Raw genomic sequence first — 230,686 nt, 5'->3', positions numbered from 1 at the left:
ATTTTGGTTGGTTTACTTATTCACCCACCAGTGGTGAATGCGAATCTGTTTCTCCAGGAACGTATACTGGTCTCATGAGTATTAACCAAAATGGCAGCCAACTGAGTATGTCACCTGATGGGCCAGTTCCAATGGATTATGGGACTCTATTAGGAAATCAGTTTGAAGCTAGAGGAGGAAGTCCTATGAGATGGGTAGGGACAGTTAGTAGTGATGGTAACGAAATTAGTGGGGATGGAATTTGTGGTAGCCTAACTATGCCTTTTAAGTTAACACGATTGGCCAATCGCCCTCGACTTGGCTGACTATCCCCTACCCCCCGTAGAGCAGATTTTAGGGATTTTAGTGTGGATGGTACGGCAAAGCGAAGATTGACCCAGATCTCAATTTCCTCAGTTCGTTGCCCTCTAACTCTGGAGTCATTTCCTAAAAAACGATCGATTTCCCAGAGTTAGAGTGCATACTATCGGAGTAGATCTGGCTCAATCTGAATAGCCTATCCTACCGTAAACCCCCAGTTGTTAACCAACTGGGGGTTTTCTTTAACGCTACAAATTGCCAAAACAGCTTTTGGGTTGATCTGCATAATTTCTTGAACCTTTCCCTATAAGAGTACAGAAGCTAATCAAGCTTCAGGTTCAAATTCACTCTACTCGTTCATTCCAGGCGCAACGTTATGAATTCTTTTATCACCTCTTCTGTGCAATCTGTTTACCAAGCTACCACCAACTTTATGAAACCTAAAGCTACAATTAAAACCGCGATCGCCCTCTTTTCTGGTCTGCTAGTTGCTGCTCCCACCGCCGCGTTTGCGAACCGCTATACGGATGTCGTCTACCAACAGTTAATGGATGCTGCTATTGGTTTGGGTATTTTAAGTAACCATCAAGTAGTTGATACTCCTTATGTAAATACCTTAGATGATAATCGCTCAGAAACGATCTCCGTCACCCTTTATTCTGGCCACTCCTATGCTCTACTGGGAGTGTGCGATCAAGATTGCCAAGATCTAGATCTGTATCTCTACGATGGCTATGGAAACTTAATTGATTCTGATACCAGCAGCGATGATTATCCCATCGTCGAGGTGTCACCTAGCCGGAGTGGTCGTTTCTATGTGAAAACTTCGATGGCGCGTTGTTCAGAGTCTTATTGCTATTACGGCGTTGGTCTTTTTGGGAGATGACAAATCACACTAACCTATTGTATTGCACGCGATCGCCTCATTCAGAGTAGCGATCGTTTTTTGTTGGGTAGCTAGAAAAGATTCCTAATTGCTTGTTGCCCCTTCCCTACTCCCTAAACATTCAGAGAAGCGATCGCTCTACCTATGCAAAAACCGCATATAACATTACTTGAATTCGCAATAAACAGCAACATTTTGTAACGTTAGTCACGAAATCTTGGATTTTTTATCTCTACCCTACAGAGGGAGTAAGGCAACCGCCCCCTTCCAAGGAGATTTACCAATCCATGTCTAACTTTTCTCGACGCAAATTTCTACTCACCGCTGGCGCTACTACCACCAGTGCCTTGCTCTTGCATAGCTGTGGAGGCACTTCCAGCACTCCCGATGCAACCAGCAGCCCTTCCCCCTCTGCTGCTGCTCCCTCAACTACCGCCCCCTCTCCTACGGCTGCCCTTGAAACCCCGGAAGTAACTACTGCGACTTTAGGCTTTATTGCCCTCACGGACTCTGCCCCCCTAATTATTGCCAAAGAAAAAGGGATATTTGCCAAGTATGGAATGCCAGAGGTACAGGTAGTCAAACAAGCCTCGTGGGGAACCACTCGTGATAACCTCGTCCTCGGCTCTGCTGGAGGCGGAATTGATGGGGCACATATCCTCACTCCCATGCCCTACTTGATTTCCACAGGTAAAGTCACTGATGGCAAACCATTACCCATGTATATTCTGGCCAGATTGAATACCAATGGGCAAGGGATTCAAATTGCTAATACTTACCAAGATCTGAAAGTGAGTCTGGATAGCTCTCCCCTCAAAGAAGTCTTTGCTCAAGCAAAAGCTAATAACAAAGACATTAAAGTGGCGGTGACTTTTCCTGGGGGTACTCACGATATGTGGATGCGCTATTGGTTAGCCGCAGGAGGAATTGATCCAGATCAAGATTTATCCACGATTGTGGTTCCTCCTCCACAAATGGTGGCGAATGTGAAAACTGGAACCATGGAAGCCTTTTGTGTGGGAGAACCTTGGCCGTTGCAAACGGTGAATCAAGAGGTTGGTTATGGAGCCTTAACAACCGGGGAATTGTGGAAAGATCATCCAGAAAAAGCCTTCGGAATGCGAGCAGATTGGGTGGATAAAAATCCCAAAGCAACTAAGGCATTGTTGATGGCAATATTAGAAGCTCAACAATGGTGCGATAAGGATGAAAATAAGCCAGAAATGTGTCAGATTTTGGCTAAACGGGAATGGTTTAAGGTTCCCTATGAGGATATTATCGATCGCTCTGTTGGTAAGTTCAATTTTGGGGTGCGGGAGATGGAAAACCAGGATTTGATGCAAAAATACTGGCGCGATTATGCTTCCTATCCTTTCAAGAGCCATGATCTCTGGTTCCTGACTGAGAATATCCGTTGGGGAATGTTAGATCCCACCCTCGATACTAAAGCCTTAGTCGATCAAGTCAACCGTGAGGATCTGTGGCGCGAAGCTGCCCAAGCACTAGGGGTATCAGCCGCAGAGATTCCCAGCAGTCCCTCCCGTGGCGTAGAAACGTTCTTTGATGGTAAGACATTTGACCCAGAGAATCCTCAAGCTTATCTAGACTCGTTAGACATTAAGAAAATCTAGCCTTTTTCTCATTACCCCATTATCCTCTTTTCTGAATTATGACTCCATCTTCTTCTCGCCGCCGATCCCGTCGCTATCCTGGGGCTGCCTTGATCGCATGGTTCTCTGAAAATACACGGCAGTTTTTTGTATCTGCGATCGCTCTATTGATTACTTTAGCCCTTTGGCAACTGCTGTGTGCAAGTCCACAAGCACCTTTACCTGGCCCAATTAAGGTTCTGCAAGACACCTGGGAACTGATTATTAACCCCTTCTTTGATAATGGGGGAACCGATAAGGGTTTGTTTTGGCAGATTCTCGCTAGTTTACAACGAGTGGCGATCGGATTTACCTTATCGGCGATCGCGGGAATTGCCCTCGGCATCGCCATTGGCAGTAGCAGTTTACTCTACGATGCCCTAGACCCCATGTTCCAAGTGTTGCGAACTGTCCCACCCCTAGCCTGGTTGCCCATTTCCTTAGCCGCCTTTAGCAACAGTGAACCCTCTGCCATATTCGTAATTTTTATTACTGCAATTTGGCCGATCATTATCAACACGGCGGTGGGCGTTCAACGCATTCCCCAAGACTATAAAAACGTGGCGCGAGTATTGCAACTATCGCAAAAGGATTATTTCTTTGAAGTCCTATTTCCTGCCACCGTCCCCTATATTTTTACGGGTTTAAGAATAGGAGTCGGTCTATCTTGGTTGGCGATCGTTGCCGCTGAAATGCTCATCGGTGGTGTCGGTATCGGCTTTTTCATCTGGGATGCTTGGAACAGTTCTCTGATTAGTGAAATTATTCTCGCCCTTGTCTACGTCGGCATTGTCGGCTTGCTCCTCGATAAATTGGTTGTCTTTATTGCCAACCGTATTGTCCCCGGAGAACCCTCTTAATCTGAGTACACCCATTACCCATTCCCCATCATCATGAAAAACTTCGTTGAGATTGACCACCTAGATAAGGTGTTTTCCTTGCCCAAGGGTGAACCCTATATTGCTCTGAAAAACATCAATTTCACCATCGAACAAGGAGAATTTATTTCGTTAATCGGTCATTCTGGCTGTGGCAAATCTACTTTATTACGGATTGTGGCGGGATTAGACCGAGCCTCTAGCGGTGGTGTAATTTTGTCCGGGAAAGAAGTGGATCGACCCGGGCCAGATCGGATGGTGGTTTTCCAAAATTACTCTCTGCTTCCCTGGAAAACGGTGTATCAAAATGTGGCTTTAGCGGTGGATTCGGTTATGAAACACCTGCCCACAGGAGAGCGACGGGAGGTGATTAACCAACATATTGACTGGGTAGGCTTGCACCATGCCAAGCATAAGTTCCCCCACGAATTGTCAGGGGGGATGAAGCAACGGGTGGCGATCGCCCGCGCTCTCGCCATTCGCCCCAAACTGTTACTATTAGACGAACCCTTCGGCGCACTCGATGCCCTGACTCGTGCCAGCCTGCAAGAGCGCCTGATGCAAATCTGCCAAGAAAGCCATGCCACCTGTATCATGGTTACCCATGATGTAGATGAAGCCTTATTATTAAGCGATCGCATCGTCATGCTCACCAACGGGCCAGAATCGCGAGTCGGCAGAATCCTCGATGTTCCCCTCCCCCGCCCTCGCGAACGGTTGGAAGTCGTCAATCATCCGAGTTACTACGGACTACGCAACGAAATTATCTACTTCCTCAACCAACAAAAACGGGCAAAACGCCGACAAGCTATCTCTGCCCCCGCAGTAGTCACCTCTGGACTGAAAAAGCCGATTGAAATAGGATTTATTCCCCTCACAGACTGTGCCCCCCTCATCGTGGCCCAAGAAAAAGGGCTATTCAAAAAACATGGCCTCGAACAAGTCACCCTCAGTCGAGAACCCAGTTGGGCGGCGATCGCCGAAGGCGTAATTAACCGCCGCCTGGATGCCGCCCAAATGGTGGCCGGGATGCCCATTGCCCTCACCCTAGGCATGGGGCCAACCCCCCCCGTCAGCATCGTCACCGCCCTCGTCCTCAGTCGCGGCGGCAATGCCATCACCCTGAGCAAGAAACTCTATCAACAGGGCGTAAGAACCCTAGCAGACCTCAAAGCTGCTTTCCTGGCTAACCCCGATCGACCCCACACCTTGGGCGTGGTTCATCCCGCTTCCATGCATAATCTCTTGCTGCGCCATTGGCTGGCCTGCGGGGGCATCGATCCCGATGGAGATCTCAACCTCAGTGTAATTTCTCCTCCCCAAATGGTCTCTAACCTCAAGGCAGGCAATATTGAAGGGTACTGTGTGGGCGAGCCGTGGAACTCTCGCGCTATCCATGAAGATTTAGGCTTTGCGATCGCCACTAGCGCCGATCTGTGGCCCAGTCATCCCGAAAAAGTATTCGGAATGCGGGAAGACTATGCCAACGAGCATCCAGATATTCACCTGGCCTTGCTGAAAGCTCTCTTAGAAGCCTGTGAGTATTGCGATGATCCCCGTCATCGCCCAGAAATCCTAGAAACCCTTTGCCTGCCGGAATATGTGGGTAGCGATCGCGTCTATACGGCTCCCGGTTTCCTGGAGCCTTACCTGCGAGAAAAAGACGGAGAACCAGAAATGTTACCCTCTTTCAACCGATTTTTCTTCGATCGCTCCAACTGTCCCAACCGCGGAGAAGCGCTCTGGATCATGACCCAACTCGCTCGCTGGGGCATCACTCCCTTCCCCAGAAACTGGGTAGACGCTTTGCAACGGATTCGCCGTTTGGATCTATTCAGCATGGCAGCACGAGACTTGGGATTGCCAGACGTAGAGCCAACCCCTAAACCCTTCTCTGTGTTTGATAGTACCCTTTTTGATCCCAATAATCCCTTAGATTACTTGTACCAATTGCCGATCAAGCGGGATCTCCGTATTGAAGAAGTGAATCTCGACGGTTCCAGACAAGCCGCTTGAGCGTCCTGGGAAGCACGAGATTGAACGCTCTGAGGAGCAAGAGGCAAGCTTGTCAGCTCCTCAGAGCGTTCAACAAGCTCCTAGGACGCTCAACTTAAGTGTTTTGATTTTAAACCCCCTATCCCCTTCTCCTGCCATGAACCCTCTATCCTCTATTCCTCGATCTCAGTCCATGCTTACCCAGCCCTTGCTGTCAGTTCAGAATATCTCTAAGATTTATCCCACACCGAATGGCCCTTATCCTGTGATTGAAAATCTGGATCTGGCGGTACACGAAGGAGAATTTATTACCCTCATCGGCCATTCAGGGTGCGGCAAATCTACGTTACTCAATATGGTGGCGGGGTTTATCCAACCCACATTAGGGACAATTTATCTCGGCGATCGCCCCATTACCCAACCGGGCTGCGATCGGATGATGGTGTTCCAAAATTATTCCCTGCTCCCCTGGAAAACGGCTCTAGAAAATGTGTGGCTAGGGGTTCATGCTGCCTTTAAGCGCAAATCTCAACGGGAAAAGTTGGCTATTGCCCAGGAATATTTGGCCATGGTTGGCCTGAGTGACGCAGCCCATAAGCGCCCCCATGAGTTGTCTGGGGGGATGAAGCAACGGGTGGCGATCGCCCGCGCCTTAGCCATGAATCCTCGTATGCTCTTATTAGACGAGCCATTTGGCGCTCTCGATGCCATTACTAAAGAAGAACTCCAGGAAGAATTGCTCACGATTTGGCAAAACAATCGCTGCACAGTGCTGATGATTACCCATGATATCGATGAGGCCTTGTTTTTAGCCGATCGCCTGGTGATGATGACCAATGGGCCATCCGCCACCATTGGTGATATTATTGATATTCCTTTCCCTCGACCCCGCGATCGCGCTCGCATTATGGAAGATCCTCGCTTCTACGAATTGCGAAACTACGCCCTCGATTTCCTCTATCGTCGCTTCGCCCACGAAGATGTCTAAATCCATAGGCAAATGGGGTTGAACAAGTGAAAAACGGGTGAGCCATTACCAGGGTGTAACGCTATAAGCTATAACAGGAGTATTATCGCCTAACTCCAACTTAGGGAAGCTACTGCTGTGAATCTTCTTGACAACCTGAAAAGTTTAATCTCTAAACGGCCAAAAGGGATTGGTGTTGAACTGACTCCCGAACAGATTAATATTGTTCAAGTCCTGAAAAAAGGTCAAGCCTACAAACTCCAATCCTTTCACTCCATAGAAGTGCCAGCAGGCATCTATGAAGACGGACAAATTTTAGATGCTCCTGCCATGGCAGAACTGATCCAATCCTGTTTGGCAGAAAATAAAATTACTGTTAAAAATGCGGCTTCTGCGGTCTCCGGACGGGAAGCCGTCACCCGCCTAATCCCGGTTCCAGCAGAGTTAGATGATAATGAACTGCGGGAAATGGTACTCAATCAAGAAGCGGGATTATACCTACCTTTCCCACGAGAAGAAGCAGATGTAGATTACCAAAAACTCGATCTGATGATCGATGATGATGGCATTGAAAAGGTACGGGTTTTGCTAGTGGCGACGCGCAAAGAAGTCACCGATAATTATATTAATACCTTTGAACAAGCCGGGTTGCGCCTGGATGTCTTAGAAATCAGTAGCTTTTCCCTGATTCGCACTATTCGTGAGGAGTTGCGACAATTTGCCCTAGGAGAAGCGGTGGCGATCGCTAATATAGAATTTGAAGGCACAGAAATTGCGATCGTCGTCGATGGTGTCCCCCAATTTTCCCGTACCGTTCCCATCGGAACCCACCAGATCCAAAATGCCCTCTGTCAAGCGATGAACCTACCCCCATCCCGCAACCCGGAAATTCTCCAAGGTATGACTATTCCCCTCACTCCCGTTGATAGCGTGCAAACCGGGATGACTGGCTCCAACCCCGGCGCGGCTGCTATGGTAAGAGTATTGGGAGAATTGGCCGATGAATTGCGGCGATCCATTGACTTTTATGTAAACCAAGGAGAAAACCAAGAAGTCGCCCAACTACTCCTAGCTGGGAGTGGGGCGGGCATTGGTCAACTAGATGAATTTTTAACTCAAAGGCTCAGTGTTCCCACTTCCCAAGTCGATCCCATTGAAGCCCTATCTTTGGAAATCGATCAGGAAATTCCCCCTGCCCAACGGCCGGGATTGGGTATCGCTTTGGGTCTAGGTTTACGATATGTGATTTAGAGGAAAACACCCATGTATGGACTCGATATTAATTTCCTTAAGGATAGACCGGGATATTTAGAGACTCCCTCAACCACCCAAAAAGGGGGGGGAGGTAGCAGTGCAAGTCCTGCGGATGCCCTGCCCATTATTGTCGGTTTGGTGGTGGGTGCTGCGTCTGTGGGCGCAACCTTGGGGGTGAAAATTGCTATCTTTGACAAGCAAAATGCCGAACTGCAAGCTCAGTTAGAGGGCATTAATGCCAATATTGAACAACAAGCCTCTAAAGCCCAGGAAATTGAGGCGGTAAAAGCGCAAACGGATGCTATTCGCGCCCAAACGGGGTCTCTGGCCACGGTATTTAATCAGATTAAACCCTGGTCAGCCCTGCTGCAAGAAATCCGCGATCGCGCCCCGGCTACGATTCAAATTATCAGCATTGAACAAATCGAGTTACAACTGCCTAACCCCAATCCCCCTCCAGAAACCCCGGACGCAACCATAGATGTCAAAGGACTACAAATCTCTGGAACCGCCCGCAGTTTTGATGATGTCAATGATTTTATGCTGCTGCTGAAAAACTCAGATTTTCTCGGTGGAGACCAAACGCAACTCCTTCGGGCTAACCGGCAACCCGATAATACTCAAGTTGAAGTTCCAGAAGGCAGTGAGTTAGAAGTAAAGCTGCCGGATGTGGTCGCCTTTAACATTGAAACACCCTTTTCCGATAAAGGGGCATCAGAATTAATGGCCCAACTCGAAAGTAAAGGAGCCATTGGCTTAGTCAGCCGGATTGAAACCTTGAAACAAAAGGGGATTTTAGAATAATGACACTCGCAGGAGATTTAGGAACGGTTGGGGCTGAAGCTGAAGGTAAAGGCGGCAATCAAACGAATCTGTTTATCGGTATTGGTATTGGTGTCCTTGGGTTAGGAATTGCTGGATTTTTAGCCTATAGCCAAGTGCTGCCAGCTATGCAGAAAAATCAGGAACTGCAAACGGAAGTCAATGATAAACAAATTCAAGTTAAACAAGAGCAAGAGCTGCAAAATCAGTTGCTGGCAGCTCAGGAAGACCAAGAGTTAGCCAAGCGGCAAAGTGAAGAAATTGAAACCCTCTTTGCTGATGAAACTTCCCTAGATACGCTGTTATTGGATATTAACCGCATTCTCAGGGAGCGGGGAGTGGAGTTAATGCAGTTTGAGCCAAATGCTGATGGCATACAATTGGTCACCGATGGCTCTTTGGGAACAGAAGTGGATGGAAAACTCGAAAGCCAGGGTTATCGTCTGCAATTTTCGGGCACTTTCGATCAGACTCGTTTAGTGTTGCTGAATATTGAACGGCTTCAACCCTTGCTGGTGGTTGAGTCCATGACAGTCACTGTCGATCCTTCCTCCCAAGAGGTATTGTACCAAGGGGGCAGTTTAGTGGCCCGGAATACGCCTAAGCTGACCACAGATATGGAAATTAAGGCCCTATTGCCTGCCGATCTTCCCCCACCTGCTCCCCCAGCACCACCAGAAGCAGCACCGGAAGCAGCACCAGAAGCAGCACCGGAAGCAGCACCAGAAGCAGCACCGGAAGGTTGATCGACAGTGAGATCGCTAAACCCATTTTTTGTAGGGGTGGAGAATTTTTCGCCCCTACAACATGCTGCGGAGATCTTCAAATAAGCGGTGTGCTTCTTCGATGTCAAAGTCTTCCAGTCGTTCTTCGAGTCGGCTTATCTTGGGTTCTAGGGGAGTATCGATCGCCTCCTGCTTCAAATCATCGACTAAGGAGATCGCCTCAATCAAATCTGTCTCCAGTAAATCCAGAATCTCACCAATCAACTCGGTGATGCGCCCCCGGTTCCACTGCTTCTGCTGCTGAACTCGATCCCTATCGGGTAAATCTTGAATGCTCTCTAAAACCAGCTCCAAAGCTTCGAGTAGCCCCACCTTAGCAAGCTGTAACTGTTCAGTATTCAGAGCATCTAACCTTAACATCTCTTCAAGAGTTATTGCCCAGACATACACCCGATCCGCGCTAATATTACCAGCAGCTCCTTTCAAACTATGGATTTGTTCAAGGGCAGGCAACCACTCTTGACGGCTAAGGGTTCCCTCGAAATCCAAGCTAAAGTCTTGATATTGCTGATAAAATAACTTCAGTAATCCTTGATATCCTGCCCAGTTGCCTCCCATGCGGGATAAACCCACCTCAACATTAATCCCCGGTAGAGAGGGATGAGCCGGTTGTGGGTCTTCATTGAAGAGAAACGGCTCTGACTGCTCCTCAGCTTCTGTAACTGGAGTATACAGATCTGGAGCAATCCAGCGCACTAGAGCGGAGTATAACTCATCGAGATCGATCGGTTTAGCCACATGGTCATTCATGCCTGCGGCTAAACTTTTACCCCGATCGCCATCCATAACATGGGCAGTCATGGCAACAATGGGCACAGTAGCAAACCTTTCGGTTTCTAAATCTCCCTCTTTTGCCATGGCTCGAATCTCTCTAGTTGCCGTTAAACCGTCTACTTCAGGCATCCGAATATCCATTAAAATCAGATCGAAAGCATGGGATAGCACCTTGTCGATCGCCTCTTGTCCATTCATTGCCCGATCCACCTTTAACCCCACACTTTGCAATATCTCCCGTGCAATTAAGGCATTCACCTCGTTATCTTCAACGAGCAAAATCTGAGCGCCTTGGATCTGTTGCAGTTGTTCCTCCAAACCCGAAGAGGATGCGATCGCCCGGTTAGCCTCAAGGGGGATACTGTATCCTAGAACCAGTAGAATCGTCTCTAATAATTGGGAGCGATTAATCGGTTTGGTCACTAAAGTCTCTTGATTTAGCCAGGGTGCAGCTTCTAGGATGCGCTCTTGAGTATGAGCGGTGACTATCAAAATCGCTGGAATAGCCGCCAAGCTAGGATTGGCTTTGATCTCTCTTAAGGTTTCCAAACCATTCATTTTGGGCATATAGGCATCAATTAAGACCAGATCGAAGGGTGCAAACTCTCTTACCCTTTCTAAAGTGGCGATCGCCTCCTCTCCAGAACCCACCGCCACCGCTTGCAAGCCAAAGGAATTTAGGAGCTTCATGAGACTATCCCTAGAGAAGGGATGATCGTCAACCACCAAAGCTTTTAAACCTTCTAAATTCGCGCACTCCAAAGATTGTGCATAATCCCCCAAAGCACACAGATAAGGAAACTCCAATTCAAAGGAAAAGGTACTGCCTCGATCAATCTTACTTTCAACCTCAATCCCCCCACCCATTAAACTCACCAGACGTTTACAAATAGCCAATCCTAACCCCGTTCCTCGATACTTACGACTAATAGAAGCATCTGCCTGAGTAAAGGCTTCAAACAAAGTCTTCAATTGATCGGGGGTTAAACCAATACCTGTATCCTTGACTGCAAACTTCAGCCTAACCAGCTTTTCAGTTAAGGCTATGGTCTCGATGCTAATCATCACACAGCCGTTTTCCGTAAACTTGATGGCATTACTGGTAAAATTAATTAAGACCTGATTCAAGCGCAAAGAATCACCCATTAAATAGCTGGGGACATTACTATCGACCTCGAACAACAAATCAAGTCCCTTTTCTTTCGCTTTAAATGAAAACAGATTGTGCAAATTATCTAAAATGGATTGCAACTGGAAGGGAGCATTTTCTAACTGCATTTTTCCTGCTTCAATCTTAGAGAAATCCAAAATATCATTGAGGATGGATAATAAGGATTGTGCCGAACTCTGAATTTTGTGTAAGTAATCTTTTTGCTCGTCATTTAAATCGGTTTTCAAGATCAAATGGGTGAGACCTAAAACCCCATTCATGGGAGTACGAATCTCATGGCTCATCAGGGCTAAAAACTCGCTTTTAGCGCGATTAGCATATTCGGCCGCTTCCTTCGCTTCTTGTAATTCTTGTTCGGCTCGTTTGCGATCGGTAATATCAACGGACATGCCAATCATTCGGATCGGTTCTCCATGGGCATCTTGGACGACTGTGGCATTGACTTCAAACCAAAGATAAACTGGATGGTCTGAATCTTCACCAACTAGCGCTCGATGGTCAATTTGAAAAGATCCCCCTTCGGCGATCGCCTTTTGATTGGCGAGATCGACCTTCTCAACATCATCGGGATGAATCATCCTCAGAGAGTCTTGATAAGAGAGTTCTACGGGCAGATCGGAATTAACCGTTGAAGAAAAATAGATCTGATTGGTTCGCAGATCCCTTTGCCAGGCGATCGCCTTCGATGTTTCCAAAGCCAACAACAGTTGGGTTTCCCGCTCTTGCCGCTCCAGTTCCGCTTGTTTACGGTTGGTAATGTCTCGGAAAATACCCTGAATTAAGGTTTCTCCGGCGATGGTAATTACAGAAGCAGAAACATCGACGGGGACAAGATCGCCATTTTCACATTGGCACTGTCTATCCAATAATTGACGGATCTCCTGACGGGCGATCGCCTCAAACCCCTCTAGAGCCATCTGTAAATCCTGGGATGGAAACAAATCACACCAGCACATATAGCCCAGTTGCCACCGACTATAGCCAAATAACTCCTCCGCCTTGAGATTAACTTCCTGGATATTACCCTGGCGATCCGTTAACACGATCGCATCCCCCGCTCCATCCATCAGCGCTCGATAGCGAGCTTCTCGATCCTGCAACGCTACTGTACGCTCAATCACCTTATTTTCCAGGTCTCGATTAAGTTCTTCCAGCAGGCGACTTGCCCGTTGACGCTCCAATTCTGCCCCGGCACGAGCAGCAAACACTCTGAGAATCTTCTCTAACCATTGGGGATTTTGCAGGGGTTGGGTATCTAAGATACAAAGATTACCGATCGCCTCTCCTTGCGTATTATAGAGGGCAACCCCCAAGTAGCTCTCGGCAGACATCTCGGCTAAATGGGGATCGTCCGGAAACTGCTGCTGAATAGACTCCACACAAACATAAACTCCCTCTTCAAGGCTTGATTCACAGGGAGTTTCGGCAATCTGATAGCTAAAACTGGGTTGCCATGTTCCTTGTCCCCAAACGGCTAAAGTCCAGAGGCGATCCTCAACCTTTTCTGAGACGATGGCATAAGCCACTTGAAGGCTCTCACTCATATATTGAACCAAGGCCGGAAAAAAATCGGCTCCAGTCGTTGCTGCCGTTCCCATCACCAAATTATCTAGGGCTGTTTGGGTTTGTTTGCGCTCCGTAATATCTTGCATCAACCCCAACACATGGTGTTCTCTTTCTTCGCTCTGGAGTAGAGAAGTAGAAATGGCGATCAGTCGTTTAGAGCCATCCTTGCATTCAATCTCCCATTCTTCAGCTATCAGGTTATCCCCCTCTCGCATCCGCGACCTGCGAGCGATTGCCTGCCTTTGGATCTCTGGATGTGTATATAAACTCTGATACCAACCCAAGCGGTTAATTTCCTCTAAAGTATAACCCGTAATCCTTTCCATCTGCTGGTTCCAGACCGTAAACCGCACATAGGGAAACTCATCTATGTTATGACAAACACATAATCCTTCCGCCATTTGGTCTAAAATTTGCCCCGAAAAGCGATTTTCCTGCTCGACTCGCAATTGGGCAGATTTGCGATCGCTAATATCCGTCAGACTCCCCACATAACCGATCGTCACTCCCCCATCGTCTCGCTCCACCACCGATCGCCCATAGACCCAGATAACCCGTCCATCTGGATGTTGTATCCGGAACTCCAACTCGCAAGAACTGCAACTCTGTACAGCCTCCATCCAAGCCAACCATACCCTTGGGCGATCCTCTGGATAGATAACCTCTATCCATCCCTCCCCCATCGCTTCCTGTGCAGGAACCCCCGTCATCACCGACCATTGACTATTCACATAAACACAATTACCCTCTCGATCTGTACGAAAAATACCCACAGGAACCGCTTCAGCCAAACTAGCGTAGCGTTGCTGGCTTTCGTGCAGACGAATTTGAGCCTCTTCCTTCTTCCGGAGTTCTTGTTCGAGTTTTTCATAAGCCATAGCCTGTCGAATAGCAAACTCTTCGGCTAACTTATACAATTCTAGAGGATTAAGCGATCGCAACAAATTCGTTTCAGTGATAATTCCCCCCAGTTTTCCCTCAGCCGAAATCACCACCACCCGGCGAATCGAATGCTTCTCCATCAGTTGTACAACCGCCAACAGAGAATCCTGGGGCTGCACCGTAAACACCGGATGACTCATCACATCTTCCGCGATCGTCCGTACCCAATCCACCCCCAAAGCATGAAATTGAACTAAATCGCGCTCAGTAATAATCCCCAAAGGCACACCCTCTTCGGCAATCACCACACAGCTAATCGAATACTCCGCAATTAACTGGGAAATCTGCAACAGAGAAGCTTTCGGACTAGCCCAAATCACCCGCCGAGTCATCACTTCTTCCACCAGACACAAGCGCAATAGATCCATCGGCCCGGACAACTGCCTCAGACTCTCATAAGTGACCAATCCTACCAAATTCTCCTCATCGTCAACGATCGGTAGATGGCGAATCTGAGACGTTCTGAGCAAATTAAGCGCCACCCATAAATCAGTAAACTCCCGCTCCCGCAACGTAATCACCGGACAGGTCATCACATCCCCAATCCGCAAATAGTCTATCCTTTCCCCTTGAGCCAAGAGGCGAACCAGATCCCGCTCTGTCAGAATACCGATTACCTTCTTTCCTTCCGTCACCATCACACAACTAGACAGGGATTGACTATGCAGATCTTCCGCCCCCCTAGAATCACCTTGAGTCAAGTCACAGTTAATATGCACCGTACTCATTTGGGCGATCGCCTCCCGCACCAGCCTATCTGCTGATACCACCAAAGGTTCCCGAACAATAGCGCGGTAACCCTCCCCTCGTTTAGTCCAGATTGTCGGATTAAAGAACATCGGTCATTAGGTCGGGTAATGGGCGATCGGCCATGGGTCTGTTAAGTAATAAGTAATAAGTAATAAGTAATAAGTAATAAGTAAGAGTTTAACCCGTTTTTCCCTTTTCATGTCCGCTTGCAGAAACGATCTCTCCACATGGGCGTACCTCTCCCCCATTCCCCCATTCCCCCATTCCCCCACAGAGGGCGCGAAACGCTGTATTAACCCACTAGCCTAGAGTAATCTTAAAAACTGACCCTTGGGGCTGATTATCTCTCACCTGAATTTTCCCCCCATGAGCTTCTACCACCAGCTTACAAAAGGCCAGCCCTAATCCAATTTGGGAAATTTCTGGTAAAATATTACCAATTTCGTACTTCTCAAAAATTTTCTCTTTTAGGGTTTCTGGAACCCCAGAACCACTATCAAAGACTTCCAACGTTACCTGCCCAGAAAGAGGAGCATCTAAGTTAATCACAATTTGACTATCTGCGGGAGAAAACTTAATCGCGTTGGAGATCAAGTTATCTAAAACCCGATGCATCATCGCTTCATCAACGGCAATTCTTCTTCTCGGTTCTTCTGAACAAAGGGGAACTAAAACTTGATTCTTGTTAGCGGCTATGGATTCAAAATTAAAGGCGGCTGAATTTACCAGCACGGCTAGATCAATTTCTTGCAAATTCAGCCGCACCTTGCCCGATTCCATCAGGGCAATTTTCAATAAATCATCAATTAAAACTTGCAGCGATTGGGCTGAATTATAGATTTTATTAATTTTATCTTTTTGTTTTTCCGGGCTATACTCTCGACTTCTGAGTAACTCTAAACCAAATAATACTCCACCTAAAGGATTTCGCAGATCGTGAATCACCATTTTAACCATGTCTTCTCGTAATTTAAGCAAGCTTTGCAGCTCATCATACTGCTGCTTAATTCGCAACATGGAAGAAACACGGGCACGCAGTTCCATCCCATTAACTGGTTTACTAATAAAATCATCCGCCCCAGCATTTAAACAGCGAGCCAGATCGGATTTCTCACTTAGGGCAGTCACCATAATAATCGGTACAACTTTCCATTGAGGAAGGGATTTAATTTGCCGACAAACTTCAATTCCATCAATTCCAGGCATCATGACATCGAGGAGAATCAAGCCTGGGTTATAGGTTTCTAGAGAAGCCAGAGCCTCTTGTCCATTGGCTGCATAATGAAGGCTATAGTCCTGGTCGAGTAGGGTTTCAATGACATCAAAATTATCTGGTTCATCATCTACAATCAGGATTGAAAACTCATTGTCTACAGTCATTGGCTAATCCTACGGATAACAGTTAGGGCATTATAAGGGACTTTTTTAATTGTATACTTTAACAGATTTTTTCACCAGAAGCGAGGGAATCGGCTTAATTTTTGAGCAGCAATCTTATCATAGATCGAGGGAGAAAAAAGTGATAATTAATACTTTTTTTCCGTAACAACCGAGGTTTATCGCTTCCTTTCAGAGTTTCTGAGTCTGCAAGAGCTGTTGAATTGTTAAAACCAACTGCTTGAGTTTAATCGGTTTGCTCAAGTAGTGATTGGCTCCTGCTTGCAAACAGCGATTGCGATCTTCCGGCATAGCCAGAGCTGTTAAAGCAACGATCGGCACATCAACGAAACTCTTAAGTTCGCGAATATACTGAATTGCTTCTAAGCCATCCATCCCTGGCATTTGAATATCCATCAAAATCGCATCCGGAGACTCAGCCTTAGCCATCTTAATCCCTTCCATCCCATTATTCGCCACCAAAACCTGATACCCCTTAGCCCTCAGATAACTAGACACCGTATGAATATTAGCCTCATTATCCTCCACCAACAAAATCCGGGGATGACTATCGAGGATTTTTTCCCGGCTCTCCTCTGCATTATGCGCTAACGCCATCTCCTCTTGCTTCAGAGCAGAGTCAACCCTCACACAAGGCAAATCCACCCAAAAACAACTACCAACCCCCTTTTCACTTTGCAAGCTCACCCAACCCCCATGCAACTCGGTCAACTGCTTCACCAAAGCCAAACCCAACCCCGTCCCCGCATACTGACGACTCAGGGAACTATCAATTTGCACAAAGGGCTGAAATAACTTTTTCCGCTCCTCCTCAGAAATCCCAATCCCCGTATCCTTCACCATAATTCGCAGGCACTCCTTTCCATGACTTTCTTGACATTCTCCCTCCTTGAGCAAACAGGCTGAAAGAATCACCTTACCCCCTTCTGGAGTAAACTTGACCGCATTATTGAGCAAATTAATCAAAATTTGGCGAATGCGCCGTTCATCTCCCCATAAATCCGGTAAGCCCTCTGGAATCTGAGTCACCAACTCAATTTTCTTGTGATAAGCTTGGGTTTTCACTAAAGCCAAACTCGAAAGACATAAGCTAGTGACGGCTATCTTTGCCCATTCCAGCTCAATCTTCCCCGACTCAATTTTAGCCAGATCCAAAATATCATTAATCAACGCCAACAAATGGTGGCTACTGCGGGCAATCACATCCAGAGATTTTTGCTGCTGGGGATTAATCTCACCAAATACCCCACCTTGCAAGCCCTCCGTCATCCCTAAAATCGCATTCAGGGGGGTGCGTAGCTCATGGCTCATATTGGCTAAAAACTCATCTTTCAACCGAGTTACCCGCGCCAGAGTATGATTTTTTTCTTGCAATTCCTGATTAAGCATCTGAAGCCTTAAATGGCTTTTAATCCTCGCTCTAACCACACTAGGATTAAAGGGTTTAGTAATATAGTCAATTGCTCCTAATTCTAGCCCCTTGGCTTCATCTAAGTCTTCACTAAGAGCCGTGATAAAAATCACTGAAATATGGGCTGTTTCTGGATCGGCTTTTAACTGAGTAAACACTTCATAGCCATCCATCTTGGGCATCATCACATCCAGAAGAATTAAATCTGGATGGGGTTTTTTCTGAGCTATCTGCATGGCTCTTGCTCCAGTGGTGGCAGCAATTACTGTATAGTCATCTTTAAGCACTTGGAAAAGCACTTGTAAGTTATCCGCATTGTCATCAACAATTAGAATCTTCGCCTTTGGGAGAGTCAGATGGCTCATAGGATGTCAAGGGTTGCTCCGGAGGATTGGGGGAGATTGAAGCTCAAGTCGTTTCCATAGTGTATAATAAACTTGCGCTATTATCCGTATCAAAATCTATCATGGGATCTAAACATTAACCCTAGTTACGGGAATCAGCTAAAAGCTGCTCGATCGCAGTCACCAATTGTTTGAGTTTAACCGGTTTACTTAGGTATTCATCGGCTCCAGCTTCCAGGGCCCGATCGCGATCGCCTTCCATCGCCAAAGCCGTCAGAGCAATAATTGGAACCTCCACCAACTGGAGATCCTGGCGGATTTTCCCAATCGCCTCCAAGCCATCCATACCCGGCATTTGAATATCCATTAAAATCACATCGGGCTGCTCTGAGACAGCTAAAGCTACGCCCTCTGAGCCATTTTTACCAATGCAGAGTCGATAACCCTTCGCTTTGAGGTAGCTCGACAAGGTGGTAATATTAGCCTCGTTATCATCAACCAGCAAGATTAGGGGCGATTTCACCCCAGAAGATGGCACGGTTTCGCGATCGCTTTGGAGTTCCCTGGAGGAAATATCCTCCGTCGGAGAGCGATCCACACAAGGCAAATCTACGCTAAAACAACTGCCCAAACCTACCTTACTCCTCACAGAAACTTGACCCCCATGGAGTTCGGCAATCTGCTTAACTAAGGCTAGACCTAAACCCGTACCGGTATACTTGCGATTTAAGGCACTATCGATTTGCACAAAAGGCTGGAATAACTTTTCTAGATTTTCTGGAGCAATGCCAATACCCGTATCGATAATAGCAATGCGGAGATAATGGTTGATGATTAATCCGGGATCTTGGGGCTGGGCCTCCCCTTCTGGGTAAAAAACATCCGCTTTACTAATACCTTCTTGATAACTTAAGGAAGACTTCCGCACAACCTTCAGGGTGATTTTACCCCCTTCTGGGGTGAATTTCACCGCATTATTGAGCAGATTAATTAAAACTTGGCGGATGCGGCGTTCATCCACCCACAGATCGGGTAAACCGTCAGCGATCTGGGTTTCTAGGATAATGCTTTTTTTCTGGCTCTGTTGTTTGACAAAGGCCAAACTAGAGCTACAAAGGGGAGCAACGGAGACGCGGCTATATTCGAGTTCGATTTTGCCCGACTCAATTTTAGCCACATCGAGAATATCATTAATCAGCTCTAGCAGATGGGAACCACTGCGCTCAATGGTGTCTAAGGCTTTGAGCTGTCGGTCGTTAATTTCGCCAAAGATTTGCTCGCTCAGACCTTCAGTCATACCCAGGATGGCATTAAGGGGGGTACGAAGTTCATGGCTCATGTTAGCGAGAAACTCATCCTTGAGGCGGGTAGCGCGGGCGAGTTCTTGATTCGTTCTGAGCAGTTCTTGTTCGGCAGCTTGGCGATCGCTAATATCCCGACAAACGCAGATTAAATAACCCTTATCGGTGAGGGTGAGGGAAAGTTCTTGGGCAAAGGGTTCTCCTTGGCGCAGAGCAATGGTTTGCCCTCGCCATTGACGATCCCTAGAGAGGGCAGGGAAGACTTGCTCTTCAAAGAACTGGATTTGTTCCGTATCATAGAGTTTGCGCCAACTTTGACCGAGTAGCTCTTGGGGATCGGTAAAATTAAACAGTCTCAGGTGGGCTTGGTTGATGAAAATATAGCGGTCATCCTTGAGGATACCGATACCATCGATCGCCGCCTCAATTGCAGCCATTTGTTGTTGCAGTTGGGCTTGGGCCTGTTTGCGATCGGTGATATCCCTAGCGGCAGCATAAATCAGATCTCCATAGGGGCGCGATCGCCATTCGATCCAGCGATAGGAACCATCCCGACAGCGATAGCGGTTAGTAAAATTAATCAACTCCTGACCTTTACCCAAGGAAGCCAAAGCTTCTAGGGTACTGTCCAGGTCTTCCGGATGCACATAATCCAAGAACTTCTTACCTTCTAACTCAGACAGAGGATAGCCCAAGGTTTTCTCCCACTGAGGATTGAGGCGAATAAACTCACCTTCTAAGTTAGCCATGCACAGCAAGTCAAGGGCAAGGGAAAAGAAGCGGTCTAACTCTTGGGTGGTCTGTTCTAGGGCAGCCATACTCTGTTTATAGTCAGTCATATCCCGGCAGACACAAATAAGCGTGCCATCTTCCGTGAGGGTGAGAGAAAGGTCTTCATCAAATGTCGAGCCATCCTTACGGGTGGCGATCGCCTCCCCTTTCCAAAACCCTTGAGCTGCCAACACCGGAAACACTTCTTGCTCAAAGCGCTTCAATTCTTGCTCAGAATATAAAACTGTCCAGCTTTTGCCGATCAGTTCTTCGGGGCCATCGTAGCCAAACATCTGCACATGGGAGCGGTTCAAATATCCGTAGAACTCTCCCTTGAGCAAGGCAATCCCATCAACCGCAGCCTCAATGCTCGCCAGTTGTCTCGCGTTCTCCTCCTCCGTCTCCTGTCGCTGACGCTCTAGACGATAGCCCTCGATCAAATTACTACAAGTAATCAGAAAGGGTTCTAACTCATCCACCATCTGCTCATGATAGCCCTGGGGTCGATTGGCCATACCCACCATGCCCAACAGAGTAGACCCACTGTAAAAGGGGATACCTAAAAAGGCATTTAGGGGGGGATGACCATCGGGCGTGCCGCCCCGTCGGGGGTCAGTCCTCGGACTGTTAGCAATCACCGGTTTTCCGGTCATGACGACCGCCCCAAACAGGGTATTCATATTGCCAAATTCCATACCCTGTTCGTAGTTTTGCTCGTAAAAGTCCTGGGTCGCTTGATCCCAGGCAATGTTAGTAATACTGTGGGTTTTTAAGTAGGGAACACCACGAATTTTGAGCAGAATTTCATCACACTGAAGAGCTTTTTCCAAGGTAGCGCTACCATCGTCTCGAAAGCGCACCTCACCAATAAAGCCATATTCGCTATCAGTAAGTTCGAGTAGGTTGGAAAGCAGGCCTTCAAAGATAGTGAGCCGGTTACCCGCCGTGATAAATTGACTCTGGGCAGTGCTGATAGAATTGAGCAATTGGTTGCTGCGAGACAGAGCTAATTCAGCTTGTTTGCGATCGCTAATATCCACCCGAATCGCCAGGTATTGCAGGGGTTTTCCCTCAGCATCCAGGAAGGGCACAATAGTGCTATCCACCCAATAGAGCCGTCCATCCTTCGCCCGGTTGCACACTTCCCCTCGCCAAATCTCCCCCCTAGAGATAGTCTGCCAGAGGCTGTGGAAAAATTCCGGGGGATGAACATCAGACTTAATCAAGCGATGGGTTTGACCAAGAATTTCAGCTTGGCTGTAGCCAGAAACCTCACAGAAGCGATCATTGGCATAGGTAATCAGCCCCTGAGCATCCGTAATAGCCACGATCGCCGCTTGATCCAACGCTAACTTAAAATTCGCCAACTCCTCCATCAAAGCTTGACGCTGTTGGGAGTCAATTTTAGCCTGGGTGATATCTCGGTTAATCCCAATCATCCGTTGGGGGTTTCCCCGCTCATCCCGTTCCACCATAGCTGTGGCGGATAACCAGCGTACCGAGCCATCCGGATGCAAGACCCGAAATTCTGGATCGAAATTTCTCTCTCCTCTCAAGGCCCCTTCCAGCGCTTCCGTAGCCATGGGGGCATCCTCTGGATAGAGAGCATTTTGCCACAGTTCTACTGTATTCCTAGGGTTCGAGGGATCTAGTCCATAGAGAGCATACATTCTCCGATCCCAGGTGAGCCGATTCTGGGCCACATTCCATTCCCAGATCCCGATCTGAGCTGAGGAAACCGCTAGTTCTAGGCGCTCCGATAGCCTGCCCAGATCCAGAGTCCTTTGTCTGACTCGATCTTCGAGATCTTGATTGAGTTCTGCTAAGAGTGCTGTAGCTTTTTTGAGGTCATCTTCTATTTGCTTGCGATCGCTAATATCCGTGATACTGCCTACATATCCAATCACCTCTCGGTAACTATTTCGCTCCACGCTCGACTGCCCATAGACCCAACAGAGCTGACCATCAGGGCGTTGCAGACGAAATTCCAGTTCGCAAGTTGAGTGATCGCCCACCGCTTTTCCCCAAGTCATCGCCACCCTTTCCCGGTCATCTGGATGCACAGCTCCGAGCCATCCTTCCCCCATAGATGCCCCTTCCGAGAGTCCCGCTAACAGACACCAGCGATGATTGACATAGACCCATTTCCCCCTCTTATCGGTACGAAAAATACCCACAGGTAGGCTCTGGGCTAGGCTGGCGTATCTTTGCTGACTTTCCCGCAGTAAACTTTCAGCCTGTTGTCTTTCCCTCAGTTCTAAAGCTAATTTTTGGTGGGTACTCGCTTGTTGAATGGCGATCGCCAACTGCACCCCCACCTCCTCCAACAGGGACACCTCCTCCCCCGTCCAGTCTCGATAATCCCCACATTGATGACCAATCAACAATCCCCAGGGTCGATCCTCAAAAGCCAAGGGAATCACTAGATTCGCCTTCACCTGATACTGTTCCAACAACATCAGATAGCAGGGAGAATATCCAGCAGTATAAACATTGTTGACCGCAATAGACTCATCCCTAGTCCAGTCTCCAAAACAACAATCAGCAATCCCATTGCCCAGACTCGATCCCCATTGAGGATCGACCGATTCTGCAATAATATGGCCATCACCCTCATCTTCAAACTTACAAATCGCCACCCGATCGCAGCCTAAAATCCCCCTAACCTCCCCAACCGCCACCTCCAAAACCTCTTGCAGATTCAGGGAATAGCGAATCCGCCTAGCAATATCGGCTACCACCCTCTCCCGTTCCCGTTGCCCTTCCAGTTCAGCCATTCTAGCTTCCACTTGAGCTACCAGTTCACTGTTGCGCGATTCTAACAGCGCCACCTTTTCCGCTTCCAGATGGTTAACCTTACCTTCTAAGACTTCCACCAACTTGTAGAGTTCTAGGGGATTGAGCGCTTGTAACAGGCTCGTTTGCGTGACAATACCCAACAGTTGCCCCTGCTCTCCCGTCACCACCACTCGCCCGATCAAGTGCTGTTCCATCATTTGCTGTACCGCCCATAGGGAGTCCTGGGGTTTAACCGCAAAAATAGGGCAGCTCATCAAGTCCACAGCCCGGTACTCTCTAAAACGAGGACAAAAGCCATGAAATTGAACCAGGTCTCGCTCAGTGATTATGCCCACAGGAGCGTCAAAAGAACCTGTCGCAGTTGGTTGGGTTTCTACAATCACCACCGAACTCACCCGATGGTTGGCCATCAGTTGGGAAATTTCAAACAAAGAAGCTTGGGTAGAAGCACAAATCACCTGGGGACTCATCACTTCTTGCGCTTCTCGCAGACGCAACAAATCCATGGGACAGGAGAGCTGGCGTAAACTTTCGTGGGTGACGAGTCCCACTAACTGTCCGCGATCGTCCAGAATGGGTAAATGGCGAATCCGGTGCTGTTTGAGCAGGTTGATCGCAAAAAACAGGTCATCAAAATCTTCTTCTTTGAGCGTAACCACAGCAGGACTCATCACCTGTTCAACCCGCAGATAGGCTAGGGGACGATCTTCAGCCAGTAATCGCACCACATCCCGTTCCGTGAGGATACCCATCACTTTGTCTTCCTCCACTACCACCACACAACTCGATAGAGCCTCTAAATGGACTTGATCGAGTTGGTTATGTTGTGTTCTATGGGTTTCACAGGACAAATGGGTAGCGCTCATTTTGGAGATGGCCTCCCGCACGTTGGTATTGGGAGATACAACGAGGGGATTTCTGACAATCGCTAACTTCAGTTGCCTGGGGTCTAGAGCGGTTTCCAAATTTAACATGAATGCTGTTTTTGGGTTTTATCTTCATTATGATTGATCGTCTGGAAATTTAAAAGGACGGAGATCACGAGGAGATGATGATCCAGTTCTCTCCATTTCTTCAGATCGAGGATTGAGGATCAAGGATCAAAGAAAGCATGTATGATCAAAACCTAGAAAGAAAAAAGCTACACCCGGCCAGTTTATGGATCAGTCTGTCACCGACTTATTAGCCCTATGGGGCGAACAACCCCAACTTGAATTTAATTTACCCGATCCCGAAGATGACCAAATTCCTGATGGGGAATTTGTGCAACAACTGGATACGGCCTGGTTGGTTTGCGATCGCTTTGATTTGCAAACGGATATTTGGCGAGGTAGGATTTTACGGGCGATCCGCGATCGAGAAAAGAAAGGGGGAGATGGCCGCGGAACGGGGTTTATCAATTGGTTAAAATCCAAAGAAATTACGAAAAGCCAAGCCTATTCTTTAATTCAATTGGCCAATAGTGCGGATACTTTGGTCGATGAGGGAAAATTAGACCCGGAATCGGTGAATAATTTTAGTAAACGAGCTTTTGTGGAAACCGCAAAAGCACCACTAGAAGTGCAACAATTAGTCACAGATGCAGCCAGTCGCGGCGATCGCATTACCCGTCGAGAAGTGAAACAATTGGCCGATGAATGGATGGCTATGTCTTCGGATTTATTACCCAATGAAGTGAAAGAAAAAGCAGCCTCTGGAACGATGGCTGCCAAACATTTAGCACCTTTAGTCAAAGAATTAGGTAAACTGCCCGATACTCATCTACAAAGCATTCAAGAAGAGGTGGCCGCTAACCCGGATGTGGAAACTGTTAAACAAATGACATCTGAAGCCCGGAGTCTAGCCAAATACTTAGATGCAGCCGCCCAAGTACAAGTCCTGAGTCAATCCCCCGTAGATTTGGAGTTGGCCCTAGATGAGAGCTTGCGCTTAGGCTGTTTAAGTACGGCTTCAGAATTGCTCAAACAGGCCACCCAACTCGAACAAACCGTGGCTAAGTTATATTTAACCTGGAAACGGTTGGGAAATTTGGCCGATCGCCTCTATGTCGATACCGGAGCGAGTACCCCCCATTTGCGCTCCATGCTGAATCAACTTGGCCCCCTCACCAGCGAGATCCTAGAAGTGCCCCTACAAGAGGGCGATCGCTCCAGCATCCGCCTACAATGGCTATCAGATGTTTAGATCCGGTTCAGAGGACAAATGAATAGAGGATAATTTTACGCTATCATCAGATAAATCAATAAAATACCGATCGTTCATCCCAACTCCCCTAGGATAGGGGAATCGAGACTCAGAGCGCCATAGGCTCTCAAGCCTTCTCAAGTCAGAAGAGGATGAAAACGGGCAAGGGTTAAGTTACACTTAAACCTACCCAAACTCGTCAGTCCTCCCATCGGCAGAAAACATTTGCCATCCAATCAGGATTAACATCATCAATATTAGGAGATTACTCACCTATGCAGCAGCTTGCAGTTAGCACTGAAATCGACTATCAAAGCGAAACATACAAAGATGCCTATAGCCGGATCAATGCGATCGTCATTGAAGGGGAACAGGAAGCCTATGACAATTACATTAACTTGGCTAGTCTGCTGCCCGACAAAAAAGAAGAATTGACCACGCTGGCGAAAATGGAAAAACGCCACATGAAAGGCTTCCAAGCTTGTGGCGACAACTTGAAAGTGACTCCTGACATGGAGTTTGCCAAAAAATACTTCGATCAACTGCACCAAAACTTCCGGGATGCCCTAGCAGAAGGTAAAGTGGTGACCTGTCTGTTGATCCAATCTTTGATTATTGAGTGCTTCGCGATCGCCGCCTACCATATCTATATTCCCGTAGCTGACTCCTTCGCTCGCAAAATCACTGAAGGAGTTGTCAAAGACGAGTATACCCATCTCAACTTTGGCGAAGAATGGCTCAAAGCCCACTTTGAAGACTCCAAAGCCGAGCTGCAAGAAGCGAACAATCAAAATCTGCCCATCGTCTGGAAAATGCTCAACCAAGTGGAAAAGGATGCTGCCATTCTAGCCATGGATAAAGAATCCTTAATTGAAGACTTCATGATTGCCTACGGTCAAGCCCTCGGCAACATTGGATTTAGTACCGGCGAAATCATGCGAATGTCTGCCTATGGTCTACGGGCCTTGTAGGAAATCTAGAGTCTATAGCATTCTCTCCATAGAAAGCAACCCACCGGTCAGACCTAGCCATCTGATCGGTCTTTTTATACCCATTGTCAAAATCGCCCCATTCTCCATTACTCTAATAAGCAGACAGCTTAACTTAAGAACATCCATGTTTGGTCTGATCGGTCATCTTACAAGCTTAGAACATGCCCAATCCGTTGCTAGGAATTTGGGCTATCCAGAATATGCAGATCAGGGGTTAGATTTCTGGTGTTCTGCCCCCCCGCAAATCGTAGACAATATCAAAGTCACCAGTGTTACCGGACAAGTTATTGAAGGTAAGTATATTGAATCCTGTTTCCTGCCAGAAATGCTGGCCAATCGTCGGATTAAAGCGGCAATCCGCAAAATCCTCAATGCGATGGCCCATGCCCAGAAAAATAATATTGATACTACAGCTTTAGGTGGATTTTCCTCGATTATTTTTGAAGAATTTAATCTTCATGACAGTCCACGGGTTCGCGATGTGGACTTAGACTTTCAACGATTTACCACAGGCAATACCCATACCGCTTATATAATTTGCCAACAGGTCGAGCAGGTTACGGCTCAGTTGGGCATCGATCTATCCCAAGCAACAATCGCTGTTTGTGGCGCAACTGGGGATATTGGCAGTGCAGTCTGCCGATGGCTGAATCAGAAAACGGATGTGGCCGATTTATTATTAGTCGCTCGCAATCAAGACCGCTTGATTGCCCTACAATCGGAACTGGGACGAGGAAATATATTGGCTCTAGAAGAAGCCCTTCCCCTAGCCGATGTGGTGGTTTGGGTGGCCAGTATGCCCAAGGGAGTAGAAATCGATCCATCCACATTGAAACATCCCTGTTTAATGATTGATGGGGGATATCCGAAGAATTTGGGCACGAAACTGCAAGATACAGGAATCTATGTCCTCAATGGTGGCATTGTGGAGCATTCCCTAGATATTGAGTGGACAATCATGAATATTGTGCAAATGGATGTGCCCGAACGCCAACTATTTGCTTGTTTTGCTGAAGCTATGCTTCTAGAGTTTGAGCAGTGGTATGAGAGTTTTTCTTGGGGCCGGAATCAAATTACGGTAGAAAAAATGGAAAAAATTGGCAGATCCTCACGCAAACATGGATTTCGTCCCCTGTTATTACCCAAAGACCTGAACTTAGGGTTGAGTAGAGAGGGCCAGAATCCGATAAAATTGGAAGCGGGTTGAAAAAAATGTAATTCCCCTTTATTGATTGTGAATACCTCTGAACGTAAACCCCTACTCCTGGATTTTGAAAAGCCCCTGTTTGAGCTAGAAAACCGAATTGAACAAATTCGGGAATTGGCTAAAGAAAATAGTGTGGATGTCTCAGATCAAATTCAGCAGTTGGAAGGACGCGCCATTCAACTGCGACAGGAGATTTTTACTAATTTGTCTCCCGGACAGCGACTGCAATTGGCTCGCCATCCTCGCCGTCCCTCGACGTTGGATTATATCCAGTCGATTAGTGAGGAGTGGATCGAGTTGCATGGAGATCGCTGTGGAGGCGACGATCCGGCCTTGGTCGGCGGTATAGGTCGTATTCAGGGACGGCCTGTCGTCATGCTCGGCCATCAAAAGGGCCGGGATACCAAAGATAATGTAGCCCGTAATTTTGGCATGGCTTCACCGGGAGGATATCGGAAGGCGATGCGCCTGATGAATCATGCAAATCGCTTTCAGATGCCCATTCTCACTTTTATTGATACTCCCGGAGCTTGGGCTGGACTGCAAGCAGAGGAGCTAGGGCAAGGAGAGGCGATCGCCTATAATTTGCGGGAAATGTTTCGCCTCGATGTTCCCATCATTTGTACCGTCATTGGCGAAGGGGGATCGGGGGGAGCCTTGGGTATCGGTGTGGGCGATCGCCTGCTGATGTTTGAACATGCGGTCTATACCGTCGCTACCCCAGAAGCCTGTGCAGCCATTCTCTGGAAAGATGCTAAAAAAGCGCCCCAAGCAGCAGAAGCCTTGAAAATTACCGCCGAAGACCTAAAACAGTTGGGTATTTTAGATGACTTATTACCCGAACCCCTCGGTGGCGCTCATAGCGATCCCCTAAAAGCTTCTAATATCCTTAAAACCGCTATCCTCCGTCATCTGTCTGAACTCGATACCCTATCCCCTAAACAACGTCGAGACCTCCGATATCAGAAGTTTAGACATATTGGAGTCTTTTTAGAAGCCAGCGCCTAGGCTCTGGGTTTGTGTTAACGGAAGTGATCGGAGTTATAATGGCTTCTAGTAACAATTATTTACATTTCCCTCATTACCGATTTGAGTTTTGCCGATCGGAAACTGACATTGGCTGTCCCAGCTCACTTCGGCTTTATTCCAATCGATCCCAAACCTAGCCCCAGTATCCGGCGACAAAGCATCTCTAGTCATGTGAACCCTAGATCCTTTAGATCCCATAGATCCGATCGCTCCAAAACGATCTCAAACCCCATTGCTTCCTCCCTCAGTAGCGATCGAGGCATGGAACAATACCCCAGTCCAGCAGCTCGGCTTAAGTCCCTCTGGCTCCCTCTTAAAGCAGGCAAAATGATGTCTGTCTTGCTCACCCACCTGAAATGAAAAGAGAGTTTTTCATCTTATGACTATTGCTTCCTCTAATGGTTCTCCTTCCATGAGTTATTCTGCGGATAAGAATACAAAGGAACATCAACCGCTATCGAGCCGGCCCGATCGCACGACGACCCATGGTATGGAATCGAAAATCTGCCATCCTACCTCTGAAGTCAGCAATGAAGCCTTAATGGATTCTGTGCGGACAATGTTAGCCGAACTTGGCGAAGATCCAGAGCGGGAAGGGTTGCTCAAAACCCCCAAACGAGTAGCAGAAGCCATGCGTTTCCTCACCAATGGCTACCATCAATCCTTGGAAGAGCTGGTAAATGGAGCCATTTTTGATGAAGGTCATGATGAAATGGTACTGGTGCGCGATATTAACCTGTTTAGCTTGTGCGAACACCACATGCTGCCATTTATGGGTAAGGCCCATGTGGCCTATATTCCCAATCAAAAGGTAGTGGGTTTAAGTAAATTAGCACGGATTGTGGAAATGTATTCCCGTCGCTTGCAAGTGCAAGAGCGTCTGACTCGCCAAGTTGCTGAAGCGATCCAAGAAATTCTTGACCCTCAAGGGGTTGCAGTAGTAGTCGAGGCCAATCATATGTGTATGGTGATGCGCGGTGTCCAAAAACCCGGCTCTTGGACGGTGACTAGCTCCATGGTAGGTGTGTTTAAGGAAGACCAAAAAACCCGTGAGGAATTTTTAAACTTAATCCGTCATCAACCCAGTTTCTTCTAAGAGAAACATTAAGGCAGGATGGCAGTTATCGGGCGGGATAAAACCGTTGATCTCGACCCAAATGCCATCCTTGCAGTTTACCGGCTCGCCACTGTTGGAAAAGTTCTGCGGTAGAGAGACCTAATTTTTCCGCTAAAATATCCGGCAAAATACCTTGGGGTCGAGGTGGGACTGGGGATTGGGTTTGTCGTTGACTTTTTTGGACTTGAGCTAGTTGTAGCTCCAACTCCTGGGCATACTCTTGAGATTGGGTTAGGGCTTGTCGCAACATTCCGATTTGGGTTTGCTGTTGAACCAGGATTTGGCGCACCTGAGCGAGTTCCGTTTGTAGCTCCTGTTGGTGCGTCTCTAAGGTGTCTAGATTGTGTTGATACTGGATCAGTTCTTGCTGGAGTAGGGTTTTCTGGCGATCGCTAATTTCTAAGGATTGATGTAAATAATCATTTTCCCGCTTCAAGAGATCCTCTTTGTCCCTACCTTGAGGATCTTGATACATCTGAAGCAATTGATTAAGTTTATCCTCAATTTGGCTCATTCTCTCTTCTAGGCTCAACTCATCACTCCTCACTGATTACTCTGATTAGGAATTTTCACTTCTTTACCAATAAGGCTTAAAAAACTCATGCCAAAATGCTGAATTTCTAGAAAACTGGCATTTTGCGGTGCAGGTTTGTAGATGCGGAAGGTTTTCATAATCCCTAAAGTAGCTGCACTTTCTAGGGGGCCGATAAAGCGGGTATCCCGATCCAGAAAATGGGGCTGATTCACCCAATAATCCATCTGCGCTCCGTTGAGAAAATAACAACCGGAGTGGGGATTGAGGGGACGCTTTAAAATAACAGGGCATTCCATCACTTTTCCGGTCAGTTGGGCATGTTCTTCTAGGTTTTGAAAGGGTTGAGTAACATGGGGTTTCAGGTCGCCATCGATGTAAGCTTTGCGGAATGTGCCACCGATGGCGCTTTCGTAGCGGTTGGGTTGCAGAAGGTTGCGATCGCCTGTCATCCGATTAAACCACATCAGTTTAATAAAAAACCAAGGGTCAGATAAAATCAAGTCATCTTCTAGAAAGCAGTAGTAATCATAACAGCCCAGGTTATCTCGTAATACCCCTTGACATTCAAAACCCAGAAACAGGGGTTCGCATTGGGTTGCCATATGGTAGTAAGAGTCTTGGGGAATGGGCAGTTCCTTGAGCAGGTGATGTTCCCCAGTGGTACAAATAACGATATCAATATGATTGATGTATTGTTGATTACTGGGTACGACCACCCGTTGACCAATATCAATCATGCATTGGAATTGACTATAGAGTTGATAAATCGCCCCCAGACTTGAGGTTAGGGCTTGTATCCGAGGTTGGGGGTTTGGACGTTGGGAGGCGTGTCGTTGAGACCCTTGGGGGTTATAAAAGTGGGGGATGGTAAAGAGAAGACGCATATAGCAAGTCATTTACAGCAATACCAATATTTTGTCATTGGGAGGGAAGGCAAACAATAGGTTCATGTACTGAGTATAACATTTGATGCATAAAATCAGTATAGATAATCACAGTTTTGCCTTATAATCAAAATTATCCCCCAACTTAATTATCTAGTATTTTTATGAAAAACAATTTATTGACTCCCTGGATAATTCTCTTGTCCATTAGCGTCAGTTTAGTGAGTTGTCAATCCAATACAAAAACTTCATCTGTTTCAGAAAATTCTCTTAGTTCTAGCCATTGTGGACTATCATGATGGGGTAATAACTAATAAGTAATAATTAAGAGGATAGAGATGGTTGCTAAACGGATTTTACCCTGTCTAGATGTGAGGGCAGGGCGAGTAGTGAAGGGGATTAATTTTGTTAATCTTCAGGATGCTGGCGACCCCGTAGAGTTGGCTTCGGTTTATAATGACGCGGGGGCGGATGAGTTGGTGTTTCTGGATATTACAGCCACTCATGAAGACCGGGATATTATTCTGGATGTGGTTTACCGCACAGCCGAGCAGGTGTTTATTCCTCTGACGGTGGGTGGAGGGATTCAATCCTTAGAAATGATTAAAAATTTGTTAAGGGCTGGAGCGGATAAGGTGAGTATTAACTCATCGGCAGTCCGAGACCCGGATTTGGTGAATCGGGCCAGCGATCGCTTTGGAAATCAGTGTATTGTTGTCGCTATTGATGCGAAACGACGCAGCAACCCAGAGAATCCAGGATGGGATGTTTATGTGCGCGGGGGACGAGAGAATACCGGACTCGATGCTCTCTCCTGGGCTAAGGATGTGGCTGCTCGTGGAGCGGGAGAAATCCTGCTCACCAGCATGGATGCTGATGGCACTCAAGCGGGCTACGATCTGGAACTAACCCGCACGATTGCTGAATCGGTGGAAATTCCGGTAATTGCTTCCGGTGGGGCGGGAACCTGCGAACATATCCATGAAGCGTTAACTGAAGGAAAGGCTGAAGCAGCCCTTTTGGCCTCTTTACTGCACTATGGGCAATTGTCGGTAGCTCAAATTAAGGCGCATTTGGCCAGCCAAGGTTTGAAAATTCGACAACCGGTGACGTGATATCCATCACATGATGTTCCGCAAGAACAGATTTCTAGGAGAATTTAAGAATTTAACCGCGACAGTCCTGCAATAACTTGTTACAATACAGGAATTGTTACATTTCTTAAACGAGCAATGATCATTATTCTCATAATTGTCATTGCCTTAGTAGCCTGGTCTTTACATCTGATGGAATCGGCGATTCATACGCGAGAATTCTCTCTGATGTTAGCTGGGGTTCTAGTGGCAGGGGCTGCGGTAGCCATGGTAGCGGTTTATTTTCTCATGGGCCATTACGTCGGCTATTTGAGTGAAACAGCTCGGCTCGACGATCAGGCCATCGAAGAACCCCGCGAAGTCCTCAGTTGGCTGGTGGAGTTCGATGAAGCTCAACAAACTTCGGGGGCAGGTAGAGCGATTGGTAGATACCCCAACCTAGGGGATCTCTCAACTCAGTGATCCAGACCTTCTGCACATCCCATGGTGCAGTTGGAGAACCACCCAAAAGCCATTATGATTAAAAATGACCGGTTGCTAAGAGCTGGTCTCACATTGCCCACAAGTTCCCAAATTATGAGTATGAGCCGACGGAAAAAGCCAAAAATGCTCGTTGTAGATGACGAACCGGATAATTTGGACTTGCTTTACCGAACGTTTCGGCGCGAATTTCAGGTCTCGAAAGCTGAAAGTGGAGCTGAAGCGCTCAAGGTTTTAGCCGCAGAAGGGGAAGTGGCGGTCATTATCTCTGACCAAAGAATGCCCCAAATGAAGGGTACAGAGTTCCTCAGTCAGACAGTAGAACAATATCCGAATACCATGCGGATTATTCTAACTGGGTTTACGGATGTGGAAGACCTGGTAGAAGCGATCAATTCGGGCCAGGTCTATAAATATATTACGAAGCCTTGGGACCCGACAGAATTAAAGGCTGTGGTCGATCGAGCGACTCAAACCTATGAGCTGCTCAAACAGCGCACGGAAGAGTTGGAAGCTTGTCAAGCTCAAACCCTGCTGCTTTCGACTTTAGTGAAGTTAACCCAGGAGCCTCAAGAATTAGAGATCGCTTTAGGGGCGATCGCCGAAGTGTTTGCCCAAGCGTTTGAAACCCAATGTTGTATTCTGCATCTGGTTCAAGAGGGTGCATTAAGTTCCCCTGTAGGTCACTATAGCAGTACCGATAACCCGATTGACTTAAGTACCGATGCCTCAACTCAAGAGGCCCTATCCTCGGCTACCCCCCAATATTCACAACGGGTGGATGGCCCGATCCAGGAACATCTGGCTATTCCCATTCTCTATCAGCAAAAACTCTTAGCACTGCTTTCCCTACAGTGGACGCAAGCCTATAACCTGAGTGAGGAAGAACAAGCTTCCATTCAGACCTCTGCCCAACTGGTGGGTTTACTGATTGCGGCTATGGGTTAGATGGGGGAATGGGGGATAAAAACCCAAGCGATTACCCATTACTTAGATAATGACTCAAACTCAGGTTCAAGATATTTTTAATCGCATTGCTCCAGTTTACGATCGCCTGAACGACTGGCTCAGTTTCGGACAACACCGGGTTTGGAAACAGATGACCGTTCAATGGAGTGGGGCAAAACCCGGCTCAGTGGCGATCGATCTATGCTGCGGCAGTGGGGATATCACCCGGTTATTGGCTCGACAAGTGGGGCCGAGTGGTCAGGTTTATGGGGTGGACTTTTGTGAGAATTTGTTGGCGATCGCCAAACAGCACTATACCTGGACACCCATCCACTGGATCAACGCCGATGTCCTCCATCTACCCTTCCCCGACAACACCTTTAACACTGCCACCATGGGCTATGGACTCCGCAACGTCTCCAGCATCCCCCAAGCCCTACAAGAACTCCATCGCGTCCTCAAACCCGGCGCAACTGCTGCCATCCTCGACTTCCATCGCCCCAGCCAACCCTTGCTCCAACAGTTCCAAAACTGGTATCTCGATCGCGTCGTCGTTCCCTACGCCCAACAGCAAGGACTCAGCGAAGAATACGCCTACATTATCCCCAGTCTCCAGCGCTTTCCCCTCGGCCCAGAACAAGCGAACCTCGCCTATCAAGCTGGATTTGCTCATGCCGTTCATTATCCGATCGCAAGCGGTATGATGGGAGTATTGGTCGCTACCAAATCTGTTGATTCCTAGTCCTAGCCTTGCGTTTCTTAGATCTTTGGATATACATCACCCCACCCATTGCCGGTGGCATTATTGGCTATTTCACCAATGATTTAGCCATCAAAATGCTCTTTCGCCCCTATCGAGCCATCTATATCGGCAAACAGAAGCTGCCCTTTACTCCCGGCTTAATTCCCAGCAACCAAGAACGGTTAGCCCAAAGAATTGCCGATACCATCATGGGATCTTTGCTCACTCCCACAGAACTGCAAAATTTAGCCCGTCGCTTATTACAAACCGAGCGCACCCAAGCGGCTATCCTCTGGTTACTCCAATTAGCCCTAAAGCAGCTCCAGGCAGATAAGGAACAAAAAACCATTAAAATCTTAGCCGGTATCCTCAAAGATTTACTCGGCCAGTCCCTGCCGCGCTTAATTCGGGTGTTAGCTCGGCGAGAAGATTTCCTCGAAGATCAAATTAACCATATCTTCGATCAAGTGCTATTGGATTTCAGTTTAACTGAAGTTCAGGCGCGATCGCTCTCTGAATGGCTCTTTCATGTCGTCCTTCCCCCCAACACCATTCGCCAAGCCCTCATTGACTTTCTCACCGACTATAATATCCAAATCATTGATGAAGGCTTTCGGGAAAAAACCAGCGGCACATACTGGGTAGTCGCCAACCTCCTAGGGGTAAAAAACTCTTTACATCGTCTTCGCAACTATTGTTTAGACGAACGGGAAGAAGCCAACCAAAAAATCCAAGAACTCATCGATGCCTTAGCCCTAAAGCGCAAAACCAAACAATGGTTACAAACCCTTTCCCTACAAAATTTACCCGTCCTCACCGTGCGACAACTGCGGAAAAATATTCGCCAGAGCGTGAGAGTTTATTTACAAGAACGGGGTGCAGACCTAATTCAAGGTTTAGGCAACTCCATTAACTGGGAAAACATCGCTGCTCTGGTTTTAAATCGGCTGCAAAATTCCCCTATTATGCAATCCTCCTTAGAAATTGTCAGCCAAGAACTCGCCCTTGTCCTAGACCGTTACCTAGAAAAAGACCTAGAACTGATTGTTTCCCAAGTTATTCCTATCTTAGACATCGATCAGGTGATTATCGATCGCGTCAATGCCACCTCCCCCGCTAACCTAGAAATGGCGATCAATGGCATTGTTCGCAGTGAATTACAAGCCATTGTGAACTTAGGTGGTGTATTAGGAGTCATTGTCGGCTGTTTACAAGTGAGTTTCTTATTGTTAAAATAAGAGATTAAAAAATATTCAAATATCCCTTGACCTATGGAAGAAACTAAACAATTCTTTATCTGTGGTTCCGCCCTAACTGGACAACCCGATCATAAAAATCTGCAAGGGGCAACCTTAGTTTGTGCCACCCAAACCTTAGCCCTCTATCGCCTCCATTCCGTTAACGATATGCATCCAGGTATTTATGAAGTCGATCGAGGGGGAATTTCTATTCCTGGAGAAGTCTATGAACTCACCCTTGAGCAATATAATAATCTCATGGCCAATGAACCGCCAGGATTATATGAAGGGAAAATTAAACTCAAAGATGGATCGGAAGTTTCCGCCATGCTTTACCCTCAAGAATTGATTGAAATAAATCGCTGGCCAGATATTTCTGAATATGGCGGATGGGCAGCTTATCAACAGCATCTGTTAGAACCTTGTGCTACTTACCATTCAAAAAGAATAGAGGAGAAGTGAAAAGTTACAATTTCAATGAAATGTTACTATTTCCTCTAGCCTCTATTTTGCTATTTTCCTATGACAATAATCCCGCAATAAAGATCGCAGAAATGATTAATTGCACTGCCATCATAGGCAAACCGTAGCGCAGAAAGGTATGAAAAGAAATCTCCCGACCATGTTGTTCGGAAATACCCGCAGCAATAATATTAGAAGCAGCCCCCACCAAAGTGCCATTGCCCCCTAAAGTTGCCCCAAACATCATGGCATAAAATAAGGGTAAAACTTCGGGAGGAAAATTCCCAGAAAAGTTGGGATCGAGGACTTCTGGCCCGACCATGCCAATATTGACGATATATTGTTTCAGCAGGGGAACCATTGCCACCACTAGGGGAATATTGGGAATTACACTAGATAATATCCCGACTATAAACACGAGCATTAATGAACCGATCGCGATATTATTCCCAATCACAGCCGCTAAAAGTTTAGCCAGTTGACTGGTGACTCCGGTTTTTTCTAATCCACCAATTAAGACAAGGGTGGACATGAAAAATATTAGGGTACTCCAGTCTACATCTCGGAGGATATTATGCACTGTGTCAATTTTAGTTTGATGGGCTAATAGTAGGGCTAAACTCGCACCTAATAGGGCAACGGATGCGGGGTCAATGGGAATGGGTAAAGTTTCTCCAATGACAAAGAAAGTTAAAACGATACCCATAATCACTCCGCCTAACATTAATACTTTGGGATGATTAATTTTCGGATGGGGTAAGTCTTCTAAGTGTTCAAATTTTGTGTTCCAGATTTTCCGAAATAGGAAAGGGGCGATCGCCAATACGGACAAAATTGCTAGTAGTCCACCAAAACTAAGTTTGACTAAATATTGATTAAAGCTCATATTAATCGAACTGCCGACAATAAATGTTGCTGGGTCGCCCACCAAGGTCAGTAAACCAGCACTATTGGCGACAAAGACCATTAAGATGAGTAATGGCACAAAATCCACCCCAATTTCTTGAGCCATTGGCGGAATTAAAGGGGCTAATAACATCACCGTTGTAGCATTGGGTAAAACTGCACAAATGGGGGTAGTAATGCCGATGATTGCGAGTAATAAAACCTTGCCACTGCCTTTTGCAATCATTACCATTTGAGTGGCGATATATTCAAAGACTTTCGTGGGTTCAAACGCCCTAACCAAGACCATGACCCCAAAAAAAAGTGCTAGGGTTGCATAGCTTTGATTGATATAAGTCATTGCTTCTTTCAGGGTCATTACATGGGCAAATACCAAAATTAATGCTCCCAATAAAGCGGCCACTGTCAGATGAAGTTTTTCTGACATAATAATCCCAATGACCCCCACAAAAGTGGCGACGGATATAACCGCCGGTAAATTCATTTCCATGATAAATTGACTCCAATTCAATCCAGTTGAATAGGTTTACAGCGTCGTCATTATTTACTGAGTCACTGAATGAAGTCAAAACATTTGTTTAAATGCTGATTCACCAGTCCTCTCTCAATGCCGACGGGGTTAGCTGACGGGCTAGAAATGAGAGTTTTTCTTCTCTAATGATTAGAAATAAGCCCCAAATTTGGTTCCCCCGTTTCCTAGGTTTTAATTACACATTTTTAAAGACTAGGAACTAGGCTGACTTGTTCTGTTTACTTAGTTGGCCACTGTAGCACAAGAAAATTGGTTTTTCAAGATAACTTAACTACAATTATGGGTGGGCTTTTCGGGAAATTTACCAAGACAGGCAAGATTTTGCCCATTCAAGCACATCCAAGCACATAGTAAATTTATTAAGTAGCAGCCCTAGGAATTGACAGATGACTTTTTTGTATTATACTGTAGTATAAACAAATATCTGCCCCAATGCTGGACATGAGAGGATAATTCCCATGCCTTATGAACATCTGCAATTTGCCCAAGCCAAACCCGTACTCTCTTGGGCAAACCACCCCCTAGCCCACGACGAAACTCGCATGGCAAAAAATGTGGCTTCCTTGCCCTTTGTCTTCAAGCATGTGGCCTTAATGCCAGATGTTCATTTAGGCAAAGGAGCCTTAGTTGGCTCCGTCATTGCCACCAAAGAAGCCATTATTCCCGCCGCCGTAGGTGTGGATATTGGCTGCGGTATGGCAGCCGTTAAAACCCCATTTATGGCCGATAAACTTGATGGGAAACTGAAAAAAATTCGCCAAGACATTGAAGCGGCAATTCCCGTAGGCTTCAATGATAATAAAGACATCGAGAAAACAGTCACCAACTGGCAAGGATGGCAAGACTTTAAGAATTTACATAAAGGGGTGCAAAACTTAGAGGGTAAAGCCATCAAACAAATGGGATCTTTAGGCGGTGGCAATCATTTTATTGAAGTTTGCCTAGATGCAGAAGAGCAAGTTTGGCTCATGCTCCATTCGGGTTCTCGGAATATTGGCAATCGCTTGGCCCAAAATCATATTAATACAGCGAAGAATTTAGCCAAATTAGCTGAAAGCTCCTTACCCGATCCCGATTTATCCTATTTTGTCACGGGTACTCCTGAATTTAGAGCCTATTGGCACGATCTACAATGGGCCCAAAGGTATGCTCGGTTTAATCGCGATGTAATGATGGCCAGATTGAAGCGAATTATCGAGAAACACCTCGCCGGAGGTAAACCGATGAAGCCTCTATTAGAGGTGAATTGTCATCATAATTATGCCGAACAAGAAACCCATTTCGGTGAATCCGTTTATGTTACCCGTAAAGGTGCAGTTCGAGCGCAAGAAAATGATTATGGCATTATTCCCGGTTCCATGGGCGCTAAATCCTATATTGTCAAAGGGAAAGGCCATGTAGATAGTTATTGCTCTTGTTCTCATGGTGCAGGGAGATTAATGTCTAGAACTAAGGCTAAAAAAGCCTATACCCTCGATGATTTAATTGCTCAAACCGAGGGGATTGAGTGCCGCAAAGATGCCGGAGTTTTAGATGAAATTCCAGGAGCCTATAAGCCCATTGAGGAAGTCATGAAAAATCAGTCGGACTTAGTGGAAGTGGTGGCCACTCTTAAGCAAGTGGTTTGTGTGAAAGGGTAAGGGTTTTGTCGGGGCGAAAAATTTTTCACCCCGACTTCTGCTTTGAACCTCTGCGAAATACCCAACCCATTGTTCTATATTGATAGACTATTAACTCCAATCCTCCTGTTGGTTGCTTCCTCGTTTATAGACTAATCCTTGAGCATGAATGGCACGGGTTCGTTCAAATAAAGCTTCTTCGCTCAAGTTCCACTGTTGCAAGGCGAGGTTTAAATCCTGTTGTAGCTCTCTTGCACCTGGAAAGCCTTGGTAACGAATTCTCAGACGCGCTAATTCCACTAAATGAAAATCTGTCGGTTCCCCAGAATGTCGAAGCAATTGATCCACAATGAGGCGATCGCGATCCTCGCGGGGATGTTTTTGATCCTTTCCCGATTCCTGCTCCATAGTGCCCTATCTTCAATCCATATCCATCTGTAAAAGGGAGACAATCCTATCCCATTTCACCCATAATATGACTAAATATCACTCTTAACTGAGATACGGAGCCTGATCGCTCCTGATTGTTCAACACTCCCAAAGTCATTGAATTCATGGTTGCTCTTAAATCCTTTCCCCAGCCCGACTCTCGTCGCCGACCCCGTTTACATAACCCCAATCGTTCTAGACTGCGATTAGTGTCTTCCCAGCCCCAAGGAGGGAGAATAACTCCATCTTCGTCAAGGCAAACTACTCCCGTACTGCCTTCACAGATAGACCCCAAAGACCGCCGACGGATGGTCGATAAGACCACTTCAGTTGAGGGATTAACCCAATCAGGAACGGTAAAGCGCTTAGATCCTCAGCGTAATAGTTTACCTAAGAGTGTACTAGCTCTACAGGCGATTGAAAAAGTCATCTTTGTTTGTACCCTAGGTTTAGGTACGGCGACCATTGGGATCTATAGCCTCACCGTTCAAAGTCAACAAGAATGGATAGAAAAATATAATCATCTACAAACCTTAGAACGTTATGAGCGTCAGTTAGTCACTGCCAGTGAAATCTTAAAAAACCGCATGGCCTCCCAAGCTGAAACTCCAGCAACGGGTTTAGTGCCTCAAAATCCAGAAACCACGATTTTCCTTGATCCGGTTCAACAACGCCAAGTCCCTGGGAGTTCTGAGTCTTTACCCCATTTAGCCCCAGACCCTTTATCTTCAAGACCTTTGGGATATTAAGGTTCTAAGAGCGAATCTCTGAAAGCAGAGAAGGTCAGCCAATTTTGCCTACCTTCTCTTTCTCCTCAACCCTATTCTTAATTGAGTTTCTCTAGCAGCGATTATGACCTCAACCTCTCGGCCGAGCAAACATAGGAGTAAAGCGAAAATATTCTCTTCTGGTTCGGCTTCCAGAAGTCCTAGGAGAAAAATAGCACCTGTTCCTCAGATGCGATCGGTAGTGATTTGGGGATTGCTTATTTTGGGTTTATTGGGATTAAGCCTAAAATTATTAACTTTACAGGTTATTCAGAGTTCCGAGTTGCGCCAAAAAGCACAACTTCAACAGAAAAGTCGAGAACAGAAGGCTACCCCCCGCCGTTCTATTGTCGATCGCCAAGGACACTTTTTGGCCGTGGATCAACCCCGATTCACCTTGTATGCCCATCCCATGATGTTTAAGAAACCTGCCCCAGAGATTGCCAGTCAAGTTTCTCCGATTTTGGGGATACCCATTAATCAACTCATGCAACGCTTTTCTGAAGGCCCCACAGGGATTCAAATTCAGTATAGTGTGCCCGAAGATGCTGCCCGGCGAATTCAACACTTATCTTTAGATGGCTTAGAGTTAACTGCTTATCAAGAGCGGATTTATCCCCAGGAAGATTTGGTATCGGAAGTGGTGGGATATGTCAATATGGAGCGGGTGGGCCAATCTGGAGTAGAAACTGCCTATGAAAATATACTAGAGCGCTCTAGTCAATTGGTCGAAGTAACCCGTACTGGACAAGGAGATATTTTACCCAACCAAGGATCTTCTGCCCTCTTTAATACGGATGCCTTGCAATTGCAATTAACCCTGGATACTCGCCTACAAAGGGTTGCACGCTTGGCCCTTTCGGAGAATATGAAAAAGTATAATGCCAAGCGAGGCACAGTGATTGTGATGAATGCATCCGATGGCTCGATCTTGGCCATGGTTCAATATCCGTCTTTTGATGCCAATACCTATTGGAAAGCAGATTTAGGTCTGTTAAAAAATTGGGCAATTACGGACTTATATGAACCGGGTTCAACGTTTAAGCCGATTAATGTGGCGATCGCCTTAGAAACCGATTCTGTTAAACCCAACGATCAATTTAATGATGAAGGACAGATTTATATCGGTGAATGGCCCATTCAAAATTATGACTTTGATTTTAATGGGGGCCGAGGATTATCAAGTCTGACCGATATTGTCAAATATTCCAGTAATGTCGGTATGGTCAGAGTCGTCCAGCAGATAAAACCTGACGTATTTTATGACTGGCTGGAAAATTTAGGGCTTTCGAGTACAACGGGGATTGATTTACCAGGGGAAACCGCTAGTTATCTCAAACCCAAAGAACAATTTGTCAATGCAGCCATTGAACCGGCTGTAGTCGCCTTTGGCCAAGGACTATCCTTAACTCCCCTGAAACTAGCCCAACTCCATGCTACTTTAGCCAATGGCGGATTTTTAGTGACTCCCCATGTGGTTCATGGACTCAGAGATGTGCAAGGACACTTGCACTATACACCCACGATTGAACCTCCCCGCCGAGTGTTTTCTCAAGAGACCAGCGAAGCGGTTTTAGCCATGATGGAAGCCGTGGTTGATGGGGGGAGTGGAAAGGCGGCTCATATTCCCCACTATAAGGTAGGCGGTAAGACGGGAACTGCTCAGAAAGCTTCTGCCAGTGGTGGCTATTATGAGTCGGCCAAAATTACCAGTTTTGTTGGTATTTTGCCAGATGGCCCCTATGTCGTCGTCGCGGTGGTTGATGAACCGAAAGGAGGAGGAGCTTTTGGGGGTACGGTATCCGCTCCGATTGTGAAATCCGTCATGGAAGCGTTGATTACCATGGAAAAAATTCCCCCTTCCTCTGATCCAGCCGCAAGTCAGGAGGCTTCCCAGTAGCGACTAACCGCGAAAAGCCCTCGTCCACCGAGTCATCCGCCAAATCAGGCTAAACCCGAATACACCCCAAATTCCTCCCAACAGTCCGAGGGGAGGGTTATTAGGTAACTTAGGAATTTCAGGGGCACTGAGGAAAGGGATGGATGAGGAGACGTTTAAATTCATCGATCTTTGGTTTCCTAGGGTGAGGGTTGGCTCCCTTGTCAGTTTGGGTTGGAAGTCACTTTGAGTGATACTGAGAGCAAGGTTAAAACTGAAGAGGGTTAAGACTGCATAGAAACTGGCTAATCCTAACGATCCCCAAGAAAGGCAGCGTAACCAATAGAGGTGCATTCGGGAAACATAGCCTTGTTGACGGTAAAAGACAAGGATGAGTCCAAGAAGAGGCATCCAGACGATATCGATTAAGTGATGGGCTAGAGCTAGGCGATTTGAGGTAGAACTGGGATCGAAGTGGATCAGGTATTCTAACGCTTTGAATAGGGTGAGCAGAAGTAAGGCATATCCTCCCCATTGCAGTAATTCATAGGATTTTTCTTCAACACGACTGGATAGGTAGAGTCCATCCCGTGAGTTAGGGAAGGCTTGTGAGGCGCGGCTTTCTGAGTCCATGGGTAGGGTGTGATAATGGTTTTCTAGTTCTGTCAGTAGGGTTTTGGTTTCACTGTATTGGGGAAGATGGGAATTTTGGGAAAATAGGTTGAGGGCAACTTGGTAACTGGCGATCGCAATTTGACAATAGAGGCGATGATCCCCTTGGGGACAAGAGGCAATCAGTTCCGCAAAACGACAAAGGGTTTGGGCTAAACTGATGACAGTCGTAGATTTAGAGGTTTGGCCTTTTTCGGTTGCCCAGGTGGTTAATTCTTCGGCAAACTGGGCATTAAGTAAGCTGGCGTTTTGTTCTAGCAGGGGGTAGATGACTTGGCGATCGCCTGGATTGTTATGAATCGCTTTGAGCAGTTGACGCAAGAGGGACTGTTGCTTTTGGGAAAGGCTATCGGTTTTCATCATCACCAAAGAAGAATGGGAGAGACTATAGAGGACTTCAAAATCACAGGGTCAAACTCCACAAATCATAGCAATGTCTAAGTCAAAATTATCAAGGATCTCAGATCAAGGCGTTGCCGATCCCCCTCACCGCTTGCCCTGGGAGCGACTAACCAGGGTAATGCGATCGCCCAGTTGCCGCATGAGCTTGGCTAAGTCTGGATCTTGTTCTAGTCTCTGCCCAACTTTCTCACAGCTATACATCACGGTTGTGTGATCTTTTCCCCCAAATTCTTCTCCAATTTTGGGCAAGCTTAAGTCCGTATGTTGACGCATCAGATACATACCGATTTGACGGGCTTGACTTATTTCTCTGCGCCTTGAATTCCCTTTTAAATCCTCTGGGGCAACCTGGAATTCTTCAGCAACAACGGCAATAATCAGATCCGCAGATACCTCTGCATGAGCAGCCGGTGGATTTAAAACTGGCGCGATATTTTCTACGGTCATCGATAATCCAGAAATGGACATATAAGCTACTGTGCGGATTAATGCCCCTTCTAGCTCTCGAATGTTAGAGGTATAATTGGTGGCAATATATTCAATGACGGCTGGGGGTAAATCCAAATTTTCATACTCGGCCTTTTTTTGCAAAATAGCCATGCGAGTTTCTAAATCCGGGGGTTGAATATCCGCAATTAATCCCATGGAAAACCGCGAACATAAACGCTCTTGAAGTTGCGGCATTTGACTGGGGGGGCGATCGGATGCCAACACCACTTGCTTACCGGCTTCATGGAGAGTATTAAAGGTATGGAAAAACTCTTCTTGAGTCGATTCTTGTCCTTCAATAAACTGAATATCATCGACTAACAACACATCAGCCGTCCGATAGTGATCGCGAAACCCTTGACGACTATCTTGACGAATAGCAGTGATTAAATCATTGGTAAATCTCTCGGTAGAAACATAAAACACTTTAGCCTCTGAACGAATTTTTAGCCGATAATGCCCAATAGCCTGCATCAGATGGGTTTTTCCCAGCCCCACACCTCCATACAGAAATAAAGGATTAAAACTGAGGGGATTTTCTCGTCCTGGAGATTCAGCAACCGCTAGAGATGCTGCATGAGCCATGCGATTATTGGAACCGACTACAAAATGCTCAAACACATATTTAGGATTAAGTTCCGTGGGCTTAGGGTAAGTATAGTTTTTAGGAACTGCTGGATTTGAAGACCACAGAAGATTTAAGTTAGAAGATGAGCTTTCTTGGTTAGCAACGGTAATGTTAATTCTGACAGGATGACCTAGAATTTCCGCTATAGTTGTATTGATAATATTAATATAGTTAGCTTGAAGCCAATTTCGTGCAAATAAATTGGGAGTTTCCAGAATTAAACAATTTTCTTGCAAATCAATTGCTTTTGCTGTTTTAATCCAAGTCTCAAACGTTGGCTGACTTAGCTTTTGTTCGAGTCGATCAAGAACTTGACTCCAAAGGCGATCGAGGGAAATTTCCACAGTTCACGCTCCCAATTTATCGACTACACAAGACTACAGAGCATCTTAGGAAACTGAATTTAAAGCCCCCTAGACCACCCAGGGTTAATATTTTAATTATTTCAGATTCTTTAAGATAGTGAAGTAACTTTTACTCTGATGGAATTAAGCGTTTCCTTAAAGAGTTAGCTCTTGTTTTCGCTGTTTTATTATTCGGTTCAATTTTTAATGCCTGATCGTAGCTTTCTAGAGCTTGCTTTGTCAAATTCTTTTTCTCATAAGCAAACCCTAGATTATTTAATGCTGTTACATAATCTGGAGCAATCTTCAATGCTTCTTTATACTGCCGAATAGCCACATCATACTGTTCCTTAGCCACATAGGCATAGCCTAAAGCATTGTAAACCAAAGCACTCTCTTGCTCTGGAATATCATCAGACTTGAGAGATTTTTGAAAAAGTTGAATAGCTTGACTGTACAGCTTCTTATCGGAATAAAGACAACCTAGCTGATAGTATTCTTGAGCTGTCCCTTGATTGGATTTTAGCTTTTTTTGTAACTCAGAGAATAAGGATTCAGAACGCTGAGTTTTAAGCACTTGACGAAAGATAAACCAAGCTGAAACAGCCAGCAGAACTAGAAATATAGAAAGGTAGGCGATCGGCAGTGAATTTTCCATCAAAATTTGTGTTAATAGTCTCTGGTTTATTATACTGGGTAAAAGCTAATTCTCAATACTTGGCCTTCTTTTGTCAACTGCGTTTACTCTTAATCCATTAGTCTCATGACTCTTACACTGAGTTATCCCTGAGAATAGGTGTTCAAATAAAGGTGGCTAGATATCGACTTCCCATACCTGCAAACGCTCAAAAGGGACGCTAGTTTCCCTTCTGAACGGTTGGTCGGATGGAGTTGCGATCGAGATCTACACCCCATTCCCTTCAAATATAAAGATCTAAGCACTCTTTTGGGCGGCTAACTCCACAACTTTGCTAAAACCCTGGGGATCGAGAATGGCCATCTCTGCTAACATTTTGCGGTTGAGCTGGATGTTCGCTTTTTTCAGATTACCCATCAACTTACTATAGCTGACTCCATTCTGACGGGCTGCTGCATTCACCCGCACAATCCATAGACGACGAAAATCACGCTTACGTTTACGGCGATCGCGATACGCATTCCGCAACGCTTTCATCACCTGTTGATTAGCTGTCCGAAAGAGTTTAGAGTGAGACCCACGAAACCCTTTAGCCAGCTTTAAAATTTTCTTGCGCCGTTTCCGAGCAACATTACCGCGTTTGACTCTTGGCATAATCGTTTATCCTAACCTAATTAAGTTGAACTCTTGAACTAGAGGCAGCAAACCTGCTTAAAGATAAGGCAACATTAAGCGCACATTTTCCTCATCTCTCTCACAAACCGCCGTAATTTGAGAAAGACGACGCTTCCGAGTGGGACTCTTATGCTCAAGCAAGTGATTCTTATTGGCTTTACGACGTAGTACCTTACCACTGCCTGTAACCCTAAATCTTTTAGCCGCTGCCTTGCGGGTCTTTAATTTTGGCATATTTTTCTTAACTCCATACTAATTCACACAATCTCTAACTATAGCAGAAAATATTACAAAAGTCCAATCTAAAACAACAAAACCCCTTTGTGTAAAAAGGGGTTTTGAGGAAGAATAACCTGGCACTGAGCTATTTTGCCCTGGGGTTACCCCCAAAGTATCGTCGCCGCTGCTGTGTTTAACTACCGAGTTCGGGATGGAGTCGGAGTGGTGCCACAGCGCTCACAGCACCAGGAAAGACAGTCGGGGGAAGAACCCTGAAGACTGCATAACGGTGAAGAAAATTCCGGCTCTACCTTGAGAATTAAATACAGGTCAAGCCCTCGGTCTATCAGTATGTCTCGGCTCCACCCATCGCTGGGCTTCCACCTAACACCTGTTTAACGGATCGTCTTTCCGTGACCTTACCTAGTTAACCTAGTGAGAGCACTCATCTTGAGGTGGGCTTCCCACTTAGATGCTTTCAGCGGTTATCCGCTCCGCACTTGGCTACCCTGCGTTTACCGTTGGCACGATAACAGGTACACCAGCGGTGCGTCCTTCCCGGTCCTCTCGTACTAAGGAAGGCTCCTCTCAATGCTCTTACGCCTACACCGGATATGGACCGAACTGTCTCACGACGTTCTGAACCCAGCTCACGTACCGCTTTAATGGGCGAACAGCCCAACCCTTGGGACCCACTTCCGCCCCAGGTTGCGATGAGCCGACATCGAGGTGCCAAACCTCCCCGTCGATGTGAACTCTTGGGGGAGATCAGCCTGTTATCCCTAGAGTAACTTTTATCCGTTGAGCGACGGCCCTTCCACTCAGCGCCGTCGGATCACTAAGGCCGTGTTTCCACCCTGCTTGAGTTGTCTCTCTTGCAGTCAAGCTCCCTTTTGCCTTTACACTCAATCGGCTGATTTCCGTCCAGCCTGAGGGAACCTTTGCGCGCCTCCGTTACTTTTTAGGAGGCGACCGCCCCAGTCAAACTACCCACCTGAAACGGTCCCTGTGCCGGGTCACGGCTTCAGGTTAGAATTCTAGCCTCGCCAGAGTGGTATCTCACCGTTGGCTCTGATTCCCCCACAAGGGAACCCTCAACGCCTCCCACCTATCCTGCGCAAGCGAAGCCCGAACCCAATTCCAGGCTATAGTAAAGCTTCATAGGGTCTTTCTGTCCAGGTGCAGGCAGTCCGTATCTTCACAGACACTCCTATTTCGCCGAGTCTCTCTCCGAGACAGCGCCCAGATCGTTACGCCTTTCGTGCGGGTCGGAACTTACCCGACAAGGAATTTCGCTACCTTAGGACCGTTATAGTTACGGCCGCCGTTCACCGGGGCTTCAGTCGCGAGCTTCGCTTTTGGCTAACCCACTTCCTTAACCTTCCGGCACTGGGCAGGCGTCAGCCCCCATACTGCGTCTTTCGACTTGGCGGAGACCTGTGTTTTTGGTAAACAGTCGCCTGGGCCTCTTCACTGCGACCACCATTTCTGGTGGCACCCCTTCTCCCGAAGTTACGGGGCCATTTTGCCGAGTTCCTTAGAGAGAGTTATCTCGCGCCCCTTGGTATTCTCTACCTCCCTACCTGTGTCGGTTTCGGGTACAGGTCAATACAAGACATTGGTGTTTAGAGCTTTTCTAGGAAGCTGGATCCGATTCTACTTCGCTGCCGTAGCTGCTCCCTATCACGCCTCAGCTTGGAAGGTTTTCTCCCTTCCTCAGCGCCTCGAACGCTTAGACCGGTAACCATCTTCCGGCTAGATCGAACCTTCTCCGTCCCTCTGCACCCCCCTGTATTGAGTACGGGATTATTGACCCGTTGTCCATCGACTACGCTTTTCAGCCTCGCCTTAGGTCCTGACTAACCCTCCGCGGACGAGCCTGCCGGAGGAACCCTTAGGGTTTCGGGGTATGGGATTCTCACCCATATTTTCGCTACTCAAGCCGACATTCTCACTTCTGTACTGTCCACACCTGCTTGCCGCTAGTGCTTCTCCCAATACAGAACGCTCCCCTACCACTTACTTTTCAGTAAGTCCACAGCTTCGGTAAACCACTTAGCCCCGTTCATTTTCGGCGCAGGAGCGCTTGACCAGTGAGCTATTACGCACTCTTTCAAGGATGGCTGCTTCTAGGCAAACCTCCTGGTTGTCTTAGCACTCCCACCTCCTTTATCACTTAGTGGTTATTTGGGGACCTTAGCTGGTGGTCTGGGCTGTTTCCCTCTTGACGATGAAGCTTATCCCCCACCGTCTGACTGGTTGGTTTTTCAACGGGTATTCTGAGTTTGACTCGATTTGGTACCGCTCTCGCAGCCCGCACCGAATCAGTGCTTTACCCCCCGTCTGGAACACCAACCGCTCTGCCTCAACAGATTTCGGGGAGAACCAGCTAGCTCCGGGTTCGATTGGCATTTCACCCCTAACCACACCTCATCCGCCGATTTTTCAACATCGGTCGGTTCGGACCTCCACTTGGTGTTACCCAAGCTTCATCCTGGACATGGTTAGATCACCCGGGTTCGGGTCTATAAATAATGACTTCAACGCCCTATTCAGACTCGCTTTCGCTTTGGCTTCAGCTATTTACGCCTTAACCTGCCATTACCTATAAGTCGCCGGCTCATTCTTCAACAGGCACACGGTCACTCGTTTAATCGAGCTTCCATTGCTTGTAAGCTAACGGTTTCAGGTTCTATTTCACTCCCCTCCCGGGGTTCTTTTCACCTTTCCCTCGCGGTACTGGTTCACTATCGGTCACACAGGAGTATTTAGCCTTACCACGTGGTCGTGGCTGATTCACTCGGGATTTCACTTAACCCAAGCTACTCGGGATACAGTCGGGGGGTTGAGATTTTTGACTACAGGACTTTCACCTCCTCTGGTGCAGCTTTCAACTGCTTCGTCTAATCCGCTCCCTCCCGTGCGACTGTCCCACTACCCCAACCCCAATTTGAGGTTGGTTTAGGCTTCTCCCCTTTCGCTCGCCGCTACTTAGGGAATCGCTTTTGCTTTCTCTTCCTCTGGCTACTAAGATGTTTCAGTTCGCCAGGTTCGCTCTCTCTAGCCTATGGATTCAGCTAGGAGTTTTTGGGTTGCCCCATTCGGATACCTCCGGATCAATGCTTGCTTCCAGCTCCCCGGAGCGTTTCGTCGGTCACCACGTCCTTCTTCGCCTCTGTGTGCCAAGGGATCCACCGTTAGCTCTTTGTAACTTGACCAGTTTTTTAACTCTCTTTTTACGAAAAGTCAGTTTTTCTGCTTTTTACGGTTTCTGCCTGAGATAAATAAGCTACAGCCTATTTATCTCCCTTGGAATTTTCTTTTCAGTTATGCAGTTTTCAAGGTTCTTTTTACTGGAGTTACTCTCCAGCCGACTCGGTTGCTCTCGCAACTTGAGGGGCTAGGGTCCCTTCTCTCTCTTTTTTCTTAATCTGGGCCATCCTGGACTTGAACCAGGGACCTCACCCTTATCAGGGGTGCGCTCTAACCACCTGAGCTAATAGCCCTTGACCGAACCCAACCTGTTTGAAAGCCTAATTTCTAAATCTTTTTGAGCTGACCTCGACCGACCTTGGGATTCTTCCCAGCATTATCTTTGCTTGGATTAGGTCTCCCTTTAAAGGAGGTGATCCAGCCACACCTTCCGGTACGGCTACCTTGTTACGACTTCACCCCAGTCATCAGCCCTGCCTTCGGCGTCCCCCTCCTCGAAAGGTTAGGGTAACGACTTCGGGCGTGGCCAACTTCCATGGTGTGACGGGCGGTGTGTACAAGGCCCGGGAACGGATTCACCGCCGTATGCTGACCGGCGATTACTAGCGATTCCTCCTTCATGCTCTCGAGTTGCAGAGAGCAATCTGAACTGAGACCGGGTTTCTGGGATTAGCTCACCTTCGCAGGCTGGCTGCCCTTTGTCCCGACCATTGTAGTACGTGTGTCGCCCAGGGCGTAAGGGGCATGCTGACTTGACGTCATCCCCACCTTCCTCCGGTTTGTCACCGGCAGTCTCTCTAGAGTTCCTAACTTAATATTGGCAACTAAAGACGAGGGTTGCGCTCGTTGCGGGACTTAACCCAACATCTCACGACACGAGCTGACGACAGCCATGCACCACCTGTGTTCGCGCTCCCGAAGGCACTTTCTCCTTTCAGAGAAATTCGCGACATGTCAAGCCCTGGTAAGGTTCTTCGCGTTGCATCGAATTAAACCACATACTCCACCGCTTGTGCGGGCCCCCGTCAATTCCTTTGAGTTTCACACTTGCGTGCGTACTCCCCAGGCGGGAGACTTAACGCGTTGGCTACGATACAGCACGGGTCGATACGTGCTACACCTAGTCTCCATCGTTTACGGCTAGGACTACAGGGGTATCTAATCCCTTTCGCTCCCCTAGCTTTCGTCCTTCAGTGTCAGGTCTGGCCCAGTAAAGCGCTTTCGCCACCGGTGTTCTTCCCGATATCTACGCATTTCACCGCTACACCGGGAATTCCCTTTACCCCTACCAGCCTCTAGCTAACCAGTTTCCATTGCCTTTCCACAGTTGAGCTGTGAGCTTTAACAACAGACTTAGTTCGCCACCTACAGACGCTTTACGCCCAATCATTCCGGATAACGCTTGCCTCCTCCGTATTACCGCGGCTGCTGGCACGGAGTTAGCCGAGGCTTATTCGTCAAGTACCGTCAGAACTTCTTCCTTGACAAAAGGGGTTTACGATCCAAAAACCTTCCTCCCCCACGCGGTCTTGCTCCGTCAGGCTTTCGCCCATTGCGGAAAATTCCCCACTGCTGCCTCCCGTAGGAGTCTGGGCCGTGTCTCAGTCCCAGTGTGGCTGCTCATCCTCTCAGACCAGCTACTGATCGTCGCCTTGGTAGGCTTTTACTCTACCAACTAGCTAATCAGACGCGAGCTCATCTCTGGGCAATAAATCTTTTACCTTTCGGCTCATCCGGTATTAGCCACCGTTTCCAGTGGTTGTCCCCGACCCAGAGGCAGATTCTCACGCGTTACTCACCCGTCCGCCACTCACTCCGAAGAGTTCGTTCGACTTGCATGTGTTAAGCAGACCGCCAGCGTTCATCCTGAGCCAGGATCAAACTCTCCGTGTTAACACTTTCGAGTTTTTTTTGGCTTTTGGGATTGAAACTTTCGCTTCTTTCCCTTATCATCTTCATTAACTTTAGCTTTCCCCCTTAAGGAGGTCGCTTCAGTTTCATTCACTAACGAGGGTCTAACTCATTTAGTTTAGGCTTTCAAACTATAGAATTTTCTAGGTTCGGTGGCTTCGAGGGGGAGTCAGCGATTCGCTGCCGTCCTCTCAAGCACAAATACGAATATAGCCAATCCTTCCCTTCTTTGTCAACCCTTTTTTCAAACTTTTTTGGAAATTTTTTCAAAAAACGCTACAACCCTTGGTATCTAAGGCTTGACAGGATCGAAAAAACTGAGCGATTTTAGGAAAATAGACGTTTTCTACTGAATAGAGGAAGTTGCTTATGCGTTCAACAGTATTTATGCCTGTTGGTATCGGTTTGGATGGTTGGCTCAAGGATTGGTTGATGGAGGATATTGGTCGGGGAGATCGCACCACCCAAGGCTTAACTCTAAACTCCACTCAGGATGTTGAGGGTGAGTGGATAGCCAAAGCAATAGGTAGAGTAGCGGGTTTACCAATCGCCAACCGAGTCTTCCAACTCCTAGATGCCAATACTGAACTAATTCCCCTGCTCTCAGAGGGAGAAGCCTGTACCCCAGGGCAACCGATCGCTAAACTCAAAGGATCATTAGAGTCCCTACTGATGGGTGAACGAGTCGCCCTAAACTTGGCCATGCGACTGAGCGGTATTGCCACTGCTACCCGCGAGTATGTCGATCGAATTGCTGACTTACCCACTCAATTTGTAGATACTCGCAAAACCACACCCGGTTTAAGAATCTTAGAAAAATATGCCTCCCAAATTGGGGGAGCAGTGAACCATCGCATGGGACTCGATGATGCTGTAATGATCAAAGATAACCATATTGCGGTAGCGGGGGGAATTGGGGAGGCAATCACCCAAATTCGTCAACGGATGCCCTACCCCCTGACTATAGAAGTGGAAACCGAAACCCTAACTCAAGTCCAAGAAGCGCTCGAACACAAAGCCGATATCATCATGCTTGACAATATGAGCCTTGAGTTGATGATAGAAGCCGTCAAAATTATCCGCCAAGCTTCTCACCAAGTTCAAATCGAAGCCTCTGGCAATGTCACCCTAGAAACTATTCGAGCGATCGCCGAAACTGGAGTAGACTATATTTCCAGCAGTGCCCCCATTACGCGATCGCCCTGGCTAGACTTAAGTATGAAATTAGGGTAAGGTCATCACTTGCCATCGATCCTATAACCATGAACTCAACCTTAGACACCCTCAGAAGTCAATTTTCAGCCGCCCTCGTTGCTGCATTTGGCAATGATTTTGCCCATACCGATCCCCTAGTCTTCATCGCCAGCGATCCCCAATTTGGGGATTATCAATGTAATATCGCTCTTTCCCTAGCCAAAAAACTCAAACAAAACCCCCAAGATATTGCCCAAACCTTAATCAATCATCTCGATTTAGGAGAAGTTTACGAAACACCAGAAATTGCCAAACAAGGGTTTATCAATCTCAGATTTAAACCCAGTTACCTAGAACAGCAAGTTTCTCAACTCCAACAAGATTCTCGCTTAGGCATGGCTCCAGTTTCTAATCCTCAAACTGTAGTTGTAGATTTCTCTAGTCCGAACATTGCCAAAGAAATGCATGTCGGACATTTGCGCTCCACCATTATTGGAGATTCCATTGCTCGGATCTTAGAATTTCGGGGGCATCAGGTTTTGCGTCTCAATCATGTAGGCGACTGGGGAACGCAGTTTGGCATGTTAATCACCTATTTACAAGAAGCTTATCCTGAAGCCCTAACCAAAGCCAACGCTTTAGAATTAGGGGACTTAGTAGCATTTTACAAACAAGCCAAGAAACGCTTTGACGAAGACGAAGAGTTTAAAGAAACCTCTCGTCAAGCCGTGGTTAAACTCCAAAGTGGAGATGAAAAAAGCTATAAAGCTTGGCAATTATTATGCGAGCAATCTCGGCAAGAATTTCAAGTGATTTATGATTGGCTAGATATTCAGCTCACTGAGCGAGGAGAATCCTTTTACAATGACTTATTACCCGGTGTAGTCCAAGATTTGGATAACTTGGGATTACTCGAAGAAAATGAGGGTGCAAGTTGTGTATTTGTCGATGGATTTACCAACAAAGATGGCGATCCACTCCCTTTAATTGTGAAAAAATCAGATGGAGGCTATAACTACGCCACAACAGATTTAGCCGCTCTACAGTATCGGATTAAACAGGATGGTGGCGATCGCCTTATTTATGTCACTGATGCAGGACAATCCAATCATTTTGCCCAAATTTTCCAAGTCGCAAAACGTGCCGGTTGGATTCCAGATAGCGTTGAAGTCATTCATGTTCCCTTTGGATTAGTGCAAGGAGAAGACGGGAAAAAACTAAAAACTCGTGAAGGAGAAACCATTAGATTACGGGATTTATTAGACGAAGCCATTCGTAGGGCGCGTCAAGATTTAGACCAAAGACTGATTTCAGAAGAGCGTACAGAAACAGAAGAATTTAAGCAAAAAGTGGCTCAAGTTGTGGGATTAAGTGCAGTCAAATATGCTGATTTGAGCCAAAATCGAACCAGCAATTACCGATTCAGCTATGACAAAATGCTATCGCTCAAAGGAAATACAGCTCCTTATCTGTTATACGCCTATGTGCGAGTGCAGGGAATTAGTCGTCAAGGAGGTATTGATTTAGAAAACTTGCCTCCAGAAGCGATGGTAAGCTTGACAGAAACCACAGAACTATCCTTAGCTCGATTATTGCTCAAGATGAATGATATTGTTGAACAAGTCGAGCAAGATTTGCTACCCAATCGATTATGTAGCTACTTGTTTGAAGTCAGTCAAAAATTCAATCAGTTTTACGATCAATGCCCCGTCCTGAAAGCAGAAGAACCTTATAAAATTTCGCGCTTAATTTTAGCTAACTTAACCGCGAAGACTTTAAAGTTGGGCTTATCTTTGTTGGGGATATCGGTACTAGAAAGAATGTAGAAGATTGTAGTTTTAGGGAATAGGCAATAGAGAACAAGCAACAAAAAGTGTTCTCACGCTTCCTTAGATGGCTATATTCCTCTTCTGCCATGATCGGTAAGATATCACAACCTTACCGATCTTAGGTGAGCGGGTTGAGATCTCTCCATCTCCCCATCCCTCATTCCGGCGTATACATTATAATGTCCTAAAGGATTTCTTAAATCTTCTTAACCTTACTAATGTCCGGAAACTCTCTATTATCTCCTCAGCAACCCAACTCTGCCTTCCCTTGGACTCGTGTAATCACGGGTGTAGTGGCGATTCCTATTGCCCTAGGAGTCACCTTCTTAGGGGGCTGGTATTTTACTCTTGGATTTGGGATTATCGTTTATCTCGGCCAATCCGAATATTTTCAGATGGTACGGGCTAAGGGAATTCTCCCGGCTGGTAAAACCACCCTGGTGATTACCCAGATTTTGTTGATTATCTGTACCATTTCCCCCTCTTTGGCCGATGCTATTGTACCGGTGGCCGGTACGTTAATTTGTTTTTATTTACTCTTTCAACCGAAGTTAGCCACAATCGCCGATATTGCTGCTTCGATTTTAGGCTTATTTTATTGTGGCTATTTACCCAGTTATTGGGTCAGATTGCGCTCTATGGGCGAGGCTTCTAGTTTGGAATGGACTTTAGCTCTTCCCAATCATTGGCCGCTCTGGGAAGAGCTACCCATTGGTTTTAAATTGACCCTCCTAACATTTGTCTGTATCTGGGCCGCCGACATTGGCGCTTATACCTTTGGTAAATTATGGGGGCGAACTCGACTTTCAGAAATTAGTCCCAAGAAAACCGTTGAAGGTGCAGTTTGTGGTGTAATTGGCAGCATTGCTGTGGCCTGCGTTGGAGCCTATTTCCTCCAGTGGCCCTATTGGGAGTTAACCGGTTTAAGCGTAGGTTTAATGATTGGTATTGCCAGTTTGCTCGGAGATTTAACAGAGTCGATGATGAAACGGGACGCGGGAGTTAAAGATTCTGGAAAACTGATTCCTGGTCATGGGGGTATCCTGGATCGAGCGGATAGTTATGTTTTTACTGCACCATTAGTTTATTATTTTGTGACTTTGGTTTTACCGGCATTGTCTCCAGGAGGTTAGGGCAAAACCGTAATTTGGCCCATACAAAAAACTTTTTCAGGACTGAGCTGTATCTGTTCTAAGGTGACTTCCGTTCCTAAATCAATTTCGAGAGTATTTAAGGGCTTGGGAAATAGCCCAACTGGTGCGTTAAGAGTTAGGGGATGAAAGCGCAATTTATGGCCGTCGATCAGTTCTAGACCGCTATGTATTTTCAAATTGGCTTGAGGATCTTGGGGTTGGGGCCAGGTGGCGCTCAGGGTGAGTTGACAATCGCCTAGGGTAATGGTGTGCCATTGGGGGGGAGTAGTGTTTAGGAAGCGATAATGCTCTCCATTGCTATCTGCTCCACTGGCTTTAAGCAATTCTCGCAGAAATTCAGTGAGTCCTTGAGAGAGCAGGCCTTCTGGGATGAGAGAGTCCCTCAGTTGTTGGGCTGTAATTTGCAGTTGCCCTGTGACAAGGATGGGTTCTAGTAGACGTAGGGGTTTGCGTCGCAGGACTTGGGGCAAGTTGGTGCGAATGGTTTTGGCTCTGAGATGAATTTGACTGAGGTGGAGTCCTTGGTAGGTGGCTTGACTCGCTTGAATGGTGACGTGGGGGATGAGTCCCGATAGGATTTGGCGATCGCCCGCATCAATACTCAGATGTAGATCCTCGATCTCTTCGGCTTGGGATTTTAGCCACAGTTGTAGAGCCGGAGACAGAACGCGACTAATAAGACCGTGTTTACTAGCTGTAGAAGTCATATCGATGAGAAATTAGACATTAAATATTATCGTTGATGGGGCTGGATCTATAAATCACTTTGCTCTTAAGTAATGAGTATTTGTATTTATTTAAAGCCGTCATAATGGATTGTATTCTATCCTATTCACCTACTCATCTAGTCCGATCCCTCAAGTAAAGTCATCATTTCATGACTTCATTTGAGGAGTGAGATCGCTAAAGTCATGAAATGATGACAAAAAAAGCGGCCAAAGGACTGAGTTCGCGTCGAAATACCTAAAACAGACCGACTCAACCCTTGCTATCCCCTGTTTTTTTTTGCAATATGTTAAGCAATTGATCCCCAAGCTCAATTCATGAGCCAACGATTAAGACATTAGGAGAGTCTGTCCATGACCAATAACCGTCCACCCTTATCTGAGATGACCTTACGACAATTGCGTAAGGTCGCCAGTGAATACCAAATTTACCGTTATAGCCGGATGCTTAAGTCCCAACTCCTGGAAGCCATTATGAACGCTCAAGACTCTACTGATACATCTATGGATAACCATATACAAACAGACTCGGTAGATACTCAAGAAAAGGTAGGAGCGGCAAAGTTTGAAATGGGAAACTCCTTTAACCAAAAAGTTCTCGCCTCTGTAGATGAGGGGTTAACCGATTTACCCAATGGTTATGGTCAGCCTTGCATTGTCCTCATGCCTCGTGACCCTCAATGGGCTTATGCTTACTGGGATATTAGTAATGAACAAAAAGAACAATTACGCATTCAAGGTGGACAACAATTAGCACTGCGAATCTACGATGTTACTGATCTCAACATCAACTATGAAAGTCCCCATAGTATGCAGGAATATCCCTGCGATGAATTAGCCAGAGAATGGTATATTCCCATTCCCATTAGCGATCGCATCTATGTTGTTGATATTGGTTATCGCTGTGCTGATGGTCGCTGGTTAATTCTGGCACGTTCTTCTCCCGTCACTATTCCCCCCATCTATCCCTCCGACTGGGTAGAAGACCGGTTTATGACCGTAAACTGGGACAAAACTCTAGGCAGTGGAGATCAACTTCTCACCCTCAACCCACCCGGCCGTAAAACGACTGAAGCTGATAAACTTTATCAACTCGCACGGGAATCAGAAGCCAAACGCCTAGCTGGTTCTGTCTTCGGTTCCGAAACCGCCCAAGCTATTAGTTCCTATGTTTTTCCCTCTGGAGTGGGTAAATGGGCTGCTCCAGCAGCATCTGTTCAAACGGAGTCAGGAGCAGGCTTAACCACTTCAGGAGCAGGACTAACTACTTCGGGTGTTGGCTTGACCACATCTGGAGCAGGCTTAACCACATCTGGGGCAGGACTAACCACTTCAGGTGTAGGCTTGACCACTTCAGGTGTTGGCTTAACTATGTCTGGTATAGCTGAAACCCTGTCTGGTGCAGGCTTGACCACTTCAGGTGTAGGCTTGACCACTTCAGGTGTAGGCTTGACCACTTCAGGTGTAGGTTTGACCACTTCAGGTGTAGGCTTGACCACTTCGGGAATGGGCTTAACCACTTCAGGTGCAGGTTTGACCACTTCAGGAATGGGATTAACCACTTCAGGTGTAGGTTTAACCACTTCAGGAATGGGATTAACCACTTCAGGTGTAGGTTTAACCACTTCGGGAATGGGCTTAACCACTTCAGGTGCAGGTTTAACCACTTCAGGAATGGGATTAACCACTTCAGGAATGGGATTAACCACTTCAGGTGTAGGATTAACCACTTCAGGTGTTGGTTTAACCACTTCAGGAATGGGACTAACCACTTCAGGTGTTGGCTTAACCACTTCAGGTGTTGGCTTAACCACTTCAGGTGTTGGCTTAACCACTTCAGGAATGGGACTAACCACTTCAGGTGTTGGCTTAACCACTTCAGGTGTTGGCTTGACTACTTCAGGAATGGGATTAACCACTTCAGGAATGGGATTAACCACTTCAGGAATGGGATTAACCACTTCGGGTGTTGGCTTAACCACTTCAGGTGTAGGTTTGACCACTTCAGGAATGGGATTAACTACTTCAGGTGTTGGCTTAACCACTTCAGGAATGGGATTAACTACTTCAGGTGTTGGCTTAACCACTTCAGGTGTAGGTTTGACCACTTCAGGAATGGGATTAACTACTTCAGGTGTTGGCTTAACCACTTCAGGTGTAGGTTTGACCACTTCAGGAATGGGATTAACTACTTCAGGTGTTGGTTTAACCATGTCTGGTGTAGGTTTAACCACTTCAGGAATGGGATTAACTACTTCAGGAATGGGATTAACCACTTCAGGAATGGGATTAACTACTTCAGGAATGGGATTAACTACTTCAGGTGTAGGTTTAACCATGTCTGGTGTTGGCTTAACCACTTCAGGAATGGGATTAACTACTTCAGGAATGGGATTAACCACTTCAGGTGTAGGTTTAACCACTTCAGGAATGGGATTAACTACTTCAGGTGTAGGTTTAACCATGTCTGGTGTTGGTTTAACCACTTCAGGAATGGGGCTAACCACTTCAGGTGTTGGTTTAACCATGTCTGGTGTCGGACAAACCATGTCTGGCGCAGGTTTAACCATGTCTGGTGTCGGACAAACCATGTCTGGTGTAGGTTTAACCACTTCGGGAATGGGACTAACTACTTCAGGTGCAGGTTTAACCATGTCCGGTGTCGGACAAACCATGTCTGGTGCAGGTTTAACCATGTCTGGTGTAGGTATGGAAATGCCTACGATGTCTGGCGTACATATGTCTGGGGTAGGCTTCTCTGCACCTCCTATTCAACCGCGCAAGTTCTGGCTAGTTGCTGATGCGGAACTGATTGTGTATGGTGCAACTGAACCGGATGCTACCGTTACTATTGGCGGTAAACCGATTAAACTGAATCCAGATGGAACATTCCGCTTCCAGATGTCTTTCCAAGATGGTTTAATTGATTATCCGATTATGGCGGTTGCGGCTGATGGAGTACAAAACCGTTCGGTACATATGCAGTTTACTCGCCAAACGCCTTCTCGCGATACGAATACGAAAGAAGAGGCGGTTTTAGAATGGGTTGAATCCTAAAAAATCTTGCTCTCTTGAGTTAGAAATGAATCTCTGATTTTGGTAATACCCGGTTTAAAATCTAAACCGGGTTTTTTGATGTCCTTTATGGGCCAAGTATTACATCTATGGAAGCAGTGCTATACAATGGGGTCTATTCTTCTATGATGTCAGGGCGTTAAACTCGTAATCCTCCCATGTCTGACATGCTGAAATCCAAGTCTTCTGGTCTAAGACTGGTCATTTTTGGGGCGATCGCTTTTTTTCTGTTTAGCCTTACCCTGACTTTGCACCGCCATTATACCTTTTATTCCACCACGAGTCAGGGATCGTTCAATCAGATCTTCTGGAATAATCTCCATGGGCGTTTTTTTAAGACTTCTCTAGCTTCCGTAGTCTCAGCAGAAGTAATCTATGGGGGAGAAATTCCCACTGTCACCCATAACTATCTAGGACAGCATTTTACCCCATCAATACTGATGGGATTGCCTCTGTATGGTTTCTTTCCCCATGGAGTAACCTTGATGATCATTCAAGTTACCCTAGTCACACTGGCAGGGTTGGTCTTGTATGCTTTAGCCAGAGAGTATCTTAATTCTCCAGTGGCTGCGATGATTACTTGTAGCTTTTATAGTGCCACAGCTATACTTGGGCCAACTCTATCCAATTTTGATCCTCTTAGTCAACTACCTTTCTTAGTATTTAGTGCCTTACTCGCCTTAGAAAAGCGGTTGTGGTGGTGGTTTGCATTTTTAATTGTGTGGATCTTAGGAGTACGAGAAGACGCTGGTTTAATTGTCTTGGGTATCGGTGTTTATTTAATTCTTAGCAAACGCTATAACCGCTTAGGAATTGGATTATCTGTTTTAAGTGTTACTTATATTTTAACGGTAACCTATACAATTATGCCCCTATTTTCGGCGGATATCAATCAGAGTTTACTGATTAATAAATTTGGTCAATATGTTAATCGGGATGAAGCTTCTGTTGTGGAAGTGATTTGGGGAATGATTTCCCAGCCTTGGTTATTGATATGGGAATTGATTTCTCCTCCAGTGAGAACGCTCAATTATTTAGTGAATCAAGGATTACCGCTAGTATTTATTCCGGTGTTTGCTCCGGCGGCTTGGTGTATTTCCAGTTTTCCTTTGCTTCTTTTACTGTTAGGACAAGGATTATCAGTGTTATCGATTACTCTTCGCTATACGATGGGTGTGGTTCCAGGTCTATTTTATGGGGCTATTTTATGGTGGTCTGGCCAAGGATTTCATAATTTTACCTACAATCCCCATCAACTTAAGCCTCGGCTGTTAACACGGCGATTTCAGAGGATTTGGCTGGGGTGTATGATGGTGTCTATTGTACTAACTATTACGGCTAATCCCAGCCAGACTTTTTATTTTCTGATTCCGGATTCCGTGAATCCCTGGATTTTTGTTTCTTTACCGGAACAATGGCAACATGCGTCTAAAATTCGGTCAGTTATCGATCGCATTCCATTGGATGCGAGTGTGTCGGCAACCGGCGAAATTGTGCCCCATCTTTCCGAAAGGGAAGAGCTTATTCGGTTGCCAGGAATTGACTTTAGAAATGAACAGGGCGATCGCCAAACTGTGGAGTATGTAGTCGCCGATCTGTGGCGTTTGCAAAAATATCAATCTGCCTTTACCCAAGAGCGGCACTTGCTTTATTATAATGTAGTTCTCATTGATACTCTACTACAACAGCGCAGTTATGGAATTCTCAGGTTTGAAGATGGAGTGGTTTTATTGGGCCAAAAGGCAGGGAATGATCCAGAGGCGATCGCCGCTTGGTTAGCTTATCGACAAAATCTCAATCCTCTGATCCAAAATATCCACCAAGAACTCAATCCCACCTCCCCACTCTCTTAACCTCACCCATTACCCATGTCTCAAAAAATTGCTCTGATTGCCCACGATAGCAAAAAAGAGGATATCGTTAACTTTGCCCAAAAACATACCAAATTACTGGCTTGTTATCCCCTCATGGCTACCGGAACCACTGGAGAACGTATTGCTTCGGCAACCGGATTAACCATAGAACGGATGTTATCTGGCCCCATGGGAGGGGATGCTCAAATCGCCGCAGCAGTAGCTACCGGCAAAGTCAGGGCGGTGATTTTCCTGATCGATCCCCTCTACGCCCAACCCCATGAACCGGATATTAATGCTCTGTTGCGGATTTGTGAAGTGCATAATGTGGCTCTTGCCACTAATTTATCTACCGCAGAAGCGGTGATTACCAGTTTACGACGCACCCGTAGAGCGCACTTAATCTTTAATCCGGTTTCGGGTCAAGGAAACTCCCAACAAGACTTGTTATTGATTCGGCAATTGTTGGAACCCTATTTTCAGCTTACCGTATCGATGACGACTCCAGATGATGCACCAGAAGAGCTGGCCAAAGCGGCGATCGCCCAAGAAGCCGATCTCATCCTTGCCTCTGGGGGTGATGGGACAGTATCCGCCGTCGCTGGAGCATTAATTAACACCAATATTCCCCTAGGAGTCATTCCCAGAGGAACGGCTAACGCTTTTGCTAATGCTTTGGGGATTATTTCCAACTTAACGCCCATTCGTAGCGCCTGCGATGTGATTATTACCGGGATGACTCGTGTGATTGATGTGGGATTATGTAATGGCAAAACCATGATTCTCTTAGCCGGTGTGGGTTATGAAGCGGGAGCAATTGAAAAAGCCGATCGCGAAGCCAAAAACCGTTGGGGCCCCCTAGCTTACATTATGGCGGGATGGAAGCAAGTGCGAGAGCATGAACTCTTCGAGGTAGAAATGGAAATCGATGGAGTTTTAAAAACCTTCCAAGCGGGAGCTATTACCATTGCCAATGCTGCACCTCCCACGTCGGTGATGGCCCAAGGGATGGGACAAGTGATCCCTGATGATGGTTTATTAGAAGTCGTAATTATTACGGCAGAGACTAAACTAGCCACCGTGAATGCCATGATTGATTTATTTGGTTCTGGACTCACGAAAACCCCCATTCAACGGGAAGACACCCTCGGAGTAAGGACTCGCAAAGTGAAAGTGGCAACCTATCCTCCTCAAAAAGTCGTCTTGGATGGGGAAATTATTGGCACAACCCCCATTGAAGTTGAATGTATTCCCAAGGGGTTAACGGTACTTGCTCCTCCACCCAATCAAAGAATTAATGACTATAGACCATTATCGGAAATTGCAGGGGATGAAAATTCTATTGGTCGAAGATGATGAAGCCTTGGCTGAATTGTTAAAAAATGAACTGACAACTCACCATTACTTAGTGGATGTGGCTTTTGATGGCAATTTGGGTTGGCAACTGGCGGAAGGGATTATTTACGATTTAATTTTACTGGATGTGGGATTGCCCCAACTCAATGGGATTGAATTTTGTCAGCAACGACGTAAAAAAGGCGATCGCACCCCAATTCTGTTAATGACGGCTGAAGACTCTAGCACCCAAAAGGTGATCGGGTTAGATGCAGGAGCGGATGATTACCTAACCAAACCCTTTGATTTACCGGAACTTCTGGCCCGAATTCGGGCCCTTTTGCGCCGAGGTAATGACACGCGACTACCAACTCTAAGCTGGGGAAAGCTACATCTCGATCCGAGTAAATGTCAAGTCACCTACGATGGAAACCTCTTAAAACTGACGGCTAAAGAATATGAGCTGCTGGAGCTGTTTCTGCGCTATCCTCAACGTATTTTTAGCCAAAGTGCCATTCTGGATCATTTATGGTCTTTTGATGACCCCCCTTCAGAAAATGCGGTACGCACCCATATCAAAAGCTTGCGCCAAAAACTAAAAAAAGCTGGTAGTGACAACGATTTAATTGAGACCGTCTATGGTTTAGGGTATCGCCTCAAGGCTTTAGCTCAAGAGTCTCTTGTGACCCAAAATTCTGCTATTCCGCCTGCTTTTTTACCGATTTGGGAACGGTATCAGCATCAATATGGCGATCGCCTGAAAGCGATCCAAACCACCCTAGATCATCTACCTACGGGTTTCCTGAATGCCGATTCCCTCCAGGATGCCATTCGAGAAGCTCATACCCTCGCTGGTTCCCTGGGTAGTTTTGGCCTCAATCATCTTTCGGAAGTGGCACGACAGATTGAGAATACTCTAAAAACAGCCTCAGATCCGACCACATTGCTAGAAACGGTAGCGCCTCAGATGAAGGAATTGGATCAAGGTCTAACCCAGAATACAACTTCTAAACCGGTCACGCCTCCCCCTAAACCCATTACTTTACCTCAAATTCTGATCGTAGAATCCGATCCCATTTTCGCTGAATCATTAAAAGAGCAAGCAATCCGCGCTCATCTCGATCCAGTGGTCGTCTCTACCTTGTCCGGGGGAAAAGAGCAAGTTCAGCAACAACCACCGGATTTGATCTTACTGGAGTTATGCCTACCTAAAACAACCCAGACGCAAATTTTAGAATGGATGTCGTTGCTCAGTGCTGCTGAACCCCCCATACCAGTGGTAGTTTTAGCGGAGCAAAATACCTTAAATGACCGGGTAGCGGTAGCTAGAGCGGGAGGACAAGGGTTTGTGCAAAAACCCATTTCGGCTCAAGAGGCGATCGCATCAGTGCGTCCGTTTTTAAGAGGAGATGGAACCCAATCTCCCCAACTGCTGATTGTAGATGATGATTCCCAACTTTTAGCTTATTTGCAACAAATCCTTAAACCTTGGGGGTTTGAAATTACTCTTCTCAACCATCCCCAAGGGTTTTGGCAAACCCTACAAGCTGTTCAACCGGATTTAGTCCTACTCGATATTGAAATGCCCGAAGTTACTGGGATTGAACTGTGTCAAGTGCTGCGAAATGACCCCCAATGGATGGCGCTTCCGGTGTTGTTTCTATCGAGTCATCGAGATTCCCAAACGATTCAGCAAGTTTTTTTAGCTGGAGCTGATGACTATATTCAAAAACCGATTGTAGAACCGGAGTTGATTGCTCGCATTTTGAACCGTTTAGAGCGTCGATCGCAACAACCTTCTTTAGTTCAGCGCTATTTACCTAGGGACTAATTTACCCACGAGCAGAGATAGAATAAAGGGATTCCGGTTCATGGAACCAAACAGAGATGACCCTGATCAGGCGATCGGATATGGTGTTTTCAAATTATCGATGCAATTCTATAGAAGAGACGAACCGCAACCCATGCTCAGAGCGGTTTAGCACTCAACTGGCTACTGATCGGGAAATTCATAAAGCTTTGGCTGTTATGGAACACCTCATGCTGATTATCGATCTCAATGGCCAGCAGATTAAGGTGATTCCCACTCATATACAGAGTCATTGGATAGAACTAACGATACAAGAATTATCAAGGGATTGGGTGTTTCGCCTCATGGAGGAGGCGATCGCAACTCAAATCCCCCGATTTTTTCAATATCAATTAACCCATAATCATCAACTAACCCGCTCTTTTCAAGCACAAATTTACCCTTACGCTGAAAATACTATTCTTTGGGTTGCTGTTCCCCATCCTTCTCTCTCTGCTCCGGCGAGTCTTCCTTCACTCCTAGCAGAAATCACGCTCAAAATTCGCCAGTCTTTAGATTTAGCAGATATTTTAGAAGCGACCACAACTGAACTTGGTAAATTACTCCAAACTGACCGTACCTTAATTTTACAACTGCAAATCGATGGCTCGGCTCTTGTGATTCAAGAATCGGTTTTACCCGGATGGCTGTCTTTATTAGGGCAGAAAATTTATGACCCCTGCTTCGAGTCCTATAAATCCCAATATCTTCAAGGCCGAATTAGTCAATTAAACCAAATTGATAGCCTTAGTCAAGATTCTTGCTATCGGGATTTTTTGGAATATTTTCAAGTTCAAGCCAATTTAGTAATTCCGATTGTTAGTCAAGATCAAATCTGGGGATTTATTATTCTTCATCAATGTGCCCATCCTCGCAAGTGGCAGCCTTGGGAAATTGATTTGATCGAGCAATTAAGTAATCAAGCGAGTATTGCTATTAACCAATCTGCTATTCTGGAAAAATTGAGGCTTGTTGCTCAAAAACTGACGTTTCATTTTGAAAATTCTCCCCTAGCAGTGATTGAATGGAATCAGGAATTTCGAGTGAGTCAATGGTCTAGGCAAGCCGAACATATTTTAGGCTGGAGTTTTGGGGACGTAGCAGGTCAACATTGGTCTCAATTATCCTTTGTGTTTGAACCCGATCTCGAAGAATTTAAGCAGTCTGTTTTTAATCTGATTGATGGCAGTCAAGATCGGCAAATTTCTAGCTATCGCAATTTAACTAAAACAGGAACAGTTATTTATTGTGAATGGTATCACTCTGTTCTCCGGGATGAAGAAGGAAATGTGCTATCGATTCTTTCTTTGGTACAAGATGTTAGCGATCGCCAGAAAGCAGAAACAGCTCTGCGGGAAAGTGAAGCCCATTTTCGGATCACCTTTGAGCAGTCGCCTATTGGGATGAGTTTAAATAATTTAGATGGTACAGTTGTACAAGTTAATCCAGCCTATTTGCATCTTTTAGGATATGATTTTGCTGAATTAAAGCAATTGCCCAGTCGTTACTTTGTTCATCCTGACGATCTGCATATTGAACAAGATCTTTATCAGCGACTGATTAGCCGCAACATTGATTATTATACTATAGAAAAAAGACTGATCAAGAAAAACAAGGAAATTGTTTATACCCTTTTAAAAATCGCCTTGATTTATGATGACAATGGAAATCCTTTACATCTCATTTCACAAGTAATTGATATTAGCGATCGCAAGCAAGTTGAAGAATTTCTGCGGCAGAGTGAAGAACGTTGGCAACTGGCAATTCAAGGCAATCATGATGGAATATGGGATTGGAATGTACAAACGAATGAAGTATTTTTCTCTCCACGATGGAAAGAAATGTTAGGCTATGCTGATGATGAAATTAGTCAGACCATAGAAGAATGGACACAACGAGTCCATCCCGATGATTTACCCTGGGCGATGCGAGCCATTCGCAAGCATTTTAACCAAGAAACTCCTTTCTATATGAATGAGCATCGATTACGGTGCAAAGATGGCAGTTATAAATGGATTTTAGATCGAGGCAGAGCCTTGTGGGATGAAGGGGGAAATGTGCTGAGAATGGTGGGTTCCCATACCGATATTAGCGATCGCAAACAAGCGGAAGCTGCCCTGAAAGAAAGTGAAGCCCGCTATAGTTCTTTAACCAATGATGTACTAGATAAATCGGCTGTGGGTATTTTTATCCTTGATGCTGAATTTAGGGTGGTGTGGGTCAATGAAACCCTAGAGAAGTTTTTTGGCATCAAGCGAGAAGAAATTATTGGTCGGGATAAACGAGACCTCATTCGCGATCGCATTCAATACCTGTTTGCCGATCCCCAACGGTTTCAGGATACCGTGCTGGCCACCTACGAGAATAACACCTATATCGAAAACTTTGAATGTCATATTCTCCCCCATGAAACCCATCAAGAACGATGGTTAGAACACCTGAGCCAACCCATCCAATCCGGCTTATATGCAGGAGGCCGGATCGAACACTATACTGATATTAGCGATCGCATCCTCCATGAAGCTGAACTTCATCGCCTCAACCGCGCCCTGCATACCCTCAGCAACTGCAACCAGGCGATCGCCTCAGCCATGCGAAACACGATCCTCCGTGTCACCACTGAAACCGACCTACTCCATCGTATCTGTGAGATTCTGGTCAATGGTGGCGGATATCGCCTCGCTTGGATCGGCTCTGTCCAACAAGACCCCCAGAAAAGCATAACCCCCATAGCCAAAGCCGGACACGATCTCGGTTATCTAGACTTACTCCACATCACCTGGGCTGATACCGAACTGGGGCGAGGCCCTACCGGAACCGCAGTTCGCACCGTTCAACCCTGCGCCTTCCAAAACATCCTCACCAACCCCCTCTATACCCCTTGGCGTGCAGAAGCCGCCCAACGGGGTTATCGCTCCTCTATCGCTCTCCCCCTAAAGACCGACCAAGGCGTATTTGCCGTCCTTAACCTCTACTCCAGTCAAGCTAATGCCTTTGATGCCTCTGAAATTCAGCTTTTGTCTGAATTGAGTGAAGATGTTACCTATGGGATTATGGCTTTGAGAACCCATCATGCCCATGCAGAAAGTGAAGAAAAATTCCGCCAACTGGCCGAAAATATCGATGATGTTTTCTGGATGACAAGCGGCAATCAACAGGAAGTTCTCTATGTCAGTCCTGCCTATGAAAAAATTTGGGGACGCACCCAAAAGAGCTTGTATGAGCGCCCCCAGTCTTTCGTAGAAGCCATACATCCGAGCGATCGCTCCAGAGTAATCGCCATGCTCAAATCCTCTTATACCTTCGATCTCGAATATCGGATCGAGCAACCCAACGGCTCAATTCGCTGGATCTGGGATCGAGGCTTTCCCATTCTCGATGCTAACGGTCAGATCTATCGCCGAGCAGGCATTGCCAAAGACATTACTACCCGCAAAGAAACAGAAGAACTGCTCAGACGCACCAACGAACACCTAGAAGTCCGAGTGGCTCAAAGAACGACTGAACTTGCCTCAGCCAATCTCAGACTGAGAATTGAACTCGAGCAAAGACAACAAACAGAAGCTCAATTGCGAAATTCCCATCAACAATATCGCACCCTTGTCCAGAATTTTCCCCAAGGGGCAGTATTCCTCATCGATCGCCACTTTCGCTATACCATTGCCGATGGTGTAGGATTAGCCGCCATGGGACTCGATAGAGGAGAACTAGAAGGGCAACTCATTGCCCAGGTTCTCCCTCGTGAGCTGCTCCAAAGTACCGAGTTTATCTATCATGCCTCCTTAGCGGGCCAGACCGTAGCGACAGAAATTACCTACCAAGAACGAATCTATCACTATCGCGCCAATCCTTTGAAAAATGAGCAGGGCCAGATCTTTGCCGGTATGGTCGTCATGCAGGATATTACGGCCCAAAAACAAAGTAAAGCCATTTTGGAGGAGGCCGAGCGCCGATGGCGGACGCTGCTCGAAAATGTACGGTTATTAGTAGTAGGGCTGGATCGCCAGGGAACTATAGAATATGTCAATCCCTTTTTTCTGGAGTTAACGGGTTATCAAGCCTCGGAAATCATGGGCAAAAACTGGTTTGATACCCTCATTCCCGCCCATGCTTGTGCCAAAGTCCGTCGTACCCTACAAGCACTGCTCACTCCCGAAGGCAATCCCCATTATCAACAAACCCTCCTTACCCAGTCGGGAGAAGAGAAAATGATCGCCTGGAATAGCACACAGTTACATAATGCCCAGGGTGAGGCAATTGGTACAATGAGTATTGGTGAAGATATCACTGAACGCTACGCCATTGAACGGATGAAAGATGAGTTTATTTCTGTCGTTAGCCATGAGCTACGTACCCCTTTAACTTCTATTCATGGGGGGCTGAATCTCTTGTCGAGTGGTTTGGTCGATCCCAGTTCGCCTAAAGGAAAGCATGTGATCGATATTGCGGCTGATAGTGCAGAACGTTTAGTGAGATTAGTCAATGATATTCTGGAATTAGAGCGCCTAGAGTCCGGTAAAATCCGTTTACAAAAACAGGCGATCGCCGTCAACCAACTCTTGCTTCTTGCCGTAGAGCAAATGCAGGTGATGGCCAGCCGCGCCGGAGTGACCCTTGTGGTCTCGGAACAGACTTCAGGCGTAGAGTTTTATGCGGATGTAGACCGTATGTTACAAGTGCTGACCAATTTGTTAAGTAATGCCATTAAGTTTTCCGATCCTGGAGATTCGGTGACGTTAACCGTCAGGGTAGGTTCTGCTGCCCAGCTCACGTTTAGTATAGAAGATCAGGGTCGGGGCATTCCAGAAGATAAATTAGAGTCCATTTTTGAGCGCTTCCATCAAGTGGATGCCTCCGACTCCCGTCGCAAGGGAGGCACGGGATTAGGTCTAGCCATCTGCCGCAGTATCGTCGAACAACATGGGGGCAGGATTTGGGTAGAAAGTCAGTTAAACCAAGGTAGTCGGTTTTCTTTTTCTTTACCCATTGATAGCCAAGGAGAAGGGTAAATTATGGCAAGCAAACGAATTTTAGTGATTGATGATGATGATGGCGTGCGGGAAATCATTCAGATTTCCCTAGAAGCGGCGGCTGGATGGGAGGTGATCCCCACTTCATCGGGACAAGAGGGGATAGAGCAGGCGGCGATTGAACAGCCCGATGCCATTCTTTTAGATATGATGATGCCAGGCATGGATGGTAAGGCCACTTATCAAGCGCTACAAGCCAATCCTTTGACTCAGAAGATTCCCACCATTCTGCTTACAGCTAAGGCCAAAAATAGTGAAAAACAGCAGTTTATTGAAGATCTAGGGGTGACTGGGGTGATTACTAAACCCTTTGATGCTATGGGGTTAGTGCAACAAATTTGTTGGCTGCTCCATTGGCCAGAATTATAAAGAATTGTTAAGTTTTATTCCCTGGGCAAACAGAATCACAAAATCCTCACATTTGTTTTTTATAGTTTGGGGGCAAAGATTAATTCAGGGGTCAAACAGTGAGAGGCTCTAAATCTGAGAGACCCAAAAGTGGGGAGAGTCAAGCGTCGTCTGTTGACGGACTATGGACGGACACGGACTATATTAACCTGGCGATCGATGTTCTCAAAACTCAAGATCCCGCTCTCATTCATTCGCTGACCGATTTCCTGATGGTTTTGCCTAATCCCAGCCAAATCGAAGGAGTCCTTCAAGATGCCGTCGATCAACTCGCTCAGATTGATAGCAATACCCATCAGTGGATCTTAGACCATTCAGGTTGTTTGATGCCTTATGTCGATCTGCTCGATGGTCAATCTTCTGCATCCCAGTCTGATTGGGGTTATCCAGATCCTCACACTACAGCCTTCTTTGCCTCAACTCGTTTGTCCACCTAGGAGAATAGTTATGTATCCGAAGATACTATTGATTGAACAGACTGGACAACTTCGGAAGTTGCTCAATGATATTCGATCTTTTGCAACATTTAATTTCATTTCCACCACTGAGCCTTCCTTAGCTTTACAGCTGTGCGATTATCTATCCCCCAATATGATTTTTGTGGACTTTGAACTTTCTGAATTGCATGGATATGAATTTTCACAACAGGTTAATGGCGGTTTTGAACGTCCTCACATTCCCTTAATTGCGATTATCCATCCCGCCCATATTATTGAGCATAATCAATCTCTGTATACGGTAGATAACTATTTGTTTAAGCCAGTCACTATTGACCAATTGCGAAAAAGTATTCAGACTTATTTGCTGGATAAACCAACCTATGTGTAATGGTTTGTGTTCAGTGGTTCTTGATTGAACTTTACAGGAGGAGACATGATGTTAGAAGTAAATTGTCCTTGTTGCTCTTATCCATTACTCAGGCATATTAGTTCTACAGGAATGTATTGGTACTGTAGTCATTGCCATCAAGAAATGCCGGTGAGTTTGATGAGACCATTAGAGAGCGATCGCCCAATAACTTCTCCATTTACCGAAGAATGGCTTAGGTATAAAAATCAAAAAATGTTTGCTATGGGTGCATAAATACCATTAATCCATCGTTGAATCCATTCGTTACTTTTTACTCAGGAGAGATTCGTCATGTTATATCCCCAAGCCTTTGACCAAAAAAGCTGGATGCTGTGTTACTACAAAAATGAAAGTCAAACATTACAAATCTTAACTATTGATAATGTGGAAGATTGGTACTTTGAACGGCTGGTTTATCCAGAAGAGAGATTGGCATTTGAAGCACCAGAAATGGCCCAATTACAGATTCACTATCAATCGGTGGGCGAAGAGCAAACGATAGAAATCATTCCTTGTTATCAAATTCGGGTTCGATATGGATTAGAGTCTGAAGTAACTGGGAAGACGAATTTAAAGGTTGTTTCTATTAATCGTAGTGCTTAATTAGGAGTACAACTTAAGGATTTTGAAGCATCTGAATCCGATTGGAGAAATAATCGGTTTTTAAGTTGAGATGCTGGGCTAATTTGAGTCCTTGTTCAAGGGCAGATATGGCTTGATCCCGTTGATTAAGGGTGCTATGGATTTGGGCAATTTGCTCATAGGTGTTCATCATGCCATAGGCATCATAAGCCTGGGCTTGAGTGGCGAGAAGAGAGCGATAAACCGCTAAGGCTTGGGGAAATTGTTCTTGTTGTTGATAGAGTTGGGCAAGAGATTGTAGGCTCTGGGCAGCATGGGCAAGTTGTTGCTGCCCAAAGGCAGTTAGGTAGGCTTGTTCGTAGAGTTGGGCACTGGTTTTGAGGTTTCCTAGGGTTTGGTAGTGTTTGGCGATCGCCATTTGCTCCTTGGGAATTTCACTGACTTGCCCTAACTGATTATACAGGTTAATCAGATTCAGTCGAGTTTCGATCGCCCCTTCCCACTGTTGCATCTGCTCATAACTATAGGCTAACTGATGATAGGCCTGAATTTGAGTAAGAGCATCCTCCTGCTGTTGGGCAAACTTCAAAACCGCTTCATAGCCTTCAATAGCTTGGGGATAATCAAACCAATTGAGATGAGTTTGGGCAATTTGCACCAGAAGCGCTCCTTGTTCCTCCTGATGGGATTGCTCGATTGCTCGATTCAAGAGTTTTTGATAAACTACTACAGCAGATTGGGGCGATCGCACTTGTTGATAAGCTCTTCCCAACTCCTGTAAAGTTTCCGTATCTCCATCCTCAACTTCCCTTTGAATCTCATCTAACCGGGTAATAATTTGTCGAATCATAGCCGACTCCCCCTCCAACCAAGCAATAGCTCCGACTCGCGAGAGCGCTTGAATTTCCTCAATCAGTCCCAATCCTTGGCGTAACTCTAATTCCCGTTGCCAAAGTTGGAACGCTTCCGGTTGATTGCCCTGTTGTAATAACTCTAGAGCTTGTTGATGGAAAGTATCCAGCTCTTCAGCGTTTACAGAATCGGCTGCAACGGGCAAAGTCCATAACCCTCCCCAGCAAACGATCCAAGGAACTAGATATAGCGCTACACGCTGAGAAACCAGGAGTCGGGGGTGGGAATTTGCAGTCATATGACATCTGAGTCCTCTATTAAATATCAATTTAAAGTAGTGCGAGCATCTTGCTCGCTAGAAGAAGGCAGCGAGCAAGATGCTCGCATTACTTGTTTAGACACGCTACCCTACGCACTCCTAAAATCTAAAATACTAAATTACTCCTTAATTAATCCGAGATTTTTCTTCAGTTGTACCCATTTCATCCGCAAGCGCCAAGCTTTATTCGCTTTAATCGCTGCTAATTCCAGGTTACGGTGATGCAGTTGACTATTTAAGTCTTGAAGTTGAGCATTCAGTTGAGCTTGAATATCGGCGGCAAGATTATGGGTATGTTGCAATTCAGCATTGGTGTTAATCAACTGCTGATTAATTTGTACCGCTTCGGAGTGGGATTGATTCAGTTCTTTTTGGGTTTGTTCCAGGTGATAATTCGCTTGTTCAAGTTGAGATCGCAGTTGATTGGCTATATGCTTATACTCTTCAGCTTGTTGTAAGAGGGCTTGACTTTCCTGCATCTTCTTCTGAATCAGGGACTTTTGGTATTCTGATTCTTCATACTGCGATCGCATCCGTCGCAACTCTTGAGCTTGTTGATCGAGTTCTTTCTGTTTAATTCTCAGCCGTTTCCCATATTTTGCCGCACTTCCCACTTCCTGCCAACACCGAAACGCCCAATCTTGGGGACTCAAGGCTTGAATTTTCGCCAATTCCGCCTCTAAATCGAGATCCGCAGGCATTACCGAGTCTACACTGTCCCAAGCACCCGCCAAAGTTTCCAACTCATTATAGAGAGAAATGGCATCTGGGAAAAAAGCCTGAATCAGTAACGGTTTATCAGTTTGAGAAACATCCCGTCGGAGCAAATCCGGTTCAATAACCGATGAATCCACAACACCCAAAGATAACTGCCATTTATCCTCAATCGCTTGTATCCAGCCTTGCGGATTGTGGACAATGGCATCTAGATTTGCTAGGAAGCAACGCTCTGGATAGGTTTGGGCAAAATCGAGCATCAGCCGGTTGTAGTGCATCCATAACTCTACCGCCTTTTCGGGATAAGCAGCGACCACTTCATCGGAACCGCGACGATAGAGGGAGTCTACCACTTCCCAGGGGGAGCGATAGATGAGAACAAAATAGGCTGAGGGGAGTAAATCAGCCCAAAACTTGAGAAATAGGGTAGTACGGGGATCTTTCCATCCCCACAGAGGGCGTTTAGTTTTCTCTTTGAGCAGGAGTTTGGCGCTTTGATGATAGCGAGGAGCAACAATCATTTCTGATTCTAGGCTGAGTCCATCGATTTCTAAGCCTTGGGAGCGCAGGACATTTTGGTGGAATTCTACGAAGTCTAGATCTTCAAAATGACCGCGATCGTTACCTATTGTAGAGGCGACGAGGCGATCGCCCAAATTAACCCCTAAATTATTCAGCAACGACGCAGTAAGGGAAGTGCCAGAGCGATGCATTCCCCCCAGAATAAAGATACCCTCAGCCAACCCTTTACCAGACGACTGTCCCGACTCCAAACTGGCGAGTTGTGCCAAAGTTTGACAAACTAGCATCCGTTCTAAATTTCCTGTTTCCCCTATCGCTTTAATCATCACCACATCGTTACGCTGCACCTGACTATGGTTCAGATGACACACCCAAGAACCATCCACACGGGGAACACAGCGATGAATCATCCGATCATTCACCCACAACTCAACCGATTTAGCGGGTGTCGGGGCAGGTTTAGCAATCGATTGATTTTGCACATCAGATGTCGATAAACCTGCCCCTACAGAATTTAGACTCCAGACTTTACCCTTAAACTCCCAATCTCCAGAAGAGTTAAGTTCTGTACTCTCCAGAGAGCCTTGGGGAGGATAGATGAAGGTAAAATTAGACCAGTCGGCACTTCTATTCTTAGTCACAACATACAAATCTTGATGGTCTGCCAGTCCTTTGGGGATGCGATGATAGGTGGCACTGGGCCCTAAAATTTGATAGAGGGCATGTTGGATAAACTCTTCGCTGACGTATGTTGTGCCGTATACGGAGGCATCTAGGGTACGACTTTCACTTTCGGGGATGAAGTGAAAACCCGAAGCTGAGAGGGAAAAGGGATTAGGCGCTAGGGTAACATCATGGGTGCTAAAAATCAGTAATCCCCCGTCATTCAGATGACGGTAGAGGGTTTTGAGCCAAGGGATAAAGGTACTTTCGGGGATGTGACTGAAGAAGGAGCTGGCGAGAATACAGTCAAAGCTTTGGTTAATTTTGTATTCCGTGGGGGTGAGGGTAGATAGCACACCCTGAACTTGGAATTGTTCGATTTGAAATTTTACGGCTTCTGGATAGATATCGGAGATCCAAATCTTTTCAGCCGGGAGAACTTGATTGAGAAAGCGGGTAAAGCGTCCATATCCTCCGGCAAAGTCGAGGAAGGTGGAGAGGTTGTCCCAACTGCCGAAGTGATGGGTGATAATTTGTTGGATGCTTTGGAAGATGCGGAGTCCATTGCCATGATAGCGGATAGCGGCTTGGGTGGGGTCGCCGTTGGTGTTCTCTAGAGCCATGAGGAACATCTCGTCGTTTTCTGAGATGGTGCTGTTGAAGGAGTCGCAGGAGGGAAGCACTGCTCCAAGAAACGATGCTAAGATGCGATCGCTCCTTCCTTCCTCAAGACGTTGACTATCAATCATACTCACGGTAGTTAACACTCCCCTCTACTCTATGGACGCTAACCGTATATTGTATAGCGTGATGCGCTAGGAATAGGCATCGGAAGGGGAAGAACCCTAATTTAAAATTTAGGGAGCGAGACGCTTCCACTCCAGTAATATCAAGCGATTCGAGGAGTGCAGGCATCTTGCCCGCTTCTCTGCTTCCCATTAACTGGACTTGATATTACTTATAGCAAGTTTTTATTTTTCAATCAATTTTGAAATATACCATATAATTTTGGAAAACAATATCGATCGTAAAATTTTTGTATAGTGTAACTCACAAAAACAATTAACGGAATTCCGAAAGCAACCAACAAAAAACCATTCAAATAATTGTTTTTAATTGATAGCTTTTCCAATACAAGGGTACTTACAAACCAAACCGGTCTGTGAAACAAAAATATACCATAAGAACAGTAAGATATCAATCCTATGAATTTATGGATTTTTGAGTTCTGGAGTTTTTTGTAGATTAAATCGCAAATTGCATAAATCCAAGCCACAAAAGACAGCATCAGTATAGTCCATACTAAGTTTTGGAGACTTGCACTGCCTTGAATTATATCAATTTTTTGGGTTTCTTCCATAAAAAAGCATAAGGAAAATATGAGCGGAAAAAACAAATAATTGATTATCGCTATTTTTTTCCACCAAGATCCTCCAAAAATTTGGTACTTTATGGATAAAATCCCAGACAAAAAAACAAAATAGTATAAATAAATCCTGTCATCTATTACTTTCGCCTTATAAGACAATAAAAAACTAACTACAGCAAAAAATACAGCTATTATGATTTTATATACAACTTGAATCTTTTTTGTATTTAAAATACAAAATAAAGAATAATAAATTATGATGAGTCCAATAAACCATAAGGTCATAATTGGTTTGTAGAATTGTGTAAAAACTAATTGCAATCCTAGAAAATGAATGCCAATCCTGGAAAAATCAGATATATTATTCATCCAACAGAATTGGATCAAAGCCAAATAGTATAAGGGCACAATTCTCAATATCTTTTTTAACCAAAAAGATTTGACCATCGTCCAGTTGGAAAAACTGACTTGCTTAATATTAACAAAATATCCCGATAGAAATACAAATAGCCCAAGTCCAAAGTACCGATTTAATTCATTTAATGAAGACAGATCTAAGTTTTTACCAAAATGATTTAAATTATAATAATTAAAGCAGTAATCTGGTAAGTGATGAAAAAGAATGATCGATATAGCGATAGTTCTCATCCAATCAAAAACTACCAGCCGATTTTCTATGTTTTTCATGATTAAAGAATATTGAAACAAGTATTAGCGTTATGGTTACCTGCGTGCCAATTTTACTTGATTGAGAATCTTGATTGACGCAGGCGATCCAGGTAAATCGGATATAATTGTTTTACTCTATACAGGCTCGTTATAGCATAACGATTATATAGAGTCAAGAGAATGTAAGATACTCCGACGATCAGGGGAACGCCGAGGAAGACTAAGCCCGCAGTGATGGTATAGATATTGTCAATGAGTAAGAGCGATCGCATCATCTGCTCTAGAGCAAACCAAATCGGACGGTGAAAGAGGAACATCCCATAAGCACAATAGGCAATGGCATGGAAAAAGCGGTTCAATTGGGAATGTTGACAAACCACATCAGAAAGGCGATAAATCAATAGCACAAAGGAGAACATCAACAAATTGAGTAAAATAGTGTTGTGTTCAATGGGTAGATGATATTTATTTTCCCACACCCAGCATAGGGGCAAGATCGCGAAAAATACCCCCGTGTTTAGAGATAAGGCTTTTCGCCAAAGCCGATGTTCAAACCAATTATTTTTCGCGGCTAAAATTCCGCACAAAAAGGGTAAGCTATAGCAAATCAGCCGAAAATCAGTAACGTTCAGATAGGTGGAACTGAAGAACAAGGTTAAGGGAAAAATAGCTAGAATTAGCCCTTTGTAGAGGGTGGGGATTTTGTCAATATTGAGCAGGGAGAAGAGGCTGTAATAGACTAAAATTAATCCCACATACCATAAAGTGGGTAAGGGAGGATAGCTGTTAGAAGCAAAAATGAGTTGTAAACCCAAAACATGGATCAGGATTTGCCCCCAATCCAACATACTATAGAGATAACAAAATAGGGCAAGGGAGAGATAGTAGAGGGGGAAGAGTTTCGCCAGCTTTTTGAGCAAGAATTTCCCGGCTGTTGGCAGATCGGGAAAAGTTAATTGATGTCGGTTGGTTAAGATTCCGGCAAGGAAGACTAATAGCCCTAAACTACACTGAAGGCTGAGATCGTGTAAGACTGATAAATCAACCGTTCTGCCGAACAGGTGGACATGATAGGATTGGAAGCAATAATCGGGGAGATTGTACAGTAAGATCAGAGAAATTCCTACGGATCTCATGAAATCTAACCGGGATGAGCGATCGACAATTGGATGCATAGTTCTAGGATTGATGAGGGTGAACTATCATCGTAGGGTAGGGATTTACTACCCTACTAGACGAGGAAATATAAGGATATTTGTAGGGGATTTAAAAAACTAGCTATTATCATCGAAGACTTCTAGTTGTGGCTGTGAATTTTCTGCCCAGCTACTGTTTAAGGTTAACTTGGGTTCAATCTTAAAATCGACTGTGCCATTGCCACAAATGACTTCATCTGGATTTACTCGAAACATAGCCGCATCAATACAACGGGCAAGATATATAAATTCTTCATCCACTATTCCAGAAACTCCGGCATTGAGGAAATAAACTCCGGGATGAAGGAAGCATTCAAAGGAAAATTGAACGGTAATCACTTGATTGGGTTCAAAGTGAGAGATTTTATGGAATGATTGGCTCACAGAGGCTCCTCCTAATTCTAACCCACTGATGGTTTTAATTAACATGCCAAAGCGCACGTTTTGAGCCATTTTGGAAAAGTGGACTTGGAAGGTGTAAATGTAGGGTTGTCTGCGAATCAGATGGTTGACGAGTCTACCAGATAGGGTTTCAATATGAGGGTCGATAATTTCTGCCCCTCTGGTAGTATAGGAAAGGGTATGTTCGGGGTTGAGATGGGGATCGTAGTAGTCTCCTAATGTGGGTATGGATGGGGATAGCTTCGAGTCTTGAGGGGGGGAAGATTGACCATTGGTTTCTAATTTTTCTGAGGTGGTAATGGTTTGCTGTTGATGGGATTTTTTCAGTTCTTCCCGCAGGATATGGCTTTTGTCGGAGGGCGCGTAAATTAGTTCTTGATATTTGGAGACGACGAATTTAGGTTTATTGCTCAGGAGAATTTCGCCTTTATCCATGAGGATAGCCCGATCGCACAATTCTACAACCGACGAAGCAGCATGAGATACAAATAACACCGTCCCGCCGCGATCGCTAATGTCCTGAATCCGAGCAAAACATTTGCGCTGAAAAGCTTCATCCCCTACAGATAGGGCTTCATCCACCACCAAAATATCCGGCTCCACACTGGTTGCTACCGCAAAGGCCAAGCGCACGAACATCCCGCTAGAATAGGTTTTTACCGGTTGTTCAATAAATTCACCGATATCGGCAAAGGCAACAATCGAATCAAACTTAGCCTGAATTTCGTCCTTGGTTAAGCCCAATAACTGACCATTAAAAAAGACATTCTGTCGCCCGGTAAATTCGGGGTTAAATCCACTGCCCAATTCTAACAGCGCCGATAACCGTCCATTAACCTGCACTTCCCCAGTCGTTGGAGTTAGAGTAGCGGCAATAATTTGCAACAGGGTACTTTTCCCCGAACCATTGCGCCCAACAATGCCCAGGGTTTGTCCTTGAGGAATTTCTAAATCAATATTATGGAGCGCCCAAAACTCTTGCCCCCTAATTTTTCCCGGTAGCAATAGCTCCTTGAGGCGATCGCCCGGATGGGCATATCGCTTAAACGACTTAGAAACACCTTTTAGTGAAATCACCATTTCACTCATGGAAACACAATATCTTTAGTCCGCGCGATCGTCAACCTACCTGACACTCTCCCAGGAATAGCCATAACCCCCTCCCCTAGATCACATCAGCAAATGCGGGGCGCAGTCGTCGATAGACCCACAAACCCCCTGACAACATTACCAGAGAAACGCCCAAAGCACTCATCCATTCTCCCCAATGTTGCATCTGCCCCACTAAAATCAGATCCCGGTAAGTTTCTGAAATTGCCGCCAAAGGATTAAGCCAAAACACCAACTGTTGCCAAGGTTCAGGAATAATGCTCACCGGATACACAATCGGAGTCATATAAAACCACAAATTAGTAATCACCGCTAAACTTTGGGGAATATCGCGCAAAAACACCGTTAACGCGGAAACCAAATACCCTAAACCAGCCGTGAGGAATAATTGGGGTAACCATGCTAAAGGCAACAATAACAGCGTCGGATGCAGCGTCTGCGTAATCAATCCCGTCAATACAATCAGGGCAATTAACCCCATAGAACTTTCAATAAAGGCGCTCAGAACCGGTACAAGGGGCAACAACCCCAGGGGAAAGACCACTTTCTTAACTAAATTAGGTTGACTAATCACCGCATTCGAGGACTGAAGCAAACCGGTCATAAAAGCAGTCCACGGTAGCAGTCCCGCAAATAACCATAACCCAAATGTGAGGTTATTGGCCGCCATTCCCTGAAGATTAAGCTTTACCTTCAGGACGATGGAAAACACATAGGTGTAAATCAGCAACTGAGAGAGCTGATTGAGCAATGGCCATAAATTTCCCAGCACCGAACCCTGATAGCGAGCAGCTAAATCCCGGTGAACTAAACTTTTGAGTAAGTTAGCCTGAAGCAACCATGGACGGTTTCCCCAAGATTTGGCGATCGCCTCTAACCCCATTCCTCTCCTATTTGCCCTCAACAAAATCCATCCCCTCTCACCACTCAACAATAGCTCAATCCCAGACTCCACAGAGCATGGCTTTCAAATTCTGACATTCTCCCTGACTAGCCTGCAACGGTGTCTTTACCCAAAGTTTTGTAAAATCGTAGTCTCGGTTACAGTAATTCAGTCTATCTCATCTCTATATCATAAAGTATTCAACCCACTCGAATTTTATCCATTAGTGTGAATTTTGATTCCTACAATCCAGGGGACTTCTACGATGAACTCTTCGGCCCCGATGGCAATCCTCGGCCCGAATGTAAACCCCTCATAGACCATTTCAACCACCTCTCCCGCGAACACCTTCACAAACGGCAACAAGCTGCCCAGATTGGACTCTTCAAGCTGGGGGTAACCTTTAACGTCTATGGCGCAGAAGAAGGAACTGAGCGGATTTTCCCCTTCGATCTCATTCCCCGCGTGGTCTTATCTCAGGAGTGGAAAACCCTAGAACAGGGACTCAAACAACGGATTGAGAGTCTGAATTTATTTATTGCTGATATTTACGACCAGCAAAAAATTATTAAAGATAAGGTCATTCCCGAAGAACTCATTTACTCGGCCACCGGATTTCTCAAACCCTGCATGGGCCTTAAACCCCCCAAAGGAGTCTGGTGTCATATTACAGGAACCGACTTGGTGCGCGATAAAGATGGAAAATGGTACGTTTTAGAAGATAATTTACGCTGTCCTTCTGGCGTTTCCTATGTCCTGGAAAATCGCCGCGTAATGAAAAGCACTTTTCCTCAAATTTTCAGCCTGATGAATATTGAACCCGTAGATCAGTATCCTGGCTGTTTGCTCGATGCCTTACTCAACCTAGCCCCTAGCCATATCCCAGAACCCACTGTAGTAGTTTTAACTCCAGGAGTCTATAATTCAGCTTATTTTGAGCATTCGTTTTTAGCCCAGCAAATGGGAGTAGAGTTAGTTGAAGGCCGGGATTTGGTAGTGGTTGATGGCTACCTACAAATGCGAACCACCAAAGGACTACAACGGGTGGATGTGGTTTATCGTCGCATCGATGATAGCTTTATCGATCCTACTGTGTTTAATCCGGATTCTTTATTAGGGATTCCCGGTTTAATGGAAGTCTATCAGGCTGGACGAGTAGCCTTAGCCAATGCCCTAGGAACTGGAGTAGCCGATGATAAGGTCATTTATTCCTATGTTCCGGAAATGATTCGCTATTATTTGGGCGAAGAACAGATTATAGAAAATGTTCCAACTTATTTGTGTTGGGAGCCAAAACAACAAGACTATGTGCTAAACCATCTGGAGCAATTGGTAGTGAAAGCAGCCGATGAATCCGGAGGCTATGGTATGTTAGTTGGCCCCAATTCTACAGCCGATCAACGGGAAGAGTTCGCCCAACGCATTAAGGCCAATCCCCGTAAATATATTGCCCAACCCACCCTCTGTTTATCTAGGGTTCCTACGCTGTTGGATGGTAATATTGAAGGCTGTCATGTAGATTTACGTCCGTATATTCTGTATGGTGAGGAGATTTCTGTAATGCCAGGAGGATTAACACGAGTTGCCCTCAAGCGAGGCTCTCTAGTGGTGAATTCTTCTCAAGGGGGGGGGAGTAAAGATACTTGGGTTTTGCGAGATGAGTTGGTTTAACGACGTTGAATGTCATGAACTTAACAATAAGTAAATTTTCGTTAATTATTGCTAACCCTGAGTTGGCGAAACTCAAGACCATCTCCTATGCTGATAGTAATGAGTTTTTTATGACATAAAAACTATGATGGAATCCCTTGCATTGACCCATGCATCCCTGGCTTATGAAGATACAAGCCCTGGGCCACAGTTACGCTCTTTTGAGGCGATTGATTTATCCCTCCCTAAGAGTGCTGTAGGAATTTTGGCTTTAGGTATAACTCTATCGATTGTCGGTGCAGCAGAAAATGCCATGGCCTACCTCAGTTATGGAGACACGGGGCCGAGTGTTGTGGCGCTGCAAAATCAACTCAAAAATGCGGGTTACTTCCCTTCCTATGTTAGTTCCACCGGTTACTACGGTGAAATCACTTATAAAGCAGTAGCAGATTATCAGTATGATATGGGTCTAGCCGTAGATGGTGTTGCTGGCTCTCAAACCTTTGCAGCCCTTGGAGGTGGCGGTACTTACGCGACTTACACGACGACGACTTACACGACGACGACTTACACGACAACTTACACTAATGTACCCATGGGTTCCCATATGGTGGTAGCTGGAGCCGGTTTAAATGTTCGCTCTGGAGGGGATAGCTCCTTTGAGGTGATCGCTGGACTCAGCTATGGAGAATCGGTTAATGTGGAATACATTGACGATAGCGGTTGGGCTAAACTCGCTGGTGGTGGTTGGGTTGCCAGTGGTTATTTGGCGGCACTCTAATCTGTAATGTAGCAAGTTGATGATGGCGATCGCTCCTGTGGTATCGGTGCAGGAGCGATCGCTATTGTATACTCTTTTTTTAAAGATGGTATGAGTTATTATCAATTTCGGACACTGGGGTAAACCTTTAACCTGCCAAAGAAGAAGGAATTAAATGGACTTTACCTCGCTGTACCGCTCGCAGCAAACGGTTAATGGACTTGCGCTCATGGGGTTCTAGCTGAGAATAACTAGAAGCTAGTTGCAGGGTATGGTAATCAGCGAAAGAAACAACACCGGTTGCACCCACTGCGCCAAAAATGTCGGAAATGCGGTCAGATAACTTTTCGGTTGGAGATAACATGGCTTTTGGTCATCAACTCATCTTATATCCCTATTCTCTTCTGCTTTGGCTAACTGTGGGGTGATAACCCCCACACTAGGTTTGTGATTTACGTTGGATATGTTGGTGAGATGGGGAAGAATGTAGTTTAGACTTAAGATCCGTTTACAATGAGCAGAATTTTACCCATACGATCTGATAATACGGGAGTTAGAATTTTACTGCTGTTTCAGGTAAACGTTTCAGGTAAACTATGCTCAGTCGTGTAGCAGATGCAATCTACTGGCTCAATCGCTATGTGGAGCGGGCGGAAAATACGGCTCGCTTTATTGATGCAAATTTAACCTTAATTTTGGATTCTCCGGTTGGTATCGCTCATCAGTGGGAACCGTTAGTCATTACTACAGGCGATCGCCAAGTGTTTTGGGATCGTTATGGGGAAGCCACGAAGGAGAACGTGCGCCATTTTCTCACATTCGATGCTAAAAATCCTAATTCAATTCTATCTTGTTTATGGATGGCTCGTGAGAATGCCCGCTCCATTCGAGAGGTCATTTCTTCGGAGATGTGGCAGCAGATTAATGAGTTTTATTATATGGTTAAAGAGGCTTCACCGGAGACTTCCATGGTGGAGCTATCCGATTTTTATGATGAAGTGAAGCGCTGTAGCCATTTGTTTACAGGCTTGATGGATGCCACCATGTCCCATAATGAAGGTTGGCATTTCGGTTTAATTGGCCGATTATTAGAACGAGCAGACAAAACTTCGCGAATTTTAGATGTGAAGTATTTTATTTTGTTGCCTTCAGCTCAGGATGTGGGTACAACTCTAGATGAAATTCATTGGATTGCTTTATTAAAATCCGCTAGTGCTTATGAAATGTATCGCAAACAAATACACCGTCATAAAATCACTCCCATGGGAGTAGCTGGATTTTTATTGCTCGATCGCGACTTTCCTCGTGCAGTGCGTTCTTGTCTGTTTCGCTCTGAACAGTCTCTGCATAGAATCAATGGTACAGCGCCAGCCACCTGGAGCGATCCGGCGGAACGGGCCCTAGGTCGCCTGCGATCGGAGTTAGAGTATCTTACCATTGAGGAAATTGTTCATCAGGGATTACATGAATTTGTAGATCATTTACAACAAGAGTTGAATTTTGTGGGCGAGCAGCTTTATCAAAGCTATTTCTGTTTAGAGTCGGTGTGTTAAATCAAGAAAAGGCTAAAACATGCGCTATAAAATTGTCCACTCTACTCGGTATACTTATAGTGAGTTTGTGGCCCTGAGTCCCCATTGGCTGAGATTGCGATCGCGCTCCGATGGTCAACAAACCCTGCATCGCTTTCATCTAGAGATCGATCCCCCCCCTACGGGTCAATCCTCTGTTCTAGATACAGAAGGCAATGTGCTAGAAAAAATTTGGTTTGACCGTCAGGAACTCAGAGCGCTGAAGATTACCGCAACTTCAGAAGTCCAAACCCATTGCACGAATCCGTTTAATTATCTCTTAGAGCCTTGGGCGGTTCAATTTCCGATTGATTATTCCTCTAGTCTGCTGGCTCGGTTATCTCCCTATTTTGCACCCAGAACCTTACCGAGTCCGGTCGATCCAAGGGTCTATACTTGGGCAATGGAAATAGCCGATCGCGTCCAGTATCAAGTTGTCCCCTTTCTCAGTGCCATCAATCAGGACATTTATGAAAAATGCGATTATTATATTCGCGATACGGGCGATCCCTTTCCTCCGGGCATTACATGGGAGCAAAAAGGGGGAACTTGTCGAGATTATGCGGTTTTGTTCATAGAAGCATGTCGCGCTATGGGGTTAGCGGCAAGATTTGTCAGTGGCTATCAAGAAGGCGATCGCGATACGACAAACCGTCACCTCCATGCTTGGGCAGAAGTATACCTTCCTGGAGCGGGATGGCGGGGTTATGACCCCACCCTCGGTCTAGCAGTCAGCAATGGCCATATTGCCGTAGCAGCGAGTGCTATTCCCCAAAATACGGCTCCGGTTTCTGGCACACTACACCGCTCCCAGGTACAAAGTCAAATGGACTTTGATTTGGCGATCGCCTTTTTAGATTAATCTGTAGCTAAATCAATCTCTTCTCCCTGGGCATAATACTCCCAATCAATATTAGGAATACTTTCCACCGCATGATTAAGGGCGGCTTCCCAGGTTTTACGCAGTTTACCCAAATAGGGATCTCTCAGGGGTAGCTCAAGCTGGTGGCGAACTACAAAACTATCAGTTTCGTACATCACCAGATTGATAGGCGGCCCTACGGAAATATTGGATTTCATAGTAGAATCAATGGATAAAATCGCCGCTTTTGCTGCTACCTCTACCGGGGTATCAGAACGGAGAATGCGATCCAAAATCGGTTTACCATACTTAGTCTCCCCAATTTGTAAAAAGGGAGTTTCTGGAGTCGCTTGAATAGAATTTCCTTGGGTATAAACCAAATAAAGTTCTGGATCTTCTCCCTGAATTTGCCCCCCCACCAAAAAATTACAATGGTAGTCAATTCCATCCTTTTCTAACCAAGCTCGGTCTTGCTCTAGCAATTGGCGGGTTTTGCTCCCCACATAGCGGGCAATTTCATGGAACGTGGGCAGAGAATGCAAGTTAACATCCTGCTGCACCTTAATATCTTTCTTCAAACTGGAGATCACCGCTTGAGTAATGGAGAGGTTCCCCGAAGAACAAAAGATAATCACTCGTTCCCCTGGTAGGGAAAAATCAAACAACTTGCGATAGGTGGAAATATAATCCACTCCGGCATTAGTTCGCGAGTCTGCCGCCATTACAAGCCCAGAACGGGTGATAATGCCAAGACAATAGGTCATAGAAGCCAGATAACAACACCTTACTGATTGTACGGAATTTAGGGAATCTAGTATGGCTGAGGTGTATCTTTACCTATTGAGTTAATCGGGGAAAGGGTATGACTGCCCTCAAAACTACTGCTTTAATCTTTACAGGTGCTTGCCTGGGTCTCTGTTTGACTGCCTCTGCAACCTCAGCACTTCAATTTCACTTTCAATCTCCCGATGGTCGGATAAGTACGGATCTCTCCTTCGATCCGGATCGATTAATTTCCAGAGGAACTATAAATTCCTTCCCTGTCTATGACACTGTGATCGCTGCTTCGGTTAAGCAATCCACTTATCCTGGAGCTGCGACTAATCTTTACTCTACTTTTACAGCCAGCCTGACAAAATTACCTAATGCTTGGCAGATGATGCCGGTTTTCGGTGGGCCTTGGTCTTCATCCCCTTCTTATTCGCAATGGCCATCCACTGTCTTTGCTTATGCCTCTTTGTCTATGACCTTGCAATGTCCATTTGATTGGCCCTCTTGTGTGGGAGCCTTTGGGCAGATGAGAATGTATGCTTATAGTAGCAATTTGTTGTTGTATGATGGGCCGATACAACTGACGAGTATTTCTGAACCTTTAGCATTCCTTCCTCCGCCTTCACCCACTCCCACTCCCACGCCAACGCCAACGCCAGTAACGAATCTAGAGATTCCGACTTCAGTTCCTGAGCCTTCTACTGTATTGGGCCTGTTATTGTTGGGGAGTTGGGGATTCTTGAAGTCTAGGAGAATTTAAACCAGAGAGAGACTCAAGGCGATCGCCTCTTCATAGAATAGAGTTAGAGTCACGATTAGCTCCTCATCCCCCCCTATTGTCTTTTCTTGGTAAATCGCTCTAATAGATCTTCGCGAGACAGTTGTAGCAACAGAGGAGTAAACTCTGCTGATGGCAGAGTTGCTATTTCCTCCACTATGGCTGCCAGTTCCTCATCTACTTCTTGAAAACGGACGCGCAAAATATCTCCTATCAACCGGAGGATTGCTCGTTGTTCTCCCTCTTGTTCTCCCTCTTGTCGCCCTTCTTCACGCAGTTGGGCGATCGCCTCTTCATACAATTGAGTTAGAGTCACGATTAGCTCCTCATCATCTCGATCGGCTTCTTGGTTTTGCCGCGTGGCTAAAATAGTTAAAAGATTGTAGACCAATCTTATCACATTCCCTCGCCATCGGTTAGTTTGGGGTAAGCTCTGCAATTCTTGAATGGCTTGTTGTTGCACTGTTCCTCTTCCTAGAAGTCTTAACCATAAGGTTTCTGGCGTTCTCCGTAATTGATGGATAACGATGATGGCACTTTTATACAGATCGCCTAAATAATAGACTCCTAGAGGGCCATTTTCTGCCTCCTTTGCACGAGCATTATCTAGCAAATTCTTGGATGCGGTTGGCGTTAATATCCACAGTCTGGGCAGATCAGTTTCCCTAAATCTCCTGCTCTCTTGATCCCGTTCCCATTTGGCTTGCACCATGAATAACTTCAACAGACAAGTGCGAATCTCATTGGCGGTTATGGGATTACGAAAGGGTTCAAAGAGTGCTGGAGTAGCCATCAGTTGTCCCAATAATCCGAGTTCCCTGACATCGAGATCGCAAGAGGAGGGAGTAAACCAAACATCGACCTCGCGCACTTCTGAGGCAATCTTTTTACTGGTTTCTACTGTTCCGAACCGGGAGAGTAGTTCACTGAGGTAATCTTTGGCGAATTGATCGTGAATGAATCGAGTCACAATAAGCAGTTGAGCAACGAAATAAGATTATAAGCGATCGCCTTAAATAACCTGGTAGACTGTCGATCGCTACTCTCTACCAGGGAATAAAGGATGGTCACATCCAATCATGAGGAAACTCAAAAACCAACACTGAGCGCGATCGCCTTGGGAAGTAATTTGGGTAACTCGAAAGCGACCCTCAACAGCGCTCTAAGCATCCTAGATCAAACAACTGGAATTGCGGTTCAAACCTGCTCTAGTTACTACCATACTGCACCGATCGGGCCTGCACAACCGGATTTCCTAAATGCCTGTGCTATTTTGGAGGTAGAGCTAACGCCTCAAGCCTTACTCAAGAATTTACTCCGTATCGAACAGCACTTAGGTAGAGTCCGTCGAGAACGTTGGGGGCCTCGAACCCTTGATTTAGATATCCTGTTATTTGAAGATTTAATTCTCTCAACCCCTGAACTACAAATACCTCACCCCTGTATGACCGAGAGAGCATTTGTGTTAGTCCCATTGGCAGAAATTGCTCCAGAGTGGATAGAACCGATTTCTGGAGAGGCGATCGCCCAATTAGTTAAAAAGATAGACTGTTCTGGAGTCACTCTATCTATCAAGCAGGACTCCACACCCACTTAAAAACAGTTTCGGGATTCACTGCAAATATGGTTTGATGTAGAGAAACGCTCTAACTTTTATCATGTCCGACAAGACTCAACCCCTAGTCAGCATTATTATTCCAGCCTACAGAGCCACAAAAACGATCGCCTCTACGGTTAAAAGTCTCATTAATCAAACCTATACCCATTGGGAAGCGGCGATCGCCTCCGATGATAACATAAACTATCTGGCCCTCCTCACCCAACAAGGCATCACCGACTCCCGCATCAAACAAGCCTTCACTGGCAGCATCGGCAATGGAGAAGCCGTAGCACGCAATACAGCCGTCGAAATCAGCAACGGAGAAATTTTAGCCAACCTCGATGCCGACGATGCCTACAGTCCCAACCGTTTGCAAGAACTGGTTCCCTTAGTCCTAGAATATGGTGCAGCCATTGATAACACCGGGGTCTACAATACAGAATTGATCTTCTACAAACAGCCTTTTCCAGATCGCACTACCCTCACCTTTGCCACCCCCGATGACATCCTCAAACCCCGAATTCCCTTCTTCCCCGTCTTCCGTCGGGAATTTTTGGGTCAGGGTTGGACAAAAGTTCCCTTTGCAGCCGACGTTCTCTTTAACCTAGAACTCCTAAGTCGCATCCAAAAAGTAGCCATTCACCCCCAACCCCTCTATCAATATTACAAGCGCGAGAACTCTATTACCCAATCCACTAAAGCCTTTGAAACCGCCGAACGCTCCTATCAACAAATCCTCACCTTATTAGAAGCAGGAAAACTCGATCTCACCCCAGAAATTCGGCAAATAGCCTATGAAGAATTTTCTCAAAATTTACTCCTCAATCGGCTCTTTAGCCAGTATATGGAATCCGGACGATGCCAAAATCTTGAACAATTTCTCGACCTGACCGAAAATGGCCATGCCGATTGGTTAAAACCCGAATTAGAATCAGTTACCCTTTAAATTTTTGAAGATGAAATTACTTTTTGTCTCTAGTCCTGTCAGTTCCTTAAACTCCGGTCGTCTGGGAGGAGTCGCCCTAAATCTCAAGACCATCGCCACAGAAATGATCCAACGAGGGCATCAAATCCAAATCGTTGCCCCTAAAGACTCCGCAGTACCATCCCTACCCGTCAAAGAAATCCCTGGAGAACTGCAACCCTTAATCCCCGAACCTACCTATAACGACCCCGTAATTATTCCCCATAATTCAGTTTTGGCCAATATGTGGGATTATGCCCATCAAGTCCAGGCTAATTATGACCTAATTATTGATTTTGGTTACGAATGGTTGCCGTTTTATTTATCACCCTTCTTTAAATGCCCCGTTCTTCATTATGTCTGTATCGGTTCCTGGACTGGTGTGATGGATCGGGCGATTGAAAGGGTAGCACACCTCTGCCCAGGAACTCTGGGGGCCCATACCAAAGCTCAAGCTGCTACCTACTCAGTCGCCGAATCCTTTAGGATTTTAGGGGGTGCGATTGACTTAACTCAATATCAGTTTTGCCCAGAACCTGGGAATAGTTTAGCTTGGGCAGGACGAATATCAGCAGAAAAGGGACTCGAAGATGCAGTTGCTGCTGCTCAAAAAACAGGTATTCATCTACAAGTATTTGGCTATCTTCAAGATGCAGAATATTGGCAACAGATCTGCCGGGACTATCCCCAAGTTTCCATAGAGTATATGGGTTTTTTACCCACTAAAGACTTTCAAAACCAATTAGGAAAATGTCAAGCTTTACTGATGACCCATAAGTGGGTAGAAGCTTTTGGTCGCGTAGCACTAGAAGCCCTTGCTTGTGGGGTTCCCGTAATTTCTTATCGTCGCGGTGGCCCCTCAGAAATTGTGGTAGATGGTCGAACGGGTTGGTTAGTAGAACCTGATAACCTGGATGAATTAATTGCAGCTATCAAGGGGATTAAGCAAATCGATCGCCATCAGTGTCGCCAACGAGCAGAAACAGAATATTCGTTACCAGCGTTCGGCGATCGCCTGGAACAATGGTTTCAAAGCGTTTAAGATTGCCAATTCAGATCCATTAAGGTGATAGAAATATGAAATTAATGTTGGTTTCTAGCCCAATCGTGCCCATCCACTACAATCCTTTAGAGGGCGTAGGAGGAGCAGAACTAAATTTGTGCAATATTGCCCAAGAAATGATGAGGCGAAAGCATCAAGTGCAAATTGTTGCGCCCACAGGTTCCACAGATAAAGTATTGCCGATTAAACAAGTGGAGGGAGAACTCCAACCCTGTATTCCTACAGCCGAACAGGGAGGGCCGGCGATCGTACCTAATAATGCAGTTCTTGCCAATATATGGGATTATGTTCGTCAAGTTCAGGGTGATTATGACCTGATCATTAACTTTAGTCATGAATGGCTACCGTTTTACCTGTCACCTTTTTTTAGTCGTCCTCTTCTTCATTATGTTTGTATCGGAGCGGCGATCGCGGTAATCGATCGCCAGATCGAACAAGTTGCTTCCCTGTGTCCAGGAACCCTAGGGGCACATACAAGAACCCAAGCTGCTACCTATTCACGACCTGAAGCTTTTAGAATTTTAGGGGGTGCGATCGATCTTTCCCAATATGATTTTTGTCCTGAACCTGAAGACAGTTTTGCTTGGGCGGGACGAATTACCGCGAAAAAAGGATTGGAGGATGCGGTTATAGTGGCTAATACTACCGGCATTAAGCTAAAAATTTTTGGGTTTATGCAGGATCGAGAGTATTGGCAGTGGCTTGGCGATACATACCCGAATGCGCCTATAGAGTATATGGGCTTTTTACCCACCCAAGACTTTCAAAGCGAATTAAGAAAATGTCGAGCCTTGCTGATGACTCATAAGTGGGTTGAGGCTTTGGGTAGGGTAGCGCTAGAAGCCCTTGCTTGTGGCGCTCCCGTCATTTCTTATCGTCGCGGTGGCCCCTCAGAAATTGTGGTAGATGGTCAAACGGGTTGGTTAGTAGAACCCGATAACCTGGATGAATTAATTGCAGCGATTGAGCGGATTGATCAAATCGATCGCCATCAGTGTCGCCAACGAGCAGAAACAGAATATTCATTGCCAGCATTGGGCGATCGCCTAGAACAATGGTTTAAGGATGTTCTATATTGATTCTAGCCATAGCAATATTGCCATCTTTAGTCTCGAAATCAAGATTTAGGCGTTTTTCCCATCGTCTGACAATTTCTTGTTCGCCCTGACGATTATATCTTTCTGCTGCTCTATTATCTCATCGAGTTGAGGCAAAAAATTAGCTCGATGAGAAGATGATAATTGATGTTCCATAGTTGTCTACTAATTCAAAAGATATTCTCCACCATCGAGCGTAATTGTACTCCCCGTGAGAAAATCTTGTTGGAGTAAAAACAGGGCACAATCTGTGACTACTTGAGGATTTCCCGGAATTTTTAAGGGAATTCTCCGATTGGCATAATCTTGCATGAATTTTTCCGGGTCGGGATCGTTATGGGGTTCAAGAATTTGACCCAAGGCTAAAGCATTAACCGTAATTCTGGGAGCCAATTCTAAGGCCAACATTTGCGTCATATCCCACAATCCTCGCTTGGTTAATCGATAGGAAAAGTTACCCGGTTTAGGATGGGGAATCCGAGCATCATTAATATTGATAATTTTTCCTTGACTATCCGGGGGAAGCTGTTGGGCAAACCCTTGGGAAAGTTGGAATGGGGCGCGTAAATTAATAGCAAAAATTTTATCCCATGATTCTATATTAATCTGGTTAAATTGATCCTCTTGAGGATAAATAGAAGCACTATTAATCAAAATATCAACTTGACCGAAGACTTCAACGGCTTTAGGAATTACCCTATCGGTAGCAGATGCATCCGCTAAATCTGCTGAATAAGTAACTGCTCGTACTCCAAAAGATTCGGCTTTTTCCTTCACTTCAGAGGCAGCATTAGCTGAGTTTCCATAATGAATAAATACATCACAGCCCGCTTCTGCTAGAGCCAGAACGAGAGCGCGGCCAACGCGAACGCCACCACCTGTGATCAGGGCTACCTTATTTCTTAAGTTCATGAGATTAACTAATTATTTCCCTTTCTACTCATAACCACAAGATGATCCATTTTACAAGCTAGGCAGAGAAGGTTGGGGCTTAAATCCAGCCTTTGAGACCATAGATAAATAGGCCGATATATTCTTTTAAGGCATTGGTCGTATCTCGGAGACGACTGCTATCGGGAATCAGACTCAGTAGGGCAGATTCCCAGGTAGTATCGATTTCAGCCGGACTGCGACCGGGGGGACTGAGAAAGTCCGTAGGCGCGGGAATGGCTTCGATACCTTGTTTTTGGAAGACGAGGAGCGATCGCGGCATATGAGTAGCAGACGTTACCAACAATACCCTATTAATCCCCTCTTTGTCCAAAATTTGGCGTACATTCACCGCATTTTCATGGGTATTTAAGGAACTGGGGTCTTCTAAAATCGCCTCTTTGGGAACCCCCAAAGCAGTAGCAATTTTCGCCATATCTGATGATTCTGGCGGCCCCCCATCCTTCCAATCAATGCGTCCCCCCGTGAGGATTAACCGGGGAGCTTTCCCTTGCAGATACAACTGGGAGCCATGTAGAATGCGATCGCCAGCCTCCGAAACATCCACCCAAGGTCGGGGATAAACTTGTGCCTTAATCCCCCCACCCAACACCACAATCGCCTCCGCAGCAGGCAAATCATCTGGCGGAATATGGCGCAGCTCCAGAGACTGAATCAACTCTCGATTCACCCAACTATTCCCCCCCAACAATAACACCAACAGCGCCAAAGAAAGGGAAATCGCCGCTCTTTTCGGCCACCTCCACAACAGCACCAAAGAAACAATCATCAATACACAACTTAGCCCCATCGGGTAGACAAATAAGGGAAGTAACTTAGAGAGAAATAAAAACATAATGGTGCTTCATGCTAGTAATGGGTATATAGCGCAAAGTGCTAGGCAAAAGCTTGTATTGCTTAAATGTAGTCTGCTATCACCGCCTCTGCTTCAATCTCAACTAAAATTTTTGGATCAATTAATCGACTTACTTCAACCATTGTAGTGACCGGTTGAATCTCTCTAAAAAACTCTCCATGGGCTTGCCCAATCCTCTCCCAATCCTCAATATTGATAACATATATTCTTGTTCGTACCACATCTTCAAGATTAGCTCCAGCCTTGTGCAGTGCTGCTTCAATATTTCTTAGTGTTTGTACTGTTTGAGCATAAGCATCACCAGGACTAACAATCTCCCCTAATTCGTTAGTTGGAGTCGTTCCGGCTATCCAGACTTCATTTCCAACTCGAACTGCACGTGAATATCCCACAATAGGTTCCCAAGGAGTTCCGCTTGAAAAGTTTTGACGTTTCACATTGCTAACCTTTAATTTTTTCTACATCCTAACCATCACTTCCGCCACTTTTCTCCCTTCCTGCGATTTTGGGACAAAGAATTATTTTCTGCCCTTGGATCGGTCGGTAAACCACGAGCCTCCTCATTCACTTCTTCCTCAGTTTGCCAAGAGGTTTCAATCCACCAACTCGCCACTCCCCCCACCAGTCCCCAGAGTAAACTCATCAGGGGCGAAAAGTCCAGAATTAAAAAAGCAATCGTAAACCCCAAACCCATCAGCAATCCTGGCGGCAACTTTCCCCTGAATCGAGAAAATACAGAAGGGGTTAGCTTCACCGGAGAGGGAGAATGAGGAATCCGATCCCCTTCCTTGACCATAGCTCTTATAAACCACTAGAATCAAGACTTTGAGCCTCATCTTGACTCGTCGGTAAATGCAACCCACACTCTTGTTTAAGACCTTGGAAGCGCGTATCTCGTTCATGTTCATCATCCAAACTGAGCGGACGAGAAGAATGCCAATCTCCCACCGTCATATATCCCCGATCGAACAAAGGATGATAGGGGAGATCATGGGCAACTAAATACTGATAAACATCCCGCGAATTCCAATTGAGAATCGGTAAAACCTTATAAATATCCCCTTGACGGTTGATAAACTGTAAACGCTTACGATGATCGGTTTGATCGCGGCGCAAACCCGCTAACCAAGCCGTGACCTTAAGTTCCTTTAGCGCTCGTTGCATCGGTTCAACCTTGCGGAGTTGATCGTATTGATTGAGCGCCTCAACTGTACCTTGTTCCCAGAGCTTGCCATAAATCGCTTCCATATGGGCAGGACTCATGGGAGACTGGTAAATTTTCAGGTTCAGATTCAGCTTGTGGGTTAAATCATGGGCAAAGCGATAGGTTTCTGGGGGAAGATAGCCCGTATCGACCCAGACAATCGGGATATTGGGTACAACAGAAGTGACCAAATGGAGCATCACAGCCGATTGGATACCAAAACTGGTACTCAGGGCTAGACCTTCGCCAAACGTGCTGGCAGCCCATTGAACGATATCCCTAGCTTCTATATCCGACAGTTGTTGGTGTAGGGTTTCTGTATCAAGGTTAGGTAGCGCGGTGATAGTTGGATTCATTAATAATTCAGGTTCCTAATGGGTAGTCATGGACTTGATTATTGATATCAGGTTATCAAAGGATGGAGACCAGAGGGAAGAATTTAAACCTTAAGTTAACTGACGATTGATATTGGCTCTGGGGTGCTTTCCGGGTCATTTGCCCCATCTGGAAGAGGAAGGATTAGATTTTCTGCCACTTGTGGGGTGCTGAGAGTGTCGTCACTCGGCAGCAGTTTCAGCAAGGGAAGGGGCAGAAGGGAGGAGAGGTTGGTAAGGGTAACGAGTAGGGCGAGGTTATCGAAGGTGTTAGGGGTAATGCCAAAGCTATGCATGAGGATAGCACCTAGCTCTTGGGAGAGAACATGGGCTAGGTTGGCAATGGACATGAGGAGGGCAAATAGGGTGGCTTCGATACCGGGGGGGCAAAGTTTGGCGCAGAGAACGAGAACGGGCATAAAGGCAATTTCACCAATGACGGTGAGGATGACGCTATCTCCTAGGCTAAACCATTGATCGCCGATGCCTAAGAGCCGATTGCTATGGGTAATGAGGATAACTGGGGTGAAGCCAAACAGAACGGCAATTAGGGTACTCCAACCAAAGATTTTCCGAAAGGGAACGGCTTTGAGGAACCTTTGGAAAATCCAAATGCCGATTAATGCAGCAATGCTGGTGAATAGACGCACGCGGCCCAGGAATTCGGGTTGAAAGCCTAATTCGTTGGTAGTAAAGAAGAAAAAGGCGGAGTCGGAGGAGGGGGTGGCTTGCCAGAGGAAGAGAAAGAGGGTGGGTTTCCAGATAGAGGGGAGCAAGATAGCTTTTTTGAGTTGTCCGACCTGTTGTTTGATGGTCTGCCAAGCGGGGGTAAAGTCGGTGATGGGGGATTCAGCAATTAATGCTGCTGCGATGGCGACGATTAAGGGAAAAAGGGCGGTAAGGCTAAAGACTTGTTGGGGGGTGAGGATTTCGAGTAGCCATCCGCTTAAGTAGGCTGTGATTAATCCGCCCAGGGCTGATGTTGCCCAGCAGAGGGATTGTAAGGAGCCAACTTGACTGGTGGTTTCGCTTCTGCCTCGTTCGACTACCAGGGAGTCGGCAATTACATCACTGATGGCTACGGAGAGGGAGCTAAGGGCAATCGCCCCTGTCGCTGCTCCTGCACTATCGACTACTGTTGCCAACAGTCCCCAAGATAAACTGCCCATCAAACCGGACAAAATCAGATAGGGACGGCGACGATAGCCGAAAATGGGTAAACCATCAGAGATAAAGCCCCACAGGGGTTTAACGATCCAAGGGAGGGCGGCTACGCCAGTCAAGGCCGCAACTTGGGCGGGAGAGAGTCCTAAATCGTCTTTGAGAAAAAAGCTAATGGCTAATCGGGCTAGACTTAAGACCCCTTGGACGAAATACACCAGCAAAATGCCGAGTAATTCTGGGGTGGGTTCATTGCCCAATAGCAGTTTTTTAAACAGACTCTGGGAGCCAGGGGAGGAAAAGCCGATCATGTTACAAATCTTTATATTTCTTGGTAACCATGATAGCGCTCTTATTGGGTGGGAGTGGGGAATGGGGGAGTGGGGGAGTGGGGGAGTGGGGGGATAGGGAGATGGGGGGATGGGGAGAAATTGCCTGTTCCCAATTCCCAATTCCCAATTCCCAATTCCCAGTTCCCTGTTCCCTGTTCTCCGTCTAATCTCTCGATTTTCGGGCCCCAGGGGCGGCTGCGCCATAGTTGATCCGACAGCCAATATTAAAGATACTTGCGCCACACTCTAGTGGCACAACCTGATCGTTGAGAATGGCGCTACAGCTTACATACTGATCGCCATTGGTATCTTTAACCATGCATTCAATGGGGTTTGCGCCTGCTTGTGATGACCAGAGCCTCATCCCTAAACCAGCCACTTCATGTTGCCAAAAGAAAACTGTCAGAGCGATCGCCATCAGCACCACGCTTGCCAGTCCTACTTTGACTTGCCAACTGCCCAAGATATTGCCCAACTTCGTTTGCAGAGGTTCCAGAAAGCTGGTGTCCTCTTTCTTTTCCACCACCGTTTCCACCGGTTTAGGAGATTCTGAATTTCCTTGAGTTTCAGACATGGTATGGCTCCTGTAGTTTTTAGCTCAAGTGAGTCTTTGTCGATTAATTATAGGAGATTTGAGCCAAACGCCCAGAAGATGCAAAACTTAACATAATCTCAGAGACTCTCTCGTCGAACTTTGGCCCCAGACTCTGATAGACTGATACACTGAAACCGGCTAAATATAAGCATTTCACTGAATTACCTCTAGGGAGAAAAACCGTGATTGAGACTACGTTGGGATTAGAAATTATAGAAGTCGTTGAACAAGCGGCGATCGCCTCCGCTCGTTGGATGGGAAAAGGAGAAAAAAATACTGCTGACCAAGTAGCCGTAGAAGCCATGCGCGAACGGATGAACAAAATCCACATGCGCGGACGCATCGTCATCGGAGAAGGAGAACGGGATGACGCTCCGATGCTCTACATCGGCGAAGAAGTCGGCATTTGCTCCCGCGAAGATGCCAAAGAATACTGCAACCCCGATGAATTAGTCGAAATTGACATCGCCGTTGACCCCTGCGAAGGAACCAACCTCGTCGCCTACGGTCAACCCGGTTCCATGGCCGTACTCGCCATTTCCGAAAAAGGCGGTCTCTTCGCCGCTCCTGACTTCTACATGAAAAAACTCGCCGCTCCTCCAGCCGCTAGAAACCATGTAGACATCCGCAAATCGGCCACCGAAAACCTAAAACTCATCTCTGAGTGCCTCAACCGCTCCGTAGAAGAACTCGTGGTTGTGGTCATGGATCGCCCCCGTCACAAAAACCTGATCAACGAAATTCGCAGCGCTGGCGCTCGCGTTCGCCTCATTGCTGACGGAGACGTATCCGCCGCCATTTCCTGTGCCTTTTCGGGAACCAACATCCACGCCTTAATGGGAATTGGAGCCGCTCCCGAAGGAGTCATTTCTGCTGCTGCCATGCGCTGCTTAGGCGGTCATTTCCAAGGGCAACTGATCTACGATCCAGAAATCGTCAAAACCGGCTTAATTGGCGAAAGCAAACAAACCAACCTCGAACGTCTACACAGCATGGGCATTGAAGATCCCGATCGCGTATACAATGCTGAAGAACTCGCCTGTGGAGAAACCGTCTTATTTGCCGCTTCCGGCATTACCCCAGGAACCCTCATGGACGGTGTACGCTATTTCCATGGTGGCGCAAGAACTCACAGCTTGGTCATTTCCAGTCAGTCTAAAACCGCCCGGTTTGTAGACACCGTTCATCTGTTTGACTCACCAAAAAGCATCCAATTAAGATAGGAGTGCTTACCCCTCCAATTAAACTGAAGAGTATTCAGTTTAATTGGATCTATCTTTCGTTTATAATCTGCCCAAAATCTTAGCAAGTTGCCATTAACAAACATTAAAAAATGAATGTTGCAGTTATCGGTTTAAGTCATAAAACAGCCTCCGTTGAAGTTCGCGAAAAACTCAGTATTCCTGAACCCCAACTCGAACAAGCCATAACCACCCTCAAGCTCTATCCTCATATCGAAGAAGTAGCCATTCTCAGCACCTGTAACCGCTTAGAAATTTATGTGGTCATCGGCGACAATCAACAGGGAGTCTGGGAAGTTACCCAATTTCTTTCCGAACATAGCCAACTGCCTCTGGCTCAATTGCGTCCTCACTTGTTTATCCTCCTCCATGAAGATGCAATTATGCATTTAATGCGTGTGGCAGCCGGATTAGACAGCTTGGTACTCGGTGAAGGGCAAATTTTATCCCAAGTTAAACAAAGCCATAAACTCGGTCAACAGTATAAAGGTGTGGGTCGGATTCTCAACCGCTTGATGAAACAAGCCCTTACTGCGGGGAAACGGGTACGCACAGAAACCAATATTGGTACAGGAGCCGTTTCGATTAGTTCAGCAGCCGTTGAACTGGCACAAATGAAACTGGAAAGCCTGGAAGAATGCAAGATTGCCATTATCGGCGCGGGTAAAATGTCCCGGTTGTTGGTGCAGCACTTACTTTCTAAAGGCGGGACTCAAATTAGTATCGTCAATCGCTCTATGCAGCGAGCTGAAGAGTTGGCGAGTAAGTTTAGTGATGTTTCTATCACTCTTCATCCCATGGGAGAGATGCTAGAAGTCGTTCAGGGATCGGATTTAGTCTTTACCAGTACCGGAGCAACTCAACCCTTATTAAATCGTGCTAATTTAGAGCCAATTGTTAACCCAGAAAAGCCCTTAACTTTGATTGATATTTCCGTTCCTCGGAATGTGGCTGCTGATGTGAGTGAGTTGCCCTCAGTCAAACCCTATAATGTGGATGACTTGAAGGCAGTGGTGGCCCAAAATCAGGAAAGTCGCCGTCAAATGGCGATGGAAGCGGAAAGCTTATTAGAAGAAGAAGTCGAAGCTTTTGAGGTGTGGTGGCGTAGTCTGGAAACCGTACCCACGATTAACTGTTTGCGTCATAAAATTGAGACCATTCGCGAGCAAGAGTTAGAAAAAGCCCTTTCTCGTTTGGGGTCTGAGTTTGCAGAAAAACACCAAGAAGTGATTGAAGCACTCACCCGTGGAATTGTGAATAAAATTCTTCATGATCCTATGGTGCAATTGCGAGCGCAACAGGATATTGAAGCCCGTAAGCAAGCGATGGAAACCTTGAATATGTTGTTTAATTTAGAAATTGATGCGGCTTCTAGTAATCAATATAGCTAGAGGGAACAATGAATAATTAACAATTAATAATGAATAATTATTCATTATTAATTGAGATTTTATCGCCATCCTAAACCATGGGTAAACATTTTGCCCTCATCCCCCTGCCCCTTCTCCCACGGGAGAAGGGGAGGATAGGAGAGGTTTTGTGAAGCGCTAAGAAGTGGCCTCAATCAAACGCACTACTGTTTATCAACCTCCAACGCACTACAATGAAGAGAAGCGACGCAGCCGAAGCGCAGAGGAGGATTGTGCTATGACTCAAAGTGCCGAAAAGATTATATTACCGCCTCCTTTCCCTGACCATACGCAACTGCCAGAGGAGGATGGTACTTTTGTGAAAAACTTTCAGGAGCATCCCCAGAGTATTTTACTGACGGATTCCTTGGGGCCAATTTTAGAACAACGACATCCAGATGGGCAATATGCGATCGGTCAGGATAGTGGCATTTATTGGCGGGAAACCAACCCACCCCAAGAGGGAGCAGAAGCACCAGATTGGTTTTACGTGCCCAATGTCCCTCCAGATATTAATGGAAAATACCGCCGTTCTTACGTTTTGTGGCGGGAATTTATTGCTCCCTTAATTGCCATAGAATTGGCTAGTGGTAATGGGGACGAAGAGAGAGATACAACGGCTTTATCGCCACAAAATTTAGATGAGGGAAAACGACCGGGAAAGTTTTGGGTGTATGAGAATATTATCCGCATTCCCTATTATGGGATTTATGTGATTCAAACGGGAGAATTAGAAGTCTATAACCTAATTCGTGGCTCTTACCAACGGATGAGTCCGAATGAGCGGGGACATTATCCCATTGAGCAATTGGGAGTAGAGTTAGGCTTATGGCAAGGAAACTATCAGAATCAGCACCAACTTTGGTTGAGATGGTGGAATAGTGAGGGGAATTTGTTGCTGACGGGATGGGAGCAAACGGCGCTCGAACAGATGCGGACTGAACGAGCGGAGTCTCGCGCTCAGGAAGCGGAATCTCTTGCTCAACAGGAGCGAGAACGCGCTCAGGAAGCGGAATCTCGCGCTCAACAAGTTCAGCAAGCAGCAGTTTCTCGCTTATTAGCCATGGGACTGAGCGCAGCAGAGGTGGCTGAAACCCTTAATTTAACGGTCGAACAAGTCAATTTAAGTCAAAATTAAGATTCTGTAGGGTGATTGTTCTGGGATTATGGTATAATTTATGGGTGTACTGATTTCATAATTATTCCAGTCACCAATGTTGAGAAGTGGGTGCAGAGAATCAGGTTTTACCCTGATTGAGGGATTGGTGGTGATTGCCATAATCAGTATTTTAATGGCGATCGCCCTACCGAGTTATTTGCGGTTCGTCCAGATTCAGCGCCTCAACTTAGCCAGAGAACAGATTCATCTCGCCCTCAAAGAAGCCCAAAGCAACGCCAAACGGGACAAAATCGTGTGGCAAACCAGTTTTCGGAATAACCCCCATCCCCAATATAGCGTGCATCAACGATTACCCAATGGCTCCGATTTAACCCACTTAAATTGGCAAGATTTAGATCGGAATATGCTCATTATCGATGGCAATAATCAAAATGAAACCACATTTTATCAATATACCAGTGGTGTAAATAAAGGCATCTGGCGGATGCAATTTAATCATCACGGTCATCCCAACGGTCAACTAGGTAGAATTACAGTAGGCTTTAAGGATAGCGATCCAGACAATAAGCACAGACCTCTGCGGTGCGTGATTGTCTCCACCTTATTGGGAGCCATGCGAACATCCCATGAACAAACGACGAAACAGGATGGCAGATATTGTTATTAGCCGAAGATAGCCGAAGGGATGACTAGAGAAGGCTCGGTGGGGTTCTAGGATCAGAATTTTTTCCAGAATTGGAATTTTGTGTAAATGGGCATACATTTTCTAAATGGTTCTGGTACTCTGAGACAGTACACTTCACAGGCATGGTAAAGAAAACTATGGCGACAATCGCTTGTGAGTATAAGCCAGGGTTAGAAGGCATTCCCGCAAGTCAATCAGGCATTAGCTATGTTGATGGGGGAAAAGGGCTTTTGGAATATCGAGGCATTTCCATTACCGAACTAGCCCACAAAAGCAACTTTATTGAAACGGCCTATCTCCTCATTTGGGGCACACTCCCCACCAAAGAGGAATTGGCGCAGTTTGAAGACGAAATTCGTCATCATCGACGTATTAAATACCGGATTCGGGACATGATGAAATGCTTTCCCGAATCTGGACATCCCATGGATGCTCTGCAAGCCTCAGCAGCAGCATTAGGCTTATTTTATTCCCGTCGTGCTTTGGATGACCCTCAATACATTCGGGATGCCGTGATTCGCTTAATTGCTAAGTTACCCACCATGGTAGCGGCGTTTAAGTTAATGCGTAAGGGAAATGATCCCATTCAACCGCGCGATGATTTGGATTATGCGACTAACTTCTTATATATGTTGACCGAAGAAGTCCCCGATCCGATCGCCGCCAGGGTATTCGATGCCAGCATGATCCTTCATGCCGAACATACCATGAATGCCTCAACTTTCTCAGCGCGAGTCACTGCTTCCACCCTCACAGATCCTTATGCAGTGGTTGCTTCTGCGGTTGGAACCCTAGCCGGGCCTCTCCATGGAGGAGCCAATGAAGAAGTTTTAGAAATGCTAGAGGAAATTGGTTCAGTGGATAATGTACGGCCTTACATTGAAAACTGTATTGCCAACAAGAAGAAAATCATGGGTTTTGGCCACCGAGTGTATAAAGTCAAAGACCCCAGAGCCAAAATTTTGCAAGAATTAGCGGAACGGCTATTTAAGCAAAAAGGGCACGATCGCTATTACGATATTGCCGTTGAAGTCGAAAAGGTTGTAGAAGAAAAGTTAGGAGGCAAAGGCATTTATGCCAATGTAGACTTCTACTCTGGACTGGTGTATCGAAAAATGGGTATCCCCAGCGATTTATTCACCCCCCTGTTTGCCATGGCACGGGTGGCGGGTTGGTTGGCTCACTGGAAAGAACAACTGGGAGAAAACCGGATTTTCCGACCGACTCAGGTCTATGTGGGGAACCATGAGGCTGAGTATCTTCCCATGTCTGAACGATAACTCAGAGGGCGATCTCGTCATTAGACTTCCTCTTTATACTCTCTATAGAAGTGGGTTAACCTGGATCTGCGGGTTAACCCCTTTTCTGAGTCATATCAAGTCCCCTTGTCGATTTCAGTCATCGGCAGCATCATCTTCCTGCTCCTGTTGATTAAGCAGAATATCCAGGATGCGCCGATTCTCCGTTTGCAGTCCACGAGTCTCTTCTTGGAGTCTCCGAATCTCTTCTTGTCGTTGATCCATTCTCTCAAATAACTGTCGCCGCTCCTCCCCGGCTTCGGCTGCGGCATTGGCTAGAGCTTGAATCACACGAGCATTACTTTCGATCAGGCGATCGTGTCTTTCGGCTCTCTCATGATGACTTTCAATCAGGCGATCGTATCGATCCAGCTTTTCCCTCGTTTCTGCTGAGGCATGGGTTAGAGCTTCAATCAGGCGAGCATTACTTTCCAGAATGCGCTCATGTCTATCGGTTGCACGAGCATTACTTTCAATCAGATCGGCTAAACGGTCTAACCGCTCATCATCCCAACGCTGTCTAGTCATCGATTTTTTCCTTAATCGCTCCTATCATTATTTTGATCTTACATAACCTCAGCTTGGATAGAGCGATCGCCGGCCGCCAGGTCTCTCCCCATTCCGCCAGGGGACTATTTATGGTCAAATAGGAACCATGTTGATGGGTCTAATTAGCAGATCCAACCCAAAAAACCCTCAATAAACTCTAAAATCCATAAAGGAAGTCTGACTTCCTTTCACTGGAATCGCGAGGAAAGATGAATTTAGGAATTGACTTACAAAGAAGTTTTATCGAATTGCTGACTAACTTCGGTCTACCCCAGGGAGCTGCCAAAGCCTTGTGGATTCCCCTACCCATGTTAGTCGTTCTGGTGGGCGCAACCGTGGGCGTATTAGTCACCACCTGGCTAGAGCGAAAAGTATCGGCGGCTGTTCAACAGCGCATTGGCCCCGAATATATGGGCCCCTTTGGGGTCTTAGTTCCCGTTGCCGATGGTCTGAAACTACTCCTGAAACAGGATATCATCCCCGATAAAGCCGATCCGATTTTATTTACCCTAGGGCCAGCCCTAGTGGTGATTCCGGTCTTTTTGTCCTTTCTGATTGTGCCCTTTGGACAAAACCTGATGATCTCCAATCTGGGAATAGGCATCTTTTGGTGGATTGCCCTTTCCAGTGTTGCCCCCATCGGCTTATTAATGTCAGGCTATGCCTCCAATAACAAGTATGCCTTGTTAGGAGGACTGCGAGCAGCCGCCCAATCGATTAGCTATGAAATTCCCTTGGCATTCTGCGTACTGGCGATCGTGATGATGTCTAATAGCCTGAGTACCGTCGATATTGTCGATCAACAATCCGGTTATGGCATCCTCGGTTGGAATATCTGGCGGCAACCCGTAGGCTTTATCATTTTCTGGATTGCTGCTTTAGCCGAATGCGAGCGCCTACCCTTCGATTTACCTGAAGCCGAAGAAGAATTAGTAGCTGGATATCAAACCGAGTACACCGGCATGAAATTTGCCCTGTTTTACCTCGGCTCCTATGTCAACCTGGTACTCTCCGGTCTGCTCGTAGCCATCCTATACTTAGGAGGATGGGAATTTATTATTCCGATTGAGCAAGTGGCTCAGTGGTTAGGCATACCCGAAACTACCCCCTGGTTACAAGTCTTGATGGCCAGTTTGGGAATTACCATGGTGATTTTCAAAGCCTATTTACTGGTGTTTATTGCTGTTCTCTGTCGGTGGACTCTCCCCCGCGTGCGGATTGACCAACTGTTAGATTTAGGATGGAAATTCCTTTTACCGGTTTCCTTGGTCAATCTTCTATTGACCGCAGCTCTAAAGTTAGTCTTTCCCTTTGCCTTTGGTGGGTAGGGGACAGTTACCTGTTTTGTGGAGTTACGAGGGATTAATCCATCATGTTAAAGTTCTTAAAACAAGTCAGTGACTACGCGAAAGGGACGGTAGAAGCAGCGAAATATATTGGTCAAGGTCTGTCGGTGACCTTCGACCATATGCAACGCCGTCCCATTACTGTGCAATATCCCTATGAAAAACTGATTCCTTCGGAACGGTATCGGGGACGAATTCACTTTGAGTTTGATAAGTGTATTGCCTGTGAAGTTTGTGTGCGAGTTTGTCCGATTAATCTCCCTGTGGTCGATTGGGAGATGAATAAAGAGTCGAAGAAAAAACAACTGAAGCACTACAGTATTGATTTCGGAGTCTGTATTTTTTGCGCCAATTGTATTGAATATTGTCCGACGAATTGTTTGTCAGCGACGGAAGAGTATGAGCTGGCGGCCTACGATCGCCATGAGTTGAACTATGATAATGTAGCCCTGGGCCGCATTCCCTATAAAGTCACCAATGACCCCATGGTTCAACCGATGCGTGAATTTGCTTATCTGCCCAAGGGAGTCATTGACCCTCATACCGTATCCCATAAGGAGCGACGGGCTGGACTGCGGCCAGAGGAAATTCTGGAAAAATCGGAAACACCAAACAAGGATTAAAGAACGTGAATTTAGCTGAAGGGGTTCAATTGGTATCATTTGGGCTGTTGGCGATCATGGCGATCGCCGCCGCCCTCGGCGTAGTCTTACTCAAAAATATTGTCCACTCTGCCTTTTTATTAGCCGGGGTGTTGATCTGTATGGCTGGGCTGTATCTATTGCTGAATGCCGGGTTTGTGGCGGCAGCTCAAACCCTGATCTATGTGGGGGCAATTAATGTCCTGATCCTGTTTGCCATCATGTTAGTGAATAAACAGGAAGACTATCAACCCCTGGTGCGGGGTTGGATTCGTAAAGGTGCAACAGCAGCCGTTTGTGGGGGGTTGTTTGCTCTCTTAGGGACTATGGTTGTGCAAACCCCCTGGCAACTCTCCACAGAGGCGATCGCCGGAGATAGCGCAACAGTGCTGATCGGGTTGCATTTCTTTAGTGATTTTCTCCTGCCTTTTGAGTTAGCATCCATCCTCTTATTAATGGCTTTGGTGGGAGCAATTATTCTCGCTCGTCGGGAAGAAATCCCCGACCAACCTGCCCAAGGTAGAGGGATTCCTGATATTTTACAATTGCCGGAACGACCCAGGGAATTAGTCTCATCGGCTAAGAAAAATGAATCCTAAATGCTCTAAACTTGATTAATTTCTTGAGAGGAATGGAAACAGGATGGTTTTACAACTAGAATATTTTTTGATCATTGCAGCCGCTCTATTTTGTATTGGCATTTATGGCTTGATTACTAGCCGTAATGCAGTGCGAGTTCTCATGTCGATTGAGTTATTACTCAATGCGGTTAACTTAAATCTGATGGCTTTTTCTAATTTCTTAGATCCGCAAGGCATTCGCGGCCAAGTGTTTACGGTATTTGTAATTACCGTAGCCGCAGCCGAAGCAGCCGTCGGTTTGGCGATCGTACTATCCATTTACCGTAACCGCAATACGGTGGATATGGAGCAGTTTAACTTACTGAAATGGTAAGGAGAAAATCTTAGGGGTTGGGTTAACCAGCCCCAAGTTATTGAGTAATGAGTAATAAACATCATTTTTAATTTTTTCGGCTGTCGCCGACATGAAAATTTTTAATTTTTAATTGAACTGTGGAACTTAAACAGGTCATCATTTCCCATAAAGCCGGAGATACAGACAGTCGCAAATGGGCAGAACGATGCGCGAAAGAGTTGGATGCCCTGGGTTGTCGCGTGCTAATGGGGCCATCCGGAGCTAAGGATAATCCTTATCCGGTGTTTTTAGCTTCAGCCCCCGAACCCATCGATCTAGCGGTAGTTTTGGGGGGGGATGGCTCTGCTCTGGCGGCAGCTCGTCAGTTGGCCGCCGAAGGTATCCCGATATTGGCGGTGAATATTGGTGGTCATTTGGGCTTTTTAACGGAGTCGGCGGATAACTTTTATGACACGCAAAAAGTTTGGGATCGGTTGCAGAGCGATCGCTATGCGGTGCAGCGTAGAATGATGTTAGAAGCAGCCGTTTATGAGAGTAATTTGCGGTTTGTGCCTCCAGTGAGCGATCGCTTCTTAGCCCTCAATGAAATCTGCATTAAACCCGCTTCCCATGACCGCATGATTACCTCCAAGCTAGAAATTGAGATCGATGGCGAAGTAGTCGATCAATATCAAGCTGATGGTTTATTGGTGGCCACTCCTACCGGTTCGACTTGTTACAATCTCTCAGCCAATGGCCCCATCATTCATGAGGGCATGGAAGCGATGACTGTTACCCCCATTTGTCCCTTAAGCTTGTCAAGTCGTCCCATTGTTATTCCTTCCGGTTGTATCGTCAGCGTCTGGCCCTTAGCAGACTACGATCTCAGTACCAAACTCTGGACAGATGGCGTAATGGGTACGGCGATTTGGCCCGGTCATCGGGTCGATGTGCGAATGGCCGATCATCAAGCTAAGTTTATTATCCTCCAAGAAGATCATTCCTACTATCGTACCCTCCGCAATAAGCTCCAATGGGCGGGGACAAGGATTGAGTTTGATAATAATCACCGCAAGAATTAAACACTAACTAAATGATTAGACTAAGAGAGGGTAACTTTTATGGGATTTTGGACTCAAGTCACCGATAGTCTTCTGAATCTATTTTTGCGCCCGAATTGTCCTTTATGCGATCGCCCCACAGATGGGGAAGTGTTCTGTTCAGCTTGTAGTCGCTCCCTGCGTCAATTGCAGTTTTGCCCTTCCCGTCGCCAGCTCTACACTTGTTCCTCCCCCTCAATTCCCGTATGGGTTTGGGGAAAATATCAAGGACAGCTCAAACAGGCGATCGCCAGCTTAAAATATCACAACCATCCCGAAATTGCCCGACCTCTGGGGCAATGGTTGGGGGAAGCTTGGAAGGCAACAACGCCCTCTAAGCGAGTCTCTCCCCTCGTCATTCCCATTCCCCTACATCCAGAAAAACTCAAACAACGGGGATTTAACCAAGCCGAACGCCTAGCAGCCAGTTTTTGCCAAGTAACCGGTTTACCCTTATCTGCCAACGGTCTCATTCGCACTCGGCAAACGGAAGCCCAATTTAGCAAAAGTGCCGATCAACGCCATGCTAATCTTAAAAATGCCTTTACCGCGAACAAGGCTCAGATTTCCCGTTATCGTTCCTCCCCTGTGCTATTGTTAGACGATATCTACACCACAGGGGCAACGGTACACTCTGCCACCCAAGCCTTACATCGTCAGGGAATATCTGTTTATGGTGTAGTGGCGATCACTACTACGGGTGCAACCCAACCTCCAGTTTAATCTTTCCTCTTTTACTCATTATCCAGCACGATTACCTTATGTCTCCTTCCCCAGAACACCCCACTCCCTTAAGGGTTCTCATTGTTGAAGACGACCCCATGATGCAACTTGGCTTAGAACAAACCCTAACCGAATTTCCCCACTTGGAAATTATTGGCCAAGCGGAAGATGGTTATCTAGGGGTGCAAGCCGCCAAACAGCTCAAACCCGATTTAATTGTCATGGATATTGGTCTGCCTCGCTTAGATGGCATTGCCGCCACCCAACAAATTAAAGCTGAACTTCCCAACACGCGGGTTGTCATGCTCACCTCCCACACCACCGAAAATGAAATTATTGCGGCCCTCTCCAGTGGTGCAGATGCCTATTGCATTAAAGGGGCTAATGTAGACCGACTTTTAGCTGCCATTGCAGCAGCCCAGGAAGGGGCTACCTATCTCGATCCTCAAATTGCCCGTCAAGTGATTAGTCATCTCAAACCCCCCACGCCTCAAGGTAATATTGCCAACTTATCCGAACGGGAATCTGAAGTGCTTAAGTTAATGGTAGAAGGCTATAGTAATCCCCAGATCGCCGAGCAGCTCTACCTCAGCCCCAATACAGTCAAAACCCATGTACGGGGCATTATGAATAAGTTAGCGGTTGATGACCGGGTACAAGTAGCTGTAAAAGCGTTAAGAGAAGGGCTGGTGTAGTGATGCCAGTGCCCTATGCCATGGTCTCTTTGAAGTCTAAGCTTGTCGATTCTTTTCCGTTAACCCTAAGCCAGCCACTTCCATCAGCAGAGCTGTACCGGGTAATCCAGGGGGGATACTTTTGAGAGCGAGTAGTCCAGAAGCTACACAGCCACCACTGAGCAAAAATAGGGCAGCGCCGCCGGTGACTAATCCTTGGGCAACTTTGGTTTGGAGTTCGGGTTTCATAGGTTTTTTTAAGTTTTTTGCCAGTTTCGTGAAATTTTCAGGGATCTAATGTTAAGTAATGATAAGTCCTTTTCCAGATTTTGTCATCTCATTGGATTTTTACCGAGATCAGACGGATTACCGGTCTAAAGTTAGATACCCTGGTAAAGGATAGTTCTTAGACCTGGTACTAAGGCCAATCTTGATTCTAAACGACTTGCAATTAGCCACAGCCATGAGCATTCAGCCTCCTAATTCCGATCCATCTTCTTTAACATCTGACAAAAGTTCACTTAACTTGGACAGAGTTGAGCAACGAACCAGTCAACTGGAGCAAGCTTTAGAGTTTGAGGCTATGCTCAAGCGGATTACGGATAAAGTCCGAGATAGTTTAGATGAAACCCAAATTTGGCAAACTGCGGTTCGCGAATTGACGTTAGTGTTGGGGATTAAAGGGTGTAATGCCTCTTTGTATGATTTAGAGAAGGGAACCTCTACCATTTGCTCGGAATATGCGACTACTATTCCCGCGATTCATGGACGGGTGGCGAAGTTAGCTAAGTTTCCTGAACTGTATCAACAACTGCTGCGAGGACAGTATTTTCAATTTTGCTCCTTATTGCCGAATCCGGAACGGGGGCGATCGGCGATGTTGGCTTGTCCCATTTTTGACAATCAAGGGGTGCTGGGGGATTTGTGGTTGGTTCATGCTGCGGAGTATGAGTTTAGTGAGCTAGAAATTCGATTGGTGCAGCAAGTGGCGAATCAATGTGCGATCGCCATCCGTCAAGCGCGTCTGTTTCAATCTTCACAAGCTCAAGTGAAGGAATTGGAAAAACTGAATAATCTCAAGGATGATTTTCTCAGTACCGTCTCCCATGAGCTACGCACCCCGGTGTCTAATATGAAAATGGCAATTCGGATGCTCAATATTTCCTTAGAGCGATATCTGGCTCCTGAATTGAATCCCCCACCGGAGACTCCTAACCCGCAGAGGGAAGCTTTAGAGAAAAAAGTGACCCATTACTTGCAAATTTTAGGGGCTGAATGCGAACGGGAAATCAACCTGATTAATGATTTACTTGATCTACAACGGTTGGAAAATCAGGAAGCGCCCAATGAACTCGATCGGATTAATTTAGAGAATTTTATGGAAAAAATTCTACCCTCATTCCGCGATCGCGCCCAGAGTCGTCAACAAAATCTTGCCGTTGAAATTGCTGATGAGATTCCTGATTTTCTCTCAGAAACCTTTAGTTTAGAGCGAGTGATTGCCGAACTGTTAAATAATGCTTGTAAATATACCCCTCCAGGGGAATCGATTCAATTTAAGGCTTGGTTGCAGGAACCTCCTGAATTTTTACCCTCTAATCCCGATCGGACTGTGATGAGTCGTCCTAAACTCTGGATTGAGGTTAAAAATACAGGCATAGAAATTTCTGAGTCTGAATTAGATCGGATTTTTGATAAGTTTTATCGTATCCCCAGTGCCGATCCTTGGAAGCAAGGGGGTACAGGTTTAGGACTGGCTTTAGTGAAAAAGTTGAGCGAGCGTTTAGGGGGAAAAATTCAAGTTAGCAGCGAGAGCAAGTTTGTTTGCTTTACGATGGTTTTGCCGATTCAGGTGGCGATATAGCACTTGGGTAGCGCTTTGAGCCATTTTAGCGATCGTTAAAAACAGTCATTAATGTACTTTATAGCAGAGAAAACGGCTGTATTCCTTAAAATAACTGCCTCCTCTATAAACAAAAGGAGGCAGTTATGTTCGAGCTTATCCTGTAGCCACGGCTATTTTAACTCACCCTTTTTGGCAATATGGTAACAATGACTACGGGGATCGCAATTAAATTAGGAACCTTCAAAAACTCGATTCTAGGGGTAAGAGGAGATGGGAAGGATAAGCACCGCCAGATTGAAGGGAGAAGCTGATAATCTGGGCATCAATTAAACGGGTTTGACCAGGGTTTTGGCCTGTACCGGGATTGATGGGATAGGCGGGGAAACAAGCACTACTTAAACTTAAACGCAGACTACTGCCCACGGGTAATTGTATACAAGTTGATTGTAGGAGAATTTGTTGATAGCTCTGGGGTTCCGTTACACAGAGATAACCTTGGGTAAAGTTATAAACTCGGCCATCGGGTTTGACTTCACAGAGGATGGCGCAAAGGTCAAAGCTGTGGGTAGAGGCTTGTACATAGACTTCAACGATCGCCTCTCCTAAGATGCATAGGGTCTCTGTTAAGGGTTCGCTGGTATAGGTGACGGTATCTGTGCGGCACTCTAGGTGGGAGCGATCGCAGGCTCCAAAGGGACTATAGACATGGCCTCCCAAAGCGGGAAAGGGTCTCCAGGGGTCATGAACCCAGCGATCCACACTATGATTAGGAGGTAGACTTTCGGTTAAAAAACCCTCCTTATCGCTGATATTGGCCAGTCCCGTACTGGAGAGATAATAGGATTTATGGGGGTGTTTCGGCCACTTAGAGAGCGATCGCCATCGGTTACTTCCCATCTCAAATAGTGAAATCGGGGGCATATCCAGCCGTCCGGTATCCTGACCTTTGAGAAACTGATTAAACCAATTCACCTGAATTAAATCAATAGGACTTGCTGCGGCTGCACCATAATCGAGTTCTCCTACCTTACGCCCCCAAGGGAGATGGGCCCAGGGGCCAACGATCAGATGCTGGGGATAACTACTGCGTCCGGCCAACTCATGATACCAGCGCAATGTGCCTCGCAGATAGGGATCGAACCAACCGCCAATATGGAGCATGGGCAGATCCACCCCATCTAATTTTGGCGATAAGTCTTGCCAGTAGTCATCTGCTTCAGTATGTTCTAACCACCGATAATAGAAGGCATCGGGGCAATATTTCCGCAGGGTTTCATCTAAGCGGGGTTCTCGGCCATGGATGGGAAGATTTCGGGAGGCACTGTAGAGAATTTGGTGGGCGATCGCATCTTTTTTTAATCTTGCCGTTTCGGCCGCTAATTGCAAAGCCCAGCTTAAATTACCTGTTAAACAAAAGGCTCCTCCTTCATAAGCCCAATCTGCATATAGATCGTAGGCAATCATGGCTGGACAGAGGGTTTTTAAGGCTTTCGGTTTAGCTGAAGCGGCATACAATTGGGTCATTCCCTGATAGGAAAATCCATACATTCCCACTTCGCCCGTACTTCCGGGGAGTTGGGCTGCCCAATTAATGGTATCTATGCCATCTTCGACTTCATGGGTAAACAGGTGAAATTCCCCTTGGGAGGTTCCCCGACCGCGCACATCTTGAATGACGACAATATAGCCATGGGCTGCATACCATTCAGGGTGAGCATAGACCACTGTGGAGGCAATTTCCCGACCATAGGGTTGCCGCATGAGTAGCACCGGATAGGGGCCCTCTCCTTCAGGTTGATAAATATCAGCATCGAGTCTGACTCCATCACGGGTGAGCAGGGATGCGGTTTGTTTGGGACGCAGAGTTAACATAATTGCCTAAATAATAGTGATGCTGTAGAGAATTGCTTTTTGGGCTTTCAGGTCAGTCAGAACTATTGCTTCGTCTATGTCTTGAAGGAAGTTCATGACATCTGGAGCATTTTTTGGACATCAAGCAGATAGAAGCGATCGCGACTAAAGGTTTAAGCTTCTCTGGTGTACGATTATAGGCGACCCGGTATCCGGATGCTTGTAATTTCAGGGTCATGGGGCCAAAGCCCATGGCTATGATACCGACTCTCACAAGTTTCCTCCTCAGTTGCCTTTGATTTTCGATCTTCTCTGACCTATGGCTCATTATAGCGATCGCGAAGCCCATATTCCTTTTGACCGCCATCATCTGATTGAATTATGTCTCAGAGATGGGAAACTTCCCAAAGGCGATCGGGAAAAATTTCGCCAATTTTGTCAAATTTTATCCGCCTATTATCATTTTTACTTCCATTCAATTTTAGAAGATCTCAAACACTATTATACACCCTTTAATCCCTCTGAAACTCTCTCTGAATTTCAGAAATTCACCTCTAGGGAGCAGCAGCAGATGGAAGCTGATTTTTTTCACCATTTTGAGCAAGTTTTAGAACGGGCCAATTATTTTCCCCTTTCCCAAGAGACTCTCGAACAAGCCTTTAACCAAAGATCCTTGATTGAACTGAACACTGATGTTGATTTCAACGACTTCGATCGAATGCTATTCTACTGTCAGGGAGATATTTATGAACTGATTACCCGTAGAAAGTGGTTTCGCACTATTGAGGAGAAACTGGATATTTTTGAGCGAGTGGTTATCGCGATGAAGTTCAAAAATAACTCCTATTTTACCGACCATAAAGATCTCAATTTTAGTTCGGGAAAGATTTACATTTTTTATTATCAAAATGTCCCTAAATTTGACTTAGAATTTCTATTTCCTAATGTCAAAGTTAGCATGACTTGGAAAGACCGATTAATCTTAATTGCTTCAGCCATTGGTGCAGCCATTCCTCTGCTGATCAAGGTGTTGCCTCAAATCGTAATTATTGTCGGTATTATCCTATTTTTCACCGGCACGCTACCGGGAATGGAAGACCTTAAAGCCAATGAAGAGGAGGTACGGAATTTAACTCCAGTTTTGCTCACTACCCTATCTCTTTTAGTTGCCTTGGGAGGATTTGCCTTTAAGCAATATAGTAGCTACAAAACCAAGAAGCTCAAATTTCAGAAAAAAGTAACTGACACCCTATTTTTTAAGAATTTAGCCAATAATACCAGTGTTTTTCATGGACTGATTGATGCCGCAGAGGAAGAAGAATGTAAAGAGATTATTTTAGTTTACTATCATTTGCTCACCAGTGGCAAACCCATGACTCCAGAAGACTTAGACGATCGGATTGAATCCTGGATGGAAACGACTTGGGATCGTCGCATCGACTTTGATATTAATGGCCCCCTAAATAACTTATATCATATTCGCGGAAGATTAAAGAATATGCAAGGTAAACCTCAATCTGATGTTCCATTATTGAGCTATGATGAGTGGGGCAAATGCCAAGTTAAATCCTTAGATGATTCCTTGGAAATTTTAGATTATTTATGGGATAATGCCTTTCGCTATAGCCAAAGTTAGGTAAATCGTGGGGAATAGGAAAGAGAGATTATGAATAACAAGACGGGTTTATCAGTTCATCAAGTTGGGCGCAAAATTGAAGAAAAATGGCTCTGGAGAAACTTAACCTTTAGCCTAAATCCAGGATCTCGCCTGGGGTTAGTGGGAGCATCTGGAAAAGGGAAAACCCTATTATTACGCGCTCTGGCGGGATTAGATCCCCTGGATGAAGGTCATATTTTATGGTCAAAAGAGGGAAGAGAAAACTGTAATCTTAACCCCAATCTGTTACCCTATTATCGGTCGCAAGCGATCTATATTCATCAACAACCGAGTCTATTTGAAGGGACAGTTGAAGAAAATTTGCAGATTGTTTATAGCCTAGCTACTCATCAAAATAAAGCGTATAATCGGGACTATGTTCAAACCTTGCTCTCTCAACTGAATCGCTCTAAGGATTTCCTGCAAAAGTCAGCGATGAATTTATCTGGAGGAGAGCGACAAATTCTGAGTTTAATTCGCGCTCTGCAATTGCATCCGATGATTTTGTTCTTAGATGAACCTACGGCATCTCTCGACCCAAAAACGACAGAACAAGTGGAAGAGTTAATCAATAATTGGATCGAGGAAAATCCTGACCGATGCTGTATTTGGACAAGCCATGATAGTCAGCAAATGGAGCGGGTAATGAACGATCGCCTAGAATTATAGAAACTCATTCATGTGGCTCATGGCTTCTTTTAAGGTTTGGGTTAGGTTAATGGCTCTCATGGGTTGATCGCCGTCACTACTGACCATAATGATACTACGGGTTTTGTTGTCGATCGCCTCACAGTCGATCGCCACGGAGACAGTGGGACTGACTGCTAAAACTCGGCTGGCATTGACATTTAACACCGGAACATCAGTAGCGGCGATCGCCTCTTCCGCTTTTTGCAAACAAGCCGAAACCGACAGATCTAACCATAATTTTTCGTAGTATAGCGTTGGCCCTGCCCAAGCAACAAAGGGATAGCTCAGAATAAGGGTGCTAAGAGTAGTACCGATCCAATGAGAAGCAGTTTTCATCGTTAATCTGGAGGTTACAATTTCGGAAAGAGTAAATTAAATAGGGATATAATATTAACGTCAGTTTTGGTTAAGTATACCCTTATGAATCCTTTGACATTAAATTTAGATACTGTTAACCTCAGTGACGATCAATTTTATCACTTATGCCAAAATAACCGCGAGTTGAACTTTGAACGAAATGCTAGAGGAGAACTCATTATTATGCCCCCTGTAGGAGGTGATAGCGGAAAGCGAGAAGCTGATCTAATCACTGATTTGAGTATTTGGAATCGGCAAACTAACCTGGGTTATACCTTCAGTTCCTCTACGATCTTTAAGTTACCGAATGGTGCAGATCGTTCTCCAGATGCGGCTTGGATTCGCCGGGAACGCTATTTAGCCTTAACCCCGGAACAACGGCGTAAATTTCCGCCAATTGCGCCCGATTTTGCGATCGAATTAAGGTCAGCAACGGATAGTTTGGAACAGTTGCGTGCCAAAATGAGGGAATATATTGATGTGGGTGTACAATTGGCATGGTTGATTAATCCTCAACAGCAACAAGTCGAAATTTATCGGCCCCAAGAGGAAGTCGAAGTGCGAAATTTACCTACAGAATTATCGGGCGAGTCCATATTACCCGGATTTAGTTTGAATCTGGATCTGTATGATTAATTTCGTTCTTGACTTCTTTTAAGGAATGGGTAATGGGGAATAGGCAAAAGTTGATCTTGCCCATTCCCATGTCCTACTCTTTTAACGCTGGGCAACGCCTTCGGCCCGGGCTGCTTGTTGTACTGCCGCAGATACGGCAGCAGCAACACGAGGATCGAATACAGAGGGAATGATGTTATGGGGGCCCAAGTCCATGGGACTGACTAAAGAGGCGATCGCTGCTGCTGCTTCAATACACATTTTGCGCGTAATTGTACGGGCACGGCAATCTAAAGCTCCTCGGAATATCCCAGGGAAGGCTAACACATTGTTGATCTGATTCGGATAGTCGCTGCGTCCAGTGGCCATGACCGCAACTTGATCGGTGACTAACTCCGGTTGAATTTCGGGAATGGGGTTAGCCATGGCAAAGACGATCGGATCTTTAGTCATGGTACTGACCATTTCTGGAGTTAGCACCCCTGGCACACTTACACCAATAAACACATCGGTATTTTTCATGGCATCGGCTAAAGATCCGGATTCATCGACGGCTAACTCTTGTTTGGCTGTATTCAGGTCAGATCGTTTTTTAGAGAGGATGCCCTTGGAGTCACACATGACGATGTTTTTCGCTCCGGCTTCTTGCAAGAGATGGGCGATCGCCACTCCAGCAGCCCCGGCCCCATTAATCACAATTCGCACCTCTTCCAGGCTCTTTTTCACCCATTTCAGGGCATTATAGAGGGCCGCTTGAGTAACGATCGCCGTTCCATGTTGGTCATCATGGAAAATGGGAATATCTAGCTCTTCCTTGAGACGGCGTTCAATTTCAAAGCATCGGGGAGCGCTAATATCTTCCAAATTCACGCCACCAAATACGGGAGCCATGCGTTTAACGGTGGCGATAATTTCTTCGGTATCCTGGGTATCCAGACAGACAGGAAAGGCATCGAGACCGCCAAAATCCTTAAACAGCATGGCTTTCCCTTCCATCACCGGTAAAGCACCCAAGGGGCCGAGATTGCCTAATCCCAAAACTGCGCTACCATCAGTGACAATGGCAATAGTGTTGCTTTTAATGGTTAAGTCAAAGGCTTTTTGGGGATTTTCGGCGATCGCCTTACAGATACGACCCACCCCAGGAGTGTAAGCCATCGCCAAGTCAGACTGGCCTTTAATGGCGATTTTACTATTAATGGTAATCTTACCGCCCTTATGCATATCAAAGGTTTGGTCGGAGACTTCCAGCACTTCAATGTCCGGTAAGGCTTTAATCCCTTGTACAATTTCCTCGGCTTGGTCAGTTGAGGCAGCATCCACGGTAATTTCCCGCAGGGTAAAATCGAGGCTGCGCTCCAAAAGGTTAATTTCCCCTAAACTACCCCCAACCGATGCGATCGCGCCAGTAACCGTTGCGAGAGCGCCCGCACGATTATGGAGTTTAACCCGAATTTTAACGCTAAAACTAGAGCTAGGATTGAGTTTAGCGGCGTGAGATGGCTCAGTCATAAATTTCCTCTAACTTGTAAAGATCGCTTCAGTGATTTAATGTTAACCGGATCGGTTCTGGCGATCGTCACTTAGGATACCTTATTACAGGATGCTAATCAGCAAAAATAGAACAAAAACTCTTACCTTAACCATCTTTTCACTTTTATACTATTATTAGTATAGTGATTTACCCTAAAAGTTGTGGCTAAAGATCGTTTTCATCAAATGGTTAAAACCGCATTACCTCCTAAACCACAGCAAGTTTCCCCAGAAAATTGCATCATTTTGCGAAGTGTAAGTTGGTCAACGTATCAGGCACTGATGGCAGATGTTGGCGAGGATCGGGCGTGGAGAATTGCTTATGATAAAGGAGTCTTAGAACTGAGGATGCCATTACAACAGCATGAAATCCCTAATTGGCTCATAGCACGTTTTATTGATACTATCGCCGATGAATTAGAAATTGAGGTGATGGGTGTGGGGGCATTGCTCTTAGAACGAGAAGATTTAAGTCGTGCCATTGAGCCAGATAGTTGCTTTTATATTCAGAATGAAGCTTTAGTTAGAGATAAAATCATTAAACTGCCCAACGATCCCCCTCCAGATTTGGCAATTGAGTCAGATTACACTCACTCATCGATGAAGAAATTTACGATTTATGCAGCATTGGAAGTGCCGGAACTGTGGAGATACACGAAGGAAACCTTAGAAGTTTATCAACTGGTTGAGGGAGAATATCAACAGTCGGATAAAAGTCTGGCTTTCCCGTTTTTACCTGTGGATGAAATTCCCAGATTTATCGAGCAGAGTAAAGTGGTGGGACAACGATCTGCGGTGCGGTTGTTTCGGGAGAGAATTAGAGAAATTTTAGAGAGTGAGTCAAAATAAGGATCAGATCTCAAGTTCAGTTAAACACTTGTCGGAGTGCGATCGCAGTCCAGTTAGGGTATGATACCATAAAACATACTCATACATCAGGGAAAATATGGGCATTCGACAGCAGGCAGAAGAGGCGAGGAAAAAAGCCTACCAGAAAGTGATCGCCACCAAGCTTCTGGATGGGATTGATCAGCTTTTTAATCGAGCATCTTCTAAACGGCGATGGATTTGGGAATTACTGCAAAATGCCAAAGATGTAGCCAATGAGCAAGTTAAGGTAGAAATTATCTTCACTCCAGAATATGTAGAGTTTAGACACAATGGCAATCCCTTCTCCATTGAAAATATTACCTACCTAATTGAACAAGTTTCCAGTAAAGAGCGCAAACGGGAAGAAAACCAAACGCCGAAAACTACAGGGAAATTTGGCACAGGCTTCATGACAACTCACTTACTCTCGCGCAAGGTAGAAATTAGTGGGATTCTCCAAAATCGGGAAGATCAAACCTTTATTTACAAGCCATTTAAAATTCTTCTGGATAGAAGTCCAACCGACTTAGACGAAATGATCGAAAATGTTGATGCTGCGTTTTCCATCTTTGAAGATATTGATAACAATCACTCCTATCCTCCCATCGACAACTATCAACCCAACCAAACCTGTGATACTTGCTTTCGTTATGTGTTAGATGAAGCTGGCTTAAAAGTAGCTGAAGTCGGTATTCAGGACTTGCATCACGCGATCGCCTATGCATTGGCGTTTATCCCTACCATTACCTCTGTCACTGTATCCGATCGAACTGAAGATGTAACCTATCACTATCAAACCCTTGAGCGTCATCAAATCAATACTCTGTCGATTGTGGCGATCGTACAACAAAAGGGGGATTCAGAACAACATCAACAAACCATTGCTTGCTTATCCAATTCCCAGCAAACCCTTACCCTTGCCGTTCAAGTCGAAGCAGAAGAAAATAAGAGTTATTCGATCCAAGAAATTCCCGATCAAATCCCAACCCTGTTCTGTGAATTTCCCCTCATTGGTTCCGAAACATTTCCCTATCCCGTCGTCATCAATAGCCCCTTATTCAATCCCACCGAACCCAGAGACGGAATTTTACTCAATCCTGATAATCCCATCAAAACTCCTCAAAATAAACAGATTCTAGAAGAAGCTAACTTACTTTACGCTGAATTACTCAATCTAGTCTCCTCAAACTGGCATCAAGTTCACCTATTAGCAAAATTGAAAAATGCAGCTAAAATCCCGGACAATATTGACGAACCCTGGTATCACTCTCAAATCCTAGATGATTTGGTCACTCAACTCACCAATACAACCTTAGTCGATACCGTTGCAGGAGATAGAATCCTTCTCAAAGATGCGCTCATTCCGAGTTACACAAGCAGAGCAAAAGTCCAACAGTTTTCCCAGTTAGCCTCTGAATTTCATCCCGAATATTTACCCAAAGCCGATCATATTCTCGACTGGCACGACATTCTTAAATCAGCTTTGGGTCAGAAATTTTCAGAGAAGATAAAATACACTTTTGAGAATTTTATAGAAGATATTCATAGACTCAAAACGGTTGAAGCACTGGCAGAACATCTCGATTGGAATATCGATCGAACTCTGGAATGGCTTAACTCTGTGCTTCAATTTGTTAGGGATAATCATGATAAGTTACTGACAAAATACTGCCTTCTCCCCAATCAAAAGGGTGAGTTAATCAATTTAATCAATAATGAAAGATGCTACTTTGACGATCGCATTCCAGAAGAACTGAAAGATGTGATGGAAATGCTGAGTTTACCCTGTCGAGAAATCCTCTTAGATCGCAGAATCACAGGGTTTGAACATCACATCGATCGCAAGGGGGTCAAAAATATTTCTGATGAAATCAATGCATGTATTGAAGCTGCGGACGAAAAAGAAGATACTTCAGAGTATTGGAACTTGAGTCGCCCTATCTATCATCTGATTAGCTATTTCCCTACCTCAGAAAATAAAACCTCTACAAAACATCAAATTTGGGAATTTGCCCATGATTTTTATCCTGGAGAAATTCCCGATAAAACCTATTTACAAAATTTGGTGGGTTTTTCCTGGACTCTTGTTCATAAATGGATTTTCACCTCTATTGCTTTTGATATTCAAGACCAGGAAAATTTGGACAGTTTAGTGAAATATTTTGACTGGGAGGAAGATAGAGTGATTCCATGGCTAGATCGCTTTGTTTGTTTTCTTCATCAACAAGACAAACCAATTTTTGAACTCTATTCTCTTCTTCCTAATCAATGCGGCAAATTTATGCTTAAGGAAGAGCTGAAGAAAGATGAAGATATTCCGGAAGAATTGAAAGAAGCCCTCGAAATGCTCACTTCCGACTATTGGAATAATTTTCTATTAGATAAGCGATTTGTTGGTGCTGAATACCTATTTGATAAAGCCGAAGAGATCAAAACCATTAAAGATATTGCTAGAGAGATTGATGAAGAGCTAAAAACTTGGGAGAAAGAGGATAAGATTGGAGATGCTAAGTTTACTAAGGTGATCGCGACATTAATTCAATGGGCTAATTATCAATCCGATGATTTGATCGATCGGATATTCCCTTACTTCTATAGTAATAGAGCTAGTCTATTTTTGAAGACATTAAGCGATACGGAAGTCAGTAGCGACATCTTTAAAATTCTCAATCACCAGGAAAAACTCTCTGCGTTAAGTCGCTTGGCAGAAAACCCAGAGGTTTCTGAGCAAGATCTAGAGTATTTTGCCCAAAATTCACAGCAATTCAAAGCATTTCAAGCCGTTAGACAGGAGATGACGGATCAAGAGTTTGAAAGTTTCAATCGTTTAGCAAAAGAAATTTCTTTGGATGGAGTCACGTTAGATGAAGTGACTGAGTTAATCGAAAATAAGGAAAAAATATTGCTAGTCAGTCTTTTACAAGATGCGGTGGAAATTGGAGATGATTCTAGCTTGGTGTTTGCCTTGCATGAATTGGGAATTTATGAGGCTGTACTCAATCTCTTTGCTCCACCCAAAAGGGTTCGGACTTCAGAACGATCGAGTTTTGTGCCGATTCAAGATTTATCCCCAGTCAATATCAGTTATTATAAACAAAATCTTGCTGAGATTGGTCGAGAAGGGGAAGCATTTTTATATCATCGGTTGGTGGAAAAATTTGGTGAAGATCGGGTTTGTTGGCTAAACCAACAGGCTGAACAACGCCAACCTTATGATTTTGTGATTCTTGATGAACAAGGTATAGAATACTTGTATATTGATGCGAAAACAACGGTTACAGATGAATCTCAGTGCGATCGCGTCCCATTTTACGTCAGTCGAGCAGAGTGGAACTTTTCTGAACAGCAAGATTACTATTATTTGGCTCGTATCTTTGACCTTCGCAGTGCCAACCCGAAAATCAAGTTTCTTCAGGTTGTAAGATTGCTACAATAAAAGTCTATGTTTTCCGTTCAACCGCAGTGCCATGACTCTTGTAAACTTAGCATCAGAGGAGATTTAAGCACCCAAGAAACCCACTTTCTGACCCTTAGCGCCAAAATTAGCTAAAATGTCAACACCCCCTAGACCCCAACTCAAAAATGACTCAAACTATTGATATCACTGGACTCACCCCAGGACAAATCGAGCAAATTTCTCTGATGATAGAAACCTTTAAAACGCGAAATCAACAGCAGAAGCAATTAACCCCAGAAAATCCATCAGAATCAGACCTAAATTCCTTGTTTTTTGCCAGCGAAATTCTCCAGCCCTTTAATCGGACGATGCTTTATGGCAACAGAAGCTAAACGAATTTATCTGGACACGAATATCCTCACTTATGTTGCTAATATCAAAGCTCCTCAACATCAAGCTGCCTTAGAAATATTTAGACCTACCGACAGGGAAGTTTTGTGTCTTTCATCTCAGGTTTTAGCAGAATTTTACTCCTATATTACTAATCCGGCTATTTTAGCGACCCCTTTACAGCCAACAGAAGCAATTATCCGCATTAAACGGATTTGTCAGATGCCCCATATCTGCTTGCTGTCAACTCCGGTGGATCTCTTTGAACGTTGGATCGCTTTATTGGAAGAACGTCCTGTCACCAATGGAGGAGTCTTTGATTTACTTCATATTGCCATTATGTTAGCCCATCAAATTAGCACAATATATACTTTTAATACCAAGGATTTTGCTTGGTGTTCTCAAATTGAGGCGATCGATCCGAGCAAGTTGATATCTTAACGAAAATCAAGTTTCTTCAGGTTGTAAGATTGCTACAATAAAAGTCTATGTTTTCCGTTCAACCGCAACGCCATGACTCTCGTAGACTTCCAAGATGAATTTGATATCGTTGTTGTCGGTGCAGGCCATTCCGGGTGCGAAGCAGCCCTCGCCTCGGCCCGCCTTGGATGTCGCACCCTTCTGCTGACGCTGAATTTGGATAAAATTGCCTGGCAACCCTGTAACCCTGCTGTTGGGGGCCCCGCCAAGTCCCAATTAACCCATGAGGTGGATGCTTTGGGCGGGGAAATTGGTAAAATGAGCGATCGCACCTATCTCCAGAAGCGCGTCCTCAATGCCTCGCGGGGGCCCGCAGTCTGGGCCCTACGCGCTCAAACCGATAAGCGCGAATACGCTGCGGTCATGAAAAACATCGTCGAAAACCAAGAAAACCTGGTCTTGCGCGAAGCCATGGCTACCGACTTAATATTGGGAAACAACGACGAAATTATTGGCGTAGAAACCTACTTTGGGGTCGCCTTCCGATGTCGCGCCGTCATTCTCACCACCGGAACCTTCCTCGGTGGTAAAATCTGGGTCGGTAAAAAATCCATGGATGCTGGACGAGCCGGTGAATTTGCCGCCGTCGGTCTCACGGAAACCCTGAACCGCTTAGGGTTTGAAACCGGACGACTCAAAACCGGAACCCCTGCGCGGGTCGATAAGCGCTCCGTAGACTATAGCAAAATGGAGCCGCAACCCGGAGAAGAGGAAGCCGGTTGGTTTAGCTTTGACCCAGAAGTTTGGATTCCACGGGAACAGATGGACTGTTACATTACCCGCACCACCGCCGAAACCCATCAACTCATTCGCGATAATTTGCACCTTTCCCCCGTCTATGGCGGATGGGTAGATGCCAAAGGGCCCCGCTATTGTCCCAGTATTGAGGATAAAATTGTCCGCTTTGCCGACAAGGACTCCCATCAAATCTTTATTGAACCAGAAGGACGCACCATTCCGGAGTTGTATATCCAAGGCTTTTCTACGGGTTTACCGGAAACGTTGCAATTGAGGATGTTGCGCTCTTTACCCGGTTTAGAAAAATGTGTCATGCTGCGCCCAGCCTATGCAGTCGAATATGACTATTTACCCGCCACCCAATGTTATCCCACCCTGATGACAAAAAGAGTCGAAGGTTTGTTTTGTGCCGGACAAATTAATGGCACAACCGGTTATGAAGAAGCAGCCGCCCAAGGATTAGTAGCCGGAATTAATGCGGTGCGTTTGGTACGCGGCCAAGAGCCGATTATTTTTGCCCGCGAACAGAGTTATTTGGGCACATTAATTGACGATCTCTGTACGAAAGAACTGCGGGAACCCTACCGAATGCTCACCTCTCGTTCCGAATATCGGCTGCTGTTGCGCTCCGATAATGCCGATCAACGGTTAACACCTTTGGGTCGAGAAATTGGCTTGATTGATGACCGGCGCTGGAGCCTTTTTACCCAGAAGCAAGAGAAGATTACCGGAGAAAAAGAACGGCTCTATGAAACTCGCGTGAAAGAACACGATCCTATCGGTAAAAAGATTGTAGCCGATACTGACCAAAAAATTAAAGGGTCTATTACCCTGGCAGATTTGTTGCGCCGTCCCCGGTTCCATTATGAAGATTTAGAGCGCTATGGCTTGGGAAATCCTCAGTTAGTGGCTGAAGAAAAACAAGGAGCCGAGATTGAGATTAAATATTCGGGCTATATCCAACGGCAACAAAATCAGATTGACCAAATTAACCGTCATGCCAATCACAAATTGCCGGAGAGTTTAGATTATTTCCAAATAGGAACCTTGTCGATGGAAGCACGGGAAAAGTTAGACCGGGTGCGTCCGTTGACCGTGGGTCAAGCCTCTCGAATTGGTGGGGTTAATCCTGCCGATATGAATGCGCTGTTAATTTATTTGGAAGTCCAAAATCGTCTGGGTAAGTTAACTCTAAACCATTAATCCTGATGGGGTCATGGGTAAGAATAGTCTCTCTTCTTTGCCATGACCCCTGATTCCCCCATGCTACAATTAGCGATCGCCCATTGCCCATCGATCCAACTGCGGTAGAATAATAATCATGCAATCAAAATGCCCAAACCTCTATAGAACTTATTACAATATCGGTAGTCTGGAGGGATAATGGTCTCAAAAGATGAGACATTAGCTGAGTTCCATCAGCGCTATGCTATAGAATTGAAGGCCTATATTCAGGGAACAGCCACTCATTCAGAGGAGGCTCAGTCCTGCGAAACCTTGGCAATGGGTCAGCAAAATGGTTTGCTTGCTCCTACCCTTCCCATATCCGCCAATATCTTTTTAGGACAATTGGCATTAGCTTCTGGGGTCAGTGTGGTAGATGTGGTGCATGGCCATCAGATGGCCTGTGCTAACTTAGGGCCGGAGAATAGGGAGCAACAAGAGGAATTTTTACGGTTAGTCTTATCGGCCTATGAGCGATCGCAACGCTTAAATGTTCGTCAAGGCCAGTTTAACCGCTTACCCGATATTCTCTATTCCATCGACACGGGACATTATCTGCAACGGTGGAATTCAGCGCTAGAAAAAGTGACCGGTTTAAACCCAACCCGCTTAATCCATCAATCGGTTTTAATTCTCTTCCCTCCTGAAGAACAACCGATGATTCGCCAACATATTCAAAAAGCCTTTCAGGACGGACAAAATGAAATTGATACCCTGCTCCTCACCCGTGCAGGGCCGATTCCCTACCGCATCAAAGGGATGGTGATGAAAAATGAGGATGGTAGGGTTGTCGGTCAAGTTTGTTTAGGTAATAGCTTAACTGAAAATACCCTCAATATTGAAGCGCTGCGAGATTCAGAAGAGCGGTTTCGCCATTTGGTGGAAAATCTCAATGAAGTCTTTTGGTTAATGGATATCGAGAGTCAAGCGGTCATTTATGTCAGTCCATCCTATGAAAAAGTGTGGGGTAAATCTTGTGAGAGTTTATACGAAAACTCCCAATCCTGGTTAAGTGTAATTCATCCTCAAGAAGGCGATCGCATTCAAGCCACCTTACCCGCTCAACGTCATAGCCCCTGGGAACAGGAATACCGCATCTTACACCCCAGTGGTGTTATTCGCTGGATTCGTACCCGATGTTTTCCCGTCCGTCATCCAGCAGGCGATCGCGTGTATCGTTTAGCCTCCATTTCCGAAGACATCACCGAACGCAAGCAAACCGAAGTCGCTTTAGAGCGATCGATTTCCCTGCTCCAAGCCACATTAGACTCTACTGCTGACGGTATTTTAGTCTTAAATCCAGAAGGGGATATCCTCAATTTTAATCAACAATATGTGCAAATGTGGCGCATTCCCCCAGACATCTTATCCTCTCGAAATTCCCAGTTAGTTAATGCCTTCTTACTCGATCAAGTCCGCTATCCAGAAGACTTTATCAACCTGATCAATCAAGATTATCAAGACCCCACAGAAAATCACCAGAATCTCATTGAACTCATTGACGATCGCGTTATTGAACTGGTCTCTAGACCCTATGAAATTAGCGGACAAATTCGCGGTAGAGTCCATTGTTTTAGCGATGTCACCACTCAACGAAAAGCCGCCGAATCCCTAGAATCTTTGAATGAAGATCTAGAGTCTAGAGTAAAAAAAAGAACGGCTCAATTACGGCATCTCAATGAAAAACTTCAGTTATCAGTCCAAGAAAAAGAAACCTTACTCAAAGAACTACACCACCGCGTTAAAAACAACTTACAAGTCATTGCGAGTCTCTTAAGATTACAATCAAGTTATGTACAAAATCCCCAAGATCGAGAACTATTCAAAGACAGTGAAAATCGCGTTCGATCCATGAGTTTGATTCATGAAAAACTTTACCGTTCCCAAGAAATGGGAGAAGTTAATGCCCAAGATTATCTTTATACAGTAGTGAACAATCTAGTCAGTTCCTATGGCATATCATCAGAACGAATTAAGATAGACTTTAATCTAGAATCAATTGCCCTAGATGTAGATACAGCAATTCCCTGTGGATTAATTGTCAATGAGTTGGTTTCCAACTGTTTTAAGTATGCTTTTTCAGAGCGATCTGCTGGAACTGTTAAGGTTGAGTTTGCCCAGAAAGATAATGCCTACATTAATTTTTGTGTTGAAGACAATGGTCGCGGATTACCCCAAGATTTTGATCTAGAACAGATCAATTCTTTGGGGTTACAATTAGTCCAAAATTTAGTCGAGCAACTGGAAGGAGAATTAACAATTATCGGGAATCAAGGAACCCAAATTCAGATTACTTTTCCTTGGGTTGATAAGAAAAAGGCGGATCAAAATAATGAATTCAATAAAAATATTAGTAGTTGAAGATGAGCGGATCATTGCGATGGATATCCGCAATAGTTTAATGCGGATGGGATATGAAGTCTTAGGGATAGTTAATTCTGGGGAAAAAGCCTTAGAAAAAGTCCAACAAGTTAAGCCAGATTTGGTATTAATGGATATTGTTCTCAAAGGAGAAATGGATGGCATAGAAGCAGGGGAGAAAATTTTGCATGATTTTAATATACCCGTGGTTTACCTAACTTCCCATACCGATCCCAGTACCCTAGAGAGAGCAAAAAAAACCAATCCTTTTGGCTATGTAGTTAAACCCTTTGAAGAAAGAGACTTACATACCACATTAGAAATCGCCTGGTCTCGCGCTCAAGTAGAAGCAGAAATGACCAAAAATTTATTGAGAGAACGAGAATTACTGGAATTAAGATCTCGGTTTGTGACGATGGTTTCCCATGAATTTCGGACTCCCTTAGCAACCATTCTATTTTCTACTGGTTTATTAGAAAAGTATAGCCATAAATGGACAGAAGAAAAAAAACAAGTCCATTTTGAACGGATTAAGTCGGGTGTACAGCGCATGACTCAGATTCTAGAAGATGTTTTAGTGATTGGCAAAGTAGAGTCTGACGAATTAAAAGTACAACCTGAATGGATCGATATTCAACATCTATGTACCCAGACGATCGAGCAAATCCAAGCTTCTCCTAAAACTCAGGTAGAAATTGAGTTAAAAACCGATGCTTTAGGAACTCATCAAGTTTATTTAGACCAAGAATTAATGGAGCATATTGCTTATAATTTACTCTCAAATGCGGTCAAATACTCGCCATCCGGTTCTCCTGTGATCCTGGAGTTGGCGAATGATGCTCAAAAGCTCATTTTGAAAGTAACGGATCGGGGTATGGGGATTCATCCATCCCAACAAGAACACTTATTTGAATCGTTCTATCGGGGTAATGAGGTGGAAAATATCCCTGGAACAGGGTTAGGATTAGCAATTGTTAAGCGAGCTGTCGATTTGCAGCAGGGAGAGATTACAGTAGAAAGTGAGGTGGGAGTGGGTAGCACGTTCACCGTGGTTTTACCGTTAAATTTATCTGTAAATGGCTATGACAAAAATTCTGGTAATTGAAGATGATGAAGCAATTCGGGAAAACTTGCTAGAATTGCTTGAATCAGAGGGATATGAAGCTCTGGGTGCAGAAAATGGCCGAGATGGGTTGAAAATAGCCGAAAAAGTACCGCCCGATTTGATTTTATGTGATGTAATGATGCCGGAATTAACCGGTTATGCGGTATTAACGACGCTACAACAAAATCCAAGACTCTCCCATATTCCGTTTATTTTCTTGACGGCAAAAAGCGATCGCCTGGATTTTCGTTATGGTATGGAGCTAGGGGCGGATGATTACTTAATGAAACCCTGTCTCCCCAATGAAATTCTCCGAGCAGTAGCAGCAAGGTTGGATAAAAAAGCGAGCCTCAACGCCCACTATCTGCAAGAACTTCAACGTCAAGCTTCAGAAGACTTACTTACCCATCTACCCAACCGTACCCGTCTACGGGATCTCTTCCAAAACCTGGTAGAAAATGGCTCTACCTTGGTGATGGGACAGGAACAACTGATCCCCATTTTATGTATTGGTTTAGACCGATTTGAGCGCATTAATGACACCCTGGGTTACGATATAGGCGATCGCCTACTGCAAGCTGTAGCTCAATCCATTGGAGAAACCCTCAAAGCCACCTCACCCATTCTTGCTCGCCTCAGCGATGATGTATTTGTGGCAATTTTAGGAGAACACATCCCCCGCCATGAAGTCATGGAACAGATGGAAGTCCTAATCGCAGAACTCTCTAAACCCTTCAACATTGACGGTGAAAATCTGGCAATTACCGCCAGTATTGGCATTACCTATTATCCTAGGGATGGCCAAGATATCGATCCCCTGATCCAAAATGCCAGTCGTGCCCTCAATCAAGCCAGGGAACAGGGAGGTAATAAATATCAATTCTATATTCCCACTTTCTATGTCGGTTCAGGCGATCGCCTAAACCTAGAAGCCAGTTTGCGATATGCCCTAGAGCGCCAAGAACTGCAAGTTCATTATCAACCTCAAGTCAGCCTACAAACCGGTAAAGTCATCGGTGCAGAAGCCCTCATTCGCTGGCAACATCCAGAACGGGGATGGGTATCTCCCGCCAAATTTATTCCCATCGCCGAAGCAACCGGATTAATTGATACCATCGGTAAATGGGTTCTGGTGCAAGCCTGCGAACAAGCCAAACACTGGCAAAAATTAGATCCCAACTTTCAAATGAGCGTCAATTTATCCCCTCGTCAACTGACTCAACTGCCCTTGCATCAATGGCTTTTAGACGCTTTGATCTCAATCGGGTATATTCCCTCAACCCTAGAATTAGAATTAACTGAAACCGCCTTAGTTGAACAAAAACAAGAGGCCTTAAAAATATTAAACTCCCTCAAGTCTATTGGTGTTAAACTAGCCTTAGATGATTTTGGTACTGGATACTCCTCCCTAGAATATCTCAAGGATTTTCCTTTTGACATCTTAAAAATAGACCGTTGTTTTATCAAAAGAATTGAAAATAATATGAAACAACAATCCCTAGTGGCTGCCATTATCAAAATGGCACAAGCCTTAGATTTAAAAGTAGTAGCTGAAGGAGTAGAAACGGAAGGTGAACTGCGATTTTTACAGGCTCAGAATTGCGAAATCATTCAAGGCTATTATTTTAGCAAGCCTCTGGCTCAGGAGGATTTTGAAGAACAGATCCTGAAACCCCAAAAACAACTTCCTCAGATCCTCCTGGCTAATCGGGGTCAAGATGGGGATAAATACATCAAACATTAAGGCTAAACTAGAAAAAATACTGAGTGTGTAATACTTGAGGAGATGATAGGGATGGTTAAAGTATTAGTCATTGAGGATGAAGAACTGATCCGAGAAAATATTCTCGATCTCTTAGATGCTGAAGATTTTGAAGGATTAGGAGCAGAAAATGGCCGCATTGGAGTAGAGATCGCTAAAACTCAAATCCCGGATCTGATTCTCTGTGATGTGATGATGCCCCAATTAGATGGTTATGGGGTATTAGAGGAATTGCGCTCCGATCCAAAAACAGCGATGATTCCCTTTATTTTTTTAACAGCAAAAGCAGAAAAAAATGATGTCCGCTCTGGTATGGAGTTAGGAGCAGATGATTATTTAACCAAACCCTGTTTACCCGATGAATTGCTCAAAGCGATTAACACCCGTTTAGACAAACAAGCCCTGATAAAACAAGCCTCTCAGGAACAATTAGACGAGCTACGGGAGAGTATTACGCGATCGCTTCCCCATGAATTACGCACTCCCCTCAATGGAATTATGGGATTTGCGGAACTAATGATTTACGAAGCAGAAGACTTAAAACCAGAAGAGATCCGCGATATGGCCGAGCAAATTCTAGTATCTGGAAAAAGATTACACCGCTTAATTCAGAATTTTCTCCTGTACGCCGATTTAGAATTAGCCAGCAAAAATAGCGATCGCATCAATCAATGGCGCTCCCAATCCACTGGCTCAATTCGCGATACAGTCGCAGAAGTTATCAGCACAACTGCCGACCAATGGCAGCGCTTAAGCGATCTAAAATATCAATTAGAAGATTCTCCCGTCCAGATCGAAGTCACTCAACTGCATAAACTGGTACAAGAAGTAATCGAGAATGCCTTCAAATTTTCTCCGGCTGGCAGCCCAGTACAGGTAACCACAAAAGTAAAAGAAAACACCGTAACCTTAACAGTGATTAACTCAGGACGGGGAATGAGTCCAGAACAAATCGAGCAAGTGGGAGCCTACATGCAATTTAATCGCAAGCTCCACGAACAACAGGGTTCGGGCTTAGGTTTGGCCATCGCTAAACGGATGGCCCAAATCCATCAGGGGGATTTAACCATTGCCAGTGTACCCGATCGAGAAACCACCATCACCATCACCTTGCCCGTGAGTAACTAGACGCTCTTACCCCCGATCGAACCCAGTTTTTCCCATGTTTTCCACAGGATATTTAATTTTTCCACAAGCATTTGAGGAAAACAGCCCTTAACCCTCTTCTGGCCAGTTGACAAAAGAGGGAGAAGGATAGACAGACTTAGAATTAGGCCTTCTTGCGACCTCGTGAACTGCTCGTTTTCGTGCTTTTCTTAGCCTTGAGCAACTCCAGAACCTCTTCTAGAGTTATCTCTTCCACCGGTCGCTCCTTGGGCAGACTCGCATTAACTTTACCATGCTTCACATAGGGGCCATAGGGGCCATCATAAACATTAAGCGCCTCCCCATCATCGGGGTGTTTGCCTAACTCTCGCAGGGGTTCCTTCCCCTTTCCGCGACCCCCTTCCCTAGTTCGTTTCGGTTGTGCCAGTAATTCTAGAGCGCGATCGAGTCCAATCGTTAAGATATCATCTTCCTTCTTCAAGGAGCGATACTCTTTGCCCTCCTTACCCCGGTCATAAACAACATAGGGGCCAAAGCGACCTAAACCCGCCTTAATATTAGCCCCCGTTTCAGGATGCTTACCCAACAGTCGCGGCAAGGATAATAAACCCACCGCTATCTCTAAAGTCACCTCTTCCGGCTTCATCCCCTTGGGAAGGGAAGCACGCTTGGGCTTTTTATTCTCTTCAGAAACTTCCCCAAGCTGCACATAGGGGCCGTAGTTGCCATTGAGAATAAAAATTTCCTCTCCCATTTCCGGATGAACACCGAGGCAATCCGGGCCTTCAGTTTTTTGCTTGAGTAAAGCTTTTACCTGTTCTTGATCGAGGGTATCGGGGGTGAGGTGGGGGGGAATAGAAGCGGTAAGCGGTTCATCTTCTCCATTTTCCACCACCACATAGGGGCCGTATTTCCCTAAACGAACTTTCGCATCTAAGCCTTCCAACTCCAATGTTTTAGCCGTATTCGGATCGATTTGGCTCTCCCGCTCTTTAACCTGGGTTTCTAGACCGGTTTCACCCTGATAAAAAGTTTTCAGATAGGGCAACCATTCCACTTCCCCCGTAGAAATATCATCTAGGGTTTGTTCCATGCGCGAGGTGAACTGGGTATCAACAAGATCGGGAAAATGTTGCTCTAGCAGGTTCGTCACGGCAAAAGCTGTAAACGAAGGCACAAGAGCCTTATTAATCATCTGGGCATACCCCTTGCCAATAATCGTATCAATAATACTGGCGTAGGTACTGGGACGGCCCACCCCTTCCTTTTCCAGGGTTTTGACTAAGGACGCTTCCGTATAGCGAGCGGGGGGTTGGGTTTGGTGACCGATCGCCTCTAATTGTTTACAATCAGGATGATCCCCCGCCTTAAGTTCCGGCAGAATCACTTCCTGATTTTCCAACGCCGCATCGGGATCGTCCGAACCTTCCACATAAGCGCGGAAAAAGCCAGGAAAATTAATCCGTTTGCCAGAGGAACGAAACTCCGCCGTTTCCACTTGTAAACTAACCGCAATTTGGGTTAACTGGGCGTTCGCCATTTGACAAGCCACCGTACGCTTCCAAATCAGGTCATAAAGTTTAGCTTCCCGACCCTCTAACCCCGTTTCTTGGGGCGTGCGGAAGCGATTTCCGGCAGGACGGATAGCTTCATGAGCTTCCTGCGCTCCCTTCGTTTTGGTGCTGTATTGGCGCGGTTGGGGCGACAGATATTCCGGGCCATACTTCTCCTCAACACAACTCCGAGCGGCGGCGATCGCCTCCTTCGACAAATGCACCGAATCCGTCCGCATATAAGTAATATAGCCCTGCTCATACAAATTTTGCGCCGTCCGCATCGTCTCCTTCGCCGACAAACCCAATTTTCGGTTCGCTTCCTGTTGCAAAGTCGAAGTCGTAAAAGGAGGAGAAGGTTTACGCGTCGTCGGCTTTTCATCCACCTCCGTCACCGTCCAAACTTTCCCTTCTAACTGCTTTTGCAGCGCCTTCGCTTCCGCCTCATTCAGCAGTTTCACCTTACGGTTTTTAATGATTTTCCCCGTATCTGGATCAAAATCACCACCTGTGGCAATCTTCGTCCCATCTAGACTGGTTAACCTCGCCTCAAAGGACAATTTACTCTGTGCTAATGTCGCCTTCAGATCCCAGTAAGACCCCTGATGAAACCCTCGACGTTCCCGCTCGCGAGCCACCAACAACCGCACCGCCACAGACTGCACCCGGCCCGCAGACAGTTTCGGCGCAATTTTTTTCCACAACAAAGGAGAAATCGTATACCCCACCAAACGGTCTAAAATTCGCCGAGTTTCCTGAGCATGAACCAATTGCAGATCGATATCCCGGCAGTTTTGTAGGGCTGCCCGAATCGCCTCTTGGGTAATCTCATGAAAGACCATCCGTTTAATGGGAACCTTGGGTTTTAGCAGCTCCTTCAGATGCCAGCTAATGCTTTCACCTTCTCGGTCTTCATCAGTTGCCAGAATTAACTCATCCGCTTTTTTCAGGGCATCCTTGAGTTCTTTAACCACTTTCTTTTTATCTTTGGGAATCACATAAAGGGGTTCAAAGTTCGCTTCCACATTGACTCCCAATTGGGCCCATTTTTCGCCTTTAACGCTGGCGGGAATTTCATCAGCCGCAGAGGGGAGGTCTCGAACATGACCCATAGAAGCTTCCACTTGATAGCCTGTGGGTAAAAAGTTGCGGATGGTTCGCGCTTTGGTTGGAGATTCAACAATAACGAGAGTTGACATAGGGCATTGGGGGAATAGATTGGCTGAGATGGATCAATGAATCTCTAGCTAGTTTGTCAACTTGAAAGATTTTTGTACAATTGTCAAGGGATAAATTATTAAGATTTATGGGCATCGCCCATTTCCCTTACCTTGTTATATCCGATCTCCCCCCTCATTCCCCATCTCCCCATCTCCCCATCTCCCCATCTCCCCATCTCCCCATCTCCCCATCTCCCCATCTCCCCATCTCCCCATCTCCCCATCTCCCCATCTCCCCATCTCCCCATCCCCCCATCCCCCCATCTCCCCATCTCCCCATCTCCCCATCTCCCCATCCCCCCATCCCCCCATCCCCCCATCTCCCCATCTCCCCATTCCCCCATCCCCCCTATTCAGGGCTAGGCGAGTCAGTGTAAACTGTCTACTAATGCGGATCAATATCCCAAAATAGTCAACTGCTTCGAGCAAATGATCCTGTAGATTGAGATGACCTTGACAAACCTCATGAAATCCAGTAAAGATAGCAGCTTTGAAGGGCCCGTTAAACCGAAAGTCTTATCCCCACCGGGTGACTTTCTCTACCATAGTGTCAAACCAACCTGCAATGGGAGCGTGGCATGAGTCAGGGTGAACGCCGAGAAAGACGGGGCAAAAAAGCCAAATTAATGGTCGTTGATGACGAGCGGGATAACTTAGATCTACTGTATCGAACCTTTCGACGAGATTTTCAAGTTTACCGTGCGGAAAGCGCAAAGGTGGCTTTAGAGATTCTGGATCAAGAAGGAGAAATGGCGATCATTATCTCTGACCAACGGATGCCAGAAATGAATGGTACGGAGTTTCTGGGTAAAACGGTTGAACAGTATCCGGATACAATCCGCATCTTGTTGACCGGTTATACAGATGTAGAAGACCTGGTTGAGGCCATTAATGCGGGGAAGGTGTTTAAGTATATTGTTAAACCCTGGAACCCGACGGAACTGAAGGCCTTAATTGAGCAAGCCTCAGAAACCTATGAAGTGATTAAGCAAAGCACTAATAATTTGAGGCGATCGCTACGACGGGAGTCGATTCAAAATACGGTGATGACCGCCCTCAGAGATAAGCTGGATTACAACAGCATGTTGCAAAATATCAGCGAAACAGTGGGCAAGAATTTTGAAGCCGATTTTTGTTGTCTTCAGTCTGTCGAAGAGAATAAGTTAACGGAACATCGGTTTACTTATCATAATCCGTCCGAAGCGGCAGATGATGCTAATCTACTGAACTCCCCAGATAGTCAAGCCTTAATTCAAGAGGCTCTAGAGAGTCATCAAACCCAAAGTCAACGCTATGGAGAAGGCGATCGCCCCTATCTGCACTTAGCCGTCCCTCTAAGCTATCAAGAGAGCCTCTTTGGTATCCTCTCCCTCTACCAATATGACACCGATGGCCTTTGGCCCGATGAGGATGTTCAACTGCTAGAGAGCATTATCGAACAAGCCTCCTTAGCGCTCTCCCAAGCCAAACTCTATGAAAGAGCCACCAAACTCGCCAATCAATTGCAATCGGAACTCGAAGTCGCTCGTCAATTTCAGGCTAACCTGCTGCGGCAAAGTTGGCCTGAAATTGATGCAGTTGATGTCCAAGCCTATTGCTATCCCGCACGGGAAGTCGGCGGAGATTTCTTTGAAGTCTATGTCCATCCCCAAGGCGATATTTGGGTAGCCGTCGGTGATGTATCCGGTAAAGGGGTTCCGGCTGCCCTATTTATGGCCAGCGCCATTTCCGTACTGCGCCGAGAACTGTCTCAGGATACTTCTCAGGAGCCGAATGAAGTGATCCGCAACCTCAATAGTTCCCTGATCGATGATTTGACCAGTAATAACTCTTTTATCACCATGGCAGTAGCTCGCTATCGTCCTTCTACTCAGGAACTCGCCTATGCCAGTGCTGGCCATGTTTATCCCCTGGTTTGGTCTCATAAAAAACTGATGGAGCAATTGGCTGCCAATGAACCGGTTACGGTAGAACCCAATATTCTCAAAGTGCGAGGTATTCCAGTGGGGATTTTACCCGTTTGGAAGGCTCAGTCTGGACAACTGAAAATGGAATCGGGAGATGTGCTGTTACTCACCAGTGATGGCATTACAGAAGCAAAAGATCCGGGTGCAGGTCAATCAAGTTCGGAGGCTATGCTCAATCAAGAAGGGTTATGGAGGTTGTTGATTCAACAACCCGGAAAATTAAATTTAACCCAACTGCTTGATAGTGTTCGAGCAGATAATGCTATACAAGAAGATGATCAAACGCTGCTATCTTTGGAGGTTTTGTAGGTCTGATGAAAACTGAGCTAAATGTGCCAAGCGATTTGAAATTTCTAGGAATAGTTGAGTCCTGGTTACTCGGATGTTTGGAAGTCGAACTAGGGGAATCTCCCGATTGGTCAAGACAATCGACTCGGTTTCGATTAGCCTTAGTAGAAGCCTATTCTAATGTGGTTCGTCATGCCCATAAAGAAAAAGCTGAATTGCCGGTGGTGATGTGTTTAGAAATGAAGGATACTGATATTGCCCTAGAGGTTTGGGATCATGGTCAAGGCTATGATTTGGCGACCTATTTACCTCCCGATCCAGAGCAAAAACAGGAAGGGGGTTACGGATGGCTGATTATGAATCGGTTGATGGATAGAGTCGAGTATCGCTTGCAAATTGAGGGTCGTAATTGCTTGAAACTAGAGGCAAGTGTCCCCGCTTTGAAGAAAGAATAATTCAGACATAAAAGGTGAGTTTGGGCAGTATTCATGTCTGATGATTCTGGAACCTTAAGTTCAGAAAAGGTGAAAGAAAAAGCTCTTGAGCTGGGCTTTAGTCAAGTGGGGATAGCAGCAGTTGATCGGGCGATCGCCCAAGAAGCAGCTCAACGACTACAAAACTGGTTAGCCCAGGGCTATCATGCAGATATGGATTGGATGGCTAATCCGAAACGCCAAGAGATTCGTGCGGCCTTCCCCCAGGTGGCTTCGATGATTAGTTTATCACTCAATTATTATGCGCCCGATGCTCAACCCCAAGGGTTGGAGTATGGCAAAATTTCTCGGTATGCTTGGGGACGCGATTATCATCGAGTCATGGGCAAAAAGTTAAAGGTTTTGAGTGGGTGGTTACAGCAACAGGGAGAAAATATTCAACTTAAAGCCTATGTGGATACCGGCCCGGTTCAAGATAAACTCTGGGCCCAAAGGGCAGGCTTGGGTTGGGTAGGGAAAAATGGTAACCTGATTACCCGTAAATTTGGCTCTTGGGTGTTCTTAGGGGAGATTTTGACGAATTTGCCCTTAGAGCCGGATAAACCCCATACAGAACATTGTGGCACTTGTGTGCGCTGTCTTCAGGCTTGCCCGACGGGGGCGATCGCCGCCCCCTTTGTGGTCGATGCCAATCGCTGTATTGCTTATCACACGATCGAAAACCGGGCTACAGAACTGCCAGAGGCGATCGCCAAAAACCTGAACGGATGGGTAGCCGGATGCGATATTTGCCAAGAGGTTTGTCCCTGGAATCAACGCTTTGCCCAACCCACCAAGATCCAAGACTTCTACCCCTATCCAGAAAACCTCGCCCCCCAACTGATCGATTTAGCCAACCTCTCCGAACAAGAGTGGGATCGACGCTTTCGCGCCTCCGCCCTCAGACGCATTAAACCCGAAATGTGGAGAAGAAATGCCCGGGCCAATTTGTCCAGATTGAAAAATCCTTAGAAAACTATTTAGAATAAGTTGCATCAGCTCATCCGACCCTTCTTGTCAATACTATGAATACCGTAGATTACCTTCGCATTAGCTTAATTGACCGATGTAATTTTCGGTGTGAATATTGTATGCCAACGGGGGAAGAACTCAATTATATTTTAAATCAAAATCTCCTGACTACCGATGAACTACTCACCCTCTTGAAAGAGGTGTTTATCCCTGTGGGTTTTACTCGCTTTCGTTTAACTGGGGGTGAACCCTTACTGCATCCCGGTGTCGTAGATTTGGTGCGGAAAATTGCCCAACTGCCCCAAACCCAAGATTTAGCCATGACAACCAATGGATTCTTACTCGATACCCTGGCGCAAGATCTCTATGATTCGGGTTTAAGGCGGATTAATATTAGCCTGGATTCATTAGAACCAGAGACGTTTGACAAAATTATCGGCAATCGGGGAAAAAGTCGCTGGGAACGCACCTGGGCAGGAATTCAGAAGGCTTATGAGGTGGGGTTCAACCCCTTAAAATTGAATGTAGTCGTGATTCCTGGGGTCAATGACCATGAGGTTTTAAATTTAGCAGCATTGACCCTAGAACGTGAATGGCATGTCAGATTTATCGAGTTTATGCCCATTGGCAATGGTCATTTATTTACCGAGCGAGCCTGGATACCTTCGGAGGAATTGCGTCAGAGGATTCGGGAGCGTTGGGGACTAACAGAAGGTGAGGTGCGAGGAAATGGGCCAGCCGATGTATTCCAAATTCCGGGCGCTCAGGGAACATTGGGGTTTATTAGTCAGATGTCTGAATGTTTTTGCGATCGCTGTAACCGAATGCGATTATCAGCCGATGGTTGGTTGCGTCCCTGTCTGTTGAATGAAACGGGACAGATCGATCTCAAAACCGGGTTGCGATCGCAACTTCCCTTAAGCGAATTGCGCCAACAAGTCGCCGATCTCCTACAGATTAAACCAGAGATTAATTTTAAACAACGAGACTCTGGCACAGAAGGCACATATACCCGCACCATGTCCCAAATTGGAGGATAGGATAACTACACCTTGTCACGGCACTACAATTAACTCAACCAACTGCTAAAATCAGAGCTTCTAGAACTCTCAACGCTCAAACGCTCAATGAAGACAAACGGGTTAAAAACATGGATGGGCAACCTGGGGTTAGCCGCAGGAAGTGTACTCTTTGCCCTATTAATGGCTGAAGTGGGGTTACGCATCGCTAATATTCCCCCTCAAGCTAAACCCCAACCCCAAGCATCGAGTTCTCCAGAACCGACTCCTTCTCCTGTGGAACTCTCCCCCACTCCAGCACCCTCACCTGCTCCTACACAGGAGAATATTCTACCTTCCCAGAGGAATGCACCCCCTAAACCTGCACCGGGAACCCCTCAACCGAACTTTTTCCACACTGATGAAGATTTGGGATGGAGCCATCAACCGGGGATGTCGGGATGGTGGACAGCAGAGGGGGAAGCCTATATTGAGATTAACAGCGCTGGATTGCGCGATCGCGAACATCCTCTAGAAAAACCACCCAATACCTTCCGCATTGCCATCTTAGGGGATTCCTTTTCCGAAGCGCTACAAGTCCCCCTAGAACAAACCTATTGGTGGTTAATGGAACAAGGATTACAAAAGTGTCCGGCACTCCAGGGAAAAACTCTAGAGGTGATTAATTTTGGCGTAACCAACTACGGAACAGCGCAAGAATTATTGCGCTTGCGTCGAGATGTATGGCCCTATAGCCCGGATATGGTTCTGTTAGCCGTATTTACCGGTAATGATATCGCCGATAATTATAAACCTTTAGATCCTCGCAATCGTCCCTATTTTGTCTATAACAATCAGGGACAGTTAGAGCCAGATATGTCTTTCCGCAATCCAGATAAAACCTTACCTCCCTATAATTTATCGTGGCTGGATAGGTTTCCAGACTGGTTAGTGAATCATTCTCGGATTTTGCAGTTGGTGCGGAATGTGGAAAAAGATATCAAAAACCGAGAGTTGGAAGCTCTGCGCCAGTATACTTATAATTATTTATATCGGGAACCAGAGGATGAAACTTGGGAAAATGCTTGGCGAGTGACCGAGGATTTAATGGGGTTAATGAATCAAGAGGTTCAAGAAAAAGAGGCAAAATTTATGGTTGTCACCTTAAGCAATGAGGTACAAGTTAACCCCGATCCAGCCTTTCGCGATGGGTTTGTTGCTAGTAATGGGATTACGGACTTATTTTACCCCGATCGCCGGATTAAGGCTTTAGGCGATCGCCTCAATTTTCCGGTGATCAATTTAGCGACAACCCTGCAAACCTACGCCCAAGAAAATCAGGTATGCTTACATGGGTTTGCTAATGCAGTAGAATGTGGGGGGCATTGGAATGATCGAGGCCATGCGATCGCCGCCCAAGTGTTAACTCCCCAAGTGTGTCAATTCCTCAGTTCCACGGTAGGAAAAAAGGAAAACTGAATGTCAAGCGATCGCACCACTGCATTTAATGATAACTGGGGCTATTTAAGAACCGAGTTCAATTGGCTCGATCGCATTCTCCGTTTGGCCGTGGCTCGACGACAACGGGAAAGAACAGCCATTAATCGAGTAGCTAAAACCCCAGGCGATCGCGCCAGTAGTGATTGGTGGAAAGGCTTAGTTACCCTAGAGGGAACGATAGGACGAGATGAGATCGGTAAACTCGAAGTCTTTGCCCATAAATCAGAGGGTTTAAACTATCAGCAGCAGCTTCAAGAAAAGATTCTCGCCAGCCATGATCAAGGGATCAAATTAGGATTACCCCTACTCTGCGATCGCGCCGCTTTAACTCTGTTTGAAAAACATCTAGTATTAGCCAGTTTAGCCCCAGAAGTTAATCATCGCTATTCCCGTCTTTACCAGTATTTACAAGATAATCAGCACAGTGATTTACCCACAGTCGATCTGATTTTACGGTTATTTTGTCGGGGAGATTATCAATGGAGAGAAGCAAGAATCTGTCTCACTTCCACATCAAGTTTAACTCAATTGGGTTTAGTCGAATTTTGGCCGCCAGACTCGGAAACCTTTCTCCACAGCCGCATTAAACTTGCGCCGAGATTAATTAACTATCTGTTAGCCGATCGCCCCGATGAGCAAAGTTTAGAATACTTATTATACCCAAAAACAGAAGCTATCAACCTTCAATCCTATAACCCCCAAAAATCTTGGTCAGATTTAATTATCTCTTCGACTTTACAGGAAAATCTCAAGTATATGGCTTACCGATATCGACGGGATCGGGGGGGACAGGTTAGGGGACTCAATCCGGGACAAATCACCGTATTTTCGGGAATTTCTGGAACTGGAAAAACGACGGCTACCGAAGCAATCGCCACAGATATCAATGAAAACATGATTAAAGTCGATCTTCAGCTTTGGCCCGATCCGATAAGGGGATTATCCGATCTTCAGACCCTCAAGGCTCCCCTTTTGCTGATTAAATCGGCTCATTTGTGGTTAAAACGAGGCATTCAAACCCCAATTTATTCCTTTTTGCGCGATCGCCAACAACAGCCAAGCATCACTATTTTAACCCTCGATTCCGCCTATCAAGGGTCTGTGGGGTTACAAAAATGGATTCGAGAAGGAATTATAGAGCAAATTTTAGAATTTCCCCTTCCCCAAGCAGGCGATCGCCTCAAACTCTGGCAAAAAGCCTTTCCACCCCCTATGCAGATCCATTCCTCCTTAAACTGGGAACAGGTAGCGCAGCGCTGGAAACTGACTGGAGGGCAAATTCAGGCGATCGCCGATAAAGCCACTATTTTTGCCGCCCTTGAATCCCCAGAAAACCCCATCACCCTAGAGCATTTACAACGGGCTTTGCCCTCCAAGAGACTCAATTAACCCCATAATAGCCCCGCCAAGGACTCACCTGTAAAATCCCCTGCGGAGTAAACACCACCTTAAATTGAGCCAAGGGTTCATTAGAACCTTCTTTCTCTCCAGAGTCGGTATTTTCGGTCACTTGCAGCAAACTCGGTAGAGGAGTCCGATCCAAATAATCAAACGCCGCTTGATTAAGCGCTTCATAATCAGCAATTTCCCCATCCCGTTTCACCGCAACCCGATAATTAAGTTCCCTAGGAAAATCAGCTTGCCGAATCCGGGCCCGATCGATTTGATCGTAGAGTTCCTCATTCAAATTTTCCAGCAAAAACGGATCGGTAATTTCCGGGCCTAAACTTTGAGACCCTGGAGGAAAGCCCTTCCAAGGACTGACTTCAACCACCCCTTTTTTACGAAATACTACCTTAAACTCAGCAATAGATTCTGTTTCTGTCCCCCCATCAGCCGTCGGAATATAAGCTAACTCTAACAACGGCGTTAATTGATCGTCTTGGGGACTCATCGCTCCATCTGCCCCTCGATAACCCAAAATTGCCCCATCCTCCCCCACAGCCACCCGGTAGGTTAAATCCTTCTCCAAGTCCTCGCGACTTTGCCAAGCTCGGTCAATATCCTCATGTAATCTCCGGTTTAAACTCCCTATTGCTGTGGGATCATCAATTGAGGGTCGCTGTTCCACTAAGCGATCGATATCTTCCATCGGTTTTGGTGAGGAAGTCTGCCCAGTGGTTAAAGGCTTAACCGCAGTCGAATCAGAAACATTTAAAGCTCCTTCTCCATTAAGTCCTTGTTCGTTCTCATCCTTGTTTGGGGAAGGAGAAGGGGATTGATTAGAGTCTCCAGACTCGGAGGAACCAGAGGGTTTAACTTCCTCCAGTTGATTCGGCCGGTTAACCGTAGGTACAGGCATAATCAGAAACAGGCCAGCCGCCACAGCCAAACCCACAACTCCTAATGCCGCAGGGGCAGCCCGTTGAGTAACGGGAATCGTAGCTTGCCCATAGCGTTTAGGGGTGGGAGCCAGAGAGCAGGAGAGACTGGGTAGGGTTTGGGTATCGGCAAAAAATTGATCTACCGCTTCTACCAGGTCAAACAATTGGACATCGCTTAATTTGACTTCTGTGGGGTTCGGGGCAGTGGCAGCAGGATCGGGGCTATGATGGTCTAGGCACAGGCGATGATAGTGGCCGTTGAGTTTTTCTAAATGTATCCATTTGGGGCCAGGAAGACGGTCTTGGGGATAGGCAACGCCACTGAGGACTTGTTGGGCATAGGTGCTGACGGCCCAAACTAGGCTTTCAAAAAATTCTTTTCCCCCGGTTAATTGGACTCCGGCAATTTGGCATTCCACATGGGTTAGCATGGATAGGGATTGAAGGTCTAAGGAACTCCCCTGGTTAGCATCGCTCCATCCCCAGAGGGTCAAGGTACAGTTGGGTAAACGATATTGACGTTCGATACTCATGCCACTTCTCCATCAAATAAGCTTATCCATAGTCGTTGCATTCCTTGGGTTCCGGTGCAAAATAGCAGTTGACTCAGCAGGGATATGCCCAGTTCATTTAATGTTTGATCGTCTTGGTATTGGGTTAAGGCAGAGCGTTTGAGGTTCATACGCGAGCGGAAATGGGCGCGGAAGCGATCGAGGTATTCGGAAAGGCGAAAATGGTGTTCTACGGACAGATTTCTGTCTTGCAGTTGGTCGTAGGCAACCAGTAGTTGACGGATGAGTACGGTGCGTTTACGGGCAAGCGTCGTGGCGATCGCCACTAAGGCTTTGGCTTCTTCTAAACTGAGTGAACGGCGCATATAGGCACGCCGAAAGGGGTTAGAGCTGCGTAAGCGCCATAGAGTCACACGATTTTTAATAATTTCTTGGAGTTGCAGGGTTTGGGATGCGGCAAGCATGGCTTCTGAGCCACCTAAATCTAGGGCTTCGAGAGCCAGCAGAATTAAATCGAGATGCCAGCGAGTACGACGGGGACATTCTGGAGAATTGAGGGGTGGATCGACCAAATTCTCCAGAATTAGGGGGGTAGTATTCAGGGGTGGACTGTTGGTTTGCATTGGGTTCTCAAGAAACATTCAAATCGTGTTAGCGACTGCCCTTGTGCTGAACTGTTCAACTGCTAGGGCATACTATCAGGATCTCTGATGACGAATGAACCAGGTTAATTAGACCATCAAAGGGGAACACGATCGCTATTAAATAGTTTAGGAGTTAATCTAGGATACTAAGTGCATATTACCGGATCGCTCACCTTTTGTTCTAGAGTAACCCCTAGAGGCGATCGCTTTCTTTCCTATTATAGATTCGATCTGGGCGGTTCTCTTCCCCTAGCGATCGGGTCGGATTTGGAAACATCGGCTCCTATAACTTGATAATCACAGAAGGATTTGGATCATGGATATTCAAGACATTCAGACGCTCATTCGCGATATTCCCGATTTTCCTAAGCCGGGGATTTTGTTTCGGGATATTACCACTCTGTTGAAGCACCCCCAAGGGTTTCGCTCCACCATCGATTGGTTGGCTCAACGCTGTGGAGAACTCTCTCCTGACTATATTTTGGGCATGGAGTCACGGGGCTTTATTTTTGGTACGCCAGTTGCGTATCAATTGAATTGTGGCTTTATTCCAGTACGCAAACCGAAAAAGCTGCCAGCTCCCGTTTATCAAGTCAGTTACGATCTCGAATATGGCCAGGATCGGTTAGAAATGCATCAAGATGCTTTACAAGCGGGCGATCGCGTCGTTGTGGTTGATGATTTAATCGCTACTGGAGGAACCGCAAAAGCTACAGGAGAGCTGATCGAGCAAGCCGGGGCAGTCTTAGCCGGATTTGTTTTTGTGGTTGAATTAGAAGCTCTAGACGGACGCAAAAACCTCCCCGATGTCCCCATTGTTAGTCTGATTCAATACTAATTGGGTCATGGGTAATTGCTATCTCCCCATTCCCCCATTCCCCCACTCCCCCACTCCAATCCATGAATTCTACCCTCTCTTACAATCTCCGGGGACTTCTTCGCAATGAAGTCTTCCTTTACGTTAGCAAGCGAGTTTTACAAGGATTAATTACCCTTTTATTAGCCTCTGCCCTAAGCTTTACCATTATTCAACTTGCCCCTGGTAACTATATTGATACTCTGCGCCAAAATCCGCAAATTTCCCCCGAAACCCTAGGACAACTCTCCCAACAATTTGGCTTAGATAAGCCCGCTTATGAACAGTATTTTCGCTGGCTGTGGCGTATTCTGAGATACGGTGATTTTGGTCAGAGTTTTGTCTATCAGCGCTCCGTTGCCTCCCTACTCTGGGAACGCATGGCCAATACCCTGTTGTTAGCGATTATATCTCTAGTGATTAACTGGGCGATCGCCCTACCATTAGGCATTATTGCTGCTCTCAAACAAAACACGAAACTCGATCAAAGTCTACGAGTTCTTAGCTACATTGGCCAAGGATTTCCCAGCTTTATTACTGCTCTAGCGCTCCTCTTTTTTGCCCAAAATATTTCCCCCCTATTACCCGTCGGAGACATGACCAGTATCTATTTTTCTGACCTCACCTTAGTCGGCAAAATTTTGGATATTGGTTGGCATATGATTCTACCCGTATTAGCCCTCAGTCTCACCGGATTTGCAGGACTCCAACGCCTCACCAGAGGACAATTTCTAGATGTTTTACGCCAAGATTATATTCGCACCGCTCGCGCCAAAGGATTACCCGAAAATCGCGTTATTTATGTTCATGCTCTCCGCAACGCCATCAATCCCCTGATCACCCTTTTAGGCTTTGAATTTGCCACTTTATTAAGTGGTTCCTTTATTACCGAATTTTTCTTCAACTGGCCAGGTTTAGGGCGCTTAATTCTCGGTGCTGTCCAATCCCAAGATTTATACTTAATTATGGCCAGTCTGATGATGGGAGCAGTCATGCTCATTATTGGTAACTTAATTGCCGACCTCATGTTAAAATTCGCTGACCCTCGTATTCGCTTAGAAGACCTCAAATAAACCCACTTATGGCTTTTCCAATCTATTATCTCATTCGCTCTAGAAATGATGGTCAATATATCACCGCTCATGTTGGAGATAACCAATATATCTTACTCTTTCAACAAGATTTTGAAGCTTACAGTTATCTCAATACCCATGCAAAAGATTTAGCCCAGCAATTCGCCGTAGAAACCTTAGTGGGTTCCCAATTAAGCGCTCTCTTAAATCGTTGGGGATATCAGGGAGTCGGTTTAGTTCAAGATCCCCTAATTCCCAGGGTGGAATTCATGGCACGGGAGTCATTTATTTAAATTGAAGTGAGTAAGATAAACCCAGAGGCTTTCTAAACAAACCAGCGAGCATCTTGCTCGCTGGTTTCTCTATTACACTATTTCAATGCGGTCACAGCACTACAAGTTTTAAACCAATTCAATCTGACAATCATCCCCAATCATAAACCTTAGAGCTGTGGGACGACGGGGCGCAACATTTAAGCGAGCGCGTCTACCCACTACACTATCAACAATCCGTTGCTGGATATTTTCTAAGGTGGCTTCTCCTAAAATTACGCTGTGTTCAATATCGACTTCTGTTAAGGTTGTGCCACTGGCAATACTACTATAGGGGCCGATAAATGTATTTTCAATATGACAATTTTCGCCAATGGCAACGGGGCCACGAATCGTACTATTAATCACTGTTGTCCCTGCACCAATTCTCACCCGACCAATCACTTGACTTTGAGCATCAATGGTTCCTTTCACTTCTGATTCTAAGCGGGTATCGAGAATGATGCGATTGGCTTCTAAGAGGTCATCTTTTTTCCCAGTATCTAACCACCATCCTTCAATTTTACAGGCTTGTACGGGTTGCTTTTGATCGATTAAGACTTGAATAGCATCGGTGATTTCGAGTTCACCTCGTGGGGAAGGTTGGATTTTGGCAATCGCCCCATGAATGGCAGTAGAAAAGAAATAAATCCCCACCAGTGCTAAATTTGAGGGCGGGTCTTTCGGTTTTTCCACCAACTTTAAGACCCTTCCCTGGTCATCCACTTGGGCTACTCCAAAGGCACTGGGATTAGACACCTGACGCAGTAAAATCAGTCCATCTAGGTTGTTTTCTTTAAATTGGGTCAAAAATGAGGTTAAATCACTTTGAATGATGTTATCGCCCAAATACATCACAAATGGAGAGTCTTCTAGAAAGGGCTGCGCCACCTTTACGGCATGGGCTAGACCAGCCGGTTTATCCTGCAAAATATAGGTAATTTTCGCCCCAAATCGTTCCCCGTCTCCAGTAGTAGCTTTCACCTCTTCCCCGGTTTCTGGGCTGATAATAATGCCAATATCGGTAATTCCGGCAGCGACAATACCTTGAATGCCATACCATAAAATCGGTTGATTGGCGACAGGAACCAATTGTTTTGCCCCAGTATAAGTAATGGGACGTAAGCGAGTGCCCTTGCCACCAGATAAAATAAGTGCTTTCATGATTGATTTGCGTGTTAAACCTTTAAATGACGTAGAGATTTAGGACTCCAAGTAATCTTCATTCCTCTTCCTCAATGACTTGGTTGAAAAGCAGAGGTTTTAGGATATTGACTCATAAAAATTACCCCTAATAAACTAATTTTTCCGCATATTCGGCTAACATTTTTTGCAAACTTTGCCGCCAATGGGGGGGAGGGGTTCCCAGGAGATCGGCGAGTTTTTGACCAGAGAGAACCGAGTAAGGGGGACGTTTGGCGGGAGTGGGATATTGATCGGTGGTAATGGGAAGCACTCGTTTAATTTTGAGGGGAATGCCTAACTTTTGGGCTTCTTCAAAAATGGCGATCGCAAAATCGTACCAACTGGTTACACCAGCATTGGTGTAATGATAAATACCTACTGTTTCCGAGTTCAGCTTAGGAATCAATTGGGCGATCGCCCCCGCTAAATCCACCGTCCAAGTCGGGGAACCCACCTGATCGTAGACTACGCGCAACTCTTCCCGCTCTTGACCGAGACGTAACATGGTTTTAACAAAATTACCAGTGATCCCATTCCCATACACCCAAGCCGTTCTGAGGATAGCAAACATTGCCCCACTCTCCTGCACCAGCTCTTCACCGCGTAACTTTGAGCGCCCATAGGAACTCAGAGGATTTGTCCGATCGGTTTCTAGATAGGGCTGATTTTTACTCCCATCAAACACATAATCCGTAGAAATATGGATTAACTTCGCCCCAGAAGCAGCCGCTAAACGGGCTAATTGTCCCGGTGCTTCCCCATTGACTTGCATGGCTAAATCGACTTGCTCTTCAGCCCTATCCACTGCGGTATAGGCCGCTCCATGCACGACAATATCCGGCTGCCAATCTTGCCAAAAGGCTGCCACTTTATCAAACTCAGTTAAATCCAGTTCATCGCGATCGATTCCCGTCACCTCTCCCAAGGGTTTCAACAGCGTTACTAACTCCTGGCCCAATTGCCCTTGGGCCCCAGTTACTAAAATTCGGGTCATAAATATACCTCAGCATCTGACAACAGCTTACCAGCCCGATCTTTAGCAGATAAAGTAGGTTCTAGTCCCTCAATTTGCCAATCAATCGCGATATCCGGATCGTTCCACAAAATCGATCGCTCATGCTGGGGAGCATAATAATGACTGGCTTTATACAATACTTCGGCCACCTCCGACCGCACCACAAATCCATGGGCAAATCCCGGCGGAATCCACAACTGGCGGTGATTTTGGGCTGTTAACAAACAGCTTACCCACTGGCCAAAATAGGGGCTATTTTTGCGAATATCCACAGCCACATCTAAGATTTCTCCCACCGCAGCACGGACTAATTTACCCTGGGCCTGCTCAATTTGGTAATGCAGGCCCCTCAGAACTCCTTTAACGGAGCGGGAATGGTTATCCTGGACAAACTCCACAGATTGGCCAGTGAGTTCAGCAAAGCGTTGGTGATTATAGCTTTCAAAAAAGAAGCCGCGATCGTCTCCAAAAACCTTGGGTTCTAGGATCAGAATATCGGGAATTTTTGTGGGAATACACTGCATGATAAAACGAGCAATTTTGAGCAATTAACGAACGGTTTCTAAGCTACGAATCTTGGTGTCAAACTTATCGGTCAACAGACTTAAGATTGTCCGTTTTCTCACTTTAATACTGGCGCTAATATCCATACCAGATTGTAAATTCAGTTGCTTATCATTGATCGTAAAATACTGTTTTTCCAACTCAATTTTGGCTGGGAATGCGTAGTAGGGGCGCACTTGTTCTGGTTCTAGGGCATCGGAGCCGATCCAGGTCAGGGTTCCTTTAATTGTGCCAAATTCAGAGGAAGGAAAAGAGGAAACATCTAACTCGACTTGCATCCCTTCATTGACAAAGCCAATATCTTTATTTTGGATATAAACTTCAGCAATCAAGGCCTCATTAGGCACTATTGAGAGCAGGCGCTCTGTGGCTTGGGCCACATATCCCGTACCGGCTTGCAAATCAAAGACGACCCCACTAACGGGCGCTCGTAATTCTTGGTAACCCAGGGCTTGCTGGGCTTTGATCAGTTCTCCTTCCACTTCCGCCAATCGTTTTTTGGTCTCAATTTTGGCGCGGGCTAGTTGGGAGTCGATCTCAGCAACCCGGCGCTGGTTATCGGCGACCCTAGTTAAAATATCTTTGGCAGAAATGGCGATCGCATTGGATAAGGCTTCTTGAGATTGGGCTTGTTCCACCCGCAACCGTTGTTCCTCAAGTTGGAGCTGTTCGAGTTCCCCTTCCCTAGCCAACAACTCGTCTTGATAGCGCAAGACTTCCTGTTCTTGGCGATCGTACTGGAGTTGGGAGAGCGCCCCTTCTTCCACTACGGGACGAATGCGGTCTAGGGTATTCTCATTAATGGCTAGGGTTTCTTTGGTTTTATCTATCCGAGGGGCGATCGCCATGGCTTGGCGTTGGATCAGATTAATCTGTTTCTCCAACTCAGCAATTTTCAGCCGAGCCGCTTCTACCCTAGATTGGTATTCAGCGCGGGACGCACTCAGTAACCTATCTTGGGTGATGCGAACATCGCCCTCAACGGATTGATTGGGGTTATAGCCATCGAGTTGGGCATTGAAGTATTCATTTTCCGCCAATAGGGTTTGGCGCAAACGAGCTAAGGAAGCCAGCTCTGGGGGGCCGCCTTGGACATCTCCCCCAGAGAGGATGCGATCGTAAATATTTAATTCTTCTTTCAGAGTAACTTGTTGCTTAGTCAGGGATTCAATATCAGCTTGCGGAGTAGTGGGGTCAAAGGTAATTAACAGCTCCCCTTGTTGTACCACATCCCCATCTTTAACCAAGATTTCCCGCACCATGCCACTGGTGGGAGATTTCACTTCATTGACCGATCCTTGGGGTTTGAGTTGTCCTTGAGCAGGAACCGCCTGTTCAATTTTGGCGATCGCCGCCCAAGCAATTCCCGAAGACGTAATCAACAGGATCAGCCACACCAGGATTTGAGACCAAATCACCGGCCGTTCTAGCAATATCGGCTGTTCGACATAAGTTTCCGTGTATCTGGCTTGTGCTTTCATTTGAGTAATGAGTAATGGGTATGGATACAGTAGAATCAATTTTTAATTTTTAATTTTTAATTTTTAATTGATCTACAACTCAGAGTCCTGTTGCTCAAATAGACAGTAATACCGTCCTTTAAGAGCCATGAGTTCATCATGGGTTCCCTGTTCTACAACGGAACCTTGATCCATCATAATAATCACATCAGCATTCCGCACCGTAGTTAAGCGGTGGGTAATAAAGAAAACGGTTTCTCCTCTGAACGTTTGGGCTAAATTTTGGCACACTTGCCGCTCACTGTCATAGTCTAGAGCAGAAGTGGCTTCATCCAGGATCAGTAAGCGAGGTCTTTGCAGGACGGTACGGGCGATGGCGATCCGTTGTCGTTGTCCTCCCGATAAATTGGCTCCCCGCTCGCCCACCACCGTGTTATAGCCTTGGGGCAAGGACATAATAAACTCATGAGCTACAGCCACTTTTGCCGCTTCGATAATTTCCTGCTCTGTAGCATCAGGATTAGCTAAAGCAATATTCTCTTGTACCGAACCATTAAACAACAGGGTATCTTGCAGAACCACCCCAATTTGCCGACGCAAGGAATACAATTCTACCTTACTCACATCTAACTGGTCTACCAAGATACGCCCTGAACCCGGTTCATATAGCCGTTGTAACAGTTTCATCAATGTGGATTTACCGGAACCACTTTGGCCGACAATGCCCACAAACCTACCCTGGGGAAATTCTAGATTCACATTCATCAGTTGCCAGGTATTCGCACTAGCAAAGCGGAAGGACACATCCTCATACTTGACATGGCCATGGATGGGAGGCATGGAAATATTGGAGCGGTTGGCTTCATCAGCTTCGGGTTCGGCATCAAGAACATCAGAGAGTCGTTCAATGGATAACCCGGTTTCCTGGAAGCTTTGCCACAGTTGAATCAGGCGCAAGAGGGGCGAAGTGGTATAACCGGCAATAATCCGAAAAGCAATCAACTGTCCCAGAGTAAAGGGGTTATCGGTTGCCGCCGTTGTCAGTACCATTTGCGCCCCAAACCAGAGAATCAACAACCCAGAGAGCTTATTGAGGAATCCACTAATGGAACCGGCGGTACTGAAGGTGAGAACCGAGCGAAAGCCCGATTTAATGTATTTGGCGTAGCGTTCTTGCCATTGCCAACGGGATTTTAGCTCAATATTTTGGGCTTTAACGGTTTGAATTCCCGATAGCACTTCCACCAGATAGGATTGCACATCGGCGTAGCGTTCGGCTTTATGGCGCAGTTGGCGGCGGACAATGGGGGAAGCGACGATGGTGACTAGGGCAAACAGGGGAACGGTCGCTAGGGCAACTAGGGAGAGTTGCCAACTGTAGACAAACATCACCGCGATATAGACTACGGAAAAGACGGCATCGAGGACGACGGTGAGGGCGGTTCCGGTGAGAAATTGACGAATATTTTCTAACTCGTTAATCCGGCCGGCCAGTTCTCCGACTCGTCGGCGATCGAAGTATTCTAGGGGTAGCCTGAGTAGGTGAGCAATAACTTCTGAACCGAGTCCTAGGTCAATGCGATTGGTGGTATCGACAAAGAGATAGGTTCTTAGAAGGGTGAGGATGGCTTCAAAGATGGCCACCCCTAGGAGAAAGAGTCCTAAAATATCCAGGGTATCAATGCTGCGTTGCACCAGCACTTTATCGATGATCACCTGGGTGATTAGGGGGTTAGCCAAGCCAAAGAGCTGAACGACGAAGGAGGCGATAAAGACTTGGATGAGGATGCCCCGATATTTAATGAGGGCAGGGACAAACCAATTGAGACCAAATTTTTCTCGTTGTCGGTCTGGGGGGGATTGGAGCAGTAAGACTTGTCCTTGGACTACGCCCCATTCTTCGGCAAAGTCAGCGACTCTTCTGCGGGCGATGCCTTTTTCGGGCACTGCCATGACGATTTCTCGCTCGCTGATCCGATAGAGGATGGCAAAGCTTTGCCCCCAGGGAATCATGGCGGGGCCTTTGATGCGGTTGATGGAGGTGGCGGGCAGTTGCACCATTTGGGCTTGTAGTCCCATCATTTCGGCGATCGCCCCACAAGCGTTTATCGAGATTTGGCCGACGCTCCGCAGTTGGTTTTCCAGTATTTTGCGAATCACATCCCGACGGAAGGAGCAGCCCATAAACTGGCTTAACATTTTAAAGCAAGCCATGGGGGCATCGAGTTCTCCTTTGCCGCGCACAAAGGGGTAGGTGATGCGATCGCCACTGGTTTCTTCTAATTCTGGGATATTTTCTGGGGCACGGCTGATATCGAGAGCCGAGTCTTCTTCCTCTAACCGTTTTCTGGGGGATAGGGTACTAATGGGGGCTTTTTTAACCGTGGGCTTGACGGTCGCTGGTGTAGAGGTTTGGGCTTCAGGAGTGAGGGTCTCTTCTGTCTCGTTAAATACGGAAACGCCGAGTAACCTGGCTCCCCATCTGCCTTTAATGGGCAGTCTTTGGTTAGGGTTTTCTGCCAGGTCATCCAGAGGAATATAGGAACCGGCGGTAAAGTCTCCTACTGTTCCACTACTGACGAGCCAGAGGCGCGAGGGGTTAAGGGTATTAATCAAATCCCTGACTTGCAGGTTGCCAGAAGGTAGGTTAACGGCGGTCGCATTGGCGATCGCCTTAAACGTCAGTTCTTTTAGGTCTGCACTACCATCGGCTCGCCTTCCCAGTTCTACACTGAGCAGTTCAAAAATTTCACTCATGGAAATTTGCTGCCAGAGCTGCTCCCTAAATTGGGGTTCGCGATCGATTAAACGCAGGAACTCTTGAGAGTCCAAAGTGATACAAATAACTTCCGTAGAAGCTAGGGCTGTTTCACATCCACTCTGACGCAACAAACTGGCCCATCCCATCACCTCGCCCGGTTCAGCTCGTTTTAGGCTTACAGTGGTTTGTCGCCGTTGGTCATAGCCTAAAATCCGCACTTGACCTTCATAGAGAATGGAGACTTGGGCGGGTACTTTTTCCCGAATGATAATCGGTTGCCCGATCGCATAGCGCAGCAGTTTACACCCAGAGGTGAGTTGCTCTAGGGTATGGGGATTAAGCTGATCGAAGGGCGTTATTTTAGCTAAAAATCCTTGGATTTGAGAAGGGGAGACAGCTTGAGTCATATCAATTAAAAATTAGAAATTAGAAATTAAAAAACTTAGATTCGGTAAGATTGAGGGCTGTTGCCCCAGGGGGGAAGCATCGGGTAGATGATCTTTAGTTTTCATCGGTTGTCTTGTTCCTCGGATGACCAGAGGGAGCGAATGGGCCCTAGTTTTTGGACTTCTTCTCGCATCCAAAGTTCAAATAATTCATCAATAAGCTGTCGTCTCATGGCATCATCAAATTTGGCAGGAAGAAATTTTTCCAATCGGACAATAACATACCATTCTCCTAAATTACGGGGCGGCCAGAGCTGACCCGGTTGGGAAATTGAGAGCAGTTTGGCTAGGATTGGGTGAGGGGTGGAAACTGAGACCGGCCCTAAAACGCCTCCGGTATGAGCTTCCGGCCCTTGGGAGTATTCACGAGCGAGATCGGCAAAACTGGCTTCTTCTTCTTGAATGCGAAAGTAGATTTCTTGGGATAATCCTAGGTCTTTGGTGCGAATCAGGGAATAGACGACTTGATCGAGGTGAGTTTTGCGACTGAGAAAGTAGGATTCTACTTTGTTTCCCCACTTAGCTTGTTTAAATTTTTCGATCAGCAAGGGACGAACGGCAATTTCTTGGAATTGTTCGGCGCTCATCCCTTGGTTCTCTAGCCAGGTAGCTTTGGCTTCTGGGGTAGTAAACTGAAGTTGGTTGTGGACGGATTTGAGGGCTGCCTCAATTTCTTCGGGAGTGCAAGAGTAATCGGCGATCGCCCCATCAATCACTAATCCCCGTACCACATGGGGCATTAATTGATAGCGGGTGAGTAATTTTAAAATTTCGTCTGTCTGAATGACTCGGTTGCCGACTTGTAGGATTTCTACCATGGGTTCTCATCGATAAGCGATCGCAGTTAGTTGAGTTTGAACGGTTTCCTTGCCTCTCCCTCCTGTAACGAGGACAGTTTCCGCAAGCGGACATGAGCCGGTTCAGGGAAGGGGAGACCCTTTAGTTTTTTTTAATGATACAGACTTCCAAAATAGGATAGCATCCTGATCGCGATTCAGCGCGAATTTGGGCATGGAGATGGGGGAATGGGGGAATGGGGAAGACACTCCAGACATGAGGAGATGAGAGCGGATATGTTTTATCATGGTTTACTAGAGTCAGATTCAATTTAGAATCCACTGTGGATTGACTCATTCCAGATTATGGCGATATTGGGGTAGGTGTGGCGATCGCCTTCCTCTAAAGAAGCTCCCTCACCCAAGCCCGAAATGCTTTCATGGTTTTATTCCTGCCTTCAACTTTACTCCGTTGCAGATATTCAGGAATAATTTGGGTTAAAGCAAGTCCAGGAAAATGAGGACTTTCATCAGCTTGAATATAAACACCATTTTGTAGCACATTGATTTCTAAACTTGTACCGTTAAAGCGCCAAAGTTCCCCAACTCCCAAGGCTTCATAATTGTTAAACCGAGTCCGAGAGGTAATATCAATTTCAATGGCTAAATCTGGGGGCGGGTCTATACTTAAATCAATTCGCTTCTGACCGCGAACTGATGCCTCATTTTCGATATAGAAACAATCATCAGCTTCAAGTCCCTGATTCATCCGTTTACTTTTAAATGTCGTGGAACCCAGACTCCGAAATTCAATATCCCATTCTTCCAAAATTGCCTTTACAAAGTCGGCAATCATTACTTTATCGTCCTCGTGTTCTGGTAAGGGTGTCATAATTTCTAATATTCCTTGACTGTAATTAATCCGAGACCCGCGTTTTTCTCCCAAATTCTCTAGCAAGTCTTCGTACATCTGCCAACTCATATCTTTCATCAAGAGTTGATGACCGGGAGGAATGACTAATTGTTCAAGAGTTACTTGCATAGTGTTGACCTTTCCATAGGTTGATTATTAGAATGCTACAATAACGTTCTGGGTGACAATTGCCTCGGCATTACCCGCGATCGCCAACTCAATCAAATGATTATCGGCTTCATCCCGCAAGTTTGGCCGCCATAAGTAATAAGTAATAAGTAATAAGTAAGAGTTTAACCCGTTTTTCCCTTTTCATGTCCGCTTGCGGAAACGATATCTCCACATGGGCGTACCTCATTACTGCTAGACATAAGCCAATGATAGCATATACACCATCATTGGAGAGGGGGGTATGGCGACTCCCTGAATATCTCTGATGCCTTAGCACGATAAGCGATCGCACATCCGACAATTCGATTGCTACCATTGAGGTAACAGGGTGTTAACTGACAGGATACAGGCGATCGCTATGACAGAAACCGTTGTGGCTCGAAAAGTTAAGTTGGCCGATTTAAAAGAACAGTTTAACCTTCAATATACAGATGATGAGTCCGTTTTTTCAGAATGGCAAGAATCATTGCCTCCTCTAGATGAAGCTGAACGACAGGCTCTCGATCGGGTTAAACGCAACTATCTGTATTTGCTCGAATATCCAGTGATGGAAAGTATTGTCAAAATGGTGGTGCTTTCACCCCTTTTGAAAGTATTGAGAACAGAAACATCGGCGAATGAAATCTATTATATTCGATCCAATTTGTTTTCATTATTGAATCAGGGTAACGACTTATATCGGGTGTTGCAAGTGTTGAAGCGGTTAGGTCAGTTGGCGATCGCTCTTTCGTAACTGTTCATTCTGAGATAGTCAATCTCTTTGATCATCGATAAACCGCCCAATCATGGATTTTGGGATCTACTTCTAATACGACACGCCATTTCATAGGGTTTGACTCTCAAACTTAATCCTGGGGATATTTTACCGCGATCGCAACGACAACCCCCGGTTGGAGAGTAAAAGTTTGTGTTCAAGTATTATTTATACCCTTTAAGCGCTTGCTCTATCAAAAATTTCGCAGCGTTTAATCCCATTTTTGCACCACTCACCATATGTCCATGTCCTTGAGGGAAAAGCCCAAAAACATTCAATCCCATTTTTGTGATTTGAATACCAGTTTTGAGCCTCTCTAATATTCTCCGTTCTGGTACATAAATCCAATCCCAATAATCGTCTAGATCTCGATAACCTACTTCCTGCACCGCTAATTCAGGAGTTTCTCCCCAACTATAGATCAGGAAACGATTCTCCATAATAGGACAGCCTAACTCCTGCAAATGTGGATACATGACATAAACTTGTATATTCCCATCCCGTAATTGTACATTCTGATCCCATAAAGGTGGCAATTTAAGTAGAATTGCAGGATGGGGTATCATATTTCTGGAAGATATTGCCAAAAACTATCATCGCAGTAAGTCCCATGTGAAGAATAGTGCTTCTGAGTTATGGCAGCTCTTATCTAAGATTGTGGAAGAAGAGGTTAAACAATCTAATGTGCGATCGATTTTAGAAAGAAAGGCATTATCAGGCATTTATAATAATCATGGTTCGCAGATTGTAGGTTATATTAATAGTCCTATCAATATTTGTGGGGAAAAATACCACGATCTAGACTCCAATAAAGAGGATGTGACTCCTTTAGAACCCTTCATTGACCTAACTGAAGCCCCGGAATTAACCTACTTTTACAACAGAGTGTCCGAATGTTCTCTCCTCAAACAATGGATGATTGAGGAAAAAGCTCGCTTAGTAACCCTTTATGGTTTAAGTGGAATTGGGAAAAGTGCGATCGCCCTCAAGGTTATTGAGGAGATCAAAACTGACTTTGATTATATTATCTGGCAAAATTTAACCCCGGAGACTACCTTATCTGAATTAAAAATAAAACTTAAACAATTTTTCTGGCGATCGCAAACTACTACATTTTCTCAAGTGATGGAATATTTGCGTGCGTTTCGTTGTTTGATCGTTCTTGATGACGTGCAAAATATTTTTCAAAAGGGTCAACTTGCTGGTGAATATTTAACAGAAAGTCAAGACTATAGTGGATTTTTTAAACAAATTGCTAGGACATCTCATCAAAGTTGTTTACTCCTTATCAGCAAAGAAAAACCTAGAGAACTGTCTATGTTAGAACGAGAAGGACGTTCAACTCACGCATTACCTCTCAAAGGGTTAGACTCTCAAGCTGAGGAATTATTAAGACAACACAGGTTAGAGGATCAAGAGTATTGGTCTGAGTTAATTGAGCTGTACCAAGGTCATCCTTCCTGGTTAAATATCATTTCATCTACGATACTGGAGTTATTTGGCGGTAGGGTGTCTTTGTTTCTCAAAAATCAAAATCCAGTCTTTTTGGGTGATTTAGAGCCTATGCTGCAATCTGACTTAGACCGGTTATCACCATTAGAAAAAAAAGTGATCTTTTGGATGGCAGATCAAGAAGAAGCTATGGATGTTGCTCAAGATTATGATGATAATGCTTTTTCTCGGTCTGAGTTATGGCAATCTGTGCAATCTTTAGTGCGTCGAGGTTTAGTAGAAGAAGAAATACAAGAAGCGAAAGTTATTTTCAAGGCTAATCCAATATTTAAACCCTATATAAACGTGCGGTAATTCGTAGCCTATCATTGTAGGGTGGGCAAGAAAGAGTTATAAAATTGGATACAATTACCCTCTTTTCCTGCCCACCCCTACCCCCTACAAAAACAGCTATTCAGAGACTAAAGTCTGAACCCAATCCCTAAAAATTTGCAAGGCTTGACTACTTCCATAAGCTTCACTTTGCTGGACAGATTGATTGACCCATTCAATGATGGGAAAATTGGGAAAAGTAGGACTTTGATTTGATGTCACATACTTTCCATTTTGTAAGACTTTAATTTCTAATTCATTTTCAGAATGGAAAAGCGGCTTTTTTACGCAACTGGCCCTATGTGTATTCCCTGGCTGTGGATTCGGAATTGGCGGGCAAATTTGCGATTAAACCGATGATGCATACCCCCGGAAATAACGGTGGCGCTTGTCTGGGGGGGTGGGGTTTGGGCATTTCTCAGTCGTCTCAACATGCCGATGAAGCTTGGCAAGTAATTGAGTATTTTAACCAGCCAGATGTACAGCGCCAATATTTTCAGGAAACCGGATATGTCCCCGCCAGGCGATCGCTCTTTTATGATGGTCAATTAATTACCGAATCTAATTATCTACCCCGGTTGCTTCCGGTTCTCGATAACTCCGTTCTGCGTCCTCCCATTCCCCAATATGCCCAAGCTTCTGACATTCTGCAACGCTATCTGAGTGCCGCCTTAACCGGTCGAGAAACGCCCCAGAGAGCCATGGAAATGGCAGCAAAAGAAACTCGCGCCCTCTTGCTCAGAGGGAAAATATCGCAATGAGTCGAGAAGTTGTGCCCTCATCCCCTAACCCCTTCTCCCACAGGAGAAGAGGCGCAAAAGAAAGCGGGTAGGGTGGGCAGGAGAATCAGCACTATCAGCCTTACAAAATTGTTAAATAAGTATCTATTGAATCGTCGGGCAACAGCTTCAACTTCTGATTCTTTAAATCTAACTCTATCCCCAATGTTTCCAAAGGAACCACCCCAATTAACGGCTCCCTGCCTCCGGGTAATTCCAAACATTCAAACGTCCCCTCACGCCCCATGATACAAATAGATGCATCACGAAAGATTCGTGCTTTACTTAATCCCGTGGCTGTGGCGACATTCACTTCCTTGAGCAATTCCAATCCTAAAGTGGCAATCACATCTGAAGGTAAACATAATAACGTAGCTCCCGTATCCACGAGAACCTCCGTCAGTGTCATCGAGCGCACTTCTTCTGGAGTAATATACCCTCGCGTTGCCGCAGACTGATCGGCGCGATTGGCTACTTTTAAGGTCGTTTCAATTTTCCCCATGGGGGTTTTAGTGGATGGATTCATAACGTTTTCTCTCTTACACTACCTTAATGATGACTACTGAGTGGGCATAAAAATTAGTCATATTATTCAACTTTAACAAAAATAGCCTGCCCCCCCTAGGATAAAATCGATGAAAGCAACCACAGAAATCATGACCCCGAGTAATAGTTTTGGGTATTCGTCTGGAGAATATTCAGATGACTCGAAAGAATAGCAAGAAATCGGTGGAAGGAACGGTTTATTGGGTGGAAGATTTGGGTAAAGAATGGTTGCTGAGTGTGCGTATTGCGGGATCGGATAAAACCCTGCGATCGCTCATTCCAGGCGATCGACCGTTTTCTACGGAGCGAGTTAGGTTAAGATTACCCCAAAGAGTTATGCATTGGTTTGATGTGGACAATAGAGATCGCCTATCTTAACCTCCGTTGCTCAAAATCTTGTGAATCATTCCACTGGTAGAGGTGGCTACTTCCATCTGAATCAGTTCTAGACGACAACCACAGGCTCTAACGGCTGGCATTTCCGGTAAGGTTTCCGGGGTATAGTCTCCTCCTTTGGCATAGATATCGGGTTGGAGGGTTTCAATCAGGGGAATAGCGGTCAAAGAGTCAAAAATGACAACTGCATCGACGGGTTTTAAGCCCATCACCAGTTCTGCCCGTTGGGCTTCCGGTACGATGGGGCGATCGGGTTTAAGATTACGGACAGAGCGATCGCTATTAATGCCGACGATCAGCGATCGCCCTAACCCTTTTGCCTGTTGTAAATAGCGTAAATGACCAATATGCAGTAAGTCAAAGCAGCCATTTGTCAGTACCAATGGCCGCCATTTTTCAGCGTTTTCTGTAATTTGGGTTTGAAGTTCCTGAAGGGTATAGTGCATTTCTAAATAAAAAATAAACAGTTGCCCTCATCCCCCAACCCCTTCTCCCACGGGAGCAGGGGCAAAGTCCCTCTCCTCTGGGAGAGGGATATAGGGAGAGAGCTATACATCACTTATCTTCTCAACCACCAATGTAGACCCCAGCCGATCGCAAAGCCTAATCCTCCAAACCTCACCGCTTGCCAAAAGGGTTCTTTTACAGTTAACCACGAAAGCAGACGGCTTTCTAGCTCCACTTCTAAAACGGCCAGTTGTTGCTTAATTTGCTTAAGTTCCGTTTGCAGTTGTCCTAAGCGTTCCTGAAGATGCTGTTGTTGCTGCTGTCCTTCCTTAACTTGGGTATACCGTTGTTTGAGACTCGATACACTATCTTCTAAGTCCATCAAGCTCTGTTCCCAGTTAGGTTGGGGATCGTTGTCAGAGGAGGGGGAGCGATCGGCCATAGGGGAACTAGGAAAACCCTCTTTCGGTTAAAATCAAGAACAACGGTATTTTATCAAGATTATCTGCCCTTATGTCTAATCTTTCCACAGTAGATACCCCGATCGCCGATCGCCTCTCAGATCTCAGCACCTTAGAGATCGCCCAAATTCTAGCGCAACGGTTGGCCATTTCTTCAGCCGATTGGCATAAACTCAAGTCTAACCGTACAGCCAGGGCCCAAGAACAGGCGATCGCCGCTCTTATTTTCCTATTAAAAAACCAAAAAGAAGAAGCGCTTCCTAGACTGCAACAAGCCACCGGTTGGCTCGATCGCTCCATCAGCGCTCCTCCTTGTCCAGATCATCACTAAATTAATTATCGCCAACTTTTGCACAGTCGCAGTTCCCGGTCTTCCGGAGACCACTGCACTTGATCGAAAATCTGGTGGAGAATAAACAAACCCCGTCCACATTCGGCTTCATGTTCCGGAAGATTAGCCGAGTCTATAGGGATACAGGAACACTCATTCCTGTTTTGATCCGTACTTTGACAGCCTTGATCGGAAATTACCCACCAATGATGGCCTTCCGATACCGAAAACCGCACATAAACTTGTTTCCCTGGATCGAGATTATTACCATGTTTAGCCGCATTTACCAGAGCTTCTTGTAGTCCGAGTCTAACCTGTTCTTGCCAGTCAGGAGGCACATGGGAAGGGATGTGAGTGAGGAGTAGATCGAGAATGGGACACAGGTATAAAGTAGACGCAAAACTAATGGTATTCCATTGTTTGCGTACTGGACGAGGTGAAATAGCAATCACAACTTCAAATCCTTAATCATTACAAGGGGACAGTATCTGAGGGTTTCAAATCAAGATTTGAAAACCAGACGATCTGAGTGTAAATGGCGTTAACGTCAACCTAATCTTCACGATTCATAAGAAATTAAAAGTTTTTGCTGTATTAAAACAATTTTTGGTCGGGGCAATTGCTCAGGGTTTAATTTACACTTGAGTTTTCCATTTGCTTCACCTCAATAGGGAGTAATATGGGGTTAACAATTGCTTCAGAAAAGATGAAATAAAGTTTTTCTATTACCTGATTATATCAAAACTGTCCTTAAAAAACATCCGTGTAACAGATATATCCTGTTTTCTGCAAGAATCAGGAACAGACTCTCCTGGCCAGTTATACTAAGATTAGGGATTTTTTTCCTTACTTAATCCTGGTCTCGATAATTATCCACGAATGGCTTGTTCAGTCAGTGCATCTCACTCAGTCCAACTTAAATAAGTGGTTATGCTTGACAGGTATGTTCTCAATATCACTTTAATTCTTACGTTTTTTCTTTCCAGGGAATCTCTAATATGATTTCATCCACCCTTGTTCCTCCCTCTGTCAATCTTGAGTCGGTTAGACTCGAAATCCGAGCATTACAGCCCGAACTGGTTAAATGGCGAAGACAAATTCATCAATATCCTGAACTCGGTTTTGAAGAGCATTTAACCTCAGCATTGGTCTCGAAACTGCTGACTCAATGGGGAATTGAGCATCAGACTGGGATTGCTGGAACCGGTATTGTCGCCACCATTAGCGGCCAAACCCCTGGCCCCGTTTTAGCCATTCGCGCTGATATGGATGCCCTACCCATTAATGAACTCAATCAAGTCCCGTATCGATCGCAACATGAGGGTAAAATGCACGCCTGCGGCCATGACGGGCACACGGCGATCGCCCTAGGAACCGCCCGCTATTTAGCCCAACACCAGCGAAACTTTTCCGGAACCCTAAAAATCATTTTCCAGCCCGCAGAGGAAGGGCCAGGGGGCGCTAAACCGATGATCGAAGCTGGGGTGCTAAAAAATCCCGATGTAGATGCCCTCATCGGTTTACATCTGTGGAACTCTCTACCCATGGGCAAAGTTGCCGTTCGCAGCGGCCCCTTTATGGCCGCCGTCGAATCCTTCAAACTCCTGATTATGGGCAAAGGCGGCCATGGAGCTATGCCTCATCAAACCATAGATTCAATTATCGTCAGCGCTCAAATTGTCAATGGCCTGCAAACGATTGTCTCCCGCAATGTCGATCCTTTAAAATCAGCCGTCGTTACCCTCGGCGAACTCCATGCCGGAACTCGCCATAATGTGATTGCCGATACCGCCAAACTTAGTGGAACCGTTCGCTATTACGATCGCCAATTGCAAGGCTATCTACAACAGCGCATCGAGCAAACCATAGCCGGAATCTGTCAGATCCATGGAGCCACCTACGATCTCAACTATTGGCGACAATATCCCGCCGTAATCAACGATCGCCGCATCGCCAACTTTGTATATTCTGTCGCTCAAGAAGTCGTCGAAACCTCCGATCAACTCCTACCCGACTATCAAACCCTAGCGGCCGAAGATGTCGCCTTCTTCCTAGAAGAAGTTCCTGGATGCTACTTCTTCCTCGGTTCAGCCAACCCAGAACGAGATCTCGCCTATCCCCATCACCATCCCCGCTTTGACTTTGACGAAATTGTATTACAGATGGGGGTAGAACTGTTTGTGCGCTGCGCCGAGGAATTTGGCAGGCGTTATCCGCTCTAGTGGGATGGGGGGATGGGAAGATGGGGAGATGGGGGATGGCACTATACCTGTTCCCTATTCTCCCTTCCCAAAAATCAGTAAGATAAGCGAACCTGGAAAGATTGATCCTCTTCAGACAGCGCCTCTAGAGCAGCAATAGCTAACGGCCCTTTTGCCCACAACTCGACCCGTCTTTGATCTCCTTGATAGCTCAGATCCAAAATTAACACCTCTGGGGGAGAATAAGGCAACTTTTCTGCCCATTCAATAGCGACAATACCCAAGGGCACTTCTACCCCTTCCCAATATAATTCTGGATTGAGGCTAGGCACTTGGGCAGGGCTGAGGCGATAGAGATCGAAATGGTAGAGGGGTACTCTGCCATCAGCATATTCATTAATCAGGGTAAAGGTGGGGCTATCAATCAGATCCTCAATCCCCAATCCCTTGCCGAGTCCCTGAATCAATGTTGTTTTACCCGTACCCAAATCCCCATTGAGGAGGACTACGCTTCCAGGGGCGAGAATTTGACCGAGTTTAATCCCCAATTCGTCGGTTGCTTTTGCATCGGGTAGGTCAAGAGAAAGATGCATGGTTAAAAAATAATTGAAAGAATGGAGTTAACGGCGACGCTGTTGCAGTTGTCGATAAACCGCTTTTAAGGGCACACCATGATAAGAAAGGGCCACCAAAGTGTGATAGAACAAATCTGCCACTTCTGAAGCAATGGACTCTGGATCGTCATCCTTACAGGCCATAACCACTTCGGCCATTTCTTCACCCACTTTCTTTAAGATCTTGTTGTCTCCATCGGCCAATAATTTACAAGTGTAGGATTCTGGTGTAGGATGATCGCGGCGATCGCAAATTACCTCATAGACTTGAGAGAGCATATCGGCAGGGGGGGCAGCAATGGTTCCTTCCACCTGATGAAAACAACTGCGCTCTCCAGTATGACAAGCAATATCACCGATTTGTTCGACTCCAATGAGCAGAGCATCGCTATCACAATCATAACGAAGCGATCGCACCTTCTGGAGATGGCCGGAGGTTTCCCCCTTATGCCACAACTGGGAACGGGAGCGACTCCAAAACCAGGTTTCCCCCGTCTCTAGGGTTTTTTGTAGCGATTCTTGATTCATCCAAGCCATCATTAACACCGTGCCATCGAGAGCATCTTGAACAATGGCAGGGACTAATCCTCGATCGTTATACTGAATGCGATCGACAGGAATCGCTTGGGACGGAAAAGACTCAACAGACATAAAAATTAACCAATTTCCCCAACAAACAACAGATCGCTTGCAGAGATTGAAAACCTTGTAAGCATCCTTACCCAATATTACCCCTTCTGCAACGGAGGAAGTAACGAAGGGACTAACTTTTAGTGTAATCTAACCCTTATTGCTAAAAAACAACTTAAGCGTTTAACCCAAAATCATCCGTATTTTTGCCAAGGAGATCGCCTTGACTGCAACCACACTAAACACCACCAAATCCCAAGAAATCTTTACCGCCGCCCAAACCCTCATGCCTGGAGGCGTAAGCTCTCCGGTGCGGGCTTTTAAATCCGTTGGCGGCCAACCCATCGTTTTTGACCGGGTAAATGGAGCCTATATCTGGGATGTTGATGGCAACCAATATATCGATTATGTAGGCACTTGGGGCCCCGCCATTTGCGGTCATGCCCACCCAGATGTCATTAAAGCGCTGCACGAATCCCTAGAAAAAGGAACCAGCTTTGGCGCTCCCTGTGCCCAAGAAAACATCCTTGCGGAAATGGTCATTAATGCCGTTCCCAGCATTGAAATGGTTCGGTTTGTCAACTCTGGAACCGAAGCCTGTATGTCCGTCCTCCGACTGATGCGAGCCTTCACTGGACGGGAAAAAATTATTAAATTTGAAGGCTGCTACCATGGCCATGCTGATATGTTCCTGGTGAAAGCCGGTTCTGGAGTCGCTACCCTAGGCCTGCCCGACTCTCCTGGAGTGCCTAAATCCACCACCGCCAATACCCTCACTGCCCCCTACAATGACCTAGAAGCGGTGAAAGCCCTCTTTAATGAAAATCCAGACCAAATTGCCGGAGTCATCCTAGAGCCGGTTGTTGGGAACTCTGGCTTTATTCCCCCTGATGCCGGATTTTTAGAAGGATTGCGCCTGCTGACCCAAGAACATGGGGCCCTGCTGGTGTTTGATGAAGTGATGACCGGATTTCGGATTGCCTACGGTGGAGCGCAAGAGAAATTTGGAGTGACTCCCGATTTGACCACCTTGGGTAAAGTGATTGGTGGGGGATTGCCCGTGGGAGCCTATGGCGGTCGTAAGGATATTATGTCGTTAGTGGCTCCGGCTGGCCCCATGTACCAAGCGGGAACTCTATCGGGAAATCCCTTAGCAATGACGGCTGGGATTAAAACCCTAGAAATCTTGAACAAGGATGGTCAGTATGAATATTTGGAGAAGATTACCAAAAAACTAATTGATGGCTTGCTCTCTATTGCCAAAGAAACTGGCCATGAGGCTTGTGGCGGCTCCATTAGTGCTATGTTTGGCTTCTTCTTTACGGCTGGCCCAGTTCATAATTTTGGCGATGCTAAACAGTCGGATACGGCTAAGTTTGGCCGCTTCCATCGGGGTATGTTGGAGCAGGGGATTTATCTGGCTCCTTCTCAGTTTGAGGCTGGATTTACGTCTTTGGCCCATACAGAGGCAGATATTGAGAAAACCTTAGAAGCAGCTCGTAAAGTGATGAGTTCTCTTTAGGGGTTGCATGATGTTGTGGTAGGGGCAGGTTTGAAACCTGCCCCTATTACAATACTGTTTTATAGCTTTCTTGTTACCTCTTTAGCTAGTGTCCTTACGCTTTTTTTCCGTTCTCGGTAATACGCCTCGACTGCTGCGTTTAGTTTGGTCTGCTAGTCCCCTCTGGTTGTCCTTATCTTTGCTGACTACTCTGAGTGCTTCTATATTGCCAGCCGTACAGCTTTATCTAGGTAAGCTGATTATCGATCTCATCATTAATGCGATTGAACAGCCGAGTTCCCAATGGTCTCCTATCTTTATCTTGGTTTTTGCGGTCTTTGCTTTACATCTGTTGAGTGATAGTCTGAAGTCATTATCGAGCTATACGGATCAAATTTTAGGCGATCGCTTCAATCTCTATGCCAGTCAGCTCCTGCTCAAGCAAGCGGTTTACCTGGATTTAGCCCATTATGAACTACCTGAATTTTACGATCTCTTAAGTCGGGCCCAACAAAGCGGTAGCACCTATCCAGTGCGTGCCCTCATCTATTTCACTACTTTTCTGGGCCAAACCCTGAAATTATTGACTCTATTGGGCCTAATCATCAGTTTTAGTCCCCTGGCCACGATCATATTAGTGCTGAGTTCCTTTCCCGCATTTATGATTAGTGTACAATTTTCGGGGAGGCGGTTTAAGATTCTTCGCAAACAAACTCAAAATGGGCGGTTTGCTGATTATTTACAGCGTATTTTAACCCATCAAGATTTCGTCAAAGAAATTCGTCTGTTTAATTTAAGCGATCACTTGTTAGAAAAATGGCGACAGATTCGTTGGGAGTTTAATACGGAAGCGGAAGAAATGTCCCGTCAGCAAGTTTTTGCGATGATTAGTTCTAATCTAATTTCTAAAGTTGGATTTTATTTTACCTATGTTTGGATTGTTATAGCCACCCTCAGTAGTGAAATTACCCTAGGTTCTTTAACGATGTATTCGGGGGCGTTCCGTCAATCACAAACTGCCATTCAAGGATTGTTAGAAGAAATTGCTAAATTGTATGAAGGGAATCTTTATGTGAGTCAATTTTTTGATTTTCTAGCCCTTAAAGCTTATGTCAAAAATCCGCCCAATCCACAACCCTTTCCCTATCCTGTCTGCCAGGGATTAACATTCAAGAATGTTAGTTTCACTTACTTAGGAGCCAGCAAACCGACTTTAAAAAATATTAATTTATCGATTGCCCCAGGGGAAAGTATTGCTTTAGTGGGTAGGAATGGAGCAGGAAAAACGACCTTGCTCAAATTATTAACTCGGTTTTATGATGTTACTTCTGGAGAAATTCTGATTGATAATATTCCGATCGCCCAATTGGATCTGAAGGAATTACGGCAGAATATTGGGGTGATTTTCCAAGATTTTGCCCGTTATCATTTGAGTGTGAGTGATAATATTGGTTTTGGAAATATTCAAGAATATGATAATCGAGATCGAATTGAGAAAGCCGGGGTTGATGCAGGGGCTGATAGTGTGATTGAAGGATTAGAAAATGGTTATGAAACTCTGTTAGGAAAAATTTTTCCAGGGGGACGTGAATTGTCGGGGGGACAATGGCAAAAAGTGGGGTTAGCGCGGGCGTTTATGACTCCAGCACAAATCCTGATTTTGGATGAGCCGACGGCTGCTTTAGATGCGATCGCCGAATATGATTTATTTCAGCGTTTCCGTAAATTAGCCGCCGGTAAAATTACGTTATTGGTCAGTCACCGATTTTCTACAGTCCGTATGGCTGATCGAATCGTTGTTATGGAAAACGGCTCCATCCAAGAAATGGGTAGCCATGAGCAACTGATGGATTTGAATGGCATGTATGCCCATATGTTCCGGCTACAATCCTCTAGTTATGAGACTTAAATCACAGTTGCATCAATCACTTTAGCATCAGCATTGAGCATTGCTTCTAAAGCGGATTTCTTTTTCACATAGGGAAAGGGTTGGTCAACTGGGGGATATCCGAGAAAGGGACAGAGTTTTTCCCACCCTTCTCCGGTAGTGATGTTCAAAACAAGCAAGGATTCTGGGCGATCGCGGAAATAGTTAAGGGTGTTATGATAATGGCAGTCATAAACATAGGCCATACGATCGCGGTTAAACTCATAGCAACCATAGACCGTACTCCGCAGAAAACGACGTAATTTCATCTCAATCTCTCGACCCATCATAGACTCATCATCAAAGGCTGGCTTATTATCATAATGCTTCTCCATAGAAACAAGCCATTCTTCCTTATCCCGGATCGTTAAAATAAACTTACTCCCTGGAAAGAGCTTATCTAACTGGGGATAAAATGCTGACACGACAATATCCGTAATCCCATCAAAATACTGGAGGAGAGAAAACTGATAATAGCCTTCCATTAATTCTCGACAAATGGTTTCATCTTTGGGATAATGAATCACTTTCAAGCCTAAAAGATGTAAGGCACTGGTTAAACTTTTGGTTCCCGTGCGACTCAAACCAATACCAAACACTTTATAGGGAGATTTCGCTGCTTCTGGAGGTTCAATCGAACCACCACCGAGTTTCACTAATTCCCATGACCATACTTTTTGGGTTTGTTGGTTAACCTCTTCATAAGTGAGTTCTCCTTGCTCAGGTAAATCGAGACATGATACGGCTCTTTGGGCAATTTCAGGAAGACTCTGAATGTAAGTATCAATTACTTCTGGTGTAGCTTCTAGGGGTACAGCTTTTTCGGTTTCTTCTAAGGCCAACTGGGCAATTTGAAAATCAAGATCCTGAGAATGTTTTGCCCAATATTGCCGAGCTGCATCGAGTTGTCGGTGATTTTGATCGGTACGGCTGCGTAATTGACGCAAGGAGAGTTTAGCATAGACATGATGATAATACTGAAAGTGGTCATGTAAAATTCTAAAGCTCTTAAAGTGTTTTTTTGCCTTCATTTGTTGTAGGGCGAAAGACCGGAGGCTAGATTCGGGTCTTAATACATATTTTTGATCGTTTTCTGGGGGTTCAAGTTGCTGCATTAATTCAATCACATCACCACGAGTAATATGGACTCCTTGATGCACATGACCGCGAAACTTATCGACCACATAACAGTCTACATAGGGGAAATGATTGCGCTGAAGAAAATCGGTCATATCTTCTAGGATTAAGCAGTCCGCATCCATGAAGACGATAAAATCAGCCTGATAGTCGATCTCTAGCATTTTTTGTACAGCCGCAGAAAAGGGCTGTATGTTTTCAATGATATGAACCTGATGGGGTTGAATATTTTTTAGAGCTAAATTTAGGGCAATTTGACTGGTACGTTCACCGATTGTCCGAAAGACTAGATCGATTTTTTTCATAGTTTTTTGATGTATGTCTTGTTCGTTAAATATCCCATTGAAAGGGTTGATTGATTGAGCTTGCTAACCGATCGAACAATGCTTGTTGTTCTGGGGATAACTCCTGTTTCCACCGTAAATCTAAGCTAATTTTATGCTGATGATGTTGATAATAGTGACGATTAACCTCAGACATATTTTTGAGAAACTTAGGATCGGACTGCCCTTGATGGCGAGTCGCCCAAAATTGAGTTCCATTATTGCCACCTAAAAGGTGATATTCAGGATTGATTGGGTTTAATATTTGGGGTTCATAGGAGATATCCAAGAAACTACAGAGTAAAGGGAGAACCTTAGATGGATTGCTGGCCAGCTCTTCATAATGAAGGATCGTCTTAGGGCCAGAAAAGTCATTAAATAACTGTTGTGCTGCTTCAATTTTGGCGATCCAGGACTGGATAATCTCTTCTAGGGGGCGATTGGGATATTTGCGCCGATAGGAATTGACCACCGCTCGACCATCCCGTTGCAGAAAAATAAAAGAACAGCTTACTCCTTCTTGCTGTAAGCGAGAAGATTGTTGACGAATCCAATCGGCCTTGGAAGTCGAGTCAATCATCAGGGTTTTGCGCGTGCTGAAAACCTGGTGAATGCGTTGAGCTAGGTGTTCGTAGAGATCTCGTTCTGAATTGAGATCGAGATTCCCCCATATGGGACAGTTGGGCCCGCAAAATTTACAAAATCGTTTCCGTGAAGGAGCGTTTTCTTGGTCAATGTATTGACTTTTGTTGCCTTCTCCACAGAAAAAACTTTGACTATGATTGCCCAGTAAAATCCCTAACAGGGTAGAACCAGAATGGCCAGTTCCCCCGATAAAACAAACTTTTTGGTTGATACGGTTGTTCAATGCGGACACTAGGGAAGGGTTCAGTAGATAAAGATTTAAGTATCGGCATCATTCTAGAGCAATTTTGGGTGAAAAGATCTGCTCTTAGCATTGGAGAGAGATTAGGGTCTAAGGATTTTGATCTGAATTCCCTCTGAAGGTTAGGCAGACTCAGGTTAAGATAGACAGAGCAAATTATAAGCAACTATGGAAGGTAAAGGTTAACCTGATGAGGAAATCCCCATTTCAGGGGTCAGGAAGTTGGTTGTTTTTCCTCACCCTGATTGCTGTATTGATGGCTTGGAACTGGCGACTGGTGTTGGCAACTGGTTTAGGGATTACGATGATGGTAGTTCTGTATCGGCTGCAATCCTGGAATTGGGAACGGCAATGGGCCCAAATGCGACGCTGGGTGACTGGGCCGAATCGTCAGTTGGCGATCGCCGTTATGGGTGGTGGTGCTGTAACTTTAGTCACCTATATGGCGATCGCGGTGTGGATAGAGGCGGAAAATGGTTGGATCGCTGCCAGCCAAATCCTGGAAGGGTTGGGCATTTTAGCGATTTTAGGGCTTTTAGTGGGGCGATCGCTCTTTTCCCAGTCTCAGAAACAAGAACTCGAACTTGACCGGGTATTAATGGACTTGACACACCCAGAACCCCTACTGCGCTTGTTAGCGGTGCGTCGGGTGAATCGACTGCTCTATACTCGCTATGGACAACAGGAGTCGGGGATGATTTTTAATGCTCTACGATTGATGCTCAGTCGGGAGTCGGAGGGGGTGGTGCGCGATGCTCTTTTGGATAGTCTGAAGGGAATGCAATCTCCTTTATCTATGGATTCTATTCCTCGTCGTCCCCTGTCTATTCCTCTCAATCTTGAGTCTAAATCTTCACCAGCAAAACCAACCTTAAAATATCCCCAGTCTCCCCAACTGCGTCGTCGTCAGTCTTTGTAAGCTGAGTATATGAACTGGTTAGAGATTAATGACAATTGGGTATTACTACCTCCTAGACCGATCGCCGTGGTTCATTTTTTGGGCGGTGCGTTTATTGGTGCAGCGCCCCATGTGACCTATCGCTGGCTCTTGGAGGCGATCGCCAACCAAGGCTATATTATCGTCACCACCCCCTTTATCAATACCTTCGATCATTATCAAATTGCGCGATCGGTTCTAGAGCAATTTAATCACACCCTCAGTGAGCTAGAACGGTTAGGAAAACTGCGACGGCGCTATTTACCCCTTTACGGTTTAGGCCATAGTATGGGTTGTAAACTGCACCTGATCATCGGTAGTTTGCCCAAAATTAATCGCGCCGGAAATATTCTAATTGCCTATAATAATTATCCTGTTAATCAATCCATTCCTCTAGGTAAAGAACTCAATCTTTCCAGCCTGTTGCAACTGGAATTTACCCCCTCTCCAGAAGACACGGAAAAGTTGATCCAAAAAGACTATCAGATCCGGCGCAATCTCTTAATTCGCTTTCAGAAAGACGACATCGATCAAAGTGGCCGGTTAATTGAAATTTTGCAAGCCAAATTTGCGAATATGATCAGCTTACAAAGGCTTCCTGGTAATCATCTAACGCCCCTCGGACAGGATATTAATTGGCAAGCCGGAGCAGAGTTTAGCCCTTTAGATGCTATGGGGCAATGGATGAAACAGGAGTTTATTTATAAGGATATTACCCGGTTGAAAGCCGAAATTTTGCGATGGTTGAATCCAGCTTTCTAAGAAACCGGGTTTCTACACAAATGTAAAGATACAAGAAATGGAAGCAGTAATGAATCAATTAAAACGACTACGGACAAAGCAAGACCTAATGTCATCTATCTTGGCACACCGTGATAGGATTAAAACTTATGGGGTCAGAAGTTTTGGTGTGTTTGGATCGTTTCAGCGTGGGGAGGCAGATGATGAGAGTGATGTGGATGTTTTCGTGGTGTTTGAGCCAGAAGAAAAAACATTTCGGAATTTTATGGATCTCTGTTTCTTTCTAGAAGATTTGTTTGGGCGCAGGGTAGATTTGGTCACACCAGAATCCCTAAGTCCTCACTTCGGCGACAAGATTCTCCAGGAGGTGGAGTATGTCTGGCTCGCCTAGGGATTATTTACTGGATACTACCTCTCAACACTTGAGCGGCAGATACAGCGCTTCGCGCGGTAATGAGGTACAGTCGGAAAAGATCTCCCTAAATCCCCCTTAAAAAGGGGGACTTTTACTGCCCCCTTTTTTAAGGGGGGTTGGGGGGATCGAAATGTACCGCATAGCAGCGAAAACTGCTGTAAAGGGTGATCGCGAAGCGCCTGGGCAGGAGTATCGCCACCCATCTCTTGTAAAAACGGTGACTCTAAGATGTCTTCACCGGTAAACACTCGCGACTCATATAACCCATCAACCAGTACCAATAGGGTGACCCGATCCTTCATGGGGTCAACGATCCAATATTCCGGGATTCCCCTGGCTTGGTATTGTGACAATTTATAACGATAATCCCGGTTAATACTTCCTGGTGAGACAACTTCTACGACTAACTGAGGTGGTGGCATGTCTAAAGTTACCGTTGAACGACTGGCTCCCTCTAGGGCCTGCACTCCCTCGTCTGATACAGCAGTTTTCGCTGCTATGGGGTACATTTTGATCCCCCTAAATCCCCCTTAAAAAGGGGGACTTTCTGATTCCCCCCCTTTTTAAGGGGGGTTGGGGGGATCTTTTTCGGCTGTACCTCATTACCGCGTAAAGTGCTGTAAGATCGACAAATCGGGAATACGCACCGTTGGCTTCGTTCCACTGACAACAACCTCCGTCTTCACTCGCAGGCAGGGTTGAGCCACACCAACCTGAGAAAAGTAGATGAGTAACGCGATCGCAATCCGTTCATTCAGGTCACTCTCTGGAGCCATCCCGACTAATTCCCCATTCTCTAATTCATACAAGATATCAGTGTCGTTATCGTAGGATAGAAACTCTTCCAGACTCATGCTCTGAAGGGGTTTTATTGCCTCAACTGCAACTGTCATCTTCTGTTAATCTCCCAGAAAATATTGCTATCCCTTAGCTTAACACCGCCTGATTTTGGTATGAGGTGGTGTAAAATCCGAAATCGTGGAAAATAAACTGTTTAATTTTTAATTTTTAATTTTTAATTGATTATGGGATTAATCATTGCGGGCGATCGCTCCGGAGTAGGGAAAACAACTATTACCTTAGCGCTCTTGGCGAGTTTGCGAGAACAAGGGGTATCGGTGCAGTCGTTTAAAGTGGGGCCCGATTATATCGATCCCATGTTTCATACTTATATCACCGATCGCCCCTGCCGCAATTTAGATCCGGTGTTAACCTCTCCAGAATGGGTGCAAACCTGTTATTTTCAGCATCGGCAAACAGCAGATTGTGCCGTGGTAGAAGGGGTGATGGGGTTGTTTGATGGCTTGCCCTACAATTGTCATCCTGGTGATCCATTTTTTGGCTCTACCGCTCATGTCGCCAAACTGCTCAATTTACCGGTGATGCTGGTTTTAGATTGCGGAAGCATGTCTAATTCTGTAGCCGCGATCGCCCATGGCTTCCAAACCTTCAATCCCAGCATACCATTAGCCGGAATTGTGCTAAATCGGGTGGTGAGCGATCGCCATCAACAATACCTGGAAGCAGCCCTAGAACCCCTCAATCTGCCCATTTTAGGCGTATTTCCTCGTCAAACTCAAATTACCATCCCAGACCGCCATCTAGGGCTAATTCCGACGGCTGAATTACCCCAGTTGAACGAGATTTTAGACCGATTAGCCCATTTAGGAAAACATCATTTTAATTGGCAAAAGTTGCAGCAACTCTTAAAAGTCCCCCTTTCCAAGGGGGATTTAGGGGGATCGAATTCCTCTCTTAGGAGGGACGTGAAAGATCCCCCCCAACCCCCCCTTAAAAAAAGGGGGGGCAGTAAAAGTCCCCCTTTGCAAGGAAACGACTGTAAGCCCAAAGTCCGATTGGCGATCGCCCAAGATCCAGCTTTTAGCTTCTACTATGCCGATAACTTAGATATCTTGCAAAACCTAGGGGTAGAACTCGTTCCCTGGAGTCCTTTAAAGGATCGCACCCTTCCCCCAGATATCGATGGACTCTACTTTGGGGGCGGATTTCCAGAAATGTTCGCTGAAGAATTAGAGGAAAATCAAAGCGCTCGCCAAGCCATCTACCAAGCCATTGTAGCCGGACTACCCACCTATGCCGAATGTGGTGGTTTAATGGTCTTGTGCCAAACTCTCACCACCTTTGAAGGCAAAACCTGGGAAATGGTCGGAATTCTACCTTCTGATGTCACCATGGAGAAAAAGTTGACCCTTGGCTATCGACAAGCCACCGTCCTCAATGATAGTCCCTTAGTACAAGCCGGTACAACCCTTCAAGGCCATGAGTTTCACCGCTCCCAACTGACTCCCCCTTTCCCTAGGGGAGAGAAAGAAACTCTTCCCTTATTTCAATTAAAAGGATACGATCGCCATACGCTTGCAGTCAGCGAAGGATGGCAAATTTATAATCTTCATGCATCCTATCTCCATTTACACTGGGGCGATCGCCCAGACATTCCTCAGCGTTTTGTAGAGAAAATGTTGGCGTTTCGGGAAAAGTTGAGGTGAATATGGCAAAAATTTATGATTGGATCGTCATTGGGGCAGGCATTACCGGGATAGCTCTAGCGTATGAACTCAGTAAGTTTGGTTGCAAGGTACTGTTGTTAGATCGAAGCACTGATGGCGAACGGGCAACTCGTTATAGTTATGGGGGAGTCTTTTGGTATGGCACTTGCGGAGCAATGGGACAATTATTCCATGAAGGCAAAGCCAGACATGGGCAATTATCCGATGAGTTAGGCATGGATACGGAGTTTCGATCGGTGGATCTGCTACTTACCGTCCATCCGGGACAAGATGTGGAACAAACCATCGCCGCTTACGAGCAGATGGACGATCCCTTTAAGATCTTAACTCCCCAAGAAGCCGGTGAAATCGAACCTTTACTGAATCCAGAGGCGATCGTTTGTGCCTTAACCTTAGAGCAAGCTCAAGTTAATCCCATTCTCCTCAATCAAGCCTATCAACAAGCCCTGATCCGTCAAGGGGGAGTGATGAAAATGGGTGAAGTCCAGGAATTAGAACACCATCGGGATCGTTCCTATTCGGTAAGCACGTCTGAAGATACCTATCGAGGGAAAAACGCGGTCATTTGTGCCGGAGGATGGACTCGCCAACTGCTCAAACAAGCGGGAATTGATATTCCTATTTATTTTACCCATGCGGAACTGGTGGAAATTGCTGAACCGAACCATCGTTTAGCCACCTTTATTATGCCTTCCCAAAGCCGACTCTATCAGCTCGAAACTGATGCGAGTCGTCCAGAACTCGAACCCCTTTGGAATGAACCAGGACATGAGTTAGCCCCCGCCATTGTTGATACCAGTGCGGTACAATTTCAAGACGGTAGACTATTATTAGGACAATTGAGCCGCACCGTAACCGATCCCCATGCTCAGATTAATTCACACAAGAGCGAGCGAGAAATTCGCCAAAAAGTGGGACAATTCTTACCTGCCTTAGCCCAACAAGCGGGAGCCTGGCACTCTTGTTTAGTGGCGTTTGTCCATCAGAATTTTGCTCTGATGGGGGCTGTACCTAATCAAGAGGGGTTATATGTTTTTTCTGGGTTTACTGCTCCGATTACTTTGGTTCCGGCGATCGCCCCTCGCTTTGCTCGTCAGTTAACCGGTACTCCCGATCCCCTCTTGTCTGCATTTACCCTAAAACAGAGATAAATACTTGCTTGTCTGCCCTCAATGGATTATAAGCTAGTACAAGCCAAATGTGAGGAGTTGAACGGATGAATGGCCTTAAAAGTGCCTTAGAGATTTTGGAAGAAACGAGTCGGACGTTTTATATTCCGATTATCCGTCTTCCTCCTAATCTACAAGAAGCGGTGGCTTCTGCCTATTTATGTATGCGTGCCATTGATGAGATTGAAGATCATCCCACTTTGGAGAATGGGGTGAAAAGCCACATTTTGAGTCAGATGAGTTGGGGATTACAGGCTGGAGTAAATAATGGTACATTGGCACAAACTCGCTTAGATTGGGGTGTTTATGAGTCTGAGATTCCAGAGGTGAGTTTACGGTTATATGACTGGGCAACTTTAGCACCTGAAGATATTTCTCCGCGCATTTGGGATGCTACCGCAGCGATGGCAAATCGGATGGCAAATTGGGCTGAGTGTAACTGGAATGTGGTGACGGAGCGGGATTTGGATTGTTATACCTTTAGTGTGGCTGGGGCTGTGGGTTTGATGCTTTCTGATCTGTGGGCATGGTATGATGGGACACAAACGAACCGGATGGAGGCGATCGCCTTTGGACGAGGGTTGCAAGCGGTGAATATTCTCCGCAATCACCATGAGGATCTCCAGCGTGGGGTTAATTTTTTTCCTCAAGGTTGGACTTCTGCTCAGATGCAAACTTATGCCCGTCGGAATTTAGAGTTAGCTAATCAGTATACTGAATCATTGCCCCCTGGCCCAGCCCTAGAGTTTTGCAAGATTCCCCTAGCTTTAGCCCATGCTACCTTAGAAGTGTTGCAAACCGGAGAGGAAAAGCTCTCTCGCACTGCGGTATTGACGTTGATTGAGCAGATGACGAGTTCTAACAATTAACAATTAACAATTAACAATGATACGGGGAGGCGAAGAAGGAAAACAGCCTATTTCCATTCCCCTTTCCCCCCTAGGGCGTAGCGCTATACTTTGCGCTTCAACACCACCAGGGTGATATCATCATAAACCCTTTGTGTGCCAATATGATGCTTGAGGTCAGCAATAATGGCGGTTTTAATCTCATCGGCGCTCTGATGGCGATCGCGCTGGATAATGCTACAGAGGCGATCGAGTCCATAATGCACCTTATCCAGATTTTCCGCTTCCGTAATCCCATCCGTATATAATACGGTCACATCTCCAGGATTTAACTTTAACTCCACTTGCTCAAAAAAATCGCCCACATCCCGATCTAAACCAATGGGAAAACCTAAATCTAGGGTATCAATACAGTTGATTTCTCCCGTCGATCGCACCAGAATTAAAGATTCATGTTGTCCACTGAGCCTTAATATTCCCTGATTGTATTCTACCACCAACAGCGTTAAATGCTTATCGGAATTCATGCGCTCAATATTATCTAAAATCGTCCGATTTAAGACCGTAAAAAACACCTTAATATCGGCAAACTGGCTATAACTCAAACACCGAATCGCCGTTTGTACCATAATCGCTAAAACACCACTTTCGAGTCCATGTCCCGTCACATCGCCAATACTCACCATCACCCCTTGATTTTGAGCAAAAATATCATAATAATCTCCTCCCACTTCATCGGCATTTTCCATAAAACCAGCAATTTCCAAATCTTCAACCAACTGTAAATCAGTAGTTTTTGGCAGCAGCATTTTTTGCAATCTACTGGTAATTTCAACTTCTGTGGCTAACCGCAAGTTTTCGATCTTCAACTTTTTTAGATTTAAGTGCATTCTCACCCGCGCCAAAAATTCATCCTTAGACACTGGCTTAGTTAAATAATCATTCGCTCCTAACTCTAAGCCAATGACTAAATCCGCGACTTGATTCTTAGTGCTTAACAAAATAATGGGTAACTCTGTGGGACTTTTACTCAGACGAATTTGGCGAGTTACTTCATATCCCGTCATGCGCGGCATCATCACATCCAGAATCATTAAATCAGGAGTAAATCCTTGTTCGATAAAATGCAAAGCTTCTTCACCACTTTGAGCTTGCACAATCACATGATCTTCAGAATTGAGATAACTAGAATAAAACTGGAGATGAATTAATTCATCATCAACCAACAATATTTTAGATTTTTCACTCTGGTTTTCTGAGATTTTACAAGGTTGATAAACAGTGGAAAAATCCCCCGGATCTGAAGAGTGCTGTCTGCCAAAATCTACAGGAGAATAAGTCGGTTCGCTAGCAATGGGTAAGGTGAAGATAAAACTAGATCCCAACCCCAAGCTAGAGACAACTTGTAATTGTCCCCCATGCAATTCAATCAAACATTTGGTTAAGGTTAATCCTAACCCTAATCCGCCATAAAGCTGAGTTATTGTTTCATCTCCTTGTGAAAAAGAATGAAAAATTTGATCGATTTTTTCTTGAGAAATACCAATTCCAGTATCCTTAACAGTAATTTGCAAATTCTCATTGACTGCAATAGCGTTTAATGTTATTTTTCCAGATTCCGTGAATTTAATCGCATTATTAATTAATTCATATAAAATTTGTTCGATCCGATTTTCATCAGCATAAGCCAGAGGTAAATCATGGGGAATTTGATTTTCAATTTCAATGTTTTTATGGCCAATCAGAGGTTGGCATTCCGTTAAGGTTACCTTGGCGATCGCCCTAATTTCAACCGCCTTACAGTTAAGGGTTAATTCATGATAATTTAATCTAGATAAATCTAAAATATTATTAACTAAATTGAGCAGTCTCCGGCCACTAGAGACGATCAAAGATAAATTAAATTGGGTGAGTTCAGATAATGGTTCTGTACTCTGGTCAAGAATAGATTCAGCTAATCCAATCATGCCATTTAACGGGGTTCTGAGTTCATAAGATGTGTTAGCTAAAAACTCGTCTTTGAGGCGATCGATTCGTTCTAATTCTTGATTCTTTTTCTCTAAATCAGAAAATGAATGTTGAATTTGATCCGCCATCAGATTAAAAGAGTCAGCCAAATCTCGCAACTCGTCAAACCGACGTAAAGTGACTCGTTTATCCCATTCTCCTTTGGCAATCGCTTTAGCCGATCCATTGAGTTTTTTGATCGGCTCGATTACGCGCCTTGCAGTAATCATACTCATTAAAATAGCGATAAAGAAGGCACTTAAGCACAGGAGCAGAGTATGATAAAGATTAGTATAAATAGGGCCCATAAAATCGGAGATGGGAATTACCACAATCACTAACCAATCCAAGCCTTGATTATCGGTCAATGGCGCAATATGAACTAAGTTATTTTGATGATTTCGTTTAAATAGTAATTGTTTGGGACTATAGAGATTTTCCCAAGATCCAAATCGATCCAGAAGATATTGGCTGGTTTCTTGAATCAAAGGATTATCTAGTTCAACCGCTTTGATTCTTTGGGGTTTATCTCGATTCAATTGATAAAGACGATCGTTCGTTGATGAGGCGACTAACTGTCCAGATCGATCGACAATAAAGGCCATTCCAGAAGGACTAACTTGTAAATTTTTCAGTAATTCGTTAACGTAAGTTAGGGGAATTTCTGCACCCAATACCCCTAAAATTTCACCATTTGGCCGGGCTACAGGGGTTACCGGGGTAGCATAAAGAAAATATTCTTCTGGGTTGACATAGGAATAAGCAGAAATGGAGATTGAACTCCAAGTGGGTTGGCGTTTTTCAACGGCAGTTTTATACCAGTCTTTAAGCCGAGTGTCATAGGGTTGGCTGCCTAAAAATTCCTGGCGATCGCAGTTCTCATCTAAGCGATAAACTTCTCGCTCTGGAATATTACCTTCCCTGACTTTGACCAACGTTTCGCCATTTTCGAGCTGCTGAACGGCTAAGAGTTCGCCAGTAGGACGACCAAAGAGTAAATACTCTACCCCATTATCTTGTTTGACTAACCGTTGAAAATAACATTGAAGTTGATCGAAATCCGTAATATCAATTTGATCGGTATCAATGGCTCCTTGAATCGTTTGATATACTGAATGAGGAGCCGCTAATTTCATGGCTAAAATTTGGGCAATGCGATCGCTGGTTTCCCGTCCCAGTTGCTTGACCAAAATATCTACCGCGTCTTTTCCACTATGGAAAGATAATCCAGTAATCACTACCGTCACTATCCCCAATTGCAGGATAAAGGGAACCGTTAGCAGAGTATGCAGGGAAAGACGATAAATCAGGGGGTTGATTAAACGACCACAGAATTTCCAGACCATAGGGGAAGGACAGCAGAAACGGTCTTTATCCCAGAATATCACTCTGGATAGAAGAGTGGGGAGATGGCGATCTGCTCTTCCTTATTTACTCTTCATTTTTAATTCCATAGGGGGGCGATATTCACCCCAGTTATAAATGGTTTCTAACTGAGCAGCTAAGGATAAAAGGGTGGCTTCTGCGCCGGGTTTGCCTATTAGTTGCACGCTCAGGGGTAGACCTCGATCGCCGAATCCGACAGGAAGGGCGATCGCCGGTTGTCCTGTAGCATTAAAGGGAGCGCAAGGTGCGATCCAACGAGTAACATTTTCAAAGATGTGAGCTGGGTCTAAACCAGACCATTCTCCTACTTTAATCGGTGGATGCAGATAAACCGGGAGCAGCAAGACATCATAGCGATCCCAAAATCCCACAATGCGGCGACTGATGATCTGCATTTCCCGAACGGCTTGCAGATATTGTCCCGCATTCACCGTGCGAGAGGCTAACCATTGATTAATCGGCTCCAGCAGTTCCAGGGGTAGACCGGATGCCGCCACCCCAGACTGCCAAATAGTGGTAAAGGGTTCTTTGATATCCGCGACTACGGGACAAGCTTCTTCTAAGTGATGACCCAGACCCGCTAACACTTTGGCGGTATCAGTAACTGCTTGCTGATATTCTGGGGTCGCTTGACCGAAGTCAGACAGGTTGGGACTAAAGGCGATCCGTAGGGAAGCGGGAGGTTGCTGATAACTTTGGGCGAAGGGAATAGGGGGATCGGGTAACCAATAGGGGTCTCCGGTAACATAACCGGCCATGGCATCGAGTAAGGTGGCGGTATCGGCAATGGTGCGGGCTAAAATGCCGTTCGTGGCTAACCCATGGAGACTATCACCAGCCGGAGCGCAGGAAATTCTCCCTCGTGAGGGCTTTAAACCCACCAGTCCACAACAGGCGGCTGGCCCCCGTACCGATCCGCCCCCATCCGATCCATGGGCAATGGGGCATAAACCGGCAGCGAGGGCAGAGGAAGCGCCCCCACTGGAGCCTCCGGAGGTATGGTCTAGGTTCCAGGGGTTACGGGTGGGAGGAAAGCCAGGGGGTTCGGTGAAGGGCATGGAACCGAGTTGGGAGGTGGCGGTTTTGCCCAGGAGAATCAATCCGGCTTGTCGGAGTTTGGTGACGATGCCATCATCTTCGGTGGCCATTTCGTTTTTTAGGGCGGCGACTCCAAAAGAACAGCGCACGTCTTGGACTCGTTTGAGGTCTTTGATGGGGATGGGAACGCCAAAGAAGGGGGGGAGATCGGTGGGATTTTTAGCGAGGGTTTCGGTTTTGACTTTGGCATCAGCGATCGCCTCTTCAGTCATAACGGTGAAGTAGCTACCGAGTTGGCTGTCATAGGTGGCGATGCGGTCTAGATAGAGTTCGACTAATTCTAGGGGAGAAATTTGTTTAGAGCGGATCAGTTGGGCTTGTTCTGTGGCTGGAGTAAAGGCGAGGTCGGTTGAGTTCATGGGGACTAAGAGGGGGATAAGAAGATGCTTTATTATGGGAGATTCGAGCTGTTGGTGCGGCGATCGCTTGGCCAGTTTGCCAATTGTCCTAGTCTCCAGCAAAATCGGATGGTTATTTTATCCGGAGCCATCTTTTATCTAGGGGAAGAGCATTTAATAGATGCACCCTGATTCCTATCTCACCCCCAGTTCTTACAAGCTGGGGGTTTTTTATGGCCCTACCTGCTGCTACACCAGGGTGCGATCGGTGAGAATTTCGTAACCCTTCTCCGTCACTAGAACTGTATGCTCAAATTGGGCAGAGAGAGCATTATCCACGGTAACTACTGTCCATTGGTCGGGTAAAACACGAGTAATTTTTGAACCCGCATTCACAATTGGTTCGATCGCCAAAGCCATTCCTGGACGCAGAGTGACATTCGGTAAGTCCTGGGTGCGAAAGTTAAATACAGCCGGTTCTTCATGCAAGTTGCGTCCCACTCCATGACCGGTATAGTTTTCTACGATAGTATAACCATAGGGTTGCACATAATCTTCAATGCCACCCGCAATATCAAGCAAGGTATTACCGGGTTTTACCTGTTTTATGCCTTCATACAGGGCTTGTTCTGCCACGTCGATCAGTTTTTGGGTTGATGCGGGAATTTTTCCCAAGAAAATTGTAATACAAGAATCACCGTGATACCCCTGATAATAGGCTCCTGTATCTACCTTCAAGATATCCCCTGATTTTAGGATTTGTTTGCGGGAGGGAATACCATGAACCACTTGATGATTAACGGAGGCACAAATCGAAGCCGGAAAGCCATGATAGCCCTTAAAACTCGGTGTGGCATCCATCTGGCGAATCCGTTGTTCTGCATAGGCATCTAGATCGGCAGTGGTCATTCCCGGCTGGGCTATTTCCGCAATTTCTTTGAGAACGGTAGCTACAATTTTACCGCTAATTCGCATGATCTCAATTTCGGCTGCTGATTTGAGTTCGATCCCTCGATTCCTTTGGCTAAATAGGGGTTTGATCGCGGGTTGAGAGAGAAGTTTGGTCAAAATATTCATGTCGAATTTCTGGGAATGGGTATAGAGGCCATAGTTAATTTTACCGGATGTCTCTATCTGAGGGAGAAATCAGGCAACGGATTGGAAATGATTTTGTTAAGATCGGGGTTATTCTACTCCCATTCCCTACTGTTATGATTCCTATCCGCGATACCCAATCTAGTGCCTACTCTCCGGTTATTTGTTATGGTTTAATCGGTTTGATGTTGATGGTATTTCTAGCTCAAATTCGCTTAGATTTAGGGGGAGAATTAAGGGATTGGGTAGGCTATTGGGGCATGATTCCCAACGAGATTACAGGATTATGGCAAGAGGGCATCGCTAGGGGAAATCCGGCGGTATGGGTAGCTTTTTTATGGCGCTGTTTTGCGATTTTACCTGCCTTATTTCTGCATAAAAGTTATGCTCAAATTCTAGGTAATTTATTGTTCTTGTTTGTGTTTGGCAGACGGCTCGAAAAGGACATGGGGCGATGGGATTTTCTGGTTTTTTATCTGTTCAGTGGTGTGATGATGGGTGTAGTGCGAGTTTTCCTCGATCCGGATGTGGCTTTACCGATTATTGGTGCAAATGGGGCGATCGCCGCTATTCTCGGCGCGTATGTCATCCGGTTTCCCAAAGCTAAAATTGAAACGCTGCTTCCCTTGCTGATTGTGTTTATCCCGATTCAACTGCCAGCCACTTTTTATCTGTTTTGGTGGTTCTTGCAGCAGTTTTCCTACGGTATTGGCTCATTCGATCTCCCGGTGAACCCCCTCACCCCTGGGTATGTACTGCAACAACTGCTGGCGATCGCCTGGGGCATGGGGATCGCGTCAGCGATGGGTCGCATTATCGCCCATTTCTGGCTCAATCCTCAAGTTTCCCAGCCAAGAACGCTGCATCAGGGGAAAGAATAATCTCGATCCCAAATAGCCGGGATGGAGTTTCAGCTTATGCTTTTAACAACTCAAGTAACTCCCCTTTCTTCAATTTAGAATAGCCCGATAAACCCCGTTCTTTGGCGATTTTCTTCAATTCGGCAACCGTTAAACTCTTGAGCGCCTTTGGCTCAACCGTCTCTTTTTGCTTGCTCTTAGGTGTCTCAACAGGCACAGTCAGTTGAGCAGACAGATAAAAGATCTCCTTAAATGCATTCAACTTTGCCCCTTTGGTAATGCCACACTTGAGTTGAGTTACCTCCATTAAACTCGGTTTCCAATGGTGGCGTGGTGCTTCAAAAATGCGGTTGGTTGCCACAGCTAGTGTTACCCCTTTTAAGGGATTAACAGTACGATGAATTAAGTAGTCTAATCCAGAGTGAATGTCATCAACCGTTGCGGTGGCTAAGTTGATTTTCGGTAACCGTTCTTGCGAGAGTAACACTGAGGCGGTTTGTGTCGCTTCTGAATCATCAGCAATGATACACCAGACTTTCTCTAAACCCGCTTCTTCAGCCACGGCATAGGCAAACATATTACTGATGACTTGGTAGCGATCTTGACCGGTTTGCTTAACAATAATCGGGAGCCAGTTGCGATCGCCAGCCCGACTCACTGCCTTAGCTGTCTCCTTAATCAAAAATTCATGCATCTTTACCGGTTCTCCCGGTTCAATTTCCTCTAAATAGAGATAGATAAGAGCGCCAATTTCCTGTTTCATTAGATAAAATACTCCTGAACTAATTCCTTATAAAATTCATAAACTCCCTTATACAGATAGGCTGCTGGCTTACGTTTAAACACTGCATTGGAAATGGGAGCATAGTTTTTGAGCGTAAACACATCCATATTTTTATTTCCCTGGGTATGTTTTGGGAAAAAATAGGGTTGTAAATCTACACCAAAATTTTTCTTATGGGATTTGATAATGGTCTCAATAGCCTCCTGAGCTTGTCTTTGTTGGGCATCACTAATAGTTTCTCCATTATAAAATATAGGTAATGCGGTAGGATTATCCGCATCTGGGGATAAAATATCTCGCCTGCGGTTCCCCACTTCCGGCAAAAATTGGGAGATGGCTAAAGCTGCATTTTCTAAAGAAGCTAAATTATTATGCTTTGTCGGAATTAATACTACATCGGCTGCCATCACTGCCTCTTGACTAAACAGTTGCCAATTGGGAGGAGAATCAATCAAAATATAATCATACTCATTGCGTAGAATTTGCAGAACTTGTCTTAATCTCCCCCTGGTCACTTTTGCCGTTAACTCTTGTTCTTTCAATTGCAAAAAAGTTTCATCGGCTGGAATCACATCAAATCCGAGCTTTTTCCCCGATTTAAGCGTCTGACGATACTGAACGATCGCCTCTTGAATCGGATGGTTTTTATAATCCTCTAAACACTGATATAATCGACTTGATGCCGGTTGAATCTCCAAGCTATTACTTAAATCTCGTTGATTGGGATCAAAATCGATGACTAAGACTTTTTTGGCGTATAAGCTTAAGGTGGCAGCTACATTAATGGTTGTGGTAGTTTTGCCCACTCCTCCTTTATTATTGTAACAGACCACAAACAGGGCCCTAGCTGTCTGTTTGAGATGCTGTTTAATGTCGGCAACTTTTTGATCGATATTGTCGGCATTCAAAGGCGTGAGTTGGGTAACTGGAAAAACGACTTTTCCATGCTTGCGAAACAATTGAATTGAGTCTCCATTGGTAATGATTCCCCAACGCACAGACTTACAGTTGGTGGAGTCAGGAGAAAGATAACGCTTTAGTTGATTCACTGTTGCTTGATATCGAGTAGACTGGTTAAAATTAATCTCTCTGCCTTTGATTTCAATCAATAAAAAGGGGTCTTGAGGCTTTTCTAAAAAACTCTCATTATTCCTATCTTTACGAGCAGCAAAATCAACCTTATCATTGCCTCGACCCGTAGGATATTCCGGAAAATACTCATTTTTGGCAAACCCTAGGGCCTCTAATAAAATGGGCATGAAATTATGGTTAACAATAGATTCTTGAGCATTTTGGGGAAGGGATAACCAAGCCTTTTGGAGCGCGGATTCGGTCATGATCTCAGGGTTGTGGGTATAATACAGCAACATTGAACATCGTAACTCACTTAAATAAAAATGTCTTATTTCTAATGAGATTGTTTTATTTCTTTACATAAATATACAGAGATTTGAGATATTATTCAGAAAAGCGGCGATCGCTGACCGATCTATTGTTAATTGTTAATTGATATTTACTGATGAAGCTCCTCAAACGAATCCGTATATCTACTATAGTATTTATTCTGCTAGGCGTAATCTTCTTTACCAGTTGTAGCCTGTTGAGTAATAGTCAGGCACAAACCCAAACTTGGCCGAAATTTGCCCAGCCCATTCAGTGTTCTTTAGGAGAGGATTGTTATATTCTCCGCTATGTAGACCGCGACCCAGGGCCGGGTTATGTGGATGTGGGATGTGGTCGGATGACTGAAGATGGCCACTCTGGAACCGATTTTGGTATCCCGGATGAATGGGCGATGAAACAAGGTGTACCAGTGCTTGCGGCTGCTCCTGGCCGGGTATTGCGGGTGCGGGATGGGGTAGAAGATAAGCGGATCGCTTCTCCAGCAGATTTAGCGGTCATTGATGGTATCAATTGTGGTAATGGTATGGTCATCGATCACGGTCAGGGTTGGGAAAGCCAATATTGTCATTTACGCCAGGGGAGTGTATCCGTACAACCGGGAACAGAGGTCAAAACAGGCACAGTATTGGGCATGGTAGGGTCTTCGGGTGAGTCTTCCTTTCCCCATGTCCATTTAACCCTTCGCTATCAGGGAAATGTGGTCGATCCGTTTGTGGGGCCAGAAGCGGGGCCGGGATGTAATGTTTCAGGTAGTTCTCTGTGGAGTCAGGAAATCAAATATACTCCAACGGGGTTAATTCGGGCGGGTTTTGCCAGTGAAGTGCCGGATCTCAACCGGGTGTGGTCGGGTGAGTTTCGGGACGAGCAGTTATCCTTGCAGGGGGGAGCCTTGGTGTTCTGGGTGCATGGGTTTGGGGTGTTACAGGGAGATGAGGAATACTTGCGAGTGGTCGATCCCCAGGGTCAGACAATCGCCGAAAACAAGACAGTGCGCGATCGCCCCAATCGCATCACCTTAGCCTATGCGGGCAAGAAAAACACCCGCGATCGCCCCCTAATTCCCGGCACTTGGCGCGGGGAATATCAACTTAAACGGGGCGATCGAACCCTGATTAATGTGACTAAAACGGTTGAAGTTGAGTAAACCTTGTCCTCTCCCTAAATCCCTCTCCCACGGGAGAGAGACTTTTTCCCCTTCTCCCACAGGAGAAGGGGTTAGGGGATGAGGGCAAAATCTACACCAAACGGCGCACCGTTTCTAACAACAACTCCTGACTAAATCCCCCCTTCGTTAAATAAGCACTTGCCCCAGCTTCTGCACCCCGATGTTTATCCTCATCAGAAGCCAAAGACGTAACTAAAATAATCGGCAGGTCTTCATATTCCTTATGCTCCCGAATTTTAGCAGCCAATGACAATCCATCCAAATTAGGCATTTGCACATCAGAAATCACCCCATCAAAATGACGGCTTCTCAACTTATTATAAGCATCCAAACCATCCACCGCCGTAACCACCTCATACCCCGCACTTTCCAAAATTCGTTTTTCTTGGGTACGGGTAGCGATAGAATCTTCTGCTAACAATAAAACGGCTGATTTCTGATTTTCTTCCTTCGGGTTCACCACCTGTAAAGACTCAACTTTACGCTGGATATTTTTCTTCTGGACGGACTTCACTAGATCTTGGGGATTTAAGACCATACAAACTTCTCCCGTGCCTAAAATCGTCGCGCCAGAAACATTTCGCACCCGTTGCAGGAGGAGACTTTGGGGTTTGAGAATAATATCCTGTTGATCGAGCAGTTCATCTACAATAATCCCTAATAACTCTGGCCCCACTTGCAAAATAATACAAGGCCAAAATTCTAGGGTTTTGGTTTTACCTGATTCTCCCTTAGATTCAGAAGGAATAGGTAATTCTAAAATTTCTTCTAGCCGGGCAATAGAAATCGGCCGATCCCCCATAGCATAAGTATCTCGACCTTCAATGGCAAAAATCTGATGTTCTGGAATTAACAGTGTGGTCTTCACGAATTCCACAGGAATAGCATAGGTTGAGCTTTGAACTGATACCAATAAAACGGAAGCAGTGGCTAGACTGGTACTCAGTTGGATCGTAAATTTACACCCTTTACCCGGTGTTGAATCAACCTGAATATTGCCCTTCAAATGCTCTACATTGGTGCGTACCACATCTAACCCCACACCTCGTCCAGAAACTTCGGTGACGAATTGACGAGTAGAAAATCCAGGGGTAAAAATCAGAGCTTGAATTTGTGCCTCAGTCATGGCTTCGAGTTCTTCGGGTCGCCGCAATCCCTTTTCTTTAGCCGTGCGTTTAATGTTTTCTAGGTTTAAACCTTGACCATCATCTTCTAGTTCAATCAAAATACTATTGCCAGTTTGAAACCCTTTAAGACGAATAGTTGCTTGGGGTTGTTTACCTTGGGCAATGCGTTCTGCTGGGGTTTCAATGCCATGATCGATGCTATTACGGATCATGTGCATTAACGGGTCTTTCATTTCTTCTAAAATGCGTTTATCGGCTTTGGTTTCTGCGCCTTCAATAATTAAGTTAACTTGTTTTCCTTGTTGTTTGGCTAAATCGCGAACTAAGCGAGGAAATAGGTTAAAAATAGTAGATAGGGGTAATAGTCTTAGGGTGCGAATCCCAAAATCGAGTTGACTGGCGATCGCCTCTAAGCGAGCCACATCTTCCGAAGCTCGCGATCGCAACTGATTTAAGAGCTTACCCATTTCTTCTAAATATTCTTCATGCCTTTGTTTGAGGGCTTGCAACTTATCCACACTCTGCTCAAAACTCAAATTGCCATAGGTTTGCCGGTTCCACTCTTCCCACAAATTCACCATATCGTTAATGGTATTAATATGATGGGCCATGCGGATTTTACTAACCGTTAACTCCCCCGTTTGGGTCATCAAATCATCTAGATTGCGAGTCGCCACCCGCACACTCTCAATCCGATAACTCGATCCCATCACAGGTGTTTCTGGTTTTGAGGGGGTTTGGGTGAGGACGGGTGGAGAACTGCTGATGGATTGTTCTGGTACAGAGGGAGTAGAGGAGGCTTTAAAAACTGGTTCTGCGGGTACAGGTGGCTTCTCTAACACAGGCTCTAGTTCCGGTTCGGGAAGGGAGACCTCCATCTCAGATTGTGCTTCTGCTGGCTCTGTTAGCTCCTCTGGCTGGGGAGTATCCGTTGCTGATGCTGGTTCTGCTCTCTCGATGGGTTGCTCGACGACAGTTTCCCCTTGAAAAGTCGGACTTTCGGGGATATTCGCCCCCATCAGTACAGCCAACACTTTATAGGCTTGAATCCTTGAAGGTTCACCGGTTACAGCTTCATGAACCATTTGGCGCATGGCATCTAAGCCATAATAGAGGCGATCGCCCATACCCCCCTCAAGAGCCGTGCTATTCTCTTTGAGTTTACCGACCACTTGCTCGATTTGATGGGACAAAGATTCCACATCCTTGACCCCTAACATCCGCGAGTCTCCTTTGAGGGTATGAGCCTCTCGCAACACTTCTTGGAGTTTTTCTCTATCTTCTGGATATCGCTCTAGGTGCAAAATACCTGCCTCTAAATTTTGCAGGTGTTCCTCGCTAGAGACTTTATACAGTTGCCGCAGTTCTTCATCTTCGATGATCATGATTCACCTGGGATCGACGGAAAGGACTTAAGTCTAAAAGGGTTGGTATTTGCTCAAAGATTATTCATCAAATAGCACACATCCGATCTGATAAGGTTCTATTGTTTAGACTTTATTGTGGAGTTAACCTCATGCACCACTCCAACCACGGAATCGAATGTAAAGATCGACCAGATGTTATTGAGCAATTTCAATATCTTCAAACTCAGTGGCGAAATTCACTCTCTTATCACAGTTGTGAGTTACCCCAACGCCTGGATCAAAGTCAGATCGCCCCGAATGGGCAGACTTGCCCTATAACTGAACCTGATGATTATGATATCTTGGTTATTCCCTCCCTGAGCTTAGATCAACAAGAACTTCAGAAAGTTGAAGGGGTAATGCACTACGAAGAACGAATGCTATTTTCCCTGATTCGCTTAAAAAATCCTCACACTCGCTTAGTTTATGTTACCTCGGAACCGCTACCAGAGATTATTGTTGATTATTATCTCCATCTTTTGCCCGGTATTCCCTTTTCCCATGCTCGCGATCGCCTGTTACTCTTCTCGGCTTACGATCGCTCCTGTAAATCTCTAACAGAAAAAATTTTAGACCGTCCCCGCTTAATTGAGCGCATTCGGCGATCTCTTCGTTCTTCCCAATCCTATATGGTTTGTTTTAACTCTACTTCCTGGGAACGGGAATTATCTGTCAGATTACAGCTACCCCTGTTTGCTTGCGATCCGGATTTACTTTATTGGGGTACAAAATCCGGCAGTCGGGAAATTTTTGCCCAATGTAATATTCCCCATCCCGATGGATGTCATTCGGTGTGGAATTCCCAAGACTTAGCCGAAGCCTCCGCCGACTTATGGGAACGACAACCCCACCTAAAGCGCATGGTGATTAAACTCAATGAGGGGTTTTCCGGTGAAGGTAATGCCTTGCTCAATTTAACCTCTATTGCTGATTATCAACCGGGGAAAGCTTCCCATCGCGATCGCCTCCGCGCCATTAAAAACCAGTTTCAGCATCTCAGATTCCAAGGACTTGGAGAAACCTGGCCCACCTTTGGCTCCCGTATCCCCGAATTAGGCGCTATTGTCGAAGCCTTTATTGAAGGAGAAAAAAAGCGATCGCCCAGTGTCCAAGCCCAAATTACCCCCCTAGGAACCGTAGAAATTCTCTCCACCCATGACCAAATTTTAGGCGGGCCCGACGGTCAAATTTACTTAGGCTGTCAATTTCCCGCCAACGAAGCCTATCGCCTGAAAATTCAAGAATATGGCCGCCTAATTGGCCAGAATTTAGCCGAAAAAGGAGCCTTAGAGCGATTTGCTGTAGATTTTATCGCCGTTCCCTCTGGAAATTCCTCTTTCCCAGATTGGGATATATTCGCCATTGAAATCAACTTACGCTGCGGTGGAACCACCCATCCGTTTATGACCTTAAAATATTTGACCGGAGGATCTTATAATTCTGAGGATGGCCTATTTTATAGCCAAAAAGGGCGGCCCAAATATTATCTGGCTACCGACAATTTAAAGCAAAAACAATATCAAGGACTCTTGCCCCACGATTTAATTGATATTATCGCCCATCATAATCTGCATTTTGATACCGGGACAGAAACGGGAACCATTTTTCATTTAATAGGAACTTTATCTGAGTTTGGTAAACTGGGATTAACCAATATTGGCGATTCTTTAGCCCAATGCGAACTTTTTCATCAAAAAGTTATTTCTGTTTTAGATCGGGAGACCCAACTTTATACAGGAACCGCTAAAACTCCCATTTCATCCAGTCCTAATATTGTGGGCAATCTTCCCATTCATCATTAAAAGAAAAACTATTTTCTTTTAACCTCTATTCCCCTTCTCAAGGCTTTCAACCAGAGGCTATTGAGTCAAGGGAAGGTGAAAATGCAGGTGATTGGGGCCATTATGCGTAAACTTCTTCATTTGGCTTTCGCCTTGTTGAAGTCCCAAAAGCCTTTTGACCCCAATTACACGATCGCCGTCCCGATCGCCACCCCTTGACATCCAAGAGAGTATCTACAACCAACCTAATTAATAACCGTTTAATCGGACTTGATATCAGATGGGTTAACTACAACTCTTTCACACTCGACACCAGTTGATTCACCACATCCTTGGCGCTACCGAAGAGCATCATGGTTTTATCTTTGTAAAACAACTCATTATCAACCCCGGCAAACCCCGTATTCATACTGCGCTTAATCACAATGGTATGCTTGGCTCGGTCTACCTCTAAAATGGGCATTCCATAAATGGGGCTATCCTGATTACTGCGAGCTGCGGGATTAACCACATCATTCGCTCCAATCACCAAGGCAACATCAGTTTGGTCAAATTGGGGATTGATGTCATCCATATCATAGAGTTGGTTGTAGGGAACATTGGCTTCTGCTAACAGAACGTTCATATGTCCTGGCATCCGTCCAGCAACGGGATGAATGGCATATTTGACTTCAACCCCTTGTTTTTCCAGTAAATCCGCTAACTCCCTGACGACATGCTGGGCTTGGGCAACTGCCATGCCATATCCAGGAACGATCACCACAGATTTAGAATAGCCAAGCATCATCGCTCCTTCTTCTGAGTCAATGCTGTGAACGGTGAGTTGCCCCGCGCCTCCGGAACTTCCCGCACTACTGCTTCCTTCTGCGGTTCCAAAGCCACTGAAGAGAACATTGGTAAGCGTGCGGTTCATGGCTTTACACATGATTTGGGTGAGGATTAAACCAGAGGCTCCGACTAATGCACCAGAAATAATTAGCACATTATTCATCACCACAAATCCGGCGGCACTGGCGGCTAAACCAGAAAGGGAGTTGAGCAGGGAAATAACTACGGGCATGTCACCGCCACCAATGGGAATCACAAATAAGACTCCCAAGAGTAAGGAAATTGCGGTCATGCCGAGGAAAATGGGGGTGTTGAGGGAGTCGTAGAGTAAATAGCCGGTTGCACCGAGGAAGGCAATTAACAACAGGATATTAATGGGTTGTTGCAGGGGAAATTTAATCGGCGCTCCGGTGAGTAAGCCTTGCAGTTTTCCGAAAGCAATCAGAGAACCGGTGAGGGTAATACCACCAATAAAGACACTGAGAATAATGGAGAGGTTGGCATCGATGGGAATGGGTTGCTGCTCGGTTAAGCGCCGCCAAAATTCGGCGATCGCCACTAGAGCAGATGCAGCCCCCCCTAAACCATTAAACAAGCCTACCATCTGCGGCATGGCGGTCATGGCAACTTGTTTGGCGGAGATCGCCCCAATGAGAGAACCAATAATAATCCCCACTAGAATCAGTTCATAGTTGAGGACTTGCCGATCTAACAGGGTAGCTGCAACGGCTAAAAACATGGCAATGGAGGCTAATAAATTCCCATTGCGAGCGGTTGCTGGAGAGCCTAATTGTTTCAAACCAATGATAAACAGAGAAGCAGAAACTAGATATACCAGTTGAATCCCTGTGGGTAAATAATCCATGAATGTTGTCATGACTGTTTGTCTTTCCAAATTACAATTGATCCCCCCTTGCCCCCCTTAATAAGGGGGGAATTGGATCGAAAAAGTCCCACTTTTTAAAGTGCGATCGAGAAAGTCCCCCTTATTAAGGGGGATTTAGGGGGATCTCGATCACGCTTCTTTCTTCTTGAACATTTGCAACATGCGATCGGTGACCAAAAAGCCGCCTACCACGTTGATCGTGGCGCAGACAACGGCAATCAGACCGAGGATTACGCTAATGCTGAGGGTGCGATCGCCGGCCACAATTAAGGCCCCAATTAAGGCAATTCCAGAAATGGCATTCGCCCCGGACATCAAAGGAGTGTGCAAAGTAGGCGGAACTTTGTTAATCACTTCAAAGCCCGCAAAACTAGCCAGCACAAAGACAAATAACGCGCCAATTAATGATTCTGTCATGGTTTTGGTAATAGGTAATGAGGTTAACGGTTGCCCTCATCCCCCAACCCCTTCTCCCACGGGAGAAGGGGAGCATCAGTCCCTCTCCTGTGGGAGAGGGATATAGGGAGAGGGCATTTAACTGGCTACAGCAGACTGTTCGCTGGCGATCGCCTCTTTAACTCTTTGATTGCGAACTTCTCCCCCATGAGTGACACAAGTGCTGCTGATAATATCATCAGAGAAATCGAGATTTAACTCCCCTTCTTTGACCAGATAATTCAGCAAAGTGGAGATATTTTTAGCATACATTTGTGACGCATGAACCGCCATTGATGCGGGCAGATTGATGGGGCCAATCACGGTAACACCTTCATAGACAACATCTTTACCCGCTTCACTCACTTCACAATTTCCGCCTTGTTCAGCCGCTAAATCAACCACCACTGAACCCGGCTTCATTTGCGCCACCATTTCTTTCGTCACCAACCGGGGCGCTTTTTTCCCCGGAACTTGTGCGGTGGTAATCACCACATCGGCCGTTTTCACATGCTCGGCGACCAATTCTTGGGAGCGCCGTTTCGAGTCTTCGGAAATTTCTCGCGCATAACCCCCTTCAGCTACGGTTTCTTCATTGAGCTGCACTTCTACGAATTTAGCGCCCAAACTTTGCACTTCTTCTTTGACTGCCGGACGAATATCAAAGGCTTCTACCACCGCGCCAAGTCGTTTTGCCGTGGCAATCGCCTGTAAACCGGCAACTCCCGCCCCAATCACAAACACCTTAGCCGGTCGAATCGTCCCCGCAGCCGTAGTTAACATGGGGAAGAACTTAGGCAGTGCCGCCGCCGCAATCAACACCGCCTTATAGCCAGCTACCCCCGCTTGAGAGGATAAAGCATCCATACTTTGGGCGCGACTGGTACGGGGGATCAATTCCATACTCAAGGCTGTTACCTGAGCATCGGCCAATTTTTGCATCATCTCCGGTTGCCCCAGAGGATTTAAAAAGCTGATTAAAACCTTTCCGGGAGTCAATAGCCCTAATTCTTCTTCTAGAGGAGATCCAACTTTTAAGAGGACATCCACTTCCTTCCATAATTTCTCTTTATCAGAAATAACTTGCGCTCCGGCCTCCTCATAGGCAGAATCCGCAAAAAAGGAGGATTCGCCCAGGCCAGACTCGACCCAAATCTCTAAACCCTGTTTGGTTAACTTGGCTATCACATCGGGAATTAGAGCAACTCGGCGTTCTCGATATTCAACTTCTTTAGCAACTCCTATTTTCATGGATATTCCTCTTCTATAGTGATCGATGAGCTATTGGTGAACTAGCACGCTGGCTGGATGGATAGCACCGACTGGACTTGCGCGATCGCATTTGGTTTTTATGGATCGTAGGCCGATCCCCGAAAACCCAGGGGGATCTTTAACTTGTTTTATGAATTAGGTATTTTTGGCACTTTTGCACCCCGCCTTGCGTCGGCATTAGGGCCCTAGGTTGGTGACTTTTGTCAATCTAGTCATTTCTTTTGGTAAAGTTTAGTAACGGTGTTTTCAATCAATATGAGTCAATTTAGTGGTTTTCCTATGATCCAAACTTTAAAGTCGATCAAGCTTCCCCTGTTAGCTGCGGCAATCGCCACCGGTCTAGTGGCCGCCATCCCCACCCTAACCCTCGCCAATGGCTTACCCGGACTAACCATTTTTGGCGGCCCTGGACGGGAGAATACCCTGGATTTTCGTTTCGACTTCGAGGGAATTGCCAATGAGTGGGATCGCTATCGGTTCCGGGTTCCTCAGAAGAAACTCACTGAAGCGGTGCAGTCCTTTACCATTTCCTACTCCGAAAGTCCTGCTAACTATACAGGCAAAATAGACCCCGATCAAATAGAAGTGCGGATCAAAGGAGAGGCCCAACCCCTACAAGAGGTGGTTTGGGATCAGGAAAATAAACTGGTGGAGATTTATCCAGAAAAGTCCATCCCCGCAGGGACGGCAGGCTTAGAATTGGTCTTTTCCAACGTCAAAAACCCCGGATTTGGCACGTATCGGTTTAAGTGTCTGATCTTGACCCCTGGGGAAGTGCCCATGCCCCGCTATATCGGTACGTGGGAATTCCAGATCAGCCCCTAATTCTCCATTTCTCAGCCCAATTTAGGAAGATCGAAAGCGCGATCGATGGTACAATAAGCGATCGTGGCATTTTTATTCGATCTGCTAACCATTTAGGAAAAACAATTCTATGAGTAAACGCACCTTAGAGGGAACCAATCGCAAACAAAAGAGAACATCTGGGTTTCGGGCCCGGATGCGGAGTAATACCGGCCGCCGAGTCATTCAGGCCCGTCGTAAGAAAGGTCGTCATCGGTTAACGGTTTAAGATTTATGGCTAATGGGAGAATGGGGAGAAATTGCCGATTACCCATTACCGATTACCCATTAGCAAATCCCTAGATCATGCTACCCAAGGCGAACCGACTTAAAAATCGACGACATTTTGTTGGAGTCTATCGTCAAGGAGTCCGATACGAAACTGACCATTTGACCCTAAGAGCTTTAGGGCCAAAAATTTCCTATTCCCAAAGTGCCCACCGTCCCAGTCATCCCACTCAAATCGGTATTGTGATCGGCAAAAAAGTCGATAAACGAGCGGTTTATCGCAATCGGATCAAACGGCAAATTCGGGCAACCCTACGTCAACTCCTCCCCCAAATTCAGAGGGGATGGCAATTGGTGTTTATTGTGCGCCCCAATGTCCAATCCTGCAATTCCGATCAATTTCTGCAAGAATTAGAGCAGTTATTGGTACAGGCAGAGGTACTCAATGGGAATTAAAGAAGATGTGGTTTATGAGGGTGGCCCCCATGTTGGAGATTTGCTCTTCAATGTGTTGATTGGTTTTACGATCATTGCTCTCCCTTTAACGATTGGCTCCATTATTCGAGCGATTTGGTCTCGATATCGGATTACCAATCGCCGGATTTCGACGACGGGAGGATGGATGGGACGCAACCGTACCGATGTGATTTACTCGGAAATGGCCCAAGTGGTGGTCGTTCCTAGGGGGTTGGGATCTTGGGGGGATATGGTGATCACCCTCAAGGATGGTAGCCGTCTAGAAATGCGATCGCTCCCCCGATTTCGGGAACTGTATGACTATATCAATGGCAAAATCTCTAAAAACCCCCAAGCGAAAAGTAGCTCTAGGGGTAAGGTTAAGGCCTAATCCTTATATTCTCCCTATTCTCCGAGAACAGTAAATGTCATCTCATTTTGGCTCCTTCACTGTTCTCGGTGAAAATCGATTAGATCAAGCCTCCGACAATCAGATACACTGAAGAGGCAGTTCCTCAGCGCAAAAGGTTAACTCACGACGAATGGACTTTGGTATTGGTTTTCTCTCCAGCAACGTTATGCTACCGATCCTGGACTTTTTCTACGGGATCGTACCTAGCTATGGTTTGGCGATCGTCGCCCTAACCTTAGTAATTCGGTTTGCTCTGTATCCCCTGAGCGCCGGATCAATTCGCAGTATGCGGCGTACTCGTGTGGTACAACCGTACATGCAGAAGCGACAAGAAGAAATTCGCAATCGGTATAAAGATGACCCCACAAAACAACAGGAAGAGATGGCCAAGCTCTTCAAAGAAGTGGGTAATCCCTTAGCCGGATGTTTGCCAGTGCTGATTCAAATGCCGGTGCTATTTGCCTTGTTTGCCACGTTGCGCGGATCGCCGTTTTCGGATGTCAACTATACAGTGGATGTACAGATTTTTCCCCAGGAACAGATCCAGCGAATTCAACCCCAAATTTATGCCACTAAACCTCAGAATATCTATATTGAAGATGGGGTTCACGCTAAAGTCGCGGCGATTTTGACCGGAGGTAATAAGATTGGGGTGGGCGAGAAGGCTCAAATTAACCTGCAAACGGTGGAAGGACAAACGGTTAAAGAATTGGTGGCGCAGTATCCCGATCAGGTGCAAAAGCTACAACCAACTTGGACGGTAACCAAGGGTGGAGAGCTGGTGGACATTAATCCTGATGGTACGCTGGTGGCTCTACAACCGGGAGAGGTCACCTTTCAAGGGACAGTGCCGGGATTAGCCGCAGAGAAAGGATTTTTATTTATTAAAGCTCTGGGACGAGTTGGGGCTTTTGATGAGAATGGCAACATTAACTTCGATATCCTGGGGATGGTGTTGTTCTTTGGGGTCAGTTTGTATCTGAACCAGGTGCTGTCTGGCCAGGGAGGAAGCAGTAATGATGCGAATTCTCAGCAACAAACGATTAATAAAATTACGCCGGTAATCTTTACGGGGATGTTTTTATTCTTTCCTTTACCGGCTGGAGTTTTGATGTATATGGTGATTGCCAATATTTTCCAAACGGCGCAAACGTTTATTTTGTCCAAGGAACCGTTGCCGGAAAATCTCCAGAAGTTGGTTGAAGAAAAAGGTTTGAGCGTTAGTCCTGCGGGTACAATATCTGAGAATCGCACGGATCTGCCTTTTGAAAAACGGTCTAAAAAGAAGACTAAACCAGAATCTAAGAAGAAATAGGCATCGGTAGTAGCCATGAAGGAAACCATGCAAAAGCGGGGCCAGCAGTGGCTAGAAGATCTGTTAAAAAAGATGGGACTAGCTACTGCTGTGAGGGTGGAGGTGATTGAAGGATGGTCAGGTCAGGAAACGTCTTGGTTAATTATTGACCCTTCACCCTTGAGTGTGTCCCAGATTGAACAGTTGGTGGGTACAGGTGGGGAAAGTTTGGATGCGATTCAGTATCTGATTAATGCGATTCTGAATTTGGGACAAGACCGGGAGGAACAGGGTTCGTTTACTTTGGAGTTGAATGGCTATCGTCATCAGCGACAGCAGGAAGTGCAGCGAATGTCTGAGATGGCGGCTTATACGGTGCGGCAAACGGCGGTTGAGTTTGAGATGAAGGCGTTGTCATCGGCGGAGAGGAGGGAGGTACATCAGTTTCTGCAATCGTATGAGGATCTGGAAACGGAGAGTGTGGGTAAGGAGCCTCACCGACGGCTGATTGTCCGACAGCGCTCCCAAGAAGGAGGTGGATGATGCAGAGGATCTATATTCCTGGGTTGTTAAAGTGTCCAGAGGGAAAACTGAGGATTGAGGTGGATCAGTATTTGGAGGGGTTGGATTCTTTGATGCCGGTTCAGGGTTGGATGAAGATGATTCACCAAGGGAGTTATCTGGAGGTGAAGGCGATGGCTGAGACGATTGTAACGCTAAAGTGCGATCGCTGTCTGCAACAGTATAATTATCGACTGCGGGCGAAGGCGAAGGAATTGATTTGGCTCGATCCTAATGCGGATACCCTCAATGATAATCTGCCCTTGGAGCGGGAAGTGCCCTTAGAGGATTTGGTGGAAACTCTCTCGCCCCAAGGCCATTTTGACCCGGAAACCTGGCTCTACGAACAGCTTTGTTTGCGGCTTCCCCATCGGCAGTTATGCGATAAGGGTTGTCCGGGAATTGAGGTGAAGGAGGAAGGGGCTGAGAGTGAGGATGCTGGTGTAGATGCCCGTTGGTCGGCTTTGGTGAATCTTAAGGATCAATTGGGGCAATCTTAAACCTGTGATTGAGTATATAGCGCTTCGCACTGTATGTCCCCACATAGGGTATTTTGCCCATAGCACTCACAGGCAGGAGCAGTAACTAACGAGAGTTAATACAGGCTATGCTCTCATGAGTGCCTTAGATACTGTCCAGTTTTTAGACTGCCTGTGTTCAGTTGAGTTGGCTTATCTACAAAACAGATCAACGGGTTGTTATCTAAGGGGCGGGGCAGCTTCAACAATCGAATTGACTATAAGTTGTACTCCAAACACAGATCGCTAATGAAGTCACTGATTCTTATAAACCTAAGAGTCTGAGGGACAAAATTGACTAACAATACTATTTTGAAGAGATTGAACCGATTCAGAAGGGTTAGGCACTGAATAGATACTGTTCAGCATATCGGATACTAACTCTTGTTCTCCAAGGTAAAGAGCTTGAGCCAAGGCAACATCAGCAGGAGTTACCCCTTCGCGGGTGAGTTGGGTAGAAATAGCTTGCATTTGGTTATCAATAGATGAACGTTCCGCGCCATCTAAAATTTGAAAGGTAGCTTGTATGTAGGGACGATCCGTTACCACTTGCCAAAAATAGGCAACTCCTGGCTCTAAGGGCGGAGCATCTGGGGGATACAAGATGAAGTGGCGATCGCCAGTAACAGCAGATTCCCAGATTATTTCTTCCGTATCCTCTCGTAACACTTGAATCGATTGGATAACAACACCTTCAATTTTAGGATGCCACAAAAATAGGGGGCGATCGCTCCAAATCACTTCCGGTTCTAACCAAGTTAAAGTATCAAGATCGCTCTCACGGGTAGGGGAAATGGCACAAATTAAGTCAACCGCGCTGGTGGCACTTCCCCGCGATCCCCCTTCTCCTTCATCGGCTGGAGGTTTCAATTCAATCAGGTTACGCAGTTTTTCGGTAATCTCTGGGGTTTGGGCAAAGCTGGTCATGGCATGGGTTACCATCAGTCCAACAGCGATCGCACTCAGTAAACCCATGGGAGCGTATTGCACCGTTTTAGCCATTACGAGTATTCCTTATTCTCGGTTGCGGATGGTTTGTGAGAGGACAAACCCCCATACCATAATTGTAGGAAAAAACCAGGGTAAGAGGATTGCCATAGAAATATAGACTTGTAATGAGAGTAAGCCGTACACAATTGTTCCGATGGAGAGGGCGATCGCCGTTTGACGGACACCATAGCGAGTTAACCCCACCATTAATATTAGTCCTTTTGCCCATAGAGCAGCAACCCAAGTCATCCACAGATCGGGAAGGGGAACCACTAGCCTACCCTTAAGGAGATGATCGAGCATATACCCATGAATTTCTCCCCCCGTGAGCAAATTCTGTTTTGTCCAATATTCAAAAGCAGCCGGAGGAGGCGTAAGATTATCACCACCGGGGGTAGTTCCGGCTTCATCATAGCCCCCTGGGGCAATAATGACGACGGAGTGGGCGAGGGTTTCCGGGCTAGGTGGAGTTTGACAAGCATGACTATCCAAATTTTGCCCATATCCCGATTCCTCTAAAAATTGCCAAGCAGTAAGACAGTAATAGACTTGGGAAGGGGGCAAGGAATAATCAATAATCGGATGCAACCACATTTGTTTGAGTAGGTAGGAAAATGCGGTGATGGCAGAAGTTCGGGCAGTTGCGGGGAGGGGGTGGGGAGACTGGGAAAGATAGGACAGAATTTGTTGCTTAAAGTCTTGGGTACTGTTGAGATCGGGTTGGGGTGGGTTGCGATCTGGGTGAGTGGTGAAATAATGAGACAGGGCGAGAACATAGGAGAAGGGTAAGGGAGTTGCAGGAGTTTGGGGAATATGCAATTGCATGTATCCCTGTTTAAAGATATTGATCCGTCCTTGTAAACTCCAATGGGGATCGGCTATTTCGGGTAAAACACCGATCCAGCCTTGGCGCGGATCGCGTTTGCTGACGAAGATAAACCAGGTTTGGTGATTTTCAACGGCGGTTTGTAAGGTTTGGGTAAGGATGGTGTCGCTGCTGCCGTTGTCTAAGTTTTGATGGGGGCGATCGAGGAGATAATCTATACCAATGACTTTAGTGTTCAGTTCCGTTAGTTGCTGGATCAGTTGGGCGAGATAGGTACGATTCATGGGCACTGGGCTAGAAATTCCCGCTTTGGCGATCGATTCATTATCGATTTGCAGCATCACCACCGATGGGGTGGCAGTCGTTTCCATTTGTTGGGTGAGGTGACGATAGCCAGCTTGTATTCCCACGCGCTGATTCAGGAGCCAAGTTTGCAGGGGAAAGAGACAACTGAGGGTGGTAAGGGTGGCTAAGGCAGCGCTTTCCCAACGGTTGGGTATCCATTGTTTCAGATGTTCTCGCCAGCCAAAGGGTTGAATTTGAAAGAGTTCGGCTTCTGGGTGGGTGAAGAGGGAGGGAATGAGGTAGGCACTGGGATAGGTAAGCCGTTTTTCCTGTTGTTTGAGATAGTGACAGGCTTGAATAAGGGCTTGATAAACGGTGTCAAATTCGGTCAGGCGTTTGATAAATTGGATCAGGAATTCTTGGGCAACGCGGTTGTGAATGGGTTCGCGCATGACGGCAACTTGATTTAAGCCGAGGTTGATCAGGGATTGGGCGATCGCCAAACCGCTACAGGAGTTAAAAATGGCAAATTGTAAGCCTTTGGTTTTTGCCAGATGCAGGGATTCGCTGATGTCGTGAATGGAGAGGGAAACCCCAGGGGCGATCGCCAATTCTCCCCCAGTTAAGGCTGTTTCGTTACTATGTCCGGCAAAAAAGAGAACATCCCATCCACGGGGATCGGCGATCGCCTGACAAATATCATGTTTAAGTTGCTGGATATCCTCTTTTCCCGTCCATCCCACAAATTCTACTGTAGCCAGTCGAGACAGGGAAGTCACCGCCGTGCGATCGCCTTGAAACTCCAATCCCGTATCATCGCCCAAAATCGCCAATACTCTCCCTTTTCTACGCCGAGGATAAACCGGTTCATGGGCAATATTTCCCGGAGTTCGCACCAAGCAAATCGAATCAGCAGCCCCTAAATCCGTACCAATTTCCCAAGTTTCCCAAGGCAATCTTGCCAAGTCTAGAGGCGTACAAGTTAAACATACCATGATAGATTTAGAACTCTTGACCGCCGTTGTTGCCAACTGTCGGCGAATGGCGACTAATTCCGGAGAGAGTAACCAATAATGAAATTGATCGAGTAATTCCGCTTCCGCTTGCACCAACAAAGAGCGCCAATCTTCCGACGGTTTAGACACCTGTCCTCGCTTAACAACCTTCCCCCGCAATTGCCGATAAAACTGCAAATAGGTTTCTTGCCATCGTTGATAACTGTGGGATAAGTTCCCCGGATAAGGTAATTCTGTCCATAGGGTTTGCCCTTCTCCCCAAGTTAGCTCAAAGTCACAAACTTCATTAACTTGTCGGACTCGTAGTTTATAGACTTGGGAAAACATGGGTTCAATTAACAATTAACAATTAACAATTATTTCCTAGAACCCAACCCCGGATTAATCTTTACCCAAGGAAAAGCAAACGGAGGTAAGCTCACCGGGGTTCCGTCTGTTGAGAATAAGGTTACCACAAATTTCTCGTCATAGGTTCCAATCAGTTGCGTAAACAGATAGGCACTAGGATGGGCAAGGTTAACCTTCTCTTCAATTAAAATACCCGTTTGGTCGCTAATTCGCCAGCCCATCTCTGAGTTTAAGGCTTGTCTGGAATTGCTGCCCAAAATCAACAATAAAGTCCAGCTATCTTCGTAAGATAAACACCAGGTGATCGCATAAAGTCTGACTCCTAAACCTAAATCTAAATCCTGATAAGCACGACCGGCATCTGAAGGTACACTCACGCCAGTTTCTTGGTGAATTTGGGTGAGTAAGCTGCTTAAATCTGTAGCTGGAGAGAGGGGTAAATGGCGACGGAAGACACTGGCTGGAATCAGTTGCCATCCCCCCTCATTCCCTTGATTTTGTAGTCCTTCTACTTCATTTTGCAGCCATTTGGTGAGATCGATGGCGGGCTGAATCAGGAGGTTAAGAAGATCGGCTAGATGCTTTTTTAGAGTTTCCCGTTCTGCTTCGGGTTGAGGGTTTAACCATTGCAATAATTCGGGATAGAGCCAGATCGCTCGACTTTCTTCCCAAGTTAAAATTTGCCAGAGGGGACGATTTTCAACCAGAGGAAGATGCTCTTTTAAGCTTTTTTGATAGGGTTGTAAACTGGCAAGATCGAGAGTTTTTTCTGGAGTTTTAATGGCTTCTGGATTTAAGCATTGTAGGGTTAATAGGAGGTCGTCAAGATTAGTATGGAATTGCTCGATATTGAGATAGTAATTCCAATCTGGGCTAGGAGTCATTGGAGCCGTTAAAGCCGTTAGTTCAGGGAAGTTAAGAAATCCGCGAATGGCGATCGCCTCTAACTCCTCATCCAAGCCAACAATAACATACAGTTGATCCGTAAATTCCGATAGCTCAATCCCCACCCTCGGAACAGCAATCTCTTCCTCGCTCCAGGATAAACTGGGCAAAAGACAAACCCTAAAGCCATTCACCGGGACATGAAAAACCCCATTGAGATGCTGACTATAGACGAGATTTAGCAGATGCAGAGGATCAGAATCTAAGGTTAATGTCGGTTCGCGATCGCCCAACCAACCATAAAATCCCAAAACCGCCAAAGCCTGAGTATAATTTGACCAATTGTCAGCCAAAGGTTTAGCCGCTTCATAGTCCGCTTCTGCGAACACAAACGATTCTAAAGTTGGGGAAAATTCAACCCAATCCTCAGAAAATTCCAGGGGAGAAAGAGTAGAGATAGTCATAATTCACTCCAGTTGAGTTTTAACATAGTGACAAATAGACTGGGTAAGTTGACTGGGAACCACAGGACGCTGGTTACAACTCGATTCTCGGATCGCTTCGGCTAAAGTTGATTGTACTTCTTCATCTAAAATGGCGTAAATTTTAGCCGCCACTTGCGATAATTGTTCCCCATCAACATAAGCTTGAGCCAGATTTAAAACCCGATCGCCCAGTAACTGTAAAGTCCATCGACCAATATCTGCTCGCAGTCGTTTAAGCTGAAGCAGGCGACTGACTCTCGGTTGATCTCCTAACTCCAATTGTTGGGCAATCTCACCCATGGAAATTCCCTGACAGTGGAATAAGTACAACCCTTTCAGAAAGAGCGCTTGTTTTTCTTTGGCTTTTTGCCTTTGCTTTTCCGTTTTCCCAGTTTCATAGCTTTGTAAGCGAGTTTTGATTGCTTGAGAGATCGCCCCTTGCAAAGCCTCTTGAAATTCTCGATCGTATCGATCCAAAAATTCCAACTGCTCTGGAGGATCGACAGCAGGAGTCAATTCTATCGGTGGCGGTTGCACAGAAGGAGGCAAATTCCCCCCCCTGGCTTGAATACGCGCCACCCGCATCACTCCCGCCAAATATTTAAGCTGTTTTAAGACTTGTCTAGGGGAATCCTTTACCCCATCAGCCATTACCCGAAGTTGATCCTCTGTCGGCTCAGGAAAACGGCGCTTCGTACCCTCCGCTCGCTGTTGCAACAAGTCTTGGCGATAGACTCGGTGATACTGCTCCAACAGCTCCGTTGCGTCTGCAATCTCCCTCTGTGTTGCTTGTTGTTGCTGCAAAACTTCCGTCAGTTTCCCTAAAGAAGTACGGTTCAGAATTAACCAATCCGTCACCTGTTCAATACCATGATCGAGCAGAAAACGCTTCACCAGGCGATCGCTCTTAAATAACCTCGTACACCAAGCCGAAAGCGTACTTTTACTCGGATCAAAGGATTCTAAAATGCGATCGACCAAACCAGAATGGGAAGCCTGGAAAACTGGACGCGGAGACTCTGACAACACAAACGGCAACAGTTCCCGGTGGGTAAAATCATGAGTCGCCCCAAAACGCTGCTCCAAGTCCACACAAATTTGTTTGATCTGATTAGAAATAAAACAGCGCAAACACCGCTCTGCCGGTCTTAGAGAAGGGTCTGAAGCCAGATTCCATTGCTGAAGTTGTGCTTGGATCTCTGGGTGCGGAAAAGGCATTTTTGACAGCAGATCTGAAAACCGATCCTGAAAAAAATCATGGGCTATTTGGTCTTCAACCCGTTGTCCTGTACCAAACGCATTTACTCTCACCCAAATCCAGTAAGGGGATACATTACTCATCAGTCTCAATCCAACCTGGTTTACCTCTAACTAACAAGAGGGTTATTCTCCATTATTGACGATCCTCTCTGAACAATCTCAACAAGGTTCTATCTGCCAGGGTTGCACAGCTATGTTCTGTAAACTGAATCTTAACAGTCAGACCTCCAGACTCATGGGAATGTCAAGTTATGAATCATTTTGTTAAGGTTCACTACCTTTGATGAGATCTTGTGTCAAATCAGTGAATTCTATATTCAAAGTAGGTATGATTATAAAGAAATCCTTAAGGAGGGATCGTGATGACTCCCCATCTGCTACGTCAACTTTGGTCTTTGATTGAAACAACTCAACCCCAACGGTTACTGAGACTCGACGATCCAAGTCTGGTTCAGTGGCTGTTAGGTAATCTGGCTCAAGAGCGATCGCTCAATGGAGAAGAAGCCGATTTGCTCTCTCACTATATTGAATCGCGATCTTCCCTGATCCGGGATTTAGCTCAACAGCGCTTATCGCCAGAATTACTGCCCTAACCGATGGTTGCCCCTCTTTCAGTGAAAAGACTCGCCCTTTTGCAGCGCCTCACGCATCAGGCAGAATCTTTAGCTGTGCCGATCAAGGCGATCGCCCAAATGATGTGTTCTGGAACACGAAAAAGTTTCTCCTGCGGATACCAAATCGAGCAGATACTGTTAATATCATGAAAACAAAAGTTAAAGAATCTTGAAGGCACTACTCTCAAGGTCTGCTTCAAGATTCCTGTCCATCAGTGAGGAGAAACTCTTTTGCATATGGCTAAATGGCAATCTTTATTAATGTCGGTTCTATTGCTGGCACTCCCCCTGGGAGCTTGCACCACTGCACCTTCTGAGACTACCGATGGAGGTGAAGAAGCTTCAGAAACCGTCGCTCCCCAAAGCCGTTTGGATGTGGTCAAGACTCGTGGAAAACTAATCTGTGGAGTAGATGGTGGCATTCCTGGATTTAGCTTTGTCGATGAAACCGGAGAATATTCAGGAATTGATGTCGATGTGTGTAAAGCCGTTGCTGCTGCTGTTTTAGGCGATCCAGAGGCAGTAGAATACCGTAACCTAGATTCTACAGAACGGTTTACTGCCCTATCTGGCGGTGAAGTAGATATGCTCTCACGTAATACCACTTGGACGATTAGCCGAGATACCTCTGTAGGTCTGGAATTTGCACCCACCACCTTCTATGACGGGCAAGGAATGATGGTTCGCAAGAATAGTGGTATCACCTCCCTAGCCGATTTTGAAGGTAAAGCCGTTTGTGTAGAAGCCGGAACCACTACCGAGCTGAATTTAACCGATAATATGCGTAAAGCTGGAGTTACCTTTGAAACGGTCACCTTCCAACAAGCCGATCCAGCCTATGCAGCCTATGCAGAAGAGCGCTGTGAAGGCATGACCTCCGATAAATCCCAGTTGGTTGCTCGGCGCAGTACCTTACCGAACCCCGAAGATCATATCTTGTTGGATGTCACCATGTCCAAAGAACCCCTCGGCCCCGTAACGATCAATAATGATTCCGCATGGTTTGATGTGGTCAAGTGGGTCACCTATGGTTTAATTGAAGCCGAAGAACTTGGCATTACCCAAGCGAATGTAGAAGAGATGAAGGGTAAAGAAGATCCGACTATAAAACGCTTTTTGGGTGCTGAAGGGGATTTAGGTCAAGGTTTAGGCCTCGATAATGATTTTATGGTTAAGGCAATTTCGGCTGTAGGCAACTATGGAGAAGTTTACGATCGCAATTTAGGAGAACAATCCAAATTTAAATTACCCAGAGGCCAAAATGACCTCTGGAGTCGTGGCGGTCTGTTGTATTCTCCTCCTTTCCGTTAAATTAAGTTATCTGTAAACAGTCATCCGTCATCCATGATGGGATCATGGGTGATGGGTGTTAAGTTCTCCAGTTGAATCTATTCTTGTTATGACCAATGAGCATACGGTTCCTTTGTGGCGCGATGAGCGATTTTGGCGAGTCGCACTGCAAGTTTTGGCGATCGCGATCGTCATTTCTGTGATTAGTTTGTTAACCTATAATGTTTCCAATAACCTCAAACGAGCGGGTATAGAGTTTGGGTTTAGTTTTTTAGATACTCAAGCTTCTTTTGCCATTGGAGAAAGCCTCATTCCCTACGATCCCGCAAAAGATAGTTATGGCCGGGTCTTATTAGCCGGTTTAGTCAATACCCTACGGGTGATCGCTGCTGGAATTATTCTCACAACTTTGGTGGGAATTACCGTGGGAATTGCTAGTTTTTCTAATAATTGGTTACTGCGAAAAGGGAGCGAGATCTATGTGGAATTAATCCGCAATATCCCCCTACTCTTACAGTTGTTTTTTTGGTATCGGGCGGTGTTTTCTAAGTTACCGATACCCACAGAGCGCATAGAGGTGATGGGATTGGCTTTCTTGAGCAACCGAGGGGTGTTTCTCCCTTGGCCAAAAGTGGGTTGGTCTCTGGCGATTTGGTGCGCTCTGTTGCTGGGACTGGCGATCGCTGCGGTAATAGTTTGGAAAATCCGCATCAAGGAAATGGTAGAGCGCGGTAGTTCTGGACAAGCTCAGTTGAGGGCTTTATGGATCATGGCGATCGCCGCACTCCTGATTATTACAGTAGCCTTTGGATGGGAAAAACCCACAGAAATTGAACTCGGTCAGATTACCGGAGGATTGCGCCTCACCGGAGAATTCGCCGCCTTGCTCACCGGATTAGTCTTTTATACGGCTGCATTCATTGCCGAAATTGTCCGAGCGGGAATTCAAGCTGTGCCTAAAGGTCAGTGGGAAGCCGCCCGCGCCCTGGGTTTACATTCCGGTTTAATGATGCGTTTGGTCGTATTTCCCCAAGCCCTACGGGTGATTATTCCCCCCTTGAGTAGTCAGTATATGAACTTGGCGAAAAACTCCAGTTTGGGAGCGGCGATCGCCTATGCGGAAATCTACAACGTAGCCAATACCACCTACAACCAAAGTGGGCGACCGGTAGAAGTCATGTTAATTATCATGGCCACCTATTTGTTCATGAATTTGCTCATTTCTCTAGGCATGAACCAACTCAACCGATTGGTGCAACTGCAAGAAAGGTAATTCAATTAAAAATTAAAAATTAAAAATTAGTTAGCTGAAATGACTTCTTTACCGAGTAACACAACCGATATAGGCCCGCCGCCGGAGATGCGCGATACTCCAGTGAACTGGGTGAAAAATAATCTCCTCAGTCCCTGGTATAACGGCTTAATCACGGCAATCATTCTAGGGGTATTAATCACCCTAGGCTATACTTTTATCTCCTGGTCATTCACCCTAGCTCAGTGGGATGTAATCCCGCGAAACCTGCCCCTATTTATGGTGGGCCGCTATCCCAGTGAACAATATTGGCGCTTGTGGATTTTAGCCGCTCTGATTAGTGTCTTTGCAGGCTTATCTTGGGGCGTAATTGCTCGATCGCTCACCCTCTTTAGCCGCAAAGTTCTCATCGGTTTGGGAATGGCGGCCCTAGGCTGTTTTATTACTCCTACCCCCATCCTCTATCGTGCCCTATTGGTAGGCTGTTTAGTGGCGATCGCCGCCAACGCTTGGATCGGCCAACAGGTGGGTAACATCCAACCCGGTCTCGGAAAATGGGTTTCCTTGGGCTGGTTTGGCGTATTCTTAATCGGACTTTGGCTCATCGGTGGAGGACTCGGTTTAACCCCCGTGGGAACCAATGAATGGCAAGGGCTGCTGCTCACTGTATTGACAGCAGTAGTAGGAATTACCCTAAGCTTTCCCATCGGTTTAGTTGCTGCTTTGGGAAGACGCAGCAGTTTACCCGTGGTTAAAGGACTCAGTATTGCTTATATTGAACTCATTCGGGGCGTTCCCCTGATTACCATTTTATTTATGGGCCAGGTGATGATTCCCCTATTTCTCCCCGACGGAATACGCCCGGATCGGGTGATTCGGGCGATTGTGGGCTTAACCCTGTTTAGTTCCGCTTACCTAGCGGAAAATGTGCGAGGGGGTCTACAATCAATTCCCAAGGGACAGGCCGAAGCAGCACGGGCCCTAGGTTTAAGCACCCCGTTAACCTTGATTTTGATTGTCTTACCCCAGAGCCTAAAAGCCGTAATTCCGGCGATCGTTGGTCAGTTTATTAGCCTATTTCAGGATACGACCCTATTGGCAATTACTGGCTTGGTAGAATTATTAGGTATTAGTAATTCTATTTTGGCCAATCCTCAGTTCTTGGGGCGCTTTTCAGAGGTGTATCTCTTTATTGGTGTTCTCTTTTGGCTGTTCTGTTATGCCATGTCTTCTGTCAGTCGATGGGTAGAAACGAAACTGAATACAGAACACCGCTAGTCGGGGGGGGTTCTTCAAAATCTAAACGATAACCTGACTAAACCCGCCCCATTACGGATGACAACGAAGGAATGCGAGCATCCTGCTCGCAGGTTATATTTAGCGAGCAGGATGCTCGCACTCCAACTTCTAACCATTACCCATTACCCATTACCATGACCCATTCCGATCCTGCACTCAAATCTGACCAAACTCCAGTAGCGATGAATTCTGAACCCGCCATTATTGCCCAAGAGGTGCATAAATGGTACGCCAGTAATAAGTTTCATGTCTTGCGAGGAGTGAGCTTAGAGGTTACCAAAGGCGAAGTTGTTGTTGTTATGGGGCCGAGTGGTTCCGGAAAATCCACCTTTATTCGTACCTTTAATGCTCTAGAAGAATATCAAAAAGGCAAAATTATTATCGATGGCATTGAATTATCCCACGATCTCAAGAATATTGATGCTGTACGGCGGGAAGTGGGGATGGTGTTTCAACAATTTAATTTGTTTCCCCATTTAACTGTTCTGCAAAATGTGACCTTAGCGCCCATTTGGGTACGCCGTTGGAAGAAGGAAAAAGCGGAAGAAATCGCCCTACAGTTGTTAGAAAAGGTGGGAATTTTAGAGCAAGCCAAGAAATTTCCCGGACAATTATCGGGAGGACAACAGCAACGGGTGGCGATCGCCCGCGCTCTGGCGATGCAACCCAAAATCATGCTCTTTGATGAACCGACTTCTGCCCTCGATCCGGAGATGGTACGGGAGGTACTCGATACCATGCGATCGCTTGCCCAAAGTGGGATGACCATGGTTTGTGTCACCCATGAAGTCGGATTTGCCCGTGAAGTAGCGGATCGGGTGGTGCTAATGGCTGATGGGGTCTTAGTTGAAGAAGCAACCCCTGATGAATTCTTTAACAACCCCAAGGAGGAACGAACCCAGAAGTTTTTATCACAGATTTTGTAATCTTGAGTTCAATCTTCAGTGAGAGGTGGGTTTGGGGTTGAAGGTGGGAGGAGCAAAGCAAGCGGTAGAGTTTTCCCTTATCGGGGACAAACTAAAACACCATTAGCATTTTCAACGATGGAACCTTCAACATCATTGATGTAAATGATATTTCCAGTTAACACCCGTACAAGTTTGGGTTTTTCTTGCAAACATTCACCGATGGTTTCTGCCCAGCGGATCAGTTCATTGGTATCTGCGGTTACACCAAAAGCATCCGTAATTGGGGTATTGGAGGTAATGCTGGTATCTTGGAAAATAGCGGTTTCAATCGGTAAGCTGAACCGCAAAGGTAGCACTTTGCCCGTGGGCGCTGTGGTTACATATTCTCTAGGGCCAACATAACTGCCACCATAGAGTTCTTGAAACGCATTTTTCCGATAGTAGTCTACTTGAATACTAGGGCGCTCTTGAGCTTTTAGAGCTAAAGGAGAAGCAGCAACAGCAACAGTAGCCAAGATTGAAGCCGTGAGTGTTTTGAGAACCTTCTTCATGATTTCCACTTTTAAGAGAGTCTGTTGGACATGAGGGCATCAAGGGCAAAAATTTTTACGTCAGTCTATACAGACTTAGACCCTGGATGAATAACGATTCTACTATAGCAGAGCTAAGAGAAACAGAGATTTTCATTTAGGCAGAAATTGGGGTAGGGAGTCGCTCTCTGCTGGGGGAGGTTCACCCAAATATTGAGACATCACCCGGTAGCCAGCATAAGCGGGAATAATCAGGGCAATCAGAAAGACAAGGGTAGCCCACCAAATTTTAGAGTTACCCGACGATCCATAGTGAGATCGATAGGGGTCAAAGGGGAGGGTTTCGGGGCGAATTTTTTGTCGAGTGGCGATCGATCGCCGAAATCTGATCCGGCGATCGTCGAGTTTTTCCAAAAAAATCCAACCCGCTTGGGCTTCTTCACGACAGAGGTGATGAAATACCGTAGGATTGCCAAATAAATCACTACTGGCTCGCACAATCTTAAATTCCCATCCCCGTGCTTTGGCTGAACCATTCTGATGGGGTTCTCCTTCTGTACCAAAGTGTTCTTTGGGTTCGTAATGGGTCAAAACTTCTTCCTCCTCCTCATGGCGTTTTTGGGTTTCTTGTTGACTGCGATGAATACTATCGCCCATCATCAACAATTGACACCCCAAGCTACTGAAAAATAAGCTACCAATCACTAATTCGAGCATACTGAAATCATCAATAGGGATCGCGGTTGACTAAATAACCCTCAATTAATATATCGTTGCCTAAAGATTGATAGTGAACCTCGGTCAGGTTCAAGGCTTGGGTCATTTGGGTTAATCCTAAGTCTCCCACAGGAGAGGGAGCTAGATCGCCCCCGATAATCTTAGGGGCAATAAAGGCATAAACTTTCTGTACCATTCCAGAGGCGATCGCCTCTGCTCCGAGTCGTCCTCCACATTCCCACAAAACGGATAAAAAACCCCGTTGATATCCATACTCCATGGCTGCTCTCGGAGTCAGTTGGGGAAATTCCACCACCTCAACCCCCCAGTTTCGGAGCTGTTTCTGAAATTCAGGATTAGCCCCCGACTCCGTTAACACCACCGTTGGCGCAACCGGCTCCCACAATTGGGCAGATGGGGGTAAATTCAAAGAACGACTCATCACCATCCGCACCGGATTACGATCCACGACTCCATGGGTGGTTAATTGGGGATTATCTTTACGCAGGGTATTCCCGCCCACGATCACCGCATCACAAGCTCCTCGCAACTGATGTACCCACCGTCTAGAGTCTTCCCCAGTCACCCAAGCACTATGACCGGTAGTTGTAGCGATTTTGCCATCTAAGGTCATGGCATACTTAAAAATTCCCCAAGGTCGTTGATGGCGGATGCGATGAATAAAGGCTTCATTGAGGCGCTGACAGGCTTGCTCTTCTACTCCTACCTGTACCTCGATTCCTGCTTCTTGGAGTCGTTGAATACCACTCCCAGAAACCCTAGGATCGGGGTCTACCATGCCCACCACCACCCGCCTGACTCCGGCAGCGATCAGGGCTTCCGTACAAGGGGGAGTGCGGCCATAATGATTACAAGGCTCTAAATTCACATAAACTGTCGCACCTTGGGCGCGATCGCCCGCTTCCTGTAGGGCAAAAACTTCAGCGTGAGGCTCTCCAGCACGGGGATGAAAGCCCTCCCCCAGGATTTCATTTTCTGCCACCACAACTGCCCCCACCAAGGGGTTAGGAGCCGTCCGCCCAAGGGCTTGCTGGGCTAATTGGATGCACCGGTGAATGTAAATGGAATCTACAGCAGAGTGAGATTCATTAGAGAAATGGGTCAAGGTTTAAATTCGGATAGTTTATACCTGTGATGGACAATTTTGGCTGATTTTAGCATGAATTGATGCAGGGATTACAAAGCCTAGACAGGGCTGAGTTTATGATACTTCCCTGGGATGAAAATAAGCATCCTTTCCTAGTCTTTTTTAAGTTGCTAAATCCCTAAATAGTGATATAATTTTTAGTTGAGCGTGAATGAAGGAGCGTCGGATGTTATTTCGTCAATTGTTCGATCCAGAAACCAGCACGTATACTTATCTGTTAGCTGACCTGAAGACTCAAGAAGCAGTCTTAGTCGATCCGGTGCTAGAGCAAGTCGGTCGTGAATTGAAGCTATTGCAGGAATTAGGGTTAAGTCTTCGCTATTGCCTAGAAACCCATATTCATGCTGACCACATTACCGGTAGCGGCCAGCTCCGGGAAGTAACCGGTTGTACCTCCATTGTGCCCCAACACGCGGGAGCAAAATGTGCCGATCGCTTTATAGCTGATGGAGAATTATTGCAAGTGGGAGCCGTTCAGATTGAGGCGATCGCCACTCCTGGTCATACCGATAGCCACATGGCCTATCTGGTGAATGGACAAAAACTGCTCACGGGTGATTCTTTGCTCATTCGAGGTTGCGGTCGTACTGATTTCCAAAGCGGCGATCCAGGTCTGCTCTATGATGCCATTACTCAACGACTATTTATGCTTCCTAATCAGACCGAAGTTTATCCTGGTCATGACTATAAGGGATGTATGGTTTCCACCATTGGCGAAGAAAAACAATTTAATCCTCGTTTAGCCGGTCAAACCCGTGAGAGTTTCATCACCCTCATGGAAGGCTTAAATTTACCGAACCCGAAAAAAATTGCCGAAGCGGTTCCTGCTAATCAAAGATGTGGCAAAGTGCCCGTCTTAGTTTAATTAATGCTGTATCTTCTTATTTCCTGAGTTAATTTTTATCAACTATGGCGAGCCATCAAAATCTGCAAGACAAACTCCAAGCGATCGACAGTTCTTCAGTGCAAGAATTGTGGGAAAAAAATGAGATTCAGTTCATCGATGTTCGCGAACCGAGTGAATATGCTGGAGAACGGATTCCAGGGGCGATTTCTCGACCCTTATCTCGATTTAGTCCGGATGATGTTCTCCTCGATCCGACTAAACCCTTTATTCTCTATTGCCAAACCGGAAATCGTTCAGCGACTGCTGCCCAAAAGCTCTTTTTAGCCGGATTTGAAGACGTGGCTCACTTGCAAGGAGGATTAGAGGAATGGAAACGGCAGGCATATCCTACCTATGTCAATCCCAAGGCTCCTATTAGCATTATGCGTCAGGTGCAAATTGTGGCCGGTTCTTTGGTTTTGACGGGGACTTTATTGGGAGTTTTTGTGGCTCCTGGGTTCCTATTTTTGAGTGGTTTTGTCGGTGCAGGATTGATGTTTGCGGGAATTAGTAATACCTGTATGATGGCAGAGTTATTGGGTAAATTGCCTTACAATCAGCGCGTTTAGAGTGGGTTTTTCCCTCATCCCCCAGCCCCTTCTCCCGTGGGAGAAGGGGAGTAAAAATTCCTCTCCCCTGGGAGAGGGATATAGGGAGAGGGCAAACGAAAATATGAGGAAAATCAGATGTTAATTAATCTGGTGGGACATGCTTTGGCCGTTTGTATTGGCTTGAGTTTGGGTTTAATTGGTGGTGGGGGTTCGGTGTTGGCCCTGCCGGTGTTAATGTATGTGATGGGGGTAGAAACGAAATCGGCGATCGCCATGACGTTAGCTATTGTCGGCAGTGTCAGCTTAATTGGGGTGATTTCCCATTGGCGATCGGGTAATGTGAACCTAAAAGCAGCCGTCATGTTTGCCCCCCCAGCCATGGTAGGTTCCTATGTAGGGGCTAAAATTGCCACCTTACCCATCGTTAGTGCTACGGTACAACTGATGGGTTTTGTGGTGATGATGGTAACAGCCAGTATTTTAATGATTCAGAGAAGTGGGAAAAAAAAGAGCGAAGACACCCTGAAAGCTCCCCCAGTTTCCAGTATTTGGCAGAGGTTTTTACTGATTCCCTTAGCGGGTTTAAGTGTAGGATTAGTGACCGGATTTGTGGGTATTGGTGGCGGTTTTCTGGTGATTCCAGCCTTGGTATTACTGGTAAAGATTCCTATGAAGGAGGCGATCGGTACATCCCTATTGGTAATTTCCTTTCAATCCGTGACTGGGTTTTGGGGGTATCTCAGCAGTCAGATCCCGATTAATCTCCCCTTGGTATTCTCCTTTATCGTCGCTGCAAGTATGGGGATTATCTTAGGGTCATATTTAACTCAGTTTGTCCCTGGAAAGCAACTAGAGAAAGGCTTTGGCTATTTTCTGCTGGCGATCGCCGTTTTAATCGTCGTCAAATCCTAATCTTCCGTTATCCTTACACTTCACTATGCAAAGCTTGCGATCGCTCCAACTGTTTCACCTCAATCAAAGGCAACACAATTTCCACCATTGTCCCCTTTCCTTCACCCTCACTATACAGAGTAATCTGACCTTCCATCATCTCTATTAAATTTCGAGAAATTGCCAATCCCAAACCCGTCCCCTCAAACTTCCGAGTCCGAGTGCCATCAGCCATAACAAACGGTTGAAACAGCTTTGATTGTGAAGCAGGATCGACTCCAATTCCCGTATCTTTTACAGAGATTCTAACTTGAGATACCACAGAAGAATCACCCTGAGAGTTAGACTCTAAATCTGCCTTAATTTTCTCTACCATAATAGTAATTCCCCCCTTTTCCGTAAACTTAATTGCATTGCCAATAACATTCAGTAAAACTTGCTTGAGTTTATCTGTATCCGCATAAACTGGAATCGGTTCAGCTAGACTTTCATGACTTAAAGATAACCCTTTCGCCTGAATAGGAGCCACTTCAATATCAATTACTTCTCTCAGAATATGATTTAAATCCACCGGTGCTAACTCCAGAGAGAGTTTACCAGCTTCAATCTTCGATAAATCCAAAATATCATTAATAATTGAGAGTAAATGCAGGGCAGCATTATCGACTTGCTGCAAAAACTCTAACTCTTCCTCCCGATCGTCACAAAATCCATCTTTAACCAATCGAACCGAACCAATAATGGCATTTAGAGGAGTTCTTAATTCATGGGAAATGCTGGTTAAAAACTCACTTTTAAGCTGATTAGAACTTTTTGCTTCTTGCCAAGCCACTTCCAGCTCTTCAGCCCAACTAATTAAACGCTCTACCATACTATTGAGCGCTTTAGCCAGTTGATTAAATTCATGAATTTTGAACTTCTGAGGAATAGGTTCTGGAGAAACACTGCATTCTACACTTTGAGCATACTTTCCTAATTGTTCAACGGGGGTCACTAAAGAGCGGGCTAAAATCAAAGTAGCAATTAAATTAGCCGCAATTAATCCCAAAACTAAATTAATTAACGTTTGCCGAATTTCTTGAAGACCATAGAGGGCATTATTCAGAGGAGTTACAGCTAAAACAATCCATTTTTCATTGCTTAATCCCGTTGTGGTGGGATTGGGAATAGCTGTATATCCCGCGATCGCTTCTTTACCACTTTGATCGAAGGCCGACAAATGCAGAAAATTACTTTGACCAGAGGTAGCAGCTCGGATGATAGCTTCTAATCGAGATTGCAGATTTTTATCTTTCTCATCACGAATATTAGTCCCAATTCTTGTGCTATCGATATGGGCAATAATTGTTCCTTCCTGATTAATAATTACTGTATACCCAGATAAGGATTTGAGTTCTTGTGTTTGTTGAAGGGGAATAGTTGCTTCAACCACGAGATTGAATTGGGATTCTCCAGATAAATTATAGACTGGCGAACGAATTAAAAAATGGAGTTGATCCTTACCATAGTTATAGAGAAGAGATAAGGAATCATCTAAAAGTAATTTTACTTCCACCTGATGGGCAAATTGTGGATAAGGTTTTTGGGTGATTTTTTCAGCCTTGAAGTTACCGATCGCCGCTTCTTCACAGGTACTGGAAATTACTTTATTATCCGTTGAATTTTGCAATTGTACGCATCTTACAGAACCCCAAAAACGCTGGCTGAGATCCTTGAGGTAAGAATCGAGTTGCGTTGATTTCCCCGATTGTAAAACTCCGCTTTCACTAGCCGTTTTGACTTGCTGGGTCAGAGCATTAATACTGAGATCAAGGCGATCGCCTTTTTCAATGGCACTTTCAACGATATTATACCGAGCTGTTTCTAATAAACTCGAACGAGCCTTACGGTAAGTGGCATATTGGAGTAAACAGAGAACCGGAATAGTCATCAGCAAAATCCGCCACATTAAAATACGGCGAAAAGAGGTCTCACTGGATTGGAGTAAACGGAAGAGCTTCAACATACCCTAATGATGGCCAAGGATTGCACAGCAGGAGTATCACTAGAATAACTCCTAGGGAGGGACACAATGGATTAAAAAGGATGTTCGAGGGGACTCCTTGGTTAATTGTACGCAATCACGAGGAGTCCTATTTCCAGATATTTGCGTAAAATAACGCAAGATTTCTGGATAACAAATCAGGCATAATGGTGATAAGACATTCACAAATCATTTTATGGCCCGTCTCAATCATAAGGCATATGCTATTCTTGTGCGGGAACTAGAGCGCTGCTTAGGCAACGATCCCCTAAATGCTCCTCAAAAAATGTTAGTCCTCAAACGATTGGAGCGATTACGGCAACAAACAGGCGATCCAGTTTCGGTACAACATCTACAGGAAACGATTCAGGATCTGATACCAGATTTCTCCAACAAAGTGATTCAGCAAGCAGTAAAAGCCAATCAACCCTCTTCGGGAATCCTGGGATATTTGTCTTGGGGGGTTGTCGGTTTAGCGGGATGCGTGGGTTTGGTGTATATTCTTAATCTCCCTTACCCGATGATTCGCTGGCCCGTAGCGAAAACCATACCCTTGGTGCTACTGCCCAGCTATATGAAAATGGATTATGATTATCGGGGAGCGATCGCCAATGTGGAAAAATCAGATCAGCTCATTAACCAAGCCACCAGCGCTGCCGATATTGAGTTAGGAGCCGAAAAAGCTGCCCTAGCGCAAAAACACCTGGATGGTTTACCCGTGTGGTTCCTAGGCTATTATCCCCAGCGCTACTGTACCCTGTTTAGTTGTAGTTGGCAGTTTACCCTAGATGAATATCAGGTTGCTCGCAAACACATTGCCCGTATAGAAGCTAAAGCTTTCCAAGAAAGCAATGCATTAACCCTTTTGCAAGAAGGACAAAGCCAAATCGAAGCAGGGAAAAGCCAATATCAACAGGCTAATGCTGAGACGAGCAAACAGGAGGCCATCTCCCTTTGGCAAGCGGGACTGGATAAACTCGATCAGATCCCTCCCCAAACCGTCGCCGGACGCATGTCAGAGCCTCAAAAAAGAGCCTATCAGCGCGATTTTGAACAGGCCTCTGGCCGGGCAGTGGGAACCCAGAAAACCGATACTCTGATCCAAGCTGCTGCTCAGTATGGCATGGCAGCGGCCGAAATGTCCCAAAATCCGCCCCATTCTGAAGCTCAATGGCAAGAAATTATCCGTTTATGGGATCAGGGAAGCCAGCAGTTGGAACGAGTCACGGATGATAACCCAGCCTATGTGGAAGCCCAGAAAAAACTAGCTGAGTACCGTAAAAATGCGGCTATGGCGCGGATTCGTCTAGAAAATGAACAAAATTCTATGCAAGCTCTGAATCAGGCTAAGAGTCAAATTACTACCTGGCAACAGTTAGCTACTTCTACGACCAATAAAGGGGTATTGGTTAGTGGACTGCAAAGAATTATTTATGACTTAGATCGAGTAAAATCAGGTACAACGGCTACGGAGGAAGCGCGATCGCTCCGGCAATTTGCCGAAGCGAAAATGCAGGAACTTAGTCACTAATATCCCTAGACTTTTTCACCTCGACCACTTGAGGGTGTTCCGGGTTGGGCAGCGGCCAAGCCATCCGGTCAGCCAGCGTCACCCAAGCCGCAGCGACTTGGGGCAATTCAATCAGCAAAATAACCCCCAAAGTAATGCACCATTTATGCTTATTGTGCTGACAATTTTCACCCTGGTTTTCCGGTTGTCGTTCTGGCTTGGCATTAGAAACGCTCATCGCTTTATCCTCAATTCATCTACTCTTCAAGTTTCCAACAAAATTCTTGAGAATAGGTCTAATCAACATCTATAAAAGAGTCTAACTTTTTGAGGTAAAGGAGCAGCAAAGTCTAAAGTCTATTTGAAGTCTAACTCAAGTCTAAAGAGTCTAAACAAAATCTAATATTAGAGTGGTGGCGCTGTCTTTATAGTAACATAGATGTGGAGATAGAAGCCGGGTTTCTCCAAGAAACCGGGCTTCTTAGAACATCGCGGGGGCAAGCCGTATGACCATCACTTGGGAAGACTTTCTAACTGATATCTGTAATCAGCAGTTGCTCACTCAAGAACAGATTGAGACAGTCTTAACCAGATTTCCTAAAGAAAATAGTAAATTATCAGAAAATGAATTAGGTGGGCAACTTCATCTTGGAGAACAAGGCGTTGGGGCAAGAATGACAGAAATTTATAAGAAATTTGAACCCCTATGCGAAGAATTACGAACTAAGAAGGGAGGAAAAGTTAAGTGCTTACAGGATTTTCTCAGACAACAATATCGCAATAGTTGCGGTTCTATCGTTCCGCCCCAACCCAAAGGATTGTACTCCGATGAATTTAAGGCCCTGATTCAAGAGAAAATTGAGCGCTTTTGTGGGCGCGAATTTGTCTTTAACGCATTTGACCAGTTTATTCAAGACCATTCCAAAGGCTATTTTACCGTCATTGGCGATGCGGGGATGGGGAAAACTGCCCTAGCCGCAAAATTGGTATCGGAGCAACACTATCCCCATTATTTTAATATTTTAGCCCAGAGCATCAACACCCCAGAGTCCTTTCTCAGGAGCATTCGCGGGCAGTTAATTGGGCGATATGGGTTGGAGAATGCAGAAGCGGACAATCTACCGGAATTGCTGGAAAAAGTCAGTCAGAAGCTACCCGCAGGAGAGCGACTGATTTTAGTCATTGATGCCTTAGATGAAGTCAATCAAGAGCTAGGAAGCAACCTCTTATATTTGCCCATGACGCTGCCGGAGCGGGTTTATATTTTCTTGACCCGGCGACCCTATACCTTGAGGAATAAGCGGTTAAATCTGTCCCCTGGGATTCCTTATTCTGAGTTGGACTTGAGGGAAGAGAAGTATATGAAGTTAAGTGAAATTGACATTAAAGCCTATATTCAGTTATTTTTACAAGACCCAGAGCATCGGGATAATTTGCAGCATTGGATAGCCGAGCGTACCACAACAGAAGAGTTTGTGGAGCAGGTAGCAGACAAAAGTGAGAATAACTTTATGTATCTGCGCTATCTGTTACCGGTGATTGCCAAGGGTCAATATAATGATTTGCAGTTAGCTGAGTTACCCAAGGGCTTGGAGGAATATTATCAAACCCATTGGGTGCGGATGGGCATGGAAGATGCACCGCAAGAATTTATGGTGATTATTTTGTTTATCTTGAAGGAAGTGGGGACACCCATTCCCAGTGAAATGATTGCCCAAATTGCCGAGCAAGACGAGGCACAAGTGGAGCAAGTTTTAGACCGTTGGTTTGAATATTTAAGGATGCAGCATCAGGAGGGAGAGTGTTGCTATAGCATCTATCATGCCAGTTTCTTGAATTTTCTGGAGAAGCAGACAGCGTTGAAAAAAAATCGTCAGTTATTTCGGGAAGTGAATCAACGCATTGCTGATTACCTGGAAGGAGAAATGGAGTAAACCGAAATTGTCTATGAGTTATCAAGCGCTTGCCCTCTCCCTAAATCCCTCTCCCACGGGAGAGGGACTTCTTGCTCCCCTTCTCCCGTGGGAGAAGGGGCTGGGGGATGAGGGCACACCCACTACACAACCCACCCAACAACCCCATGAACATCGTGCAGCAAAAGACCATCGCCGGGAAACTGGCCACCAAACCGCCTTCCTTTCGACGGGTGTACCTGGGGACACTCCCTTATCAATATGCCCAGACTGAGCAGTGGCAAAAGTATCGACAACTGTTGACCAACTTTGAATTCATCGAAGCCAAGATTAACCATCCAGAATTCGGCGTGCAGGCCCTGATTGAGGATTATGACTTAATCGATGCAGAGACAGACAACGCCAAAGCGCTGCCACTGGTGCAAGGGGCGCTGCGGCTGTCGGCCCATGTGTTGCGGCACGATAGTAGCCAACTGGTGGGGCAACTCCTGGGACGGATGTTGGGGTTTAAGCATCCAGAGATTCAACAGTTGCTCACCCGGGCCAACCAGAGCCAAACCCCCGGTCTGCGCCCCTTGACCCCCAGTTTAACCCCTCCAGGCGGTGCGCTCCTCCGTACTCTGGAAGGTCATAGCCACTGGGTTAATGCCCTAGCAGTGACCCCCGATGGGGAGCGGGTGATTTCCGGTTCATGGGACAACACCCTGAAAGTGTGGAATTTGCACAGGGGAGAATTAGAACAGACCTTCTCCGGTCATAGCGACTCGGTTCTTGCCCTAGCAGTGACCCCCGATGGGGAGCGGGTGATTTCGGGTTCATTGGACAAGACCCTGAAAGTGTGGAATTTGCACAGGGGGGAATTAGAACAGACCTTCTCCGGTCATAGCTACTCGGTTAGTGCCGTAGCAGTGACCCCCGATGGGGAGCGGGTGATTTCGGGTTCATCGGACAAGACCCTGAAAGTGTGGAATTTGCACAGGGGGGAATTAGAACAGACCTTCTCCGGTCATAGCTACTCGGTTAGTGCCGTAGCAGTGACCCCCGATGGGGAGCGGGTGATTTCCGGTTCAGGGGACAAGACCCTGAAAGTGTGGAATTTGCACAGGGGAGAATTAGAACAGACCCTCTCCGGTCATAGCCACTCGGTTACTGCCCTAGCAGTGACCCCCGATGGGGAGCGGGTGATTTCCGGTTCAGGGGACAAGACCCTGAAAGTGTGGAATTTGCACAGGGGAGAATTAGAACAGACCCTCTCCGGTCATAGCTCCTCGGTTACTGCCCTAGCAGTGACCCCCGATGGGGAGCGGGTGATTTCCGGTTCAGAGGACAACACCCTGAAAGTGTGGAATTTGCACAGGGGGGAATTAGAACAGACCTTCTCCGGTCATAGCCTCTGGGTTAGTGCCGTAGCAGTGACCCCCGATGGGGAGCGGGTGATTTCGGGTTCAGGGGACAACACCCTGAAAGTGTGGAATTTGCACAGGGGGGAATTAGAACAGACCTTCTCCGGTTATAGCTACTGGGTTAGTGCCCTAGCAGTGACCCCCGATGGGGAGCGGGTGATTTCGGGTTCAGGGGACAACACCCTGAAAGTGTGGAATTTGCACAGGGGGGAATTAGAACAGACCTTCTCCGGTCATAGCTACTGGGTTAGTGCCCTAGCAGTGACCCCCGATGGGGAGCGGGTGATTTCGGGTTCAGGGGACAACACCCTGAAAGTGTGGAATTTGCACAGGGGGGAATTAGAACAGACCTTCTCCGGTCATAGCGACTCGGTTAATGCCCTAGCAGTGACCCCCGATGGGGAGCGGGTGATTTCGGGTTCAGACGACAAGACCCTGAAAGTGTGGAATTTGCACAGGGGAGAATTAGAACAAACCCTCTCCGGTCATAGCTCCTATGTTCGTGCCCTAGCAGTGACCCCCGATGGGGAGCGGGTGATTTCCGGTTCAGGGAATTTATCCGGAGACGACAACACCCTGAAAGTGTGGAATTTGCACAGGGGGGAATTAGAACAGACCCTCTCCGGTCATAGCTCCTATGTTAGTGCCCTAGCAGTGACCCCCGATGGGGAGCGGGTGATTTCCGGTTCAGGGAATTTATTCGGAGACGACAACACCCTGAAAGTGTGGCATTTGCACAGGGGGGAATTAGAACAGACCCTCTCCGGTCATAGCTCCTATGTTAGTGCCCTAGCCGTGACCCCCGATGGGGAGCGGGTGATTTCCGGTTCAGGGGACAACACCCTGAAAGTGTGGAATTTGCACAGGGGGGAATTAGAACAGACCCTCTCCGGTCATAGCGACTCGGTTAATGCCCTAGCAGTGACCCCCGATGGGGAGCGGGTGATTTCGGGTTCAGACGACAACACCCTGAAAGTGTGGAATTTGCACAGGGGGGAAATCATCGCCAGCTTTCCTGGAGATAGTCCTATTCTTTGCTGCGCCCTTTCCCCAGATGGCCAAACCCTCATCGCGGGTGAATCATCCGGTCGCATCCATTTCCTGCGCCTGGTGGGACTGGAGCCAAACCCATGAACACCGCTTCCCTGCTTGCGGCTACCCCTAGGGAATTTCACACCCATCTCCGGGAGGTGCTGACCCTGTTCCAGCCCCGTCCCCAGGTCTCGGCTGCCTTTGACCAGTTTTGTACTCGCCACCCACGGGGCTATTTCACCCTCATCGGCCCCCCCGGAACCGGTAAAACCGCTCTCTTGGCCCGCATCGCCACCACCCGTCCCCTGGTCATCTACTACAGCGCCCAACGGCCAGGGAAAGCCCAAGCCGAGACGTTTCTGCATACCCTCTGCACCCAACTAGCCCAAATTGCCCGCACCCACGGCATCCCCGTGCCTTCCCCCAGAGCCGACAGTAGCCAGTTTTCCCACCTGCTGCAAACCCTCAGCGACCATCTCCCCCCCCAGGACAAGCTCATCATTGCCCTAGACGGCTGTGACCAAATTGACCTGCGCTCCCAACCCCCCGGCTCCAATCTCTTCTATCTGCCCCGCTATGTGCCCAATCGCGTCTATTTTCTCTTGGCCCGTCGTCCCTTCCCCCCCGGTCAATCGGGTCTGTTAACGGAAAGTCCCCACCAGCACCTGCATCTGGTTCACCATGCCGACAGCACCCGTCAGGCGATTTGCGCCTATATTGATGCTTATTTTGATACGCTCTTTCTCCCCAATAACCCCCAACTCTACGACGACCTGGTAAGGTTGAGCGAACATAATTTTATGTTTTTGAGTCAAATTTTACCCAATATTTCGCAAATATCCTACCCCTTCCAACCCCCTCCACCAGGTTTAGCCAGGTACTATGAACAGCACCTGACCCAGATGAACCTGACTTCATCAAGTCTGAAACCGGCGCTCCTCCAGCACTTGGCTAGTGCTGTTGATAGCTGTTCTGCGGAAGCTCTAGGGATGGCTCTCGATGCAGATGAGTACGACATCGAAACTATCCTAGAGGAATGGAGACCCTTTTTAATCCTGGAGGAAGGAGCGGGGGAGCCGAGTTATCGGTTATACCATGGTCATTTTGCTGAATGGATTAGTGAGGATGGGGGGATGGGAGGAAGTCCTACATAACTCATTTAGGTTTGCTATATATCTTCAATTAACCGGTGTGATTAATTCTTTTTACTGGATTTACCTTCCCGAAATCCCAGGATTTTGTAACAATGAAGAGACAATAGAACCAGAGATAACGACGATCGCCGTCGTCCCTCACCGCCCATACTGAAGACAGAAAATTATGGTAGCACTGACCGATCACCCTCAAAAACGCCTAACAATAGAAACGGCTCCGATCGCCGCAAATACGACAACGATCCGCTCCCTAGACTGGGATCGCGATCGCTTCGACATCGAGTTTGGCCTGCAAAATGGAACCACCTACAACTCCTTCATCATTCAAGGAGACAAAACGGCCCTGGTGGATACCTCCCATCGCAAATTTGAGCAACTCTATCTCGATACCCTCAAAGGACAAATCGATCCCGCCACCATTGACTACATTGTGATTAGTCATACTGAACCCGATCATAGTGCCTTAGTCAAAGATGTCCTGGAACTCGCGCCTCATGCGGTAGTAGTTGGGGCAAAAATTGCGGTTCAATTCTTAGAAAACCTGATCCATAAACCCTTTGAAAGCCAATTCGTCAAAAATGGCGATACCCTAGATTTGGGTCAGGGCCATGTTCTAGAATTCATTAGCGCTCCTAATCTCCATTGGCCCGATACCATCTTTACCTACGACCATAAAACCTCTGTTCTCTATACCTGCGATGCCTTTGGAATGCACTATTGCTCCGAGCATACCTATGATGAGAACTTGAGCGACATTGAAGCCGACTTTCGCTTTTATTATGAATGTTTAATGGCTCCCAATGCCCGCTCCGTGGTTAACGCCATGAAACGGATGGCCAAACTCCCAGAAATTACCACGATCGCCACCGGTCATGGCCCCCTCTTACGCCATAACCTAGAGGAACTCACCGGCCGATACGATCGCTGGAGTCAGGAAAAAACTAAAGCGGAAAAAACCGTCGCCCTATTCTACACTTCTGATTATGGCTATAGCGATCGCCTCTCCCAAGCGATCGCCCATGGGATCACCAAAACCGGGATCGCCGTAGAAATGATGGACTTGCGATCGACCGATCCCCAGGAAGTCCGGGAACTGGTGGAAATGGCCTCAGCTCTCATCATTGGCGCTCCTCCCCAGTCGGGAGAAGTGGGCAAAGAAGCAGAAGCCGCCCTGAGTACGATTTTAGTAGCTGCCAACAACAAACAGGCGATCGGTCTGTTCGAGTCCGGTGGAGGAGATGACCACTCCATCTATCCCCTGCGGAACCAGTTCCAAGAACTGGGACTCAAAGAAGCCTTCCCCGCTATCTTGATCAAAGAAGCACCCACCGAAGCCATCTATCAAGCCTGTGAAGAAGCAGGAACCGATATGGGGCAACTCTTGGGACTCAAGGATACCATTAAGCATATGAAGTCCCTGGATAATGACCTAGACCGAGCCTTGGGTCGCTTAAGTGGCGGACTCTATATTATTACCGCCCAAAAAGGCGAAGTGAAAAGCGCCATGCTCGCTTCTTGGGTGACTCAAGCCAGCTTTAAGCCCCTGGGAATTACCATTGCTGTAGCTAAGGATCGGGCGATCGAATCTTTGATGCATGTGGGCGATACGTTCGTCCTCAATATCCTCAGCGAAGATAACTATCAAAGTTTGATGCGTCATTTCTTGAAGCGCTTTGGCCCTGGTGCAGACCGCTTTGAAGGGGTGAAAACCCAAACCGCGACTAATGGTAGTCCCATTTTGACCGATGCTCTAGCCTATCTGGAATGTCAAGTCGCCAGTCGGATGGAACTGTCCGATCATTGGTTGGTTTATTCCACCATTGATAGCGGACGAGTCAGCAACCCGGATGCTCTGACGGCTGTTCACCATCGTAAGGTGGGCAACCATTATTAGGCGGCAGGACTTACCCGGCAGGAGAAGGGGCGCAGGAGTCCCTTTCCCATGGGAGAGAGATATAGGGAGAGGGCAATTCTATGTAACGCTGCCCTCATCCTCCTGCCCCTTCCCCAAAGGGACTCAAAAACCGGCCTTGCTAAGTTTTACGGAATGGCTATACTATGAGCTGAATCCTATGGCCGGGATCGGTTCAATAAAGCCATCGCCAATCACTTAACCCCATAACTCAGGTGAAAGTCCCTATTTCTAATCAACAAAACATCACATTAGCTCCAGATGTCCTGGTTCAGGAACTCTCTGGAGAGTCGGTATTGCTCAACTTAGACAGTGAGGAATACTTCGGTTTGGATGAGGTGGGTTCGCGGATGTTATCCGTGTTGACGGGTTCTGCTTCGATTCAAGAGGCGAGCGATCGTCTTTTAGAGGAGTATGAAGTGGAACCGGAAAAACTGCACCAGGATTTGCTTGAATTGATTGAAAAGATGGTGGATCAGGGCTTGGTTACCCTAACTCCAGCTTAAAAGCGGGGGGCGATCGGTAAATTTCTGTTCAACGTTGAATAAAAATGAGTCCGTTTAACCCTTCAGTTGTGCTATAAGTACACTGGGAAAAAAATAAGCCCAATCGGTTTACAGTTCAGGTTAAGGTAAAGTATAATCAGCTCGTTTTAAGCGACCAGGTTAAGCTAACCATTACTCCGTTTAAACACCATATCGAGGTGAAGCAAGTGAGCGGAATCGTAGGAATCGTCAATGCCGATCGGGCCCTGGTTGACCGGGAACTCTTGGCAAGGATGACAGGATATATGACCTTCCGGGGGCCGGATGTCCAGAGAATTTGGGCAGAGGGTTCTGTTGGGTTTGGCCATACCCTGCTGAGGACGACTGACGAATCGGCGAACGAAACCCAGCCTCTAACGGTAGATCAACGGGTGTGGATTGTAGCGGATGCGCGGGTGGATGGTCGCAAAGAGTTGATCCAAAGTCTTCAAGACCGAGGAGAACCGGTTGACTTAAATACTCCCGATCCGAATCTGATCCTCCATGCCTATCTGGTTTGGGGTATCGATTGTCTGGATCGCTTGATTGGGGATTTTGCCTTCGCCATCTGGGATGAGCCAGAACAGCGTTTGTTTTGCGCCAGAGACCATTTTGGGGTAAAACCGTTTTTCTACGCTAATTTAGGTAAGGAGTTGGTGCTGAGTAATACGCTCAATTGTGTGAGATTGCATCCGTCTGTATCGGATAAACTCAACGATTTGGCGATCGCCGACTTTTTGCTATTCGGCTATAATCAGGAAGTGGATACCAGCGCCTTTGCCGATATTCAACGCCTGCCTGCTGCCCATCGGTTAATCTGGACTCCAGAGAGCTTTAAGGTGGAGAGATACTGGACATTGCCCACGGATGGCTATATCCGGTATAAACGGGATGAAGAGTATGTAGAGCAGTTTTTGGACTTAATGCGGTTGGCAGTCGGCGATCGACTGAGAACCAATAAAGTCGCAGTTTACATGAGTGGAGGATTAGATTCTACCAGTGTAACGGCGATCGCCAAAGAACTCCTCACCAAATCTTACCCCACCTACGACCTCAGAGCCTACACCACTGTCTTCGACCGTCTCCTTCCCGATGAAGAGCGCTACTACTCCGGTTTAGTCGCCCAACATCTAGACATTCCCATCCACTACCAAGTTGCTGATGATTTGGAGGTGTGCAAAGGAGTTGAAGAGATAGAAGGGTGTACCCCGGAACCTAGTGTAATTTCTCTCACTCGCAGGAACACTGAAGATGATAAATTGCTCATTACAAAAAGTCGAGTCGTCTTAGGGGGTGAAGGTGGAGATGCGGTATTTTCTAATCAAGGAGCTTACCATTATGGATTACATCTAATTAAATCGGGCCAAATTAGAACGTTGTTCACAGAATGGTTTAGCTATTGGAAGTCTCATGGGTGTTTCCCCCAACCAGGAATACGCGCTCGGATCAAGGAAAGACTGGGTATGTCTTCTTGGAGACCTCCCTATCCAAGATGGATTAATCCTGATGTAGAGCAGGAATTAAATTTGAAGAGGAGATGGGAAACAGTTTTTACCCCAAATAAGGGGCAATTGATACACGAAGTTCGGCCAGATGCCTATGCTCGTCTTACTGCATTACATCTTCAGTATTCGATGGAAAGTTGGGATTGCGGTGTGACCAAGACGATAATAGAAGCGAGATACCCTTTTTATGATATACGATTAGCTCTATTTTTGTTGTCTATACCAGTAATACCATGGATGCTTTTTAAAGAACTTTTACGAGTGTCTATGACACATTACTTGCCTAGGCAGGTAAGAATCCGCCCGAAAACACCTGCTCTTGGTGATAATATGTCCTTATTATTACGTCAGCCAGAAATGGTATGGTTAGATAATTTTCAATCTACACCTAACCTGTCGAAATACATTTGTAGGGATGGGATTGACCCCATTTGCGGAATTTCAGCCAATACTGCTGAAGCCTGGGTTAATCTACGTCCGATCAGCTTAAATCATTGGTTGCAGCATTTCCAATCAGTTCCAGAAAAATTAGCACAGGAGATTTCAAATGAACTCACACTCGCAGTCTAACAGAATGTTGAAGAAGCTTTACAGTACACCTAAGATAATTGTCTATGGTGACATTAGCCAATTAACTCAACAGAATAATGAGACTAGCCCTCAACTCTTAGATAATTATGCCGGTGGCGCACCAATGGTGGGTATGAATAACAAAACTGGCTATAATGGATAGCGATTTAGACTCTTGGTTGTTAGCTTGGTGGCTTTTTACCGTTTGTTTGGCTTGTCAGTAAAGTCTCACTATCCACTTCCAGGTTTAACTGAATATTCTGTCCTTAAAAAGATTGATTTAGAAGTTTGGTTGAATAGTCAGCCCTGTTGGTTAAATCAATCATTGCAACAAGGTTTACTGGTTTGGTCTGTCAGTTCATACCAAACAGAAACAGGCAATCCCCTGTGGATAGTTGAGGAACTTCTAGGAGGATCTTATCTGCGGTTAACCTATGATGACGGAACTCAGTTCATCATAGACCGTAAAGGAACTGAAGTCTGGGGAACCTGGCCAGAAAACCTCACCCTAGAGGATACAGCCACTTATTTGCTGGGCCCAGTGATAGGCCTGGTTTTGCGTTTGCGGGGAGTAACCTGTCTTCATGCAAGCGCGATCGCCGTTGGAGATCGGGCGATCGCACTCGTCGGTCATTCTGGTGCAGGAAAATCCACGACTGCGGCAGCTTTTGCGGAGTTAGGCTATCCTATTCTTTCTGATGATATCGTGGCTTTGGTAGACCAAGATAACCAGATTCTAGTTCAGCCTGCTTATCCCCGACTCAGACTTTGGCCCTCTTCTGTGGAGATCCTCTACAACAACCCCGATGCACTGCCTCGTCTTGTTCCTACTAACCCCACTTGGGATAAAGCCTATCTCGACTTGAATCAAGATAAATATAAGTTTCAGGAAACTCCCCTACCTCTAGCTGGCATTTATATTTTAGGCGATCGCACCGGTTCTTCTCCCATACCAGCGCTCACACAACTGCCAAAAAGCAAAGCCTTAATTGACTTGATTGCCAATACCTACGCTAACTTACTCCTCGATAAAACCATGCGCGAACAGGAGTTTCAGTTTCTCAGCCATACCGTCAATCAAGTACCGGTTTATCAACTGAATGCTCACCCTGACTCTGAGCATTTATTCAACATTCCATCTGTGATTTTAGAGAACTTATCCCATGTATAGTGTATCGGGTTATGGCTCCATGATCGGCGATCGCGGCCGCATGGAAGCCTATACGCAAGCTCTGAAACAATCCATTACCCCCGGTTGTGTTGTCCTCGATATTGGCACGGGAACCGGTATATTTGCCCTGCTTGCCTGTCAATTTGGAGCCAAGAAAGTCTACGCCATTGAAACAAATCCGGCGATCGAAGTGGCAAAACAGGCGGCAGTTGCGAATGGCTATAGCGATAAAATTGAATTTATCCAAGATTTATCCACTAAAGTAGAATTACCCGAATTAGCCGATGTGATCATCTCCGACTTGCGGGGAATTTTACCTTTATTTCAGCAACATATTGGCTCTTTAGCTGACGCGAGAACGCGATTATTACGTCCTGGAGGCGTGTTAATTCCCCAACAGGATAACATCTGGGTGAGTGTGGTAGAAGCGCCCAATTGGTGGAATAAAATTAACGATCCTTGGGATAACTATTGCTATGGCTTTAATATGAATGCGGCGAAAAAGATCGTCAATAATGTTTGGGGAAAAGGCTGGGTAATGCCTTCCCAATTATTGGCACAACCGCAACTTTGGGCAACATTGAATTATCAAACTATTGAGAATCCGAATGTAGGCAATCAGATCCTCTTTAAACCGTCGCGCAGTGGCACTGCCCATGGGTTGAGTGTATGGTTTGATGCCACCTTGATTGATAGCATTGGCTTTTCCACGGCTCCAGGAATGCCGGAATTGGTGTATGGGACGGCGTTTTTCCCCTTTTTAGAGCCGGTTGATATTCATTTGGGCGATACTGTTTCCGTGAATTTACAAGCTAATTTGGTAAATAGTAGCTATATCTTTCGTTGGGATACTCAGGTGTTAGAGCAAGGGAAGGAAAGCCAGTGTAAAGCTCAATTTAAGCAGTCTACATTTTTTGCCGAATCTCTTTCTCCTCAGCAGTTGCGGAAGCAGGCAGGGAATTTTGTACCCAAGTTGAATCAAGATGGTAAAATCGCGCAAGTGGTTTTAGCATCTATGGGGCAAGGAAAACCGGTGAGCGAGATTGCAGGAGTGTTAATGGAGCAATTTCCAGAGGCGTTTTCTACTCCGAAAGAGGCTCTAACACGGGTGGGGCAATTCTCAACAGTGTACAGTGAATAGGATGATAGCGGCGATCGCCTCTCGATTGCAGCGCTTGCTCTATCTGAGAAAAGCGGTGCAGTTGGTTTGGGAGAGTACCCCCAAGCTAACGCTGGCGAACATTGTCCTCGTCTTCCTGCAATCGGTGCTACCCCTAGCTTCCCTCTACCTCACCAAACTGATTATTGATCGCATCACCGAAGGCATTTCCACTCCCCAAACCTCCCTAAAACCGGTACTCCTGCTGATTGCCATTGCTGCATTCGTAGCAATTATTGGCGATGGACTGATATCTTTAGCCGGATGGGTAAGCGAAGCACAATCTCAAATTGTCACCGACTACGTGCAAAATCTGCTCCACGCTAAGTCGGTTGAAGTGGATTTAGAATACTACGAAAATGCCCAATACTACGATATCTTTCATCAGGCACAGACCGACGCATCTTACCGTCCACCTTTAATTCTAAACCGACTGATCCAATTAGGCAATAGCAGTTTATCCTTAATTGGCATTGGATTGCTCCTATTTTCCTTTGATTGGGCGATCGCCCTCATCCTCATTATCGCCGCTATCCCCGTTTTTCTCGTCCGGCTCCGATTTTCCCAACAGCTTTATCAGCAATGGCAACAATGGACTCCCCAAGAGCGCATGGCCCATTACTATAGTACCTTAATCACCCAAGTCGATCATGCCAAAGAAATCCGCTTATTTGACTTAGGCGAACTATTTGGGCGACGATTTAATACCCTGCGTCAAGCCATTCGTCAGCAAAGAATATCCCTATCTGCTCGTCGTTCCTTTGCCGAAAGTATCACCCAAAGTAGTGCCACCCTAGCCGTTTTTACCGCCTTTGCACTGATGGCAGATCGGGCATTAATGGGTGCAATTACCATTGGCTCTTTAGTGATGTACTATCAAGCCTTTCAACGGGGACAAACCTTACTGCGAGAAAGTTTAAGTTACTTGGCTTCTTTGTATGAAAACAGTTTATTCCTTGCCAACTTTTACCAATTTCTCGACCTCAAGCCGATGATTGTTGAACCTATAAAACCAGCTCAACTTCCGGCAACTCTTGAAGGCAGAATCGAATTCGATCGAGTTAGTTTTTCCTATCCTCGCAGTGAACGCTCGGTTCTCGAACAGCTTAATTTTACCATTGAACCGGGAGAAACCATCGCCATTGTAGGGGAAAATGGAGCCGGAAAAACTACCTTAATTAAACTATTATGTC

General features: G+C 45.9%; 192 protein-coding genes, 1 tRNA gene, 3 rRNA genes, 7 pseudogenes and 1 riboswitch (2 of these 204 running past the window's edge). Of the genes and pseudogenes, 122 read left to right on the top strand and 81 right to left on the bottom strand.

The window, feature by feature from the left end; translation table 11 throughout:
- The 9 genes from AC3FZD_RS14945 to AC3FZD_RS14905 all read left to right on the top strand — a co-directional run.
- Positions 1-305 carry the final stretch of a hypothetical protein gene (locus AC3FZD_RS14945; RefSeq protein WP_488736791.1) on the top strand. It extends 913 nt beyond the left edge of the window, so 305 of the gene's 1,218 nt are visible here — the last part of the coding sequence; its start codon lies beyond the left edge, outside the window; the stop codon is at positions 303-305.
- Positions 306-676: 371 nt separating this feature from the next.
- Positions 677-1,186, top strand: a complete 510-nt coding sequence (locus AC3FZD_RS14940) for a hypothetical protein (RefSeq protein WP_488736790.1) — start codon at positions 677-679, stop codon at positions 1,184-1,186.
- A gap of 287 nt (positions 1,187-1,473) precedes the next feature.
- Positions 1,474-2,817 carry a CmpA/NrtA family ABC transporter substrate-binding protein gene (locus AC3FZD_RS14935; protein ID WP_488736789.1) on the top strand — a complete coding sequence of 448 codons (1,344 nt, stop codon included), beginning with the start codon at positions 1,474-1,476 and terminating at the stop codon, positions 2,815-2,817.
- A gap of 38 nt (positions 2,818-2,855) precedes the next feature.
- Positions 2,856-3,695: a nitrate ABC transporter permease gene (ntrB, locus tag AC3FZD_RS14930; RefSeq protein WP_488736788.1), complete on the top strand. Its 840-nt coding sequence runs from the start codon at positions 2,856-2,858 to the stop codon at positions 3,693-3,695.
- 33 nt (positions 3,696-3,728) lie between these two features.
- Positions 3,729-5,729 (top strand): ABC transporter ATP-binding/substrate-binding protein, encoded by a 2,001-nt coding sequence (locus tag AC3FZD_RS14925; RefSeq protein ID WP_488736787.1) that lies wholly within the window; start codon positions 3,729-3,731, stop codon positions 5,727-5,729.
- 172 nt (positions 5,730-5,901) lie between these two features.
- The gene (locus AC3FZD_RS14920; protein WP_488740357.1) at positions 5,902-6,696 is read left to right on the top strand and encodes an ABC transporter ATP-binding protein; all 795 of its coding nucleotides are present in this window, start codon (positions 5,902-5,904) and stop codon (positions 6,694-6,696) included.
- Between the two features lie 117 nt (positions 6,697-6,813).
- Entirely contained in the window at positions 6,814-7,926 is a 1,113-nt protein-coding gene (gene pilM, locus AC3FZD_RS14915; protein WP_488736786.1) for a type IV pilus assembly protein PilM, read from the top strand.
- A 12-nt stretch (positions 7,927-7,938) separates the two neighbouring features.
- On the top strand, positions 7,939-8,733 hold the full coding sequence (locus tag AC3FZD_RS14910; protein WP_488736785.1) for a PilN domain-containing protein: 795 nt from the start codon (positions 7,939-7,941) through the stop codon (positions 8,731-8,733).
- A complete protein-coding gene (locus AC3FZD_RS14905) occupies positions 8,733-9,497 on the top strand; it encodes a hypothetical protein (RefSeq protein ID WP_488736784.1) in 765 nt (254 codons plus the stop codon). Before AC3FZD_RS14910 ends, AC3FZD_RS14905 begins: the two co-directional genes overlap by 1 nt.
- 54 nt (positions 9,498-9,551) lie before the next feature.
- Here the strand turns inward: AC3FZD_RS14905 and AC3FZD_RS14900 are convergent, their stop codons facing one another.
- The 5 genes and pseudogenes from AC3FZD_RS14900 to AC3FZD_RS14880 all read right to left on the bottom strand — a co-directional run bounded on the left by AC3FZD_RS14900 (position 9,552) and on the right by AC3FZD_RS14880 (position 23,737).
- Entirely contained in the window at positions 9,552-14,828 is a 5,277-nt protein-coding gene (locus AC3FZD_RS14900; protein WP_488736783.1) for a PAS domain S-box protein, read from the bottom strand.
- 211 nt (positions 14,829-15,039) lie between these two features.
- On the bottom strand, positions 15,040-16,119 hold the full coding sequence (locus AC3FZD_RS14895) for a hybrid sensor histidine kinase/response regulator (protein WP_488736782.1): 1,080 nt from the start codon (positions 16,117-16,119) through the stop codon (positions 15,040-15,042).
- 189 nt (positions 16,120-16,308) lie between these two features.
- Positions 16,309-17,448 carry a response regulator gene (locus tag AC3FZD_RS14890; protein ID WP_488740356.1) on the bottom strand — a complete coding sequence of 380 codons (1,140 nt, stop codon included), beginning with the start codon at positions 17,446-17,448 and terminating at the stop codon, positions 16,309-16,311.
- Positions 17,449-17,514: 66 nt separating this feature from the next.
- A pseudogene (locus AC3FZD_RS14885) lies at positions 17,515-17,913 on the bottom strand (response regulator); the annotation flags it as partial.
- Between the two features lie 121 nt (positions 17,914-18,034).
- Positions 18,035-23,737, bottom strand: coding sequence for a PAS domain S-box protein (locus tag AC3FZD_RS14880; protein WP_488736781.1), 5,703 nt, complete (start codon positions 23,735-23,737; stop codon positions 18,035-18,037).
- A gap of 184 nt (positions 23,738-23,921) precedes the next feature.
- On the opposite strand from AC3FZD_RS14880, the gene AC3FZD_RS14875 reads away from it, so the two are divergent.
- The 5 genes from AC3FZD_RS14875 (at position 23,922) to folE (ending at position 29,271) form a co-directional block, all read left to right on the top strand.
- A complete protein-coding gene (locus AC3FZD_RS14875) occupies positions 23,922-24,947 on the top strand; it encodes a hypothetical protein (protein ID WP_488736780.1) in 1,026 nt (341 codons plus the stop codon).
- Positions 24,948-25,222: 275 nt separating this feature from the next.
- Positions 25,223-25,918, top strand: a complete 696-nt coding sequence (locus tag AC3FZD_RS14870; protein WP_488736779.1) for an aldehyde oxygenase (deformylating) — start codon at positions 25,223-25,225, stop codon at positions 25,916-25,918.
- Positions 25,919-26,063: 145 nt separating this feature from the next.
- Positions 26,064-27,146 (top strand): long-chain acyl-[acyl-carrier-protein] reductase, encoded by a 1,083-nt coding sequence (locus tag AC3FZD_RS14865; protein WP_488736778.1) that lies wholly within the window; start codon positions 26,064-26,066, stop codon positions 27,144-27,146.
- Positions 27,147-27,173: 27 nt separating this feature from the next.
- Entirely contained in the window at positions 27,174-28,154 is a 981-nt protein-coding gene (accA, locus tag AC3FZD_RS14860; protein WP_488736777.1) for an acetyl-CoA carboxylase carboxyl transferase subunit alpha, read from the top strand.
- A gap of 400 nt (positions 28,155-28,554) precedes the next feature.
- The gene (gene folE, locus AC3FZD_RS14855; RefSeq protein WP_488736776.1) at positions 28,555-29,271 is read left to right on the top strand and encodes a GTP cyclohydrolase I FolE; all 717 of its coding nucleotides are present in this window, start codon (positions 28,555-28,557) and stop codon (positions 29,269-29,271) included.
- 25 nt (positions 29,272-29,296) lie between these two features.
- On the opposite strand, the gene AC3FZD_RS14850 is transcribed toward folE, so the two are convergent.
- Positions 29,297-29,824: a hypothetical protein gene (locus tag AC3FZD_RS14850; RefSeq protein ID WP_488736775.1), complete on the bottom strand. Its 528-nt coding sequence runs from the start codon at positions 29,822-29,824 to the stop codon at positions 29,297-29,299.
- An 11-nt stretch (positions 29,825-29,835) separates the two neighbouring features.
- Positions 29,836-30,711 carry a calcium-binding protein gene (locus AC3FZD_RS14845; protein ID WP_488740355.1) on the bottom strand — a complete coding sequence of 292 codons (876 nt, stop codon included), beginning with the start codon at positions 30,709-30,711 and terminating at the stop codon, positions 29,836-29,838.
- A 338-nt stretch (positions 30,712-31,049) separates the two neighbouring features.
- On the opposite strand from AC3FZD_RS14845, the gene hisF reads away from it, so the two are divergent.
- The 6 genes and pseudogenes from hisF (at position 31,050) to AC3FZD_RS14815 (ending at position 35,675) form a co-directional block, all read left to right on the top strand.
- The gene (hisF, locus tag AC3FZD_RS14840) at positions 31,050-31,826 is read left to right on the top strand and encodes an imidazole glycerol phosphate synthase subunit HisF (RefSeq protein ID WP_488736774.1); all 777 of its coding nucleotides are present in this window, start codon (positions 31,050-31,052) and stop codon (positions 31,824-31,826) included.
- 117 nt (positions 31,827-31,943) lie between these two features.
- Positions 31,944-32,129 (top strand): annotated as a pseudogene (locus AC3FZD_RS14835) (hypothetical protein); the annotation flags it as partial.
- Positions 32,130-32,411: 282 nt separating this feature from the next.
- On the top strand, positions 32,412-33,233 hold the full coding sequence (locus AC3FZD_RS14830; protein ID WP_488736773.1) for a response regulator: 822 nt from the start codon (positions 32,412-32,414) through the stop codon (positions 33,231-33,233).
- Between the two features lie 49 nt (positions 33,234-33,282).
- Positions 33,283-33,975, top strand: a complete 693-nt coding sequence (gene ubiE, locus AC3FZD_RS14825; protein WP_488736772.1) for a bifunctional demethylmenaquinone methyltransferase/2-methoxy-6-polyprenyl-1,4-benzoquinol methylase UbiE — start codon at positions 33,283-33,285, stop codon at positions 33,973-33,975.
- A gap of 8 nt (positions 33,976-33,983) precedes the next feature.
- Positions 33,984-35,213 carry a DUF445 domain-containing protein gene (locus tag AC3FZD_RS14820; protein ID WP_488736771.1) on the top strand — a complete coding sequence of 410 codons (1,230 nt, stop codon included), beginning with the start codon at positions 33,984-33,986 and terminating at the stop codon, positions 35,211-35,213.
- Between the two features lie 33 nt (positions 35,214-35,246).
- Positions 35,247-35,675 carry an allophanate hydrolase-related protein gene (locus AC3FZD_RS14815; protein WP_488736770.1) on the top strand — a complete coding sequence of 143 codons (429 nt, stop codon included), beginning with the start codon at positions 35,247-35,249 and terminating at the stop codon, positions 35,673-35,675.
- A 58-nt stretch (positions 35,676-35,733) separates the two neighbouring features.
- On the opposite strand, the gene AC3FZD_RS14810 is transcribed toward AC3FZD_RS14815, so the two are convergent.
- Positions 35,734-37,071: an ArsB/NhaD family transporter gene (locus tag AC3FZD_RS14810; RefSeq protein WP_488740354.1), complete on the bottom strand. Its 1,338-nt coding sequence runs from the start codon at positions 37,069-37,071 to the stop codon at positions 35,734-35,736.
- 104 nt (positions 37,072-37,175) lie between these two features.
- Positions 37,176-37,305: riboswitch (cyclic di-AMP (ydaO/yuaA leader) on the bottom strand.
- A gap of 266 nt (positions 37,306-37,571) precedes the next feature.
- Here AC3FZD_RS14810 and AC3FZD_RS14805 point away from each other — a divergent pair.
- Positions 37,572-38,753: an RtcB family protein gene (locus tag AC3FZD_RS14805; protein ID WP_488736769.1), complete on the top strand. Its 1,182-nt coding sequence runs from the start codon at positions 37,572-37,574 to the stop codon at positions 38,751-38,753.
- 90 nt (positions 38,754-38,843) lie between these two features.
- Here AC3FZD_RS14805 and AC3FZD_RS14800 read toward each other — a convergent pair whose 3' ends face one another.
- Positions 38,844-39,140 carry a DUF3288 family protein gene (locus AC3FZD_RS14800; protein ID WP_488736768.1) on the bottom strand — a complete coding sequence of 99 codons (297 nt, stop codon included), beginning with the start codon at positions 39,138-39,140 and terminating at the stop codon, positions 38,844-38,846.
- Positions 39,141-39,286: 146 nt separating this feature from the next.
- Between AC3FZD_RS14800 and AC3FZD_RS14795 the strand changes: the two genes are divergently transcribed.
- Both AC3FZD_RS14795 and AC3FZD_RS14790 read left to right on the top strand, forming a co-directional pair.
- Complete coding sequence (locus AC3FZD_RS14795) at positions 39,287-39,910, top strand: hypothetical protein (RefSeq protein WP_488736767.1); 624 nt, start codon at positions 39,287-39,289, stop codon at positions 39,908-39,910.
- Between the two features lie 103 nt (positions 39,911-40,013).
- Positions 40,014-41,828 carry a peptidoglycan D,D-transpeptidase FtsI family protein gene (locus tag AC3FZD_RS14790; RefSeq protein ID WP_488736766.1) on the top strand — a complete coding sequence of 605 codons (1,815 nt, stop codon included), beginning with the start codon at positions 40,014-40,016 and terminating at the stop codon, positions 41,826-41,828.
- 3 nt (positions 41,829-41,831) lie between these two features.
- Here AC3FZD_RS14790 and AC3FZD_RS14785 read toward each other — a convergent pair whose 3' ends face one another.
- From AC3FZD_RS14785 to AC3FZD_RS14745, 9 genes are all read right to left on the bottom strand, one after another.
- Positions 41,832-42,842, bottom strand: a complete 1,011-nt coding sequence (locus tag AC3FZD_RS14785; protein ID WP_488736765.1) for a hypothetical protein — start codon at positions 42,840-42,842, stop codon at positions 41,832-41,834.
- 123 nt (positions 42,843-42,965) lie between these two features.
- Positions 42,966-44,342, bottom strand: coding sequence for a chromosomal replication initiator protein DnaA (dnaA, locus tag AC3FZD_RS14780; RefSeq protein WP_488736764.1), 1,377 nt, complete (start codon positions 44,340-44,342; stop codon positions 42,966-42,968).
- A 130-nt stretch (positions 44,343-44,472) separates the two neighbouring features.
- A complete protein-coding gene (locus AC3FZD_RS14775) occupies positions 44,473-45,000 on the bottom strand; it encodes a tetratricopeptide repeat protein (protein ID WP_488736763.1) in 528 nt (175 codons plus the stop codon).
- A gap of 276 nt (positions 45,001-45,276) precedes the next feature.
- Positions 45,277-45,633, bottom strand: coding sequence for a 50S ribosomal protein L20 (rplT, locus tag AC3FZD_RS14770; RefSeq protein WP_271937781.1), 357 nt, complete (start codon positions 45,631-45,633; stop codon positions 45,277-45,279).
- A gap of 57 nt (positions 45,634-45,690) precedes the next feature.
- The gene (rpmI, locus tag AC3FZD_RS14765) at positions 45,691-45,888 is read right to left on the bottom strand and encodes a 50S ribosomal protein L35 (RefSeq protein ID WP_488736762.1); all 198 of its coding nucleotides are present in this window, start codon (positions 45,886-45,888) and stop codon (positions 45,691-45,693) included.
- A gap of 117 nt (positions 45,889-46,005) precedes the next feature.
- A 5S ribosomal RNA gene (gene rrf, locus AC3FZD_RS14760) occupies positions 46,006-46,123 on the bottom strand.
- A gap of 76 nt (positions 46,124-46,199) precedes the next feature.
- Positions 46,200-49,091, bottom strand: a 23S ribosomal RNA gene (locus AC3FZD_RS14755).
- A 214-nt stretch (positions 49,092-49,305) separates the two neighbouring features.
- A tRNA-Ile gene (locus tag AC3FZD_RS14750) sits at positions 49,306-49,379 on the bottom strand.
- Positions 49,380-49,491: 112 nt separating this feature from the next.
- Positions 49,492-50,979: ribosomal RNA gene (locus tag AC3FZD_RS14745) — 16S ribosomal RNA — on the bottom strand.
- The 16S, 23S and 5S rRNA genes sit together here with 1 tRNA gene alongside, the layout of an rRNA operon.
- Before the next feature lie 387 nt (positions 50,980-51,366).
- Here AC3FZD_RS14745 and nadC point away from each other — a divergent pair.
- The 3 genes from nadC (at position 51,367) to AC3FZD_RS14730 (ending at position 55,153) form a co-directional block, all read left to right on the top strand.
- Entirely contained in the window at positions 51,367-52,230 is an 864-nt protein-coding gene (nadC, locus tag AC3FZD_RS14740; protein ID WP_488736761.1) for a carboxylating nicotinate-nucleotide diphosphorylase, read from the top strand.
- 29 nt (positions 52,231-52,259) lie between these two features.
- Entirely contained in the window at positions 52,260-54,017 is a 1,758-nt protein-coding gene (gene argS, locus AC3FZD_RS14735; RefSeq protein ID WP_488736760.1) for an arginine--tRNA ligase, read from the top strand.
- Positions 54,018-54,238: 221 nt separating this feature from the next.
- The gene (locus tag AC3FZD_RS14730) at positions 54,239-55,153 is read left to right on the top strand and encodes a phosphatidate cytidylyltransferase (protein ID WP_488736759.1); all 915 of its coding nucleotides are present in this window, start codon (positions 54,239-54,241) and stop codon (positions 55,151-55,153) included.
- Here the strand turns inward: AC3FZD_RS14730 and AC3FZD_RS14725 are convergent.
- Complete coding sequence (locus AC3FZD_RS14725; RefSeq protein WP_488736758.1) at positions 55,150-55,881, bottom strand: LmeA family phospholipid-binding protein; 732 nt, start codon at positions 55,879-55,881, stop codon at positions 55,150-55,152. The two genes, AC3FZD_RS14730 and AC3FZD_RS14725, sit on opposite strands and share 4 nt — an antisense overlap.
- Before the next feature lie 372 nt (positions 55,882-56,253).
- On the opposite strand from AC3FZD_RS14725, the pseudogene AC3FZD_RS14720 reads away from it, so the two are divergent.
- Positions 56,254-56,871 (top strand): annotated as a pseudogene (locus AC3FZD_RS14720) (DUF4912 domain-containing protein); the annotation flags it as partial.
- Between the two features lie 245 nt (positions 56,872-57,116).
- On the opposite strand, the gene AC3FZD_RS14715 reads toward AC3FZD_RS14720, so the two are convergent.
- A complete protein-coding gene (locus AC3FZD_RS14715; RefSeq protein WP_488740353.1) occupies positions 57,117-58,427 on the bottom strand; it encodes a hypothetical protein in 1,311 nt (436 codons plus the stop codon).
- Between the two features lie 43 nt (positions 58,428-58,470).
- Here AC3FZD_RS14715 and AC3FZD_RS14710 point away from each other — a divergent pair.
- The 9 genes and pseudogenes from AC3FZD_RS14710 to AC3FZD_RS14670 all read left to right on the top strand — a co-directional run.
- Positions 58,471-58,956, top strand: a pseudogene (locus AC3FZD_RS14710) (DUF4912 domain-containing protein); the annotation flags it as partial.
- Between the two features lie 176 nt (positions 58,957-59,132).
- Positions 59,133-60,827 (top strand): DUF2079 domain-containing protein, encoded by a 1,695-nt coding sequence (locus tag AC3FZD_RS14705; protein WP_488736757.1) that lies wholly within the window; start codon positions 59,133-59,135, stop codon positions 60,825-60,827.
- 15 nt (positions 60,828-60,842) lie between these two features.
- Positions 60,843-62,183: a methylglyoxal synthase gene (gene mgsA / locus AC3FZD_RS14700; RefSeq protein WP_488736756.1), complete on the top strand. Its 1,341-nt coding sequence runs from the start codon at positions 60,843-60,845 to the stop codon at positions 62,181-62,183.
- On the top strand, positions 62,158-63,993 hold the full coding sequence (locus tag AC3FZD_RS14695) for a response regulator (RefSeq protein WP_488736755.1): 1,836 nt from the start codon (positions 62,158-62,160) through the stop codon (positions 63,991-63,993). The genes mgsA and AC3FZD_RS14695 overlap by 26 nt, the downstream gene beginning before the upstream one ends.
- A 56-nt stretch (positions 63,994-64,049) precedes the next feature.
- Complete coding sequence (locus tag AC3FZD_RS14690; RefSeq protein ID WP_488736754.1) at positions 64,050-69,020, top strand: PAS domain S-box protein; 4,971 nt, start codon at positions 64,050-64,052, stop codon at positions 69,018-69,020.
- 3 nt (positions 69,021-69,023) lie between these two features.
- Positions 69,024-69,410, top strand: coding sequence for a response regulator (locus AC3FZD_RS14685; protein ID WP_488736753.1), 387 nt, complete (start codon positions 69,024-69,026; stop codon positions 69,408-69,410).
- 98 nt (positions 69,411-69,508) lie between these two features.
- Positions 69,509-69,886 (top strand): hypothetical protein, encoded by a 378-nt coding sequence (locus AC3FZD_RS14680; protein ID WP_488736752.1) that lies wholly within the window; start codon positions 69,509-69,511, stop codon positions 69,884-69,886.
- A 10-nt stretch (positions 69,887-69,896) separates the two neighbouring features.
- Entirely contained in the window at positions 69,897-70,277 is a 381-nt protein-coding gene (locus tag AC3FZD_RS14675) for a response regulator (protein ID WP_488736751.1), read from the top strand.
- A gap of 312 nt (positions 70,278-70,589) precedes the next feature.
- Complete coding sequence (locus tag AC3FZD_RS14670; RefSeq protein WP_488736750.1) at positions 70,590-70,901, top strand: DUF1830 domain-containing protein; 312 nt, start codon at positions 70,590-70,592, stop codon at positions 70,899-70,901.
- 13 nt (positions 70,902-70,914) lie between these two features.
- Here AC3FZD_RS14670 and AC3FZD_RS14665 read toward each other — a convergent pair whose 3' ends face one another.
- The 6 genes from AC3FZD_RS14665 to AC3FZD_RS14640 form a co-directional block, all read right to left on the bottom strand.
- Entirely contained in the window at positions 70,915-72,030 is a 1,116-nt protein-coding gene (locus tag AC3FZD_RS14665; RefSeq protein ID WP_488736749.1) for a tetratricopeptide repeat protein, read from the bottom strand.
- Between the two features lie 140 nt (positions 72,031-72,170).
- Complete coding sequence (locus AC3FZD_RS14660; RefSeq protein WP_488740352.1) at positions 72,171-74,702, bottom strand: methyltransferase; 2,532 nt, start codon at positions 74,700-74,702, stop codon at positions 72,171-72,173.
- Between the two features lie 233 nt (positions 74,703-74,935).
- Positions 74,936-76,009 carry an acyltransferase family protein gene (locus tag AC3FZD_RS14655; protein WP_488736748.1) on the bottom strand — a complete coding sequence of 358 codons (1,074 nt, stop codon included), beginning with the start codon at positions 76,007-76,009 and terminating at the stop codon, positions 74,936-74,938.
- Between the two features lie 53 nt (positions 76,010-76,062).
- Positions 76,063-77,166, bottom strand: coding sequence for an acyltransferase family protein (locus AC3FZD_RS14650; protein ID WP_488736747.1), 1,104 nt, complete (start codon positions 77,164-77,166; stop codon positions 76,063-76,065).
- Between the two features lie 99 nt (positions 77,167-77,265).
- Positions 77,266-78,678, bottom strand: a complete 1,413-nt coding sequence (locus tag AC3FZD_RS14645; protein WP_488736746.1) for an ABC transporter ATP-binding protein — start codon at positions 78,676-78,678, stop codon at positions 77,266-77,268.
- A gap of 76 nt (positions 78,679-78,754) precedes the next feature.
- Positions 78,755-79,582, bottom strand: coding sequence for an ABC transporter permease (locus AC3FZD_RS14640; RefSeq protein ID WP_488740351.1), 828 nt, complete (start codon positions 79,580-79,582; stop codon positions 78,755-78,757).
- A 228-nt stretch (positions 79,583-79,810) separates the two neighbouring features.
- Here AC3FZD_RS14640 and AC3FZD_RS14635 point away from each other — a divergent pair, with 228 nt between their 5' ends.
- Together AC3FZD_RS14635 and AC3FZD_RS14630 are read left to right on the top strand one after the other, a co-directional pair.
- Positions 79,811-81,253 (top strand): circularly permuted type 2 ATP-grasp protein, encoded by a 1,443-nt coding sequence (locus AC3FZD_RS14635; RefSeq protein ID WP_488736745.1) that lies wholly within the window; start codon positions 79,811-79,813, stop codon positions 81,251-81,253.
- A 124-nt stretch (positions 81,254-81,377) separates the two neighbouring features.
- Positions 81,378-82,013 (top strand): peptidoglycan-binding protein, encoded by a 636-nt coding sequence (locus tag AC3FZD_RS14630; RefSeq protein ID WP_488736744.1) that lies wholly within the window; start codon positions 81,378-81,380, stop codon positions 82,011-82,013.
- Between the two features lie 127 nt (positions 82,014-82,140).
- Here the strand turns inward: AC3FZD_RS14630 and AC3FZD_RS14625 are convergent, their stop codons facing one another.
- A complete protein-coding gene (locus AC3FZD_RS14625; protein ID WP_488736743.1) occupies positions 82,141-82,356 on the bottom strand; it encodes a hypothetical protein in 216 nt (71 codons plus the stop codon).
- Between the two features lie 232 nt (positions 82,357-82,588).
- Between AC3FZD_RS14625 and AC3FZD_RS14620 the strand changes: the two genes are divergently transcribed.
- The gene (locus tag AC3FZD_RS14620; RefSeq protein WP_488736742.1) at positions 82,589-83,545 is read left to right on the top strand and encodes an alpha-E domain-containing protein; all 957 of its coding nucleotides are present in this window, start codon (positions 82,589-82,591) and stop codon (positions 83,543-83,545) included.
- 19 nt (positions 83,546-83,564) lie between these two features.
- Positions 83,565-84,425 (top strand): transglutaminase family protein, encoded by an 861-nt coding sequence (locus AC3FZD_RS14615; RefSeq protein WP_488736741.1) that lies wholly within the window; start codon positions 83,565-83,567, stop codon positions 84,423-84,425.
- On the opposite strand, the gene AC3FZD_RS14610 is transcribed toward AC3FZD_RS14615, so the two are convergent.
- On the bottom strand, positions 84,422-85,189 hold the full coding sequence (locus AC3FZD_RS14610; RefSeq protein ID WP_488736740.1) for a proteasome-type protease: 768 nt from the start codon (positions 85,187-85,189) through the stop codon (positions 84,422-84,424). The two genes, AC3FZD_RS14615 and AC3FZD_RS14610, sit on opposite strands and share 4 nt — an antisense overlap.
- 98 nt (positions 85,190-85,287) lie before the next feature.
- Here AC3FZD_RS14610 and AC3FZD_RS14605 point away from each other — a divergent pair, with 98 nt between their 5' ends.
- Positions 85,288-85,956 (top strand): PEP-CTERM sorting domain-containing protein, encoded by a 669-nt coding sequence (locus AC3FZD_RS14605; protein ID WP_488736739.1) that lies wholly within the window; start codon positions 85,288-85,290, stop codon positions 85,954-85,956.
- A 73-nt stretch (positions 85,957-86,029) separates the two neighbouring features.
- Here AC3FZD_RS14605 and AC3FZD_RS14600 read toward each other — a convergent pair whose 3' ends face one another.
- Complete coding sequence (locus AC3FZD_RS14600; protein WP_488736738.1) at positions 86,030-86,944, bottom strand: hypothetical protein; 915 nt, start codon at positions 86,942-86,944, stop codon at positions 86,030-86,032.
- 93 nt (positions 86,945-87,037) lie between these two features.
- Between AC3FZD_RS14600 and folK the strand changes: the two genes are divergently transcribed.
- The 4 genes from folK to AC3FZD_RS14580 all read left to right on the top strand — a co-directional run bounded on the left by folK (position 87,038) and on the right by AC3FZD_RS14580 (position 90,680).
- Positions 87,038-87,571 carry a 2-amino-4-hydroxy-6-hydroxymethyldihydropteridine diphosphokinase gene (folK, locus tag AC3FZD_RS14595; protein ID WP_488736737.1) on the top strand — a complete coding sequence of 178 codons (534 nt, stop codon included), beginning with the start codon at positions 87,038-87,040 and terminating at the stop codon, positions 87,569-87,571.
- A gap of 61 nt (positions 87,572-87,632) precedes the next feature.
- A complete protein-coding gene (locus AC3FZD_RS14590) occupies positions 87,633-88,520 on the top strand; it encodes a glycosyltransferase family 2 protein (RefSeq protein WP_488736736.1) in 888 nt (295 codons plus the stop codon).
- Between the two features lie 10 nt (positions 88,521-88,530).
- The gene (locus tag AC3FZD_RS14585) at positions 88,531-89,580 is read left to right on the top strand and encodes a glycosyltransferase family 4 protein (protein ID WP_488736735.1); all 1,050 of its coding nucleotides are present in this window, start codon (positions 88,531-88,533) and stop codon (positions 89,578-89,580) included.
- A gap of 35 nt (positions 89,581-89,615) precedes the next feature.
- Positions 89,616-90,680: a glycosyltransferase gene (locus tag AC3FZD_RS14580; RefSeq protein ID WP_488736734.1), complete on the top strand. Its 1,065-nt coding sequence runs from the start codon at positions 89,616-89,618 to the stop codon at positions 90,678-90,680.
- Between the two features lie 183 nt (positions 90,681-90,863).
- On the opposite strand, the gene AC3FZD_RS14575 is transcribed toward AC3FZD_RS14580, so the two are convergent.
- The 7 genes from AC3FZD_RS14575 to AC3FZD_RS14545 form a co-directional block, all read right to left on the bottom strand.
- Positions 90,864-91,610 carry an SDR family oxidoreductase gene (locus AC3FZD_RS14575; protein WP_488736733.1) on the bottom strand — a complete coding sequence of 249 codons (747 nt, stop codon included), beginning with the start codon at positions 91,608-91,610 and terminating at the stop codon, positions 90,864-90,866.
- A gap of 79 nt (positions 91,611-91,689) precedes the next feature.
- Entirely contained in the window at positions 91,690-92,484 is a 795-nt protein-coding gene (locus AC3FZD_RS14570) for a YdcF family protein (RefSeq protein WP_488736732.1), read from the bottom strand.
- A gap of 62 nt (positions 92,485-92,546) precedes the next feature.
- A complete protein-coding gene (locus AC3FZD_RS14565) occupies positions 92,547-92,942 on the bottom strand; it encodes a RidA family protein (protein ID WP_488736731.1) in 396 nt (131 codons plus the stop codon).
- A 35-nt stretch (positions 92,943-92,977) separates the two neighbouring features.
- Positions 92,978-93,301 (bottom strand): hypothetical protein, encoded by a 324-nt coding sequence (locus AC3FZD_RS14560; protein WP_488736730.1) that lies wholly within the window; start codon positions 93,299-93,301, stop codon positions 92,978-92,980.
- A gap of 5 nt (positions 93,302-93,306) precedes the next feature.
- The gene (cysH, locus tag AC3FZD_RS14555; protein WP_488736729.1) at positions 93,307-94,065 is read right to left on the bottom strand and encodes a phosphoadenosine phosphosulfate reductase; all 759 of its coding nucleotides are present in this window, start codon (positions 94,063-94,065) and stop codon (positions 93,307-93,309) included.
- Between the two features lie 95 nt (positions 94,066-94,160).
- Complete coding sequence (locus AC3FZD_RS14550) at positions 94,161-95,555, bottom strand: folate/biopterin family MFS transporter (protein WP_488736728.1); 1,395 nt, start codon at positions 95,553-95,555, stop codon at positions 94,161-94,163.
- Positions 95,556-95,739: 184 nt separating this feature from the next.
- On the bottom strand, positions 95,740-96,150 hold the full coding sequence (locus tag AC3FZD_RS14545; protein WP_488736727.1) for a hypothetical protein: 411 nt from the start codon (positions 96,148-96,150) through the stop codon (positions 95,740-95,742).
- A gap of 206 nt (positions 96,151-96,356) precedes the next feature.
- Between AC3FZD_RS14545 and glpX the strand changes: the two genes are divergently transcribed.
- From glpX to AC3FZD_RS14520, 5 genes are all read left to right on the top strand, one after another.
- Entirely contained in the window at positions 96,357-97,394 is a 1,038-nt protein-coding gene (glpX, locus tag AC3FZD_RS14540; RefSeq protein WP_488740350.1) for a class II fructose-bisphosphatase, read from the top strand.
- 110 nt (positions 97,395-97,504) lie between these two features.
- On the top strand, positions 97,505-98,803 hold the full coding sequence (locus AC3FZD_RS14535; protein ID WP_488736726.1) for a glutamyl-tRNA reductase: 1,299 nt from the start codon (positions 97,505-97,507) through the stop codon (positions 98,801-98,803).
- Positions 98,804-99,059: 256 nt separating this feature from the next.
- Positions 99,060-99,959 carry a Uma2 family endonuclease gene (locus AC3FZD_RS14530; RefSeq protein WP_488736725.1) on the top strand — a complete coding sequence of 300 codons (900 nt, stop codon included), beginning with the start codon at positions 99,060-99,062 and terminating at the stop codon, positions 99,957-99,959.
- Between the two features lie 76 nt (positions 99,960-100,035).
- A complete protein-coding gene (locus AC3FZD_RS14525) occupies positions 100,036-100,608 on the top strand; it encodes a pilus assembly FimT family protein (RefSeq protein ID WP_488736724.1) in 573 nt (190 codons plus the stop codon).
- A gap of 155 nt (positions 100,609-100,763) precedes the next feature.
- Positions 100,764-101,906 (top strand): citrate synthase, encoded by a 1,143-nt coding sequence (locus tag AC3FZD_RS14520; protein WP_488736723.1) that lies wholly within the window; start codon positions 100,764-100,766, stop codon positions 101,904-101,906.
- Between the two features lie 114 nt (positions 101,907-102,020).
- Here AC3FZD_RS14520 and AC3FZD_RS14515 read toward each other — a convergent pair whose 3' ends face one another.
- Complete coding sequence (locus AC3FZD_RS14515) at positions 102,021-102,452, bottom strand: hypothetical protein (protein WP_488736722.1); 432 nt, start codon at positions 102,450-102,452, stop codon at positions 102,021-102,023.
- Between the two features lie 230 nt (positions 102,453-102,682).
- Between AC3FZD_RS14515 and nuoH the strand changes: the two genes are divergently transcribed.
- From nuoH to AC3FZD_RS14480, 7 genes are all read left to right on the top strand, one after another.
- Positions 102,683-103,801 (top strand): NADH-quinone oxidoreductase subunit NuoH, encoded by a 1,119-nt coding sequence (nuoH, locus tag AC3FZD_RS14510; protein ID WP_488736721.1) that lies wholly within the window; start codon positions 102,683-102,685, stop codon positions 103,799-103,801.
- A 44-nt stretch (positions 103,802-103,845) separates the two neighbouring features.
- Positions 103,846-104,442 carry an NAD(P)H-quinone oxidoreductase subunit I gene (gene ndhI, locus AC3FZD_RS14505; RefSeq protein WP_488736720.1) on the top strand — a complete coding sequence of 199 codons (597 nt, stop codon included), beginning with the start codon at positions 103,846-103,848 and terminating at the stop codon, positions 104,440-104,442.
- Positions 104,443-104,447: 5 nt separating this feature from the next.
- On the top strand, positions 104,448-105,059 hold the full coding sequence (locus AC3FZD_RS14500) for an NADH-quinone oxidoreductase subunit J (RefSeq protein WP_488736719.1): 612 nt from the start codon (positions 104,448-104,450) through the stop codon (positions 105,057-105,059).
- Between the two features lie 43 nt (positions 105,060-105,102).
- Entirely contained in the window at positions 105,103-105,414 is a 312-nt protein-coding gene (gene nuoK / locus AC3FZD_RS14495) for an NADH-quinone oxidoreductase subunit NuoK (RefSeq protein WP_488736718.1), read from the top strand.
- A 119-nt stretch (positions 105,415-105,533) separates the two neighbouring features.
- On the top strand, positions 105,534-106,457 hold the full coding sequence (locus AC3FZD_RS14490) for an NAD(+) kinase (RefSeq protein WP_488736717.1): 924 nt from the start codon (positions 105,534-105,536) through the stop codon (positions 106,455-106,457).
- Positions 106,458-106,496: 39 nt separating this feature from the next.
- Positions 106,497-107,198, top strand: coding sequence for a ComF family protein (locus AC3FZD_RS14485; RefSeq protein WP_488736716.1), 702 nt, complete (start codon positions 106,497-106,499; stop codon positions 107,196-107,198).
- Positions 107,199-107,236: 38 nt separating this feature from the next.
- Positions 107,237-107,893, top strand: coding sequence for a response regulator (locus tag AC3FZD_RS14480; RefSeq protein ID WP_488736715.1), 657 nt, complete (start codon positions 107,237-107,239; stop codon positions 107,891-107,893).
- Between the two features lie 36 nt (positions 107,894-107,929).
- Here AC3FZD_RS14480 and AC3FZD_RS14475 read toward each other — a convergent pair whose 3' ends face one another.
- On the bottom strand, positions 107,930-108,121 hold the full coding sequence (locus AC3FZD_RS14475) for a hypothetical protein (protein ID WP_488736714.1): 192 nt from the start codon (positions 108,119-108,121) through the stop codon (positions 107,930-107,932).
- A gap of 181 nt (positions 108,122-108,302) precedes the next feature.
- Between AC3FZD_RS14475 and AC3FZD_RS14470 the strand changes: the two genes are divergently transcribed.
- Positions 108,303-109,736 (top strand): GAF domain-containing sensor histidine kinase, encoded by a 1,434-nt coding sequence (locus tag AC3FZD_RS14470; RefSeq protein WP_488736713.1) that lies wholly within the window; start codon positions 108,303-108,305, stop codon positions 109,734-109,736.
- Between the two features lie 222 nt (positions 109,737-109,958).
- Here the strand turns inward: AC3FZD_RS14470 and AC3FZD_RS14465 are convergent, their stop codons facing one another.
- Positions 109,959-111,590 carry a CocE/NonD family hydrolase gene (locus AC3FZD_RS14465; RefSeq protein WP_488736712.1) on the bottom strand — a complete coding sequence of 544 codons (1,632 nt, stop codon included), beginning with the start codon at positions 111,588-111,590 and terminating at the stop codon, positions 109,959-109,961.
- Positions 111,591-111,888: 298 nt separating this feature from the next.
- On the opposite strand from AC3FZD_RS14465, the gene AC3FZD_RS14460 reads away from it, so the two are divergent.
- Positions 111,889-113,205: a TMEM143 family protein gene (locus AC3FZD_RS14460; RefSeq protein WP_488736711.1), complete on the top strand. Its 1,317-nt coding sequence runs from the start codon at positions 111,889-111,891 to the stop codon at positions 113,203-113,205.
- A 30-nt stretch (positions 113,206-113,235) separates the two neighbouring features.
- Positions 113,236-113,895: an ABC transporter ATP-binding protein gene (locus tag AC3FZD_RS14455; protein ID WP_488736710.1), complete on the top strand. Its 660-nt coding sequence runs from the start codon at positions 113,236-113,238 to the stop codon at positions 113,893-113,895.
- Here AC3FZD_RS14455 and AC3FZD_RS14450 read toward each other — a convergent pair.
- Positions 113,890-114,252: a hypothetical protein gene (locus tag AC3FZD_RS14450; RefSeq protein WP_488736709.1), complete on the bottom strand. Its 363-nt coding sequence runs from the start codon at positions 114,250-114,252 to the stop codon at positions 113,890-113,892. The genes AC3FZD_RS14455 and AC3FZD_RS14450 overlap by 6 nt on opposite strands.
- Positions 114,253-114,336: 84 nt before the next feature.
- Here AC3FZD_RS14450 and AC3FZD_RS14445 point away from each other — a divergent pair, with 84 nt between their 5' ends.
- Positions 114,337-114,909: a Uma2 family endonuclease gene (locus tag AC3FZD_RS14445; protein WP_488736708.1), complete on the top strand. Its 573-nt coding sequence runs from the start codon at positions 114,337-114,339 to the stop codon at positions 114,907-114,909.
- 81 nt (positions 114,910-114,990) lie between these two features.
- Here the strand turns inward: AC3FZD_RS14445 and AC3FZD_RS14440 are convergent, their stop codons facing one another.
- Positions 114,991-116,400 (bottom strand): NAD-dependent malic enzyme, encoded by a 1,410-nt coding sequence (locus AC3FZD_RS14440; RefSeq protein ID WP_488736707.1) that lies wholly within the window; start codon positions 116,398-116,400, stop codon positions 114,991-114,993.
- A gap of 207 nt (positions 116,401-116,607) precedes the next feature.
- On the opposite strand from AC3FZD_RS14440, the gene AC3FZD_RS14435 reads away from it, so the two are divergent.
- From AC3FZD_RS14435 to AC3FZD_RS14395, 9 genes are all read left to right on the top strand, one after another.
- Positions 116,608-117,270, top strand: coding sequence for a Uma2 family endonuclease (locus tag AC3FZD_RS14435; protein ID WP_488740349.1), 663 nt, complete (start codon positions 116,608-116,610; stop codon positions 117,268-117,270).
- Positions 117,271-117,367: 97 nt separating this feature from the next.
- Positions 117,368-120,727 carry a protein NO VEIN domain-containing protein gene (locus tag AC3FZD_RS14430; RefSeq protein ID WP_488736706.1) on the top strand — a complete coding sequence of 1,120 codons (3,360 nt, stop codon included), beginning with the start codon at positions 117,368-117,370 and terminating at the stop codon, positions 120,725-120,727.
- A 146-nt stretch (positions 120,728-120,873) separates the two neighbouring features.
- A complete protein-coding gene (locus tag AC3FZD_RS14425) occupies positions 120,874-121,080 on the top strand; it encodes a hypothetical protein (RefSeq protein WP_271939675.1) in 207 nt (68 codons plus the stop codon).
- The gene (locus tag AC3FZD_RS14420) at positions 121,064-121,519 is read left to right on the top strand and encodes a type II toxin-antitoxin system VapC family toxin (RefSeq protein WP_488736705.1); all 456 of its coding nucleotides are present in this window, start codon (positions 121,064-121,066) and stop codon (positions 121,517-121,519) included. The genes AC3FZD_RS14425 and AC3FZD_RS14420 overlap by 17 nt, the downstream gene beginning before the upstream one ends.
- A 72-nt stretch (positions 121,520-121,591) precedes the next feature.
- A complete protein-coding gene (mnmG, locus tag AC3FZD_RS14415) occupies positions 121,592-123,499 on the top strand; it encodes a tRNA uridine-5-carboxymethylaminomethyl(34) synthesis enzyme MnmG (RefSeq protein WP_488736704.1) in 1,908 nt (635 codons plus the stop codon).
- Between the two features lie 180 nt (positions 123,500-123,679).
- Positions 123,680-125,881 carry a histidine kinase dimerization/phosphoacceptor domain -containing protein gene (locus AC3FZD_RS14410; RefSeq protein WP_488736703.1) on the top strand — a complete coding sequence of 734 codons (2,202 nt, stop codon included), beginning with the start codon at positions 123,680-123,682 and terminating at the stop codon, positions 125,879-125,881.
- Positions 125,853-126,986, top strand: a complete 1,134-nt coding sequence (locus tag AC3FZD_RS14405) for a hybrid sensor histidine kinase/response regulator (RefSeq protein ID WP_488736702.1) — start codon at positions 125,853-125,855, stop codon at positions 126,984-126,986. Before AC3FZD_RS14410 ends, AC3FZD_RS14405 begins: the two co-directional genes overlap by 29 nt.
- Complete coding sequence (locus AC3FZD_RS14400) at positions 126,964-128,730, top strand: two-component system response regulator (protein ID WP_488736701.1); 1,767 nt, start codon at positions 126,964-126,966, stop codon at positions 128,728-128,730. Before AC3FZD_RS14405 ends, AC3FZD_RS14400 begins: the two co-directional genes overlap by 23 nt.
- A gap of 51 nt (positions 128,731-128,781) precedes the next feature.
- The gene (locus tag AC3FZD_RS14395; protein WP_488736700.1) at positions 128,782-129,876 is read left to right on the top strand and encodes a hybrid sensor histidine kinase/response regulator; all 1,095 of its coding nucleotides are present in this window, start codon (positions 128,782-128,784) and stop codon (positions 129,874-129,876) included.
- Between the two features lie 142 nt (positions 129,877-130,018).
- Here the strand turns inward: AC3FZD_RS14395 and topA are convergent, their stop codons facing one another.
- Positions 130,019-132,607, bottom strand: a complete 2,589-nt coding sequence (topA, locus tag AC3FZD_RS14390; RefSeq protein ID WP_488736699.1) for a type I DNA topoisomerase — start codon at positions 132,605-132,607, stop codon at positions 130,019-130,021.
- Positions 132,608-133,206: 599 nt separating this feature from the next.
- On the opposite strand from topA, the gene AC3FZD_RS14385 reads away from it, so the two are divergent.
- From AC3FZD_RS14385 to AC3FZD_RS14360, 6 genes are all read left to right on the top strand, one after another.
- Positions 133,207-134,904: a SpoIIE family protein phosphatase gene (locus tag AC3FZD_RS14385; RefSeq protein ID WP_488736698.1), complete on the top strand. Its 1,698-nt coding sequence runs from the start codon at positions 133,207-133,209 to the stop codon at positions 134,902-134,904.
- A 5-nt stretch (positions 134,905-134,909) separates the two neighbouring features.
- The gene (locus AC3FZD_RS14380) at positions 134,910-135,338 is read left to right on the top strand and encodes an ATP-binding protein (protein ID WP_488736697.1); all 429 of its coding nucleotides are present in this window, start codon (positions 134,910-134,912) and stop codon (positions 135,336-135,338) included.
- A 33-nt stretch (positions 135,339-135,371) separates the two neighbouring features.
- Complete coding sequence (queG, locus tag AC3FZD_RS14375; RefSeq protein WP_488736696.1) at positions 135,372-136,328, top strand: tRNA epoxyqueuosine(34) reductase QueG; 957 nt, start codon at positions 135,372-135,374, stop codon at positions 136,326-136,328.
- Positions 136,329-136,381: 53 nt separating this feature from the next.
- Positions 136,382-137,368: a GTP 3',8-cyclase MoaA gene (gene moaA, locus AC3FZD_RS14370; RefSeq protein WP_488736695.1), complete on the top strand. Its 987-nt coding sequence runs from the start codon at positions 136,382-136,384 to the stop codon at positions 137,366-137,368.
- Between the two features lie 87 nt (positions 137,369-137,455).
- Positions 137,456-138,805 carry an SGNH/GDSL hydrolase family protein gene (locus AC3FZD_RS14365; RefSeq protein WP_488736694.1) on the top strand — a complete coding sequence of 450 codons (1,350 nt, stop codon included), beginning with the start codon at positions 137,456-137,458 and terminating at the stop codon, positions 138,803-138,805.
- A complete protein-coding gene (locus tag AC3FZD_RS14360) occupies positions 138,806-140,215 on the top strand; it encodes an ATP-binding protein (RefSeq protein WP_488736693.1) in 1,410 nt (469 codons plus the stop codon).
- Here the strand turns inward: AC3FZD_RS14360 and AC3FZD_RS14355 are convergent.
- Positions 140,208-141,683: a DUF4335 domain-containing protein gene (locus AC3FZD_RS14355; RefSeq protein ID WP_488736692.1), complete on the bottom strand. Its 1,476-nt coding sequence runs from the start codon at positions 141,681-141,683 to the stop codon at positions 140,208-140,210. The two genes, AC3FZD_RS14360 and AC3FZD_RS14355, sit on opposite strands and share 8 nt — an antisense overlap.
- Positions 141,680-142,285 (bottom strand): DUF3038 domain-containing protein, encoded by a 606-nt coding sequence (locus tag AC3FZD_RS14350; RefSeq protein ID WP_488736691.1) that lies wholly within the window; start codon positions 142,283-142,285, stop codon positions 141,680-141,682. The genes AC3FZD_RS14355 and AC3FZD_RS14350 overlap by 4 nt, the downstream gene beginning before the upstream one ends.
- Positions 142,286-142,622: 337 nt before the next feature.
- On the opposite strand from AC3FZD_RS14350, the gene AC3FZD_RS14345 reads away from it, so the two are divergent.
- The 3 genes from AC3FZD_RS14345 to AC3FZD_RS14335 all read left to right on the top strand — a co-directional run bounded on the left by AC3FZD_RS14345 (position 142,623) and on the right by AC3FZD_RS14335 (position 144,528).
- The gene (locus AC3FZD_RS14345; protein ID WP_488736690.1) at positions 142,623-143,144 is read left to right on the top strand and encodes an adenine phosphoribosyltransferase; all 522 of its coding nucleotides are present in this window, start codon (positions 142,623-142,625) and stop codon (positions 143,142-143,144) included.
- Between the two features lie 62 nt (positions 143,145-143,206).
- On the top strand, positions 143,207-144,235 hold the full coding sequence (locus AC3FZD_RS14340) for an ABC transporter permease (protein ID WP_488736689.1): 1,029 nt from the start codon (positions 143,207-143,209) through the stop codon (positions 144,233-144,235).
- Positions 144,236-144,243: 8 nt separating this feature from the next.
- Entirely contained in the window at positions 144,244-144,528 is a 285-nt protein-coding gene (locus AC3FZD_RS14335; protein ID WP_488736688.1) for a hypothetical protein, read from the top strand.
- Between the two features lie 108 nt (positions 144,529-144,636).
- Here the strand turns inward: AC3FZD_RS14335 and AC3FZD_RS14330 are convergent, their stop codons facing one another.
- The 8 genes and pseudogenes from AC3FZD_RS14330 to AC3FZD_RS14295 form a co-directional block, all read right to left on the bottom strand.
- Positions 144,637-145,710: a glucose-1-phosphate thymidylyltransferase gene (locus AC3FZD_RS14330; RefSeq protein ID WP_488736687.1), complete on the bottom strand. Its 1,074-nt coding sequence runs from the start codon at positions 145,708-145,710 to the stop codon at positions 144,637-144,639.
- Between the two features lie 127 nt (positions 145,711-145,837).
- Entirely contained in the window at positions 145,838-146,725 is an 888-nt protein-coding gene (rfbD, locus tag AC3FZD_RS14325; RefSeq protein WP_488736686.1) for a dTDP-4-dehydrorhamnose reductase, read from the bottom strand.
- Entirely contained in the window at positions 146,722-147,270 is a 549-nt protein-coding gene (rfbC, locus tag AC3FZD_RS14320; RefSeq protein ID WP_488736685.1) for a dTDP-4-dehydrorhamnose 3,5-epimerase, read from the bottom strand. The genes rfbD and rfbC overlap by 4 nt, the downstream gene beginning before the upstream one ends.
- 24 nt (positions 147,271-147,294) lie before the next feature.
- A complete protein-coding gene (locus AC3FZD_RS14315; RefSeq protein ID WP_488736684.1) occupies positions 147,295-148,791 on the bottom strand; it encodes a beta-barrel domain-containing protein in 1,497 nt (498 codons plus the stop codon).
- Positions 148,792-148,863: 72 nt separating this feature from the next.
- The gene (locus AC3FZD_RS14310) at positions 148,864-151,938 is read right to left on the bottom strand and encodes a peptidase domain-containing ABC transporter (protein WP_488736683.1); all 3,075 of its coding nucleotides are present in this window, start codon (positions 151,936-151,938) and stop codon (positions 148,864-148,866) included.
- A 101-nt stretch (positions 151,939-152,039) separates the two neighbouring features.
- Positions 152,040-152,795, bottom strand: a complete 756-nt coding sequence (locus tag AC3FZD_RS14305) for a peptidylprolyl isomerase (RefSeq protein ID WP_488736682.1) — start codon at positions 152,793-152,795, stop codon at positions 152,040-152,042.
- A 361-nt stretch (positions 152,796-153,156) separates the two neighbouring features.
- A complete protein-coding gene (locus tag AC3FZD_RS14300) occupies positions 153,157-153,795 on the bottom strand; it encodes a Uma2 family endonuclease (RefSeq protein WP_488736681.1) in 639 nt (212 codons plus the stop codon).
- A gap of 42 nt (positions 153,796-153,837) precedes the next feature.
- Positions 153,838-153,936, bottom strand: a pseudogene (locus AC3FZD_RS14295) (PIN domain-containing protein); the annotation flags it as partial.
- A gap of 229 nt (positions 153,937-154,165) precedes the next feature.
- On the opposite strand from AC3FZD_RS14295, the gene AC3FZD_RS14290 reads away from it, so the two are divergent.
- Complete coding sequence (locus AC3FZD_RS14290; RefSeq protein ID WP_488736680.1) at positions 154,166-154,570, top strand: hypothetical protein; 405 nt, start codon at positions 154,166-154,168, stop codon at positions 154,568-154,570.
- 185 nt (positions 154,571-154,755) lie between these two features.
- Here AC3FZD_RS14290 and AC3FZD_RS14285 read toward each other — a convergent pair whose 3' ends face one another.
- Positions 154,756-155,178, bottom strand: a complete 423-nt coding sequence (locus tag AC3FZD_RS14285) for a hypothetical protein (RefSeq protein WP_488736679.1) — start codon at positions 155,176-155,178, stop codon at positions 154,756-154,758.
- A gap of 25 nt (positions 155,179-155,203) precedes the next feature.
- Between AC3FZD_RS14285 and AC3FZD_RS14280 the strand changes: the two genes are divergently transcribed.
- Positions 155,204-156,397, top strand: a complete 1,194-nt coding sequence (locus AC3FZD_RS14280) for an NB-ARC domain-containing protein (protein WP_488736678.1) — start codon at positions 155,204-155,206, stop codon at positions 156,395-156,397.
- A gap of 96 nt (positions 156,398-156,493) precedes the next feature.
- Here AC3FZD_RS14280 and AC3FZD_RS14275 read toward each other — a convergent pair whose 3' ends face one another.
- Positions 156,494-156,637 (bottom strand): hypothetical protein, encoded by a 144-nt coding sequence (locus tag AC3FZD_RS14275; RefSeq protein ID WP_488736677.1) that lies wholly within the window; start codon positions 156,635-156,637, stop codon positions 156,494-156,496.
- A 38-nt stretch (positions 156,638-156,675) separates the two neighbouring features.
- Here AC3FZD_RS14275 and AC3FZD_RS14270 point away from each other — a divergent pair.
- Positions 156,676-157,176 (top strand): annotated as a pseudogene (locus tag AC3FZD_RS14270) (extracellular solute-binding protein); the annotation flags it as partial.
- 100 nt (positions 157,177-157,276) lie between these two features.
- Here the strand turns inward: AC3FZD_RS14270 and AC3FZD_RS14265 are convergent.
- Positions 157,277-157,720: a retroviral-like aspartic protease family protein gene (locus AC3FZD_RS14265; protein ID WP_488736676.1), complete on the bottom strand. Its 444-nt coding sequence runs from the start codon at positions 157,718-157,720 to the stop codon at positions 157,277-157,279.
- Between the two features lie 149 nt (positions 157,721-157,869).
- Between AC3FZD_RS14265 and AC3FZD_RS14260 the strand changes: the two genes are divergently transcribed.
- The gene (locus AC3FZD_RS14260; RefSeq protein ID WP_488736675.1) at positions 157,870-158,118 is read left to right on the top strand and encodes a TOBE domain-containing protein; all 249 of its coding nucleotides are present in this window, start codon (positions 157,870-157,872) and stop codon (positions 158,116-158,118) included.
- Here AC3FZD_RS14260 and AC3FZD_RS14255 read toward each other — a convergent pair.
- Both AC3FZD_RS14255 and AC3FZD_RS14250 read right to left on the bottom strand, forming a co-directional pair.
- Positions 158,115-158,582 (bottom strand): adenylyltransferase/cytidyltransferase family protein, encoded by a 468-nt coding sequence (locus AC3FZD_RS14255; RefSeq protein WP_488736674.1) that lies wholly within the window; start codon positions 158,580-158,582, stop codon positions 158,115-158,117. The two genes, AC3FZD_RS14260 and AC3FZD_RS14255, sit on opposite strands and share 4 nt — an antisense overlap.
- Positions 158,583-158,695: 113 nt before the next feature.
- Complete coding sequence (locus tag AC3FZD_RS14250; RefSeq protein WP_488736673.1) at positions 158,696-159,025, bottom strand: sll0565 family protein; 330 nt, start codon at positions 159,023-159,025, stop codon at positions 158,696-158,698.
- A 71-nt stretch (positions 159,026-159,096) separates the two neighbouring features.
- On the opposite strand from AC3FZD_RS14250, the gene AC3FZD_RS14245 reads away from it, so the two are divergent.
- Positions 159,097-159,375, top strand: a complete 279-nt coding sequence (locus AC3FZD_RS14245; RefSeq protein WP_488736672.1) for a DUF6439 family protein — start codon at positions 159,097-159,099, stop codon at positions 159,373-159,375.
- A 5-nt stretch (positions 159,376-159,380) separates the two neighbouring features.
- Here AC3FZD_RS14245 and AC3FZD_RS14240 read toward each other — a convergent pair whose 3' ends face one another.
- Positions 159,381-159,827, bottom strand: a complete 447-nt coding sequence (locus AC3FZD_RS14240; protein ID WP_488736671.1) for an ATP-binding protein — start codon at positions 159,825-159,827, stop codon at positions 159,381-159,383.
- 546 nt (positions 159,828-160,373) lie between these two features.
- Between AC3FZD_RS14240 and AC3FZD_RS14235 the strand changes: the two genes are divergently transcribed.
- Positions 160,374-161,597: a M20 metallopeptidase family protein gene (locus AC3FZD_RS14235; protein WP_488736670.1), complete on the top strand. Its 1,224-nt coding sequence runs from the start codon at positions 160,374-160,376 to the stop codon at positions 161,595-161,597.
- 74 nt (positions 161,598-161,671) lie between these two features.
- On the opposite strand, the gene tsaE is transcribed toward AC3FZD_RS14235, so the two are convergent.
- Together tsaE and hisIE are read right to left on the bottom strand one after the other, a co-directional pair.
- Positions 161,672-162,169, bottom strand: coding sequence for a tRNA (adenosine(37)-N6)-threonylcarbamoyltransferase complex ATPase subunit type 1 TsaE (gene tsaE, locus AC3FZD_RS14230; protein ID WP_488736669.1), 498 nt, complete (start codon positions 162,167-162,169; stop codon positions 161,672-161,674).
- 27 nt (positions 162,170-162,196) lie between these two features.
- The gene (gene hisIE, locus AC3FZD_RS14225) at positions 162,197-162,841 is read right to left on the bottom strand and encodes a bifunctional phosphoribosyl-AMP cyclohydrolase/phosphoribosyl-ATP diphosphatase HisIE (protein WP_488736668.1); all 645 of its coding nucleotides are present in this window, start codon (positions 162,839-162,841) and stop codon (positions 162,197-162,199) included.
- A gap of 202 nt (positions 162,842-163,043) precedes the next feature.
- Between hisIE and hemL the strand changes: the two genes are divergently transcribed.
- Both hemL and AC3FZD_RS14215 read left to right on the top strand, forming a co-directional pair.
- Entirely contained in the window at positions 163,044-164,342 is a 1,299-nt protein-coding gene (gene hemL / locus AC3FZD_RS14220) for a glutamate-1-semialdehyde 2,1-aminomutase (RefSeq protein ID WP_488736667.1), read from the top strand.
- Positions 164,343-164,982: 640 nt separating this feature from the next.
- A complete protein-coding gene (locus AC3FZD_RS14215) occupies positions 164,983-166,230 on the top strand; it encodes an ABC transporter ATP-binding protein (RefSeq protein WP_488740348.1) in 1,248 nt (415 codons plus the stop codon).
- Here the strand turns inward: AC3FZD_RS14215 and AC3FZD_RS14210 are convergent.
- Both AC3FZD_RS14210 and AC3FZD_RS14205 read right to left on the bottom strand, forming a co-directional pair.
- Positions 166,227-167,690 (bottom strand): sulfotransferase family protein, encoded by a 1,464-nt coding sequence (locus AC3FZD_RS14210; RefSeq protein ID WP_488736666.1) that lies wholly within the window; start codon positions 167,688-167,690, stop codon positions 166,227-166,229. The two genes, AC3FZD_RS14215 and AC3FZD_RS14210, sit on opposite strands and share 4 nt — an antisense overlap.
- 25 nt (positions 167,691-167,715) lie before the next feature.
- Positions 167,716-168,585: a sulfotransferase gene (locus tag AC3FZD_RS14205; RefSeq protein ID WP_488736665.1), complete on the bottom strand. Its 870-nt coding sequence runs from the start codon at positions 168,583-168,585 to the stop codon at positions 167,716-167,718.
- A gap of 199 nt (positions 168,586-168,784) precedes the next feature.
- Here AC3FZD_RS14205 and AC3FZD_RS14200 point away from each other — a divergent pair, with 199 nt between their 5' ends.
- The 3 genes from AC3FZD_RS14200 to AC3FZD_RS14190 are packed head-to-tail and all read left to right on the top strand — an operon-like array spanning position 168,785 to position 170,663.
- A complete protein-coding gene (locus AC3FZD_RS14200) occupies positions 168,785-169,513 on the top strand; it encodes an armadillo-type fold-containing protein (protein WP_488736664.1) in 729 nt (242 codons plus the stop codon).
- Between the two features lie 9 nt (positions 169,514-169,522).
- Positions 169,523-170,293: a DUF1350 family protein gene (locus tag AC3FZD_RS14195; RefSeq protein WP_488736663.1), complete on the top strand. Its 771-nt coding sequence runs from the start codon at positions 169,523-169,525 to the stop codon at positions 170,291-170,293.
- A gap of 49 nt (positions 170,294-170,342) precedes the next feature.
- Complete coding sequence (locus AC3FZD_RS14190) at positions 170,343-170,663, top strand: nucleotidyltransferase family protein (RefSeq protein WP_488736662.1); 321 nt, start codon at positions 170,343-170,345, stop codon at positions 170,661-170,663.
- Between the two features lie 224 nt (positions 170,664-170,887).
- Here AC3FZD_RS14190 and AC3FZD_RS14185 read toward each other — a convergent pair.
- Positions 170,888-171,580, bottom strand: a pseudogene (locus AC3FZD_RS14185) (Uma2 family endonuclease); the annotation flags it as partial.
- A gap of 132 nt (positions 171,581-171,712) precedes the next feature.
- On the opposite strand from AC3FZD_RS14185, the gene AC3FZD_RS14180 reads away from it, so the two are divergent.
- From AC3FZD_RS14180 to AC3FZD_RS14170, 3 genes are all read left to right on the top strand, one after another.
- Positions 171,713-173,194, top strand: coding sequence for a cobyrinic acid a,c-diamide synthase CobB (locus AC3FZD_RS14180; RefSeq protein WP_488736661.1), 1,482 nt, complete (start codon positions 171,713-171,715; stop codon positions 173,192-173,194).
- 2 nt (positions 173,195-173,196) lie between these two features.
- Positions 173,197-174,366 (top strand): NAD(P)/FAD-dependent oxidoreductase, encoded by a 1,170-nt coding sequence (locus AC3FZD_RS14175; RefSeq protein WP_488736660.1) that lies wholly within the window; start codon positions 173,197-173,199, stop codon positions 174,364-174,366.
- A 65-nt stretch (positions 174,367-174,431) separates the two neighbouring features.
- Positions 174,432-175,253, top strand: coding sequence for a squalene/phytoene synthase family protein (locus AC3FZD_RS14170; protein WP_488736659.1), 822 nt, complete (start codon positions 174,432-174,434; stop codon positions 175,251-175,253).
- Between the two features lie 83 nt (positions 175,254-175,336).
- On the opposite strand, the gene AC3FZD_RS14165 is transcribed toward AC3FZD_RS14170, so the two are convergent.
- Both AC3FZD_RS14165 and AC3FZD_RS14160 read right to left on the bottom strand, forming a co-directional pair.
- A complete protein-coding gene (locus AC3FZD_RS14165) occupies positions 175,337-178,585 on the bottom strand; it encodes a SpoIIE family protein phosphatase (protein ID WP_488736658.1) in 3,249 nt (1,082 codons plus the stop codon).
- A gap of 81 nt (positions 178,586-178,666) precedes the next feature.
- Complete coding sequence (locus tag AC3FZD_RS14160) at positions 178,667-180,082, bottom strand: amidase (RefSeq protein ID WP_488736657.1); 1,416 nt, start codon at positions 180,080-180,082, stop codon at positions 178,667-178,669.
- Between the two features lie 24 nt (positions 180,083-180,106).
- Between AC3FZD_RS14160 and AC3FZD_RS14155 the strand changes: the two genes are divergently transcribed.
- Positions 180,107-180,253, top strand: a complete 147-nt coding sequence (locus AC3FZD_RS14155) for a hypothetical protein (protein ID WP_488736656.1) — start codon at positions 180,107-180,109, stop codon at positions 180,251-180,253.
- Between the two features lie 57 nt (positions 180,254-180,310).
- Here the strand turns inward: AC3FZD_RS14155 and map are convergent, their stop codons facing one another.
- On the bottom strand, positions 180,311-181,138 hold the full coding sequence (gene map, locus AC3FZD_RS14150; protein ID WP_488736655.1) for a type I methionyl aminopeptidase: 828 nt from the start codon (positions 181,136-181,138) through the stop codon (positions 180,311-180,313).
- A gap of 134 nt (positions 181,139-181,272) precedes the next feature.
- On the opposite strand from map, the gene AC3FZD_RS14145 reads away from it, so the two are divergent.
- Complete coding sequence (locus AC3FZD_RS14145; protein WP_488736654.1) at positions 181,273-182,037, top strand: rhomboid family intramembrane serine protease; 765 nt, start codon at positions 181,273-181,275, stop codon at positions 182,035-182,037.
- A 34-nt stretch (positions 182,038-182,071) separates the two neighbouring features.
- Here AC3FZD_RS14145 and AC3FZD_RS14140 read toward each other — a convergent pair whose 3' ends face one another.
- Positions 182,072-182,779, bottom strand: coding sequence for a Rho termination factor N-terminal domain-containing protein (locus AC3FZD_RS14140; protein WP_488736653.1), 708 nt, complete (start codon positions 182,777-182,779; stop codon positions 182,072-182,074).
- Positions 182,779-184,137, bottom strand: a complete 1,359-nt coding sequence (locus AC3FZD_RS14135) for a ParA family protein (protein WP_488736652.1) — start codon at positions 184,135-184,137, stop codon at positions 182,779-182,781. Before AC3FZD_RS14135 ends, AC3FZD_RS14140 begins: the two co-directional genes overlap by 1 nt.
- A 182-nt stretch (positions 184,138-184,319) precedes the next feature.
- Here AC3FZD_RS14135 and AC3FZD_RS14130 point away from each other — a divergent pair, with 182 nt between their 5' ends.
- Positions 184,320-185,348 (top strand): M23 family metallopeptidase, encoded by a 1,029-nt coding sequence (locus tag AC3FZD_RS14130; RefSeq protein ID WP_488736651.1) that lies wholly within the window; start codon positions 184,320-184,322, stop codon positions 185,346-185,348.
- 91 nt (positions 185,349-185,439) lie between these two features.
- Here the strand turns inward: AC3FZD_RS14130 and AC3FZD_RS14125 are convergent, their stop codons facing one another.
- Positions 185,440-187,881 (bottom strand): hybrid sensor histidine kinase/response regulator, encoded by a 2,442-nt coding sequence (locus AC3FZD_RS14125; protein WP_488736650.1) that lies wholly within the window; start codon positions 187,879-187,881, stop codon positions 185,440-185,442.
- Positions 187,882-188,012: 131 nt separating this feature from the next.
- On the opposite strand from AC3FZD_RS14125, the gene AC3FZD_RS14120 reads away from it, so the two are divergent.
- Complete coding sequence (locus AC3FZD_RS14120; RefSeq protein WP_488736649.1) at positions 188,013-189,704, top strand: peptide ligase PGM1-related protein; 1,692 nt, start codon at positions 188,013-188,015, stop codon at positions 189,702-189,704.
- A gap of 268 nt (positions 189,705-189,972) precedes the next feature.
- Here AC3FZD_RS14120 and AC3FZD_RS14115 read toward each other — a convergent pair whose 3' ends face one another.
- The 3 genes from AC3FZD_RS14115 to AC3FZD_RS14105 form a co-directional block, all read right to left on the bottom strand.
- Positions 189,973-191,388 carry an NAD(P)(+) transhydrogenase (Re/Si-specific) subunit beta gene (locus AC3FZD_RS14115; protein ID WP_488736648.1) on the bottom strand — a complete coding sequence of 472 codons (1,416 nt, stop codon included), beginning with the start codon at positions 191,386-191,388 and terminating at the stop codon, positions 189,973-189,975.
- A 138-nt stretch (positions 191,389-191,526) separates the two neighbouring features.
- Positions 191,527-191,814: an NAD(P) transhydrogenase subunit alpha part 2 gene (locus AC3FZD_RS14110; protein ID WP_271941602.1), complete on the bottom strand. Its 288-nt coding sequence runs from the start codon at positions 191,812-191,814 to the stop codon at positions 191,527-191,529.
- A gap of 117 nt (positions 191,815-191,931) precedes the next feature.
- Positions 191,932-193,083, bottom strand: coding sequence for a Re/Si-specific NAD(P)(+) transhydrogenase subunit alpha (locus AC3FZD_RS14105; protein ID WP_488736647.1), 1,152 nt, complete (start codon positions 193,081-193,083; stop codon positions 191,932-191,934).
- A gap of 300 nt (positions 193,084-193,383) precedes the next feature.
- Between AC3FZD_RS14105 and AC3FZD_RS14100 the strand changes: the two genes are divergently transcribed.
- The 7 genes from AC3FZD_RS14100 (at position 193,384) to AC3FZD_RS14070 (ending at position 197,398) form a co-directional block, all read left to right on the top strand.
- Entirely contained in the window at positions 193,384-193,929 is a 546-nt protein-coding gene (locus AC3FZD_RS14100) for a DUF2808 domain-containing protein (protein ID WP_488736646.1), read from the top strand.
- A gap of 109 nt (positions 193,930-194,038) precedes the next feature.
- Positions 194,039-194,176, top strand: a complete 138-nt coding sequence (gene rpmH / locus AC3FZD_RS14095; RefSeq protein WP_488736645.1) for a 50S ribosomal protein L34 — start codon at positions 194,039-194,041, stop codon at positions 194,174-194,176.
- Positions 194,177-194,253: 77 nt separating this feature from the next.
- Positions 194,254-194,631, top strand: coding sequence for a ribonuclease P protein component (gene rnpA / locus AC3FZD_RS14090; protein ID WP_488736644.1), 378 nt, complete (start codon positions 194,254-194,256; stop codon positions 194,629-194,631).
- Positions 194,621-195,022: a PH domain-containing protein gene (locus AC3FZD_RS14085; RefSeq protein ID WP_488736643.1), complete on the top strand. Its 402-nt coding sequence runs from the start codon at positions 194,621-194,623 to the stop codon at positions 195,020-195,022. Before rnpA ends, AC3FZD_RS14085 begins: the two co-directional genes overlap by 11 nt.
- Before the next feature lie 151 nt (positions 195,023-195,173).
- Positions 195,174-196,358, top strand: coding sequence for a membrane protein insertase YidC (yidC, locus tag AC3FZD_RS14080; RefSeq protein ID WP_488736642.1), 1,185 nt, complete (start codon positions 195,174-195,176; stop codon positions 196,356-196,358).
- A gap of 15 nt (positions 196,359-196,373) precedes the next feature.
- The gene (locus AC3FZD_RS14075) at positions 196,374-196,880 is read left to right on the top strand and encodes a Jag family protein (RefSeq protein WP_488736641.1); all 507 of its coding nucleotides are present in this window, start codon (positions 196,374-196,376) and stop codon (positions 196,878-196,880) included.
- Positions 196,880-197,398 carry a YceD family protein gene (locus tag AC3FZD_RS14070; RefSeq protein WP_488740347.1) on the top strand — a complete coding sequence of 173 codons (519 nt, stop codon included), beginning with the start codon at positions 196,880-196,882 and terminating at the stop codon, positions 197,396-197,398. Before AC3FZD_RS14075 ends, AC3FZD_RS14070 begins: the two co-directional genes overlap by 1 nt.
- Before the next feature lie 291 nt (positions 197,399-197,689).
- On the opposite strand, the gene AC3FZD_RS14065 is transcribed toward AC3FZD_RS14070, so the two are convergent.
- From AC3FZD_RS14065 to AC3FZD_RS14050, 4 genes are read right to left on the bottom strand one after another with little or no spacing between them, the layout of a single operon-like run.
- Positions 197,690-198,418, bottom strand: coding sequence for a hypothetical protein (locus tag AC3FZD_RS14065; RefSeq protein ID WP_488736640.1), 729 nt, complete (start codon positions 198,416-198,418; stop codon positions 197,690-197,692).
- A gap of 12 nt (positions 198,419-198,430) precedes the next feature.
- Entirely contained in the window at positions 198,431-200,860 is a 2,430-nt protein-coding gene (locus tag AC3FZD_RS14060) for a CHASE2 domain-containing protein (RefSeq protein WP_488736639.1), read from the bottom strand.
- Positions 200,861-200,889: 29 nt separating this feature from the next.
- On the bottom strand, positions 200,890-202,230 hold the full coding sequence (locus AC3FZD_RS14055) for a DUF1822 family protein (RefSeq protein ID WP_488736638.1): 1,341 nt from the start codon (positions 202,228-202,230) through the stop codon (positions 200,890-200,892).
- A gap of 3 nt (positions 202,231-202,233) precedes the next feature.
- The gene (locus AC3FZD_RS14050; protein WP_488736637.1) at positions 202,234-203,592 is read right to left on the bottom strand and encodes a hypothetical protein; all 1,359 of its coding nucleotides are present in this window, start codon (positions 203,590-203,592) and stop codon (positions 202,234-202,236) included.
- A gap of 281 nt (positions 203,593-203,873) precedes the next feature.
- Here AC3FZD_RS14050 and AC3FZD_RS14045 point away from each other — a divergent pair, with 281 nt between their 5' ends.
- The 5 genes from AC3FZD_RS14045 (at position 203,874) to AC3FZD_RS14025 (ending at position 208,892) form a co-directional block, all read left to right on the top strand.
- On the top strand, positions 203,874-204,104 hold the full coding sequence (locus AC3FZD_RS14045) for a hypothetical protein (RefSeq protein ID WP_283753596.1): 231 nt from the start codon (positions 203,874-203,876) through the stop codon (positions 204,102-204,104).
- Positions 204,105-204,362: 258 nt separating this feature from the next.
- Positions 204,363-205,436: an amino acid ABC transporter substrate-binding protein gene (locus AC3FZD_RS14040; RefSeq protein ID WP_488740346.1), complete on the top strand. Its 1,074-nt coding sequence runs from the start codon at positions 204,363-204,365 to the stop codon at positions 205,434-205,436.
- A gap of 88 nt (positions 205,437-205,524) precedes the next feature.
- On the top strand, positions 205,525-206,688 hold the full coding sequence (locus AC3FZD_RS14035; RefSeq protein WP_488736636.1) for an amino acid ABC transporter permease: 1,164 nt from the start codon (positions 205,525-205,527) through the stop codon (positions 206,686-206,688).
- 39 nt (positions 206,689-206,727) lie between these two features.
- Positions 206,728-207,945, top strand: coding sequence for an amino acid ABC transporter permease (locus AC3FZD_RS14030; protein WP_488736635.1), 1,218 nt, complete (start codon positions 206,728-206,730; stop codon positions 207,943-207,945).
- 155 nt (positions 207,946-208,100) lie between these two features.
- Positions 208,101-208,892, top strand: coding sequence for an amino acid ABC transporter ATP-binding protein (locus tag AC3FZD_RS14025; protein ID WP_488736634.1), 792 nt, complete (start codon positions 208,101-208,103; stop codon positions 208,890-208,892).
- Positions 208,893-208,969: 77 nt separating this feature from the next.
- Here the strand turns inward: AC3FZD_RS14025 and AC3FZD_RS14020 are convergent, their stop codons facing one another.
- The 3 genes from AC3FZD_RS14020 to ribD form a co-directional block, all read right to left on the bottom strand.
- The gene (locus tag AC3FZD_RS14020; RefSeq protein WP_488736633.1) at positions 208,970-209,425 is read right to left on the bottom strand and encodes a hypothetical protein; all 456 of its coding nucleotides are present in this window, start codon (positions 209,423-209,425) and stop codon (positions 208,970-208,972) included.
- Between the two features lie 132 nt (positions 209,426-209,557).
- Positions 209,558-210,121: a hypothetical protein gene (locus tag AC3FZD_RS14015; RefSeq protein ID WP_488736632.1), complete on the bottom strand. Its 564-nt coding sequence runs from the start codon at positions 210,119-210,121 to the stop codon at positions 209,558-209,560.
- A gap of 10 nt (positions 210,122-210,131) precedes the next feature.
- Positions 210,132-211,247, bottom strand: coding sequence for a bifunctional diaminohydroxyphosphoribosylaminopyrimidine deaminase/5-amino-6-(5-phosphoribosylamino)uracil reductase RibD (ribD, locus tag AC3FZD_RS14010; RefSeq protein ID WP_488736631.1), 1,116 nt, complete (start codon positions 211,245-211,247; stop codon positions 210,132-210,134).
- A gap of 208 nt (positions 211,248-211,455) precedes the next feature.
- Here ribD and AC3FZD_RS14005 point away from each other — a divergent pair, with 208 nt between their 5' ends.
- From AC3FZD_RS14005 to AC3FZD_RS13995, 3 genes are all read left to right on the top strand, one after another.
- A complete protein-coding gene (locus AC3FZD_RS14005) occupies positions 211,456-212,154 on the top strand; it encodes an MBL fold metallo-hydrolase (RefSeq protein ID WP_488736630.1) in 699 nt (232 codons plus the stop codon).
- Positions 212,155-212,198: 44 nt separating this feature from the next.
- Positions 212,199-212,744 (top strand): rhodanese-like domain-containing protein, encoded by a 546-nt coding sequence (locus AC3FZD_RS14000; RefSeq protein ID WP_488736629.1) that lies wholly within the window; start codon positions 212,199-212,201, stop codon positions 212,742-212,744.
- 117 nt (positions 212,745-212,861) lie between these two features.
- Positions 212,862-213,638 carry a sulfite exporter TauE/SafE family protein gene (locus AC3FZD_RS13995; protein ID WP_488736628.1) on the top strand — a complete coding sequence of 259 codons (777 nt, stop codon included), beginning with the start codon at positions 212,862-212,864 and terminating at the stop codon, positions 213,636-213,638.
- Between the two features lie 13 nt (positions 213,639-213,651).
- On the opposite strand, the gene AC3FZD_RS13990 is transcribed toward AC3FZD_RS13995, so the two are convergent.
- Positions 213,652-215,547, bottom strand: coding sequence for an ATP-binding protein (locus AC3FZD_RS13990; protein ID WP_488736627.1), 1,896 nt, complete (start codon positions 215,545-215,547; stop codon positions 213,652-213,654).
- Positions 215,548-215,836: 289 nt separating this feature from the next.
- Here AC3FZD_RS13990 and AC3FZD_RS13985 point away from each other — a divergent pair, with 289 nt between their 5' ends.
- Positions 215,837-217,171 carry a hypothetical protein gene (locus AC3FZD_RS13985; RefSeq protein WP_488736626.1) on the top strand — a complete coding sequence of 445 codons (1,335 nt, stop codon included), beginning with the start codon at positions 215,837-215,839 and terminating at the stop codon, positions 217,169-217,171.
- On the opposite strand, the gene AC3FZD_RS13980 is transcribed toward AC3FZD_RS13985, so the two are convergent.
- A complete protein-coding gene (locus AC3FZD_RS13980) occupies positions 217,161-217,388 on the bottom strand; it encodes a hypothetical protein (protein WP_488736625.1) in 228 nt (75 codons plus the stop codon). The genes AC3FZD_RS13985 and AC3FZD_RS13980 overlap by 11 nt on opposite strands.
- Positions 217,389-217,656: 268 nt before the next feature.
- Between AC3FZD_RS13980 and AC3FZD_RS13975 the strand changes: the two genes are divergently transcribed.
- The 9 genes from AC3FZD_RS13975 to AC3FZD_RS13935 form a co-directional block, all read left to right on the top strand.
- Positions 217,657-219,084, top strand: coding sequence for an NACHT domain-containing protein (locus AC3FZD_RS13975; protein ID WP_488736624.1), 1,428 nt, complete (start codon positions 217,657-217,659; stop codon positions 219,082-219,084).
- A 146-nt stretch (positions 219,085-219,230) separates the two neighbouring features.
- On the top strand, positions 219,231-221,600 hold the full coding sequence (locus AC3FZD_RS13970) for a WD40 repeat domain-containing protein (RefSeq protein WP_488736623.1): 2,370 nt from the start codon (positions 219,231-219,233) through the stop codon (positions 221,598-221,600).
- A complete protein-coding gene (locus AC3FZD_RS13965) occupies positions 221,597-222,652 on the top strand; it encodes an ATP-binding protein (protein WP_488736622.1) in 1,056 nt (351 codons plus the stop codon). The genes AC3FZD_RS13970 and AC3FZD_RS13965 overlap by 4 nt, the downstream gene beginning before the upstream one ends.
- 166 nt (positions 222,653-222,818) lie before the next feature.
- The gene (locus AC3FZD_RS13960; protein ID WP_488736621.1) at positions 222,819-224,546 is read left to right on the top strand and encodes a diflavin flavoprotein; all 1,728 of its coding nucleotides are present in this window, start codon (positions 222,819-222,821) and stop codon (positions 224,544-224,546) included.
- Between the two features lie 233 nt (positions 224,547-224,779).
- The gene (locus AC3FZD_RS13955; protein WP_488736620.1) at positions 224,780-225,070 is read left to right on the top strand and encodes a PqqD family protein; all 291 of its coding nucleotides are present in this window, start codon (positions 224,780-224,782) and stop codon (positions 225,068-225,070) included.
- Between the two features lie 206 nt (positions 225,071-225,276).
- Entirely contained in the window at positions 225,277-227,163 is a 1,887-nt protein-coding gene (locus AC3FZD_RS13950; RefSeq protein WP_488736619.1) for an asparagine synthetase B family protein, read from the top strand.
- A 175-nt stretch (positions 227,164-227,338) separates the two neighbouring features.
- Positions 227,339-228,334: a serine/threonine protein kinase gene (locus AC3FZD_RS13945; protein ID WP_488736618.1), complete on the top strand. Its 996-nt coding sequence runs from the start codon at positions 227,339-227,341 to the stop codon at positions 228,332-228,334.
- Positions 228,327-229,475 (top strand): 50S ribosomal protein L11 methyltransferase, encoded by a 1,149-nt coding sequence (locus AC3FZD_RS13940; RefSeq protein WP_488736617.1) that lies wholly within the window; start codon positions 228,327-228,329, stop codon positions 229,473-229,475. The genes AC3FZD_RS13945 and AC3FZD_RS13940 overlap by 8 nt, the downstream gene beginning before the upstream one ends.
- A 1-nt stretch (position 229,476) precedes the next feature.
- Positions 229,477-230,686: the 5' portion of an ABC transporter ATP-binding protein gene (locus AC3FZD_RS13935; protein WP_488740345.1), read on the top strand. The gene runs 599 nt beyond the window's last position; 1,210 of the gene's 1,809 nt are visible here — the first part of the coding sequence; the start codon lies at positions 229,477-229,479; the stop codon falls past the right edge of the window.

The organism is Roseofilum sp. KMC-1 (genome assembly GCF_057802075.1).
This window is presented reverse-complemented; position numbering and strand designations above follow the sequence as displayed.

Bases quoted from the DNA above. Each gene is read 5' to 3' on its own strand.
- AC3FZD_RS14940 (WP_488736790.1), top strand. From the start codon at position 677: ATGAATTCTTTTATCACCTCTTCTGTGCAATCTGTTTACCAAGCTACC.
- AC3FZD_RS14935 (WP_488736789.1), top strand. From the start codon at position 1,474: ATGTCTAACTTTTCTCGACGCAAATTTCTACTCACCGCTGGCGCTACT.
- ntrB (WP_488736788.1), top strand. From the start codon at position 2,856: ATGACTCCATCTTCTTCTCGCCGCCGATCCCGTCGCTATCCTGGGGCT.
- AC3FZD_RS14925 (WP_488736787.1), top strand. From the start codon at position 3,729: ATGAAAAACTTCGTTGAGATTGACCACCTAGATAAGGTGTTTTCCTTG.
- AC3FZD_RS14920 (WP_488740357.1), top strand. From the start codon at position 5,902: ATGCTTACCCAGCCCTTGCTGTCAGTTCAGAATATCTCTAAGATTTAT.
- AC3FZD_RS14910 (WP_488736785.1), top strand. From the start codon at position 7,939: ATGTATGGACTCGATATTAATTTCCTTAAGGATAGACCGGGATATTTA.
- AC3FZD_RS14905 (WP_488736784.1), top strand. From the start codon at position 8,733: ATGACACTCGCAGGAGATTTAGGAACGGTTGGGGCTGAAGCTGAAGGT.
- AC3FZD_RS14900 (WP_488736783.1), bottom strand. From the start codon at position 14,828: ATGTTCTTTAATCCGACAATCTGGACTAAACGAGGGGAGGGTTACCGC.
- AC3FZD_RS14895 (WP_488736782.1), bottom strand. From the start codon at position 16,119: ATGACTGTAGACAATGAGTTTTCAATCCTGATTGTAGATGATGAACCA.
- AC3FZD_RS14890 (WP_488740356.1), bottom strand. From the start codon at position 17,448: ATGAGCCATGAGCTACGCACCCCCCTGAATGCGATTTTAGGGATGACG.
- AC3FZD_RS14880 (WP_488736781.1), bottom strand. From the start codon at position 23,737: ATGTTAAATTTGGAAACCGCTCTAGACCCCAGGCAACTGAAGTTAGCG.
- AC3FZD_RS14875 (WP_488736780.1), top strand. From the start codon at position 23,922: ATGGATCAGTCTGTCACCGACTTATTAGCCCTATGGGGCGAACAACCC.
- AC3FZD_RS14870 (WP_488736779.1), top strand. From the start codon at position 25,223: ATGCAGCAGCTTGCAGTTAGCACTGAAATCGACTATCAAAGCGAAACA.
- AC3FZD_RS14865 (WP_488736778.1), top strand. From the start codon at position 26,064: ATGTTTGGTCTGATCGGTCATCTTACAAGCTTAGAACATGCCCAATCC.
- folE (WP_488736776.1), top strand. From the start codon at position 28,555: ATGACTATTGCTTCCTCTAATGGTTCTCCTTCCATGAGTTATTCTGCG.
- AC3FZD_RS14845 (WP_488740355.1), bottom strand. From the start codon at position 30,711: ATGCGTCTTCTCTTTACCATCCCCCACTTTTATAACCCCCAAGGGTCT.
- hisF (WP_488736774.1), top strand. From the start codon at position 31,050: ATGGTTGCTAAACGGATTTTACCCTGTCTAGATGTGAGGGCAGGGCGA.
- AC3FZD_RS14830 (WP_488736773.1), top strand. From the start codon at position 32,412: ATGCTCGTTGTAGATGACGAACCGGATAATTTGGACTTGCTTTACCGA.
- ubiE (WP_488736772.1), top strand. From the start codon at position 33,283: ATGACTCAAACTCAGGTTCAAGATATTTTTAATCGCATTGCTCCAGTT.
- AC3FZD_RS14815 (WP_488736770.1), top strand. From the start codon at position 35,247: ATGGAAGAAACTAAACAATTCTTTATCTGTGGTTCCGCCCTAACTGGA.
- AC3FZD_RS14810 (WP_488740354.1), bottom strand. From the start codon at position 37,071: ATGGAAATGAATTTACCGGCGGTTATATCCGTCGCCACTTTTGTGGGG.
- AC3FZD_RS14805 (WP_488736769.1), top strand. From the start codon at position 37,572: ATGCCTTATGAACATCTGCAATTTGCCCAAGCCAAACCCGTACTCTCT.
- AC3FZD_RS14800 (WP_488736768.1), bottom strand. From the start codon at position 39,140: ATGGAGCAGGAATCGGGAAAGGATCAAAAACATCCCCGCGAGGATCGC.
- AC3FZD_RS14795 (WP_488736767.1), top strand. From the start codon at position 39,287: ATGGTTGCTCTTAAATCCTTTCCCCAGCCCGACTCTCGTCGCCGACCC.
- AC3FZD_RS14790 (WP_488736766.1), top strand. From the start codon at position 40,014: ATGACCTCAACCTCTCGGCCGAGCAAACATAGGAGTAAAGCGAAAATA.
- AC3FZD_RS14785 (WP_488736765.1), bottom strand. From the start codon at position 42,842: ATGATGAAAACCGATAGCCTTTCCCAAAAGCAACAGTCCCTCTTGCGT.
- AC3FZD_RS14775 (WP_488736763.1), bottom strand. From the start codon at position 45,000: ATGGAAAATTCACTGCCGATCGCCTACCTTTCTATATTTCTAGTTCTG.
- rplT (WP_271937781.1), bottom strand. From the start codon at position 45,633: ATGCCAAGAGTCAAACGCGGTAATGTTGCTCGGAAACGGCGCAAGAAA.
- rpmI (WP_488736762.1), bottom strand. From the start codon at position 45,888: ATGCCAAAATTAAAGACCCGCAAGGCAGCGGCTAAAAGATTTAGGGTT.
- nadC (WP_488736761.1), top strand. From the start codon at position 51,367: ATGCGTTCAACAGTATTTATGCCTGTTGGTATCGGTTTGGATGGTTGG.
- argS (WP_488736760.1), top strand. From the start codon at position 52,260: ATGAACTCAACCTTAGACACCCTCAGAAGTCAATTTTCAGCCGCCCTC.
- AC3FZD_RS14730 (WP_488736759.1), top strand. From the start codon at position 54,239: ATGTCCGGAAACTCTCTATTATCTCCTCAGCAACCCAACTCTGCCTTC.
- AC3FZD_RS14725 (WP_488736758.1), bottom strand. From the start codon at position 55,881: ATGACTTCTACAGCTAGTAAACACGGTCTTATTAGTCGCGTTCTGTCT.
- AC3FZD_RS14715 (WP_488740353.1), bottom strand. From the start codon at position 58,427: ATGGTTAAACCAACACCTGAAGTGGTTAGCCCCATTCCTGAAGTGGTT.
- AC3FZD_RS14705 (WP_488736757.1), top strand. From the start codon at position 59,133: ATGTCTGACATGCTGAAATCCAAGTCTTCTGGTCTAAGACTGGTCATT.
- mgsA (WP_488736756.1), top strand. From the start codon at position 60,843: ATGTCTCAAAAAATTGCTCTGATTGCCCACGATAGCAAAAAAGAGGAT.
- AC3FZD_RS14695 (WP_488736755.1), top strand. From the start codon at position 62,158: ATGAAAATTCTATTGGTCGAAGATGATGAAGCCTTGGCTGAATTGTTA.
- AC3FZD_RS14690 (WP_488736754.1), top strand. From the start codon at position 64,050: ATGACCCTGATCAGGCGATCGGATATGGTGTTTTCAAATTATCGATGC.
- AC3FZD_RS14685 (WP_488736753.1), top strand. From the start codon at position 69,024: ATGGCAAGCAAACGAATTTTAGTGATTGATGATGATGATGGCGTGCGG.
- AC3FZD_RS14675 (WP_488736751.1), top strand. From the start codon at position 69,897: ATGTATCCGAAGATACTATTGATTGAACAGACTGGACAACTTCGGAAG.
- AC3FZD_RS14670 (WP_488736750.1), top strand. From the start codon at position 70,590: ATGTTATATCCCCAAGCCTTTGACCAAAAAAGCTGGATGCTGTGTTAC.
- AC3FZD_RS14665 (WP_488736749.1), bottom strand. From the start codon at position 72,030: ATGACTGCAAATTCCCACCCCCGACTCCTGGTTTCTCAGCGTGTAGCG.
- AC3FZD_RS14660 (WP_488740352.1), bottom strand. From the start codon at position 74,702: ATGATTGATAGTCAACGTCTTGAGGAAGGAAGGAGCGATCGCATCTTA.
- AC3FZD_RS14655 (WP_488736748.1), bottom strand. From the start codon at position 76,009: ATGAAAAACATAGAAAATCGGCTGGTAGTTTTTGATTGGATGAGAACT.
- AC3FZD_RS14650 (WP_488736747.1), bottom strand. From the start codon at position 77,166: ATGCATCCAATTGTCGATCGCTCATCCCGGTTAGATTTCATGAGATCC.
- AC3FZD_RS14645 (WP_488736746.1), bottom strand. From the start codon at position 78,678: ATGAGTGAAATGGTGATTTCACTAAAAGGTGTTTCTAAGTCGTTTAAG.
- AC3FZD_RS14640 (WP_488740351.1), bottom strand. From the start codon at position 79,582: ATGGGGTTAGAGGCGATCGCCAAATCTTGGGGAAACCGTCCATGGTTG.
- AC3FZD_RS14630 (WP_488736744.1), top strand. From the start codon at position 81,378: ATGATGGAATCCCTTGCATTGACCCATGCATCCCTGGCTTATGAAGAT.
- AC3FZD_RS14625 (WP_488736743.1), bottom strand. From the start codon at position 82,356: ATGTTATCTCCAACCGAAAAGTTATCTGACCGCATTTCCGACATTTTT.
- AC3FZD_RS14620 (WP_488736742.1), top strand. From the start codon at position 82,589: ATGCTCAGTCGTGTAGCAGATGCAATCTACTGGCTCAATCGCTATGTG.
- AC3FZD_RS14615 (WP_488736741.1), top strand. From the start codon at position 83,565: ATGCGCTATAAAATTGTCCACTCTACTCGGTATACTTATAGTGAGTTT.
- AC3FZD_RS14610 (WP_488736740.1), bottom strand. From the start codon at position 85,189: ATGACCTATTGTCTTGGCATTATCACCCGTTCTGGGCTTGTAATGGCG.
- AC3FZD_RS14605 (WP_488736739.1), top strand. From the start codon at position 85,288: ATGACTGCCCTCAAAACTACTGCTTTAATCTTTACAGGTGCTTGCCTG.
- folK (WP_488736737.1), top strand. From the start codon at position 87,038: ATGGTCACATCCAATCATGAGGAAACTCAAAAACCAACACTGAGCGCG.
- AC3FZD_RS14590 (WP_488736736.1), top strand. From the start codon at position 87,633: ATGTCCGACAAGACTCAACCCCTAGTCAGCATTATTATTCCAGCCTAC.
- AC3FZD_RS14585 (WP_488736735.1), top strand. From the start codon at position 88,531: ATGAAATTACTTTTTGTCTCTAGTCCTGTCAGTTCCTTAAACTCCGGT.
- AC3FZD_RS14580 (WP_488736734.1), top strand. From the start codon at position 89,616: ATGAAATTAATGTTGGTTTCTAGCCCAATCGTGCCCATCCACTACAAT.
- AC3FZD_RS14575 (WP_488736733.1), bottom strand. From the start codon at position 91,610: ATGAACTTAAGAAATAAGGTAGCCCTGATCACAGGTGGTGGCGTTCGC.
- AC3FZD_RS14570 (WP_488736732.1), bottom strand. From the start codon at position 92,484: ATGTTTTTATTTCTCTCTAAGTTACTTCCCTTATTTGTCTACCCGATG.
- AC3FZD_RS14560 (WP_488736730.1), bottom strand. From the start codon at position 93,301: ATGGTCAAGGAAGGGGATCGGATTCCTCATTCTCCCTCTCCGGTGAAG.
- cysH (WP_488736729.1), bottom strand. From the start codon at position 94,065: ATGAATCCAACTATCACCGCGCTACCTAACCTTGATACAGAAACCCTA.
- AC3FZD_RS14550 (WP_488736728.1), bottom strand. From the start codon at position 95,555: ATGATCGGCTTTTCCTCCCCTGGCTCCCAGAGTCTGTTTAAAAAACTG.
- AC3FZD_RS14545 (WP_488736727.1), bottom strand. From the start codon at position 96,150: ATGTCTGAAACTCAAGGAAATTCAGAATCTCCTAAACCGGTGGAAACG.
- AC3FZD_RS14535 (WP_488736726.1), top strand. From the start codon at position 97,505: ATGAATGTTGCAGTTATCGGTTTAAGTCATAAAACAGCCTCCGTTGAA.
- AC3FZD_RS14530 (WP_488736725.1), top strand. From the start codon at position 99,060: ATGACTCAAAGTGCCGAAAAGATTATATTACCGCCTCCTTTCCCTGAC.
- AC3FZD_RS14525 (WP_488736724.1), top strand. From the start codon at position 100,036: ATGTTGAGAAGTGGGTGCAGAGAATCAGGTTTTACCCTGATTGAGGGA.
- AC3FZD_RS14520 (WP_488736723.1), top strand. From the start codon at position 100,764: ATGGCGACAATCGCTTGTGAGTATAAGCCAGGGTTAGAAGGCATTCCC.
- AC3FZD_RS14515 (WP_488736722.1), bottom strand. From the start codon at position 102,452: ATGACTAGACAGCGTTGGGATGATGAGCGGTTAGACCGTTTAGCCGAT.
- nuoH (WP_488736721.1), top strand. From the start codon at position 102,683: ATGAATTTAGGAATTGACTTACAAAGAAGTTTTATCGAATTGCTGACT.
- ndhI (WP_488736720.1), top strand. From the start codon at position 103,846: ATGTTAAAGTTCTTAAAACAAGTCAGTGACTACGCGAAAGGGACGGTA.
- nuoK (WP_488736718.1), top strand. From the start codon at position 105,103: ATGGTTTTACAACTAGAATATTTTTTGATCATTGCAGCCGCTCTATTT.
- AC3FZD_RS14485 (WP_488736716.1), top strand. From the start codon at position 106,497: ATGGGATTTTGGACTCAAGTCACCGATAGTCTTCTGAATCTATTTTTG.
- AC3FZD_RS14480 (WP_488736715.1), top strand. From the start codon at position 107,237: ATGTCTCCTTCCCCAGAACACCCCACTCCCTTAAGGGTTCTCATTGTT.
- AC3FZD_RS14475 (WP_488736714.1), bottom strand. From the start codon at position 108,121: ATGAAACCCGAACTCCAAACCAAAGTTGCCCAAGGATTAGTCACCGGC.
- AC3FZD_RS14465 (WP_488736712.1), bottom strand. From the start codon at position 111,590: ATGTTAACTCTGCGTCCCAAACAAACCGCATCCCTGCTCACCCGTGAT.
- AC3FZD_RS14460 (WP_488736711.1), top strand. From the start codon at position 111,889: ATGGCTCATTATAGCGATCGCGAAGCCCATATTCCTTTTGACCGCCAT.
- AC3FZD_RS14455 (WP_488736710.1), top strand. From the start codon at position 113,236: ATGAATAACAAGACGGGTTTATCAGTTCATCAAGTTGGGCGCAAAATT.
- AC3FZD_RS14450 (WP_488736709.1), bottom strand. From the start codon at position 114,252: ATGAAAACTGCTTCTCATTGGATCGGTACTACTCTTAGCACCCTTATT.
- AC3FZD_RS14445 (WP_488736708.1), top strand. From the start codon at position 114,337: ATGAATCCTTTGACATTAAATTTAGATACTGTTAACCTCAGTGACGAT.
- AC3FZD_RS14440 (WP_488736707.1), bottom strand. From the start codon at position 116,400: ATGACTGAGCCATCTCACGCCGCTAAACTCAATCCTAGCTCTAGTTTT.
- AC3FZD_RS14435 (WP_488740349.1), top strand. From the start codon at position 116,608: ATGGTTAAAACCGCATTACCTCCTAAACCACAGCAAGTTTCCCCAGAA.
- AC3FZD_RS14430 (WP_488736706.1), top strand. From the start codon at position 117,368: ATGGGCATTCGACAGCAGGCAGAAGAGGCGAGGAAAAAAGCCTACCAG.
- AC3FZD_RS14425 (WP_271939675.1), top strand. From the start codon at position 120,874: ATGACTCAAACTATTGATATCACTGGACTCACCCCAGGACAAATCGAG.
- AC3FZD_RS14420 (WP_488736705.1), top strand. From the start codon at position 121,064: ATGGCAACAGAAGCTAAACGAATTTATCTGGACACGAATATCCTCACT.
- mnmG (WP_488736704.1), top strand. From the start codon at position 121,592: ATGACTCTCGTAGACTTCCAAGATGAATTTGATATCGTTGTTGTCGGT.
- AC3FZD_RS14410 (WP_488736703.1), top strand. From the start codon at position 123,680: ATGGTCTCAAAAGATGAGACATTAGCTGAGTTCCATCAGCGCTATGCT.
- AC3FZD_RS14405 (WP_488736702.1), top strand. From the start codon at position 125,853: ATGAATTCAATAAAAATATTAGTAGTTGAAGATGAGCGGATCATTGCG.
- AC3FZD_RS14400 (WP_488736701.1), top strand. From the start codon at position 126,964: ATGACAAAAATTCTGGTAATTGAAGATGATGAAGCAATTCGGGAAAAC.
- AC3FZD_RS14395 (WP_488736700.1), top strand. From the start codon at position 128,782: ATGGTTAAAGTATTAGTCATTGAGGATGAAGAACTGATCCGAGAAAAT.
- topA (WP_488736699.1), bottom strand. From the start codon at position 132,607: ATGTCAACTCTCGTTATTGTTGAATCTCCAACCAAAGCGCGAACCATC.
- AC3FZD_RS14385 (WP_488736698.1), top strand. From the start codon at position 133,207: ATGAGTCAGGGTGAACGCCGAGAAAGACGGGGCAAAAAAGCCAAATTA.
- AC3FZD_RS14380 (WP_488736697.1), top strand. From the start codon at position 134,910: ATGAAAACTGAGCTAAATGTGCCAAGCGATTTGAAATTTCTAGGAATA.
- queG (WP_488736696.1), top strand. From the start codon at position 135,372: ATGTCTGATGATTCTGGAACCTTAAGTTCAGAAAAGGTGAAAGAAAAA.
- moaA (WP_488736695.1), top strand. From the start codon at position 136,382: ATGAATACCGTAGATTACCTTCGCATTAGCTTAATTGACCGATGTAAT.
- AC3FZD_RS14365 (WP_488736694.1), top strand. From the start codon at position 137,456: ATGAAGACAAACGGGTTAAAAACATGGATGGGCAACCTGGGGTTAGCC.
- AC3FZD_RS14360 (WP_488736693.1), top strand. From the start codon at position 138,806: ATGTCAAGCGATCGCACCACTGCATTTAATGATAACTGGGGCTATTTA.
- AC3FZD_RS14355 (WP_488736692.1), bottom strand. From the start codon at position 141,683: ATGAGTATCGAACGTCAATATCGTTTACCCAACTGTACCTTGACCCTC.
- AC3FZD_RS14350 (WP_488736691.1), bottom strand. From the start codon at position 142,285: ATGCAAACCAACAGTCCACCCCTGAATACTACCCCCCTAATTCTGGAG.
- AC3FZD_RS14345 (WP_488736690.1), top strand. From the start codon at position 142,623: ATGGATATTCAAGACATTCAGACGCTCATTCGCGATATTCCCGATTTT.
- AC3FZD_RS14340 (WP_488736689.1), top strand. From the start codon at position 143,207: ATGAATTCTACCCTCTCTTACAATCTCCGGGGACTTCTTCGCAATGAA.
- AC3FZD_RS14335 (WP_488736688.1), top strand. From the start codon at position 144,244: ATGGCTTTTCCAATCTATTATCTCATTCGCTCTAGAAATGATGGTCAA.
- AC3FZD_RS14330 (WP_488736687.1), bottom strand. From the start codon at position 145,710: ATGAAAGCACTTATTTTATCTGGTGGCAAGGGCACTCGCTTACGTCCC.
- rfbD (WP_488736686.1), bottom strand. From the start codon at position 146,725: ATGACCCGAATTTTAGTAACTGGGGCCCAAGGGCAATTGGGCCAGGAG.
- rfbC (WP_488736685.1), bottom strand. From the start codon at position 147,270: ATGCAGTGTATTCCCACAAAAATTCCCGATATTCTGATCCTAGAACCC.
- AC3FZD_RS14315 (WP_488736684.1), bottom strand. From the start codon at position 148,791: ATGAAAGCACAAGCCAGATACACGGAAACTTATGTCGAACAGCCGATA.
- AC3FZD_RS14310 (WP_488736683.1), bottom strand. From the start codon at position 151,938: ATGACTCAAGCTGTCTCCCCTTCTCAAATCCAAGGATTTTTAGCTAAA.
- AC3FZD_RS14305 (WP_488736682.1), bottom strand. From the start codon at position 152,795: ATGGTAGAAATCCTACAAGTCGGCAACCGAGTCATTCAGACAGACGAA.
- AC3FZD_RS14300 (WP_488736681.1), bottom strand. From the start codon at position 153,795: ATGCAAGTAACTCTTGAACAATTAGTCATTCCTCCCGGTCATCAACTC.
- AC3FZD_RS14265 (WP_488736676.1), bottom strand. From the start codon at position 157,720: ATGAATCCATCCACTAAAACCCCCATGGGGAAAATTGAAACGACCTTA.
- AC3FZD_RS14255 (WP_488736674.1), bottom strand. From the start codon at position 158,582: ATGCACTATACCCTTCAGGAACTTCAAACCCAAATTACAGAAAACGCT.
- AC3FZD_RS14250 (WP_488736673.1), bottom strand. From the start codon at position 159,025: ATGGCCGATCGCTCCCCCTCCTCTGACAACGATCCCCAACCTAACTGG.
- AC3FZD_RS14245 (WP_488736672.1), top strand. From the start codon at position 159,097: ATGTCTAATCTTTCCACAGTAGATACCCCGATCGCCGATCGCCTCTCA.
- AC3FZD_RS14235 (WP_488736670.1), top strand. From the start codon at position 160,374: ATGATTTCATCCACCCTTGTTCCTCCCTCTGTCAATCTTGAGTCGGTT.
- tsaE (WP_488736669.1), bottom strand. From the start codon at position 162,169: ATGCATCTTTCTCTTGACCTACCCGATGCAAAAGCAACCGACGAATTG.
- hisIE (WP_488736668.1), bottom strand. From the start codon at position 162,841: ATGTCTGTTGAGTCTTTTCCGTCCCAAGCGATTCCTGTCGATCGCATT.
- AC3FZD_RS14215 (WP_488740348.1), top strand. From the start codon at position 164,983: ATGATTAGTGTACAATTTTCGGGGAGGCGGTTTAAGATTCTTCGCAAA.
- AC3FZD_RS14210 (WP_488736666.1), bottom strand. From the start codon at position 167,690: ATGAAAAAAATCGATCTAGTCTTTCGGACAATCGGTGAACGTACCAGT.
- AC3FZD_RS14200 (WP_488736664.1), top strand. From the start codon at position 168,785: ATGAGGAAATCCCCATTTCAGGGGTCAGGAAGTTGGTTGTTTTTCCTC.
- AC3FZD_RS14195 (WP_488736663.1), top strand. From the start codon at position 169,523: ATGAACTGGTTAGAGATTAATGACAATTGGGTATTACTACCTCCTAGA.
- AC3FZD_RS14190 (WP_488736662.1), top strand. From the start codon at position 170,343: ATGAATCAATTAAAACGACTACGGACAAAGCAAGACCTAATGTCATCT.
- AC3FZD_RS14180 (WP_488736661.1), top strand. From the start codon at position 171,713: ATGGGATTAATCATTGCGGGCGATCGCTCCGGAGTAGGGAAAACAACT.
- AC3FZD_RS14175 (WP_488736660.1), top strand. From the start codon at position 173,197: ATGGCAAAAATTTATGATTGGATCGTCATTGGGGCAGGCATTACCGGG.
- AC3FZD_RS14170 (WP_488736659.1), top strand. From the start codon at position 174,432: ATGAATGGCCTTAAAAGTGCCTTAGAGATTTTGGAAGAAACGAGTCGG.
- AC3FZD_RS14165 (WP_488736658.1), bottom strand. From the start codon at position 178,585: ATGGTCTGGAAATTCTGTGGTCGTTTAATCAACCCCCTGATTTATCGT.
- AC3FZD_RS14160 (WP_488736657.1), bottom strand. From the start codon at position 180,082: ATGAACTCAACCGACCTCGCCTTTACTCCAGCCACAGAACAAGCCCAA.
- AC3FZD_RS14155 (WP_488736656.1), top strand. From the start codon at position 180,107: ATGCTTTATTATGGGAGATTCGAGCTGTTGGTGCGGCGATCGCTTGGC.
- map (WP_488736655.1), bottom strand. From the start codon at position 181,138: ATGAATATTTTGACCAAACTTCTCTCTCAACCCGCGATCAAACCCCTA.
- AC3FZD_RS14145 (WP_488736654.1), top strand. From the start codon at position 181,273: ATGATTCCTATCCGCGATACCCAATCTAGTGCCTACTCTCCGGTTATT.
- AC3FZD_RS14140 (WP_488736653.1), bottom strand. From the start codon at position 182,779: ATGAAACAGGAAATTGGCGCTCTTATCTATCTCTATTTAGAGGAAATT.
- AC3FZD_RS14135 (WP_488736652.1), bottom strand. From the start codon at position 184,137: ATGACCGAATCCGCGCTCCAAAAGGCTTGGTTATCCCTTCCCCAAAAT.
- AC3FZD_RS14130 (WP_488736651.1), top strand. From the start codon at position 184,320: ATGAAGCTCCTCAAACGAATCCGTATATCTACTATAGTATTTATTCTG.
- AC3FZD_RS14125 (WP_488736650.1), bottom strand. From the start codon at position 187,881: ATGATCATCGAAGATGAAGAACTGCGGCAACTGTATAAAGTCTCTAGC.
- AC3FZD_RS14120 (WP_488736649.1), top strand. From the start codon at position 188,013: ATGCACCACTCCAACCACGGAATCGAATGTAAAGATCGACCAGATGTT.
- AC3FZD_RS14115 (WP_488736648.1), bottom strand. From the start codon at position 191,388: ATGACAACATTCATGGATTATTTACCCACAGGGATTCAACTGGTATAT.
- AC3FZD_RS14110 (WP_271941602.1), bottom strand. From the start codon at position 191,814: ATGACAGAATCATTAATTGGCGCGTTATTTGTCTTTGTGCTGGCTAGT.
- AC3FZD_RS14105 (WP_488736647.1), bottom strand. From the start codon at position 193,083: ATGAAAATAGGAGTTGCTAAAGAAGTTGAATATCGAGAACGCCGAGTT.
- AC3FZD_RS14100 (WP_488736646.1), top strand. From the start codon at position 193,384: ATGATCCAAACTTTAAAGTCGATCAAGCTTCCCCTGTTAGCTGCGGCA.
- rpmH (WP_488736645.1), top strand. From the start codon at position 194,039: ATGAGTAAACGCACCTTAGAGGGAACCAATCGCAAACAAAAGAGAACA.
- rnpA (WP_488736644.1), top strand. From the start codon at position 194,254: ATGCTACCCAAGGCGAACCGACTTAAAAATCGACGACATTTTGTTGGA.
- AC3FZD_RS14085 (WP_488736643.1), top strand. From the start codon at position 194,621: ATGGGAATTAAAGAAGATGTGGTTTATGAGGGTGGCCCCCATGTTGGA.
- yidC (WP_488736642.1), top strand. From the start codon at position 195,174: ATGGACTTTGGTATTGGTTTTCTCTCCAGCAACGTTATGCTACCGATC.
- AC3FZD_RS14075 (WP_488736641.1), top strand. From the start codon at position 196,374: ATGAAGGAAACCATGCAAAAGCGGGGCCAGCAGTGGCTAGAAGATCTG.
- AC3FZD_RS14070 (WP_488740347.1), top strand. From the start codon at position 196,880: ATGCAGAGGATCTATATTCCTGGGTTGTTAAAGTGTCCAGAGGGAAAA.
- AC3FZD_RS14065 (WP_488736640.1), bottom strand. From the start codon at position 198,418: ATGGCTAAAACGGTGCAATACGCTCCCATGGGTTTACTGAGTGCGATC.
- AC3FZD_RS14060 (WP_488736639.1), bottom strand. From the start codon at position 200,860: ATGTTTTCCCAAGTCTATAAACTACGAGTCCGACAAGTTAATGAAGTT.
- AC3FZD_RS14055 (WP_488736638.1), bottom strand. From the start codon at position 202,230: ATGACTATCTCTACTCTTTCTCCCCTGGAATTTTCTGAGGATTGGGTT.
- AC3FZD_RS14050 (WP_488736637.1), bottom strand. From the start codon at position 203,592: ATGAGTAATGTATCCCCTTACTGGATTTGGGTGAGAGTAAATGCGTTT.
- AC3FZD_RS14045 (WP_283753596.1), top strand. From the start codon at position 203,874: ATGACTCCCCATCTGCTACGTCAACTTTGGTCTTTGATTGAAACAACT.
- AC3FZD_RS14040 (WP_488740346.1), top strand. From the start codon at position 204,363: ATGGCTAAATGGCAATCTTTATTAATGTCGGTTCTATTGCTGGCACTC.
- AC3FZD_RS14035 (WP_488736636.1), top strand. From the start codon at position 205,525: ATGACCAATGAGCATACGGTTCCTTTGTGGCGCGATGAGCGATTTTGG.
- AC3FZD_RS14030 (WP_488736635.1), top strand. From the start codon at position 206,728: ATGACTTCTTTACCGAGTAACACAACCGATATAGGCCCGCCGCCGGAG.
- AC3FZD_RS14025 (WP_488736634.1), top strand. From the start codon at position 208,101: ATGACCCATTCCGATCCTGCACTCAAATCTGACCAAACTCCAGTAGCG.
- AC3FZD_RS14020 (WP_488736633.1), bottom strand. From the start codon at position 209,425: ATGAAGAAGGTTCTCAAAACACTCACGGCTTCAATCTTGGCTACTGTT.
- AC3FZD_RS14015 (WP_488736632.1), bottom strand. From the start codon at position 210,121: ATGCTCGAATTAGTGATTGGTAGCTTATTTTTCAGTAGCTTGGGGTGT.
- AC3FZD_RS14005 (WP_488736630.1), top strand. From the start codon at position 211,456: ATGTTATTTCGTCAATTGTTCGATCCAGAAACCAGCACGTATACTTAT.
- AC3FZD_RS14000 (WP_488736629.1), top strand. From the start codon at position 212,199: ATGGCGAGCCATCAAAATCTGCAAGACAAACTCCAAGCGATCGACAGT.
- AC3FZD_RS13995 (WP_488736628.1), top strand. From the start codon at position 212,862: ATGTTAATTAATCTGGTGGGACATGCTTTGGCCGTTTGTATTGGCTTG.
- AC3FZD_RS13990 (WP_488736627.1), bottom strand. From the start codon at position 215,547: ATGACTATTCCGGTTCTCTGTTTACTCCAATATGCCACTTACCGTAAG.
- AC3FZD_RS13985 (WP_488736626.1), top strand. From the start codon at position 215,837: ATGGCCCGTCTCAATCATAAGGCATATGCTATTCTTGTGCGGGAACTA.
- AC3FZD_RS13980 (WP_488736625.1), bottom strand. From the start codon at position 217,388: ATGAGCGTTTCTAATGCCAAGCCAGAACGACAACCGGAAAACCAGGGT.
- AC3FZD_RS13975 (WP_488736624.1), top strand. From the start codon at position 217,657: ATGACCATCACTTGGGAAGACTTTCTAACTGATATCTGTAATCAGCAG.
- AC3FZD_RS13970 (WP_488736623.1), top strand. From the start codon at position 219,231: ATGAACATCGTGCAGCAAAAGACCATCGCCGGGAAACTGGCCACCAAA.
- AC3FZD_RS13965 (WP_488736622.1), top strand. From the start codon at position 221,597: ATGAACACCGCTTCCCTGCTTGCGGCTACCCCTAGGGAATTTCACACC.
- AC3FZD_RS13960 (WP_488736621.1), top strand. From the start codon at position 222,819: ATGGTAGCACTGACCGATCACCCTCAAAAACGCCTAACAATAGAAACG.
- AC3FZD_RS13940 (WP_488736617.1), top strand. From the start codon at position 228,327: ATGTATAGTGTATCGGGTTATGGCTCCATGATCGGCGATCGCGGCCGC.